208 protein-coding genes, 5 tRNA genes, 1 other RNA gene, 2 pseudogenes and 1 riboswitch (2 of these 217 running past the window's edge) are annotated in these 228,503 nt (G+C 62.6%); of the genes and pseudogenes, 134 read left to right on the plus strand and 82 right to left on the minus strand.

Going from position 1 to position 228,503, the window contains the following annotated elements:
* Positions 1-338: the 3' portion of an alternative ribosome rescue aminoacyl-tRNA hydrolase ArfB gene (gene arfB / locus LOY22_RS07330; RefSeq protein ID WP_093385761.1), read on the plus strand. The gene continues 76 nt to the left of window position 1, outside the view; the window shows 338 of its 414 coding nt (coding positions 77-414); the start codon falls outside the window, past its left edge; its stop codon occupies positions 336-338.
* Between the two features lie 2 nt (positions 339-340).
* Here the strand turns inward: arfB and LOY22_RS07335 are convergent, their stop codons facing one another.
* The 5 genes from LOY22_RS07335 to phhA form a co-directional block, all read right to left on the minus strand.
* Complete coding sequence (locus tag LOY22_RS07335; RefSeq protein ID WP_093385756.1) at positions 341-1,531, minus strand: MFS transporter; 1,191 nt, start codon at positions 1,529-1,531, stop codon at positions 341-343.
* A gap of 100 nt (positions 1,532-1,631) precedes the next feature.
* Positions 1,632-1,760: a hypothetical protein gene (locus LOY22_RS07340; protein ID WP_256326754.1), complete on the minus strand. Its 129-nt coding sequence runs from the start codon at positions 1,758-1,760 to the stop codon at positions 1,632-1,634.
* 205 nt (positions 1,761-1,965) lie between these two features.
* Positions 1,966-3,159 carry an amino acid aminotransferase gene (locus tag LOY22_RS07345; RefSeq protein WP_093385751.1) on the minus strand — a complete coding sequence of 398 codons (1,194 nt, stop codon included), beginning with the start codon at positions 3,157-3,159 and terminating at the stop codon, positions 1,966-1,968.
* Positions 3,159-3,515, minus strand: a complete 357-nt coding sequence (locus LOY22_RS07350) for a 4a-hydroxytetrahydrobiopterin dehydratase (protein WP_036994257.1) — start codon at positions 3,513-3,515, stop codon at positions 3,159-3,161. The genes LOY22_RS07345 and LOY22_RS07350 overlap by 1 nt, the downstream gene beginning before the upstream one ends.
* Positions 3,516-3,557: 42 nt before the next feature.
* Positions 3,558-4,346, minus strand: coding sequence for a phenylalanine 4-monooxygenase (gene phhA / locus LOY22_RS07355; protein WP_045200144.1), 789 nt, complete (start codon positions 4,344-4,346; stop codon positions 3,558-3,560).
* A gap of 280 nt (positions 4,347-4,626) precedes the next feature.
* Between phhA and LOY22_RS07360 the strand changes: the two genes are divergently transcribed.
* The gene (locus LOY22_RS07360; protein WP_093385747.1) at positions 4,627-6,183 is read left to right on the plus strand and encodes a sigma-54-dependent transcriptional regulator; all 1,557 of its coding nucleotides are present in this window, start codon (positions 4,627-4,629) and stop codon (positions 6,181-6,183) included.
* Positions 6,184-6,308: 125 nt separating this feature from the next.
* Here LOY22_RS07360 and LOY22_RS07365 read toward each other — a convergent pair whose 3' ends face one another.
* The gene (locus LOY22_RS07365) at positions 6,309-6,569 is read right to left on the minus strand and encodes a DUF2790 domain-containing protein (protein WP_045200148.1); all 261 of its coding nucleotides are present in this window, start codon (positions 6,567-6,569) and stop codon (positions 6,309-6,311) included.
* Positions 6,570-6,973: 404 nt separating this feature from the next.
* Between LOY22_RS07365 and acs the strand changes: the two genes are divergently transcribed.
* From acs to astE, 13 genes are all read left to right on the plus strand, one after another.
* Positions 6,974-8,935, plus strand: coding sequence for an acetate--CoA ligase (gene acs, locus LOY22_RS07370; RefSeq protein WP_045200150.1), 1,962 nt, complete (start codon positions 6,974-6,976; stop codon positions 8,933-8,935).
* Positions 8,936-9,450: 515 nt separating this feature from the next.
* A complete protein-coding gene (locus tag LOY22_RS07375; RefSeq protein ID WP_045200152.1) occupies positions 9,451-10,236 on the plus strand; it encodes an ABC transporter substrate-binding protein in 786 nt (261 codons plus the stop codon).
* 90 nt (positions 10,237-10,326) lie between these two features.
* Entirely contained in the window at positions 10,327-11,016 is a 690-nt protein-coding gene (locus LOY22_RS07380) for an ABC transporter permease (RefSeq protein ID WP_045200553.1), read from the plus strand.
* Positions 11,013-11,711 (plus strand): ABC transporter permease, encoded by a 699-nt coding sequence (locus LOY22_RS07385; protein ID WP_045200154.1) that lies wholly within the window; start codon positions 11,013-11,015, stop codon positions 11,709-11,711. The genes LOY22_RS07380 and LOY22_RS07385 overlap by 4 nt, the downstream gene beginning before the upstream one ends.
* Before the next feature lie 67 nt (positions 11,712-11,778).
* The gene (locus LOY22_RS07390; RefSeq protein ID WP_045200156.1) at positions 11,779-12,543 is read left to right on the plus strand and encodes an ABC transporter ATP-binding protein; all 765 of its coding nucleotides are present in this window, start codon (positions 11,779-11,781) and stop codon (positions 12,541-12,543) included.
* Positions 12,544-12,641: 98 nt separating this feature from the next.
* Positions 12,642-13,622, plus strand: a complete 981-nt coding sequence (argR, locus tag LOY22_RS07395; RefSeq protein WP_010226652.1) for a transcriptional regulator ArgR — start codon at positions 12,642-12,644, stop codon at positions 13,620-13,622.
* A 247-nt stretch (positions 13,623-13,869) separates the two neighbouring features.
* Entirely contained in the window at positions 13,870-15,090 is a 1,221-nt protein-coding gene (locus tag LOY22_RS07400; protein ID WP_045200160.1) for an aspartate aminotransferase family protein, read from the plus strand.
* A 132-nt stretch (positions 15,091-15,222) separates the two neighbouring features.
* The gene (gene aruF, locus LOY22_RS07405; protein ID WP_045200162.1) at positions 15,223-16,242 is read left to right on the plus strand and encodes an arginine/ornithine succinyltransferase subunit alpha; all 1,020 of its coding nucleotides are present in this window, start codon (positions 15,223-15,225) and stop codon (positions 16,240-16,242) included.
* Positions 16,243-16,316: 74 nt separating this feature from the next.
* The gene (gene astA, locus LOY22_RS07410; protein WP_093385737.1) at positions 16,317-17,342 is read left to right on the plus strand and encodes an arginine N-succinyltransferase; all 1,026 of its coding nucleotides are present in this window, start codon (positions 16,317-16,319) and stop codon (positions 17,340-17,342) included.
* Positions 17,339-18,805, plus strand: a complete 1,467-nt coding sequence (astD, locus tag LOY22_RS07415; protein ID WP_176794339.1) for a succinylglutamate-semialdehyde dehydrogenase — start codon at positions 17,339-17,341, stop codon at positions 18,803-18,805. Before astA ends, astD begins: the two co-directional genes overlap by 4 nt.
* A gap of 24 nt (positions 18,806-18,829) precedes the next feature.
* Entirely contained in the window at positions 18,830-20,179 is a 1,350-nt protein-coding gene (gene astB, locus LOY22_RS07420; RefSeq protein ID WP_093385733.1) for an N-succinylarginine dihydrolase, read from the plus strand.
* Positions 20,180-20,193: 14 nt separating this feature from the next.
* Entirely contained in the window at positions 20,194-20,484 is a 291-nt protein-coding gene (locus LOY22_RS07425) for a topoisomerase II (protein ID WP_045200170.1), read from the plus strand.
* Between the two features lie 10 nt (positions 20,485-20,494).
* On the plus strand, positions 20,495-21,502 hold the full coding sequence (gene astE / locus LOY22_RS07430; RefSeq protein WP_045200172.1) for a succinylglutamate desuccinylase: 1,008 nt from the start codon (positions 20,495-20,497) through the stop codon (positions 21,500-21,502).
* Positions 21,503-21,519: 17 nt separating this feature from the next.
* Here the strand turns inward: astE and LOY22_RS07435 are convergent, their stop codons facing one another.
* Together LOY22_RS07435 and LOY22_RS07440 are read right to left on the minus strand one after the other, a co-directional pair.
* Positions 21,520-22,710 carry a M91 family zinc metallopeptidase gene (locus LOY22_RS07435; protein WP_258597004.1) on the minus strand — a complete coding sequence of 397 codons (1,191 nt, stop codon included), beginning with the start codon at positions 22,708-22,710 and terminating at the stop codon, positions 21,520-21,522.
* 174 nt (positions 22,711-22,884) lie between these two features.
* Positions 22,885-23,391, minus strand: coding sequence for a 6,7-dimethyl-8-ribityllumazine synthase (locus LOY22_RS07440; protein WP_045200175.1), 507 nt, complete (start codon positions 23,389-23,391; stop codon positions 22,885-22,887).
* A 92-nt stretch (positions 23,392-23,483) separates the two neighbouring features.
* A riboswitch (FMN riboswitch) is annotated at positions 23,484-23,635 on the minus strand.
* A 351-nt stretch (positions 23,636-23,986) separates the two neighbouring features.
* Between LOY22_RS07440 and alaS the strand changes: the two genes are divergently transcribed.
* From alaS to mgtE, 8 genes are all read left to right on the plus strand, one after another.
* Positions 23,987-26,605 (plus strand): alanine--tRNA ligase, encoded by a 2,619-nt coding sequence (gene alaS / locus LOY22_RS07445; RefSeq protein ID WP_258597005.1) that lies wholly within the window; start codon positions 23,987-23,989, stop codon positions 26,603-26,605.
* Between the two features lie 88 nt (positions 26,606-26,693).
* Positions 26,694-27,929 (plus strand): aspartate kinase, encoded by a 1,236-nt coding sequence (locus LOY22_RS07450; protein ID WP_010226665.1) that lies wholly within the window; start codon positions 26,694-26,696, stop codon positions 27,927-27,929.
* Positions 27,930-28,114: 185 nt separating this feature from the next.
* Complete coding sequence (gene csrA / locus LOY22_RS07455) at positions 28,115-28,303, plus strand: carbon storage regulator CsrA (RefSeq protein ID WP_010226667.1); 189 nt, start codon at positions 28,115-28,117, stop codon at positions 28,301-28,303.
* Between the two features lie 72 nt (positions 28,304-28,375).
* Positions 28,376-28,466, plus strand: a tRNA-Ser gene (locus tag LOY22_RS07460).
* Between the two features lie 108 nt (positions 28,467-28,574).
* Positions 28,575-28,651 (plus strand) — tRNA-Arg (locus LOY22_RS07465).
* 77 nt (positions 28,652-28,728) lie between these two features.
* Positions 28,729-28,805, plus strand: a tRNA-Arg gene (locus LOY22_RS07470).
* Between the two features lie 76 nt (positions 28,806-28,881).
* Positions 28,882-28,958, plus strand: a tRNA-Arg gene (locus LOY22_RS07475).
* 387 nt (positions 28,959-29,345) lie between these two features.
* Positions 29,346-30,788, plus strand: coding sequence for a magnesium transporter (gene mgtE, locus LOY22_RS07480; protein WP_045200179.1), 1,443 nt, complete (start codon positions 29,346-29,348; stop codon positions 30,786-30,788).
* Positions 30,789-30,841: 53 nt separating this feature from the next.
* Here mgtE and LOY22_RS07485 read toward each other — a convergent pair whose 3' ends face one another.
* Together LOY22_RS07485 and LOY22_RS07490 are read right to left on the minus strand one after the other, a co-directional pair.
* The gene (locus LOY22_RS07485) at positions 30,842-32,149 is read right to left on the minus strand and encodes an NtaA/DmoA family FMN-dependent monooxygenase (protein ID WP_093385713.1); all 1,308 of its coding nucleotides are present in this window, start codon (positions 32,147-32,149) and stop codon (positions 30,842-30,844) included.
* 33 nt (positions 32,150-32,182) lie between these two features.
* On the minus strand, positions 32,183-34,270 hold the full coding sequence (locus LOY22_RS07490) for a TonB-dependent receptor (RefSeq protein ID WP_093385709.1): 2,088 nt from the start codon (positions 34,268-34,270) through the stop codon (positions 32,183-32,185).
* Between the two features lie 182 nt (positions 34,271-34,452).
* Between LOY22_RS07490 and LOY22_RS07495 the strand changes: the two genes are divergently transcribed.
* The gene (locus tag LOY22_RS07495) at positions 34,453-35,244 is read left to right on the plus strand and encodes an IclR family transcriptional regulator (protein ID WP_093387648.1); all 792 of its coding nucleotides are present in this window, start codon (positions 34,453-34,455) and stop codon (positions 35,242-35,244) included.
* Here the strand turns inward: LOY22_RS07495 and LOY22_RS07500 are convergent.
* On the minus strand, positions 35,232-36,026 hold the full coding sequence (locus tag LOY22_RS07500; protein WP_045200183.1) for an ABC transporter ATP-binding protein: 795 nt from the start codon (positions 36,024-36,026) through the stop codon (positions 35,232-35,234). The genes LOY22_RS07495 and LOY22_RS07500 overlap by 13 nt on opposite strands.
* A gap of 157 nt (positions 36,027-36,183) precedes the next feature.
* Between LOY22_RS07500 and fepB the strand changes: the two genes are divergently transcribed.
* The 3 genes from fepB to LOY22_RS07515 are packed head-to-tail and all read left to right on the plus strand — an operon-like array spanning position 36,184 to position 39,179.
* Entirely contained in the window at positions 36,184-37,110 is a 927-nt protein-coding gene (gene fepB, locus LOY22_RS07505; RefSeq protein ID WP_045200185.1) for a Fe2+-enterobactin ABC transporter substrate-binding protein, read from the plus strand.
* Between the two features lie 3 nt (positions 37,111-37,113).
* The gene (locus LOY22_RS07510; protein ID WP_249744367.1) at positions 37,114-38,154 is read left to right on the plus strand and encodes an iron ABC transporter permease; all 1,041 of its coding nucleotides are present in this window, start codon (positions 37,114-37,116) and stop codon (positions 38,152-38,154) included.
* The gene (locus tag LOY22_RS07515; RefSeq protein ID WP_258597009.1) at positions 38,151-39,179 is read left to right on the plus strand and encodes an iron chelate uptake ABC transporter family permease subunit; all 1,029 of its coding nucleotides are present in this window, start codon (positions 38,151-38,153) and stop codon (positions 39,177-39,179) included. Before LOY22_RS07510 ends, LOY22_RS07515 begins: the two co-directional genes overlap by 4 nt.
* Positions 39,180-39,238: 59 nt before the next feature.
* On the opposite strand, the gene LOY22_RS07520 is transcribed toward LOY22_RS07515, so the two are convergent.
* On the minus strand, positions 39,239-39,565 hold the full coding sequence (locus tag LOY22_RS07520; protein WP_010226671.1) for an Arc family DNA-binding protein: 327 nt from the start codon (positions 39,563-39,565) through the stop codon (positions 39,239-39,241).
* 114 nt (positions 39,566-39,679) lie between these two features.
* Here LOY22_RS07520 and LOY22_RS07525 point away from each other — a divergent pair, with 114 nt between their 5' ends.
* A complete protein-coding gene (locus LOY22_RS07525) occupies positions 39,680-39,871 on the plus strand; it encodes a hypothetical protein (protein ID WP_082075482.1) in 192 nt (63 codons plus the stop codon).
* Between the two features lie 36 nt (positions 39,872-39,907).
* Positions 39,908-40,504, plus strand: a complete 597-nt coding sequence (phnN, locus tag LOY22_RS07530) for a phosphonate metabolism protein/1,5-bisphosphokinase (PRPP-forming) PhnN (RefSeq protein ID WP_258597011.1) — start codon at positions 39,908-39,910, stop codon at positions 40,502-40,504.
* A gap of 3 nt (positions 40,505-40,507) precedes the next feature.
* Here the strand turns inward: phnN and LOY22_RS07535 are convergent, their stop codons facing one another.
* The gene (locus tag LOY22_RS07535; RefSeq protein WP_258597013.1) at positions 40,508-40,705 is read right to left on the minus strand and encodes a hypothetical protein; all 198 of its coding nucleotides are present in this window, start codon (positions 40,703-40,705) and stop codon (positions 40,508-40,510) included.
* A 293-nt stretch (positions 40,706-40,998) separates the two neighbouring features.
* Between LOY22_RS07535 and LOY22_RS07540 the strand changes: the two genes are divergently transcribed.
* Positions 40,999-41,075 (plus strand) — tRNA-Arg (locus LOY22_RS07540).
* 91 nt (positions 41,076-41,166) lie between these two features.
* Positions 41,167-41,544: a cytochrome c gene (locus LOY22_RS07545; protein WP_258597015.1), complete on the plus strand. Its 378-nt coding sequence runs from the start codon at positions 41,167-41,169 to the stop codon at positions 41,542-41,544.
* Between the two features lie 40 nt (positions 41,545-41,584).
* Here LOY22_RS07545 and LOY22_RS07550 read toward each other — a convergent pair whose 3' ends face one another.
* Both LOY22_RS07550 and LOY22_RS07555 read right to left on the minus strand, forming a co-directional pair.
* A complete protein-coding gene (locus tag LOY22_RS07550) occupies positions 41,585-42,607 on the minus strand; it encodes an LLM class oxidoreductase (protein ID WP_093385685.1) in 1,023 nt (340 codons plus the stop codon).
* Between the two features lie 21 nt (positions 42,608-42,628).
* Entirely contained in the window at positions 42,629-43,255 is a 627-nt protein-coding gene (locus LOY22_RS07555) for a glutathione S-transferase family protein (RefSeq protein ID WP_093385680.1), read from the minus strand.
* Positions 43,256-43,372: 117 nt separating this feature from the next.
* Here LOY22_RS07555 and LOY22_RS07560 point away from each other — a divergent pair, with 117 nt between their 5' ends.
* Positions 43,373-44,263: a LysR substrate-binding domain-containing protein gene (locus LOY22_RS07560; protein WP_258597018.1), complete on the plus strand. Its 891-nt coding sequence runs from the start codon at positions 43,373-43,375 to the stop codon at positions 44,261-44,263.
* Here the strand turns inward: LOY22_RS07560 and LOY22_RS07565 are convergent.
* Positions 44,215-44,808 (minus strand): hypothetical protein, encoded by a 594-nt coding sequence (locus tag LOY22_RS07565; RefSeq protein WP_176794287.1) that lies wholly within the window; start codon positions 44,806-44,808, stop codon positions 44,215-44,217. The genes LOY22_RS07560 and LOY22_RS07565 overlap by 49 nt on opposite strands.
* Before the next feature lie 237 nt (positions 44,809-45,045).
* On the opposite strand from LOY22_RS07565, the gene LOY22_RS07570 reads away from it, so the two are divergent.
* On the plus strand, positions 45,046-46,059 hold the full coding sequence (locus tag LOY22_RS07570) for a sensor domain-containing diguanylate cyclase (protein ID WP_045200204.1): 1,014 nt from the start codon (positions 45,046-45,048) through the stop codon (positions 46,057-46,059).
* Positions 46,060-46,114: 55 nt separating this feature from the next.
* Here the strand turns inward: LOY22_RS07570 and lpdA are convergent, their stop codons facing one another.
* The 4 genes from lpdA to LOY22_RS07590 are packed head-to-tail and all read right to left on the minus strand — an operon-like array spanning position 46,115 to position 51,067.
* On the minus strand, positions 46,115-47,500 hold the full coding sequence (gene lpdA, locus LOY22_RS07575) for a dihydrolipoyl dehydrogenase (RefSeq protein ID WP_093385671.1): 1,386 nt from the start codon (positions 47,498-47,500) through the stop codon (positions 46,115-46,117).
* Positions 47,501-47,502: 2 nt separating this feature from the next.
* Positions 47,503-48,774: a dihydrolipoamide acetyltransferase family protein gene (locus tag LOY22_RS07580; RefSeq protein WP_258597021.1), complete on the minus strand. Its 1,272-nt coding sequence runs from the start codon at positions 48,772-48,774 to the stop codon at positions 47,503-47,505.
* The gene (locus LOY22_RS07585; RefSeq protein WP_045200208.1) at positions 48,775-49,833 is read right to left on the minus strand and encodes an alpha-ketoacid dehydrogenase subunit beta; all 1,059 of its coding nucleotides are present in this window, start codon (positions 49,831-49,833) and stop codon (positions 48,775-48,777) included.
* Position 49,834: 1 nt separating this feature from the next.
* Complete coding sequence (locus tag LOY22_RS07590) at positions 49,835-51,067, minus strand: 3-methyl-2-oxobutanoate dehydrogenase (2-methylpropanoyl-transferring) subunit alpha (protein WP_258597024.1); 1,233 nt, start codon at positions 51,065-51,067, stop codon at positions 49,835-49,837.
* Positions 51,068-51,268: 201 nt separating this feature from the next.
* Here LOY22_RS07590 and bkdR point away from each other — a divergent pair, with 201 nt between their 5' ends.
* The 3 genes from bkdR (at position 51,269) to LOY22_RS07605 (ending at position 54,721) form a co-directional block, all read left to right on the plus strand.
* A complete protein-coding gene (gene bkdR, locus LOY22_RS07595) occupies positions 51,269-51,754 on the plus strand; it encodes a Bkd operon transcriptional regulator BkdR (protein ID WP_045189126.1) in 486 nt (161 codons plus the stop codon).
* Between the two features lie 217 nt (positions 51,755-51,971).
* Positions 51,972-53,213 (plus strand): glutamine synthetase family protein, encoded by a 1,242-nt coding sequence (locus tag LOY22_RS07600; RefSeq protein WP_258597793.1) that lies wholly within the window; start codon positions 51,972-51,974, stop codon positions 53,211-53,213.
* Between the two features lie 170 nt (positions 53,214-53,383).
* The gene (locus LOY22_RS07605; protein ID WP_045200559.1) at positions 53,384-54,721 is read left to right on the plus strand and encodes an MFS transporter; all 1,338 of its coding nucleotides are present in this window, start codon (positions 53,384-53,386) and stop codon (positions 54,719-54,721) included.
* Positions 54,722-54,766: 45 nt separating this feature from the next.
* On the opposite strand, the gene LOY22_RS07610 is transcribed toward LOY22_RS07605, so the two are convergent.
* From LOY22_RS07610 to flgA, 4 genes are all read right to left on the minus strand, one after another.
* Positions 54,767-55,510 carry a flagellar brake protein gene (locus tag LOY22_RS07610; RefSeq protein WP_093385662.1) on the minus strand — a complete coding sequence of 248 codons (744 nt, stop codon included), beginning with the start codon at positions 55,508-55,510 and terminating at the stop codon, positions 54,767-54,769.
* Between the two features lie 80 nt (positions 55,511-55,590).
* Complete coding sequence (locus LOY22_RS07615) at positions 55,591-56,058, minus strand: flagella synthesis protein FlgN (RefSeq protein ID WP_045200219.1); 468 nt, start codon at positions 56,056-56,058, stop codon at positions 55,591-55,593.
* 45 nt (positions 56,059-56,103) lie between these two features.
* On the minus strand, positions 56,104-56,421 hold the full coding sequence (gene flgM, locus LOY22_RS07620) for a flagellar biosynthesis anti-sigma factor FlgM (RefSeq protein ID WP_258597027.1): 318 nt from the start codon (positions 56,419-56,421) through the stop codon (positions 56,104-56,106).
* 167 nt (positions 56,422-56,588) lie between these two features.
* Positions 56,589-57,341, minus strand: coding sequence for a flagellar basal body P-ring formation chaperone FlgA (gene flgA / locus LOY22_RS07625; protein ID WP_045200223.1), 753 nt, complete (start codon positions 57,339-57,341; stop codon positions 56,589-56,591).
* A gap of 69 nt (positions 57,342-57,410) precedes the next feature.
* Here flgA and LOY22_RS07630 point away from each other — a divergent pair, with 69 nt between their 5' ends.
* The 58 genes from LOY22_RS07630 (at position 57,411) to LOY22_RS07915 (ending at position 120,521) form a co-directional block, all read left to right on the plus strand.
* Complete coding sequence (locus LOY22_RS07630; protein WP_010224956.1) at positions 57,411-58,340, plus strand: chemotaxis protein CheV; 930 nt, start codon at positions 57,411-57,413, stop codon at positions 58,338-58,340.
* 52 nt (positions 58,341-58,392) lie between these two features.
* A complete protein-coding gene (cheR, locus tag LOY22_RS07635; protein ID WP_038996410.1) occupies positions 58,393-59,220 on the plus strand; it encodes a protein-glutamate O-methyltransferase CheR in 828 nt (275 codons plus the stop codon).
* Positions 59,221-59,440: 220 nt separating this feature from the next.
* Positions 59,441-59,848, plus strand: a complete 408-nt coding sequence (gene flgB / locus LOY22_RS07640) for a flagellar basal body rod protein FlgB (RefSeq protein WP_038996408.1) — start codon at positions 59,441-59,443, stop codon at positions 59,846-59,848.
* A gap of 3 nt (positions 59,849-59,851) precedes the next feature.
* Complete coding sequence (gene flgC / locus LOY22_RS07645; protein ID WP_045200230.1) at positions 59,852-60,295, plus strand: flagellar basal body rod protein FlgC; 444 nt, start codon at positions 59,852-59,854, stop codon at positions 60,293-60,295.
* A gap of 15 nt (positions 60,296-60,310) precedes the next feature.
* On the plus strand, positions 60,311-61,054 hold the full coding sequence (gene flgD, locus LOY22_RS07650) for a flagellar hook assembly protein FlgD (RefSeq protein ID WP_045200232.1): 744 nt from the start codon (positions 60,311-60,313) through the stop codon (positions 61,052-61,054).
* Positions 61,055-61,084: 30 nt separating this feature from the next.
* On the plus strand, positions 61,085-62,410 hold the full coding sequence (gene flgE, locus LOY22_RS07655; RefSeq protein ID WP_045200234.1) for a flagellar hook protein FlgE: 1,326 nt from the start codon (positions 61,085-61,087) through the stop codon (positions 62,408-62,410).
* 72 nt (positions 62,411-62,482) lie between these two features.
* Positions 62,483-62,671, plus strand: a complete 189-nt coding sequence (locus tag LOY22_RS07660) for a hypothetical protein (protein WP_195883366.1) — start codon at positions 62,483-62,485, stop codon at positions 62,669-62,671.
* Between the two features lie 189 nt (positions 62,672-62,860).
* Positions 62,861-63,601: a flagellar basal body rod protein FlgF gene (locus LOY22_RS07665; protein WP_045200237.1), complete on the plus strand. Its 741-nt coding sequence runs from the start codon at positions 62,861-62,863 to the stop codon at positions 63,599-63,601.
* 45 nt (positions 63,602-63,646) lie between these two features.
* On the plus strand, positions 63,647-64,432 hold the full coding sequence (gene flgG, locus LOY22_RS07670; RefSeq protein WP_045200246.1) for a flagellar basal-body rod protein FlgG: 786 nt from the start codon (positions 63,647-63,649) through the stop codon (positions 64,430-64,432).
* Between the two features lie 54 nt (positions 64,433-64,486).
* Complete coding sequence (gene flgH / locus LOY22_RS07675) at positions 64,487-65,182, plus strand: flagellar basal body L-ring protein FlgH (RefSeq protein WP_258597032.1); 696 nt, start codon at positions 64,487-64,489, stop codon at positions 65,180-65,182.
* Between the two features lie 12 nt (positions 65,183-65,194).
* Positions 65,195-66,304 carry a flagellar basal body P-ring protein FlgI gene (locus tag LOY22_RS07680; protein ID WP_010224970.1) on the plus strand — a complete coding sequence of 370 codons (1,110 nt, stop codon included), beginning with the start codon at positions 65,195-65,197 and terminating at the stop codon, positions 66,302-66,304.
* Positions 66,305-66,315: 11 nt separating this feature from the next.
* Positions 66,316-67,515: a flagellar assembly peptidoglycan hydrolase FlgJ gene (flgJ, locus tag LOY22_RS07685; protein ID WP_258597034.1), complete on the plus strand. Its 1,200-nt coding sequence runs from the start codon at positions 66,316-66,318 to the stop codon at positions 67,513-67,515.
* A 10-nt stretch (positions 67,516-67,525) separates the two neighbouring features.
* On the plus strand, positions 67,526-69,574 hold the full coding sequence (gene flgK / locus LOY22_RS07690) for a flagellar hook-associated protein FlgK (RefSeq protein WP_045200252.1): 2,049 nt from the start codon (positions 67,526-67,528) through the stop codon (positions 69,572-69,574).
* Between the two features lie 13 nt (positions 69,575-69,587).
* Complete coding sequence (locus tag LOY22_RS07695; protein WP_093385639.1) at positions 69,588-71,162, plus strand: flagellar hook-associated protein 3; 1,575 nt, start codon at positions 69,588-69,590, stop codon at positions 71,160-71,162.
* Positions 71,163-71,234: 72 nt separating this feature from the next.
* Positions 71,235-74,801, plus strand: coding sequence for a glycosyltransferase (locus LOY22_RS07700; protein ID WP_213602065.1), 3,567 nt, complete (start codon positions 71,235-71,237; stop codon positions 74,799-74,801).
* 57 nt (positions 74,802-74,858) lie between these two features.
* Positions 74,859-77,654 (plus strand): glycosyltransferase, encoded by a 2,796-nt coding sequence (locus tag LOY22_RS07705; RefSeq protein WP_258597039.1) that lies wholly within the window; start codon positions 74,859-74,861, stop codon positions 77,652-77,654.
* A 211-nt stretch (positions 77,655-77,865) separates the two neighbouring features.
* Positions 77,866-81,450, plus strand: a complete 3,585-nt coding sequence (locus LOY22_RS07710; RefSeq protein WP_258597041.1) for a glycosyltransferase — start codon at positions 77,866-77,868, stop codon at positions 81,448-81,450.
* Positions 81,451-81,779: 329 nt separating this feature from the next.
* Positions 81,780-82,709 carry a ketoacyl-ACP synthase III gene (locus tag LOY22_RS07715; protein WP_093385623.1) on the plus strand — a complete coding sequence of 310 codons (930 nt, stop codon included), beginning with the start codon at positions 81,780-81,782 and terminating at the stop codon, positions 82,707-82,709.
* A 256-nt stretch (positions 82,710-82,965) separates the two neighbouring features.
* Positions 82,966-83,814, plus strand: a complete 849-nt coding sequence (locus LOY22_RS07720) for a flagellin domain-containing protein (RefSeq protein WP_045200267.1) — start codon at positions 82,966-82,968, stop codon at positions 83,812-83,814.
* A gap of 71 nt (positions 83,815-83,885) precedes the next feature.
* The gene (locus tag LOY22_RS07725) at positions 83,886-84,251 is read left to right on the plus strand and encodes a flagellar protein FlaG (RefSeq protein ID WP_093385619.1); all 366 of its coding nucleotides are present in this window, start codon (positions 83,886-83,888) and stop codon (positions 84,249-84,251) included.
* A gap of 71 nt (positions 84,252-84,322) precedes the next feature.
* Complete coding sequence (gene fliD / locus LOY22_RS07730; RefSeq protein WP_093385614.1) at positions 84,323-85,723, plus strand: flagellar filament capping protein FliD; 1,401 nt, start codon at positions 84,323-84,325, stop codon at positions 85,721-85,723.
* A gap of 133 nt (positions 85,724-85,856) precedes the next feature.
* Positions 85,857-86,252: a flagellar export chaperone FliS gene (gene fliS / locus LOY22_RS07735; protein ID WP_045200275.1), complete on the plus strand. Its 396-nt coding sequence runs from the start codon at positions 85,857-85,859 to the stop codon at positions 86,250-86,252.
* A gap of 9 nt (positions 86,253-86,261) precedes the next feature.
* Positions 86,262-86,558 (plus strand): flagellar protein FliT, encoded by a 297-nt coding sequence (locus LOY22_RS07740; protein ID WP_045200277.1) that lies wholly within the window; start codon positions 86,262-86,264, stop codon positions 86,556-86,558.
* Positions 86,559-86,728: 170 nt separating this feature from the next.
* Positions 86,729-88,204, plus strand: coding sequence for a transcriptional regulator FleQ (gene fleQ, locus LOY22_RS07745; RefSeq protein ID WP_038996385.1), 1,476 nt, complete (start codon positions 86,729-86,731; stop codon positions 88,202-88,204).
* Between the two features lie 204 nt (positions 88,205-88,408).
* Entirely contained in the window at positions 88,409-89,620 is a 1,212-nt protein-coding gene (locus LOY22_RS07750) for a PAS domain-containing sensor histidine kinase (RefSeq protein ID WP_045200279.1), read from the plus strand.
* On the plus strand, positions 89,620-90,999 hold the full coding sequence (locus LOY22_RS07755; RefSeq protein WP_045200281.1) for a sigma-54 dependent transcriptional regulator: 1,380 nt from the start codon (positions 89,620-89,622) through the stop codon (positions 90,997-90,999). Before LOY22_RS07750 ends, LOY22_RS07755 begins: the two co-directional genes overlap by 1 nt.
* Before the next feature lie 120 nt (positions 91,000-91,119).
* A complete protein-coding gene (gene fliE, locus LOY22_RS07760; protein ID WP_045200283.1) occupies positions 91,120-91,446 on the plus strand; it encodes a flagellar hook-basal body complex protein FliE in 327 nt (108 codons plus the stop codon).
* A 15-nt stretch (positions 91,447-91,461) separates the two neighbouring features.
* Positions 91,462-93,243: a flagellar basal-body MS-ring/collar protein FliF gene (fliF, locus tag LOY22_RS07765; RefSeq protein WP_045200285.1), complete on the plus strand. Its 1,782-nt coding sequence runs from the start codon at positions 91,462-91,464 to the stop codon at positions 93,241-93,243.
* Complete coding sequence (fliG, locus tag LOY22_RS07770; protein ID WP_045189054.1) at positions 93,236-94,255, plus strand: flagellar motor switch protein FliG; 1,020 nt, start codon at positions 93,236-93,238, stop codon at positions 94,253-94,255. The genes fliF and fliG overlap by 8 nt, the downstream gene beginning before the upstream one ends.
* 84 nt (positions 94,256-94,339) lie before the next feature.
* Positions 94,340-95,101, plus strand: coding sequence for a flagellar assembly protein FliH (gene fliH, locus LOY22_RS07775; protein ID WP_093385609.1), 762 nt, complete (start codon positions 94,340-94,342; stop codon positions 95,099-95,101).
* Complete coding sequence (fliI, locus tag LOY22_RS07780; RefSeq protein ID WP_093385605.1) at positions 95,091-96,455, plus strand: flagellar protein export ATPase FliI; 1,365 nt, start codon at positions 95,091-95,093, stop codon at positions 96,453-96,455. Before fliH ends, fliI begins: the two co-directional genes overlap by 11 nt.
* Positions 96,456-96,461: 6 nt before the next feature.
* Entirely contained in the window at positions 96,462-96,914 is a 453-nt protein-coding gene (fliJ, locus tag LOY22_RS07785) for a flagellar export protein FliJ (protein ID WP_045200290.1), read from the plus strand.
* 93 nt (positions 96,915-97,007) lie between these two features.
* Positions 97,008-97,313 (plus strand): STAS domain-containing protein, encoded by a 306-nt coding sequence (locus tag LOY22_RS07790; protein ID WP_045200292.1) that lies wholly within the window; start codon positions 97,008-97,010, stop codon positions 97,311-97,313.
* Complete coding sequence (locus LOY22_RS07795) at positions 97,310-99,025, plus strand: fused response regulator/phosphatase (protein ID WP_258597047.1); 1,716 nt, start codon at positions 97,310-97,312, stop codon at positions 99,023-99,025. The genes LOY22_RS07790 and LOY22_RS07795 overlap by 4 nt, the downstream gene beginning before the upstream one ends.
* A gap of 25 nt (positions 99,026-99,050) precedes the next feature.
* Positions 99,051-99,398 carry an Hpt domain-containing protein gene (locus LOY22_RS07800; RefSeq protein ID WP_045200296.1) on the plus strand — a complete coding sequence of 116 codons (348 nt, stop codon included), beginning with the start codon at positions 99,051-99,053 and terminating at the stop codon, positions 99,396-99,398.
* A 79-nt stretch (positions 99,399-99,477) separates the two neighbouring features.
* Positions 99,478-100,776 carry a flagellar hook-length control protein FliK gene (locus tag LOY22_RS07805; RefSeq protein ID WP_213602057.1) on the plus strand — a complete coding sequence of 433 codons (1,299 nt, stop codon included), beginning with the start codon at positions 99,478-99,480 and terminating at the stop codon, positions 100,774-100,776.
* A 107-nt stretch (positions 100,777-100,883) separates the two neighbouring features.
* Positions 100,884-101,378 (plus strand): flagellar basal body-associated protein FliL, encoded by a 495-nt coding sequence (gene fliL / locus LOY22_RS07810; protein ID WP_045200300.1) that lies wholly within the window; start codon positions 100,884-100,886, stop codon positions 101,376-101,378.
* Between the two features lie 9 nt (positions 101,379-101,387).
* A complete protein-coding gene (gene fliM, locus LOY22_RS07815) occupies positions 101,388-102,356 on the plus strand; it encodes a flagellar motor switch protein FliM (RefSeq protein ID WP_258597049.1) in 969 nt (322 codons plus the stop codon).
* Positions 102,357-102,402: 46 nt separating this feature from the next.
* Positions 102,403-102,873: a flagellar motor switch protein FliN gene (gene fliN / locus LOY22_RS07820; protein ID WP_093385593.1), complete on the plus strand. Its 471-nt coding sequence runs from the start codon at positions 102,403-102,405 to the stop codon at positions 102,871-102,873.
* Positions 102,874-103,326 carry a flagellar biosynthetic protein FliO gene (gene fliO, locus LOY22_RS07825; protein ID WP_082075484.1) on the plus strand — a complete coding sequence of 151 codons (453 nt, stop codon included), beginning with the start codon at positions 102,874-102,876 and terminating at the stop codon, positions 103,324-103,326. It begins immediately after the preceding gene.
* Complete coding sequence (gene fliP, locus LOY22_RS07830; protein ID WP_038996372.1) at positions 103,326-104,078, plus strand: flagellar type III secretion system pore protein FliP; 753 nt, start codon at positions 103,326-103,328, stop codon at positions 104,076-104,078. The genes fliO and fliP overlap by 1 nt, the downstream gene beginning before the upstream one ends.
* Positions 104,079-104,099: 21 nt before the next feature.
* A complete protein-coding gene (fliQ, locus tag LOY22_RS07835) occupies positions 104,100-104,369 on the plus strand; it encodes a flagellar biosynthesis protein FliQ (protein ID WP_038996371.1) in 270 nt (89 codons plus the stop codon).
* Positions 104,370-104,376: 7 nt separating this feature from the next.
* The gene (gene fliR / locus LOY22_RS07840) at positions 104,377-105,153 is read left to right on the plus strand and encodes a flagellar biosynthetic protein FliR (RefSeq protein ID WP_045200306.1); all 777 of its coding nucleotides are present in this window, start codon (positions 104,377-104,379) and stop codon (positions 105,151-105,153) included.
* 2 nt (positions 105,154-105,155) lie between these two features.
* A complete protein-coding gene (gene flhB, locus LOY22_RS07845) occupies positions 105,156-106,292 on the plus strand; it encodes a flagellar biosynthesis protein FlhB (RefSeq protein ID WP_258597054.1) in 1,137 nt (378 codons plus the stop codon).
* A gap of 132 nt (positions 106,293-106,424) precedes the next feature.
* Entirely contained in the window at positions 106,425-108,554 is a 2,130-nt protein-coding gene (gene flhA / locus LOY22_RS07850) for a flagellar biosynthesis protein FlhA (protein WP_045200310.1), read from the plus strand.
* Between the two features lie 11 nt (positions 108,555-108,565).
* Positions 108,566-109,876, plus strand: coding sequence for a flagellar biosynthesis protein FlhF (gene flhF / locus LOY22_RS07855; RefSeq protein WP_213602055.1), 1,311 nt, complete (start codon positions 108,566-108,568; stop codon positions 109,874-109,876).
* Between the two features lie 120 nt (positions 109,877-109,996).
* On the plus strand, positions 109,997-110,830 hold the full coding sequence (gene fleN / locus LOY22_RS07860) for a flagellar synthesis regulator FleN (RefSeq protein ID WP_016393812.1): 834 nt from the start codon (positions 109,997-109,999) through the stop codon (positions 110,828-110,830).
* Complete coding sequence (fliA, locus tag LOY22_RS07865; protein WP_010225024.1) at positions 110,827-111,567, plus strand: RNA polymerase sigma factor FliA; 741 nt, start codon at positions 110,827-110,829, stop codon at positions 111,565-111,567. Before fleN ends, fliA begins: the two co-directional genes overlap by 4 nt.
* 103 nt (positions 111,568-111,670) lie before the next feature.
* A complete protein-coding gene (locus LOY22_RS07870; RefSeq protein WP_036990294.1) occupies positions 111,671-112,045 on the plus strand; it encodes a chemotaxis response regulator CheY in 375 nt (124 codons plus the stop codon).
* 19 nt (positions 112,046-112,064) lie between these two features.
* The gene (locus LOY22_RS07875; protein ID WP_045200319.1) at positions 112,065-112,853 is read left to right on the plus strand and encodes a protein phosphatase CheZ; all 789 of its coding nucleotides are present in this window, start codon (positions 112,065-112,067) and stop codon (positions 112,851-112,853) included.
* A 12-nt stretch (positions 112,854-112,865) separates the two neighbouring features.
* Complete coding sequence (locus LOY22_RS07880) at positions 112,866-115,097, plus strand: chemotaxis protein CheA (protein ID WP_258597059.1); 2,232 nt, start codon at positions 112,866-112,868, stop codon at positions 115,095-115,097.
* Positions 115,098-115,142: 45 nt separating this feature from the next.
* A complete protein-coding gene (locus LOY22_RS07885; protein ID WP_045200324.1) occupies positions 115,143-116,261 on the plus strand; it encodes a chemotaxis response regulator protein-glutamate methylesterase in 1,119 nt (372 codons plus the stop codon).
* Positions 116,261-117,001: a flagellar motor protein gene (locus LOY22_RS07890; RefSeq protein WP_045200326.1), complete on the plus strand. Its 741-nt coding sequence runs from the start codon at positions 116,261-116,263 to the stop codon at positions 116,999-117,001. Before LOY22_RS07885 ends, LOY22_RS07890 begins: the two co-directional genes overlap by 1 nt.
* Before the next feature lie 3 nt (positions 117,002-117,004).
* Positions 117,005-117,892 (plus strand): flagellar motor protein MotD, encoded by an 888-nt coding sequence (gene motD / locus LOY22_RS07895; RefSeq protein WP_045200328.1) that lies wholly within the window; start codon positions 117,005-117,007, stop codon positions 117,890-117,892.
* Between the two features lie 45 nt (positions 117,893-117,937).
* Positions 117,938-118,726 carry a ParA family protein gene (locus tag LOY22_RS07900; protein WP_045200330.1) on the plus strand — a complete coding sequence of 263 codons (789 nt, stop codon included), beginning with the start codon at positions 117,938-117,940 and terminating at the stop codon, positions 118,724-118,726.
* A complete protein-coding gene (locus LOY22_RS07905) occupies positions 118,726-119,583 on the plus strand; it encodes a CheW domain-containing protein (RefSeq protein WP_213602053.1) in 858 nt (285 codons plus the stop codon). The genes LOY22_RS07900 and LOY22_RS07905 overlap by 1 nt, the downstream gene beginning before the upstream one ends.
* A gap of 64 nt (positions 119,584-119,647) precedes the next feature.
* Positions 119,648-120,127: a chemotaxis protein CheW gene (locus tag LOY22_RS07910; protein WP_010225041.1), complete on the plus strand. Its 480-nt coding sequence runs from the start codon at positions 119,648-119,650 to the stop codon at positions 120,125-120,127.
* Between the two features lies 1 nt (position 120,128).
* Positions 120,129-120,521 carry a DUF2802 domain-containing protein gene (locus tag LOY22_RS07915; RefSeq protein ID WP_258597062.1) on the plus strand — a complete coding sequence of 131 codons (393 nt, stop codon included), beginning with the start codon at positions 120,129-120,131 and terminating at the stop codon, positions 120,519-120,521.
* A 75-nt stretch (positions 120,522-120,596) separates the two neighbouring features.
* On the opposite strand, the gene LOY22_RS07920 is transcribed toward LOY22_RS07915, so the two are convergent.
* Together LOY22_RS07920 and LOY22_RS07925 are read right to left on the minus strand one after the other, a co-directional pair.
* On the minus strand, positions 120,597-120,929 hold the full coding sequence (locus LOY22_RS07920) for an EscU/YscU/HrcU family type III secretion system export apparatus switch protein (RefSeq protein WP_045200334.1): 333 nt from the start codon (positions 120,927-120,929) through the stop codon (positions 120,597-120,599).
* The gene (locus tag LOY22_RS07925; protein WP_045200336.1) at positions 120,926-122,494 is read right to left on the minus strand and encodes a flagellar hook-length control protein FliK; all 1,569 of its coding nucleotides are present in this window, start codon (positions 122,492-122,494) and stop codon (positions 120,926-120,928) included. Before LOY22_RS07925 ends, LOY22_RS07920 begins: the two co-directional genes overlap by 4 nt.
* Positions 122,495-122,657: 163 nt before the next feature.
* Between LOY22_RS07925 and ccmA the strand changes: the two genes are divergently transcribed.
* Genes ccmA through LOY22_RS07985 form a run of 12 tightly spaced genes read left to right on the plus strand, consistent with a single transcriptional unit; the run spans position 122,658 to position 131,447 of the window.
* Complete coding sequence (gene ccmA / locus LOY22_RS07930) at positions 122,658-123,290, plus strand: cytochrome c biogenesis heme-transporting ATPase CcmA (RefSeq protein WP_045200338.1); 633 nt, start codon at positions 122,658-122,660, stop codon at positions 123,288-123,290.
* Positions 123,287-123,955, plus strand: coding sequence for a heme exporter protein CcmB (gene ccmB, locus LOY22_RS07935; RefSeq protein ID WP_026001415.1), 669 nt, complete (start codon positions 123,287-123,289; stop codon positions 123,953-123,955). Before ccmA ends, ccmB begins: the two co-directional genes overlap by 4 nt.
* Before the next feature lie 43 nt (positions 123,956-123,998).
* A complete protein-coding gene (locus LOY22_RS07940) occupies positions 123,999-124,775 on the plus strand; it encodes a heme ABC transporter permease (protein ID WP_093385574.1) in 777 nt (258 codons plus the stop codon).
* Positions 124,772-124,948: a heme exporter protein CcmD gene (ccmD, locus tag LOY22_RS07945; RefSeq protein ID WP_038996352.1), complete on the plus strand. Its 177-nt coding sequence runs from the start codon at positions 124,772-124,774 to the stop codon at positions 124,946-124,948. Before LOY22_RS07940 ends, ccmD begins: the two co-directional genes overlap by 4 nt.
* A complete protein-coding gene (gene ccmE, locus LOY22_RS07950; protein WP_045200340.1) occupies positions 124,945-125,400 on the plus strand; it encodes a cytochrome c maturation protein CcmE in 456 nt (151 codons plus the stop codon). The genes ccmD and ccmE overlap by 4 nt, the downstream gene beginning before the upstream one ends.
* 11 nt (positions 125,401-125,411) lie before the next feature.
* Positions 125,412-127,385: a heme lyase CcmF/NrfE family subunit gene (locus LOY22_RS07955; RefSeq protein WP_176794336.1), complete on the plus strand. Its 1,974-nt coding sequence runs from the start codon at positions 125,412-125,414 to the stop codon at positions 127,383-127,385.
* Positions 127,382-127,915 carry a DsbE family thiol:disulfide interchange protein gene (locus tag LOY22_RS07960; RefSeq protein ID WP_045200344.1) on the plus strand — a complete coding sequence of 178 codons (534 nt, stop codon included), beginning with the start codon at positions 127,382-127,384 and terminating at the stop codon, positions 127,913-127,915. The genes LOY22_RS07955 and LOY22_RS07960 overlap by 4 nt, the downstream gene beginning before the upstream one ends.
* Positions 127,912-128,388, plus strand: coding sequence for a cytochrome c-type biogenesis protein (locus LOY22_RS07965; protein WP_045200346.1), 477 nt, complete (start codon positions 127,912-127,914; stop codon positions 128,386-128,388). The genes LOY22_RS07960 and LOY22_RS07965 overlap by 4 nt, the downstream gene beginning before the upstream one ends.
* Complete coding sequence (gene ccmI, locus LOY22_RS07970; RefSeq protein WP_045200348.1) at positions 128,381-129,583, plus strand: c-type cytochrome biogenesis protein CcmI; 1,203 nt, start codon at positions 128,381-128,383, stop codon at positions 129,581-129,583. The genes LOY22_RS07965 and ccmI overlap by 8 nt, the downstream gene beginning before the upstream one ends.
* Positions 129,584-129,593: 10 nt before the next feature.
* The gene (locus LOY22_RS07975) at positions 129,594-130,007 is read left to right on the plus strand and encodes a lipoprotein (protein WP_045200350.1); all 414 of its coding nucleotides are present in this window, start codon (positions 129,594-129,596) and stop codon (positions 130,005-130,007) included.
* Positions 130,008-130,054: 47 nt separating this feature from the next.
* Positions 130,055-130,993, plus strand: a complete 939-nt coding sequence (locus LOY22_RS07980) for a 2-hydroxyacid dehydrogenase (RefSeq protein WP_258597068.1) — start codon at positions 130,055-130,057, stop codon at positions 130,991-130,993.
* Positions 130,994-131,039: 46 nt separating this feature from the next.
* The gene (locus LOY22_RS07985; protein ID WP_045200354.1) at positions 131,040-131,447 is read left to right on the plus strand and encodes a GFA family protein; all 408 of its coding nucleotides are present in this window, start codon (positions 131,040-131,042) and stop codon (positions 131,445-131,447) included.
* Here the strand turns inward: LOY22_RS07985 and LOY22_RS07990 are convergent.
* Positions 131,440-132,333, minus strand: coding sequence for a LysR substrate-binding domain-containing protein (locus tag LOY22_RS07990; protein ID WP_093385566.1), 894 nt, complete (start codon positions 132,331-132,333; stop codon positions 131,440-131,442). The two genes, LOY22_RS07985 and LOY22_RS07990, sit on opposite strands and share 8 nt — an antisense overlap.
* 153 nt (positions 132,334-132,486) lie before the next feature.
* Between LOY22_RS07990 and LOY22_RS07995 the strand changes: the two genes are divergently transcribed.
* The 3 genes from LOY22_RS07995 (at position 132,487) to LOY22_RS08005 (ending at position 134,715) form a co-directional block, all read left to right on the plus strand.
* Positions 132,487-133,425, plus strand: coding sequence for a DMT family transporter (locus LOY22_RS07995; RefSeq protein WP_093385562.1), 939 nt, complete (start codon positions 132,487-132,489; stop codon positions 133,423-133,425).
* A 79-nt stretch (positions 133,426-133,504) separates the two neighbouring features.
* Positions 133,505-133,843, plus strand: coding sequence for an FKBP-type peptidyl-prolyl cis-trans isomerase (locus tag LOY22_RS08000; protein ID WP_045200360.1), 339 nt, complete (start codon positions 133,505-133,507; stop codon positions 133,841-133,843).
* A 209-nt stretch (positions 133,844-134,052) separates the two neighbouring features.
* Positions 134,053-134,715, plus strand: coding sequence for a hypothetical protein (locus LOY22_RS08005; RefSeq protein WP_045200362.1), 663 nt, complete (start codon positions 134,053-134,055; stop codon positions 134,713-134,715).
* Between the two features lie 3 nt (positions 134,716-134,718).
* On the opposite strand, the gene LOY22_RS08010 is transcribed toward LOY22_RS08005, so the two are convergent.
* The 3 genes from LOY22_RS08010 to LOY22_RS08020 are packed head-to-tail and all read right to left on the minus strand — an operon-like array spanning position 134,719 to position 137,119.
* Positions 134,719-135,405: a hypothetical protein gene (locus LOY22_RS08010; RefSeq protein WP_258597072.1), complete on the minus strand. Its 687-nt coding sequence runs from the start codon at positions 135,403-135,405 to the stop codon at positions 134,719-134,721.
* The gene (locus LOY22_RS08015; RefSeq protein ID WP_093385553.1) at positions 135,402-136,151 is read right to left on the minus strand and encodes a hypothetical protein; all 750 of its coding nucleotides are present in this window, start codon (positions 136,149-136,151) and stop codon (positions 135,402-135,404) included. The genes LOY22_RS08010 and LOY22_RS08015 overlap by 4 nt, the downstream gene beginning before the upstream one ends.
* A gap of 44 nt (positions 136,152-136,195) precedes the next feature.
* Positions 136,196-137,119, minus strand: coding sequence for a LysR family transcriptional regulator (locus tag LOY22_RS08020; RefSeq protein WP_093387641.1), 924 nt, complete (start codon positions 137,117-137,119; stop codon positions 136,196-136,198).
* 105 nt (positions 137,120-137,224) lie between these two features.
* Between LOY22_RS08020 and LOY22_RS08025 the strand changes: the two genes are divergently transcribed.
* Positions 137,225-138,466: a D-amino acid dehydrogenase gene (locus LOY22_RS08025; RefSeq protein ID WP_258597074.1), complete on the plus strand. Its 1,242-nt coding sequence runs from the start codon at positions 137,225-137,227 to the stop codon at positions 138,464-138,466.
* A gap of 35 nt (positions 138,467-138,501) precedes the next feature.
* Entirely contained in the window at positions 138,502-139,413 is a 912-nt protein-coding gene (locus tag LOY22_RS08030; protein ID WP_258597076.1) for a transporter substrate-binding domain-containing protein, read from the plus strand.
* A 14-nt stretch (positions 139,414-139,427) separates the two neighbouring features.
* On the opposite strand, the gene LOY22_RS08035 is transcribed toward LOY22_RS08030, so the two are convergent.
* Positions 139,428-139,865: an Lrp/AsnC family transcriptional regulator gene (locus LOY22_RS08035; protein WP_258597078.1), complete on the minus strand. Its 438-nt coding sequence runs from the start codon at positions 139,863-139,865 to the stop codon at positions 139,428-139,430.
* A 131-nt stretch (positions 139,866-139,996) separates the two neighbouring features.
* Here LOY22_RS08035 and LOY22_RS08040 point away from each other — a divergent pair, with 131 nt between their 5' ends.
* Entirely contained in the window at positions 139,997-140,902 is a 906-nt protein-coding gene (locus LOY22_RS08040) for a DMT family transporter (protein ID WP_258597080.1), read from the plus strand.
* On the opposite strand, the gene LOY22_RS08045 is transcribed toward LOY22_RS08040, so the two are convergent.
* Positions 140,889-141,581 (minus strand): alpha/beta hydrolase, encoded by a 693-nt coding sequence (locus tag LOY22_RS08045; RefSeq protein WP_045200372.1) that lies wholly within the window; start codon positions 141,579-141,581, stop codon positions 140,889-140,891. The two genes, LOY22_RS08040 and LOY22_RS08045, sit on opposite strands and share 14 nt — an antisense overlap.
* A 69-nt stretch (positions 141,582-141,650) precedes the next feature.
* Here LOY22_RS08045 and LOY22_RS08050 point away from each other — a divergent pair, with 69 nt between their 5' ends.
* Positions 141,651-142,379 carry a bifunctional 2-polyprenyl-6-hydroxyphenol methylase/3-demethylubiquinol 3-O-methyltransferase UbiG gene (locus LOY22_RS08050; protein WP_258597082.1) on the plus strand — a complete coding sequence of 243 codons (729 nt, stop codon included), beginning with the start codon at positions 141,651-141,653 and terminating at the stop codon, positions 142,377-142,379.
* 64 nt (positions 142,380-142,443) lie between these two features.
* Positions 142,444-143,373, plus strand: a complete 930-nt coding sequence (locus tag LOY22_RS08055; protein WP_045200376.1) for a class I SAM-dependent methyltransferase — start codon at positions 142,444-142,446, stop codon at positions 143,371-143,373.
* 61 nt (positions 143,374-143,434) lie between these two features.
* On the opposite strand, the gene LOY22_RS08060 is transcribed toward LOY22_RS08055, so the two are convergent.
* The 12 genes and pseudogenes from LOY22_RS08060 to gcl all read right to left on the minus strand — a co-directional run bounded on the left by LOY22_RS08060 (position 143,435) and on the right by gcl (position 159,226).
* The gene (locus tag LOY22_RS08060) at positions 143,435-144,898 is read right to left on the minus strand and encodes a PepSY domain-containing protein (RefSeq protein ID WP_258597084.1); all 1,464 of its coding nucleotides are present in this window, start codon (positions 144,896-144,898) and stop codon (positions 143,435-143,437) included.
* A gap of 10 nt (positions 144,899-144,908) precedes the next feature.
* Complete coding sequence (locus LOY22_RS08065; protein WP_045200383.1) at positions 144,909-147,077, minus strand: TonB-dependent siderophore receptor; 2,169 nt, start codon at positions 147,075-147,077, stop codon at positions 144,909-144,911.
* A 101-nt stretch (positions 147,078-147,178) separates the two neighbouring features.
* Complete coding sequence (locus LOY22_RS08070) at positions 147,179-147,565, minus strand: DUF2946 domain-containing protein (protein WP_093385520.1); 387 nt, start codon at positions 147,563-147,565, stop codon at positions 147,179-147,181.
* A 41-nt stretch (positions 147,566-147,606) separates the two neighbouring features.
* Positions 147,607-149,634, minus strand: coding sequence for a mechanosensitive ion channel family protein (locus LOY22_RS08075; RefSeq protein ID WP_258597087.1), 2,028 nt, complete (start codon positions 149,632-149,634; stop codon positions 147,607-147,609).
* Positions 149,635-149,771: 137 nt separating this feature from the next.
* Positions 149,772-150,773, minus strand: a complete 1,002-nt coding sequence (locus tag LOY22_RS08080; protein ID WP_123568109.1) for a sulfate ABC transporter substrate-binding protein — start codon at positions 150,771-150,773, stop codon at positions 149,772-149,774.
* 93 nt (positions 150,774-150,866) lie between these two features.
* Positions 150,867-151,691 (minus strand): ion transporter, encoded by an 825-nt coding sequence (locus LOY22_RS08085; protein WP_045200389.1) that lies wholly within the window; start codon positions 151,689-151,691, stop codon positions 150,867-150,869.
* Positions 151,692-151,735: 44 nt separating this feature from the next.
* Positions 151,736-152,620 (minus strand): urea transporter, encoded by an 885-nt coding sequence (locus LOY22_RS08090; protein ID WP_258597090.1) that lies wholly within the window; start codon positions 152,618-152,620, stop codon positions 151,736-151,738.
* A 122-nt stretch (positions 152,621-152,742) separates the two neighbouring features.
* Entirely contained in the window at positions 152,743-154,158 is a 1,416-nt protein-coding gene (gene pyk, locus LOY22_RS08095; RefSeq protein WP_045200392.1) for a pyruvate kinase, read from the minus strand.
* Between the two features lies 1 nt (position 154,159).
* Positions 154,160-155,428: a glycerate kinase gene (locus LOY22_RS08100; RefSeq protein ID WP_045200395.1), complete on the minus strand. Its 1,269-nt coding sequence runs from the start codon at positions 155,426-155,428 to the stop codon at positions 154,160-154,162.
* A 172-nt stretch (positions 155,429-155,600) separates the two neighbouring features.
* The gene (locus LOY22_RS08105; RefSeq protein WP_045200397.1) at positions 155,601-156,494 is read right to left on the minus strand and encodes a 2-hydroxy-3-oxopropionate reductase; all 894 of its coding nucleotides are present in this window, start codon (positions 156,492-156,494) and stop codon (positions 155,601-155,603) included.
* Between the two features lie 117 nt (positions 156,495-156,611).
* Positions 156,612-157,393, minus strand: a pseudogene (gene hyi / locus LOY22_RS08110) (hydroxypyruvate isomerase).
* Between the two features lie 57 nt (positions 157,394-157,450).
* A complete protein-coding gene (gene gcl / locus LOY22_RS08115; RefSeq protein ID WP_045200404.1) occupies positions 157,451-159,226 on the minus strand; it encodes a glyoxylate carboligase in 1,776 nt (591 codons plus the stop codon).
* A gap of 256 nt (positions 159,227-159,482) precedes the next feature.
* On the opposite strand from gcl, the gene LOY22_RS08120 reads away from it, so the two are divergent.
* Positions 159,483-159,923, plus strand: a complete 441-nt coding sequence (locus tag LOY22_RS08120; protein WP_045200407.1) for a heme-binding protein — start codon at positions 159,483-159,485, stop codon at positions 159,921-159,923.
* A gap of 111 nt (positions 159,924-160,034) precedes the next feature.
* On the opposite strand, the gene LOY22_RS08125 is transcribed toward LOY22_RS08120, so the two are convergent.
* Positions 160,035-160,643, minus strand: a complete 609-nt coding sequence (locus LOY22_RS08125) for a TetR/AcrR family transcriptional regulator (protein ID WP_010225109.1) — start codon at positions 160,641-160,643, stop codon at positions 160,035-160,037.
* A gap of 147 nt (positions 160,644-160,790) precedes the next feature.
* Between LOY22_RS08125 and LOY22_RS08130 the strand changes: the two genes are divergently transcribed.
* Complete coding sequence (locus LOY22_RS08130; RefSeq protein WP_258597094.1) at positions 160,791-161,699, plus strand: DUF808 domain-containing protein; 909 nt, start codon at positions 160,791-160,793, stop codon at positions 161,697-161,699.
* Positions 161,700-161,714: 15 nt separating this feature from the next.
* On the opposite strand, the gene LOY22_RS08135 is transcribed toward LOY22_RS08130, so the two are convergent.
* Positions 161,715-163,661, minus strand: a complete 1,947-nt coding sequence (locus tag LOY22_RS08135; RefSeq protein ID WP_213602031.1) for an LTA synthase family protein — start codon at positions 163,659-163,661, stop codon at positions 161,715-161,717.
* Between the two features lie 186 nt (positions 163,662-163,847).
* Here LOY22_RS08135 and LOY22_RS08140 point away from each other — a divergent pair, with 186 nt between their 5' ends.
* Positions 163,848-164,165 carry a hypothetical protein gene (locus LOY22_RS08140; RefSeq protein ID WP_213602029.1) on the plus strand — a complete coding sequence of 106 codons (318 nt, stop codon included), beginning with the start codon at positions 163,848-163,850 and terminating at the stop codon, positions 164,163-164,165.
* Positions 164,166-164,269: 104 nt separating this feature from the next.
* Here the strand turns inward: LOY22_RS08140 and LOY22_RS08145 are convergent, their stop codons facing one another.
* From LOY22_RS08145 to puuE, 7 genes are all read right to left on the minus strand, one after another.
* On the minus strand, positions 164,270-165,058 hold the full coding sequence (locus tag LOY22_RS08145; protein WP_045200414.1) for an outer membrane protein OmpK: 789 nt from the start codon (positions 165,056-165,058) through the stop codon (positions 164,270-164,272).
* A gap of 361 nt (positions 165,059-165,419) precedes the next feature.
* A complete protein-coding gene (locus LOY22_RS08150) occupies positions 165,420-166,205 on the minus strand; it encodes an outer membrane protein OmpK (protein ID WP_045200416.1) in 786 nt (261 codons plus the stop codon).
* A 133-nt stretch (positions 166,206-166,338) separates the two neighbouring features.
* Positions 166,339-167,694 (minus strand): nucleobase:cation symporter-2 family protein, encoded by a 1,356-nt coding sequence (locus tag LOY22_RS08155; protein WP_045200418.1) that lies wholly within the window; start codon positions 167,692-167,694, stop codon positions 166,339-166,341.
* Positions 167,695-167,827: 133 nt separating this feature from the next.
* On the minus strand, positions 167,828-169,153 hold the full coding sequence (locus LOY22_RS08160) for a urate hydroxylase PuuD (RefSeq protein ID WP_045200420.1): 1,326 nt from the start codon (positions 169,151-169,153) through the stop codon (positions 167,828-167,830).
* 50 nt (positions 169,154-169,203) lie between these two features.
* The gene (locus LOY22_RS08165) at positions 169,204-169,707 is read right to left on the minus strand and encodes an ureidoglycolate lyase (protein WP_045200421.1); all 504 of its coding nucleotides are present in this window, start codon (positions 169,705-169,707) and stop codon (positions 169,204-169,206) included.
* A 104-nt stretch (positions 169,708-169,811) separates the two neighbouring features.
* Positions 169,812-170,327, minus strand: coding sequence for a 2-oxo-4-hydroxy-4-carboxy-5-ureidoimidazoline decarboxylase (gene uraD, locus LOY22_RS08170; protein WP_045200422.1), 516 nt, complete (start codon positions 170,325-170,327; stop codon positions 169,812-169,814).
* On the minus strand, positions 170,327-171,253 hold the full coding sequence (gene puuE / locus LOY22_RS08175) for an allantoinase PuuE (protein ID WP_045200424.1): 927 nt from the start codon (positions 171,251-171,253) through the stop codon (positions 170,327-170,329). The genes uraD and puuE overlap by 1 nt, the downstream gene beginning before the upstream one ends.
* Positions 171,254-171,651: 398 nt before the next feature.
* On the opposite strand from puuE, the gene uraH reads away from it, so the two are divergent.
* Positions 171,652-172,005: a hydroxyisourate hydrolase gene (uraH, locus tag LOY22_RS08180; protein WP_010225132.1), complete on the plus strand. Its 354-nt coding sequence runs from the start codon at positions 171,652-171,654 to the stop codon at positions 172,003-172,005.
* A gap of 180 nt (positions 172,006-172,185) precedes the next feature.
* Here the strand turns inward: uraH and LOY22_RS08185 are convergent, their stop codons facing one another.
* The gene (locus LOY22_RS08185) at positions 172,186-173,535 is read right to left on the minus strand and encodes an NCS2 family permease (RefSeq protein ID WP_045200426.1); all 1,350 of its coding nucleotides are present in this window, start codon (positions 173,533-173,535) and stop codon (positions 172,186-172,188) included.
* A gap of 359 nt (positions 173,536-173,894) precedes the next feature.
* Here LOY22_RS08185 and LOY22_RS08190 point away from each other — a divergent pair, with 359 nt between their 5' ends.
* Positions 173,895-174,662, plus strand: a complete 768-nt coding sequence (locus LOY22_RS08190; RefSeq protein WP_036994364.1) for a GntR family transcriptional regulator — start codon at positions 173,895-173,897, stop codon at positions 174,660-174,662.
* 169 nt (positions 174,663-174,831) lie between these two features.
* Positions 174,832-175,524 (plus strand): aquaporin Z, encoded by a 693-nt coding sequence (gene aqpZ / locus LOY22_RS08195; RefSeq protein ID WP_371128685.1) that lies wholly within the window; start codon positions 174,832-174,834, stop codon positions 175,522-175,524.
* Here aqpZ and guaD read toward each other — a convergent pair.
* The 4 genes from guaD to xdhA form a co-directional block, all read right to left on the minus strand.
* Entirely contained in the window at positions 175,521-176,825 is a 1,305-nt protein-coding gene (gene guaD / locus LOY22_RS08200; protein ID WP_045200430.1) for a guanine deaminase, read from the minus strand. The genes aqpZ and guaD overlap by 4 nt on opposite strands.
* Positions 176,826-176,835: 10 nt before the next feature.
* On the minus strand, positions 176,836-177,681 hold the full coding sequence (xdhC, locus tag LOY22_RS08205) for a xanthine dehydrogenase accessory protein XdhC (RefSeq protein WP_045200432.1): 846 nt from the start codon (positions 177,679-177,681) through the stop codon (positions 176,836-176,838).
* Positions 177,682-177,781: 100 nt separating this feature from the next.
* A complete protein-coding gene (xdhB, locus tag LOY22_RS08210) occupies positions 177,782-180,178 on the minus strand; it encodes a xanthine dehydrogenase molybdopterin binding subunit (RefSeq protein ID WP_195883397.1) in 2,397 nt (798 codons plus the stop codon).
* A complete protein-coding gene (xdhA, locus tag LOY22_RS08215) occupies positions 180,171-181,625 on the minus strand; it encodes a xanthine dehydrogenase small subunit (RefSeq protein ID WP_093385476.1) in 1,455 nt (484 codons plus the stop codon). Before xdhA ends, xdhB begins: the two co-directional genes overlap by 8 nt.
* A 272-nt stretch (positions 181,626-181,897) precedes the next feature.
* On the opposite strand from xdhA, the gene LOY22_RS08220 reads away from it, so the two are divergent.
* The 7 genes from LOY22_RS08220 to LOY22_RS08250 all read left to right on the plus strand — a co-directional run bounded on the left by LOY22_RS08220 (position 181,898) and on the right by LOY22_RS08250 (position 195,652).
* Positions 181,898-182,557 carry a GntR family transcriptional regulator gene (locus LOY22_RS08220; protein ID WP_045200438.1) on the plus strand — a complete coding sequence of 220 codons (660 nt, stop codon included), beginning with the start codon at positions 181,898-181,900 and terminating at the stop codon, positions 182,555-182,557.
* Positions 182,558-182,559: 2 nt separating this feature from the next.
* Entirely contained in the window at positions 182,560-186,048 is a 3,489-nt protein-coding gene (gene smc / locus LOY22_RS08225) for a chromosome segregation protein SMC (protein ID WP_258597099.1), read from the plus strand.
* Between the two features lie 204 nt (positions 186,049-186,252).
* Positions 186,253-187,122, plus strand: a complete 870-nt coding sequence (zipA, locus tag LOY22_RS08230) for a cell division protein ZipA (protein ID WP_045200443.1) — start codon at positions 186,253-186,255, stop codon at positions 187,120-187,122.
* A gap of 80 nt (positions 187,123-187,202) precedes the next feature.
* A complete protein-coding gene (gene ligA, locus LOY22_RS08235; protein WP_093385466.1) occupies positions 187,203-189,557 on the plus strand; it encodes an NAD-dependent DNA ligase LigA in 2,355 nt (784 codons plus the stop codon).
* A gap of 60 nt (positions 189,558-189,617) precedes the next feature.
* Positions 189,618-190,790 carry a putative zinc-binding metallopeptidase gene (locus LOY22_RS08240; protein WP_258597102.1) on the plus strand — a complete coding sequence of 391 codons (1,173 nt, stop codon included), beginning with the start codon at positions 189,618-189,620 and terminating at the stop codon, positions 190,788-190,790.
* 116 nt (positions 190,791-190,906) lie between these two features.
* An RNA gene (ffs, locus tag LOY22_RS08245) (signal recognition particle sRNA small type) lies at positions 190,907-191,003 on the plus strand.
* Between the two features lie 362 nt (positions 191,004-191,365).
* Entirely contained in the window at positions 191,366-195,652 is a 4,287-nt protein-coding gene (locus LOY22_RS08250; protein ID WP_258597104.1) for a dermonecrotic toxin domain-containing protein, read from the plus strand.
* A 4-nt stretch (positions 195,653-195,656) separates the two neighbouring features.
* On the opposite strand, the gene LOY22_RS08255 is transcribed toward LOY22_RS08250, so the two are convergent.
* Positions 195,657-196,430 (minus strand): ABC transporter substrate-binding protein, encoded by a 774-nt coding sequence (locus tag LOY22_RS08255; protein ID WP_258597106.1) that lies wholly within the window; start codon positions 196,428-196,430, stop codon positions 195,657-195,659.
* 117 nt (positions 196,431-196,547) lie between these two features.
* On the opposite strand from LOY22_RS08255, the gene dnaX reads away from it, so the two are divergent.
* Positions 196,548-198,539: a DNA polymerase III subunit gamma/tau gene (gene dnaX / locus LOY22_RS08260; RefSeq protein WP_258597108.1), complete on the plus strand. Its 1,992-nt coding sequence runs from the start codon at positions 196,548-196,550 to the stop codon at positions 198,537-198,539.
* A 69-nt stretch (positions 198,540-198,608) separates the two neighbouring features.
* On the plus strand, positions 198,609-198,935 hold the full coding sequence (locus LOY22_RS08265) for a YbaB/EbfC family nucleoid-associated protein (RefSeq protein WP_010226011.1): 327 nt from the start codon (positions 198,609-198,611) through the stop codon (positions 198,933-198,935).
* 50 nt (positions 198,936-198,985) lie between these two features.
* On the opposite strand, the gene LOY22_RS08270 is transcribed toward LOY22_RS08265, so the two are convergent.
* The 4 genes from LOY22_RS08270 to LOY22_RS08285 all read right to left on the minus strand — a co-directional run bounded on the left by LOY22_RS08270 (position 198,986) and on the right by LOY22_RS08285 (position 204,001).
* A complete protein-coding gene (locus LOY22_RS08270; protein WP_176794284.1) occupies positions 198,986-199,837 on the minus strand; it encodes a fimbrial protein in 852 nt (283 codons plus the stop codon).
* A gap of 158 nt (positions 199,838-199,995) precedes the next feature.
* Positions 199,996-202,464 carry a fimbria/pilus outer membrane usher protein gene (locus tag LOY22_RS08275; protein ID WP_258597109.1) on the minus strand — a complete coding sequence of 823 codons (2,469 nt, stop codon included), beginning with the start codon at positions 202,462-202,464 and terminating at the stop codon, positions 199,996-199,998.
* A 185-nt stretch (positions 202,465-202,649) separates the two neighbouring features.
* Entirely contained in the window at positions 202,650-203,396 is a 747-nt protein-coding gene (locus tag LOY22_RS08280) for a fimbria/pilus periplasmic chaperone (protein WP_176794283.1), read from the minus strand.
* 59 nt (positions 203,397-203,455) lie between these two features.
* Positions 203,456-204,001 carry a fimbrial protein gene (locus tag LOY22_RS08285; protein ID WP_045200457.1) on the minus strand — a complete coding sequence of 182 codons (546 nt, stop codon included), beginning with the start codon at positions 203,999-204,001 and terminating at the stop codon, positions 203,456-203,458.
* A 365-nt stretch (positions 204,002-204,366) separates the two neighbouring features.
* Between LOY22_RS08285 and recR the strand changes: the two genes are divergently transcribed.
* Positions 204,367-204,969, plus strand: a complete 603-nt coding sequence (recR, locus tag LOY22_RS08290) for a recombination mediator RecR (protein WP_045200459.1) — start codon at positions 204,367-204,369, stop codon at positions 204,967-204,969.
* A 78-nt stretch (positions 204,970-205,047) separates the two neighbouring features.
* On the opposite strand, the gene LOY22_RS08295 is transcribed toward recR, so the two are convergent.
* From LOY22_RS08295 to ccoN (LOY22_RS08370), 16 genes and pseudogenes are all read right to left on the minus strand, one after another.
* A complete protein-coding gene (locus LOY22_RS08295; protein ID WP_045200461.1) occupies positions 205,048-205,596 on the minus strand; it encodes an adenine phosphoribosyltransferase in 549 nt (182 codons plus the stop codon).
* 53 nt (positions 205,597-205,649) lie between these two features.
* Entirely contained in the window at positions 205,650-206,384 is a 735-nt protein-coding gene (gene fnrA, locus LOY22_RS08300; RefSeq protein ID WP_010226003.1) for a Crp/Fnr family transcriptional regulator FnrA, read from the minus strand.
* A gap of 118 nt (positions 206,385-206,502) precedes the next feature.
* On the minus strand, positions 206,503-207,885 hold the full coding sequence (gene hemN, locus LOY22_RS08305; protein ID WP_093385431.1) for an oxygen-independent coproporphyrinogen III oxidase: 1,383 nt from the start codon (positions 207,883-207,885) through the stop codon (positions 206,503-206,505).
* An 83-nt stretch (positions 207,886-207,968) separates the two neighbouring features.
* Complete coding sequence (locus LOY22_RS08310) at positions 207,969-208,652, minus strand: sulfite exporter TauE/SafE family protein (RefSeq protein WP_258597110.1); 684 nt, start codon at positions 208,650-208,652, stop codon at positions 207,969-207,971.
* Complete coding sequence (ccoS, locus tag LOY22_RS08315; protein ID WP_093385423.1) at positions 208,645-208,857, minus strand: cbb3-type cytochrome oxidase assembly protein CcoS; 213 nt, start codon at positions 208,855-208,857, stop codon at positions 208,645-208,647. The genes LOY22_RS08310 and ccoS overlap by 8 nt, the downstream gene beginning before the upstream one ends.
* A 12-nt stretch (positions 208,858-208,869) precedes the next feature.
* Positions 208,870-211,323, minus strand: a complete 2,454-nt coding sequence (locus LOY22_RS08320) for a heavy metal translocating P-type ATPase (protein ID WP_093385420.1) — start codon at positions 211,321-211,323, stop codon at positions 208,870-208,872.
* A 106-nt stretch (positions 211,324-211,429) separates the two neighbouring features.
* On the minus strand, positions 211,430-211,969 hold the full coding sequence (locus LOY22_RS08325; RefSeq protein ID WP_045200468.1) for a FixH family protein: 540 nt from the start codon (positions 211,967-211,969) through the stop codon (positions 211,430-211,432).
* A 12-nt stretch (positions 211,970-211,981) separates the two neighbouring features.
* On the minus strand, positions 211,982-213,397 hold the full coding sequence (gene ccoG, locus LOY22_RS08330) for a cytochrome c oxidase accessory protein CcoG (protein ID WP_045200470.1): 1,416 nt from the start codon (positions 213,395-213,397) through the stop codon (positions 211,982-211,984).
* Positions 213,398-213,648: 251 nt separating this feature from the next.
* Positions 213,649-214,629 carry a cytochrome-c oxidase, cbb3-type subunit III gene (ccoP, locus tag LOY22_RS08335; RefSeq protein ID WP_045200473.1) on the minus strand — a complete coding sequence of 327 codons (981 nt, stop codon included), beginning with the start codon at positions 214,627-214,629 and terminating at the stop codon, positions 213,649-213,651.
* The gene (locus tag LOY22_RS08340) at positions 214,626-214,823 is read right to left on the minus strand and encodes a CcoQ/FixQ family Cbb3-type cytochrome c oxidase assembly chaperone (protein ID WP_010225992.1); all 198 of its coding nucleotides are present in this window, start codon (positions 214,821-214,823) and stop codon (positions 214,626-214,628) included. The genes ccoP (LOY22_RS08335) and LOY22_RS08340 overlap by 4 nt, the downstream gene beginning before the upstream one ends.
* Positions 214,824-214,828: 5 nt before the next feature.
* A complete protein-coding gene (gene ccoO, locus LOY22_RS08345) occupies positions 214,829-215,437 on the minus strand; it encodes a cytochrome-c oxidase, cbb3-type subunit II (RefSeq protein WP_036994387.1) in 609 nt (202 codons plus the stop codon).
* A pseudogene (gene ccoN / locus LOY22_RS08350) lies at positions 215,437-216,878 on the minus strand (cytochrome-c oxidase, cbb3-type subunit I). Before ccoN (LOY22_RS08350) ends, ccoO (LOY22_RS08345) begins: the two are co-directional and overlap by 1 nt.
* 487 nt (positions 216,879-217,365) lie before the next feature.
* Positions 217,366-218,313: a cytochrome-c oxidase, cbb3-type subunit III gene (gene ccoP, locus LOY22_RS08355; protein WP_093385416.1), complete on the minus strand. Its 948-nt coding sequence runs from the start codon at positions 218,311-218,313 to the stop codon at positions 217,366-217,368.
* Complete coding sequence (locus tag LOY22_RS08360) at positions 218,310-218,507, minus strand: CcoQ/FixQ family Cbb3-type cytochrome c oxidase assembly chaperone (protein ID WP_010225988.1); 198 nt, start codon at positions 218,505-218,507, stop codon at positions 218,310-218,312. The genes ccoP (LOY22_RS08355) and LOY22_RS08360 overlap by 4 nt, the downstream gene beginning before the upstream one ends.
* A 5-nt stretch (positions 218,508-218,512) precedes the next feature.
* On the minus strand, positions 218,513-219,121 hold the full coding sequence (gene ccoO, locus LOY22_RS08365) for a cytochrome-c oxidase, cbb3-type subunit II (RefSeq protein ID WP_038996265.1): 609 nt from the start codon (positions 219,119-219,121) through the stop codon (positions 218,513-218,515).
* 10 nt (positions 219,122-219,131) lie between these two features.
* The gene (ccoN, locus tag LOY22_RS08370; RefSeq protein WP_038996264.1) at positions 219,132-220,556 is read right to left on the minus strand and encodes a cytochrome-c oxidase, cbb3-type subunit I; all 1,425 of its coding nucleotides are present in this window, start codon (positions 220,554-220,556) and stop codon (positions 219,132-219,134) included.
* 49 nt (positions 220,557-220,605) lie between these two features.
* Here ccoN (LOY22_RS08370) and LOY22_RS08375 point away from each other — a divergent pair, with 49 nt between their 5' ends.
* Complete coding sequence (locus LOY22_RS08375; RefSeq protein WP_093385412.1) at positions 220,606-221,295, plus strand: alpha/beta family hydrolase; 690 nt, start codon at positions 220,606-220,608, stop codon at positions 221,293-221,295.
* A gap of 78 nt (positions 221,296-221,373) precedes the next feature.
* On the opposite strand, the gene LOY22_RS08380 is transcribed toward LOY22_RS08375, so the two are convergent.
* Both LOY22_RS08380 and LOY22_RS08385 read right to left on the minus strand, forming a co-directional pair.
* Complete coding sequence (locus LOY22_RS08380) at positions 221,374-221,658, minus strand: pyrimidine/purine nucleoside phosphorylase (protein WP_010225980.1); 285 nt, start codon at positions 221,656-221,658, stop codon at positions 221,374-221,376.
* A gap of 70 nt (positions 221,659-221,728) precedes the next feature.
* Positions 221,729-222,280: an exonuclease domain-containing protein gene (locus LOY22_RS08385; RefSeq protein ID WP_045200482.1), complete on the minus strand. Its 552-nt coding sequence runs from the start codon at positions 222,278-222,280 to the stop codon at positions 221,729-221,731.
* A gap of 207 nt (positions 222,281-222,487) precedes the next feature.
* Between LOY22_RS08385 and LOY22_RS08390 the strand changes: the two genes are divergently transcribed.
* Together LOY22_RS08390 and LOY22_RS08395 are read left to right on the plus strand one after the other, a co-directional pair.
* Positions 222,488-223,249, plus strand: coding sequence for an ABC transporter substrate-binding protein (locus tag LOY22_RS08390; protein WP_045200574.1), 762 nt, complete (start codon positions 222,488-222,490; stop codon positions 223,247-223,249).
* Between the two features lie 62 nt (positions 223,250-223,311).
* Entirely contained in the window at positions 223,312-224,325 is a 1,014-nt protein-coding gene (locus LOY22_RS08395; protein WP_045200484.1) for a GNAT family N-acetyltransferase, read from the plus strand.
* 63 nt (positions 224,326-224,388) lie between these two features.
* Here the strand turns inward: LOY22_RS08395 and LOY22_RS08400 are convergent, their stop codons facing one another.
* The gene (locus tag LOY22_RS08400) at positions 224,389-224,919 is read right to left on the minus strand and encodes an RNA polymerase factor sigma-70 (RefSeq protein ID WP_093385407.1); all 531 of its coding nucleotides are present in this window, start codon (positions 224,917-224,919) and stop codon (positions 224,389-224,391) included.
* A gap of 335 nt (positions 224,920-225,254) precedes the next feature.
* Here LOY22_RS08400 and LOY22_RS08405 point away from each other — a divergent pair, with 335 nt between their 5' ends.
* Positions 225,255-228,503, plus strand: the 5' end (the start) of a protein-coding gene (locus LOY22_RS08405) for a non-ribosomal peptide synthetase (protein ID WP_258597111.1). 9,714 nt of this gene lie beyond the right edge of the window; only the first 3,249 of its 12,963 coding nucleotides appear in the window; the start codon lies at positions 225,255-225,257; its stop codon lies off the right edge, out of view.

Genomic DNA, 228,503 nt, shown 5'->3' on the forward strand with positions numbered 1-228,503 from the left:
GCGGGCAGAACGTCAACAAGGTCTCCAGCGCCGTGCACCTGCGTTTCGACACCCAGGCTTCGTCATTGCCAGCGTTTTACAAGGAGCGTCTGCTGGCGCTGAGCGACAGCCGCATTACCCGTGACGGGGTGATCATCATCAAGGCCCAGCAGTATCGAACCCAGGAGCAGAACCGCGCCGATGCCCTGGAGCGCCTGCGCGAACTGATTCTTTCGGCGACCAAGGTGGAAAAGGCGCGGCGCCCGACCCGGCCGACCCTGGGCTCGAAAACCCGGCGCCTGGACACCAAGAGCAAGCGCGGCGCCATCAAGGCCGGGCGCGGCAAGATCGATTACTGAGGCTAATGCCGCGGCGGTTGCAGGCGGGCCTGGCGGTACAGGTACAGGCTCAATAGCAGGCCGCAGAACGACGCGCCGGCGGCAAAGACAAAGATCGAAGCGAAGCCGAACCCGGCGGCAATTGCCCCGGCCAACGGGCCGGTGATGCCCAGCGACAGGTCGATGAACAGCGAATAGGCGCCCACGGCCGCGCCGCGATTGGAGGCGGACACCAGGTTCACCGCTTCGACGCCGAGGGCCGGAAACACCAGCGAGAAACCAAAGCCGCTCAACGCCGCACCGGCCAGGGCCAGCTCGGCGCTCGGTGCCTGCCAGAGCAACAGCAGGCCGAGGGTTTCTACCGACAGGCAGGCGATCGCCACCCGGTACCCGCCCATGCGATTGATCAAATTGCCAAACAGCAGTCGCGCGCCAATGAAGCAGGCGCCGAACAGGCTCAGGCACAGGGCCGCGTTGTCCCAGTTGTGGCTGGCATAGTACAGGGTGACGAAGGTGGCGATGGTGCCAAAGCCGATCGAGCCCAGGGCCAGCCCTGAACCATGGCCGAATATCCGCCCGAGCACGTGCAGGAACGGCAGGCGTTCACCCGCCACTATCGGGGCGGCGGTTTTCGGCCAGGCCAGCGCCAAACCCAGTACGCACAGCAGTAAAATGCTGGCGCCCATGCTCCACAGGCCGAAGCGTTGCACCAGTTCCACGCCCAGCGGCGCGCCGATGGCCAGCGCGCCGTAACTGGCGATGCCGTTCCAGGAGATTACCTTGGCGGTGTGTTGCGCACCGACCCGGCCAATGCCCCAGCCAATGGAGCCCGAACCCACCAGGCTTTCGGCACTACCCAGCACCAGGCGCCCGACCAGCAGGCTGGCCAGGCTCAGCCAGGGCGCATGTTGCAGCCACGCCGAAAGCAGCATGAACACGCCGCTCAAGCCGCAACCGGCCAGGCCATAGAGCACCGCGCGCTTGCTGCCCAGGTTATCGATGAGGCGGCTGGCGTAGGGGCGACTGAGCAGGGTGGCCAGGTACTGCACGCTGATCACCAGGCCCGCGACCACGGCACCGAAGCCCAGGTCGTTGTGCACATAGCCAGGCAAGACGGCCAGGGGAATGCCGATGTTCAGGTAGCCGATAAAGGTAAACAGGACGATGGAGACGACTTGCAGGGTGACCGCAAGGGGGCGCGGTGAGTCGGGCATGTGCGGGCTTTCGTAGAGGGGAATTCTTGACGGTGTGAAAACGTGTTGACGGGGTGGTCCCTGCATCAGCCGTTTTCACACAGTCTGATCGTTGCGCGAGTTATTCCTGGTCGGCGCTGGAAGTTTCGTCGCCGTCGTATTCAGCCTGGGCTGGTTCGGCGCTGTGAGTGGCAGGAGTCTGCTCTTCTGGGTTCAGGCTTGGGAAGGGAAGATTCGGGATTTCATGCATCTCGTCGTTCCTCGCAAGTGTGTGGAAAGGCTGCGCAAGGCGCGCATGGGCTTGTGAAAGCCTGTGCAGGATACAGGAGTCTGAATGACAGTATGAATTTTCCTGCTTAATGGCCATCGCGGGGCAAGTCGGATCGCCGCACCGCCGCTCCCACAACTGTCTGTGGGAGCGGCGGTGCGGCGATCCGACTTGCCCCGCGATGCTTTTAACGACAGACGTCGGCGATGGCCGCAGCCAGTGCTTCAAGGCGTGCCGCATCGGCGCCGGCGATGTTCGCCCGGCCAGTGCCAACCATGTACACGCTGTGGCGCTCACGCAGTTGCTTGACCTGCTCCGGTGACAAGCCGGTGTAGGAGAACATCCCGCGTTGCTCGGCGATGTGCGCGAAACGTTCGCTCAGGCCGTGGGGCGCCAGGGCCTCGACCAGACCGACCCGCAGCTCGGCAATGCGCTGGCGCATGGCCTCGACTTCTTCGACCCACAGGCGCTTGAGGTCGGTGTCGCCAAGAATCTGCGCCACTACCGCCGCGCCATGATCCGGTGGTGTCGACCACAGGTTGCGCGCCAGCAATGCCAGTTGACTACGCACATCCAGCAGCTTGTCGGCATCGTGGCTGCACACCAGCAGAGCGCCGGTGCGGTCGCGATAGAGGCCGAAGTTCTTCGAGCAGGAACTGGTAATCAGCAGCTCAGGCAGTTCGGCGGCGAACAGCCGTACCGCCCAGGCGTCTTCTTCCAGACCATCGCCAAAGCCCTGGTAGGCGAAGTCGATCAACGGCAGCAACTCACGGCGGCGCACCACCTCGAGCACGGCGCGCCAGTCGTCCTGGCTCAGGTCGAATCCGGTCGGGTTGTGGCAGCAGGCGTGCAGCAACACTACGTCGCCCTTGGGCGCAACTTCCAGGGCGGCCAGCATCCCGGCGACGTTCAGACGGTTGTCGGTGCCGACATAGGGATAGTGGCTGACCTTGAGGCCGGCGCCGGCGAAGATGGTTTCGTGGATGGGCCAGGTCGGATCGCTCAGCCAGATGCCGCGGCCCGGCAGACAGTGTTCGATGAACTCCGCCGCCAGGCGCAGGGCACCGGTGCCGCCCGGGGTCTGGGTGGCGCCGGCACGCTGCTGGCTGAGCAGCGACGAGTCACTGCCCAGTACCAGTTCGCTGATCAGTCGGCCAAAGGCCGCATCGCCATGACCGCCGACGTAGCTCTTGCTGGCCTGTTGCTCAAGCAGGCGCTGTTCAGCCTGTTTGACCGCGGCCGGAATCGGCGTCAGGCCCTGGGCATCCTTGAACACGCCGACACCGAGGTCGAACTTGTTCGGGTTGCTGTCCTTGGCATACGCCTCCATCAGTCCGAGGATCGGATCGCCGGGTACGCGCCCGATGGCGCCGAAGTGCATTACTTGCGGCCTTCGGCGGTGCTGGCGACCTCGTCGGTGCGCGCGGCCATGATGAAGTCGTTACGGTGCAGGCCCTTGATCGAGTGGCTCCACCAGGTCACGGTGACTTTGCCCCATTCGGTCAGCAGGCCTGGGTGATGGCCTTCGGCTTCGGAGATTTCGCCAACGGCGTTGGTGAAGGCCAGGGCGTGCTTGAAATTCTTGAACAGGAAAACTTTTTCCAGCTGCATGATGCCGTCACGGACTTCGATGTTCCAATCCGGGATCTGCTTGATCAGTACCGGCAGTTCTTCGTCGCTGACCTGTGGAGCATCGGCACGGCAGGCTTCGCAGTGGGCTTGGTTCAAGGCGTTCATAAGGTTTTCCGCAAGTGGTTTGTTATTGGTTTGCAAGGTCGCTCAGGCGGCGACCTTGGGTGGAAATTTCGGTGCGTGCAGGCCCATCTTCATTGCCGTGTGGACCATGCCCATGATGTCTTCGTGGGCCAGGTCGAACAGGCGCTTGAGGTTGGGCAGGGCAAAGTACAGCGGCTGCAGGATATCAATGCGGTACGGCGTGCGCATGGCTTCCAGCGGGTCGAAGGCCTGGTGCTCGGGCTCGCCGGACAGGCTGTAGACGGTCTCTTTCGGTGAAGAAAGAATGCCGCCGCCGTAGATCTTGCGACCTTGCGGGGTGTCGACCAGGCCAAACTCGATGGTCATCCAGTAGAGGCGGGCGAGGTACACGCGCTCTTCCTTGGTGGCCTGCAGGCCGAGCTTGCCATAGGTGTGGGTGAATTCGGCGAACCAGGGGTTGGTCAGCAGCGGGCAGTGGCCGAAGATCTCGTGGAAAATGTCCGGCTCTTGCAGGTAGTCGAGTTCTTCTTCGGTACGAATGAAGGTGGCTACCGGAAAGCGCTTGCTGGCCAGCAGTTCGAAAAAAGTCTGGAAGGGGATCAGGGCAGGTACCCGGGCAACTTGCCAGCCGGTGGTGGCGCCCAGCACCTTGTTGATCTCACCCAACTGCGGGATACGGTCGTGAGGCAGGCCCAGCTGTTCGATGCCGTCCAGGTATTCCTGGCACGCGCGGCCTTCGATCACCTTCAATTGACGGGTAATCAGGGTGTTCCACACCGCGTGTTCCTGCTGCGGGTAGTCGATAAAACCCTGCGCATCGGGCTCGCGAGCCACGTATTGCGTCTGTTTCATGCTGCTCTCCTGCTGAGGGCCATTCTTGTTATGTGTTCAAGCCATTGCCCTAGTGATAACCCGCATTGGTCCGGTTTGCAGCGTCCTGACGGCAGCTTCGCGCTCGAACTGCTCCGGATTTTGTAACGATAACTTTACGAAATACCCGGCATCCCGAAAAAACGGGTGCTTTAATCCTTGAAACTGCGGCTATCTGTCACATAATCTTTACGACTATTCTTCGGTCGCTGCAAAAACTTGCTTGCCGTGGCGCTTACCAGACCTTCTTGTAGGACATTTCATGCGTATTAAAGTGCATTGCCAGAACCGCATCGGCATCCTGCGCGACATTCTCAACCTGCTGGTGGAGTACGGCATCAACGTCGCCCGCGGTGAGGTCGGTGGCGAGCATGGCAATGCCATCTATCTGCACTGCCCGAACCTGATCAACCTGCAGTTCCAGGCCCTGCGGCCGAAATTCGAATCGATCGCCGGGGTGTTCGGGGTCAAGCGCGTCGGCCTGATGCCCAGCGAGCGTCGGCACATGGAGCTCAATGCCTTGCTCGGCGCACTGGATTTCCCGGTGCTGTCGATCGACATGGGCGGCTCCATTGTGGCTGCCAACCGCGCTGCGGCGCAGCTGCTCGGGGTGCGTGTCGACGAGGTGCCGGGCATTCCGCTGTCGCGTTATGCCGAGGATTTCGACCTGCCGGAGCTGGTGCGGGCGAACAAGTCGCGTATCAACGGCCTGCGGGTCAAGGTCAAGGGCGATGTGTTCCTCGCCGATATTGCGCCGCTACAGTCCGAGCACGACGACAGCGAAGCCCTGGCCGGTGCGGTATTGACCCTGCACCGCGCCGACCGCATAGGCGAGCGCATCTATAACGTGCGCAAGCAGGAGCTGCGTGGCTTCGACAGCATCTTCCAGAGTTCGCGGGTGATGGCTGCGGTGGTGCGCGAAGCGCGGCGCATGGCGCCGCTGGATGCTCCACTGCTGATCGAAGGCGAGACCGGCACCGGCAAGGAGTTGCTGGCCCGTGCCTGTCACTTGGCCAGCCCCCGTGGCCAGGCGCCGTTGATGGCGCTCAACTGCGCCGGCTTGCCCGAGTCCATGGCCGAGACCGAACTGTTCGGTTACGGCCCGGGGGCGTTTGAAGGCGCGCGGGCCGAGGGCAAGCTGGGGCTGCTGGAACTGACGGCAGGCGGCACGCTGTTCCTCGATGGCGTCGGTGAGATGAGTCCTCGCCTGCAGGTAAAACTGCTGCGTTTTCTGCAGGACGGCTGCTTTCGTCGGGTAGGCAGTGATGAAGAGGTGTACCTGGATGTGCGGGTCATCTGTGCCACCCAGGTCGATCTGTCCGAGTTGTGCGCCCGTGGCGAATTCCGCCAGGACCTTTACCATCGCCTCAACGTGCTGTCGCTGCATATTCCGCCGCTGCGCGAATGCCTGGATGGCTTGCCGCCGCTGGTCGAGCACTTTCTTGACCAGGCCAGCCGGCAGATCGGTTGCCCGCTGCCCAAGCTTGCGCCAGCGGCCATGGAGCGTTTGAGCCAGTACCACTGGCCGGGCAACGTGCGGCAACTGGAGAACGTGCTGTTTCAGGCCGTGTCGCTATGTGACGGCGGGGTGGTCAAGACTGAACATATTCGCCTGCCGGACTACGGCGGCCGGCAACCCTTGGGCGAGTTTTCCCTTGAGGGCGACCTGGGGCAAATAGTCGGGCGTTTCGAGAAGGCAGTACTGGAGCGCTTGATGAGCGAATTTCCCAGCAGTCGGGCGCTGGGTAAACGCTTGGGAGTTTCCCACACCACTATTGCCAACAAGTTGCGTGAACATGCAGTCGGCAAAACGGATTAATTAATCTGGCGTTAATAAAGTATGGGTAATACAGGCAGGTTATTAGTTGCAGGTGTACTGTCCAAATAGTGCAGCGCGCCTCGTTGAATGCCAACCGAGGCGCTGCAGGCGGTCAACCCGTTGGATCAACCGTTCGAGCACCCGTTACCCATCACCCGGTACTCGAGAATGTGGCGCTTGCCCTGGGAATCTTCGTAGGTCATGCGCGCCGGGACCACTTCGCAGACATTCGGCACTTCGCTCATGGAAATGACCTTGGCGATGTCCAGATGTTGCGAGTAACTGTACTGTTCAACCGGAATCTGCTCGGCGCCGCCATTTGCAACTTCGTCGGCCATCGCCACGCTGCAAAGACTACCCAGTGCCAATACCAGTAAAGCTTTCATCTTCATTTTTACCTGTCTGAGGTCGTAAGGGGGCACGCAGCGCTTGTGGCGCCGCGTGTACAGCAGGATCAACTATCACGATTATTTGCCGATTAACTTCCCTTCGTGGGGGGCTACAAGAAAGTTAATCGTGGTGCCGTTGCTGGCGAGGTGAATTCTAGGAGTGCGGCCTGCGCTTAAACAGCCACGGTTTTGATAAACACTGTTGGCAGAAACTGTAACAATCGCCTGGCAGACTGCCGGGTAATTTTATTTTTTCGCCGTGCAGACCCGGCCTTGAGCCTTCGCGGTTTGTCGCAGGGAGAAAAGACGAGGGCGTTACTACCAACGTCGAATGGCCGGCGCAGTCTGGTACAGTTACAACGAGGTCATACAAAAACAACTATTACACCGAGGTAACAAAGATGAGTGCGGCTCCCCTGTATCCCGTTCGTCCCGAGGTTGCGGCCAAGACGTTGACCGACGAGGCGACCTACAAGGCCATGTACCAGCAGTCGGTGATCAACCCGGACGGCTTCTGGCGCGAGCAGGCTCAGCGCCTCGACTGGATCAAGCCTTTCACCAAGGTCAAGCAGACCTCCTTCGACGACCACCATGTCGATATCAAATGGTTTGCTGACGGCACTCTGAACGTTTCCTACAACTGCCTGGACCGCCATCTGGCCGAGCGCGGCGATCAAGTCGCGATCATCTGGGAAGGCGACGACCCTTCCGAACACCGCAACATCACCTACCGTGAACTGCACGAGCAAGTGTGCAAGTTCGCCAACGCCCTGCGTGGCCAGGATGTGCACCGCGGTGACGTGGTCACCATCTATATGCCGATGATCCCCGAGGCCGTGGTCGCCATGCTGGCGTGCGCCCGCATCGGTGCGATCCACTCGGTGGTGTTCGGCGGCTTCTCGCCCGAGGCACTGGCCGGGCGCATCATCGACTGCAAGTCGAAGATCGTCATCACCGCTGACGAAGGTCTGCGTGGCGGTCGTCGCACCGCACTCAAAGCCAACGTCGACCTGGCCCTGACCAACCCCGAAACCAGCAGCGTGCAGAAGATCATCGTCTGCAAGCGCACCGGTGGCGACATCGCCTGGCACCAGCACCGCGACATCTGGTACGAAGACCTGATGAAGGTTGCTTCCAGCCACTGCGCGCCGAAGGAAATGGGCGCCGAAGAAGCGCTGTTCATCCTCTACACCTCCGGCTCCACCGGCAAGCCCAAGGGCGTGCTGCACACCACCGGCGGCTACATGGTCTACGCCGCGCTGACCCATGAACGGGTGTTCGACTACCGTCCGGGCGAAGTCTACTGGTGCACCGCCGACGTCGGCTGGGTCACCGGCCACAGCTACATCGTCTACGGCCCGCTGGCCAACGGCGCGACCACCGTGCTGTTCGAAGGCGTGCCGAACTATCCGGACATCACCCGCGTGTCGAAGATCATCGACAAGCACAAGGTCAACATCCTCTACACCGCGCCGACCGCCATCCGCGCGATGATGGCTGAAGGTCAGGCTGCCGTCGCCGGTGCCGATGGTTCCAGCCTGCGCCTGCTGGGCTCGGTGGGCGAGCCGATCAACCCGGAAGCCTGGAACTGGTACTACCACACCGTCGGCAAGGAGCGTTGCCCGATCGTCGACACCTGGTGGCAGACCGAAACCGGGGGCGTGCTGATCAGCCCGCTGCCAGGCGCTACCGCGCTCAAGCCGGGTTCGGCGACCCGTCCGTTCTTTGGTGTGGTGCCGGCCCTTGTGGATAACCTTGGCAACCTGATCGAAGGCGCCGCCGAAGGCAACCTGGTGATCCTCGATTCCTGGCCGGGCCAGTCGCGCTCGCTGTACGGTGACCACGACCGCTTCGTCGACACCTACTTCAAGACTTTCCGCGGCATGTACTTCACGGGTGACGGTGCCCGTCGCGACGAAGACGGCTACTACTGGATCACTGGCCGCGTCGATGACGTGCTCAACGTCTCCGGCCACCGCATGGGTACCGCCGAGATCGAAAGTGCCATGGTCGCCCACCCGAAAGTCGCCGAGGCCGCAGTGGTTGGCGTGCCGCACGACATCAAGGGGCAGGGTATCTATGTCTACGTCACCCTCAATGGTGGCGTCGAGCCAACCGAGCAACTGCGCCTGGAGCTGAAGAACTGGGTGCGCAAGGAAATCGGCCCGATTGCCTCGCCGGATGTCATCCAGTGGGCGCCCGGCCTGCCGAAAACCCGCTCGGGCAAGATCATGCGCCGCATCCTGCGCAAGATCGCCACGGCCGAGTACGACGGCCTGGGTGATATCTCGACCCTGGCCGATCCGGGTGTGGTGCAGCACCTGATCGATACCCACAAGGACATGAGCAAGGCTTCGGCCTAAAGGTATCGCGGGGCAAGCCCGCTCCTGCACAGCGATCGGGTCCACGCAAAGCCCTGCCGGGTTACTCCGGCGGGGCTTTGTGCTTTCTGTTACTTCGACAATCATCGGTAACCCTTCTGTCACCGCTTTCGCACAAAAGCGGGGCATTGCGAAACGCCACCGTACGTTTTCAGGGCATTTCAGCCACCCGTTTTCGCCTGCTGAAACGCTGCGCTTGCCGGATTAGAAGGCTTTGCCAATAATAGGCCCGCTTATTGCTTCATTGATTGGTTATTTGTCTTTTGCTTTTGCATATTCCGCGAAAGCTGTCAATATCTGCGCCCCCGCGTTCCTGCGCTTCTGTAACTAGTTGTCGCATTGAAGAAATATCGGCTTCGGAGCTGTCGTTAAAATGCCGATCACTCGCTCGTCGCGTCTGCTTCAATGCCGACCCTGCGCAGCTCGCGTTGTACCCATTCGCATATCGGGCAGTTCTCAACCCTGCCTCGTATTGCCCTTTACCGATGGAGTTCCAGATGAAGAAACTCGCACTGCTTGGCGCCCTGGCGCTGTCCGTGTTTTCCCTGGCAGCGCTGGCTGATGAGAAACCGTTGAAAATCGGGATCGAGGCCGCCTACCCACCGTTCGCTTTCAAGCAGCCTGATGGCAGCATCGCCGGCTTCGACTACGACATCGGTAATGCCCTGTGCGAAGAAATGAAGGCCAAGTGCACCTGGGTCGAGCAGGAGTTCGACGGCCTGATCCCGGCACTGAAAGTGCGCAAGATCGACGCCATCCTGTCGTCCATGTCGATCACCGACGATCGCAAGAAGTCCGTGGACTTCACCGGCAAGTACTACCTGACCCCGGCACGCCTGGTGATGAAGGAAGGTACTGCGGTCAGCGAAGGCCTGACTGAGCTCAAGGGCAAGAAGATCGGCGTGCAGCGCGGCTCGATCCACGATCGCTTCGCCAAGGAAGTGTTCGGTGCGCAAGGCGCCACCATCGTTCCTTACGGCACCCAGAACGAAATCTACCTGGACGTCGCCGCTGGCCGTCTGGATGGCACCGTCGCCGATGCTACGCTGTTGGAAGACGGTTTCCTGAAGACTGATGCCGGTAAAGGCTTCGCCTTCGTTGGCCCATCGTTCACCGACGCCAAGTACTTCGGTGACGGCATCGGCATTGCCGTGCGCAAAGGCGACAAGGCCAACCTGGATCGCATCAACGCTGCCATCGCGGCCATCCGTGCCAACGGCAAGTACAAGCAGATTCAGGACAAGTACTTCAACTTCGACATCTACGGCCCAGACGCCAAGTAAATCGTCGACGTTTCACCTGTTCAATGGTGCAAGCAGCAGAGACTCTGAGGTTTGCACCATTTTTTCATCCCTAAGGTCGAGGACCTCATCATGTTGAAAGGCTACGGGGCAGTCATCCTCGACGGAGCGTGGCTGACGCTACAGCTCGCCTTGTCGTCCATGGCCCTGGCCATCGTGCTCGGTCTGATCGGTGTGGCGCTGCGTTTGTCGCCAGTGCGCTGGCTGGCCTGGCTCGGCGATCTGTATTCCACCGTGATCCGCGGGATTCCCGATCTGGTTCTGATCCTGCTGATTTTCTACGGCGGCCAGGATCTGCTCAATCGCGTCGCGCCGCTACTGGGCTTTGACGACTACATCGACCTCAATCCGCTGATGGCGGGTATCGGCACCTTGGGCTTCATCTTTGGTGCCTATCTGTCGGAAACCTTCCGCGGGGCGTTCATGGCCATTCCCAAGGGGCAGGCCGAAGCTGGCATGGCCTATGGCATGAGCAGCCTGCAAGTGTTCTTCCGGGTGCTGGTGCCGCAGATGATTCGCCTGGCGATCCCCGGCTTCACCAACAACTGGCTGGTCCTGACCAAGGCAACCGCACTGATTTCGGTAGTGGGCCTGCAGGACATGATGTTCAAGGCCAAGCAGGCGGCCGATGCCACCCGCGAACCTTTCACCTTCTTCCTGGCGGTAGCGGCGCTGTACCTGGTGATCACCAGTGTTTCGCTGCTGGCCCTGCGTTACCTCGAGAAGCGCTACTCGGTTGGCGTAAAGGCGGCTGATCTATGATTTTCGACTACAACGTCATCTGGGAAGCGCTGCCGCTGTACCTGAGCGGCCTGCTGACCACCCTCAAGCTGCTGGCGCTGTCGCTGCTGTTCGGTTTGCTGGCGGCGATCCCACTGGGCCTGATGCGGGTCTCCAAGCAGCCTTTGGTGAACATGAGCGCCTGGCTCTATACCTACGTGATCCGCGGCACGCCGATGCTGGTGCAGCTGTTTCTGATCTACTACGGCCTGGCCCAGTTCGAAGCGGTGCGTGAAAGCTTCCTCTGGCCGTGGCTGTCCAGTGCAACCTTCTGTGCCTGCCTGGCCTTTGCCATCAACACCAGCGCCTATACCGCCGAGATCATCGCCGGCAGCCTCAAGGCCACGCCCCATGGCGAGATCGAGGCGGCCAAGGCCATGGGCATGTCGCGGGTCAAGATGTACCGCCGCATCCTCCTGCCATCGGCCCTGCGCCGGGCGCTGCCGCAGTACAGCAACGAAGTGATCATGATGCTGCAGACCACCAGCCTGGCGTCGATCGTCACCCTGATCGACATCACCGGTGCGGCGCGCACGGTCAACGCCCAGTACTACCTGCCGTTCGAGGCCTACATCACGGCCGGCGTGTTCTACCTGTGCCTGACCTTCATTCTGGTGCGCCTGTTCAAGCTGGCTGAGCGCCGCTGGCTGGGCTACCTGGCGCCGCGCAAGCACTGACGGCCTGCGCCCACTTTTTCGCCCTGAGCGTTAGCTCAAGACTGACTGCTTTGTGAGAATCGACAGCATGTACAAACTCGAAATCCAAGACCTGCATAAACGCTACGGCAGTCACGAAGTGCTCAAGGGCGTGTCCCTGGCGGCCAAGGCAGGCGACGTGATCAGCATCATCGGCTCCAGCGGTTCGGGCAAAAGTACCTTCCTGCGCTGCATCAACCTGCTCGAGCAGCCGCACGCGGGCAAGATCCTGCTCAACAACGAAGAGTTGAAGCTGGTAGCCAACAAGGATGGCGCGCTCAAGGCCGCCGATCCCAAGCAGCTGCAGCGCATGCGTTCGCGCCTGTCGATGGTGTTCCAGCACTTCAACCTGTGGTCGCACATGACCGCGCTGGAAAACATCATCGAAGCGCCGGTGCACGTGCTCGGCATGTCGAAGAAAGACGCCCTGGAAAAAGCCGAGCACTACCTGGCCAAAGTCGGTGTCGCCCACCGCAAGGACGCCTATCCTGGGCATATGTCCGGTGGTGAGCAGCAGCGCGTGGCGATTGCCCGGGCGCTGGCCATGGAGCCGGAAGTGATGCTGTTCGACGAGCCGACCTCGGCGCTCGACCCGGAGCTGGTTGGCGACGTGCTCAAGGTCATGCAGTCGCTGGCACAGGAAGGCCGGACCATGGTCGTGGTCACCCACGAAATGGGCTTTGCCCGTGAGGTGTCGAACCAGCTGGTGTTCCTGCACAAGGGCCTGGTGGAAGAGAGCGGCAACCCGCGCGAAGTGCTGGTCAATCCGCAGTCGGAACGTCTGCAGCAGTTCCTCTCGGGCAGCTTGAAGTAAGATTGCCGCTTTGCACCAAAATGGGTCATGCTGCGTATCAAGCGCAGCCTGACCAGGCTCTAACTTCTTGACCTCTCTCAGGTTTCGGACCGCATCCCATGACCACCCAGCGAATCGGTTTTCTCATCTGGCCCAGCACCAAAGCCCTGACCCTGGCGCTGGCCGAGGAGGTGTTGCGGGTAGCACAGAAGGTTCATCCGGAAGTGGTCTACGAGTTGTCCTTCCTGCAGGCCGAAGCGCCTGGCGAGGGTGCCTGGCGCCTGCCGGGCGAGCCGTGGGCGGGCAAGCTCGAAGGCTGTCAGAAGCTGTTCCTGCTGGCGGACGAGCCGCCGCAGGCCGTGGCCTCGAGCCTGGCCAGCGCACTCAAGCAACTGGTGCGTGCCGGTTGCGTGGTCGGCGGCTTGTCGGCGGGGGTCTATCCGTTGGCGCAACTGGGCCTGCTCGATGGTTACCGGGCCGCAGTGCACTGGCGCTGGCAGGATGATTTCGCCGAGCGTTTCCCCAAGGTCATCGCCACCAGCCACCTGTTCGACTGGGACCGCGACCGCCTGACAGCGTGCGGCGGCATGTCGGTGATCGACCTGTTGCTGGCGGTGCTGGCCCGCGATCACGGTGCCGAGCTTGCCGGTGCGGTGTCGGAAGAACTGGTGGTCGAGCGGATTCGCGAGGGCGGCGAGCGCCAGCGCATTCCGCTGCAGAACCGCCTGGGCTCCAGCCACCCGAAGCTGACCCAGGCCGTGCTGCTGATGGAAGCCAATATCGAAGAGCCGCTGACCACCGACGAGATCGCCCAGCATGTATGCGTCTCGCGCCGCCAACTGGAGCGGATCTTCAAGCAGTACCTCAATCGCGTGCCGAGCCAGTATTACCTGGAGCTGCGGCTGAACAAGGCCCGGCAGATGCTGATGCAGACCAGCAAGTCGATCATCCAGATCGGCCTCTCTTGCGGGTTTTCTTCCGGGCCGCATTTCTCCAGCGCCTATCGCAACTTCTTCGGTGCCACGCCGCGCGAAGATCGTAACCAGCGACGAAGCAGCAGCCCGTTCGAACTGTCTTCGGTACCCGCCGAGCGCGGTTGATTTTTGATCGCGGGGCAAGTCGGGTCGCCGCGATCGAACCGCCCATACAGAATCTCCCGCATATTCCCCGCAGCGTTTAAACTGCGCCTTTGCGACCCTATTTGTCGCATTGCCGTAAGCCTTGGTAAAACAGGGTTTGGCGCTATAAGAAGTTGTCGCTTGGCGGCAAGGTCAGGCGCCGATCTGTCCTTACAATCCCCCCATCGCTCGCCAGTTCCAGGCAGGCGTTCCTCTTCAGGAGACTCCGATGTCCGCTCCGCAAGCTCCGGTGCAACGCGCCGATTTCGATCAAGTGATGGTCCCCAACTATGCACCGGCGGCTTTCATTCCCGTCCGTGGAGCGGGCTCCCGCGTGTGGGATCAGGCGGGCCGCGAGCTGATCGATTTCGCCGGCGGCATCGCCGTAAACGTGCTTGGCCATGCGCATCCGGCGCTGGTTGGCGCCCTGACCGAGCAGGCCAACAAACTGTGGCACGTGTCCAACGTGTTCACCAACGAGCCGGCCCTGCGCCTGGCGCACAAGCTGGTCGACGCGACCTTTGCCGACCGTGCGTTCTTCTGCAACTCCGGTGCCGAAGCCAACGAGGCCGCATTCAAGCTGGCCCGTCGTGTCGCCCACGACCGTTTCGGCCCCGAGAAGCACGAAATCATCGCCACCGTTAACAGCTTCCACGGTCGTACCCTGTTCACCGTCAGCGTCGGCGGCCAGCCGAAGTACTCCGACGGTTTCGGGCCGAAAATCACCGGCATCAGCCACGTGCCGTACAACGACCTGGAAGCGCTCAAGGCACAGATATCCGACAAGACCTGCGCTGTGGTCATCGAGCCGATCCAGGGTGAAAGCGGCGTGGTCCCGGCTGACGTTGCCTACCTGCAAGGCGCCCGCGAGCTGTGCGACAAGCACAACGCGCTGCTGATCTTCGACGAAGTGCAGACCGGCGTTGGCCGTACTGGCTCGCTGTTCGCCTACCAGCACTACGGCGTGACCCCGGACATCCTCTCCAGCGCCAAGAGCCTGGGCGGCGGTTTCCCGATCGGCGCCATGCTGACCACCGAAGACCTGGCCAAGCACCTGGCCGTCGGCACCCACGGCACCACCTACGGCGGCAACCCGCTGGCTTGTGCGGTGGCCAACGCCGTGCTGGATGTGGTCAACACCCCTGAAGTGCTGGCCGGCGTCAAGGCCAAGCACCAGAAGTTCAAGGCGCGCCTGGAGCAGATCGGCGAGAAGTACGGCCTGTTCACCCAGGTACGTGGCGTTGGCCTGCTGATCGGTTGCGTGTTGTCTGAAGCCTGGAAGGGCAAGGCCAAGGACGTCTTCAACGCCGCCGAGAAAGAAGGCCTGATGGTCCTGCAAGCCGGCCCGGATGTCGTGCGTTTCGCCCCGAGCCTGGTGGTCGAAGATGCCGACATCGACGAAGGCCTGGATCGTTTCGAGCGTGCCGCGGCAAAACTGACTCAGGCCTGATTCACGCTTGCAGTCCTGTCATCGGCCCTGCGGGGCCGGTGATACCGAATTCCAGAGCAGGTGCCTGCGGGCGCCTGCTGTTTTTATCTGAGCCGGCGGATGTCGGCCTGTATACCCGAAAGGAGTGACACCATGCTGGTGATGCGCCCCGCGCAAATGGCTGATCTGGGCGAAGTGCAGCGTCTTGCCGCAGACAGCCCCATTGGTGTCACGTCCTTGCCGGATGATGCCGGTCGCCTGAGCGACAAGATTGCCGCTTCGGAAACCTCCTTCGCCGCTGAAGTCAGCTTCAACGGTGAAGAGAGCTACTTCTTTGTTCTCGAAGACAGCAGCAGCGGCAAGCTGGTCGGCTGCTCGGCCATCGTTGCCTCGGCCGGCTATTCCGAGCCGTTCTACAGCTTTCGCAACGAGACCTTCGTGCATGCGTCGCGCGAGCTGAAGATCCACAACAAGATCCACGTCCTCTCGCAGTGCCACGACCTGACCGGCAACAGCCTGCTGACCAGCTTCTACGTACTGCCGGAACTGGTCGGCAGCGGCTGGGCCGAGCTCAACTCCCGTGGCCGCCTGCTGTTCATGGCCGCCCACCCGGAGCGCTTTGCCGAATCGGTGGTGACCGAGATTGTCGGCTACAGCGACGAGCATGGTGATTCGCCGTTCTGGGACGCCATCGGGCGCAACTTCTTCGACCTCAACTACGCCGAGGCCGAGCGCCTGTGCGGCCTCAAGAGCCGGACCTTCCTGGCCGAGCTGATGCCCCATTACCCGATCTACGTGCCTCTGCTGCCGGACGCCGCGCAGGAGGCCATGGGCCAGGTGCATCCGCGGGCGCAGATCACCTTCGACATCCTGATGCGCGAAGGCTTCGAGACCGATCACTACATCGACATTTTCGACGGCGGCCCGACCCTGCATGCGCGGGTTTCCGGGATCCGCTCGATTGCCCAGAGCCGGGTGATGCCGGTCAAGCTGGACGACTCTGCCAGCAAGGGCGGGCGCCCGTACCTGGTCAGCAATGGCCAGTTGCAGGACTACCGCGCAGTGCTGCTGGAGCTCGACTGGGCCCCCGGTAAGCCGGTCAGCCTCAGTCTTGAAGCCGCCGAAGCCCTGGGCGTCGGCGAAGGCGCCAGCGTGCGTCTGGTCGCGGTTTGATCCCTGCGGTTCGATAATCGAACACCCAGGTCGAGTTTTGCGGCAGGCCAAAGGCCGCCGCCCGAGGAGATAGCATGATCGTTCGTCCCGTACGCAGCAGCGATTTACCCGCGCTGATCGAGCTGGCGCGCAGCACCGGCACCGGCCTGACCACCTTGCCGGCCAATGAACAGCGCCTGTCGCACCGGGTCGGCTGGGCCGAGAAAACCTTCCGTGGCGAAGCCGAGCGCGGCGATGCCGACTACCTGTTCGTGCTGGAAAACGACGAAGGCGTGGTGGTGGGTATCTCTGCCATCGCCGGCGCGGTCGGCCTGCGTGAGCCCTGGTACAACTACCGGGTCGGCCTGACCGTCAGCGCTTCCCAGGAGCTGAACATCTACCGGGAAATTCCCACCCTGTTCCTGGCCAACGACCTGACCGGCAACTCCGAACTGTGCTCGCTGTTCCTGCGCGCCGATCACCGCAGTGGCCTCAATGGCCGCCTGCTGGCCAAGGCGCGGTTGCTGTTTATCGCCGAGTTCCCGGAGCTGTTCGGCAACAAGATCATTGCCGAAATGCGCGGTATGTCCGACGAGCAGGGTCGTTCGCCGTTCTGGGAAAGCCTGGGCCGGCACTTCTTCAAGATGGAATTCAGCCAGGCCGACTACCTGACCGGTGTCGGCAACAAGGCCTTCATTGCCGAGCTGATGCCCAAGTTTCCGTTGTACACCTGCTTCCTCTCGGAAGCGGCGCGCAACGTCATTGGCCGGGTGCACACCGACACAGAGCCTGCGCTGGCGATGCTCAAGAGCGAAGGTTTCAGCTACCAGGGCTATGTCGATATCTTTGACGCAGGCCCTGCGGTGGAGTGCGAGACCGCCAAGATTCGTGCGGTGCACGACAGCCAGGCACTGGTGCTGGCTGTTGGCACTCCAGGCGACGATGCCACCCCATTCATCATCCACAACCGCAAGCGTGAAGACTGCCGCATTACTGCCGCACCGGCGCGCCTTGCTGCCGGCACCCTGGTGGTCGATCCTCAGACCGCCAAACGCCTGCGCCTGAGCGCTGGTGACCAGGTGCGTGCGGTACCACTGTCTGCTGCCCGGGAGGCCAAATAATGACGACTCACTTTATCGCCGGCAGTTGGCAGGCAGGGCAGGGCGAAGCGCTGCAATCACTTAACCCGGTCAGCCAGCAGGTTGTCTGGCAAGGCCAGGGCGCCAACGCCGGGCAGGTCGACAGTGCGGTCAAGGCCGCGCGCCAGGCCTTTGCCGGCTGGGCGCTGCAGTCGCTGGAAGCGCGCATCAGCGTGCTTGAAGCCTTTGCCGCGGCGCTCAAGGCCAATGCCGACGAGCTGGCGCGCTGCATCGGTGAAGAAACCGGCAAGCCGCTGTGGGAAGCCGCCACCGAAGTGACCAGCATGGTCAACAAGGTAGCGATTTCGGTACAGAGCTACCGCGAACGCACCGGTGAAAAGAGCGGCCCGCTGGCCGATGCCACCGCCGTGCTGCGCCATAAGCCTCACGGTGTGGTTGCAGTGTTCGGCCCGTACAACTTCCCCGGCCACCTGCCCAACGGGCATATTGTCCCGGCGCTGCTGGCCGGTAATACCGTGGTGTTCAAGCCCAGCGAGCTGACTCCGAAAGTCGCCGAGCTGACGGTCAAGTGCTGGATCGACGCCGGCCTGCCGGCAGGCGTGCTCAACCTGGTCCAGGGCGCCCGCGAAACCGGCGTGGCCCTGGCTGCCAACCCGGGCATCGACGGTTTGTTCTTCACCGGCTCCAGCCGCACTGGCAACCTGCTGCACCAGCAGTTCGCCGGGCGCCCGGACAAGATCCTGGCCCTGGAGATGGGCGGCAACAACCCGCTGGTGGTCGACGAGGTCAAGGACCTTGACGCTGCGGTGTACACCATCATCCAGTCGGCGTTCATTTCCGCCGGCCAGCGCTGCACCTGCGCGCGCCGCCTGCTGGTGCCGCAAGGCGCCTGGGGCGATGCGCTGCTCAAACGCCTGGTCGAAGTGAGCAAGAACATTACGGTCGGTGCCTTCGACCAGCAGCCGGCGCCGTTCATGGGCTCGGTGATTTCCCTGGGCGCGGCCAAGGCACTGCTCGATGCTCAGGCGCACCTGCTCGGCAACGGCGGCGTGTCGCTGCTGCCAATGACCCAGCCGCAAGCCACCGCTGCCCTGCTGACCCCGGGCATCATCGATGTCAGCGCAGTCGCCGAGCGCCTGGACGAAGAGTTCTTCGGCCCGCTGCTGCAGGTGATTCGCTACAGTGATTTCGATGCGGCCATCGCCGAGGCCAACAACACCCAGTACGGCCTGGCCGCCGGCCTGTTGTCCGATTCCCACGCGCGCTATCAGTACTTCTGGCTGCAAAGCCGCGCCGGCATCGTCAACTGGAACAAGCAACTGACCGGCGCCGCCAGCAGCGCGCCATTCGGTGGCGTGGGCGCCAGCGGCAACCACCGCGCCAGTGCCTATTACGCGGCTGATTATTGCGCTTACCCGGTAGCCTCGCTGGAGACCGCCAGCCTGACCCTGCCTGCGACACTGACGCCCGGCGTCTCCCTATAACAAAAGGTCCACGGAGCCTTGCCGATGAAATCGTTTGAAGTGAATTTTGATGGTCTGGTCGGACCGACGCACAACTACGGCGGGCTGTCGTACGGTAACGTTGCTTCGCAAAGCAACAGCCAGCAGGCATCCAACCCGCGTGAAGCGGCGCGTCAGGGCCTGGCGAAGATGAAGGCGTTGATGGAGATGGGCTTCCAGCAGGGCGTACTGGCCCCGCAGGAGCGCCCGGACGTGGCAGCACTACGCCGCCTGGGTTTCACTGGAACCGACGCACAAGTGATCGAGCGTGCCGCCAAAGAGGCCATGCCGTTGCTGGTCGCCAGCTGCTCGGCCTCGAGCATGTGGGTGGCCAACGCCGCCACCGTCAGCCCCAGTGCCGACACTGCGGACGGTCGCGTGCACTTCACCGCCGCCAACCTCAACTGCAAGTACCACCGCAGCATCGAGCACCCAACCACCAGCCGCGTGCTCGGCGCCATGTTTGCTGATAACAAGCATTTTGCCCACCACGCCGCTTTGCCGGCGGTAGCGCAGTTTGGTGACGAAGGCGCGGCCAACCACACACGTTTCTGCCGCAGCTACGGCGAGGCCGGTGTCGAGTTCTTCGTCTACGGCCGCAGCGCCTTCGACACCCGCTACCCGGCGCCACAGAAGTACCCGGCACGCCAGACGCTTGAGGCGTCGCAAGCCGTCGCACGCCTGCACGGCCTGAGCGAGGAGGGCGTGGTCTTCGCCCAGCAGAACCCGGCGGTGATCGACCAGGGCGTGTTCCACAACGACGTGATCGCGGTCGGTAACGGCGAAGTGCTGTTCTACCACGAGGACGCCTTCCTTGAGACCGAGGCGATGCTTGGCCAACTGCAGGCTAAACTGGCTAAACGAGGCGGCAACTTCAAGGCAATCTGCGTACCGCGCTCGGCTGTAACGGTAGAGGACGCGGTGCGTTCGTACCTGTTCAACAGCCAGTTGCTGTCGCGCGCCGATGGTTCGATGCTGCTGATCGTGCCGGAAGAGTGTCGCAACAACGAGCGGGTCTGGGCCTATCTGTCGTCCCTGACCCGCTCGGGCGGGCCGGTCGGCGAGGTCAAGGTCTTCGACCTCAAGCAAAGCATGCAGAACGGTGGCGGGCCGGCGTGCCTGCGCTTGCGTGTGGCATTGAAAGAAACGGAACTGGCGGCGGTCAATCCAGGCGTTATCATGACCGCACCGCTGTACGACACCTTGACCCAATGGGTCGACAAGCACTACCGCGATCGCCTGAGCGAAACCGACCTGGCCGATCCGCAGCTGTTGCTGGAATGTCGTACGGCACTGGATGAACTGACCCAGATCCTCAAACTGGGTTCGGTCTATCCGTTCCAACTCCAACCTTGAGAGAGAATTCGACTATGTCCGACGCCCTGCAGCTGATCCTTGAAGATGAAGATGGTACCCAGCTGGAAACTTCCTGCACCCGCTTTGCGGTGGTCTGGCAAGGCAAGGAGGTATGGATTCAGCAGGATGGCCGTGGTCAGCTGCTGATCGGCGTCGACGTTGAAGAAGACGACACCGAGTACGCCAACCTGCTGCTGCGCCCGCTGGCCACCAACCTGGTGAGCCTGCAGCTGGAAATGGAACCGGCCGATGCCGGCGACGATGATGATCACGTCCATGGTCCCGATTGCGGCCACCATCACTAAGGAATAGCCCATGCTCGCCCTCGGCAAACTGCTTGAACTGACCCTGGCCGGTCGTGAACCGGCAGAGAAGACCCAGCTGACTGTCGAAGGCGTACGCATGCGCTGGCTCGGCGAGGGCGCCCTCGAAGTGCGCCCACCCGATGCCCTTGACAATGGCCTGGACCTGCTGCTTTCGGCGGGTATCCATGGCAACGAAACCGCACCGATCGAGCTGCTTGACCGGTTGCTGCACGACATTGCCCGCGGCGATCTCAAGCCGCGCGCGCGTATTCTGTTCCTGTTCGGTAACCCTGACGCGATCCGCCGCGGCGAGCGTTATATCGAGCAAGACGTCAACCGCCTGTTCAATGGTCGCCACGATCAGACCAGCGGCCCCGAGGCCCTGCGCGCCTGCGAGCTGGAGCGCCTGGCGGCGACTTTCTTCAGTGTGCCTGATCGCACCCGTCTGCATTACGACCTGCACACCGCCATTCGCGGTTCGAAGATCGAGCAGTTCGCGCTCTATCCGTACAAGGAAGGCCGCCAGCATTCGCGCCGCGAACTGGCGCGCCTGAGCGCGGCCGGCATGGAGGCGGTGCTGCTGCAGAGCAAGGTGTCGATCACCTTCACGGCCTACACCTATGAGCAACTGGGGGCCGAAGCCTTTACCCTGGAACTGGGCAAGGCGCGGCCGTTCGGAGAGAACGGCGCGGTCAACGTCGATCGCCTGGAAACCCGCCTCAAACAGATTATCGATGGCACCGAACCCGAGCCGCCTGAGGCCCTGGATGGATTGAAACTGTTCAGCGTGGCGCGCGAGATCATCAAGCACAGCGAGCATTTTCGCCTGAACCTGCCGGCCGATGTCGAGAACTTTTCGGAGCTCGAACCCGGCTATCTGCTGGCCGAGGATATCGCCGATACCCGCTGGATTGTCGAAGAGCAGGGCGCGCGCATCATCTTCCCCAACCCGAAAGTCAAGAACGGCCTTCGGGCGGGTATTTTGATCGTGCCCGCGTCAGATCAGGGCCTTGCTTGAGTTGGGCACGTTTGAACTTAAAAGTGAATTCGCGGAGCCAGGCCCAGCTCCAGGCGCAAGGCATTTTCCGTAAAGGGCGCTGGGTTGGTACGCAGGGCAGGGGTATCGGCGGACAAGCCGAAATCAAAAGGCCTATGGCTGGTGATAATGCCGATGGCCTGCAGTTGCGAATTAGCTACCTCCTGTTGCTTGCCGGCTCGTGTGGTGATCATTGAGGTGCCTGGGAAAACCGAGCCGGTGAGGGAGTTCCAGGCATTGCACAGGCAACGATAGAAATCCAGCAGGGGCAGGTCGTCGGAAGCTGGCCCTGCAGGGTTGAAGTGCAGTTTTCCGCCAGCGTCGCCAATGCCCGGATCGCCGTTAGGTGCAACGAAGTGATCACCGAAACTGTCATCGAAATCCATGTCGGGCTCATAGCCCGAGGGTAAATGGTTCAGGATTTCGTCCACCGTGATCGAGGGTCTGTTGTCCAGTGCCGACAGCAGCTGTCTTCCCGTGCTGGTCTTGCGCAGCAGGTCAAGGTGGTCGGCGACCAGGCGTTGAAAGCGTGAGTCCCCTTGTGGGCGGATACTGTTATTGCCCAGGGCCGCATGTTCAGGGCTTACCGGTTGGCTGAAGCGGCTGTCGCCGGGCAGGTTGCGGGCGTAGAAGATCTCACTGCCTGCGCTGCCCAGCAGGATGTTGCCGTCGATACGGTTTTCTCCTGAGCCCGTTTCGATGTAGGTAAGCCCTGTGCCGAGGACAATACGATTGTTGCCGGCCCCGACGTAGATTTTGCTGTCGCCGCTGCCCGTTTCGATATGGTTGTTGCCATAACCCGCATTGATAATGACTTGGTGATGCACGTCTTCAGTGATCCAGATCCTGCTGCCAGCGTTTTGAGTGCGCAGGACCAGTATTTGATCGTCGTTCATCGCCAGGACAAACCTGGTCGTGCCGATGACAGCGTGCAGGTTGCAGTCCAGGGTTGAAATTTCAATATTTTCAGCAGGTGACCGGACCTGTATATCCACCTGACTTGTGTGAGGGGCGCTGGTTTTCGAGTGCTTGAAGTGTTCCGAGGTGACGGTGACATTGCTGTCCTCATGCAGCAGGATCACTTGACGGACCGCGCCAGGATCCGGGTCATCGTCATACTGGAAGTGGGCATAGCCCGAGCCGCGCCCGGTGAGGTAGTAAGTCGGATTGGGGTTGGTTAAGTTGTACATGTCCACTCCATTGGGCGTTGGGAAAACGTCAGGCTATGGAGGTTTGAACATGTCCGGGCACTACATATTTATGCATCTGTGCGCAAGGCGGGGAGGCTGCCAGGCCCATCGCTGAGCGGTGCCATGGGCCCAAGAACCGGCCGCAGCGGTGCGGCCGGCGCTGGTGATGCAGGACTAGATTGCGCGTTTTTGCGCTACTTCGTTACGGCGTAACGCACGCAACTTCTGCAAGGTATCGGCGCAGGTTTTCGCCGCTTCCACGCCCTTGACCAGGAAGTGTTCGAAGTAGAAGTTCTGGTGCTCGTCGCCGGCATGGAAATGGTGCGGGGTCAGTACAACCGAGAACACCGGCACTTCGGTTTCCAGTTGCACCTGCATCAGGCCGCTGATCACCGACTGGGCGACGAACTCGTGGCGGTACAGGCCGCCATCGACCACCAGGCCGGCAGCAACGATGCCAGCGTAGCGGCCGCCACGGGCCAGCAGCTTGGCGTGCAGGGGGATCTCGAAAGCGCCGCCGACTTCGAAGAAGTCGATGTCGCTGGGCTGATAGCCTTGTTTACCCATTTCCTCGACGAATGCCTTGCGCGCCTGGTCGACAATGTCTTTGTGCCAGCAAGCCTGGATGAAGGCGATGCGCTCGTGGGAAGGGTTCTTGCTATCGATTGCGGTAGGTTGCATTGAAACGGACTCCTGTTTGTATGAGAAACAGGGCGCTGGATCGAAGGGGATTTCGCCGTGCAGGTGCAAAGCGACAGGCGCGGCTGCGCCTATCCCGTTCTCTCTTTATCCGGACTATGACCGTCGGCCCCGGAATCACACCGGGTCTGCTGACCTTGCAGGCTGGCCTGCAAGCGCTCGCGGGCTATGCGCATTGCGCGCAATTACCGCCGGTGGGGAATTGCACCCCGCCCTGAGAACGTTGCCACCGGTATCGGCGGCGGGGAATTATTAGCACAGATGTCAGGTAAACGTATAGGCTGCTAACGGTTTTTTCCGGATGAACGACATTTCATCAGGGAAACCTTGCCAATTGTTTTATACGGCCCCAGTAATACCGTGTCACCAGATCACAACAGGCCCTGAGAGGCCGGGCAGGGTGCCAGCGAGCGGTTTTTCGCTGACGTTGTCGTTGCAGGCCGTCCAATTGACGGTTTCTATAGCATAAACACACTGCACCCGAGCCTAAGGCCCGATATAATGCGGCCCTTTGCCGTCGTTTCGTCAATTTGACGCAAGCATTTGCCTTAAGGCCGCCGTTTCCGTGGAAGAACCTATGAAAAGCGCAGAAATCCGTGAAGCCTTCCTTCGCTTCTTCGAAGAGCAGGGACACACCCGAGTTGCCTCCAGCTCCTTGATTCCGGGCAACGACCCGACCCTGCTGTTCACCAACGCGGGGATGAACCAGTTCAAGGACTGCTTCCTTGGCCAGGAAAAGCGCGCCTACACCCGCGCGACCAGCAGCCAGAAATGCGTGCGCGCCGGTGGCAAGAACAGCGACCTGGAAAACGTCGGCTACACCGCCCGTCACCACACCTTCTTCGAAATGCTGGGCAACTTCAGCTTCGGTGATTACTTCAAGAAGGACGCGATCACCTACGCCTGGACCTTCCTGACCAAGGTGCTGAGCCTGCCGGAAGAGAAACTCTGGGTCACCGTCTATGCCAGCGACGACGAGGCATACGACATCTGGACCAAAGAGATCGGCGTACCGGCCGAGCGCATGGTGCGCATTGGCGACAACAAGGGCGCGCCCTACGCCTCCGACAACTTCTGGACCATGGGCGATACCGGCCCGTGCGGCCCTTGCACCGAGATCTTCTATGATCACGGCGCCGACATCTGGGGCGGCCCGCCCGGCTCGCCGGAAGAAGATGGCGACCGTTACATCGAGATCTGGAACAACGTTTTCATGCAGTTCAACCGCACTGCCGATGGCGTGCTGCACCCGCTGCCTGCACCGTCGGTGGATACCGGCATGGGCCTGGAACGCATCAGTGCGGTCATGCAGCATGTGCACTCGAACTACGAGATCGACCTGTTCCGCAACCTGCTCAGCGCTTCGGCCGCCGCCATCGGCTGCGCCAATGCCGAGCAGTCGTCGCTCAAGGTGGTCTCCGACCACATCCGTTCTTGCAGCTTCCTGATTGCCGACGGCGTACTGCCGTCCAACGAAGGCCGCGGCTACGTCCTGCGCCGCATCATCCGTCGCGCCTGCCGCCACGGTAACAAGCTGGGCGCCACCGGCAGCTTCTTCTACAAGATCGTCGCCGCCCTGGTCGCCGAGATGGGCGAAGCCTTCCCCGAGCTCAAGCAGCAGCAGGCCAACATCGAGCGCGTGCTCAAGGCTGAAGAAGAGCAGTTCGCCAAGACCCTGGAGCAGGGCCTGAAGATCCTCGAGCAGGACCTGGCCGAGCTCAAGGGCACCGTGGTGCCGGGTGACGTGGTGTTCAAACTGTACGACACCTATGGCTTCCCGATGGACCTGACCGCCGACATCGCCCGCGAACGTGAGCTGACCATCGACGAAGCAGGCTTCGAGCGCGAGATGGAAGCCCAGCGTGAGCGTGCCCGCTCCGCCAGCGCCTTCGGCCTGGACTACAACACCCTGGTCAAGGTCGACGTGGCCACCGAGTTCACCGGCTACAACGCCACCGAAGGCAGCGCCAGCATCGTTGCTCTTTATAAGGACGGCAAGGTTGTCGAGCAGCTGGGCGAAGGCGAGGAGGGCGTGGTCATCCTCGACCGCACGCCGTTCTACGCCGAGTCCGGTGGCCAGGTGGGCGACACCGGCTACCTGCAGGCCGACAACGTGCGCTTTGACGTGCGCGACACCACCAAGACCGGCGGCGCCTTCCTGCACCACGGTGTGGTGGCCAGCGGCACCCTGACTGTCGGCACCCAGGTGCAGACCCGGGTCGATGCCGACGTCCAGCACGCCACCTCGCTGAACCACTCTGCCACCCACCTGCTGCACGCTGCGCTGCGCCAGGTGCTGGGCGATCACGTACAACAGAAGGGCTCGCTGGTCGATAGCCAGCGCCTGCGCTTCGACTTCAGTCACTTCGAGGCGGTCAAGCCAGAGCAGCTCAAGGCCCTGGAAGACATCGTCAACCGCGAAGTGCGCAAGAACTCCGAGGTGAAAACCGAAGAGACCGATATCGAAACCGCCAAGCAGAAGGGCGCCATGGCGCTGTTCGGCGAGAAGTACGGCGACAGCGTGCGGGTGCTGAGCATGGGCGGCGATTTCTCCGTCGAGCTGTGCGGCGGTATCCACGCCAAGCGTACCGGTGATATCGGCCTGCTCAAGATCATCAGCGAAGGTGGCGTGGCCTCCGGCGTACGCCGGATCGAAGCGGTCACCGGCGCTGCCGCACTGGCTTACCTGAACGCTGCCGAAGAGCAGCTCAAGGAAGCCGCGCAACTGGTCAAGGGTAGCCGCGAAAACCTGATCGACAAGCTCTCGGCAGTGCTGGAGCGCAACCGCCAGCTGGAAAAACAGCTGGAGCAACTGCAGGCCAAGGCTGCCAGCGTTGCTGGCGACGACCTGTCCAGTGCAGCCGTCGAGGTCAAGGGCGTGAAAGTCCTGGCCGCGCGTCTGGATGGCCAGGATGGCAAGGCGCTGCTGGCGCTGGTCGATCAACTGAAGAACAAACTCGGCCGCGCAGTGATCCTGCTCGGCAGTGTCCATGAGGAAAAGGTCGTACTGGTTGCCGGTGTGACCAAAGACCTGACTGGCCAACTCAAAGCCGGTGATTTGATGAAGCAAGCCGCTGCCGCGGTGGGTGGCAAGGGCGGTGGTCGTCCGGACATGGCGCAAGGTGGTGGCGTAGACACCGCCGCGCTGGACAACGCGCTGGCCCTGACCGTGCCATTCGTGGAGCAGGGCGTTTAAGGCGTACATCGGCCCGCCGTCCAGTGGCGGGCCATGGCGTCGTTTGAATGTTTATTGGGTGCCCTTCATGGGCTGAGGCGGCTTTGAAATGGCGTTGATCGTACAGAAATTTGGCGGTACCTCGGTCGGCACAGTCGAGCGAATCGAGCAGGTTGCCGACAAGGTCAAGAAGTTCCGCGAAGCCGGCGATGACCTGGTGGTAGTACTGTCGGCGATGAGCGGCGAAACCAATCGCCTGATCGACCTGGCCAAGAAGATCAGCGATCAGCCGGTTCCGCGTGAACTGGATGTGATCGTCTCCACTGGCGAGCAGGTGACTATCGCCTTGCTGGCCATGGCCCTGATCAAACGTGGTATTCCGGCGGTGTCCTACACCGGTAACCAGGTGCGGATCCTCACCGACAGCGCGCACAACAAGGCGCGCATCCTGCAGATTGACGACCAGAAGATTCGTGGCGACCTCAAGGCCGGCCGCGTGGTGGTGGTTGCAGGTTTCCAGGGGGTCGACGAGCACGGCAACATCACCACCCTCGGTCGCGGTGGCTCCGACACCACCGGCGTGGCCCTGGCGGCAGCGCTCAAGGCGGACGAGTGCCAGATCTACACCGATGTCGATGGTGTCTACACCACCGACCCGCGCGTGGTGGCCCAGGCCCAGCGCCTGGACAAGATCACCTTCGAAGAGATGCTGGAAATGGCCAGCCTCGGTTCCAAGGTGCTGCAGATCCGCGCCGTCGAGTTCGCCGGCAAGTACAACGTCCCGCTGCGCGTGCTGCACAGCTTCCAGGAGGGTCCGGGTACCCTCATTACCATTGATGAAGAGGAATCCATGGAACAGCCGATCATTTCCGGCATCGCCTTCAATCGCGATGAAGCCAAGCTGACCATCCGTGGCGTACCGGATACCCCGGGCGTTGCTTTCAAGATCCTCGGCCCTATCAGTGCCGCGAACATCGAAGTCGACATGATCGTGCAGAACGTTTCGCACGATAACACCACCGACTTCACCTTCACCGTGCATCGCAACGACTACGACAAGGCCCACAAGGTCCTGGACAAGACCGCCGCCGAGCTCAACGCTCGCGAAGTGGTAGGTGACACCAACATCGCCAAGGTCTCGATCGTCGGCGTCGGCATGCGTTCCCACGCCGGTGTTGCCAGCCGCATGTTCGAAGCGCTGGCCAAGGAGAGCATCAACATCCAGATGATCTCCACCTCCGAGATCAAGGTCTCGGTGGTAATAGAAGAGAAGTACCTGGAGCTGGCAGTGCGCGCCCTGCACACCGCCTTCGAGCTGGACGCCCCTGCCCGACAGGGCGAGTAAGGCGGCTGCCTCTGGGGGCGCGGCCATGCCGCGCCCTTCGTGTTTCTGGCTGGCGTGAGAAATCTGTGCTTTTGCTCGCGCTAGTCAATACTTAGGCGTAGGTCAGCAGCCGTCACGGGTTGTAGGCTGAAGCCCTTTTTTTTGCAGACTGTTATCCCTGAACTGAATTGCGTGAGGAGAAAGCTATGTTGATTCTGACTCGTCGGTGCGCCGAGAGCCTGATCATTGGCGACGGCGAAATCACCGTGACCGTGCTCGGCGTCAAAGGAAACCAAGTGCGGATAGGGGTCAACGCCCCTAAAGAAGTGGCCGTCCACCGTGAGGAAATCTACCTGCGGATCAAGAAAGAGAAGGACGAAGAACCAACCCATTAATTTTTATCGAGTTTTTTTCAAAAAAGAGTTTGCAAACGGGGAAGGGTCTGGTTATTATACGCCCCGTGTTGCGGAGAGGTGGCCGAGTGGCCGAAGGCGCTCCCCTGCTAAGGGAGTATACCTCACAAGGGTATCGGGGGTTCGAATCCCCCCTTCTCCGCCATTATTCATGTAGGACGCTGTAATCTGCCTGGATCGCCTAAGTCGTTGAAATTAAACGAAAAAGTGGTTGGCAAAATGATTTAGCGGCCTATAATGCGCGGTAACAAATGCACTCATAGCTCAGCTGGATAGAGTACTCGGCTACGAACCGAGCGGTCGGAGGTTCGAATCCTCCTGAGTGCACCATACGACGAAGCGGTTTTCAACTTGAATGCTGCTTCAGCTGCAACCAGAGGTGATCTGGTCCATCAAGCGCCAACCCTGCACTCATAGCTCAGCTGGATAGAGTACTCGGCTACGAACCGAGCGGTCGGAGGTTCGAATCCTCCTGAGTGCACCATACACCGAAGCAGTTTTCAGTTTGAAAGTTGCTTTAGCTGTAACCAGAGGTGATCTGGTCCATCAAGCGCCAATCTGCACTCATAGCTCAGCTGGATAGAGTACTCGGCTACGAACCGAGCGGTCGGAGGTTCGAATCCTCCTGAGTGCACCATACAACAGAAAGCCCGCCTATCAAGGCGGGCTTTTTGCTTTCCGGCATTCATCTTCCGGTAAGGCGTGATGAATAGACTGTCATCGTTGCCGTGCCAGCCCCGCGCTATTTTATGCCGATCCCGATGTGTTTTTTTTCGCGCTACCGCCGTCGCACTGTTGCCTGCATACGTTGTCACAAGTATGTCTCGCAAACGATTGTTCTAGCCGCGATTTTTTCAGCACCCTGACAGCTCAAGCGGTGTATGATTGCGCCCGTCAGCCCCGCCGGGGCTTGTGGAATACCACCATGGACTTACCCAGTAGTTACTCAATAGCAAGTTTTGCCAATCAAGAATTGACTGATTGATCTCCCGGCGTGCTCCGCTGCTGGGAGTGGAGTTCGCCTATGACTGAAGTAGAAGTAAAAAAGACGCAAGAAAGCCTGCAGGATCGCCTGGCCCAGGTGGTCGAACTGCTGCAGCGTCAACGCGTGGTCGAAGACCTGACCCACCGTCAGGAAGGTCATCACCATGACCTGGTAGAAAACCTCGTTCACCGCCAGAACCTGGTCGAGCTGCAACGCAAGCTCGACGACCTGCACTCCGCCGACGTTGCCTACATTCTCGAAGCCTTGCCGCTGGACGATCGTCTGACCGTCTGGCAACTGGTCAAGGCCGAGCGCGACGGTGACATCCTCCTCGAAGTGTCCGACTCGGTCCGCGAGACCCTGATCGCCGACATGGACGATCACGAGCTGCTCGCCGCTGCCAAGGAAATGGACGCCGACGAACTGGCTGACCTGGCGCCCGAGCTGCCCCGTGACGTTGTCCACGAGCTGATGGAAAGCCTCGATGCCCAGCAGCGCGAACGCGTGCGTTCGGCCCTGAGCTACGACGAGGACCAGGTCGGTGCATTGATGGACTTCGAGATGGTCACCATCCGCGAAGACGTCAGCCTCGAAGTGGTATTGCGCTACCTGCGCCGGCTCAAGGAGCTGCCAGGCCACACCGACAAACTGTTCGTGGTCGATTACGACGGCATCCTCAAGGGCGTGCTGCCGATCAAGCGCTTGCTGGTCAACGACCCGGAGAAGAAAGTCGCCGAGGTCATGGCCAGCGATCCGGTGAGCTTCCACCCGGATGAAGACGCCTACGATGCCGCTCAGGCGTTCGAGCGTTACGACTTGATTTCCGCGCCGGTGGTGGACAAGAGCGATCGCCTGATCGGCCGTCTGACCATCGATGAAATGGTCGACCTGATTCGTGAAGAAAGCGAAAGCGAAGTGCTGAGCATGGCCGGTCTGCGCGAAGAAGAAGACATCTTCGCCTCGGTCTGGCGCTCGCTGCGCAACCGCTGGGCGTGGCTGGCAATCAATCTGATCACTGCCTTCGTCGCCTCGCGGGTGATCGGCCTGTTCGAAGGCTCGATCGAAAAACTGGTGGCACTGGCGGCGCTGATGCCGATCGTTGCCGGTATCGGCGGCAACTCCGGCAACCAGACCATCACCATGATCGTGCGCGCCATGGCCCTCGACCAGGTCAGCCCCGGCAACACCTCGCGGTTGATGCGCAAGGAGCTAGCGGTGTCGCTGATCAACGGCCTGATCTGGGGCGGAGTGATTGGTGTGGTTGCCTACTTGCTGTATGACAGCTGGTCGCTCGGCGTGGTCATGACCGGCGCCATGACCCTCAACTTGTTGCTGGCGGCGCTGATGGGGGTGTTGATCCCGATGACCCTGGTGCGCCTGGGCCGCGATCCGGCGATGGGCTCCAGCGTGATGATCACGGCGGTGACCGACAGTGGTGGCTTCTTCATCTTCCTGGGCCTTGCCACCATCTTCCTGCTCTGATTGAGCATCCGACAAAAAACACCCCTCGCGAGGGGTGTTTTTTTGCCTGGCGTTTATTGCTCGGTGAGGTGCTCGATAAAGGTCGAGCCGCTGTAGCACTCGCGGAACAACCCGGCCTGCACCAGGCGTGGCATCACCTGTTCAAGGAACAGGTGCACCGATTCCAGCGAGCCACCGGGCGCCGCGATGAAGCCATCGATGGCACCGGATGCAGCCCATTCGACAATACTCTCGACGGCATCGTCCACCGTACCGATCACCTGCCAGTGTGCAGCCGAGATCACCTCTGGGCGCAACAGTAACTCACTGACCCGCAGCGATTCACGTTCGATCAGGCGTCGCAGCAGGTTGGTGTGGGTACGGCTGCCAGGATTGCTCACGGGCGCAGGCAGGTCAGCGGCGGTGATCGGGCGGTCTTCTGGCCATTGGTTGAGGTCGAGCCCGGTCATCTCCTTGATCGAGGCAAACTTGCGCGGCTTGTCGATGCGCGCGTGGGTGCACATGAACAGCTCGCGGGCCTGTTCGCGGGTCTCGGCCAGGTACAGGCTCAGGCCGGGCAGCAGGCGAATGTCGGCCGGATCGCGGCCGTGTTTTTCAGCGCGGCGGGACAGGTCGTGACGCAGCTCGAGCGCAGCGTCGATATCCGGCGTGGGGGCGAATACCAGGTCGGCCACCGACGCGGCAAAGTCACGGCCCGAATCGGATGCGCCGGCTTGCACCAGCGGGATTCGGGTGTTGGCGTACACCGGCAGGTTGAGTGGGCCCTTGACCTTCAGGTGAGCGCCGTCGTGGTCGATCGGGCGAACCTGTGAGGCGTCGGCGTAACGGCCCGTGCTGCGATCCAGTTTCAGGGCGTCGCTGGGGAAGCTGTCCCACAGCTGATGAACCACCCGGGTGAACTCCGCAGCCCGCTGGTAACGCTCATCGGCACTGGGCATTGCCGTCAGGCCGAAATTCTCGTGGCCTTGCAGCGCGGTGACGATGTTCCAGCCGACCCGGCCCTTGCTGATCCAGTTCAAAGACTGCAACTGGCGGGCGACTACATAGGGCGGCAGGAAGGTGGTCGATACGGTCGAAACCAGGCCGATCTTCGAGGTGTGCTGGGCAACTGCGGCGAGCAGGATGCTCGGGTCGAGGCTGGCGAAGCCCGAGCCGCTTTCGAGCATCTCCGGCACCAAAGCATGAACATCGGGGCGAAAGACAAAGTCCAGGTGCGCAGCTTCTGCGCGCTTGGCCAGATCAATCGCAAACTCGGCGGTGAAAATACCTTCTATGTTGCTGTTCTCGCGCCGCCAGCCATCGCCGCTCAACCAGGTCGGTGCCAGTGACAGGCCAATGTGCAGGCGCTTGGGGGTACTCATCCTTGCAATTCTCCTTGTGGTCTTTTGATGGGCTCAGAACGCGCCCTTGACGCCGACGCCGACCATGCGCGGCAGGGTCATGCTCGCCTCGGTGCCGCCGATGCCGCGGTTCTGCTGCATATAGGTGGGCGAGCGGTCGTCGAACACGTTCTTCACGTAGCCGTACAGCTGCACCTGCTTGTTGAACTGGTAACTCATCCGCGCATCGGTGAGGGTGTAGGGCTTCACCGAGTAGGACGAGGTGTTGGCGGTGTCGGAGTAATAGCCATCCAGGTGACGGACCTGGACGTTGAGGTTGAGTTTGTCGGTGATGTCCCAGCTCGGGCCAACGCTCAGGGTGTAACCGGGGGAGCGGGCAAACTCGTTGGCCTGGTAGTCGGCGTTGCTGGAGATCTTGTCGATGCGTGTACGCAAGGCGCCGGCACTGGCCTTGAGGGTCAGGTTGTCGAGCACACGGTAGTCGGCGCTCAGCTCCAGGCCATAGGCGTGGGCCTTTTCGGCGTTGATGGTGTAGGACTGGGCGACACCCGGGGAAATCACCACTGGGATGTTGTACTGAGCGTCCTTGAAGTCCATATAGAACAGGTTGCTGCTGAGGATCAGGCGGTCGTCGAGCAGGTTGGCGCGGCTGAACAGCTCATAGTTCCAGATCGACTCTTCCTTGAAGTACGCCCATTGCCGGGTGGTCAGATTGAGCGACACGCCACCGGGATTGTAACCGCGGCTGACCAGGGCGCCGACGGTCCAGTCCGGCGTCGCTGCGTAAGCCAGCGAGACCTTGGGCAGCAGGGCGGAGAAGGTTTTCTCGTAGTCCAGTGCCGTCGGTGCCAGCACCGAATTGCCCTGGCGCTCGATGTGATCCTGCTGAAAGCGCAGGCCGGTGCTCAGGGTCCAGCGCTCACTCAGGCGGTAGCTGAGTTCGCCGAAGATGCCGAGGTTCTCCTTGGTGTCATCGAAGGCCGAGAGCCCGCGCAGGTTCAGGGTTTCGTCGGTCTTGGTGTGGGCGTAGTAGATGCCACCCATGCCGCTTAGGGTATCCAGGGCGTCGCCGAAGGTGATGCGCGATTCGTTGGAGGCGTTTTTCTGCTTGATATCGGCGTCGCCTTCGCCGGCGATGCCGGTGAACCGCTGCACGTTGGACAGCGAGTATTGCGCCTGGTTGAACAGTTTGATGCCGTTGTCGAAGTCGTAGCTGACATCCACCACGCTGGTGTTGGTGTCCTGCTCCCAGCTGGGCATGGTGGTGGTGTCGTGGTCGAGCTTGTGCAAGGGCGCCGAGGCGGCCTCCTGGCTCGGACGGTTGCTGTCGTTGTGCGCGAAGGTGTACTTGGCCTCAAGGCCCGGCAGCGACTCGGGCACCCACAGCAGCTTGGCCCGGGCGGTGACGGCGCGGAAGTTCTGGTCGGCCTTGCCGCGCTGGAACTTCGGGTTGTCGTAATCGATGAAAGTGTCGCGAGCCGAGTAGTCCACCGCCAGGCGGCCGGCCAGTTCGTTGCCCATCAACGGGCCGGAAACAGCCACCGAGCTGCGCTTGGCGTCATAACTGCCGACCTCGGTCTGGTAGGCAGCTTCGGGAGTGAAGGTCGGATCCTTGGTGTTGACGATGATCGCACCGGCAATCGCGTTGGCCCCTTGCGAGGTGGTCTGCGGGCCGCGGAACACTTCGATGCTGTCGATATCCCAGACCGAGGTGGCGCCGAAGAACATCTCGTTGTAATTCAGGTAATGGCCGTCAAGGTTGATTGTCGCCCGTGGCACGGTGCCGCCCCAGAACACGTTCTGGCCGTTGTTCGGGCCCTGGGTGTCCTGGCCGCGGATGATCGGCGCGCCGACCGAGTCGGTGTAGATCACGTTGGGCACATCATTGAGTACTTCGGCCACCGAGGCGCTGCCGGTCTTTTCCTTGTCGATCTCCTTGGCGGTCTTGATCGACACGGAGGAGGCGGTGTCCTTGAGTTCGCGTTCGAGCTTTTCACCGGTGACGATGATCGGCTCGAAAACAATGCCTGGCTTGCCGCCATTAACCTCGGGTTGCCCGAATGCGTAGGGCGAAGCCAGCAATGTCGAGAGTGTGAACACACTAAAGCCTTGGCGCAGTGTGCGATGTGGATGTGCCTTCAAGATGCCCCCAAATGAGAATGATCCTCTTTCCCGTTCGAGGGTAGCACGGTGCTATTGCGTTCCTCAATAAAGAATTCATTCCACAAAATGGCAATAGGTGCGGGTTCAGGGAATCGGTATCATGGCCGCCAACAAGCGCGACCGTGCGCGCCGGCGAGGAGAGCGAAGAATTGAGCAACGAGATGACCGCCCTGGACGAAGAGGCGCAAGCAGCCCCGGAAAAGCGCTCCGGCACTATTCAGTCGGTGTCGATTGCGGTGCGTTTTCTCCAGGTACTGGCCAATGCCGAGAGTGAGTTGGCGCTGGGGGAGGTTGCCAGGCGCACCGCGACCGGTGGCTCGACCGCCCATCGATACCTGCAGAGCCTGGTCAAGGAAGGCCTGGCCAAGCAGGACCCGGCCAGCGGCCTCTACGACCTGGGGCCGGCAGCGCTGAACATCGGCATCAGCGCCTTGAAGCGCGTCGATGCGGTGGATATTGCCGCCCAGCACATGAAGACCCTGGCCCAACAGCATGCCGCCAGCGGCGGGGTGGCGATCTGGACCGACCGCGGCCCGACCCTGGTGCGCTGGTACCGCAGCGCCTACTTCTCGATCAACCCGCTGGCCCTGGGCGACATCCTGCCGATCGACAACACCGCGTGCGGCCTGGTGTTCCAGGCCTTCCTGCCCAAAGCTGTGATCGATGCCGCGCGCAAGCAGCAGCCCGCGCATTTTCGTGGCACGCCGCCTAACAAGGCGCTGCTCGATCAGGTGCGTAATGGCCGTTGGGCCGAGCTGACCAGCCATCTGCTCTCGAACGTCACCGGCCAGGCGGCGCCGGTGTTCGATGCGCAGCAGGAAATCGCCTGCGTAATGACCACGGTCACTGACCTTGGCCAGCTCAAGTCAGCAGAGGATCGCGACGCCCTGCACCGCGAAGCCGGCCTGGTCAACCAGGCCACCGGCGGGCGGATTTTCGATCAGCGCGGTTGAGCCTGGCGACCCTTGGGCACCACCAGCGGCGTGCCGCTGACGGGGTCAGCAATGATCACCGCCGGCAGGCCGAATACCTCTTGCACCAGCGCCTCGGTGAAAATCGCCCCGGGCGCGCCCTCGGCCAGCACCGCGCCATCGCGCATGGCGATCAGGTGCGTGGCATAGCGGCAGGCCTGGTTAAGATCGTGCAGCACCGCCACGATGGTTCGGCCCTGGCGATTGAGATCGCTGAGCAGTTCGAGCAATTCGATCTGGTGGGCGATGTCGAGAAAGGTGGTCGGTTCATCGAGCAGCAGGATCGGTGTTTCCTGCGCCAGCACCATGGCAATCCAGACCCGCTGGCGCTGGCCACCGGACAGCTCGTCCAGCGCCCGCTCGGCCAGCGCGCTGACCTGGGTGGCGGCCATGGCGGCGTTGACCGCCTGCTCATCGGCTGGCGACCATTGGCGCAAGAACGACTGATGGGGGAAGCGCCCGCGAGCCACCAGGTCGGCGACCGTGATGCCTTCCGGGGCCGTGGCGCTTTGCGGCAGCAGGCCGAGGCGCCGGGCAACCTCTTTGGCCGCAAGCGCGGTGATGCTTTTGCCGTCGAGCACCACACGACCATGGGCTGGGGCCAGCAGCCGCGACAAGGCTCGAAGCAGAGTGGATTTTCCGCAGGCATTGGGCCCGACGATCACCGTGAAAGAGCCGTCGGGAATGGCGATGGAGAGGTCGCTGGAGATGGTGCGCTGATCGTAACGCAGCGTCACGGCGTCAGCATGCAGGCGATGCGTCATGGGTAGCCTTTCCTTGCTGGCAGCTCGGCGGCGAGTATTGCATGTGCAGAATTAATTCTGCAATATGGAATGCGATTGCATCGCATCCACGTTTAGACGAGCCTGTGCCCGTTCTCGAACCCTTCCTGCCGCCCTTGTAGCAAAAGACCGATTGCCGATGAAAAAGCTCACCTTCGCGCCAATGCTTGCTGTTGCGGCGCTGATCCTGCTTGCCTGCAGCGCCGTTGGGCCGAGCCCGGCAAGCGCCGCCAGCGAGCCCGCCAAACCGCTGCGCATTGCTTCGACTTCGCCGAGTGTCACCGGCATCTTGCTGGCCATGGAGGCGCCACTGGTTGCCAGCGCGGCCACCACGCCGAGCCGGATGACCGACAGCAAGGGCTTTTTCAGCCAGTGGGCGGCGGTTGCGGATCAGCGCAAAGTCGAGGTGCTGTACCCCAACCTGGTGTTCGATATCGAGTCGGTGATCGGCGTCAATCCCGACCTGCTGGTACTGGTTGCCACTGGCGCCGATAGCGTCGTCCAGCACCAGGCCGAGCTTGAGGCCCAGGGCATCGCCACCGTCGTGGTCAATTATTCGAACCAGAGCTGGCAACAGATCGCTACCCGCCTTGGTCAGGCGGCGGGGCTGCAGGCGCAGGCAGCGGCGGCGATCAAGGATTTTGACGACTACACCGCACGCGCCGCTGCCACGATCAAAGCGCCCGTGGGCGGGGTGAGTATCGTCGGCTACAACATTGGTGGCAGTTATTCTGTTGGCCGTGCTTCCAGCCCGCAGGCCCGCTTGTTCACCGCGCTGGGGATCAAGGTCGCGAGCCTGCCGCCGGCCATGAGCGGTGAGGTCACTCGCGCCGTCGACTTCGAGTTCATTTCCCGCGAAAACCTTTCGGCTGCGATCACCGGTGAAAGCGTGTTCCTGCTGGGTGGCACCGATGCCGATGTACAGGCGTTTGTTGCCGACCCGCTGCTGGCCAACCTGCCGGCGGTGGTGCAGAAAAAGGTCTACGCGCTGGGCCCGACTTCGTTTCGTATCGACTACTACTCTGGCCGGCAGATGATCGATACCGTCGCCCGGCACCTGCGCTGAGTCATGGCGACTGCCGTGTTGCCCGCCATGGTTTTCAATCGCCAACGGCGCATGCGCTCATCGGGGCTGCTGTGCGGCCTGGGCGTGCTTGCGCTGGTCGCCGCCTGCAGCTTGCTGATCGGTTCGCGCAGCATCGCTCTTGGCGAAATCGCCGATGCCTTCTGGGCGTATGACCCACAGAACAATCAGCATCTGGTGATTCGCGAACTGCGTGTTCCGCGCACTCTGGTGGCGATTCTCGCAGGCCTGGCCCTGGGCGTGGCCGGGGCGCTGATGCAGGCGCTGACGCGTAACCCGCTGGCCGAACCCGGGCTGCTGGGCATCAACGCCGGTGCGGCGCTGGCAGTGATCATCGCTGTCACCCTGTTCAAGCTGGTGAGCATTGTCGAGTATGTCGGCTTTGCCTTTGCCGGCGCCGGGCTGGCCGGGGTTGCCGTGTTCGTCCTGGGCCAGGCCCACGAAACCGGGACCAATCCGGTGCGCCTGGTGCTGGCTGGGGCAGGCTTGTCGGTGATGCTGGTGTCGATCACTGGCATCATCCTGCTCAATGCTCCCCTTGAGGTATTCGACAGTTTTCGCAAATGGTCGGCAGGCTCGGTCGAAGGCAGCGGCTTGCAGACCCTTGGCGTGCTGGCGGTGGTCGTTGCAGTCGGGCTGGCGCTGGCCATCGCCATGGTCGGCAACCTCAATGCCATGGCCCTGGGCGCGGATCTTGGCCAGGCGCTCGGCGTCAATCTTCGCGCCACCTGGCTGCTCGCGTGCCTGGCAGTGATGTTGCTGGCCGGGGCAGCAACAGCGGCGGCCGGGCCGATTGGTTTCGTCGGCCTGCTCGCGCCGCACCTGGCCCGGCGGCTGGTGGGGCCTGATTACCGCTGGATCCTGCCGTATGCCGGGTTGTTGGCGGCGATCCTGCTGCTGGGCGCCGATGTGATCGGTAGGGTCGTGGCGGCGCCAGCGGAAGTCGCGGCCGGGATCATTGCCCTGTTGATCGGCGGGCCGTTCTTCATCGTCATCGTGCGCAGGTTCCGGATGAGTCGGTCATGACGGGTGCGGTGCTGCGCCTGGGCAATTACTCGTTGCGTTGGCGGCCTCGGGTTGCGGTGGTGTGTGCGCTGTTGGCGCTGCTGGCAGCAGGGCTGGCGATCATGTTGCTGGGCGTAGGTTCGTTGGCGCTGACACCAGGTCAGGTGTTTGACAGCCTGTTCGCAGGTGGTGGCAACCCGACCGCCGAGCGGATCGTTCAACGGGTTCGCTTGCCGCGGGTACTGACGGCGCTGCTGGTCGGCGGCGCGCTGGGCATGGCCGGTTCAATTTTCCAGTCGATCTCGCGCAACGCCCTCGGCTCACCGGATATCATCGGCTTTACCACCGGCGCTGCCAGCGGTGCCATCGTGCAGATCATCCTGTTTGATGCCGGCCCCCTGGGTACCTCGCTGGCGGCGGTGCTGGCGGGGGTGGGCACCGCCTTGCTGGTGTTCGTGCTGTCGATGCGCGGGCGCAGCACTGGTGGCTATCGCCTGGTGCTGGTGGGGATTGGCGTGGGGGCGATGCTCTCGGGGCTCAACACCGTACTGCTGGTGATGGGCGACCTTGACCGGGCGATGTCGGCGCAAATCTGGCTGGCCGGCTCGCTCAACACCCGGACCTGGTCTCACGTGCTGCCAGCAGCACTGGGTTTCATCGCCATCGTGCCCGTGGTGATTGGCCATGCGCGACACATCGACCTGTTGGAAATGGGCGATGACAGCGCCAGTCAGCTCGGCATTGCCCCGCAGCGTACGCGGCTGATCATGGTATTGGCGGCTGTGGGCTTGACCGCGATTGCCACGGCGGCAGCGGGCCCCATCGCCTTTGTCGCCCTGGCTTCCCCGCAACTGGCCAGGCGGCTGACCGCTGCACCAGAAGTGCCGCTGTTGTCTGGCGCGTTGATGGGCGCGGTGTTGTTGCTGGTGGCCGACCTGATCAGTCAGCGCCTGGCCTTCAATCTCAACCTGCCCATTGGCCTGACCACGGGTTTGCTCGGTGGTTTCTATCTGCTGTGGTTGTTGTCGCGCAGCAGGCGGATTTGAGCCAGGCAATAAAAAAGGCCAATGCACGGGCATTGGCCTTGAGTGATTGAGCCACGCAATCAGGAAGCGTCAGCTGCCATCTCGGCGTCATGGGCAATCAACGACACCAGCGCGTTTTGCTGGCGATGGGAAAGCTGGCGGAAACGTTGCAGCAGTTCGCGTTCGTGCAGGGACAGTTCCGGGCTGTCCAGACGCATGCTCAGTTCTTCACCCAGCGCACCTTCCTGAATAAGGCTCTGCTCCAGGCGAGCGATGATTTCCGAGTTCATGCTGCGGTGGTGGTTGCGCGCTACCTCGGCAATGCGCTCACGCATTCCGTCGGGGAGGCGGACGACGAATTTGTCAGCGGTGCGGCTTGAGTAAATAGCCTGTTTCATTGGGCGCATATAATTGACCGGTTTAGTTCAGGGGGAAGCGGTTCTCGAAATTGGCCGCACGATGTCACTACGACCATCCCGGCGTCAAAATGTTCAACCTGAATTGTGAATGAGGCGTGAATCATGCCTCATTATCGCCGGTTCCTTGGCGTCAATTCTGTGACAAATATTGAACCGGATAAAGGCGTTTTGCCAGTACCAATTATCAGAAATGAGTACTGGTTTGAAAAGTTTTCATTTTCTCTTTTTCCGCGCCTGCAGACCTTCGTCGACAACGCCATGCATCAGGCAGAAAAGGCCATGGAAAGCGTCTAGAATGCGCGTGCTTTCCTACCATTGAGCATAGTGGCTATGCAGCATGACGCAAGCGCGACGCGGCGTACAGCGAACCCGGGTCGCCTGGTGTACCTGATGGGACCCTCGGGGGCCGGAAAAGATTCCCTTATCGATGCAGCGCGCGCTGAATTGCAGCGCCTGAACGTGCACATCGCCCGGCGGGTGATCACCCGCTCGGCCGAGGCCAAGGGTGAAGACGCCGTCGGTGTTTCCCTCGAAGAGTTCCAGCGCCTGAGCGCCGAGGGCGCCTTTGCCCTGCAGTGGCAGGCCAATGGCCTGGCCTATGGCATACCGGTGCAAATCGATGCCTGGCTGGCTGCAGGGCACGCGGTTTTGGTCAATGGCTCGCGCGCGCATCTGCAGCAGGCGCGTGAACGCTATTCCGACCTGTTGCCGGTGCTGCTGCGGGTCGACCATCACGTACTGCGCCAGCGCCTGCTGGATCGCGGCCGGGAAACTGCGCAAGACATCGAACAGCGCCTGGCGCGGGCGCAGCAGGTGAGGGTAGAAGAGGGTGAGGTGCAAGTGCTGGACAACTCCAGCTCGCTGGACGAGGCGGTGCAGCGCTTGCTTGGGCTGTTGCGCGAACAGGGTGTGCCTGGCCTGGGTTGAAGCCTAGAACGCCAGCCGTTCGCTGCTTGCAAGCGGTGCGCTTTGCATTTGCGCAGCCTGTGCGCCGAACACGGCCAGTTGCGCTTTCATCGCCGGTGCCGCATGGGCTTGTGCCGCAGTGGCGATGCTGTCGGGTTGCACGACCAGGCCAACCAGGGCGGCTAGGGCCAGGGCATTGAGCAGAAACAGGGTGCTGTTCATGGACATACTCCGCAAAGGCGGGGCTGGGCCCCGAGCCACGTGTCATGAACTAGACAATGCACACTGCATGCCAGCCTCTTTATCGTGATTTACCCTTTAAAATCAGAGGGTTAAGCTGGTTTTTTGTGCGCTTTTGCGTGCAATCTGCAATGATGGCTGACTGCCTCATTGCAGATTGCACGATCCGTTGAAAAACCCACAGGCAAAAAGCCCCACGGATGACATGACAAATGCCGGCCTGCTGGTTAACATGCACGCCGTCCTTGCCGCGCGACGCCCGTTGCCGGCTCTGTGTCTCAGTAGCTCAATTGGATAGAGCATCCCCCTCCTAAGGGGAAGGTTGGCAGTTCGAACCTGCCCTGGGACACCATCTCACTTTCGCCTCTCTGGCCATTCTTCTGACTGCTGCGTTTCTTTGTGGCAACGGCGCAGCTGCATGAAGAGTCAATAAAGCCCTGAAAATGAAAAGACTAATCATCGCTGCGCTCGGGATTCTATCGTTGATTCAGGCATCCACGTCCTTGGCGGATAATGCCAATGGCAAACAGCTCTTTTTGCAACGATGCGCCATGTGCCATGGGGCAGACATCAAGGGGACCGGGCCCTTGGCGAACAAAAGCAACCCGCCCACCCCTGATCTGACCACCTCGGCATTCAAGAAACGCTTGAAAGACTACCCGGGCGTTATCGTCTCATCGGTAATACTTCGCCCCAACGGCGACTTGATCCCCAGGACATTACGAGAAAATGGTGTGAAGGTGGCGCCGTACGCTTGGCGAGTTCAGGATTTTCGCGATTTGAATCAATACATGAGTGCGGTGATTGGCAACACTCGATGATGCCTGGTGTCAGGCCGCAGCAACAGCTGCGGCCTGGGATCTACCAATCCTGGCGCAACGGCAACGGTCCTTCATGGGATGCAAATGACGGCAGCACTTCTTCTGCCAGCTCCTGAATCACCTCCGCCGCCGGGCGCTGGCAAAACTGAATGCCCAGTGCCGCATGATTGACCCCCGCATCCTGCCATTCCCCGAGCAGATCAATCAGCCCCTTGCGCCCGGTCCTCAGCACGTAGCCGCCCTGCATCGCCGTGCGCGGAAAATCGGGGTTGGCGTCCAGATCGATCCACTCGTTGGTCACGTGCGGGCGAAAGCCGCCGCCGGGAATGCAGTCGCGCCAGGCGCGGATTTTCTCGGCCAGGCGCCGGGGGCCAAGGATGTTTTCAGTCGCATCAGGAAAGGTCAGCCAGCCATCGGCCTGTTCGCCCAGCCACTGCATGGATTGGCGCGAGCTGCCGGTGACCAGCAGCGGGATGGCGCTGCCAACGGGCTTGGGCAGCAGTTGCGCGCCGCTCATTTGGCCGAGGGTTGATTCAATCGGGTGGTCGCCCTTGTGCAGCAGTTGGCGGAAATAGTTCACGGCCTCGGCAAAGCGTTCGCCGCGCTCGGCATGATCCAGACCGTAGGCGGGAAACTCCACCGGCCGATCCCCGGAAGCGATGCCCATCACCAGGCGCCCGCCTGACAGCTGGTCGATGGTGCAGGCGGCCTTGGCCAGGTCGATCGGGTGGCGCAAGGCGAAGATCGCGCTGCCCGTGGCCAGGGCGATGCGCCGGGTGTGCGCGGCCAGGTAGCTCAAGTAGGCAAAGGGGTCGAACAGCTGGCCGGCATCGCCGAAGTGCCGATCGTACAGTGGCACATCGCGCACCCAGACGCCGGCGAAGCCCAGGCGGTCGATGTCGCTGACCAGCGCGGCCTGGCCAGTGAGCACGGCCATGTCGCCGCGATAGAAGCGCAGCGGCAGGAAGATCCCCAGGGTCAGGCGGTCGGCGGCGAACATGCGTCGATAGCCAGGGTGGTGGGCGAAGGCGTGGGCGCTGGCGCCGTTCAGGGTTGGGTTCATCGATTAATTCCTTTTAGTCCTTCAGGGGCCGGTTGCGGGGGCGGGCAGGCGGATGCCGCGCTGCACGGCAGGGCGTTGACTGACGCGTTCATGCCAGGCGCTCAGGTGTCGGTAGTGGCTGAAATCAAAGTCGATGATCCGGGCGATATGGGTCCAGCCGAAGGTGGCAATGTCGGCGATCGAGTAACTGCTGCCCGCCAGCCAGGGCCGGCCGGTCAGGCGCTGGTCGAGGGTGCTGAACACCTCTTCGCTCAGGCGCCGGTAGCGGGCGATGGCTTCGGGGCAGGGCTGTTCGGCGAACCGTTCGAAATGCACGCGCTGGCCCAAAATCGGCCCCATGCTCGCCGCGTGAAACTGCAACCAGGTGATGGCCGCCCAGCGTTCACGGGGGGAATCGGGCAGCAGGCGTGCGCTCTTGTCGGCCAGGTACAAAAGGATCGACGCTGACTCAAACAGAGTGATATCGCGCTCGGGATCAACCAGCACCGGAATGCGGCCATGAGGGTTGAGTGCGAGAAACTCAGGCAGGCGATGCTCGCCATGGTCGATCTGTACATGCTTGAGGGTGTAGGGCAGCCCCAGCTCTTCGAGGGCGATGGTGATCTTGAAGCCATTAGGTGAGCTATCGCTATACAGAATTAGCGGCACGGGCTTTCTCTTCAGGAGTGATCAGAGACGGACTATGCTAGGCGCGCCTGGGCTGCTTGAAAAACGATCAATCCTGCGCTTTGGCGATAGTTTTTCTAAACCATGGAGAGGGTGAAAATGGGCGCAGTTCTACCGTTGTTGGCATTGCGGGCCTTCACTGAAGCGGCCCGGCTGGGCAGCCTCAAGGCCGCCGCTGCGCACATGGGGGTTACGCCTGGGGCGGTCAGCCAGCAGGTGCGCCTGCTCGAGGAGCGCATGGGCGTGGTGCTGTTCGTGCGCGGTCGCCATGGCGTGCACCTTAGCGAAGCCGGTGCGCGGGTGTACCCGGGGCTGCTCAAGGGCTTCGATCAGATCGAGGCGTCGCTGGCGTTGCTGGAGCAACTGGCGCCAGGCAAGGCTCTGACCATCAGCACCGTACCGTCGTTTGCCGCCTCCTGGCTGGTGCCGCGTTTAGGGCGCTTCAACGCCTTGCACCCGCAGATCGAAGTGCGCGTCGAGGCCTCGGCCAAGCTGGTGGATTTTCACCGCGAGCGCATTGACGTCGCCCTGCGCCATGGCCTGGGGCAGTATCCGGGGCTGGAGTCCGTGCGCCTGATGGCGCCGGTTTTGCTGCCGGTGGCCAGCCCGCAGTTGCTGGCCCAAGGGCCGGCCGTGAAACGGCCCGCCGATTGCCTGAAGTACCCGTTGTTGCACGATGCCGATCGCGCCGACTGGATGCTCTGGCTGCAGGCCCATAGCGTTGTCGAGGACCCGCGGGCAGCACGCGGTGCGAGTTTCGAGGATGACCTGCTGTTACTGCGTGCCGCGGCTGCAGGCCAGGGCATCGCCCTGGTGCAGGACACCCACGCGGCTGAAGACCTGGCCAGCGGCAAGCTGCAGCTGGCCCTCGACAAACCCTGGCCAGCGCGTTTTGCCTACTACCTGGTGTGCCGTCAGGACGCCTTGCGGCGCCCCGAGGTTCAGGCCTTCGCCGATTGGGTCAGGGCCGAGGCTGACGCCAGGTCCTGATCCTTTGCGTCATCGCTGCCGCCCTGGGTGGCGGTCAGGTTGGCCACCAGCTTGGCTGACATCGCCGGGCCTTGCAGTTCGGAGTTCAGGCTGGCCAGCGACTCAAGCTCGGTCTGCTTTTTCATCTGCTCGGCAATCTTGCGCTCGATCTTGTCCTTTTCCGCCGGCGGCAGGGCTTCGAACTCTTCCTGGCTGATGCCCAGCTCATTGAGCAGCTTGAGCTTGATCTTCTCTGCCGGGCTCAGGGCCATGTACTCGCGAAATTGCTGGGCAGCGCTCTTGCCGGTTTCGCTGGCGCTGATTGTGGCTTGCTCGCGCATGTCCACGTCGGGGTTCTGCAGTTGCACCTTGAGCTTGGCGAAGGCTTCCTCGCGGGCGTCTTCGGCACTTTGCTGGGAGGTGTTGGCCTGGCTTTGCTGCTGGCGGTTGGCACTGCTGGTTGGCACCGGCGGGCGGAACTGGGCCTGTTCGGCGGCGGCTTCGGCCACGCCACGGGTCGGGTTGATGACTGGCGTGTGGACGCCGAGGGCATTGATGCTACTCACCTGATCACTCTCCTTGATGGATGCAAGTTGACCTTCGATCGATGGCAAGTCTTGTGCCAGCTCTGCTGACAGGCTTACGCGCTAGTATATTCAGGGGGTGGCGCTGTACGGCGGCTGGTGAATCGGCGCATGCTTTGCCCCGAAGAGGTAAACCCTTGCCGTCAGCGGCAAGTCATTTCAAACCGGCAGCACCAACATCCGGCTGGGGCGTAGTTGCCTGGACAAGGGAGATCGTCCATGACTCAAACGTCAGACACACCACCATTGAAGGCCCCGCTGGGCGACTTCAGGGAAGAACAGTTGCACACCCTGCTGGACCTGATCAGCGACGGTATCTGGGACTGGAATGCCAATACCGGCTACGTCTACCGCAACCCCGGCTGGTACCGGATGCTCGGCTACCCCAGCCACTCGCTGGACAACACCGTACTGACCTGGGAAGGCGTGATCCACCCCGAGGACTACCCGCGGGTGATGAGCCATTTCGAGGACTACATCAGCGACCGCTCCGACCAGTACCGCATCGAGTACCGTTGCCGTTGCCAGGACGGCAACTTCCTGTGGATCGAGGACAGCGGTCACATCATTGAGCGCAACCCGGATGGTTCGGTGGCGCGGATGCTCGGCGCTCATCGCAATATCGACGATGGCAAGCGCCTGGTCGAGCAACTGCAGCTGGAAAACCTGTCGCTGGAAGCGCAGATCGCCGAGCGCACCCGCGAGCTGTCGTGGGTCAACCAGCAACTGCAGCGCCAGCTCGACGAGAACCGCGACCTGGCCGAACGCGATGCGCTGACCCTGGTGGCCAACCGTTACCGCCTGGAAAAGGTCCTGCAGCAAGAGTGCGAGCGGGCACGGCGGTTTCGCCAGCCGCTGGCGCTGATTGTCATGGATATCGACGACTTCAAGCCGATCAACGATCAGTATGGCCATGCCCAGGGTGACCAGGCGCTGATCGCATCGGTTGAGCGGATCAAGGTTTGCCTGCGTGCCGGTGACTTGCTGGCACGCTGGGGCGGTGATGAGTTCGTGGCAGTGCTGCCGGGCACCCAGCGCGAAGAGGCATTGCAACTGGCGCGGCAGATTCGCCAGGCGCTGGAGCAGGCGCCGCCGGTGGGCGAGCGATTGCTGACCATGAGTTATGGCGTGGTCGAATGGCTGGAGGGTGAAGGGCAAGCGCAATTGCTGGGCCGCGCGGACCAGGCGCTGTACCGGGCCAAGGCGGCCGGCAAGGATGAGATCGGTGAATGAAAAAGGACCCGCTGCACGGGGCAGCGGGTCAAATCGGCCTCAGCCGCTTCAGTGTCTACAGATGCAGGGCGTGACCCAGGGCGCGTAGCGCCGCTTCCTGCACCGCCTCACCCAGGGTCGGGTGAGCGTGGATGGTACCGGCCACATCTTCCAGGCAAGCGCCCATTTCCAGTGACTGGGCAAAGGCTGTGGACAGTTCCGAGACGCCCACGCCAACCGCTTGCCAGCCAAGGATCAGGTGGTTGTCACGACGGGCGACCACGCGCACGAAGCCGCTTTTCGATTCCAGGGTCATGGCCCGGCCGTTGGCGGCGAACGGGAACTGCGTGACGATGCAGTCCAGGCCCTCCTGCTCGACCTGTTCCGGGGTCTTGCCGACGACCACCAGTTCCGGGTCGGTGAAGCACACCGCGGCAATCGCGGCCGGCTCGAAGCGCCGCGATTTGCCGGCAATGAGTTCGGCAACCATCTCACCCTGGGCCATGGCCCGGTGGGCGAGCATCGGTTCACCGCTGATATCGCCGATGGCCCAGACGTTGAGCATGCTGGTCTGGCATTGCTCGTCGATGGCCACCGCCGAGCCGTTCATCTTCAGCGCCAGGCTTTCCAGGTTGAAGCCCTGGGTACGTGGCTTGCGGCCGACCGCGACCAGCACCTGGTCGGTGCTCAGTTGCAGCAGTTCGCCTTCGGGCGTGCGCACCTGCAAGGCCTGGTGGCCGGCATCGAAGCCTTCGACGCTGTGCTTGAGGTAGAGCTTGATCCCCAGCTTCTTGATCGACTCGGCCACCGGCGCGGTCAGTTCGCTGTCGTAGGTCGGCAGGATGCGCTCGCGGGCTTCGACCACGCTGACCTCGACGCCGAGCTTGCGGTAGGCGATGCCCAGCTCCAGGCCGATGTAACCACCGCCGACCACGGTCAGGTGCTTGGGCAGGGTTTTCGGGGCCAGAGCTTCAGTGGAGGAGATGATCGGGCCGCCCAATGGCAGCATCGGCAGTTCAACGCTGCTGGAACCGGTGGCCAGCAACAGGTGTTCGCACTGGATGCGCTGGCCGTCGACCTCGACGTGCTTGCCGTCGAGAATTTTTGCCCAGCCATGGATCACCTTGACCCCGTGCTTTTTCAGCAGGGCGGCGACGCCGCTGGTCAGGCGATCGACGATACCGTCTTTCCAGGCCACGCTCTGGGTGATGTCCAGGCTCGGTGGCGAGACCTTGATGCCCAGGTTCGACTGCTGGCTGTGCTGCTGGGTCTGGTGGAACTGCTCGGCGACGTGAATCAGCGCTTTGGACGGAATGCAGCCGATGTTCAGGCAGGTGCCACCCAGGGCCTGGCCTTCGACCAGTACCGTGGGAATGCCCAGCTGGCCGGCGCGAATGGCGGCGACGTAGCCGCCGGGGCCGCCGCCGATGATCAGCAGGGTAGTGTTGAGCGTCTGTTGCATGGTCACTCCACAAACAGGCTGGCAGGTTGTTCGAGCAGGCCGCGGATGGCCTGGATGAAGAGTGCCGCGTCCATGCCGTCGACCACCCGGTGATCGAACGAGCTGGAGAGGTTCATCATCTTGCGAATGACGATCTGGCCATTGATGACCATCGGCCGTTCAACCATGCGGTTGACCCCGACAATCGCCACTTCCGGGGTGTTGACCACCGGCGTCGAGACGATGCCGCCAAGGGCGCCGAGGCTGGTCAGGGTGATGGTCGAGCCTGACAGTTCTTCACGGCTGGCCTTGTTGCCGCGGGCGGCATTGGCCAGGCGCACGATCTCGCCGGCGTTGCTCCACAGGCTGCCGGCTTCGGCGTGGCGCAGCACCGGCACCATCAGGCCGTTGTCGCCCTGGGTGGCGATGCCGACATGCACTGCGCCGTGGCGGGTGATGACCTGGCCTTCATCGTCGTAGGTGGCGTTGATCTGCGGGAACTCGCGCAGGGCAACGACTATGGCGCGCACCAGGAATGGCAGCAGGGTCAGCTTGCCACGGCTGTCACCCCACTTCTTGTTCAAGTGCAGGCGCAGCTCTTCAAGGGCGGTGACGTCGATTTCCTCGACGTAGCTGAAGTGGGCGACGCGGCGCTTGGCATCCTGCATGCGTTGGGCGATCTTGCGGCGCAGGCCGATCACCGGGATCTGCTCGCTGTCGCTGCGTTTGGCATAACCGCCAGGGGCACTCTGGGTGCGGGTGGCCGGTTGCGCCAGGAAGGCGTCGAGGTCGTCGTGCAGGATGCGCCCGGCGGGGCCGCTGCCGTGTACGTAGCGCAACTCGATACCAGCGTCCAGCGCGCGCTTGCGCACGGCAGGCGAGGCCAGTGGGCGGTCGTGGGCTTGGCGCGGGACGATGGCGGCGGGCTGGTGGGCCGAGGCTGCGGGGGCAGCAGCAGGCACTGATGCAGCAGGTTTCGGCTCGGGTTCAGGGGCCTTGGCGGTGACTGCGGGGGCCTCTTCGCGGGGCAAGCCCGCTCCTACGTTGCCGGCGCCTTCGACTTCGATGCGGATCAGCTCGCTGCCGACCGCCATGACTTCACCGGGCTGGCCGCCCAGGGCCAGGACCTTGCCGCTGACCGGCGAAGGGATTTCGACGGTGGCCTTGTCGGTCATGACATCGGCCACGACCTGATCTTCTGTGACGGTGTCGCCAACTTTGACGAACCATTCCACCAGTTCAACTTGTGCGATACCTTCACCGATATCCGGCATCTTGATGACGTGCGTGCCCATTCAGACCTCCATGACCCGTTTCAATGCCGCGCCCACTCGTGAAGGGCCGGGGAAATACGCCCACTCCTGCGCGTGCGGGTAGGGGGTATCCCAGCCGGTGACGCGTTCGATCGGGGCTTCGAGGTGATGGAAGCAATGTTCCTGGACCAGCGCGATCAGCTCGGCGCCGAAACCGCAGGTGCGCGTGGCTTCATGCACCACCACACAGCGGCCGGTCTTTTTCACCGAGGCGACGATGGTTTCCAGGTCCAGCGGCCACAGGCTGCGCAGGTCGATGACTTCGGCGTCGACGCCGGTTTCTTCAGCGGCCACCTGCGAGACATAGACGGTGGTGCCGTAGGTCAGCACGGTGACGTCCTTGCCCGGGCGGGTGATCGCCGCCTTGTCCAGCGGTACGGTGTAGTAGCCATCCGGCACGGCGCTGGCCGGGTGTTTCGACCACGGCGTTACCGGGCGGTCGTGGTGGCCGTCGAACGGGCCGTTGTACAGGCGCTTGGGCTCGAGGAAAATCACCGGGTCGTCGTTCTCGATCGAGGCGATCAGCAGGCCCTTGGCGTCATAGGGGTTGGACGGCATCACGGTGCGCAGGCCGCAGACCTGGGTGAACATCGCCTCGGGGCTCTGGCTGTGCGTCTGGCCGCCGTAGATACCACCACCGCAAGGCATGCGCAGGGTCAACGGGGCGACGAACTCGCCGGCCGAGCGATAGCGCAGGCGGGCCATTTCCGAAACGATCTGGTCGGAGGCCGGGTAGAAGTAGTCGGCGAACTGGATTTCCACCACCGGGCGCAGGCCGTAGGCACCCATGCCCACGGCGGTGCCGACGATGCCGCTTTCGGAGATCGGTGCATCGAACACCCGCGACTTGCCGTACTTGGTCTGCAGGCCTTCGGTGCAACGGAACACGCCACCGAAGTAGCCGACGTCCTGGCCATAGACGACTACGTCTTCATCGCGCTCTAGCATGATGTCCATGGCCGAGCGCAGGGCCTGGATCATGGTCATGGTGGTGGTCGCCATGGCGGTTTCCAACTGGATTGAAGTGTTGTGATCGTTCATGTCAGATCCCCAGTTCCTGGCGCTGCCGGCGCAGGTGCTCCGGCATCTCCTTGTAGACATCCTCGAACATCGAGGCCGGGCTCGGCATCTGGCCACCGGCCAGGGTGCCGTACTGCTCAGCTTCTTTTTGCGCCTTGATGATCTCGGCTTCGAGCTCGGCGCTGACCGCCTGGTGCTCTTCCTCGGACCAGTGACCGATGGCGGTCAGGTGCTGTTTGAGGCGGGCGATCGGGTCGCCCAGGGGGAAGTGACTCCAGTCGTCGGCCGGGCGGTACTTGGACGGATCGTCCGAGGTCGAGTGCGGGCCGGCGCGGTAGGTGACCCATTCGATCAGCGTCGGACCCAGGCCGCGGCGGGCGCGTTCGGCGGCCCAGCGTGAAGCGGCGTAGACAGCGATGAAGTCGTTGCCGTCGACACGCAAGGAGGCAATGCCACAACCTACGCCACGCCCGGCGAAGGTGGTCGACTCACCGCCGGCAATGGCCTGGAAGGTCGAGATCGCCCACTGGTTGTTGACCACGTTGAGGATCACCGGCGCGCGGTAGACGTGGGCGAAGGTCAGGGCGGTGTGGAAATCAGATTCGGCGGTGGCGCCGTCACCGATCCAGGCCGAGGCGATCTTGGTATCGCCCTTGATGGCCGAAGCCATGGCCCAGCCGACCGCCTGGACGAACTGGGTCGCCAGGTTGCCGCTGATGGTGAAGAAGCCGGCTTCGCGCACCGAGTACATGATCGGCAACTGGCGCCCCTTGAGCGGATCGCGCTCGTTGGACAGCAGCTGGCAGATCATCTCTACCAGCGACACGTCGCGGGCCATGAGGATGCTTTGCTGGCGGTAGGTGGGAAAGCACATGTCGCTGCGGTTCAGGGCCATGGCCTGGCCGCTGCCGATGGCTTCTTCACCCAGGCTCTGCATGTAGAACGACATCTTCTTCTGCCGCTGGGCTACCACCATGCGGCTGTCGAACAGCCGGGTCTTGAGCATGGTGCGCATGCCCTGGCGCAGGACTTCGGGGCTGACGTCCTCGGCCCAGGGGCCCAGGGCATTGCCCTTGTCATCCAGCACCCGGATCAGGCTAGAGGAGATGTCCGCGGTATCGGCGGCTTCTACATCGACGGGAGGTTTACGAACCTGACCGGCATCGGTCAGACGCAGGTAGGAGAAATCAGTCTGGCAGCCTGGCCGGCCTGTAGGCTCGGGCACATGCAAACGCAGGGGGGCGTACTCGTTCATGCTTTTTTACGCTCGCTCTGTCTTGTGTTTTTGTTGAGCTTTGAAGCGGTCGCTGTTGACACCCGGCTTGTGACCAGGGAGTCAGTCTTGTCCTACATGATATTCCGGCGCCTGAAGAATATTTTTCTCAACTTCGTTGCCTTTGCCTCGGCTAGCGGATAAACATTCCTTATAAAGACAAAAAACAGGTGATTTTCTCTCATGCGCAAACTGGATCGTACGGATATCGGCATTCTCAACAGCCTCCAGGAAAATGCCCGTATCACCAACGCCGAGCTGGCGCGCTCGGTGAATCTCTCGCCAACCCCCTGCTTCAACCGGGTCAAGGCCATGGAGGAACTCGGGGTAATTCGCCAGCAGGTGACCTTGCTGGCGCCGGAGGTGCTGGGCCTGGATGTCAACGTGTTCATCCACGTCAGCCTGGAGAAACAGGTCGAGCAATCGCTGCATCGCTTCGAAGAAGAAATCGCCGAGCGCCCGGAGGTCATGGAGTGCTACCTGATGACCGGTGACCCGGATTACCTGCTGCGCGTGCTGCTGCCCAGCATCCAGGCCCTGGAGCGTTTTCTCGACTACCTGACCCGCCTGCCGGGGGTGGCCAACATCCGTTCGAGTTTTGCCTTGAAGCAGGTGCGCTACAAGACCGCGCTGCCGCTGCCAGCCAATGGCCTGACCCTGCCAGGTTAAGCCGTGTAGATAATTACGATCACATCGTCCGTTTGGCGCTTGAAATTTCGAACGGCCGGTGCCTATGTTGTAGCTGTCGCCGTTCCCGGCATGCGAAAACAACAAGGATAGAGTCATGACGACCAATGGCCAAAACTCTCTCGCCGAGCGATTGACGGGCATTGATGAGATCGAGTGCATTACCCCGGATCTCAATGGTGTACCGCGCGGCAAGGTGATGACCGCTGAAGGCTTTGTTGAAGGCCGGCGCCTGCAGATGGCCCGCGGTGTGCTGCTGCAATGCATCATGGGCGGGTACCCGGCGGCGCGTTTCTATGGCAGCGACGACGGCGACCTGGCGCTGGTCGCCGACCCGCAGCATATCTATCGCCTGCCCTGGAGCGACGAGCCACGGGCCCTGGCGATTTGCGATGCGCTCGAGCTTAGCGGTGAAAGCTCCGGGCTCTCCAGTCGTGGCCTGCTCAAGGCGGTGATTGCCCGTTACGCCGCTCGTGGCCTGGTGCCGGTGGTGGCGACGGAACTCGAGTTTTTTGTCTTCGCCCCCAACAGCGATCCCGACCAGCCGTTTTTGCCGCCGCTGGGCAAGGATGGTCGGCGCGAAGAAGGTCATTCGGCGTTCAGCGTCAGTTCCAACAACGGCCTGCGCCCGTTCTTCAGCGAGGTCTATCGCTGCATGGCGGCACTGGGCCTGCCGCGCGATACCTTCATGCACGAAATGGGCGTCAGCCAGTTCGAGATCAACCTGCTGCACGGCGATCCGCTGTTGCTGGCCGACCAGACCCTGTTGTTCAAGCACCTGCTCAAGGAAGTCGCGCTCAAGCATGGCCTGACCGTGGTGTGCATGGCCAAGCCACTGGCGCATACGCCGGGCAGTTCCATGCACATTCACCAGAGCGTGGTGGCGGTGGAGGGCGGGGGCAATGTCTTCAGTGATGCCGAGGGCAAGCCGACCCCGGCGTTCTATCACTTCATTGGCGGCCAGCAGGCGTGCATGGCCGACTTCACCGCCTTGTTCGCGCCGAACGTGAACTCCTACCAGCGCCTTTGCCACCCCTATGCATCACCGAACAATGCTTGCTGGTCCGAAGACAACCGCGCCGCCGGCCTGCGCATTCCGGCCAGCTCGCCAGTGGCGCGACGGGTCGAAAACCGCTTGCCAGGCGCCGATACCAACCCTTACCTGGCAATTGCCGCCAGCCTCGCCGCAGGGCTTTATGGCATCGAGCAGCAGCTCGAACCGACGCCGGCGATCCAGGGCGAATTCGAGGTGCCGGATCATTTGAGCCTGCCATGTACCTTGCATGCGGCCCTGGAGCGTCTGAAGCGTAGCGAGCTTGCGCGGGAACTGTTCGGCAAGGAGTTCATCGAAGGCTACATCGCCACCAAGACCCTGGAGCTGACCAGCTTCTTCGATGAGATCACCCCGTGGGAGCGCCGCGTGCTGGCCGCGCAGGCATAACCGGCGAGGCGTTTTTGCCGGGGCAATCGCTCAGTTTCAAGGCAGGTGGCAGCGGTGTTGGTAAACACCCTGGCACCTGTTTTTTTATCTGCATCAACTGCAAGGCGGTTATTTTCACTTATGCTTTCAAGCAGTTTTTCCACCAGCTCAAGGAGCCGTTCGGGACGCTGATGCGACAGATCTGGAAGTCTTTTCGCGCGCTGTATTTCGCTGCGCTGATGATGTTGATCGGCTCCGGCTTGTTGAGTACCTACCTGGCCTTGCGCCTGGCTGCCGATCATGTCGACAGCCTCTGGGTCGGTGCGCTGATGGCCGCCAACTATTTCGGCCTGGCCCTGGGCGGCAAGATCGGCCACCGGCTGATTGCCCGGGTTGGGCATATCCGTGCCTATGCCACCTGCGCCGGCATTGTCGGCGCGGCGGTGCTCGGCCATGGCCTGGTCAGCTGGTTGCCGGCCTGGGTGCTGCTGCGGGTCATCGTCGGCCTGGGGATGATGTGCCAGTACATGGTCATCGAAAGCTGGCTCAACGAGCAGGCCGACGCCAAGCAGCGAGGTGCGGTGTTCAGTGGCTACATGATTGCCTCGTACCTGGGCCTGGTGCTCGGCCAGTTGATCCTGGTGGCGCACCCGCAGCTGGGCCTTGAACTGCTGATGCTGGTCGCCATGTGCTTCGCCCTGTGCCTGGTGCCGGTGGCACTCACCCGACGGATTCACCCGGCGCCATTGCGGCCGGCGCCGATGGAGCCGCGCTTCTTCATCAAACGGGTGCCGCAGTCGCTGAGTACGGTGCTGGGGGCCGGCCTGATCGTCGGCTCGTTCTACGGCCTGGCGCCGCTGTATGCGTCCAAGCAGGGGCTGAGCACCGAGCAGGTCGGTCTGTTCATGGGCTGCTGCATCTTCGCCGGTCTGCTGGTGCAGTGGCCGCTGGGCTGGTTGTCCGATCGCTATGACCGGGCCTTGCTGATTCGTAGCGTTGCCGTGGGCCTGGCGATTGTTGCCCTGCCGCTGGCGATCATGCCATCAGTGCCGCTGGAGGTATTGTTTGTCGCAGGCTTTGCCGTGTCGCTGCTGCAGTTCTGCCTGTATCCGCTGGCGGTGGCGTTTTCCAACGACCACGTCGAGGGCGAACGGCGGGTGTCGCTGACGGCGATGCTGCTGGTGACCTATGGCGTGGGCGCGAGTATCGGGCCGCTGGTGGCCGGGGTGTTGATGAAGGTGCTGGGCAACCAGATGCTCTATGCCTTCTTCGTTTTCTTTGCCCTGGTGCTGGTCTGGCGGATCCGCCCGAAAGCGGTGACCGGTTTGCACCAGGTCGACGATGCGCCGCTGCATCACGTGGCCATGCCGGCGGCAGGTTCACCGTTGTCGGCAGCGCTGGACCCACGGGTTGACGAGCAGGTGGTGCAGGATCAGATGCAGACGCCGGTGGCGGCTGAAGATACCGAGGCGCAGGAGGGGGATGACGCTGAGGTTGTGGCTGAAGAGGTCAAGCCGACACAGGTGTGATGCCATCGCGGGGCCCGTGGGAGCGGGCCCCGCGATGGGGTCGACTCAGTAGTCGTCTTTATCGAAGCGCCGTGCTTCACGCTGCAGCTGGTAAACGAAGGTTTCCACCTTGCGCTGCATCTGCCCGTTGAGGTTGTGAAAGCGCACGCCGGCGAAGGTGGCGTTGATGCGCTCTTCGAAATGCAGATGACGCAACTCGACCTCGACCTGGGACAAACCCAGCGGTGCACCGCTGGCGAACTTCTCGTAAACCTGGCCCAATTGCAGGCGCTCTTCGACATTGCCTTCAAAGCGCAGCTTGCAGCCGGTTGCGGAAATATCCAGCAACTTGCCGCGCAGCGCGCCGTTGCCCTTGAGTTTTTCGCCGTCAAGCACGACGTCCACCAGCTGGGTCAGCTTCAGCGCTGCACGAAAGGCATTGCGGCGCTGGTGGTAGGCGACTTCGGTAGGCAGGGTGCCGCGGTAGCAGCGATGGCCATCTTCCTCGACAATGCTCAACGGTGTGTTGCATTCCCAGGCGATACGCACGCCATCATGAAAGCCTTCAACGCGAAACGGTTCGCCATTTTGCAGGAAGCGTTCGCCGTCACGAGGGATCATTTCATCAAGGGCCAGGCGATTGCCTTCGCGGTCGACCTCGACCACATAGCTTTGAAAACGCTGGCTGCGTTCGTGGAAAGTGATGATCAGCGGGTCATGGCTCTCTTGCAGCGACCGCAAGTTGGCGGCGATTTCCAAAGGGGTAGTGAGCACCTTTGGAGGCTGCGGAGCTTCTGCTTCATTGAACACGGTTAATCATTCTCCAGGCAAAAACGTCACACGCAAGTTACGGCATTTTGCCAGTATGTTCCGTGCCTTGATACAGGGAATCAAGCCTGGCTCAACGCCCGCGGCTTGGCGAGGGGGGAGGTGGCCCCGCGGCTGTCATAGAGCGACGGTGCTTCGCCGCCCATGAGGATTCTGATCTGGTTGGCGGTAGTGCTCTGCTGGATCTGGATCGAGCGGCCGTTGCGCTCGTTGACCGCCTGGCAGTCAGCCAGCAGTTGGCCAAGCACATCCAGTTGTTGCAGCAGCAGGTCACCGAAAGAGGAGTTGCTGGCCAGTTGGGCGACACCTTCGCGGTCCTGGGACAGGCCCAGGCCGGCAAGCAGTTCACTGCGCTGGCGGCCATGCTGATCGAGCAGGATCACCAGCGACTGCTTGCGCGCCAGGATGTTTTCCAGCAGCGGCATGTCGCGGCCGTGCAGGGCAACGTTCTCGGTCTGCAGCAATTCGAGCAGTTCTTGCGCTGGAGCAATATCGTTTTCGATCAGTTGCAGCAGAGTAGTGTCGTGCATGGCTGGCTCTTTGGTTCAAGCGTCCTGAAGTCAGCGCGCCAGGGGCTAGCGCTGGGCTTCGAAATTAAGCAGTTTGCTGGCGACGCGGTTGCTGTCGACCTGGTAGCTGCCGTCGGCGATAGCCTGTTTCAACTCGGCCACCCGGGCGCTGTTGACAATCGGCTGGTCGCGCAGCTTGTCGCTGACCTTTTGCAACTGCTGGGCCTCGTGGCTGAGGTGTACGGTTTCCCCGCTGGCGCTGCTTTGAGCAACGCTGCCGGCCTTGGCCGAAGCTGCGCTGGCGGTGCTTTCCTGGCTGCTGCCAGTGCGCACGCCGCCGGCAACCGACGGGGAATTATTCAAACGACTGAAGTCGATGACCATGATCAGAAAACCTCTGGGTGTTTGGACGCTTGCCTTGTTTTCGGCCAACCCGAAAGAAACTTTAGGCGCAAATGCTCAAAGGCGTGCGCGGCCGGTTCGGGGCATCCAATGGACACAGTTTAGGAAAAGCAGTTCCTGATCGCCAGCATTGATATTGATTCAGCGCTCTACATGGCCACTTCCACCTGACCCGGCCCGGTCACCCTGGCCTTGACCACCCGCTTGGAGTTGAGGTTGCGCACGCGGATCTGTTCGCTCAGGCCGCCCTTGCTCAGCGCTTCGCCTGGCATGCGCACAGCCAGGCTGCCGCTGCGAGCGGTGATCACCACCTGGTCGCCTTTGCGCACCACTTCGGCCTGCTCCAGGTGCTGGGGGGTGAGGACCTGATCCATGACCGTTGGTCGGATAACCTTGAGCCCCACCGCCTGGTCGAGGCTGGCGAGAAAACCCTGGTTGAGCATGCCTACGTCGCGTTCGCGCAGGGCGACGTCCTGTTCGCCGACGACGCTGTCGCGCTTGAGCGGACGGACCACGGTCACCACGTTGCGAAAAAGACGTACCTGGGCGGGCACGAACACCGTCCACGGTGAGCTGCCGTCGCAGCGAACCCGCACGGTCACGCGGCCCAGCGGCTGCGCCGGGCTCTCCAGCGAAGCGCCCAGTTGCTGGTCGCACAGTGGCATGCGCAGACGCGGGTCGAGGTTGTTGACCTGGATCTCGTAGCGGCCTTCGGTCTGGCTGGTGGCCAGGTAGTCTTCTACGGTGAATTCAAGAAACCCTTGGGTGACACCGATAAGCTGTTCAGGCAAGGTGAAAGCGTCAGCCAGAGTTCGAACGCCAGGGGCCGCGAGGCACAGCGCAGCAAGGAAGCCGGGCAGGTGGCGGGTCAGGCGTCGGAAAAATGTCGTTTTCATGTTCATACGATTAAAAAAAGCAAAGCGCGTGCCGACTGGGTACGAAGCTCGAAGCGTTTGGTGAAGGAGTCTGGCATGGCTGGTGTAATGGATTCGGTGAACCAGCGCACGCAACTGGTAGGGCAAAACCGCCTGGAGCTGCTGTTGTTCCGTCTCAATGGCGAGCAGCTCTACGGCATCAACGTGTTCAAGGTAAGGGAAGTGCTGCAGTGTCCGAACCTGACCGTTATGCCCAAATCCAGCCCCGTCGTGCGCGGTGTCGCGAATATTCGTGGGGCAACCATCCCGATCCTCGATCTGGCGATGGCGACCGGGATGCCCGGTCTGAGTGAAGAAACCAGCAAGAGTTTCGTCATCATCACCGAGTACAACACCAAGACCCAGGGGTTTCTGGTGCATTCGGTGGAGCGCATCGTCAACATGAACTGGGAGGAGATCCATCCACCACCCAAGGGCACTGGGCGTGATCACTACCTGACGGCGGTGACCCGGGTTGACAACAAGATGGTCGAGATCATCGACGTGGAGAAGATCCTCGCCGAAGTGGCGCCGACCTCCGAGGCGATCTCCGCCGGTGTGGTCGATGCCGAAGTGCAGGACAAGGCAGTGATGCTGCGAGTGCTGACGGTCGATGACTCGTCGGTGGCACGCAAGCAGGTCAGCCGTTGCCTGCAGACCGTTGGCGTCGAAGTGGTGGCGCTCAACGACGGTCGCCAGGCGCTCGACTACCTGCGCAAGCTGGTCGACGAGGGCAAGCGGCCGGAGGAAGAATTCCTGATGATGATCTCCGACATCGAGATGCCGGAGATGGACGGCTACACCCTGACCGCCGAGATTCGCAGCGACCCGCGCATGCAAAAGTTGCACATCATCCTGCATACTTCGCTTTCCGGGGTGTTCAACCAGGCGATGGTCAAGAAGGTCGGTGCTGATGACTTCCTGGCCAAATTCCGCCCGGACGACCTCGCCCAGCGCGTTGTTGATCGGATCAAGGCCACGCACTAACGGCCGGGGGCCTTTGCCCCTGGCGGTACATACGATTTAAGAGGCGGCATCATTGTCTACGGGTAATTTGGATTTCGAACAGTTCCGGGTCTTCCTGGAAAAAGCCTGTGGCATCCTGCTGGGCGAAAATAAGCAATACCTGGTCTCCAGCCGTCTCAACAAGCTGATGGAACAGCAGGGCATCAAGTCCCTGGGCGAACTGGTGCAGCGTATCCAGAGCCAGCCGCGCAGCGGTTTGCGCGAGCAGGTGGTCGATGCCATGACCACCAACGAAACCCTCTGGTTTCGCGACACCTATCCGTTCGAAGTGCTGAAGAACAAGGTTTTGCCCGAGCAGATCAAGGCCAACCCTGGCCAGCGCCTGCGCATCTGGTCGGCTGCCTGTTCGTCGGGTCAGGAGCCGTACTCGATCTCCATGGCCATCGACGAGTTCGAGCGCAGCAACATCGGCCAGTTGAAGATGGGTGCGCAGATCGTCGCCACCGACCTCTCCGGCTCGATGCTGACCAATTGCAAGACCGGCGAGTACGACAGCCTGGCGATTGCCCGCGGCCTGTCCCAGGAGCGCCTGCAGCGCTACTTTGATGTCAAGGGGCCGGGGCGCTGGGCGGTCAAGGCGCCGATCCGCAGCCGTGTCGAGTTCCGCTCGTTCAACCTGCTGGACAGTTATGCGAGCCTGGGCAAGTTCGACATCGTGTTCTGTCGCAACGTGCTGATCTACTTCTCGGCCCAGGTCAAGAAGGACATCCTGCTGCGCATTCACGGCACGCTCAAGCCGGGAGGCTACCTGTTCCTGGGTGCTTCTGAAGCGCTCAACGGTTTGCCGGATCACTACCAGATGGTCCAGTGCAGCCCGGGGATCATCTACCAGGCCAAGTAGGCTTTAGCGGCAAGCTTCAAGCGGCAAGAAAGAGAGCCGCTCGCGCGCCGCCTGGCTTTTTCTTGCCGCTTGAAGCTTGCCGCTTGCCGCTCTTTTGCCACTTTTCTGGCATTGCCGCTGGCGGCAAACTCCTCAAAGCCCCGTATTTACGGGGTTTTGTTTTTTGGCATGGCTCTTGCTCTGACACAGTCAACGAAAAACCTTCGAAGGTTTCCACGACATGAGCATCAGCTTCGACAAAGCGCTCGGCATCCACGAAAAGGCATTGGGCTTTCGCGCCCAGCGTGCCGAGGTGCTGGCCAACAACATCGCCAACGCCGACACGCCAAACTACAAGGCGCGCGACATGGACTTCGCTTCGGTGCTGGCGGCGCAGGCCGAGCAGACCAGCAAGGGCCATTTCGCACTGGATCGTACCAACGCCCGGCACATCGAGGCCGAAGGCCTGAGCATGGGCGACGAGACCTTGCAGTACCGCACGCCGATGCAGCCGTCGATCGACCAGAACACCGTCGATGCCCAGCTCGAGCAATCGAGCTATGCGGAAAACGCCGTGGGTTTCCAGGCCAGCTTCACGCTGCTCAACAGTAAATTCAAAGGGCTGGTATCGGCCCTGCGCGGAGAGTAAGTCATGTCCCTCGCCAGTGTCTTCAACATTGCCGGTAGCGGCATGAGCGCCCAGACCACGCGTCTGAATACCGTCGCTTCGAACATCGCCAACGCCGAGACCGTCTCGTCGAGCATCGACCAGACCTACCGCGCCCGTCACCCGGTATTCGCCACCACCTTCCAGCAGGCCCAGGCCGGCGTCAGCCAGTCGCTGTTTCAGGACCAGGACGCTGCCGGCCAGGGTGTGCAGGTGCTCGGCGTGGTCGAGGACCAGAGCAACCTTGAGGCGCGCTACGAGCCGAACCATCCGGCGGCGAACAAGGACGGCTACGTCTACTACCCGAACGTCAACGTGGTGGAAGAGATGGCTGACATGATCTCCGCCAGCCGCTCGTTCCAGACCAACGCCGAGCTGATGAACACGGCCAAATCCATGATGCAGAAGGTCCTGACCCTGGGTCAGTGATAAAGGACTAAGCCAATGGCAAGTGTTAATGACCCAACAGCCGGCGTAAGCCTGAACGACGTCATCAAGGCGTCGGGCAAGAAAAACAGCGAAACCAGCGCCAACAGCGCCGCCGGTATCGCCTCGGCCACCAACAGCAAGACCGGCGCCAACAAGCAGGCACTGGGCAAGGACGCGTTCCTGCAGTTGCTGGTGACCCAGATGCAGCACCAGAACCCGCTCGATCCGCAGGATAACAGCGAATTCGTGGCCCAGCTGGCGCAGTTCAGCAGCCTGGAAGGCATCACCTCGCTGAACGAGTCGGTGACCGCGATTTCCGGCAACTACAAGTCCTCGCAGGCACTGCAGGCCTCGTCGCTGGTCGGTCGCTCGGTGATCGCCCAGACCGACAAGGCCGTGGTCGACACCACCAAGAGCTTCAACGGTTCGGTGGTGGTCCCGCAGGCGCTCAGCAATGCCACCGTCACCATTACCGACAAGGATGGCAAGCTGGTCAAGACCATCGACATGGGGGCGCAGAAGGCTGGCAATGCCGCTTTCGTCTGGGACGGTACCAACGACAAGGGCGAGAAAGTCGACCCGGGTACCTACACCTTTGCCGCCAAGACCACCGTCGAAGGCAAGCAGCTGGACATGTACACCATGCTGCCGGCCACCGTCAGCAGCGTCACCATCAGTCAGACTGGCGGCGAGATGATGCTCAATCTCGCCGGCCTGGGCAGTATCGCCCTGTCCAAAGTCCAAACCATCGGTATATAGAGCCGGCTAACGCGGCACAAGGAGTGAAAGATGTCATTCAATATCGGCCTTAGCGGTCTCTATGCAGCCAACAAGCAACTGGACGTGACCGGCAACAACATCGCCAACGTCGCCACCACCGGTTTCAAATCGTCGCGCGCAGAATTCGCCGACGTCTACTCGGCCAACAAGCTCGGCGTCGGTACCAACAACATCGGTAACGGTGTGCGCCTGGCCGCGGTATCGCAGCAGTTCACCAACGGCGATATCACCAACACCGGCAACGTGCTGGACATGGGTATCCAGGGTCAGGGCTTCTTCGTGCTGAGCGACAACGGTGCGCTCAGCTACACCCGTGCCGGTGCCTTCCAGACCAACAAGGACAACTATGTCGTCACTGCTGACGGCCTGCGCCTGCGCGGCTACGGCGTTGATGAAAACGGCAAGATCATCAATGGCGTGCTGACCGACCTTAAGATCGATACCTCGGCGCTGGCGCCAAAGAGCACCACCGCGATCGATCAGGGCCTGAACCTGAACTCGTCGGACAAGGTCATTCCGGCGACCACCACCTTCAGCCCGACCGACGAAAACAGCTGGAACAAGACCTTCGCCACCAAGATCTACGACAGCCAGGGTAACGAGCACGTCATGGATCAGTACTACGTCAAGACCGGGACCAATACCTGGAAGTCGTACACCCTGATCGATGGCCGCAACCCGCTGAACCCTGCCGAAGAGCCGCCAAAGGCGCTGGAAGGCACCATCGTGTTCAACTCCGACGGTAGCGTCAAGAGCATGACTGCCGGCGCTGCGGGCTCGGGCTACGAAGTGGTCAACAAGGTCTTCAAGCTGACCGGCTGGATTCCTGCCGAGGTGACCAACGCCAGTGCCAAGCCACCGGTCTGGGGTTCCAACGGTTCGGCTGCCAATGCTGGCGGTATCGCCATCGACATGACCGACACCACCTCGTACAACACCCCGACCACGCGCCTGTCGCAAAGCCAGGACGGTTACGCTACCGGTATCCTGTCGAGCCTGAGCATCGACTCCAGCGGCGTGATGTTCGCAAGCTTCAGCAACCAGCAGTCGCGTGCCATCGGCCAGGTCGCGATTGCCAGTTTCGCCAACGAGCAAGGCCTGCAGCCTATGGGTGGTACTCGCTGGACCGAAACCTACTCCTCGGGTATCCCGGGTATCGATGCACCGAAAACCGGTACCCTGGGCGCCATCGCTTCCAACTCGCTGGAGGCGTCCAACGTCAACCTGACCAACGAGCTGGTCGAGCTGATCAAGGCGCAGAGCAACTACCAGGCTAACGCCAAGACCATCTCGACCCAGAGCACCATCATGCAGACCATCATCCAGATGGCCTGATGCGGGTGTAAGGTAGTTGGTATAAACAGACCCCTTTCTCGGAAGGGGTCTTGTATTTCGGGGGTATCGATCATGTTGCAGCGATGGCTGCTGGCGCTGTTTGCCGTGCTGTTGATGAGCCAGGTCTGGGCCGATGCCGCGCCCTGGTATCGCTGGGAAAGCCAGGTCACCGGGCGCCTGGTGTGCGCGCAGTTTTCCCCGGGCGAGGGCTGGAAGCGTTTTGCCGGTCCTTTCAATAACGCGGCCTGCCGCGAGTACTAAGCTTGCCGCTAGCGGCAAACCGGCGCCGTAATTTCGACGGCGCTTTCTCCATGCGAGTCTTCGCGCAGCGCTGAAACCCTTGTTCTATTGGGCTTTTGGGTCTTTTGCAAAAGTTGGTTTGAAACTTGCTACAGGCACTGCAGAGCAGCGGCGGACGGCAAGTGTTCGCCAGCGCAGCGGAGGATGACTGTGGACAAGATGCTATACGTGGCCATGACCGGCGCCAGCCAGAATGCGCTGGCGCAAAAGGCCCATGCCAACAACCTGGCGAACATTTCCACCAGCGGTTTTCAGCGCGACCTGGAGCAGGCGCGTTCGATGCCGGTGTTTGGTGACAGCTTTCCGGCGCGGGCCTACGCCATGACCGAGCGCCCGGCCACCGATTTCAGCCCGGGCTCGATGCAAGAGACCGGCCGTGACCTGGATATCGCCATCGGCGGCGACGGCTTCATCGCCGTGCAGGCCCCGGATGGCAGTGAAGCCTATGTGCGCACCGCCAGCCTCAACATTGACGGCCTGGGTGTGCTGCGCGCCGGCAACGGCATGCCGGTGATGGGCAATGGCGGGCCGATTGCCGTGCCGCCAGAGCAGAAGGTCGAGATCGGCCAGGACGGCACCATCAGCATCCGCGCCATGGGCGAGGGTCCGCGGGTCATGGCCGAGGTCGACCGCATCAAGCTGGTCAATCCGGACCTCAAGACCATGACCAAGGGCCTGGACGGCATGATCCACACCAAGAGCGGCCAGCCCGCGCCTGCCGACGCCAACGTCCAGGTGGTTTCCGGTTTCCTGGAGTCAAGCAACGTCAATGCGGTCGAGGAAATGACCTCGGTGCTGGCGCTGTCCCGTCAATTCGAACTGCACATCAAGATGATGACCACGGCCAAGGAAGGCGACGAAGCCATGGCTCGGGTTTTGCAGATCGGCTAATTACACAGACGTAGCGCCGTAAAACAGGCGCGCGAGGAGAACAGCATGCTTCCGGCTCTTTGGGTCAGTAAAACCGGTTTGTCCGCCCAGGACACCAACCTGACGACCATTTCCAACAACCTGGCCAACGTCTCGACCACCGGCTTCAAACGTGATCGCGCCGAGTTTCAGGACCTGCTCTACCAGATCAAGCGTCAGCCAGGCGCCCAGTCGACCCAGGACAGCGAGCTGCCGTCGGGTCTGCAAGTGGGTACCGGTGTGCGCATTGTCGGCACCCAGAAAAACTTCAGCACCGGCAGCCTGCAGACCACCGAGAATCCGCTGGACATGGCGGTCAACGGTCGTGGCTTCTTCCAGATCCTGCAGCCGGACGGCACGGTTTCGTACACCCGCGACGGTACCTTCCACCTGAACTCCGACGGCCAGATCGTCACCGCCAACGGCTTTGCCCTGGAGCCTGCGATTGTCGTGCCGCCAGAGGCGCAGACCTTCACCGTTGGCCAGGATGGCACCGTGTCGATCACCACTGCTGGCAACCCGGCGGCGCAGATCATCGGCAACATCCAGACCGCCGACTTCATCAACCCGGCCGGCCTGCAGGCCATGGGCGGCAACCTGTTCCTGGAAACCGCCGCCAGCGGCGCGCCGCAGATCGGTACCCCGGGCCTCAACGGTTTTGGCGTGATGCAGCAGCAAACCCTGGAAAACTCCAACGTCAGCACCGTTGAAGAGCTGGTCAACATGATCACCACCCAGCGGGCCTACGAAATGAACTCCAAGGTCATTTCCACCGCCGACCAGATGCTCTCGTACGTTACCCAGAACCTGTAAGTGAAGTCTTCGAGGTCGCTTGAACGGCGCCTGTTACACCGTGAGGTCAGAGTCATGAGTCGTTTGTTATCCGTGCTTGCCCTGAGTGGGATCGCCTTGCTGGCCGGCTGCGTCGCGCCGACGCCCAAGCCCAACGATCCTTACTACGCGCCGGTATTGCCGCGCACGCCATTGCCGGCGGTGGCCAACAACGGCTCGATCTACCAGGCCGGTTTCGACCAGAACCTGTACAGCGACCGCAAGGCTTTCAGGGTGGGTGACATCATCACCATTACCCTCAACGAGCGCACCCAGGCGAGCAAGAACGCCAACTCGCAGATTGCCAAGAACAGCAAGGCCGATATCGGCCTGACCTCGTTGTTTGGCGGTGGCTTGACCACCAATAATCCATTTGGTGATGGCGATCTGAGCCTCAGTGCCGGCTACAGCGGCGACCGTGCAACCAAGGGCGACAGCAAGGCGGCTCAGGGCAATACCCTGACCGGCTCGATCACTGTCACCGTGGCCGACGTGTTGCCCAACGGCATCATTGCCGTGCGCGGCGAGAAGTGGCTGACCCTCAACACCGGTGATGAGCTGGTACGTATCGCCGGGATGATCCGTGCCGATGACATCGCCACCGACAACACCGTGCCTTCTACCCGTGTTGCCGATGCGCGCATCACCTATTCGGGTACCGGCTCGTTTGCCGACGCCAGCCAGCCTGGTTGGTTTGACCGGTTCTTCATCAGCCCGCTTTGGCCTTTCTAGGTTCGGATGACCATGTTCAACTTCAAGCAGCTGATTGCCGCTACGATTCTGCTGTCCACTGCGTTCGCCGTGCAGGCCGAGCGTCTGAAGGACATCGCCAGCATTTCCGGCGTGCGCACCAACCAGCTGATCGGCTACGGCCTGGTGGTGGGGCTCAACGGCACGGGTGACCAGACCACCCAGACGCCGTTCACCCTGCAGACCTTCAACAACATGCTCTCGCAGTTCGGCATCAAGGTGCCGCCAGGCTCGGGCAACGTGCAGCTGAAAAACGTTGCCGCGGTGTCGGTGCATGCCGACCTGCCGGCGTTCGCCAAGCCGGGGCAGGTGGTGGATATCACCGTCTCCTCGATCGGCAACTCCAAGAGCCTGCGCGGCGGCAGCCTGCTGATGACTCCGCTCAAGGGTATCGATGGCAACGTCTACGCCATTGCCCAGGGCAACCTGGTGGTCGGCGGTTTCGATGCCGAAGGCCGCGACGGCTCGAAGATTACCGTCAACGTGCCGTCGGCCGGTCGCATCCCCGGTGGTGCTTCGGTCGAGCGCGCCGTGCCCAGTGGTTTCAACCAGGGCAACAGCCTGACCCTGAACCTTAATCGCCCGGACTTCACCACCGCCAAGCGCATCGTCGACAAGGTCAACGAGCTGCTCGGCCCGGGTGTGGCCCAGGCCCTGGACGGTGGTTCGGTACGGGTTACCGCGCCGCTCGATCCAAGCCAGCGGGTCGACTACCTGTCGATTCTCGAGAACCTTGAGATCGATCCGGGCCAGGCTGTGGCCAAGGTCATCATCAATTCGCGTACCGGTACCATCGTCATTGGCCAGAACGTCAAGGTGTCGCCGGCGGCGGTCACCCACGGCAGCCTGACCGTGACCATTACCGAAGACCCGATCGTCAGCCAGCCGGGGCCGTTCTCCAATGGCGAGACTGCCGTGGTGCCGCGCTCACGGGTCAATGCCGAGCAGGAAGCCAAGCCGATGTTCAAGTTCGGCCCCGGTACCACCCTGGATGAAATCGTCCGTGCGGTGAACCAGGTGGGCGCTGCGCCCGGTGACCTGATGGCGATCCTCGAAGCCCTGAAACAGGCCGGCGCCCTGCAAGCCGACCTGATCGTGATCTGAGGGGGCTGGCCATGGATATGCCTAAAAGTGCTTTCAATGCCGCCGACAGTGGTGCCTACACCGACCTCAATCGCCTGAACTCGCTGAAGGTTGGTGATCGCGACAGCGATGCCAACCTGCGCAAGGTGGCCCAGGAATTCGAGTCGCTGTTTCTCAACGAGATGCTCAAGTCGATGCGCTCGGCCAGCGATGTGCTGGCCAAGGACAACCCGCTCAACACCGAGACCACCAAGCAGTACCAGCAGATGTACGACCAGCAGCTGGCGGTGAGCATGTCCCGCGAGGGCGGCGGTATCGGCCTGCAGGAAGTGCTGATGCGCCAGCTGTCCAAGCAGAAGGCCAGCGCTGCGAGCAACAACAGCCCGTTCCCGCGCGTGGATATCCAGCAGCGGCCGTTGTGGGCAAGCAAGGTTGCCGAGCCTGCGCGCAGCGAAGAAACCGCCGTCACCCGCAACGACATGGCGGCGCTCAACTCGCGGCGCCTGGCGCTGCCGGGCAAACTCACCGATCGCCTGCTGGCCGGCATCGTGCCGTCCGCCGGTGCCGTCGCTGCCACCACCAACACCGCAGCCTTTCCGCAACGCACCACGGCCATGACCGATGCCGTGGTCAAGGGTGACTGGCAGTCGGCACAGAGCTTTGCCGCGCCGGGTTCGATGCGCATTTATGGCCGCGCCGTGGCCCAGCCGCCGCTGGCGCCGGCCAAGCGCGCATTCGGCTCGTCGGATGAATTCGTTGCCACCATGCTGCCAATGGCCGAGCAGGCTGCCAAGCGCATCGGTATCGATCCGCGCTACCTGGTGGCCCAGGCGGCGCTGGAAACCGGTTGGGGCAAATCGGTCATGCGCCAGGCCGATGGCAGCAGCAGTCACAACCTGTTTGGCATCAAGGCTACCGGCAACTGGCAGGGCGGCCAGGCGCGGGCGATCACCAGCGAGTTTCGTGACGGTCAGTTCGTCAAGGAGACCGCGGCGTTCCGTTCCTACGACTCCTACCAGGACAGCTTCCATGACCTGGTCAGCCTGCTACAGAACAACGCCCGCTATAAAGAAGCGGTCAAGGCTGCCGATAAACCGGAACAGTTTGTACGCGAGCTGCAGAAAGCCGGATACGCAACCGACCCGGATTACGCGAGCAAGATTTCGCAGATCGCCAAACAGATGAAATCGTACGAAAGCTACGCAGCGATTGGCACTACAACGAAACTATAAGGTTTGAACCATGGCGAGTTTGATCAACATCGGGATGTCGGGGCTCAACGCCAACCAGGCGGGCCTGCACACCACGGGTAACAACATTGCCAATGCCGATGTTGCCGGTTATTCGCGCCAGCAGAATGTGCAGCGGTCCAACGGCGCGCAGCAGGTTGGCGGTGTGTTCATCGGCACCGGCACGACCCTCTCCGATGTGCGTCGGGTGTACAACGCCTACCTTGAAAACCAGTTGCGTACCACCACCTCGCTGAGCAGCGATGCCGCCTCGTACCTGAAGCAGGTCGGGCCGATCGACCAGATGCTGTCGGGCGCCGACACGGGTATCACGGGTGCCTTGAAGAGCTTCTTCAGTGCCTTGCAGAGCGCTGCTGCCAAGCCCAATGAAGATGCCTCGCGTCAGCTGCTGCTGACCAGCGCGCAATCGCTGAGCAAGCGCTTCAACACCATCGCCAGCCAGCTCAACGAGCAGAACAGCAACATCAATGGCAACCTCGCTTCGATGGCCGACCAGGTCAACAAGCTGACGGCAACCATTGCCCAGTACAACGATCAGATCTCCAAGGTGGCGGTGGTGCAGGGCACCCCCAACGACCTGCTCGATCAACGCAACGAGGCGGTACGTCAGCTCTCCGAGCTGGTCGGTACCCAGGTGGTCGAGCGCGAAGGCAACCTCGATATCTATCTGGAAAACGGCCAGCCGCTGGTGTTGGGTAAAACCACCAACAACCTCGAGACCGCGCCGAGCAAGACCGACCCGACCCGATTTGTCGTGCAGCTCAACCGTGGCAGCACCACCATGGACGTTACCTCGAGCCTTCGCGGTGGCGAGATCGGCGGCCTGCTGCGCTATCGCAGCGAAGTGCTCGACCCGTCGCTGAACGAGCTGGGGCGCGTGGCCCTGGTCATGGCCGACCGGATCAACAGCCAGCTGGCCCAGGGTATCGACAAGAACGGCGAGTTCGGCGCGGCCCTGTTCAACAACATCAACAGCCCCGAACTGATCAGCCAGCGCAGCATTGCCCAGGCGGGCAACAGCGCAGGCTCCGGCAACCTCGATGTGACCATCAAGGACACCGGCAAGCTGAGCACCAGCGACTATCAGGTGACCTTCACCAGCGCCACGGGTTACAGCGTCAAGAAGCTGCCGGAGGGCAGCGTGGTCGGTTCCTATGATCTCAATGACGATCCGGCACCGGTCATCGACGGTTTCAGCCTCAACCTCAATGGCGGCGCGCTGCAGGCCGGTGACACCTTCAAGATCACCCCGACACGTAATGCCGCGACCAACCTGGACACCGTCCTTACCGACCCCAAGCGCCTGGCGCTGGCATCGCCGCTGACGTCTACCAGTGGTGCCGGCAACCAGGGCACCGGGATCATCGGACAGCCCAACCTGACCTCGACCCTGGACATCTATGACCCGGCCCAGCGCCTGGATCTGCAGAATGGCCTGAAGTACTCGACCCCGGTCAAGCTGGTGTTCGGTGACGAAAAGGCCAACCCGCAGACCTACAAGCTGCTCGATGCCAAGGGCGGTACCCTGGGTAGCGGCACCATTATTCCCGGTCAGGAAAACAAACTGCAGTTCTCGGTGCCGATGGTCGATTCCACCGGCGCGCCGATCAAGGATGCCAGCGGCAACCAGAAGTCCTTCACCTTCGAGATGAGCGTCTCGGGTGCACCCAAGCAGGGTGATAACTACACCATCGGCATGACCGGCTCGGGTTCGGACAACAACCGCAACGGCCAGGCGCTGATCGACCTGCAGACCAAAGGTACGGTTGAAGTCGGCGCCAACGGCAAGGGCATCAGCCTCACCGACGCCTATGGCAAGCTGGTGGAAAACGTCGGCGGCAAGACCGCCCAGGCGCAGATGGACGTCGACTCTACCGGCGCCCTGCATGAGTCGGCCCGGGGCGCACGCGATTCGCTGTCGGGCGTACAGCTCGACGAAGAAGCCGGCAACCTGATCAAGTACCAGCAGTACTACACGGCCTCGTCGCAAATCATCAAAGCGGCGCAGGAAATTTTCTCCACGCTGATCAACGCCCTTTAAGGAGTGGTAGACCGTGCGTATTTCTACTTCCCAGTTTTACGAAACCAGCTCCGCGAACTATCAGCGCAACTTTTCCAACGTGGTCAAGACCGGCCAGCAGGCCAGCGACAACATTCGTGTGCGTACCGCTGCCGATGATCCGGTAGGGGCTGCGCGCCTGCTGCAACTGCAACAGCAGAGCAACCTGATCGACCAGTACGATGGCAACATCACCAACGTGCGCAACAGCCTGGGCACCTCCGAGTCGACCCTCAACGGCATTACCAACATCCTGGCGCGGGTCAAGGAACTGGCCATCAGCGCCGGCAGCGGTGGCTACACCGACGCCGACCGCAAGGCCGATGCCCAGGAACTGACCCAGCTCGAAGAGCAGCTCTACAGCCTGATGAACAGCCGTGACGAGAACGGCAAATACCTGTTCTCCGGCTCCCGTGGCGACACCCCGCCCTACGTGCGTAATGCCGATGGTACCTACACCTACCAGGGCGACCAGAGCACCCTGAGCCTGCAGGTCGGTGACATGCTCACCATGGCTACCAACGAGAGTGGCTACAGTGTGTTCGAACAGGCGCTGAACACCAGCCGCAGCCAGACCAAGCTGACCTCGCCGGCCGTGGATGACGGCCGTGTCAGTCTGTCCAATGGCCAGGTCTCCGGCAGCACCCAGTACAACGATCGTTTCCGTGGTGGCGAGCCGTACACCATCACCTTCACCAGCAGCACGCAGTTCAAGATCACTGACGCAGCCAACAACGACGTGACCCTGGAAGCCACCGGTGAAGGCGCCTTCGACCCGAAAAAGCCGGCCAACATCACCTTCCGTGGTGTCGAGATGCGCCTGGACATCAACCTGACGGATGCCGACAAGGCCAACCCGGACGCGGTCATCGCCGGTCACAGCTTCTCGCTAAGCTCCAAACCCGACGAAGTCAGTGGCTCGCGCAGCGCCGGCAATACCTCGTCATCGCAGATCACCGGAGCCAAGATTACCGACCAGACGGCGTACCACAATGCCTTTCCTGGCGGTGGCGCGATCATCAAGTTCACCAGTGCCTCGGCCTATGAAGTGTATGCCCAGCCAATGGGGCCGGATGCGCGCCCGGTGGCCACTGGCAACCTGACCGGTACCCCGGCGACCAAGGCCAATATTGCCGGTGTCGACTTCGACTTCTCGGCAGTGCCGGCTAGCGGCGACCAGTTCTCGGTCAAGGTCGATACCCATCAGACCCAGAATATCCTCGACACCATCTCGGAGTTTCGCAAGGCGCTTGAATTGCCGGTCGACAACAACCTGGCGGCGCGGCAGAAATACCAGGGGGCTTTGCAGTCGGCCATCGGTAACCTGGAAAGCGGCGCCAACAAGGTTGCCGAGGCGATCAGCTCAATCGGTGCCCGGGGTGCCGCCCTGGACGTCCAGGCCGATACCAACGAAAGCCTGAAGATGGCCAATACCAAGACCCAGAGTTCGATCCGCGACGCCGATCCGGCCGATGTGCTGATCCGCCTGAACCTGCAGCAGACAATGCTGCAGGCGTCGCAATTGGCGTTCACCAAGATCTCCTCGCTGAGCCTGTTCAACCGGCTCTGATACATCTTTGCGCAACATCACCGGGTGATGCCCCTGCCGGCATCACCCGGAACCCTCTCCAGGCCTACCACTATGATCGAACAACCCCTCGTCAGCATCGCCATTCCTGCCTTCAACCCCGAGTTCTTCAGTCGCGCGCTGCTCAGTGCCATCTCCCAGAGCTACACCAACCTCGAGGTCATCGTTTGCGACGACAGTCAGGGGGACGAGATCAAGGCCATTTTCGATGAGAGGGTTGCGCAGGCAAGCTGCGAACTGCGCTATTCGCGCAACCCCGCGACCCTGGGCTTTGCCGGTAACCTGCTGCAATGCCTGGAGCACTCCCGGGGCGAGTTCGTCAAGTTTCTTTGTGACGACGACTGGTTGATCGAAAACTGCATCGAGCAACAGGCGCGGATCATGGCCGATTGCCCCGAGGTCAACATGGTGGTCAACCACCGGCTGATCTGCGCGGCGGACGAGACGCTGTTGCCGCCGCGGCCGGCCAACTGCGTGATTGCCCCTTGCAGCGCGATCCTCAACGGCGGTGACATGCTCGATGCGGTCACCAGCAAGGTTCCCAACCTGTTTGGCGGCATCAGTCACATGCTCATGCGCCGGGCTGCGGTAGAGCAGTACCTGCCGCAGTTGGTGCAGCAGGGCGCAGGGTTCGTTGCGCGCCTGGACATGGCGCTGTACATGTGCCTGTTGCGCCGTGGGCACCTGGCCTACCTGTCTAACATGCTCAGTATCGAGCGGGTCCATGCCGGACGTCTGAGCCATCAGGCCGGCATCACCCTTGCACACAAGACCGAGAGCGAATGGTTGCAGCAGATGCTCGCCGCCAACACCGGCGAAGCGCCGCCGGCCACCGGCTGGATTCGCTACGTGGCGCTTGAGGATTTTCGCCCAGGCGAGACGCTGGAGTGGGACGAATATGAACTGACCCGGTTGTACGCCGGGCAGATGGGCCACTATCAGCAGCAAGTCGGTACCCACAGCCTGAGCTTTGCCGAGCTCTATGCCGAGTGGCTTGAGTGCCGCACTTTGTCGCCCGCGCAGATCAGCCTGCTGCCCAAACGGATCGAGCAATGGCCACGACAACCGCGCATCGTTGCTGTGGTGTTCGATCCACAGGGCGAGGCGATGCCGTTGAAGTCGACACTCGACAGCCTGGCCGCCCAGTCTTATGCGCCGCATCAGGTCTGGGTGCTTGGCACTCAAGAGCCGCCTGCGAGTGATGCGGGTGTCGAGTACAGCGCTTTGCGTGGCAATGGTTTTGAACAGCTCAATGCGCGGATCGCCAGGGCCGAATCGGCAGACTGGGTGTTGCTGCTACGCGCCGGTGATCGCCTGCATCCTCATGCCCTGGTGATCATGGCCGAGCGCCTGGCCTTGCACACGGACCGGTTGTGCCTGTACACCGATGAGGGCAGTGACGATAACCTGCAGGTTGGCCAGCCGATCTTCAAACCCGACTTCAACCTCGATCTGATGCGCAGCTTCCCCTACGTCGGACGAATGCTGGCCTTCGAGCGGACCCGGCTGTTGGAGCTGGGCGGCTTCACGGCTGATTATGACGTCCTGGCGCCGCAAGATCTGCTCTGGCGGATGGTTGAAAGCCATGGTTTGCAGGTGGTCGAGCACGTCGCCGAACTGCTGGTGCAAAGTCAGTACAGCTATTCCAGCTGGCAGTCCGAGCCGGCCTGCCTGGCCCAGGCACCACGCGTATTGCAGGCGCACCTGCAGCGCCTGGGTATCGAGGCCGAGCTGGTATCGGCCGAAAACAGCATGTTGACCCGAGTGCTGTACCAGCACGCTGATACGCCCGCGGTGTCGATCATCATCGTGGCCGGGCAAGACCTGCAGGCGCTTCGGCGTTGTGTCGAATCGATTTTCGAACACACCGCCTACCGCAACTATGAAGTACTGATCGCCACCAAGGGTGACGAGCCTCAGGATCTGCAGTCCTGGCTTGCTGCGATGCGGCAACTGGGCAGCGATCAGTTGCACATTGTCCAGTCCGAGGACAGCGCCGGGCAGCAACTGATCAACCAGGCCGCCGAGCAGGCGCGAGGCAGCTATCTGTTGCTGGTCGACCCTGGCTGCCTGATGTTCGATGGCCAGTGGCTGAGCGAATTGATGCGCCAGGGCCAGCGTCCGGAAGTCGGCATTGTCGGTCCGAAGATGTGTAGCAGCGCCGGCATGGTGGTCAATGCCGGGCTGCTGCTGGGTGTGCATGGCCTGGCGGGAAGCCCGTTCTACGGTCAGCCGGTCGATGCCGGTGGTTACATGAACCGCTTGCTTGCGGTACAGAACCTCAGCGCTGTCAGCGCCCATTGCCTGCTGGTGCGGCGCGACCTGTTCGATGCGCTGGGTGGTCTGGATGTCCAGGCATTCAGCGTTGAGTTGCTCGACGCCGATTTCTGCCTGCGTGCGCGTGAGCAGGGTTACTTGGTGGTCTGGACACCGTTTTCGATGGTGGCGCGCCTGCCAGTCGAGCAGGTTGTCGACACCAAGGCGATAGAACGGGACCAACGCGCCTTCTACCAGCGCTGGCTGCCCCTGGTGGCCAACGATCCGGCCTACAACCGCAACCTTAGCCTGAAGCTGTCCAGCTACAATCTGGAACCGGGTTTGCGTAGTGGTTGGGACCCGTTCATCAGCCGGCCATTGCCCTATGTGCTGGCGTTGCCGGTCAACACCACGGCGGTTGGGCATTACCGGGTGGTGCAGCCATTTACCGAGCTGGAGCGGGCCGGCTGGATCCAGGGTCAGCTGGATTACGCCACGCCCAACACTATCGAAATGGAGCGTTGCAAGCCGGACTCGATCATCCTGCAGTGCCGTTACATGGCCAGTACCATTCGGGATATCGAGCGGGTCAAAACCTTTTCCAGTGCGCGGCGAATCTACGAGATCGACGACTACATCATCGACGTGCCGAAAAAGAATGCGCACAGCCGCAACATGCCGCAGAACATGCGCGAACTGGTGAGCCGCGGCATTTCCCTGTGCGACCGTGTGGTGGTGTCGACCCAGCCGCTGGCTGATGCGCTGTCGAGCATGCACCATGATATCCGGGTGGTGCCGAACATGCTGGCGATGCACATGTGGAGCGACCTCAAGAGTCATCGACAAACCACCCTCAAGCCGCGTGTCGGCTGGGCTGGGGGCACCAGCCATCAAGGTGACCTGGAGCTGCTGGCCGAGGTGGTCCGGGAGCTTGCCGACGAGGTCGACTGGGTGTTCTTTGGTATGTGCCCGGAGGTGCTCAGGCCCTACGTCAAGGAGTACCACACCGGCATTGCCATGTCGCTCTATCCGCAGAAGCTGGCGAGCCTGAACCTGGATCTGGCGCTGGCACCGCTGGAAACCAACCTGTTTAACGACTGCAAGAGCAACCTGCGCTTGCTCGAGTATGGCGCCTGCGGCTTCCCCGTGGTGTGTTCCGATACCAAGGCTTATCAGGGCTACCTGCCTTGTACGCGGGTGGCCGGCAACTCGACGCAGGCCTGGCTGGAAGCGATCCGCATGCATCTGGACGATCCCCAGGCCAGTTATCGCCTGGGCGATGCCCTGCGCGAAGTGGTGCTGCGCGACTTCATGCTGACACCCGACAAGCTTCAGCACTGGGCTAACGCCTGGTTGGCCGATTAACGACAGTGGCCGGCCTTGATGCTGGCCATGACAGATAACATGAGAACTAGGTGCACTATGGGCGAACAAGCAATCGGTTGTGCAGCGCTGCTGGATGACGTCACCGTCGTCTTGCTGGGTCAGGACGAGCCTGGCTATTCAGGGCGCGCCGCTCACTATTACCAGGCGCGCTTTGCACACCTGCAGACACTCGCAGCGCCGGCGTCGCAAACGTCGGTCGGTGACTGGTCCGAGCAGGTGCTGCAGACCCTGGAGCAGGTCGATACCGCGTTTGCGGTGCTGACCCTGGAGTGTGATTTCCTCCTGACCGATGGCATCGCTGCGGCGGTGGAAGCCTTGCAAGGCGACGCCGATTACGTAATGGCTCAAGGTTACTCGCTGGGTTACCAGCCTGGTAATGGCGACGTGGACTACTACAAGATCGGCTCTGCGCCCAAGGCTCAGTTGCATGCCAGCAACGCCCTGGGGCGTATTGCCGTGCATGCCGAGTACGGTTTGCAGGCGTGGCGGGCAGTGATCAGGACCGAGGTGTTGAAAACCGCGGTGCGCAGCGTGCCGGCGAACCTGTCGTTCGATAGCTGGTGTGTGGCGGTTTCCTATGGGCTGCTGGCCCAGGGCGCATCGCGGCTGCTGGCGCACACCAGTGCGATGGTCGAATACCGTCCCTGGAGTCTTTCCGAGCAGGCTCGCGAAGAGTTGCTGAGCCAGGCTGTGCGCCAGCTCCAGCACTGGGATGGCGAGCAGGCAGCGGTATTTGCCAGTGCCAGGGGCTTCGAAGTCCTCAATGCCTTCGTGCGCAATACCCACTCGCGCTGTGAGGCGCCATTGCTGTTCACTTCGCGCTGGGACAGCCTGTCGTCCGAACCACAAGTGACGTTCGAGCCAACCCAGTTTGTCGATATGCCGTACTACAACGGCAGCGTGTTCGGTCAGTTGCGCTCGAGCGAGTTCATGGTCCATGCCTGGCCCGCCGGACAGCTTCACAGCCGGGCGCTGGAAGGTACCTGGGTACGGCAGCAAGCATTGCTTGCCGAGCATCCCAACGATACCGCCGAGAGCCTCATGGCCCGCTACTGGCAGGCCTTTGCACTGGGTGTGTTCAACCCGCAGGTTTGCCAGCGCCTGCTGGCAGGCCTGGGCGAGCAGGACCAGGGGCTGCGCCGCGACCTTGGCACCTGGCTGGAGCAGCTCCAATTGCTGCCGGCTACCGCTGTGCAGACGCAGCTGGCGAGCACGCCTTCGGGCAAGGTGCTGGCGGCAATCGCTGCGGCCACCCCGGACAGCGCCGCCCGCGAGCGCATTTTTGCCCACCTGGGGAAAAACCCGGCGCCGCAGACAGCCTTTGTGGTGATCGATCTTGCGGACGATAACGCAGGTTTGCAGGATACCTTCGACAGCCTGGTCGCCAGCGGTTTGCGCAACTTCAAGATTGTCGTGCTCAAGGCCGGCGAACTGCCGGCCATCACCACGGCCCGGGATGCCCTGCACTTTATCAAGGTTACGCCGGCCAACATGGTTGCGCACCTGAACCAGGTGGTACGCCAGCTTTCCAGCGAATGGCTGCTGATGTTGCAGGCGGGCGATGTACTGGCTACCGGCGGCTTGTTGCGTTTGCAGGTCGAGCTGCCTGGCGCCCAGGCGTGCCATGCGATCTGTGCCAACGAAGTTCAGCGCGACAGCGACGGGCGCCTGCTCAGCGTCGTACGTCCTGGTTGCGACCTGGACCTGCTGCGCAGTCGTCCTGACCTGATGGCCCGGCATTGGCTGGTGCGTCGCCAGGCCGTTGTCGACCTGGGCGGTTACAGTGAAGACTGTGCGCAAGCGCTGGAATTCGATCTGCTCCTGCGTCTGGTCGAAGCCAGCGGTATCAGCGGCATGGCCCACCTGGACGAGTACCTGGTGATCGGCCAGCAAGCGCCGGAGTCGATGGCTGGTCAAGCCCTGACCACCCTCAAGCGTCATTTGAACGTGCTGGGTTACCGTGGCCAGGTCAACGAAAGTACCGACGGTACCTTCCAGGTTGACTTCCGTCATCCGCAGACCCCGCAAGTGAGCATTGTGCTGGTTGCCGATTCCGATCTCGAGCAGCTCAAAGTAAGCCTGGCAAGCGTGGTCCAGCGTACTCGCTATGCCCGTTACGAGGTGATCGTCACCTGCGAGGCGGCCAATGCCGAGGCGGTAGCCGCAGGCCTTGCCACGGTGCAGGGGCTGGGATCGCGGGTGCGCTTGTTTGCCTGTGAGTCGTCGGTGCGGGTACAGATGGTCAACCAGGCTGCGGCCCAGGCCCAGGGGCAGTACCTGGTGCTGATGTCGAGCCGCAGCGAGGTGGTGTCGCCGGCCTGGATCGAATCCCTGCTCAACCAGGCTCAGCGCCCTGAGGTGGGTGTTGTCGGTTGCCAGATGTTCGATCGCGATGGCGTCATCAGTCATGCCGGTTACGAGCTGCTCGGCAGTGGCCTGGTACGCAATGCCCGGCAGGGTGCTTCGCGTGTGCGAGTGACATTGCCCGGGCTGGAAGCGGTAAGAGGTTGCCAGGCGGTGTCGGCCGACTGCCTGATGGTGGGCAAGGCGTTGTTCGAGCAGTGTGCCGGGCTGGATGAACAGCTTGCGGGTGGTACCGATGTCGACCTGTGCCTGAAGGCTGCACAAGCCGGTTTGCTGGCGATCTGCGTACCCCAGGCGCAAGTGCTTAACGTCGCAGTGCCATTGCCTGCGCGGGAACAGTGCCAAGCGCTGGTCCAGCGCTGGCCGGCAGCCTTCAGCACCCGAGTTGTAGTCGATGTCGAGCATGGCGTTGACGGTTCGCGTGTAGTAGTGGCCGGTGGCAACGGCGTGCTGGAGTGGTTGCCTTAACAGGCCTCTGGCGCGAAATATGCAAAGCCGGGCGCAATGCCCGGCTTTTTCATGCCTGCGATTCGCTAAGCCCCCGTGTCTACAGCCTTGTGCTCCTGCACTGGCAGGGGGGCGATGGCAGATTATTGACAGTTCGCCTCGCAGGCCACCGCCGTTGCCTGGGCAACCTGTCCTTGGCTGTCGGGTTTCCAACCAATTCTGGAGTTTGAAGATGTCGAATACCCTGGGCGTTGATGGGTATAGGCTTGAGCAGGCGATGGCTCGCTTGCAGCTGATCTATACCAAGCCGGCGCATCCCTACTATATTGCGGCGCCGGATTACCGGGAGACGTCTTCAGGAGTCTGCACGCTTCATTACCTGTGCCACGCGTTGAACCTGAGCGGCCGCGAGGCCTATATTTGCGGCGGCAAGGTGGTCAACCCCGAGCTGAAAACGCCACTGCTCGACCAGGCGACCGCCGATCGCCATATCGCCAGCGGCAAGGTGCCCATTACGGTCTATCCGGAAGTCACCAGCGGCAACCCGCTCAGCGGCAAAGTAGTCGCACGCTACCTGTTGAACGTCGAGGGCTTCCTGACGGGCAGGGCGATGGAGGAAGAGCCGGACGATCTGCTGTTCTATTACGATGCGCGGATCGCCGCCAAGAAGGGGGTCAGTGTCGCCGACCTGTTGTGCTTCCCGATTATCGATATCTCGCTGTTCAATGCACCTGATCCTAGCGTGCCTCGCCAGGGGCATTACCTGTATCAGAACCGGCATCCTCTGGATCAGGTGGACTATGCCTCGCTGCCGGCAGGCATTCGCCTGCTCAGTGTTGCCAACCCGCTGTCGCTGGTTGAACTGGCCAAGGTCCTGCGCAGTGCCGAAGTGCTGTACAGCTATGAATGGTCGATGACCTGTGCCATTGCTGTGCTATGCGGTTGCCCGGTGATCTTCATGGCCGGGCACAGCGTCGATCAGGTGTTTCTCGACGGTATCTTCTTCGGCAGGCAAGGTTTTGCCTTGTCGGATGAAACCGATGCGCTGGAGGTTGCCCGTGCCGGGGTGCAGGGGGCCTTGCAGCGTTACGTCGCGGTCACCGAGCCGTTCTGGCAGCAGCTGGATGTCTTCATTGAAAAAACCCAGGCGGCAGCGCAACAGCAGGCACTGGCGGACAAGCAAGGCATGCTGGCCTGGCTCGAGCAGCGCTGCCCCGAAGAACCGCAACGCGCGGCATTGATGCAGCGCCTGGCCAGCGGCCGCGCGCCGATGCTGGGCGTGCTGGTGCTGGGTAGTGACGACGCTGATCAGGCGTTGATGCGTACCCTTGAGAGCCTTGCTCCCGATCAGTGCCTTTATCGCCACCTGCAGGTGGTGACCCTCGGGGCTGCGACGCCAGCGTCAGACGTGCCGGGTTTATCGGTGCACCACCGGCCGTGCCAGGCAGCGCAGCGTAGCGAGGTCATCAACAGGGTCGTGGCCGACAGCGGCTGCGACTGGTTCATGGTGGTCGAGGCGGGGGTCGAGTTCACCCCTGGCGGTTTGTTGCTGGTGGCCCTGGAGCTTGTCAATGCAGCCGATGCCTGTGTTGCCGCCTACGCTGACGAAGCCATGCGCATGGGCAACGGCTCGTTGGGTATTTCGCTTCGGCCAGACCTGAACCTTGATCTGCTTTTGAGCCTGCCGGCCAGTGTCTCGCCGCACTGGCTGTTGCGAAGTAGCGAGTTCCTGGCGCAAGGCGGCTTCGATACCGGCTGTGGCCAGGCGTTCGAGCTGGAGTACCAGCTGCGCCTGGTCGAGCAGCGCGGCTTGAGTGGTATCGAGCATATCAGTGAGCCGCTGTTGGTCAGCGAAGCGTTGCGCTTCGCTGACTGCGCCAGCGAGCGGGAGGTGGTAGGGCGTCATCTCAAGGCCCGGGGCTATGCTCAGGCGCACGTCGATTCGCACCTGCCTGGCCACTATCGACTGGACTATGGGCATGCCGATCAGCCCATGGTGAGCATTGTGATTTTGCTCGATGGTGCCCTCGAACAGTTCCAGCGCTGCATTGAGGCGCTGTTGCAGCACACCGACTACCCCTGCTACGAGGTCCTGTTGCTCGATCCGGGAAGTGACGAACCGCAAGTGCGCCAATGGTTGCAGGGGATCGAGCAAATCGGTGGCGATCAGTTGCGGGTGCTGTCTTTTGCCCAGGGCCAGTGCCCGGCACTGTTGCGCAATGACGCAGGGCGACTGGCACGCGGTGAGTACCTGCTGTGGCTGGATGCGACAGCGGCGCCGATTGCCAAGGGCTGGTTGCAGCAGTTGCTCAATCACGCCCAGCGTCCGGAGGTCGCAGCCGTGGGCGCCAAGCTGCTGTCGATGAACGGCAGGATTCACCACGCTGGGCTGGTTCTGGGCTTGCGCGGGCCGGTGGGACGGGTATTTGCCGGCTACGCTCACAGCGACTCCGGCTACATGCAGCGGCTCACGGTCGATCAGAATTACTCGGCGCTCAGCGGTGAATGCCTGATGGTACGCCGCGACCTGTTTGTCGAGGCCGGCGGGTTTGACGAGGCGCCTGCACTGGCGCGCTGGATGGACGTCGATCTGTGCTTGCGCCTGCGCCAGGCCGGTTACCTCAACGTCTGGACGCCTCATGCACAACTGTTGATCGACAGGCCGGCAATGGCCGATGCCAGTGTGGAAGAAGAGGACGCCCTGTATGCGCGCTGGTTGCCGGTGCTGGCCCATGATCCGGCTTACAACCGCCATCTGTCGCTGGCCCATGCCGGTGGCTTCAAGGTCGCCAGCCTGCAGTCGACCTGGCAGCCGCCACAGGGGCAGCGAGAGATGCCGGTGCTGGTGGTCCATCCGCTTGATCAGGGTGAACTGGGCTATTCGCGGGTAGTGCGTCCATTCAATGGCTTGAAGGCTGCCGGTTACATCGATGGCCGGGTGTCGCCGGGGTTGACGCCCCTGGTCGAGCTGGAGCGCCTGGCAGCGGATGTAGTGGTGTTCCAGGGTGGGCTGGATGCACCGCGCCTTGAAGTCATGCGGCGGATTCAGGCGTTCTCGCGTGCCTTTACGGTTCTGGAGCTGAGCGACTACCTGCCAGATCTGCCGGTGGGCAGTGCCCGCCGTGAGGGCCTGGGCGAGGATGTGTTCCACAGCCTGCAGCAAGCCCTGGGGTGCGTCGACCGCCTGGTGGTGCCGACGGCGGCGCTGGCACAGGCGTTTGCCGGCCTGCATGGCGATATCCGGGTGGTCGAGACGCGCTTGTCGATCGACGCCTGGCGCCATATAAGGGGGCAGCGCCGAACGGCTGGCCGGCCTCGCCTGGGGTGGGTCGGCAGCAGCGAGCAGGCAAGTGACCTGGAGGTTATCGCGCCCGTTATCAAGGCCTTGACTGCGGATGTCGAGTGGGTTTTCTTCGGCTTCTGCCCCAATAGCCTGCGGCCCTATGTACACGAGTACCACGAGGGTGTCGAAGTTCAGCAGTACCCACAAAAGCTGGCAGGCTTGAACCTGGACCTCGCTCTGGTGCCGCTGCAGCAGACCCTGTTCAATGTTTGCAGAGGTAACCAGCGTCAACTGGAGTTCGGCGCATGCGCCGTGCCGGTGATCTGTAGCGACATCGGCCAGGAGCAGGACGACTTGCCCGTGTCCCGTGTGCACAACAGCTACGAGCACTGGATCGAGGCTATTGGCCTGCACCTGGTCAATCTTGATGCTGCCCAGCGCCGCGGTGATGAGCTCAGGGATGCCGTTCATCGGTGCTGGATGCTCGACGAGGATCATCTGCAGCGTTGGCGCAGCGCCTGGTTGCCCGCCTGATCCCCAGCTGACCCCGCGTCCACCGCGTTGCCCGAGTCGATCGGCAGCCCGGTGGATGGCGTGCTCGTCCCGTGTCGCCAGCCTCCCGGGGTGCCTTTCGCAGCGTCGACACCCGCCAAACTAGCAATCTTTGATAGTCACAAAGTGCCAATGGCTGACATTTGTGATGGGTAATCTTTGTGCAACAGTGACTTGGCAGTCGAAACGGGCATCTTTAATCTATTGAGTCGTCGGGCGGTACTGGCGGGCGGGGTGCGCGCAGGCTCGCAAGCCCTTGGTTACCAGGTTCCAGTGCCCGTGAAAATCCGCATATCTATCGGGAAGCCACAATGATTGGCATCAAAAGCATTGCGAGTTACGTACCTGTCGAGGGTGTGGACAACTACGCCCAGGGTGCGAAATTCGCCAAGGACCAGGAATTCATTCTCGGCAAGATCGGTTCGACCTTCCTGCCGCGCAAAGACGCAGGCCAGGAAACCTCCGACCTGTGTGTGGAGGCGGTAAAGGCCCTGTTCGCTGCCAATCCGAGCCTGGTGCCTGAGTCCATCGACGCCCTGATTGTCGTTACCCAGAACGGCGACGAAGAAGGTTTGCCGCACACTGCAGCCATCGTCCAGGACAAACTGGGCCTGCCGACCCACGTGGCGGCCTTCGATATTTCCCTGGGCTGCTCGGGCTATGTCTACGGCTTGTATGCCATGAAAGGCTTCATGGAGGCGGCGGGGCTGAAAAACGGTCTGCTGATCACCGCTGACCCTTACTCGAAGATCGTCGACCCTGAAGACCGCAACACCACCATGCTGTTTGGTGATGCCGCGACTGTTACCTGGATGGGCGAGGGCGCCCAGTGGCAGCTGGGCAAGGCCAAGTTCGGTACTGACGGCGGCGGCGCTGCGCACCTGAAGGTCAGTGACGGGGTGTTCTTCATGAACGGTCGCCAGGTGTTCAACTTTGCCTTGCTCAAGGTGCCGGCGCACCTGCATGAGCTGTTGGGCGAAAGCCAGTTGGCACCGGCTGACATCGACCTGTTCTGTATCCACCAGGGCAGTGCGGCGATTGTCGACGCCGTCGCCCGGCGCTTCGAAGATGACCCGGACAAATTCGTCAAGGACATGGTCGAGACGGGTAACACCGTGTCGTCGAGCATTCCCTTGCTGCTTGAGAAGCACGTGCTCGGTTCGCGCCACCAGCGCGTTGCCTTGAGCGGTTTCGGTGTAGGTCTTTCGTGGGGCTCGGCGATTATCGAGCGCAACGACTGATTTCTGCGCCAGCCTGAAAATAGAGCGCTGCCGGTTGCCCGGTGGCGCTTTTTTTTATCTCCAGCATTTATGGGTAAGTGTTTTTTTGGCGTCAAACCCTTGATTTCATTGGGGTGGCAGGGTGCCATTAAAAAATTTGCAAAAACCCCTAAAGCAACCGCGCCAGACGACGATAACTATTACGAAGGTTCTCTAGGCCACACCCGGCGGATGCCAGGGCCGGAAGCCGCAGTATCCCAAACACGAGGAATTCGTCATGGCATTAACCGTTAACACCAACACTACCTCCCTGGGCGTTCAGAAGAACCTGAACCGCGCTTCCGACGCTCTGAGCACCTCGATGAGCCGTCTGTCCTCCGGCCTGAAAATCAACAGCGCCAAAGACGACGCCGCCGGCCTGCAGATCTCTACCCGTATGACCTCGCAGATCCGCGGTCAGACCATGGCAATCAAAAACGCCAACGACGGTATCTCGATCGCCCAGACCGCTGAAGGCGCGATGCAAGAGCAGGTCAACATCCTGCAGCGTATGCGTGAACTGGCTCTGCAATCGCGAAACGACTCGAACGATTCGACTAACCGTACCTCGCTGGACAACGAGTTCAAGCAGATGTCTGCGGAACTGACTCGTATCGCCCAGTCCACCCAGCTGAACGGCAAAAACCTGCTGGACGGTTCGGCTAGCACCATGACCTTCCAGGTTGGTTCCAACACTGGCGGCGAAAACCAGATCAGCATCGACCTGAGCGCCAAGTTCCTGGCCAGCGACCTGGGTATCACCAGCGCCATCACCATCGCCGGTAGCGACAGCACCACTGCCCAGACCAACTTCTCGGCTGCCATGGGCGCGATCGACTCCGCTCTGGCGAAGATCGGTACCGCTCGTGCTGACCTGGGTGCGGTGCAGAACCGTATGACCAGCACCATCAACAACCTGCAAAACATCAACGAGAACGCTGAAGCTGCTCGTGGTCGCGTACAAGATACCGACTTCGCCGCTGAAACTGCTCAGATGACCAAGCAGCAAACTCTGCAACAAGCTTCGACTTCGGTTCTGGCCCAGGCCAACCAACTGCCGTCGGCGGTACTGAAGCTGCTGGGCTAATCACCTAGTGGTTATCGGCGGGGGAGTGCATTCAAGGCGCTCCTCCGCCTTTTGCATTGAGAGGTGGTGACATGGATATGAGCGTCAAGCTGAACCTGTCGTACCCGACGGTGAAGCCGGTCGAGCCGACCACCGAACGCCCTGCGGCCAAGCCTGTAGCGGCAGTTGAAGCCATCACGCCAGTCAAGGAAGCTACCGACAAGGGGCTGTCCGAAGCTGAGAAGGTCAAGAACGCGGTCAAGGATATCGAGAAATTCCTTGCTTCATCGCGACGTAACCTTGAATTTTCCACGGATGAAGAATCCGGCCGAATTATAGTTAAAGTCATCGCCAGCGAGACCGGAGAGCTGATCCGCCAACTTCCTTCGGAAGAGGCGTTGAAGATCGCTCACAGTCTGAGCGATGTAAACAGCCTGCTGTTCAACGCCAAGGCCTGATGCTGGCGGCTGAGCGGCAAGTTCGCTAGTCTGACAAGGCTAGGGCGGCGCGCAACCATGAGGGAGTAGCAATGGCGAGTACAATTTTACCGAGTGTCGGTCTGGGTTCCGGGGTAGACATCAACAAGATCGTTGATGTGCTTGTCAAGGCGGACACCGGTCCCAAGGCGAACCAGATCAAACGCCAGACCGCCAACAACACGGCCATGCTTTCCGGGGTAGCGTCGCTCAAGAGTGCGCTTTCTGTTTACCAGGAAGCGATGAAAAAGCTCAACGATCCGAAGGCGCCAGCCTTCAGTGCCTACACCGCGACCTCCAGCAGTGACACCACGGTCAAGGCCACGTCGAACAACAAGGCGGTGCCCGGTACCTACACCGTTCTGGTCGACAAGCTGGCGACCGCGTCCAAGGTGGCCAGCCAGAACTTTACCGGCGGGGCCAGCACTTCGATCCCTGAAGGCGACCTGACCATTACCCAGGATGGCGTGATCCACACTGTGAAGGTGGGGGCAGGTGCGACCTTGCAATCGGTTCGCGACTCGATCAACTCGTCGCTGGCCGAGCAGGGCATCACTGCCAACATCGTCAATGGCAAGGACGGCTCGCGCCTGGTCTTCAGCTCGACCAAGACCGGTGAGGGTACCGATATTTCAGTCGACGGTATCGCCGAGCTGAAGATCAACGGTACTACCAAAATGAACGGTGATGGTGCCGGCTACATCGACGGCCTCGCCCAGGACGCCGAGCTGAGCATCGACGGCCTGAAGGTTACCAGCAAGTCCAATACCGTCGACGGCGCAATCAGTGGCATGAGCCTGGAGCTGCTGCAGATTACTGCCACTGACAAGCCTATCAAGGTAACGGTCGGTGAAAACACTGCCGGCCTGAAGGCCTCGGTGCAGAACTTTGTCGATGCCTACAACACCCTGGTCAAGGCGGCCAACAGCCTGACGGCGGTGTCCAAGGACGCTGATGGCAAGACTGTGCTCGGGCCGCTGACCAACGATCCGACCACGCGCTCGATGCTGTCGGACTTGCGCAAGCAACTGGCGACCGAGTCGGGCAGTGGTCGTCTGACCACCCTCAGCCAGCTGGGCATTAACACGGCAAAGGACGGTACCCTGGAGTTCAACTCCACCAAGTACGATGCCGCGATGAAGGACAAGAAGCTCGGCCCGGACGTGCAGGAGCTGTTCACCGGCACTGAAGGCGTGTTCGCGCACATGACCAAGGCGGTCGAGCCGTACCTGCAGACAGGTGGCATCCTCGACACCCGCAAGGCTGGCCTGGACAAGCTGCAAAAGGACCTCGACAACCAGCAGCTGGCCCTGGACCGGCGCATCACTTCGCTGACCGAATCCCTGACCAAGCGCTACGTGGCCATGGATACCCTGGTGGGCAAGCTCGAAGCCCAGCGCAAGAACATCGCCTCGATGTTCGCCTCGATCGAGGCGCAGCAGAAAAACTCCTGATTCGGCGTTGTGCCAGAAGCCCGGCAGTACCCCTAGGGGGACTCCGGGCTTTTTGCCGTACGCGCTAAAGTTTTTTGACACGCAGGCGATACAAGCGGTATATGAAACCTTTTTTGCGGTGACGAGGTAGAACATGAATCCGATGTTGGCCCTTCGGCAGTACCAGAAAGTCAACGGCGTGGCCCAGACCTCCGTGGCCAGCCCGCATCGTCTGGTGCAGATGCTGATGCAGGGCGGTCTTGATCGCATTGCCCAGGCCAAGGGTGCCATGGCGCGTAACGACGTGGCCCAGCGCGGCATCCTGATCGGCAAGGCCATCGGTATTGTCGGCGGTTTGCGTGAAGGCCTGGACCTGGAAAACCACGCCGATTCGCTGACCGATCTGGATAACCTGTATTCGTACATGAGCAAGCGCCTGGTCGAGGCGAATGTGCAGAACGATCCGGAAATCCTCAACGAAGTGGCGCGCCTGCTGATTACCGTCAAGGAAGGCTGGGACGCGATCGGCGATCAACTCGCCGACGCCTAGGAGATTGCAATGAGTGTCGTGCTCGAACGTATCGAACAAACCCGCGAGGCATTGCTGGGTGCCCTGGCCAGTCGTGACTGGGAGGCGATCAGCGAGCTCGACGTCAGTTGCCGTCTGTGCGTGGACGATGTGCTGGCCGAAGCGTCGGTGGATGAGCTGACGCTGCGCAGCAAGCTCGAGGAGTTGCTGGGCGTCTACAAGGAATTAATTGAAGTTGCAAGTGGGGAGCGTCAATCAATAGTCGATGAGATGACGCAGATCCGACAAGCCAAAAACGCGGCAAAGGTATACCATTTGTTCAGCTGAAACTGGGCAAAACAAAAAGCAGTGCGCCATAAATTTGACTATGTACGGTTTTTTGACTTAACTAGTGGCTGTTTTCTAATTTCAGACGTCCGAACACTGACCGTTCAGTCGGAATGATGTCGAGCTTGCCCTTACAAGGGCGCCGAGATGACTAGGGAAGTTGTTATTGCATGTGGCGTGAAACCAAAATTCTCCTGATCGATGACGATAGCGCTCGCCGCCGTGATCTGGCGGTAGTGTTGAATTTTCTTGGCGAAGAAAATCTGCCCTGCTCGAGCCATGACTGGCAGCAGGTTGTCGAGTCGTTGTCATCCAGTCGTGAAGTGCTCTGTGTCCTGATCGGGACCGTGAATGCTCCGGCAAGTCTGATGGGCTTGCTTAAGACAGTGGCTGGATGGGATGAGTTCCTTCCGGTTCTGCTTCTGGGCGAAATTTCTTCTGCCGAGCTGCCGGACGACCTGCGCCGTCGCGTACTCTCCAACCTCGAAATGCCGCCGAGCTACAGCAAATTGCTCGATTCGCTGCACCGTGCCCAGGTCTATCGCGAGATGTACGACCAGGCCCGCGAGCGCGGCCGCCAGCGCGAACCCAATCTGTTCCGCAGCCTGGTCGGCACCAGTCGGGCGATCCAGCACGTGCGCCAGATGATGCAGCAAGTGGCCGATACCGACGCCAGCGTGCTGATCCTCGGTGAGTCGGGCACCGGCAAGGAGGTGGTTGCGCGTAACCTGCACTACCACTCCAAGCGCCGCGAAGCGCCGTTCGTGCCGGTCAACTGCGGGGCGATTCCGGCCGAGCTGCTGGAAAGCGAACTGTTCGGCCACGAGAAGGGTGCCTTTACCGGGGCGATTACCAGCCGTGCCGGGCGTTTCGAGCTGGCCAACGGCGGCACCCTGTTCCTCGACGAGATCGGCGACATGCCGTTGCCGATGCAGGTCAAGCTGCTGCGCGTGCTGCAGGAACGCACCTTCGAGCGCGTGGGTAGCAACAAGACCCAGAGCATCGATGTACGCATCATCGCCGCGACCCACAAGAACCTCGAAAGCATGATCGAGGTGGGGACCTTTCGCGAAGACCTGTACTACCGCCTCAACGTCTTCCCCATCGAGATGGCCCCGCTGCGCGAGCGCGTCGAGGACATCCCGCTGCTGATGAACGAGCTGATCTCGCGCATGGAGCACGAGAAGCGCGGTTCGATCCGCTTCAACTCGGCCGCGATCATGTCGCTGTGCCGGCACGGCTGGCCGGGCAACGTCCGCGAGCTGGCCAACCTGGTCGAGCGCATGGCGATCATGCACCCGTACGGGGTGATCGGCGTGTCGGAGCTGCCGAAGAAATTCCGCTACGTCGACGACGAAGACGAGCAACTGGTCGACAGCCTGCGCTCGGACCTCGAAGAGCGCGTGGCCATCAACGGCCATACGCCGAACTTCGCCAGCCATGCGATGCTGCCGCCTGAAGGCCTGGACCTCAAGGACTACCTCGGTGGCCTGGAGCAGGGCCTGATCCAGCAGGCGCTGGATGATGCCAACGGTATCGTCGCCCGCGCTGCCGAGCGCCTGCGCATTCGTCGCACCACCCTGGTGGAGAAGATGCGCAAGTACGGCATGAGCCGCCGCGAAGGGGATGAGCAGGCGGAGGATTGACGCCTGGGTGGCCATGGTGAGTCGCGCAATGCGCTCATCATGGCTAATAACCCTATCTTTCAAGGGGCTGTAACGCCCGTCCCATCGGCCTTTGCTGCCACCTCGCTGGTTTCCTCGCCGCCACACCCAAACTATCCGGCACGGCTATTGCTATATCGCAGGCAACACACCGTTTTATGACGGTCAGCCACGCGAGAGAGCATGATGCCCCAGGTCGCCACCATCTCCTGTGTCCCTGAACCGAAGGGGCCGAACGCCGCCGAACAGGAAAGCCGCCTTGGTCTTGAGCAGGCCTTTGCCATGTTCGACCAGGTTTCCAGCCAGCTTAGTGAGTCCTATAGCCTGCTCGAAGCCCGGGTTACCGAGCTCAAGGGCGAGCTGGCGGTGGTCAGCGCCCAGCGCATGGCCGAGCTTGCCGAGAAGGAGCGCCTGGCCAACCGCCTGCAGAACCTGCTGGCCCTGCTGCCGGGCGGGGTGATCGTTATCGATGGCCTGGGCCGGGTGCGTGAGGCCAACCCCGCCGCCAGCGACCTGTTGGGCGAACCGCTGGTGGGTGAGTTGTGGCGTGAAGTGATCGCTCGCAGCTTTGCTCCGCGCGAGGATGACGGTCATGAAGTGTCGCTGCGTGATGGCCGGCGCCTGTCGATTGCCACCCGCTCGCTGGATGCCGAGCCCGGGCAGTTGGTACTGCTCAATGACCTGACCGAAACCCGTCACCTGCAGGACCAACTGGCCCGCCACCAGCGCTTGTCGTCGCTGGGGCGCATGGTTGCGTCGCTGGCCCACCAGATCCGCACGCCTTTGTCGGCGGCCATGCTCTACGCCAGCCACCTGGCCGAGCAGAACTTGCCGGTGGAAACCCAGCAACGCTTTGCCGGCAACCTCAAGGAGCGCCTGCACGAGCTCGAGCACCAGGTGCGCGACATGCTGGTGTTCGCCCGCGGCGAGTTGCCGCTGACCGATCGGCTGACACCCAAGGCATTGTTCCAGGCCCTGCAGCAGGCGGCGCAGACCCATGTTCAGGGTCATGCGGTGCGCTGGCAGTGCGACAGTCACCTGGGCGAGTTGCTGTGCAACCGCGACACCCTGGTCGGCGCCATGCTCAACCTGATCGAAAACGCCCTGCAGGCCAGTGGCGAGCCTGCGCGGCTCAAGGTTCACCTATACCGGCGCGAGCAGGTCTTGCACCTGTGTATCAGTGATGCCGGCGCCGGTATCGACAGTGCCTTGCTGGCGCGCCTGGGCGAGCCATTCCTGACCACCAAGGCTACCGGCACCGGGCTCGGTCTGGCGGTAGTCAAGGCGGTGGCAAGGGCCCACCAGGGCAGTTTGCAATTACGTTCGCGACCCGGTCGCGGCACCTGCGCCCGGATCAGCCTGCCGCTGATCGGCGCGCAGTCGGTGGAGGCAGAGTAATGAAAGCAATCAAGGTGCTGCTGGTCGAAGATGACCGCGCCCTGAGGCAGGCACTGGCCGATACCCTGGAGCTGGGCGGCTTTGCCTACCAGGCCGTAGGTTCGGCCGAAGAAGCACTGGAAGTGGTCGCTGGCGAGGCGTTCAGCCTGGTGGTCAGTGACGTGAACATGCCCGGCATGGACGGCCATCAGTTACTGGCCCTGCTGCGCGCGCGCCAGCCGCAGTTGCCGGTGTTGCTGATGACCGCGCATGCCGCCGTCGAGCGCGCGGTCGAGGCCATGCGCCAGGGCGCGGCCGATTACCTGGTCAAGCCATTTGAGCCCAAGGCATTGCTTGAGCTGGTGGCACGCCATGCTCTGGGGGTGGCTGCGGCGGGCGAAGGCGACGGACCGGTGGCGCGCGAGCCTGCCAGTGCGCAGTTGCTGGAGCTGGCGGCGCGGGTTGCGCGCAGCGATTCGACTGTGCTGATCTCCGGCGAGTCAGGCACTGGCAAAGAGGTGCTGGCGCGCTACATACATCAGCAGTCCCTGCGCGCCGAGCAGCCGTTCGTGGCGATCAACTGTGCGGCGATCCCCGACAACATGCTCGAAGCCACCCTGTTCGGTCATGAGAAAGGCTCGTTCACCGGCGCCATCGCCGCCCAGGCCGGCAAATTTGAACAGGCCGATGGCGGCACCTTGCTGCTCGACGAGATTTCCGAAATGCCCCTGGGCTTGCAGGCCAAGCTGCTGCGGGTGTTGCAGGAGCGTGAGGTGGAGCGGGTTGGCGGGCGCAAGCCGATTGCCCTGGACATTCGCGTGGTCGCCACCACCAACCGTGACCTGGCCGGCGAGGTGGCGGCGGGGCGTTTTCGTGAAGACTTGTTCTATCGCCTGTCGGTGTTCCCGCTGGCGTGGAAGCCGCTGCGCGAACGTAGCGCCGATATTCTGCCGCTGGCCGAGCGATTGCTGGCGCGCCACGTCAATAAAATGAAGCATGCCCCGGTTCGACTCTCGCCTGATGCTCAGGCGTGTCTGCAAGGTTATGCCTGGCCGGGCAACGTACGCGAACTGGACAACGCCATTCAGCGTGCCTTGATCCTGCAGCAGGGTGGGGTGATCGAAGCGGCGGATTTCTGTCTCGCCGGGGTCCTGCCGATGTTCGCTGCAGCGCCGGTCGCCGCAGTCGTGCCGAATATTGAAACCGAGGCGGCGGGCGGTCTGGGTGATGACATGCGTCGCCATGAGTTCCAGATGATCATCGACACCTTGCGCGCCGAGCGCGGTCGTCGCAAGGAGGCCGCCGAGCGCCTGGGCATCAGCCCGCGCACCCTGCGCTACAAGCTGGCGCAGATGCGTGATGCCGGCATGGATGTCGAGGCCAGCCTGTACGCCAGCTGAGCCATTAATGAATTAGAGTTTTTGTTCGGGCCGCGGGCAGAGCTGGCACTCTTGTTGCTATGTCCTGCCTATCCGCTGCGTGAGTGTCAAAAAAATGCGGGCCGTCGGAGAGAGAAGTCCATGAGCCAAGGTGTTGAATTTAATCGATTGATGTTGGACATGCGGGCCATGCAAATGGACGCCATGTCGATGCCGAAGGCTGCCGCTGCGCCTGAGGTCGGCTCCAGCAGTTTTGCCGACATGCTCGGCCAGGCCGTCAACAAGGTCAACGACACCCAGCAGGCTTCCTCGCAGCTGGCCAGCGCCTTCGAAATCGGCAAGAGCGGGGTTGACCTGACCGACGTGATGATCGCTTCGCAAAAAGCCACTGTGTCGTTCCAGGCCTTGACCCAGGTGCGTAACAAGCTGGTGCAGGCCTATCAAGACATCATGCAGATGCCGGTATAAGGGCGAGATTGAGTCATGGCCGAAGCAGTCGTCGATAACGTGCCCGCGAAAAGCAGCGCAGCAGCGCCCAAGCCGCCGTTGTTCGGCATGTCGTTCCTGGAAAACATCTCGCAGATGCCCATGCTGCGTCAGGTCGGCCTGCTGGTCGGTCTGGCCGCCAGCGTGGCGATCGGCTTTGCCGTGGTGCTGTGGTCGCAGCAACCGGACTACCGGCCGCTGTACGGCAGCCTGGCCGGCATGGACACCAAGCAGGTCATGGAGACCCTGGCCGCTGCCGATATCCCCTACAACGTCGAACCCAATTCCGGCGCCTTGCTGGTCAAGGCCGACGATATTTCCCGTGCCCGCCTGAAGCTGGCAGCCGCCGGCGTGGCGCCGAGCGATGGCAATGTCGGTTTCGAGATCCTCGACAAGGAGCAGGGCCTGGGCACCAGCCAGTTCATGGAAGCCACCCGTTACCGTCGTGGCCTGGAAGGCGAACTGGCGCGGACCATTTCCAGCCTCAACAACGTCAAGGGTGCACGCGTGCACCTGGCGATCCCGAAGAGCTCGGTGTTCGTCCGTGACGAGCGCAAGCCAAGTGCTTCGGTACTGGTCGAGCTGTACCCGGGCCGCGCCCTGGAAGCCGGTCAGGTGATGGCCATCGTCAACCTGGTGGCGACCAGCGTGCCGGAACTGAACAAGTCCCAGGTCACCGTGGTCGACCAGAAGGGCAACCTGCTCTCCGATCAGGTCGAGAATTCCGAGCTGACCATGGCCGGCAAGCAGTTCGACTACAGCCGCCGCATGGAAGGCCTGCTCACCCAGCGTGTGCACAACATTCTCCAGCCGGTGCTGGGCAACGACCGCTACAAGGCCGAAGTATCGGCGGACGTTGACTTCAGCGCGGTCGAATCCACCTCCGAGCAGTTCAACCCTGACCAGCCGGCGCTGCGCAGCGAGCAGTCGGTCAACGAACAGCGCTCCAGCAGCATGGGCCCGCAGGGCGTGCCTGGTGCCCTCAGCAACCAGCCGCCCGGCCCGGCCTCGGCTCCGCAAACCACCGGTGGCACGCAAACCGCCGCCAGCGCCATCCAGCCTGGCCAGCCGCTGCTCGATGCCAACGGCCAGCAGATCATGGACCCGGCCACCGGCCAGCCGATGCTTGCACCGTACCCGGCCGACAAGCGTCAGCAGTCGACCAAGAACTTCGAGCTTGACCGTTCCATCAGCCACACCCGCCAGCAGCAGGGCCGCTTGACCCGCCTGTCGGTGGCGGTGGTGGTCGATGACCAGCTCAAGGTCGACCCGGCCACCGGCGATGCCGCGCGCACCCCGTGGGCTGCCGAAGACCTGGCACGCTTTACCCGCCTGGTGCAGGACGCGGTGGGCTTCGATGCCAGCCGTGGTGACAGTGTCAGCGTGATCAACGTGCCGTTCGCCGCCGACCGTGGCGAGGTAATTGCCGAGATTCCGTTCTATTCGCAGCCGTGGTTCTGGGACATCATCAAGCAGGTCATGGGCGTACTGTTCATCCTCGTCCTGGTGTTCGGCGTGCTGCGTCCGGTACTTAACAACATCACCGGCAATGGCAAGCAAGGCGCCGGTGCCGATGGCGACATGGAACTGGGCGGCATGCTCGGTCTGGATGGCGAGCTGGCCAACGACCGCGTCAGCCTGGGTGGTCCGCAAAGCATTCTGCTGCCAAGCCCGAGCGAGGGTTATGACGCACAGCTCAATGCAATCAAGAGCCTGGTGGCCGAAGACCCGGGTCGCGTGGCCCAGGTCGTGAAAGAGTGGATCAACGCCGATGAGTGATAACCGAGCCCTTACCGCCAAACTGACCCGTGTCGACAAGGCTGCGATCCTGCTGCTGTCGCTGGGTGAAACCGATGCCGCGCAGGTGCTGCGGCACATGGGCCCCAAGGAAGTGCAGCGGGTCGGCGTGGCCATGGCGCAGATGGGCAACGTCCATCGCGAGCAGGTCGAGCAGGTGATGAGCGAGTTTGTCGAGATCGTCGGCGACCAGACCAGCCTTGGCGTCGGTTCCGACGGCTATATCCGCAAGATGCTCACCCAGGCCCTGGGCGAGGACAAGGCCAACGGCCTGATCGACCGCATCCTGCTCGGTGGCAACACCAGCGGCCTGGACAGCCTCAAGTGGATGGAGCCGCGCGCGGTTGCCGATGTCATTCGCTACGAGCACCCGCAGATCCAGGCCATCGTCGTGGCTTACCTGGACCCGGACCAGGCCGGTGAAGTGCTGGGCAACTTCGACCACAAGGTGCGTCTGGACATCATCCTGCGCGTCTCGTCGCTCAATACCGTCCAGCCGGCGGCGCTCAAGGAGCTGAACCAGATCCTCGAGAAGCAGTTCTCGGGCAACTCCAATGCCGCGCGCACCACCCTGGGTGGTATCAAGCGTGCCGCGGACATCATGAACTTCCTCGACAGCTCCGTCGAAGGCCAGCTGATGGACGCGATCCGCGACATCGACGGCGACCTCTCCGAGCAGATCGAAGACTTGATGTTCGTCTTCAACAACCTGGCCGATGTCGACGACCGCGGTATCCAGGCGCTGCTGCGCGAAGTGTCTTCCGACGTGCTGGTGGTGTCGCTCAAGGGCGCCGACGAGAAGGTCAAGGAGAAGATCTTCAAGAACATGTCCAAACGTGCCTCCGAGCTGCTGCGCGACGACCTCGAGGCCAAGGGCCCGGTGCGCGTCAGCGACGTCGAGACGGCGCAAAAGGAAATCCTCACCATCGCCCGCCGTATGGCCGAAGCCGGAGAAATCGTGCTCGGTGGCAAGGGCGGCGAAGAGATGATCTAAGACCTTATCGCGGGTCAAGCCCGCTCCCACAGCGCTCCTGTGGGAGCGGGCTTGACCCGCGATGCTTTACGAGTGCGTGCAATCATGTCAACCAACGAGCACCTGAGTGAACTGATTCGCGCTAACGACGTCGAGGGCTTCGACCGCTGGGCGCTGCCCAGTTTCGACCCGGAACCAGAGCCTGAGCCTGAACCGGAGCCCGAAGCGGTTCAGGACGAAATCGAAGAAGTGCCGCTGGAAGAAGTCCAGCCACTGACCCTCGAAGAGCTTGAAAGCATTCGCCAGGAAGCCTACAACGAAGGCTTTGCCACCGGCGAGCGCGAGGGTTTTCACAGCACTCAGCTCAAGGTTCGCCAGGAAGCCGAAGAGGCCCTGAGCGCCAAGCTGGCCAGCCTCGAACAGGTGATGACCCACCTGCTCGAACCCATCGCCGAACAAGACAGCCAGATCGAAAAGGCCGTGGTCCACCTGGTCGGGCACATCGCCCGCGAGGTCATCGGCCGCGAGCTGCGCAGCGATTCCAGCCAGATCGGCCAGGTACTGCGTGAAGCCCTGAAGTTGCTGCCGATGGGTGCCGAGAACATCCGCATCCATATCAATCCGCAGGACTTCGAGCAGGTCAAAGCCCTGCGCGAGCGTCACGAGGAGCGCTGGAAGCTGCTCGAAGACGAAGCCCTGCTGCCAGGAGGCTGTCGCATCGAGACTGATCACAGCCGTATCGATGCCAGCATGGAAACCCGTATCGAAAAGGCCATGGCGCAATTGTTCGATCAGCTCCATGACCAAAGCCTGCACCCGGCAGCGGCGGATGTGCAGGTTGAGCTGGATGCCCCTGATGCGCCTTGAACGAACCAGTTTCGGCAAGCGCCTGGGGGCGTATGCCGACGCCGTCAATTTGCCGTCTCAGCCGGTGGTCGAGGGCCGCCTGCTACGCATGGTCGGCCTGACCCTCGAGGCCGAAGGCCTGCGCGCGGCGGTTGGTAGCCGCTGCGTGGTGATCAATGACGACAGCTATCACCCGGTGCGGGTCGAGGCCGAGGTCATGGGTTTTGCCGGCGGCAAGGTGTTCCTCATGCCGGTCGGCAGCGTTGCCGGCATCGCCCCTGGGGCGCGCGTGGTGCCATTGGCTGACAGTGGACGCCTGCCCATGGGCATGAGCATGCTTGGCCGGGTGCTTGACGGCGCCGGTCGTGCCCTGGACGGCAAGGGCGGGATGAAAGCCGAAGACTGGGTGCCCATGGACGGCCCGACCATCAACCCGCTCAACCGCGACCCGATCAGCCAGCCGCTGGACGTCGGCATCCGCAGCATCAACGGTTTGTTGACGGTTGGCCGCGGTCAGCGCCTGGGCCTGTTCGCCGGTACCGGCGTGGGCAAGAGTGTGCTGCTGGGCATGATGACCCGCTTTACCGAGGCGGACATTATCGTCGTCGGCTTGATCGGTGAGCGCGGCCGCGAGGTCAAGGAATTCATCGAGCATATTCTTGGCGAAGAAGGCCTCAAGCGCTCGGTGGTGGTGGCCTCGCCCGCCGACGATGCGCCGCTGATGCGCTTGCGCGCGGCCATGTACTGCACGCGCATTGCCGAGTACTTTCGCGACAAGGGCAAGAATGTCCTGTTGCTGATGGATTCGCTGACCCGTTTCGCCCAGGCCCAGCGGGAAATTGCCTTGGCTATTGGTGAGCCGCCAGCGACCAAGGGCTATCCACCGTCGGTGTTCGCCAAGCTGCCCAAGCTGGTTGAGCGTGCGGGTAATGGCGAAGCCGGTGGTGGCTCGATCACCGCGTTCTATACCGTATTGTCCGAGGGCGACGATCAGCAGGATCCGATTGCCGACTCGGCGCGGGGCGTGCTCGACGGCCACATCGTGCTGTCCCGGCGCCTGGCCGAGGAGGGGCATTACCCGGCCATCGATATCGAAGCTTCGATTAGCCGGGTCATGCCACAGGTGGTCAGCCCCGAGCAGATGACCGAAGCGCAGCAGTTCAAGCAGCTGTGGTCGCGCCTGTCGCAAAGCCGCGACTTGATCAGCGTCGGCGCTTATGTCGCCGGTGGAGACGCCGAGACCGACCTTGCCATTACCCTGCAGCCGCGCCTGGTGCACTTCCTGCGCCAGGGCCTGAACGACAACGTCGGCATGCAGCAAAGCCGCGAGCACCTGGCTGGCGTGTTTGCCCCCTTGCCTGCGGCAGGCGGCTGATAGGCCATGGCCCAGCCAAGCCGTGCCGCGCGTCTGGCGCCGGTGGTGGAGATGGCGGAAAACGCCGAGCGCCAGGCCGCCCAGCGCCTGGGGCAATTCCAGCAGCAAGTGAACATGGCCCAGGCCAAGCTCAGCGAACTTGACCGTTTTCGCGAAGACTACCAGTTGCAGTGGATCAACCGCGGTGGGCAGGGCGTGTCCGGTAGCTGGCTGGTCAACTACCAGAGCTTTCTCGGCCAGCTGGAAACTGCCATGACCCAGCAGCGCCAAAGCCTGGCCTGGCACCAGAACAATCTGAAGAACGCCCGCGGCACCTGGCAGCAGGCCTATGCCCGGGTCGAGGGCTTGCGCAAGCTGGTGCAGCGCTACATCGACGAGGCGCGCATGGTGGAAGACAAGCGCGAACAAAAACTGCTCGATGAACTGTCCCAGCGCCTGCCGCGCCACGATCGCTACTGAAGCGTGCTTTGGTCGGCAGTGCTTGCTGCCGGGGGGTGGGGCTGCTAAACCTTCTAGGTGTCTGCAATCGTCGCAATGGAAGGAATCATCGACATGGCAGTTGTATCTGAAGTATCCCCGGATGGGAAAAAACTGACGATCAAGGTCAGGGGGCGTTTTGACTTTGGCAAGCACCTGGAATTTCGCCAGGCTTACGAGCTCAAGCAGAACATGCCGGACTCAGTGGTCGTCGACCTCAAGGAGGCCACCTATCTGGACAGTTCGGCCCTGGGCATGCTGTTGCTGCTGCGTGACCACGTCGGCGGCGACGACTCGGAAATCCGTGTGGTCAACACCAGCTCCGATGTGCGAAAGATCCTCGCCATTTCCAACTTCGACAAGCTGTTCGACATCAGTTGAACCAGCCAGCCCATGTTTTCGAGGCGCTCACCATCCTGATCGCCGAGGATGGTGCTGCTGATCGTTTGTTGCTGGCCACCCTTGTGCGCAAACAGGGGCATCAGGTGCTCACTGCCGAAAATGGCGAGCAGGCGGTGGCGCTGTTCGCCGCGCAGCGCCCGCACATGGTCCTGCTCGATGCGCTGATGCCGGTCATGGATGGTTTCGAGGCGGCGCGCCAGATCAAGGCGCTGGCCGGTGAAGCGCTGGTGCCGATCATCTTTCTCACTTCGCTTAGCGAAGAACAGGCGCTGGTCCGTTGCCTGGAGGCAGGTGGCGACGATTTTCTGGCAAAACCCTACAGCCCGGTGATCCTGGCCGCCAAAATCAAGGCGATGGAGCGTATGCGCCGGCTGCAGGCCACGGTGCTGGAGCAGCGTGACCAGCTTGCCCGCCATCACACTCATCTGCTCAACGAGCAGCGGGTCGCCAAGGCGGTGTTCGACCAGGTGGCCCATGCCGGTTGCCTGAGTGCGCCGAACATCCGTTACCTGCAGTCACCTTATGCCCTGTTCAATGGCGACTTGCTGTTGGCCGCCTTCACGCCGGCAGGTGACATGCATGTGCTGCTCGGCGACTTCACCGGCCACGGCTTGCCGGCGGCGGTGGGGGCGATGCCCCTGGCCGAGGTGTTCTATGGCATGACAGCCAAGGGTTACGGCCTGGCCGAAACCCTGCGCGAGATGAACGCCAAGCTCAAGCGCATCCTGCCGGTGGACATGTTCTGTTGTGCATTGTTGCTCAACCTGAGTTTTCAGCGGCGGGTGGTCGAGGTCTGGAATGGTGGCATGCCCGACGGCTATCTGTTGCCCGCCGGTGGGGGTGAGCCTGTGGCGTTGGTGTCGCGCCATTTGCCCTTGGGTATCCTGGCGCCGGAGCGCTTTGATGATGCCACCCAGGTGCTGCCGTTGGCCCTGGGCGAGCGCCTGTTTCTGTTGTCTGACGGCGTGGTCGATACCAGTGATGACAATGACCAGCTGTTCGGTGTCGAGCGCCTGCGTCGGGTGCTGAGTGCCAATCGACAGCCGGCACTGTTGTTCGAGGAGGTGCTGCAGGCGCTGGAAGCGTTTCGTGGTCGCTCGCGCGATGATGTCAGCCTGCTGGATATCGAGGTGGTCGAACCGCAACTGTTGTCGCCGCTGCCGGTGATCTATTCTGACAGTGGGCAGTCCAGTCCGCTGGACTGGTCGCTGCAGTTCGAGTTTCGCGCCGACACGCTAAAACGTTTCAATCCATTACCTTATTTGCTACAGCTGTTGCAGGAAATACACGGTTTGCGGGCTCAGAGCGGGGCGTTGCACAGTGTCCTCACCGAGCTGTATTCCAATGCCCTGGAACACGGCGTGCTGGGGCTGGACTCGGCGTTAAAGCGCGATGCGCAGGGCTTTGCCGCCTACTATCAGATGCGCGACGAGCGCCTGCAGGCGTTGAACGAGGGCTTCATCCGCGTGTTCCTTCGGGTCGAGCCGGATCGCCAAGGCGGGCGTCTGAAGATTGAAGTCGAAGATAGCGGCAAGGGCTTCAATGTGAGTAAAGTGCTGGCCAGGCCTGTGTCCGAACAAGGGTTGTGCGGACGCGGTCTGACCCTCATACGCCGGTTGAGCCGGCGTGCCGAATGGGCCGACGAGGGGCGCCGCGCATGCGTGGAGTTCGCCTGGGAGGCTCTGGCATAATCCAACTTGATCAAGGAGTGAGCAAGTGTCCGACATTCACATCGATCGCAAGGTGCTCAGCGACTTGCAGGAGGTCATGGAAGATGGCTACCTGTACTTGCTGGAAACCTTTCTTGAAGATTCCGAAAAACGCCTCAGTCAATTGCATGAGGCGAAGAACGCCGACGAGCTGGCGCATGCCGCGCACAGTTTCAAGGGCAGTAGCAGCAATATGGGGGCGGTAGCGTTGGCCGAGTTGTGCAGGCAGCTCGAAGACCGCGTCAATCACGGCCCGCTGCAAGGCATCGAAGACCTGATCAACCAGATCGATCGCGAGTATGCGGCCGTTCGTGACCTTTACCACGACGAACGCCAGCGAGTATCGATTGGTTGAGCGCGAGGGCAAACCTGGCGCGAGTTTTGCGTAGTCTTCGCTAATTCACGATTACGACTTCTGTAGCGGAGACTCCTGCATGCCTGTCGCCTCCAACCCCCTGTTGCAAGCCAGTGCCGTGGCGAAGCCGTCGCGCGCCACTGCCGGTGCGCCGGATAAATCGCTGCAGGCCTCTAACGACAAGGCGTCTGGCTTTTCCGATGTGTATGCCAAGCAGTCTCGCGAGACGACTGCAGGCACCAAGGACGCGCCTGTGCCTGAGAAGGTCGTCACCGCCCCGGGCAGCGGCAATAAAACGGCCGCTGATTCGTCGAAGGTTGCCGACAGCGGCAATAGTTTGCCTGAGGAGCAGGACAGCACCGAGGTCGATCCGGCGCTGGTGGCTGATCCCACCCTGCTTGACCCCAGCCTGGTGGCGGGTCAAGTGACCGACGCCCAGCCCGGCGCGCAATTGATCCAGGCCCAGGCTGAAGCCGTGGCGCCGGTGATTCAGGCTGCGGCAGCACAATTGCAGGTGGCTGCGGCGCCGGCCCAGCCGGTAGCCGAAGCGCCCGAATTCGATCCTGAGGCCGATCCGCTGTCTGACCTGCCAGCCTTGCGCCTGGCCCTTGAGCAAAGTGCCCAGGCCCAGGGCACTACGTCTGCCCATGCCGCTGGCAAGGCCGGCAATGCCCAGCCTGAAGCGCCGACGGCGCAGCCTGCCGTCAATACACTGGCGGCCCTGCTGGACAAGCCAGGTGCCGATGCCGAATCAGGCGAGCCGGGTGAAAAAGCCTTCAGTGGCCTGCTCGATGATGGCCTCAAGGACCTCAAGAGCGCCTCCAGCGATACGCGTGTCGACAACTTTGCCGAGCGCCTGAGCAACCTGACCCTGGCCGCCACGGCCAAGACCGCCAATGCCGTGCCGGTGGCCACGCCGCTGCAGCAGCCGTTGGCGATGAACCAGGGCGGCTGGACCGAAGGCCTGGTCAACCGGGTCATGTACCTGTCCAGCCAGAACCTGAAATCGGCCGATATCAAGCTTGAGCCGGCCGAGCTCGGGCGCCTGGACATCCGCGTCAACCTGGCGCCGGAACAGCAGGCCCAGGTGACCTTTGTCAGTGGTCACGCCGGGGTGCGCGAGGCGCTGGAAAACCAGGTGCACCGGCTCAAGGAAATGTTTGCCCAGCAGGGGCTCGGCCAGCCGGACGTCAACGTCGCTGACCAGTCCCGTGGTGGCCAGCAGCAGGGCGCCCAGGATACGCCGAAACTCAGTGGCGTGGCCGCACGGCGTAATGAAGCTGGTGAATCCGCTGAGTCCGCTGAAATCGCTCCAGGTGCAATGCCGGTCGAGCAGCAGTCGGTTGTGGGTTCCAGCGCGGTGGATTACTACGCCTGATTGGCTGTGCTCTTTGTGCTGGCCGACCTTGCTTTTCCAGGTTGGCATAACACTTGCTCAACCCTCGCCATGTGACTGAAATCTCCGATGAATGACGGATTATTGGCATGGCGAAGAGCGAAGCAGAGAAAGACCCCGCCGCTACAGGCAAACTCAAGCTGATCCTGCTGTTGGTGCTGGCATTGCTGCTTGCCATCGGCCTGTCGGTCGGCGCCACCTGGTTCTTCCTGCACAAGTCCGAGGATAAGCCTGCGGTCGATCCGGCCCTGGCCAACCTCAAGCCGGCAGCGATCTACGAGCCGCTGGCACCGGCCTTCGTGGTCAACTTCAACCAGAACGGCCGCCAGCGCTACATGCAGGTGAGCATCACCATGCAGGGGCGTGACCAGGCAGCGCTGGATGCCCTCAAGGTGCATATGCCGGTGATTCGCAACAACCTGGTCATGATGTTCTCGGGCCAGGGCTTCGACACCCTGTCCAGCCCGGTCGGCCAGGAAATGCTGCGCCAGAAGGCCACTGCCAGTGTCCAGGAAGTGGCGCAGAAGGAAGTCGGCAAGCCGGTCATCGACCAGTTGCTGTTCACCAATTTCGTATTGCAGTAGGAGCCCCAGATGGCCGTGCAGGACCTGCTGTCCCAGGATGAAATCGATGCTTTGCTGCATGGCGTCGACGATGGTCTGGTACAAACCGAAAGCAATGCCGAGCCCGGCAGTGTCAAAAGTTATGACCTGACCAGCCAGGATCGGATCGTCCGCGGTCGCATGCCGACCCTGGAAATGATCAACGAGCGGTTTGCCCGCTATACCCGCATCAGTATGTTCAACCTGCTGCGCCGCTCTGCGGACGTGGCGGTCGGCGGCGTGCAGGTGATGAAGTTCGGCGAGTACGTGCATTCGCTGTACGTGCCCACCAGCCTCAACCTGGTGAAGATCAAGCCGTTGCGCGGTACCTCGCTGTTCATCCTCGACGCCAAGCTGGTGTTCAAGCTGGTGGATAACTTCTTTGGTGGCGACGGTCGTCACGCCAAGATCGAAGGTCGCGAGTTCACCCCGACCGAGTTGCGCGTGGTGCGCATGGTCCTCGACCAGGCCTTCGTTGACCTCAAGGAGGCCTGGCAGGCGATCATGCCGGTCAACTTCGAGTACATCAACTCCGAGGTCAACCCGGCCATGGCCAACATCGTCGGGCCGAGCGAGGCGGTGGTGGTTTCGACCTTTCACATCGAGCTCGATGGCGGTGGCGGCGACCTGCACGTGACCATGCCGTACTCGATGATCGAGCCGGTGCGCGAGATGCTCGATGCCGGTTTCCAGTCCGATCTGGACGACCAGGACGAGCGCTGGATCAAGGCCCTGCGCGAAGACGTGCTGGACGTCAGCGTGCCGCTCAGCGCCACGGTTGCCCGTCGCCAACTGAAGCTGCGCGACATCCTGCACATGCAGCCGGGCGATGTGATTCCGGTCGAGCTGCCGGACGAACTGATCCTGCGGGCCAACGGCGTGCCGTCGTTCAAGGCCAGGCTGGGCTCGCACAAGGGCACCCTGGCCCTGCAGATTATCGATCCGATCGAGCGCCGCTGAGGCGCTCGTGGTTCCAACTCCGAATTGATTGCCCGTCGAGGACAAAATGGCTAACGAAAACGACATCACCTCCCCGGAGGACCAGGCCCTGGCCGATGAATGGGCTGCGGCCCTGGAAGAAACCGGCGATGCCGGCCAGTCCGACATCGACGCCTTGCTCGCTGCCGATAGCGCCGCCAGCGCACCGGCGTCCAGCCGCCTGGCCATGGAAGAGTTCGGCAGTTCGCCGCGCAGCAACGAACAGGTCACCCTCGATGGTCCGAACCTGGATGTGATCCTGGATATTCCGGTGAGCATTTCCATGGAGGTCGGCAGTACCGAGATCAACATCCGCAACCTGCTGCAACTCAACCAGGGTTCGGTGATCGAGCTCGACCGCCTGGCCGGCGAGCCGCTGGACGTGCTGGTCAACGGCACTCTGATTGCGCACGGCGAAGTGGTGGTGGTCAACGAAAAGTTCGGCATCCGCCTGACGGACGTGATCAGCCCGAGCGAACGCATCAAGAAGCTGCGCTGAGTGAGCAAGCTCCTGCGCAACGGCCTGGGCCTGGCCTGCGGCCTGTACGTGGATGTCGCCCTGGCTGCCACGCAGCCGGCGGCTGCGGTAGTGGCACCGGCAAGCAGTGGCAGCGCGGCAGGGCAGTTGACCCAGCTGGTGCTGGGGCTGCTGCTGGTGCTGGGGTTGATCTTCGTCCTCGCCTGGCTGCTGCGCCGGGTGCAGAACGCCGCGCCCGGCAGTGGCCAGGTGATCGAGATCCTCGGTAGCCGTTCGCTGGGGCCGCGTGATCGGCTGTTGCTGATCCAGGTCGGCAAGGAGCAGATCCTCATCGGCCATTCGCCAGGCACCATCGAGGCCTTGCATGTCATGGCCGAGCCGGTTGAAGTGCCCGCCAGTGCGCGCCAGGCAACACCAGAATTCGCCCAGCGGCTGATGGAGCTGATGGGCAAGGATCAGAAGGGAAGGTCGTGATGGGCGCGTTGCGCATGATGTTGACGCTGCTGCTGATGCTGGCGGCGCCGCTGGCCCTGGCGGCTGATCCACTGTCGATCCCGGCGATCACCCTGTCCAGCGGGGCCGACGGCCAGCAGGAGTATTCGGTCAGCCTGCAGATCCTGCTGATCATGACCGCGCTGAGTTTCATCCCGGCGTTCGTCGTGCTGATGACCAGCTTTACCCGCATCATCATCGTCTTTTCCATTCTGCGCCAGGCCCTGGGCCTGCAACAGACGCCGTCAAACCAGATCCTCAACGGCATGGCACTGTTCCTGACCCTGTTCATCATGGCGCCGGTGTTCGACCGCATCAACCAGGAGGCCGTGCAGCCGTACCTGGCAGAGAAACTCAGCGCCCAGGATGCGATCAGCAAGGCCCAGGCACCGCTGAAGAACTTCATGCTGGCGCAGACCCGCGAGAGCGATCTGGACCTGTTCATGCGCCTGTCCAAGCGCACCGACATCGCCAGCCCCGATCAGGCGCCATTGACCATCCTGGTGCCGGCATTCGTCACCTCGGAGCTCAAGACCGCGTTCCAGATCGGCTTCATGATCTTCATCCCGTTCCTGATCATCGACCTGGTGGTCGCCAGTGTGCTGATGGCCATGGGTATGATGATGTTGTCGCCGCTGATCATCTCGTTGCCGTTCAAGATCATGCTGTTCGTCCTGGTCGATGGCTGGGCGCTGATCATGGGTACCCTGGCCGGCAGTTTCGGCGGCGTCTGACGCCGCGAGGAGAAGAAGTCCATGACCCCTGAAGTGGCTGTCGACCTGTTTCGCGATGCGTTGTGGCTGACCACCTTGATGGTTGCCATCCTGGTGGTGCCGAGCCTGCTGGTGGGGCTGATCGTGGCGATGTTCCAGGCTGCCACGCAGATCAACGAGCAGACCCTGAGCTTCCTGCCGCGCCTGCTGGTGATGCTGGTGACGCTGATCGTGGTCGGCCCGTGGCTGGTGCAGAAATTCATGGAATACATCCTGTCGTTGTACGGCAGCATTCCGCAGCTGATCGGCTGACCCGGCGATGCTTGAGCTGACCGACGCGCAGATCGGCGCCTGGGTGGCCAGTTTCATTCTGCCGTTGATTCGCGTCACGGCGGTGCTGATGACCATGCCTATTTTCGGTACCACCCTGGTGCCGACACGTATCCGCATGTATTTCGCTCTGGCAATCACCGTGGTCATCGTTCCCGGCCTGCCGCCGATGCCGGTGGTCGAATCGCTGGATCTCAGGGCAATGTTGCTGGTGGCCGAGCAGATCATCATTGGCGCCGTGTTTGGTATGGCGCTGCAGCTGTTCTTCCAGATTTTCGTGATCGCCGGGCAGATCGTCGCAATCCAGATGGGCATGGCCTTCGCCTCCATGGTCGATCCGGCCAACGGTGTCAACGTGGCGGTGGTCAGCCAGTTCCTGACCATGCTGGTGACCTTGCTGTTCCTTGCCATCAACGGCCATCTGGTGGTCTTCGAAGTGCTGACCGAGAGCTTTACCACCTTGCCGGTGGGCGGCGGTGTGCTGGTCAATCATTTCTGGGACCTGGCCGGGCGCCTGGGTTGGGTGCTGGGTGCAGCCATGCTGTTGGTATTGCCGGCGGTGACCGCGTTGCTGGTGGTCAACATTGCCTTTGGCGTGATGACCCGGGCGGCGCCGCAGTTGAACATCTTTTCCATCGGTTTTCCGCTGACCCTGGTGCTGGGGATGGTGATCTTCTGGATCACCCTGGCCGATATTCTTCCTCACTATCAGTCACTGGCTTCCGAAGCCTTGCAGTGGCTGCGTGAACTGGCACGGGCGCGCTGAGCATGGCAGAAAGCGAAAGCGGTCAGGACAAAACAGAAGACCCCACCGACAAGCGCAAGAAGGACGCGCGCGAGAAGGGCGAGATTGCCCGTTCCAAGGAGCTCAACACGGTCGCGGTGACCCTGGCGGGCGCTGGAGCGCTGCTGGCGTTTGGCGGTGGCCTGGCGCAAACCCTGATAGAGTTGATGCGCATCAATTTCAGCTTGTCCCGCGAGGTGCTCATCGATGAGCGGTCCATGGGCATTTTCCTCATGGCCTCCGGCAAGATGGCCTTGCTCGCGACTCAGCCGGTATTGCTGGTGCTGCTGATTGCGGCAATCATCGGCCCGGTGTCGCTGGGGGGGTTCCTGTTTTCCAGCAGCTCCCTGGCACCGAAGTTCAGCCGCATGAACCCGCTATCGGGGATCAAGCGGATGTTCTCGGTCAACGCCTTGTCCGAGCTGCTCAAGGCGCTGGCCAAGTTTTTCATGATTCTGATCGTCGCCCTGACGGTGTTGTCGGCTGATCGCGATGACCTGCTGGCGATTGCCAACGAGCCGCTGGAGCAGGCGATCATCCATAGCGTCCAGGTAGTTGGCTGGAGTGCGCTGTGGATGGCAGCGGGGCTGTTGATCATTGCCGCGGTGGACGTGCCGATCCAGCTCTGGCAGGCGCACAAGAAGCTGCTGATGACCAAGCAAGAGGTGCGCGACGAGTACAAGGACTCCGAAGGCAAGCCCGAGGTCAAGCAGCGCATTCGCCAACTGCAGCGCGAGGCTTCGCAGCGGCGGATGATGGCGGCGATTCCCGAGGCTGACGTGATCATCACCAACCCGACCCACTATGCCGTGGCGCTCAAGTACGACCCGGAGAAGGGCGCGGCGCCGCTGCTGCTGGCCAAGGGTGCCGACTTCATAGCCCTGAAAATTCGCGAGATCGCCAACGAGCACAAGATCCAGGTGCTCGAATCGCCGGCGCTGGCGCGTTCGATCTACTACTCCACCGAGCTTGAAGAAGAGATTCCTGCCGGTTTGTACCTGGCAGTGGCCCAGGTGCTGGCCTACGTCTACCAGATCCGCCAGTATCGCGCCGGCAAGGGCAAGCCGCCGGAGCCGCTCAAGGATCTGCCGATCCCGCCGGATTTGCGTCGCGATTCCTGATCGGCGCTGCCTGCGCGGCAGCCCTGAGCCACTCAAACCACCTCGTTTGGCAAAGTTGGAAAGCTTCTTGCAAAGGCAGCGCTGCGCGCCTCAAACGCGTCAAAGTTTTGCTTGAGCTAACGAGGAATACCGGTGGATCGCTCTCAGTTAATCAACAGTGCCCGTAGCAACCTGGTCGGTCTAGGCCGGGGTAACCTGGGTGTGCCGCTGTTGCTGCTGGTGATGCTGGCAATGATGATGTTGCCGATCCCGCCGTTTTTGCTCGACGTGTTCTTCACCTTCAACATCGCCTTGTCGATCGTGGTCCTGCTGGTCTGCGTCTACGCCCTGCGCCCGCTGGACTTCGCCGCGTTCCCGACCATCCTGCTGGTGGCGACGCTGTTGCGCCTGGCGCTCAACGTGGCGTCCACGCGGGTGGTGATGCTCCACGGCCATGACGGCCACGAGGCCGCCGGTAAGGTGATCCAGGCCTTCGGCGAGGTGGTGATCGGCGGTAACTACGTGGTCGGTATCGTGGTCTTCGCGATCCTGATGATCATCAACTTCGTGGTGGTCACCAAAGGTGCCGGGCGTATTTCCGAGGTGAGTGCGCGCTTCACCCTCGACGCCATGCCCGGCAAGCAGATGGCCATCGACGCCGACCTCAACGCCGGTCTGATCGACCAGGCCCAGGCCAAGGCGCGGCGCGCCGAAGTGGCCGGCGAGGCCGAGTTCTATGGTTCGATGGACGGTGCCAGCAAGTTTGTTCGCGGTGACGCCATCGCCGGCCTGTTGATCCTGTTCATCAACCTGATCGGCGGCATGGCCGTCGGTATGTTCCAGCACAACATGACCTTTGCCGACGCCGGCAAGGTCTATGCACTGTTGACCATCGGTGACGGTTTGGTGGCGCAGTTGCCCTCGCTGTTGCTGTCCACCGCGGCGGCGATCATGGTTACCCGCGCCTCGGGCTCCGAGGACATGGGCAAGCAGATCAACCGGCAGATGTTCGATTCGCCCAAGGCCCTGGCGGTGTCGGCTGGCCTGATGATCGTCATGGGCCTGGTGCCGGGCATGCCGCACATCGCCTTCCTGAGCCTCGGCCTGCTGGCCGCCGGCGGCGCCTACCTGGTGTGGCGCAAGCAGAACCAGGCCAAGCTCAAGGCCCTGGAAGAGGTGCAGCGCCAGCAGGACCTGCTGCCATCGCCACAGCGCGCGATGGAAACCAAGGAGCTGGGCTGGGATGACGTCACCCCGATCGACATGATCGGCCTAGAGGTCGGCTACCGGCTGATTCCGCTGGTCGATCGCAACCAGGGCGGCCAGTTGTTGGCGCGGATCAAGGGTGTGCGCAAAAAGCTGTCCCAGGACCTGGGTTTTCTTATGCCCACGGTGCACATTCGCGACAACCTCGATCTGGCGCCCAGTGCCTACCGCCTGACCCTGATGGGGGTGATCCTGGCCGAGGCCGAGATCTACCCGGACCGCGAGCTTGCGATCAACCCGGGGCAGGTGTTCGGTACCCTCAATGGTATTGCCGCCCGCGATCCGGCCTTTGGCCTGGAAGCGGTGTGGATCGACGTCAACCAGCGCAGCCAGGCGCAGTCGCTGGGCTACACGGTGGTGGACGCCAGTACGGTGGTCGCCACCCACCTCAACCAGATTCTGCACAAGCACTGCCATGAGCTGATCGGCCACGAAGAAGTGCAGCAACTGCTGCAGGTGCTGGCCAAGGCTTCGCCCAAGCTTGCCGAAGAGCTGGTGCCGGGCGTCATTTCCTTGTCGGGCCTGCTCAAAGTGCTGCAGGCATTGCTCGCCGAGCAGGTTCCGGTGCGTGACATTCGCAGCATTGCCGAAGCCATCGCCAACAACCCGGGCAAGAGTCAAGATACCGCCGCGCTGGTGGCGGTGGTGCGCGTCGGATTGTGTCGCGCTATCGTGCAAAGCATTGTCGGCGTTGAGTCCGAGCTGCCTGTGATCACCCTTGAGCCAAGATTGGAACAGATTTTGCTCAATAGTTTGCAAAGGGCTGGGCAAGGCCAGGAAGACGGTGTTCTTCTGGAGCCGAGCATGGCCGAAAAGCTTCAGCGTTCGTTGATCGAAGCCGCCCAGCGTCAGGAGATGCAAGGGCAGCCGGCGATCCTCCTGGTCGCAGGACCGGTACGAGCCATGCTGTCGCGCTTCGGTCGCCTGGCTGTACCGAATTTGCATGTTTTGGCGTATCAGGAAATACCTGACAACAAGCAAGTTACCATCGTCGCCACAGTGGGCCCGAACGGCTGAGGTAGTGGGTTATGCAAGTTAAGCGTTTTTTCGCCGCCGATATGCGTCAGGCCATGAAGCTGGTTCGCGATGAGCTGGGGGCCGATGCCGCCATCATTGGCAACCGACGGATTGCTGGCGGTGTCGAGCTGACGGCTGCGCTGGACTACAAGCTGTCCGCCCTGGCGCCACGGGTGCCGAATGTCGAGCTCGAAGACGAGCTGCGCAAGACTCAGTCGCGCATCGTCACCGCCCAGGCCGAGCTGAGCAGCCGTAGCGAGAGCGAAGATGGCAATCGCCAGCTGTTTGCCGGCTTGCCGCTGACCGCTTCCGAGCCGCTGGTCGACCCGCAGGTCGAAGCGCCGGCCGTGCCTGCTGCACCGGCTGCGGCACCTATCGACCCGCGCCTGTTCGACTCGATGCGCTCGGAGCTCTCGGGCCTGCGCGAACTGCTTGAAGTACAGCTCGGCTCGCTGGCCTGGAGCCAGTTGCAGGGCAACAAGCCGCAGCAGGCCAACCTCTGGCGCCGCCTGCAGCGCATCGGCCTGTCCGGGCCGATTGCCCGCGAACTGCTCGAGCTGACCACCGAAATCGAAGAGCCGCGTCATGCCTGGCGCATGCTCCTGGCGCACCTGGCGCGGATGATCCAGGTGCCGGAAATCGAACCGATCGAAGAAGGCGGTGTCATTGCCATGGTCGGTCCGGCCGGCATGGGCAAGACCACCACCCTGGCCAAGCTCGCCGCGCGCTACGTGCTCAAGTACGGCGCGCAGAACCTGGCCCTGGTGAGCATGGACAGTTTCCGTATCGGCGCCCAGGAGCAGCTCAAGACCCTGGGGCGGATCCTCAACGTTTCGGTTACTCACGTCGACCCGGGCCAGTCGCTGGCCCAGGCCCTCGACCCGCTGCTGCGCAAGCGCGTGGTACTGATCGATACCGCCGGCCTGCAAGCCAGCGACCCGGCGCTGCGCATGCAGCTGGAAACCCTTGCCGGGCGCGGGATTCAGGCCAAGAATTACCTGGTACTGGCAACCACCAGCCAGAAACAGGTGCTGACCGCCGCCTACCACAGCTACAAGCGCTGCGGCCTGGCCGGTTGCATCCTGACCAAGCTAGATGAAACCGCCAGCCTCGGCGAAGTATTGAGCCTGGCAATCAGTCACGAACTGCCGGTGGCCTATCTTACCGATGGCCCGCGCATTCCTGACGACCTGCACCTGCCGCGCCGGCACCAGTTGGTCAGCCGCGCAGTGAGCGTGCAGATGCAGGACGAGCCCAGCGAAGAGGCCATGGCCGACATGTTCGCTGATCTCTACCACAGCTCCGGCAAACGCGTGGGCTGAGGGGAATATGAATACGTTGCAAAGTACCTACATCAATGGTCTGCCAGGCATTTTTCAGGTGTTGAAAGCGCAGCCCAGTCATGTGGCCTCGGTCTAAGTAAGACAAGGTAAAGAACAAACATGGGTAGCATGCATCCCGTACAGGTGATCGCCGTGACCGGCGGCAAAGGTGGCGTTGGCAAGACTAACGTGTCAGTGAACCTGTCATTGGCGCTGGCTGAGCTTGGCCGTCGGGTCATGCTGCTGGACGCCGACCTGGGCCTGGCCAACGTTGATGTGCTGCTGGGCCTGACGCCCAAGCGCACCCTGGCCGATGTCATTGAAGGCCGTTGCGAACTGCGCGACGTGCTGCTGCAAGGCCCCGGCGGTGTGCGCATCGTGCCGGCGGCCTCGGGCACGCAGAGCATGGTGCACCTGGCTCCGGCCCAGCACGCCGGCCTGATCCAGGCCTTCAGCGAGATCGGCGACAACCTCGATGTGCTGGTGATCGACACCGCTGCAGGTATCGGTGACTCGGTAGTCAGTTTTGTCCGCGCCGCCCAGGAAGTGCTGCTGGTGGTGTGCGACGAGCCCACTTCGATCACTGACGCCTACGCGCTGATCAAGCTGCTCAACCGCGATTACGGCATGAACCGCTTCCGCGTCCTCGCCAACATGGCCCAGAGCCCTCAGGAAGGGCGCAACCTGTTCGCCAAGTTGACCAAGGTCACTGATCGCTTCCTCGATGTCGCCCTACAATACGTCGGTGCGGTGCCTTACGACGAATGTGTGCGCAAGGCGGTGCAGAAGCAGCGAGCGGTCTATGAAGCCTTCCCGCGTTCCAAGTGCGCGCTGGCATTCAAGGCCATTGCCCAGAAGGTCGATAGCTGGCCGCTACCTGCCAACCCACGGGGGCACCTGGAGTTCTTCGTCGAGCGCCTGGTGCAACCGACGAGTGCGGGTCCGGTGCTATGAACGCCAGTGGTTATCGGATGTACAGCAAGGCTTCGCGTGACGCCCAGTACGAACTGATCGAGCGTTACGCGCCGCTGGTCAAGCGCATCGCCTACCACTTGCTGGCACGTCTGCCGGCCAGTGTGCAGGTGGAGGACCTGATCCAGGCCGGGATGATCGGCCTGCTCGAAGTCGCCAACAAGTATGACGCCAGCAAGGGGGCCAGTTTCGAGACCTACGCCGGCATCCGCATCCGTGGCGCCATGCTCGATGAAGTGCGCAAGGGCGACTGGGCGCCGCGTTCGGTACACCGCAATACCCGCATGGTCAGTGACGCGATTCGTGCAATTGAAGCAAAAACCGGCCGTGACGCTAAAGATCACGAGGTTGCTGCCGAACTTCAATTGAGTCTCGATGATTATTACGGGATTTTGAATGACACCCTGGGCAGCCGCCTGTTCAGTTTCGACGACCTGTTGCAGGACGGCGAACATGAAGGCCTGCACGAGGACGGTGCCAGTGCCCAGCTCGAGCCTTCGCGCGATCTGGAAGACGAGCGTTTTCAGGCAGCCCTGGCCGATGCCATCGCCAACCTGCCGGAACGCGAGCGTCTGGTCCTGGCGCTGTACTACGACGAAGAGCTCAACCTCAAGGAGATCGGTGAGGTCCTGGGGGTGAGCGAGTCGCGTGTCAGCCAGTTGCACAGCCAGTGCGCGGCACGTTTGCGTGGTCGCCTGGGGGAATGGCGGGCGCGTTGAACGCAGGTTCGATGCAGTCGTGAAATGTAGTGCCGAATTGATTGAATGCGCGTTCCGCGCTGAACGCGTTAAAGACTGCTTGGAGGTCTAATTGAACAAAGACATGAAAATCCTCATCGTGGACGACTTTTCGACGATGCGGCGGATCATCAAGAACCTGTTGCGTGATCTGGGCTTTACCAACACCCAGGAAGCCGACGACGGCAACACCGCACTGCCGATGCTCGAAAGCGGTCATTTCGACTTTCTGGTGACCGACTGGAACATGCCTGGCATGTCCGGTATCGACCTGCTGCGCAAAGTGCGTGCCGATGAGCGCCTCAAGCACCTGCCGGTGCTGATGGTGACTGCCGAAGCCAAGCGCGAGCAGATCATCGAAGCCGCCCAGGCCGGGGTCAACGGCTACGTGGTCAAGCCGTTCACCGCCCAGGTGCTGAAAGAAAAGATCGAAAAGATCTTCGAGCGCGTCAATAGCTGAGGTACGCCACGGGGGCGCTATGGAGCAAACACAATCATCCTTGGGCGAGTTTGAGTCGACACTCAAGAAACACGCCCGGGAACTGGTCGACAGCCTTGAACGAGGCAAGTTCGGCGACGCGGTGCAACTGATCCATCAGCTGAACCAGACCCGTGACCTTGGCCTGTATCAGGAAGTCGGCAAACTCACCCGCGAGCTGCACAGCGCGATCGTCAGTTTCCAGATCGACCCGCACATGCCGCAAGCCGAGGAAGTGTCGCAGATCACCGATGCGACCGAACGCCTGTCCTACGTGGTCAAGCTGACCGAGGGCGCGGCCAACCGCACCATGGACCTGGTCGAAGCCAGCACGCCGGTACTCAACGAACTGAGCGACGAGGCCAAGGCGCTGAGCGTCGACTGGCAGCGCTTCATGCGCCGCGAAGTGGCGGCACCGGAGTTCCGTGAGCTGGCCAAGCGTGTCGACAGTTTCCTGACGCGCAGCGAGGAGGGCAACCGCAAGGTCGCCAGCCACCTCAATGACATTCTTCTGGCTCAGGACTACCAAGACCTGACCGGCCAGGTGATCAAACGCGTCACGGCGCTGGTCACCGAAGTAGAAAGCAATCTGCTCAAGCTCGTGCTGATGGCAAGTCAAGTTGACCGTTTTGCCGGTATCGAACATGACCACCAGCAGCTGCGCGCTGAAAAAGATCAAGAAAAACATCCGACTCGGGGTGAAGGTCCGCAGATTCATGCCGATAAGCGTGAAGACGTTGTGTCCGGTCAGGACGATGTCGACGATCTGCTGTCCAGTCTGGGTTTTTAGGGAGCACGTTTAATGAGCTTCGGCGCCGATGAAGAAATCCTTCAGGATTTCCTGGTAGAAGCCGGCGAAATTCTTGAGCAACTGTCCGAGCAATTGGTCGAGCTGGAAAGCCGACCGGATGATGCCGACCTGCTCAATGCGATCTTTCGCGGTTTTCACACTGTAAAAGGGGGCGCCGGCTTCCTCCAGCTCAACGAGCTGGTGGAGTGCTGCCATATCGCCGAAAACGTGTTCGACATCCTGCGCAAGGGTGCCCGACGCGTCGACTCCGAACTGATGGACGTGGTCCTGGAAGCCCTGGACACGGTCAACAGCATGTTCGGCCAGGTTCGCGAGCGCAGCGACATCACCCCGGCGACCCCAGAGCTGCTGGCGGCGCTGTCGCGCCTGGCCGAGCCTGCCGGGGAAGACGAAGCACCAGCCCCTGCCGCTGAGCCCGAGGTGCTTGAAGCACCGGCGGCCGAGGCCGAGGCGGACATCACCGACACCGAATTCGAGCAACTGCTCGACTCGCTCAATGCAGTCAAGGCCGAGGCACAAGCCCAGGACGCCGAGCCTGCCGGTGACGAAATCACCGACGCCGAGTTCGAGTCGCTGCTTGACCAGTTGCACGGCAAGGGCCAGTTCGCCGCCGACAACCTCGGCGGTGCGGCTGAAGCACCGGCTGCTGCAGCTGCCGCTGGCGATGTCAGTGGCGACATCACCGACGATGAATTCGAAGCGCTGCTCGACCAGTTGCACGGCAAGGGTACTTTTGCCGTCGATGCACTGCCGGGCGCTGCTGCCGCGCCTGTGGAAGCCTGCGCGCCTGCCGCGGCTGGCGATCACATCTCCGAGCACGAGTTCGAAGCGCTGCTCGACGAACTGCACGGCAAGGGCAAGTTTGCGCCGGACGCAGTAGCCACGGCTGCACCAGTTGCCAGCGCAGCTCCTGCGAAAGCGGCGGCCAAGCCTGCGCCAGCACCTGCCGCCAAGCCAGCTGCTGCACCAGCCCCTGCGGCCAAAGCAGCGGCTGCGGCGCCTGCACCTGCACGCCAGGCCGCTCCGGCTGCCGAAAAGCACCCTGCCAGCGAAACCGAAACCACCGTACGGGTCGACACCGCGCGGCTCGACGAGATCATGAACATGGTCGGCGAGCTGGTGCTGGTGCGTAACCGCCTGGTGCGCCTGGGCCTGAACAGTGGCGACGAGGCCATGTCCAAGGCCGTATCGAACCTCGACGTGGTGACCGCCGACCTGCAGACCGCGGTGATGAAAACCCGCATGCAGCCGATCAAGAAGGTCTTCGGGCGCTTCCCGCGCCTGGTTCGCGACCTGGCCCGGCAGTTGAAGAAAGAAATCAACCTGGAGCTGGTCGGCGAAGAGACCGACCTCGACAAGAACCTCGTCGAGGCCCTGGCCGACCCGCTGGTGCACTTGGTGCGCAACGCCGTCGACCATGGCGTCGAAACCCCGGAAGAGCGCGAAGCCTCGGGCAAGTCCCGCGGCGGCAAGGTAGTGCTCTCGGCCGAACAGGAAGGCGACCACATCCTGCTGTCGATCTCCGATGACGGCAAGGGCATGGACGCCGACGTGCTGCGTGCCATTGCGGTCAAGCGCGGAGTGATGGACAAGGACGCCGCCGATCGCCTGAGCGAGACCGAGTGCTACAACCTGATCTTCGCCCCGGGTTTCTCGACCAAGACCGAGATTTCCGACGTGTCCGGGCGTGGCGTGGGCATGGACGTGGTGAAAACCAAGATTTCCCAGCTCAACGGCTCGATCAACATCTACTCGACCAAGGGCCTGGGCTCGAAGATCGTCATCAAGGTGCCGCTGACCCTGGCGATCATGCCGACGCTGATGGTCATGCTCGGCAACCAGGCGTTCGCCTTCCCGTTGGTCAACGTCAACGAGATCTTCCACCTCGACCTGTCGCGCACCAACGTGGTCGACGGCCAGGAAGTGGTGATCGTGCGTGACAAGGCCTTGCCGCTGTTCTACCTCAAGCGCTGGCTGGTCAGCTCGGCCGCTCATGAAGAGCAGCGCGAGGGCCATGTGGTGATCCTTTCGGTGGGTACCCAGCGGATCGGCTTCGTCGTCGATCAACTGGTGGGCCAGGAAGAAGTGGTCATCAAGCCGCTGGGCAAGATGCTCCAGGGCACCCCGGGCATGTCGGGCGCCACCATTACCGGTGACGGGCGCATTGCGCTGATCCTCGACGTACCGAGCATGCTCAAGCGTTACGCCGCCCGGCGTATTTGATTCTGGTGGCGCGGCTCACATGCCGCGCCCCCTAATGGAGTATTTATGGCAGTCAAGGTCCTGGTGGTGGATGATTCCGGTTTCTTCCGCCGCCGCGTCTCGGAAATTCTTTCAGCGGACCCGACTATCCAGGTCGTCGGTACCGCGACCAATGGTAAGGAAGCGATCGACCAGGCGCTGTCGCTCAAGCCCGATGTCATCACCATGGACTACGAAATGCCCATGATGGATGGCATCACCGCCGTGCGTCACATCATGCAGCGTTGCCCGACCCCGGTGCTGATGTTCTCCTCGCTGACCCACGAAGGCGCCCGCGTCACCCTCGATGCGCTGGATGCCGGTGCGGTCGACTACCTGCCGAAGAACTTCGAAGACATCTCGCGCAACCCGGAGAAGGTCAAGCAACTGCTGTGTGAAAAGGTTCATACCATTTCCCGCAGCAACCGTCGTTTCAGTGCCTACGCAAGCCCGGCGCCCGCGCCGCAACCAGCCGCCCAACCTGCCGTCAGCAGCCTGGGCAGCACGCCTGCACCACGCGCCGCAGCACCTGTGCGCGCAGCGGCTGCGCCAGCATCGAGTGCTTCGCCGGCACCCAAGCGCAAACCCTACAAGCTGGTTGCCATCGGCACTTCCACCGGCGGCCCGGTTGCCCTGCAGCGGGTTCTGACCCAGTTGCCGGCCAACTTCCCGGCGCCGATCGTGCTGATCCAGCACATGCCGGCGGCCTTTACCAAGGCGTTTGCCGAGCGCCTCGACAAGCTGTGCAAGATCAGCGTCAAGGAGGCCGAGGACGGCGACATGCTGCGCCCGGGCCTGGCCCTGCTGGCCCCTGGCGGCAAGCAGATGATGGTCGACGGCCGCGGCACGGTGAAGATCCTGCCGGGCGACGAGCGCCTGAATTACAAACCGTGCGTGGACATCACCTTTGGTTCGGCGGCCAAGTCCTATGGCGACAAGGTGCTGTCGGTGGTGCTCACCGGCATGGGCGCCGACGGCCGTGAAGGTGCACGCCTGCTCAAGCAGGGCGGCAGCACCGTGTGGGCCCAGGATGAAGCCAGCTGCGTGATCTACGGCATGCCCATGGCCATCGTCAAAGCCAACCTGGCAGACGCCGTGTATGGCCTGGACGAGATCGGCAAGCACCTGGTCGAGGCCTGCGTCTGATGGATGTCTTGAGCCTTATCGGGATCATCCTGGCCTTTGTCGCCATTGTGGGCGGCAACTACCTCGAAGGCGGCCACCTGTCGGCACTGCTCAATGGCCCGGCGGCCTTGATCGTGCTCGGCGGCACCCTGGCGGCGGCCTTGCTGCAATCGCCGATGAGCGCCTTCAAGCGCGCGCTGCAGATCGTGCGCTGGATCCTGTTCCCGCCACGGGTCGACCTGGCTGGCGGTATCGACCGGGTCGTCAACTGGTCGCTGACCGCACGCAAGGAAGGCCTGCTGGGCCTGGAAGGCGTCGCCGATGCCGAGCCGGACCCGTACGCACGCAAAGGTCTGCAGTTGCTGGTCGACGGCGCCGAGCCGGAAGCCATTCGCAGCATTCTCGAGGTGGATTTCTACACCCAGGAAAGCCGCGACGTGCAGGCCGCCAAGGTGTTCGAGAGCATGGGCGGCTATGCGCCGACCATCGGTATCATCGGTGCGGTGATGGGCCTGATTCACGTCATGGGCAATCTTGCTGACCCGTCGCAGTTGGGCAACGGCATTGCCGTGGCCTTCGTCGCCACCATTTACGGTGTTGCCAGTGCCAACCTGATCCTGCTGCCGATCGCCAACAAGCTCAAGGCCCTGGCCCTGCGTCAGTCGCGCTACCGGGAAATGCTTCTGGAAGGCTTGCTGTCGATCGCCGAAGGCGAAAACCCGCGCTCGATCGAGCTGAAGCTTCAGGGCTTCATGGAGTAACACATGGCGCGCCGTCGACAACCCGAAGAGCATGAAAACCACGAACGCTGGCTGGTGTCCTACGCCGACTTCATCACCTTGCTGTTTGCCTTCTTCGTGGTCATGTATTCGATCTCGTCGATCAACGAGGGCAAGTACAAGGTCATTTCCCAGGCGCTGATCGGCGTGTTCAACGACCCCGAGCGGAGCATGAAGCCGATCCCCATTGGCGACGAGCGCCCGCTCAGCGTCAAGCCGGCCGAGCCGTTGATCAAGGACAGCGAGCAGGTCGATGCGGGCCTGGCGCAAACCAGCAGCGACCCGCTCAAGACCATCACCGATGACGTGCGCGACGCCTTCGGCGACCTGATCAAGTCCGACCAGATGACCGTGCGCGGCAACGAGCTGTGGGTCGAGATCGAACTCAATTCCTCGCTGCTGTTCGGCAGCGGCGACGCCATGCCCAGCGACGTGGCGTTCAACATCATCGAGAAGGTGGCGAAGATCCTCAAGCCGTTCGCCAACCCGGTGCACGTCGAAGGCTTTACCGACGACCTGCCGATTCGCACCGCGCAGTACCCGACCAACTGGGAGCTGTCATCGGCACGGGCGGCGAGTATCGTCCGCCTGCTGGCGATGGAAGGGGTGAACCCGGCGCGCATGGCATCGGTCGGTTACGGCGAGTTCCAGCCGATCGCCGCCAACGACAGCGCTGAAGGCCGGGCGCGCAACCGACGGGTGGTGCTGGTGATCTCGCGCAACCTCGAAGTACGCCGCAGCCTGACTGGCACTGGCAGCGCCAATGCCACCCCGGACGCGGCGATGAAGCGGGCTGGCACACAAACTGCACCGCCAGCGGTAGCACCGACGGTGGGCGACAATCGCGTCAATTCCCCGTCACCGACCCTATAACCGATCCCGGCAGGGCAGGCTGCCGTACCGGGAGGAAGCAACGCAATGAGAGTCTGGGCAGTAGCCAATCAAAAAGGTGGAGTCGGCAAGACCACCACGTCCATCGCCCTGGCCGGCCTGCTGGCCGAGGCGGGCAAGCGCGTGGTTGTCGTCGACCTCGACCCGCACGGGTCGATGACCAGCTACTTCGGGCACAACCCCGATGCGCTGGAGCACAGTTGCTACGACCTGTTCCTGCACAAGGGCACGGTGCCCGAGGGCTTGCCCGGGCAATTGCTGTTACCGACCAGCGACGAGAAAATCTCGCTGCTGCCGTCGAGCACCGCCCTGGCCGTGCTTGAGCGCCAGTCGCCGGGCCAGAGTGGCCTGGGCCTGGTGATCGCCAAGTCTCTGGCGCAGCTTTGGCAGGATTTCGACTACGCCATCATCGACAGCCCGCCGTTGCTCGGCGTGCTGATGGTCAACGCCCTGGCGGCCAGCCAGCAGTTGGTGATCCCGGTGCAAACCGAGTACCTGGCGGTCAAGGGCCTGGAGCGCATGGTCAGCACCCTGGCGATGGTCAACCGCTCGCGCAAGCAGGCCTTGCCTTACCACATCGTGCCGACCCTGTTCGACCGCCGTACCCAGGCCTCGATGGGTACCTTGCGGGTGCTGCGCGACGCTTACCCCGAGCATATCTGGCAAGGCTACATCCCGGTCGACACGCGCCTGCGTGACGCCAGCCGGGCTGGCCTGACACCCTCGCAGTTCGACGGCAAAAGCCGCGGCGTGGTGGCTTACCGCGCCTTGCTCAAGCACCTGCTGACGCAGAACCTCGCCTTGCAGGTGGCCTGATGAATCGTCCTCAACAGCTTGCCAGCCGGCCGCAGATGGCCCTGCAGAGCTACCTCGATGGCTTGCTGCAGGAGGCCACCGAAGAACTCGACGAAGTGCTGCCAGCTTCGGTTGAGCCCGACGAATTCCAGGCGGCTGTGCGCGAAGAGCAGGCCCGTGATGCCCAGGTGGCGGCCCAGGCCGCGGTAAAACCCGAACCACGGCCGTTTGCCGAGCCATCTCGGCCGGTATTGCCGCTGACCTTGCCAGCGGTTGTCGAGCCTGTGCTGGAGCCTGTGGTCGAAGTGCCTGAGGTTGCCCAGGTCGCACCGGTCGAGCCGCTGGTGGACGTGCACCTGCCGCCGGCGCCCAATCAACCGGTACCGCCGGCCACCATCGATGGCCGTCCGGCCTGGGCCGCCGAGCCGTTCGAATGCCTGCTGTTCGATGTTGCCGGCCTGACCCTGGCGGTACCGCTGGTGTGCCTGGGCTCGATCTACTCGCTGGCCGGCCATGAACTGACACCACTGTTCGGCCAGCCTGACTGGTTCCTTGGCATCCTGCCGAGCCAGAGCGGCAACCTCAAGGTATTGGACACCGCCCGCTGGGTCATGCCCGACCGTTACCGGGACGACTTTCGCCAGGGCCTGCAGTACGTGATTTCGGTCCAGGGCTACGAATGGGGCCTGGCGGTGCATCAGGTCAGCCGTTCGCTGCGCCTGGATCCCAACGAGATCAAGTGGCGCAGCCAGCGTGGCCAGCGGCCATGGCTGGCCGGCACCGTGATTGAACACATGTGCGCGTTGCTCGACGTCGCCGAGCTGGCCGAGTTGATCGCCAGTGGCGCAGTCAAGCAACTGCACAACACCCATAAATAATCGGCCGCATCTGCCGCGACCGCACTGAGCACACCGCCGATGGCGGTATTTGAGGGATAGGGGAATGAAAAAATCGTCTGCACAAGGTTCCGAAGATCCGATCCTGCAGTGGGTGACCTTCAAGCTGGACAACGAGTCCTACGGCATCAATGTGATGCAGGTGCAGGAAGTCCTGCGCTACACCGAGATCGCCCCGGTCCCGGGTGCCCCGAGCTACGTGCTGGGCATCATCAACCTGCGCGGTAACGTGGTCACCGTGATCGACACCCGCCAGCGCTTCGGCCTGCTGTCCAGCGAGATCACCGACAACACCCGTATCGTCATCATCGAAGCCGACAAGCAAGTGGTCGGCATTCTGGTCGACAGCGTTGCCGAAGTGGTTTACCTGCGTCAGTCGGAAATCGAGACCGCGCCGAATGTCGGCAACGAAGAATCGGCCAAGTTCATCCAGGGCGTGTGCAACAAGAACAACGAACTGCTGATTCTGGTCGAGCTGGACAAGATGATGACCGAGGAAGAGTGGTCCGAGCTGGAGAACATCTGAGTTGATCCTCGAGGTTGCAGTCATATTTCTGGCGCTGCTCTGGGCGGTCAGCCTGTGGTTCTTCCTGAACTACAGCAAGCGCCAGCGCGAGCTGGCCGCGCAACAGGCCCAGGGCGATGCCGTGCGTGACCAGCGCATCAAGGAGCTGGCCAAAAGCCTGGACGACTACCAGAACGGCAGCGTGCGTATGGGCGAAGCCCTGCACGAGCTGCGCGCGGTGGTTGCGCCCTTGCCGGACAAGCTCCTGCAACTGGAGCAGCGTGACCCCAACAGCCTGTCGTTTGCGCAAGCGGCGCGGCTGGTGGGCATGGGTGCCAGCGTCGATGAGCTGACCCAGTCCTGTGGTTTGACCCAGGCTGAGGCGGAGTTGATGAGCAAGTTGCACCGCAGCTGAGGGTTGCAGTGAATCAATCGCGGGGCAAGCCCGCCCCTACACCTTGTGTGGGAGCGGGCTTGCCCCGCGATGCTTTCAGGTACCCGGCAATCTCAGGTCGGTAGGGGTGATATCGCGCTCCTGCGGCCCCTCGTCGACAAACCCCACCGGCACCTTGCCCTTGAGCTGCCAGGCAAAAGCGATGATTTCGGCGATGGTCAGGTACAGGGCCTCGGGGATCTGATCGCCCAATTCCATGCGCGCCAACAGGCGCACCAGTTCGGCGTTCTCGTAGATCGGCACTTCATGCTCGCGGGCAATCTTCAGGATTGCCTCGGCCAGCTCGTCGTCGCCCTTGGCGCTGAGGGTCGGGGCCTGCTGACCGTCGTAAGTCAGGGCGATGGCCTGGCGTGGGTTCTTGTCGCTCATGCCTGTTCATCCACCCATCGTTGTTCCAGGTGCGTACGCGGTCCCTGGGGCGGTGTGCCGTGATGGCAGTGCAGTTCGGTAACGTTCAGGCCACGGGCCAGCAAGCGTTCGCGCAAGTTGCCAAGCTGGCTTTCGATCAATTGCGCAGTGCTCGGCCGTTCGGCCCATAGCTGGCTCGACAGGCTGCCCTGGGTGATTTGCGCCTGCACCTGCAGTGGCCCCAGTGGATCGAGATCGAAGGCCAGCTCAATGCGCCAGAGCATTTCCAGTGGATCGCGACGCTCGCGTTCCGGGTCGCTTTGCTGCTCCGGGGTTTCTTCGCGCTGCAGCTTCATTTGCAGCGGCATGAAGTCCTGACCGTTGCGCAGGGGGATTTCCAGTTGCCAGGTGGTCTGCAGGTTGCCATCGGCGGTGGTGCCGGTCTGCTCAAGGCTTGCCAGCTGATGGCTTTGCAGGCGCGAGATGGCTGAGGCGGCCAGGCGCAACAGGTGCTCGAGGTCGCCTTCCCCGTCCTGGCTTGGCAATGACCGTGAGGGCAGGGGGAAACCGCCGGGCTGTGGTCGCGGGCTGACCTGGCCGAGCATGCCCAGGGCGCTGCGGACCATGCCGGGCATGACCTGGGCCAGGGTACTGGCGGCCGCGGCGGGGTTGAAGGTGGCGTTGCCCGGCAGCCCCGGCAGCAGTTGCGCCACCAGGCGCGTCACCTGCGCCTTGAGGTCAGGTGCGAGAGTCGCGGGCAGCCCGGCCAGCAGCTTGGCCTCAAGAAACACGCCGCTGTTGCTCAGGGCCTGGGCCAGGCCTTTAGGGTCGCTGAGCTGACGCACATCCGGCAGGCTGGCCAGCAACTTGTCGACGTTGACGCGTACCTCGGCGGGCTGATTGTTATCGCTGCGCACCTGCTGCAGGGCGCTGAGCAAACCCTGCAGTGAGGCTTGGCGGCTCTGCTGGCTGCTCAATTGCTGGCTGATTGCCAGTTGTTCCTGGCGGCCGCTGAGCGGCACGAAGCTCAGCGACTGATCGCCCTGCACCCGGGCACTGAGCAAGCTGCCCACCGTTAGCGGACGCGGGCTGTCGATGGCCAGGGTGGCGCCGGCCTGCGGGCCGCCGAGCAAAGTGACCAGCGAGCGAAACTGCGCCAATTGGCCGGCGTTTGCCGGCAATGCCTGGCTGGTAACGACCTTGCCTTGCAGCAGGGTGCCCACCGGCAGCTCGCGGGTGTCGATGCGGGTCAGGGTGGCGACGCTGCTGGCGATGGCTTGCTGCACTGTAATGCTCAGGTTGGCATTGCTGCTCTGGGTGACCGCCAGCTGGCTGCCCTGGGCCAGGGGCAGGGTGCTGCTGGCCTGGACATTGGTTTGCTTGCCGTTGTCCTGGGTCAGCTTGAGCAGCATCTGGAAGTCCTGGCCGACCTGGCGCAGGGCCAAGACCTCGGCCTTGGCGGTTTCGCCCGGGGCCAGCAGGGCCTGCTGCGGTTGCAGCAGGCGCAGCAGTTCGCCGGTCATCGCCGAGCGCAGCTGCGGGCTGGCCGGAATCTGTGTGCCGAGGTTGTTGATTTCGCCTGTCATCCGCTCGCAACCTGTTGAAATAGCCCTCTTTGCAGTAGGACATCACATGTATAATGCCGCCCGATCTTTGGCGATCAGCGCGGCCGGGCCACATCGTCGTTGCCAGTATAACGGCAAGGCCGGGACCGACTTGAGACAGGCATCCCAAGCATAAGGCGAAACCGTGACCCCTCATCTCCAAGCCGTGGGCCTGGCCTGCGAGCGCGACTGGCGAATGCTCTTCGAAAACCTCGAATTGCACCTGGGCGCAGGCGACATGCTGCAGATCAGCGGCCCCAACGGCAGTGGCAAAACCAGCCTGTTGCGCCTGATGGCCGGGCTCATGAGCCCGACCGCCGGGCAGATTCTAGTCAGCGGCAAGCCGTTGGCCGAACAGCGCAACGAACTGGCGCGGATCCTCCTGTGGATCGGCCACGCCGCCGGCATCAAGGATGTCCTCAGCCCCGAAGAGAACCTCGCCTGGCTCTGCGCCCTGCATCGCCCTGCAGCGCCGGCGGCGATCCGCACGGCCCTGGAAGCGGTCGGCCTGCGCGGCTTCGAAGACGTCCCCTGCCACACCCTGTCGGCCGGCCAGCAACGCCGCGTGGCCCTGGCCCGGCTGTACCTGGACAGCCCGCCGCTGTGGATTCTCGACGAACCGTTCACTGCCCTCGACAAACAGGGCGTGGCCCAGCTCGAAGCGCACCTGGCCGCCCATTGCGAGCAGGGCGGCATGGTCGTGCTGACCACCCACCACACGCTGGAGCGCAAGCCGTCCGGTTACCGTGAACTGAACCTGGGGCAGTGGGCCGCATGAGTGTCTTTGTGCTGTTGTTGCGCCGTGAAGCGCGCCTGTTGTGCCGACGTCCCGCCGAGCTTGCCAACCCGCTGGTGTTCTTCGCCATCGTCGTTGCGCTGTTCCCGTTGGCGGTCGGACCCGAGACTCAATTGTTGCAAACCTTGTCTCCGGGGCTGGTCTGGGTGGCAGCGCTTTTATCGGTTCTGCTCTCGCTGGACGGGCTTTTCCGCAGTGATTTCGAGGATGGCTCGCTCGAACAGTGGGTCCTTTCGTCGCACCCCCTGCCTCTTCTGGTGCTGGCGAAAGTGCTGGCACACTGGGCCTTTTCCGGCCTGGCACTGGTATTGTTGGCACCCTTGCTGGCACTGATGCTAGGTTTGCCTGCGGCGTGCCTGCCGGTACTGCTGGCATCGCTCTTGCTCGGTACCCCGGTACTGAGCCTGTTGGGCGCCGTGGGTGCGGCCCTGACAGTCGGCTTGAAACGTGGCGGCCTGCTGCTGGCGCTACTTATTTTGCCGTTATATATCCCGGTATTGATCCTGGGCAGTGGCGCCTTGCAGGCGGCACTGCAAGCTATGCCGGCGACCGGTTATCTGCTCTGGCTTGGCAGCCTGACCGCCCTGGCAGTAACTCTGGCACCCTTTGCAATAGCGGCTGGCCTGAAGATCAGCGTCGGCGAATAATGAGGTCTGGGCCCAGCCCAGCAAAGACCCTGGATGTACCGTGATGAAAAGCAGCGCAATCAGCTGGACGTGGTTTCACAAACTGGGTTCACCCAAATGGTTCTATTCCATCAGCGGGCGGATGCTGCCGTGGCTGGCGATTGCCGCCATCCTGCTGATCGGCATCGGCGTGGTCTGGGGCCTGGCCTTCGCGCCCCAGGATTACCAGCAAGGTAATAGCTTCCGGATCATCTACATCCACGTGCCGGCGGCGATGCTTGCCCAGTCCTGCTACGTGATGCTGGCGGTGGCCGGGGTGGTGGGCCTGGTGTGGAAGATGAAGATCGCCGACGTCGCCCTGCAATGCGCGGCGCCCATCGGCGCCTGGATGACCGCCGTGGCGCTGGTCACCGGCGCCATCTGGGGCAAGCCGACCTGGGGCAGCTGGTGGGTCTGGGATGCGCGACTGACGTCGATGCTGATCCTGCTTTTTCTGTACTTCGGTCTCATTGCCCTGAGCCATGCCATCAGCAATCGTGAGAGCGCGGCCAAGGCCTGCGCGGTGCTGGCCATCGTCGGGGTGATCAACATCCCGATCATCAAGTACTCGGTGGAGTGGTGGAACACCCTGCACCAGGGCGCCACCTTCACCCTCACCGAAAAGCCGGCGATGCCCGTCGAGATGTGGCTGCCGCTGCTGCTGACGGTGCTGGGTTTCTACTGCTTCTTCGGCGCCGTGCTGTTGCTGCGCATGCGCCTTGAGGTGCTCAAGCGCGAGGCGCGCGCCAGCTGGGTCAAGGAGGAGGTATTGAACAGCCTGGGTCGGGAGATGGCGCGATGAGCTTTGCCTCCTTCAGTGATTTTCTCGCCATGGGCCATCACGGCCTGTACGTCTGGTCGGCCTACGGCATCTGCCTGCTGGTGCTGGCCCTCAACGTCGCCGCGCCGGTGCGCGCCAAGCGCCGTTATTTGCAAGAACAGGCGCGCCGTCTGCGCCGGGAGAACAAACCGTGAATCCGCAGCGTAAAAAGCGTCTGTTCATCATCCTCGGCCTGCTGGCCGGGATTGGCATTGCCGTGGGCCTGGCCCTGAGTGCCCTGCAACAGAACATCAACCTGTTCTACACCCCGACCCAGATCGCCAACGGCGAAGCGCCGCTGGACACCCGCATCCGCGCTGGCGGCATGGTCGAGAAAGGCTCGCTGCAACGCTCCGGCGACTCGCTGGACGTGCGCTTCGTGGTCACCGATTTCAACAAGTCGGTGCCGATCACCTACCGCGGCATCCTCCCCGACCTGTTCCGCGAAGGGCAGGGCATCGTCGCCCTGGGCAAGCTCAACGCCGAAGGCGTGGTAGTGGCCGATGAAGTGCTGGCCAAGCACGACGAGAAATACATGCCGCCAGAGGTCACCAAGGCCCTCAAGGAAAGCGGCCAGGTCGCCACCGATGCCGGAGCCAAGCCATGAATGCGGCACTGATCATTCCTGAACTGGGCCAGCTGGCGATGATCCTGGCGATCTGCTTCGCCTGCGTCCAGGCCACCATCCCGCTGCTCGGCGCCTGGCGCGGCGACAGCCTGTGGATGAGCCTGGCGCGCCCGGCCGCCTGGGGCCAGTTCGCCTTCCTGGCGTTCGCCTTCGCCTGCCTGACCCACGCCTTCATGACCGACAACTTCTCGGTCGCCTATGTGGCCAACAACTCCAACAGCGCCTTGCCCTGGTACTTCAAGTTCAGCGCCGTGTGGGGCGCCCACGAGGGCTCGCTGCTGCTGTGGGCGATGATCCTCGGCGGCTGGACCTTTGCCGTGTCGATCTTCTCCCGGCAATTGCCGCAGGTGATGCTGGCGCGGGTGCTGGCGGTGATGGGCATGATCAGCGTCGGCTTCCTGTCGTTCCTGATCATCACCTCCAACCCGTTCAAGCGCCTGCTGCCGCAGATGCCGAGTGACGGCGCCGACCTCAACCCGCTGCTGCAGGACATCGGCCTGATCGTTCACCCGCCGATGCTGTACATGGGCTACGTGGGCTTCTCGGTGGCCTTCGCCTTCGCCATCGCCGCCTTGCTTGGCGGGCGCCTGGACGCCGCCTGGGCGCGCTGGTCGCGGCCGTGGACCATCGTCGCCTGGGCCTTCCTCGGTATCGGCATCACCCTCGGTTCCTGGTGGGCCTATTACGAGCTGGGCTGGGGCGGCTGGTGGTTCTGGGACCCGGTCGAGAACGCCTCGTTCATGCCCTGGCTGGTCGGCACCGCGCTGATTCACTCGCTGGCGGTCACCGAGAAGCGCGGCGTGTTCAAGAGCTGGACGGTGCTGTTGGCCATTGCCGCGTTCTCCCTGAGCCTGCTGGGTACCTTCCTGGTGCGTTCCGGGGTACTGACCTCGGTGCATGCCTTCGCCTCCGACCCTGAGCGCGGCATCTTCATCCTGATCTTCCTGCTGTTCGTGGTCGGCGGTTCGCTGACCCTGTTCGCCCTGCGCGCGCCAGTGGTCAAGAGCCAGGTCGGCTTTGCCCTGTGGTCGCGGGAAACCCTGCTGCTGGCCAATAACCTGATACTGGTGGTGGCGGCGTCGATGATCCTGCTCGGCACCCTTTACCCGCTGATTCTCGATGCCCTGACCGGGGCCAAGCTGTCGGTCGGCCCGCCGTACTTCGATGCGCTGTTCATCCCGTTGATGGCGCTGTTGATGGTGGTCATGGCGGTGGGCGTGCTGGTGCGCTGGAAAGACACCCCGAGCAAATGGCTGCTGGGCATGCTCACCCCGGTGCTGATCGCCAGCGCCGTGCTGGCACCGATCGGCGGCCTGCTGGTGGATGACTTTGACTGGCAGGTGCTGACCACCTTTGCCCTGGCTGCGTGGATTGTCCTGGCCGGGGCCCGCGACATCCTCGACAAGACCCGCCACAAAGGCTTGTTCAAAGGCCTGCGCGGCCTCAACCGCAGCTACTGGGGCATGCACGTCGCCCACCTGGGCCTGGCGGTGTGCGCCCTGGGCGTGGTGCTGTCGAGCAACAACAGCGCCGAACGCGACCTGCGCCTGGCGCCGGGCGAGTCGGTGGAGCTGGCCGGTTACCAGTTCATCTTCGAGGGCGCCAAGCATTTTGAGGGGCCGAACTTCACCTCCGACAAGGGCACCGTGCGGGTGGTCGAAAACGGTCGTGAGATCAGCGTGCTGCACCCGGAAAAACGCCTGTACACCGTGCAGCAGTCGATGATGACCGAAGCCGGCATCGATGCCGGTTTCACCCGTGATCTCTACGTCGCCCTCGGCGAGCCGCTGGATAACGGCGCCTGGGCGGTGCGGGTGCACGTCAAGCCGTTTGTGCGCTGGATCTGGCTGGGCGGCCTGCTGACCGGCCTGGGCGGTTTGCTGGCGGCACTGGATGGTCGCTATCGCGTCAAGGTTAAAACCCGTGTGCGTGAGGCACTGGGCATGTCTGGAGCTACTGCATGAAGCGTTGGATCATGGTGCTGCCGCTGGCGGTGTTTCTGCTGGTGGCGGTGTTTCTCTACCGCGGGCTGTTCCTCGACCCGAGCGAACTGCCCTCGGCGATGATCGGCAAGCCGTTCCCGGCCTTTGCCCTGCAATCGGTCGACGGCAAGCCGCTGACCGAGGCCGACCTGCTCGGCAAGCCGGCGCTGGTCAACGTCTGGGCCACCTGGTGCCCGTCGTGCAAGGTCGAGCACCCGTACCTGAACAAGCTGGCCGAGCAGGGCGTGGTGATCCACGGCGTCAACTACAAGGACGACAACGCCGCCGCACTGAAGTGGCTGGCCGAGTTCCACAACCCCTACCAGCTCGACATCCGTGACGAGCAGGGCAGCCTGGGCCTGGACCTGGGTGTTTATGGCGCGCCGGAAACCTTCCTGATCGATGCCAAGGGCGTCATCCGCTACAAGCACGTCGGGGTGGTTGACGCCACCGTTTGGCGCGAGCAACTGGCGCCGCAGTACCAGAGCCTGGTCGATGAGGCCAAGCCATGAAGCGCTGGCTGGCGGCCGCCGTCCTCGGCCTGAGCCTGGCCGGGGTAACCCAGGCGGCGATCGATACCTACCAGTTTGCCGATGAGGCGGAACGCGCGCGTTATCACGAGCTGACCAAGGAACTGCGCTGCCCCAAGTGCCAGAACCAGGACATCGCCGACTCCAACGCACCGATTGCCGCCGACCTGCGTCGGGAGATCTTCCGCATGCTCGGCGAGGGCCAGAGCAATCAGCAGATCATCGACTTCATGGTCGATCGCTACGGTGATTTCGTCCGCTACAAACCGGCCCTGAGCGCCCGCACCTGGCTGCTCTGGTTTGGCCCTGGCGTGTTGCTGCTGGGCGGCTTCACCGTGCTCGCGCTGATCGTGCGCAAGCGCCGTGGCCAGGCGGCAGCAGGCAACGCCGACCTTTCGTCCGAGGAGCGTGAGCGCCTCGCCAAATTGCTGGACAAAGAACAGACCCATGACTGATTTCTGGCTTGCTGCAGGCCTGCTGTTGCTGGTGGCCCTGAGCTTTTTGCTGATCCCGGTGTTGCGCGGCCGTCGTGCGCAACAGGAAGAAGACCGTACCGCCCTCAACGTCGCCCTGTATCAGGAGCGCGTCGCCGAACTGGCAAGCCAGCAGGCCGCCGGGGTGCTCGATGCCGAGCAGTTCGGCAAGGGCCGCGACGAGGCCGCGCGCGAGCTGCTGGCCGACACCGAGGGCGCTGAACCGCAGCGCCTGGGCCGCCTGGGCAAACCCTTGCCGCTGCTGGCGGCGGTGCTGGTGCCGCTGATGGGCCTGGGCCTGTACCTGCACTTTGGTGCCAGCGAGCAGGTCGAGCTGACCCAGCAGTTCGCCAAGGCGCCGCAGTCCATGGAAGAAATGACCCGCCGCCTGGAGCTGGCCGTCAAGGCCCAGCCGGATTCGGCCGAAGGCTTGTACTTCCTTGGCCGTGCCTACATGGCCCAGGAGCGTCCGGCCGACGCCGCCAACGTCTTCGAGCGTGCCGCCGCGGTTGCCGGGCGCCAGCCGGAGCTGCTCGGGCAGTGGGCGCAGGCGCTGTACTTTGCCAACAACAAGCAATGGAGCGGGCAATTGCAGGCCCTCACCGACGAAGCGCTCAAGGCCGACCCCAACGAAGTCACCAGCCTTGGCCTGCTGGGCATCGCTGCATTCGAGGCTGAGCACTACCAGCAAGCCATTGATTACTGGAACCGCCTGCTGGCGCAACTGCCCGAGGGCGACGCCTCGCGGGCAGCGTTGCAGGGCGGTATCGAGCGCGCCAGCGACAAGCTCAAGGCCGGCGAGGGCAAGGCCGCACCGGCAGTTGCCGAGCAGGGCACGGCACGCCTGAAGGTTCGGGTCGAGCTTGCGGCGGCGCTCAAGGACAAGGTCAAGGCCGATGACACTGTATTCATCTTTGCCCGTGCAAGTTCCGGCCCGCCGATGCCGCTGGCGGCCAAGCGGGTAACCGTGGCGCAGCTGCCGATCGAGGTCGAGCTGAGCGACAGCGACGCGATGATGCCGAACATGAAACTGTCGAGCTTCCCTGAAGTCCAACTGGTTGCGCGCATCTCTCGCGCTGGCCAGCCGACCCAGGGCGAATGGGTTGGCAAGGGTGCTCCGCTGGCCAGCAGCACGACCGCTGCGCAGCACCTGACCATCGACAGCCCGGACCAGTAAGAGACCGACTATGAACAGCATCGCACGCCTGACCCTTCTTTCCCTGGTTGTGGGCTTGAGTGCATGTACCGTTCACCAGCCCTCCGAACCCACCGCGCCGCCAATCGAAACCCTGCCGCCGGGCCCGGGCAGCAAGCCTGCGCCCAAGCCGGGCGCGGTGCCGAGCAAGCCGGCCGTGACCCCGGTGCCCAAGCCAGTGCAGCGTACCTCACCGAGCTTTGCGCCTCCGCCCGGTGGCGCCAGCCACTGGGACCCGCGCCTGGGCGTGTATGTGCTCGACGGCAAGACCAACACCTTCTATCGCCAGCGCACCTACTACCGCTGGAACAACGGCTGGAGCTGGTCGACCAACCTCAACGGCCCCTGGCAGGAAACCGACAGCAGTGGCGTGCCGGGCGGTCTGGGCCGGGCTTTCGCCCAGTAACCTGAGCTGCGCATAATGCCCCCTCGCCAATAGCCCGGGAGCAAGGCATGACACAAACGGTACTGGTGCTGGTAGAAACGGTCGACGACTACCTTCCCCTGTTGGAACACAACGGCTTTCGCCTGATCCGCGCGCAGACCCCGGCCTTGCGCGCCGAGGCCATTGCCCGCCATGGCAGCCAGATCGATGCAGTGCTGACCCGGGGTCCGCTGGGCCTGTACGCCGATGAAATGGCCGCGTTGCCCGCCTTGAAAATCATCTGTGTGATCGGTGCCGGTTACGAGCAGGTCGACCTTGCGGCCGCTGCTGCCCGGGGTATTACTGTGACCAACGGTGCTGGCGCCAATGCCACGGCGGTCGCCGACCATGCCATGGCCTTGCTGCTGGCGGTGGTGCGCGATATTCCCCGCGCCGATGCCTCGACCCGCCGTGGCGAGTGGAACCGGGTGATCAGCCCGTCGGTCAGCGGCAAGCGCCTGGGCATTCTCGGCCTCGGCGCGGTCGGCCTGGCGATCGCCAAGCGGGCAGCGCAGGGCTTCGACATGCCGGTGAATTACCACAACCGCACGCCGCGTAGCGACGTCGCTTATCACTATTGCGACAGCCCCCTGGCCTTGGCCCGGGAATCGGACTTTCTGATTGTCGCCACCCCGGGCGGCGCCGCTACTCACCAGTTGATCGACAAGCCGGTGCTTGAAGCGCTGGGGGCAGAGGGCTTTCTGGTCAACATCGCCCGGGCTAGCGTCGTCAGCACGGCGGACCTGGTCGATGCCTTGGAAAACGGCGTGATCGCCGGTGCCGGGCTGGATGTGTTCGATGACGAACCGGCAGTGCCCGAAGCCCTGAAGGCCTTGCCCACGGTAGTGCTGACCCCGCACGTCGCCGGCCAGTCGCCGGAAGCGGCGCGCGACACCGTGCAACTGGTGCTACGCAACCTGCAGGCGTTTTTTGCCGGCGAGCCGGTGCTGACCCCGGTCACGGCCTGACAGCTGCTAGACTTGCCGGCTCTTCTCCCAGCAAGGAGCCTTGATCATGTCCCTGGAAAAACACGGTAGCTGCCTGTGCGGCGCCGTCAAACTCAGCGTCAGCCTTGAGAAAGCCAGCGTCAACGCCTGCCATTGCGGCATGTGCCGGCAGTGGGGCGGCGGGCCGTTTTTGTCGGTGCACTGCGCGCAGCCAGTGAAGTTCACCCGCGGCCAGCCGGTGTTCCATGACTCCTCCGACTGGGCCCAGCGCGGGTTCTGCGGCGCCTGTGGCACGCACCTGTTGTACCGGCTGAAATCCGGCAATTTCGACGCGGTGTCGGTGGGTGTACTTGAGGGTGACACCGACTGGGTGTTCGACCTACAGGTGTATATCGACAAGAAACCTGAGTACTACTGCCTGGCCCGAGGCACGCCGACGATGACCGCAGCCGAAGTCGAAGCCATGTTCAGCTAAGCGCCAGCAACCAGTCCTCGAACACCTGCGCCGCCGGCGAGCGCAGGGCCTGTTTGTCGTGCACCAGGTAGTCGGCTTGCCCGGTGTGCACGACAAACTCCGAGACCTGGCGGATCAGGCCGTTGTCGATCCGCTCGCGGGCCATGAACTCCCAGCCAAGGCCCACGCCCATCCCCTGCATCACCGCATCGAACACCAGGTTGACCTGGTTGAAGGTCACCGCATTGGCCGGCGCCTGGTAACGCAAGCCCTGATGGCCGAACCAGTCCTGCCAGTCCAGGCAGTTCCAGGCCGAGGCATCCAGCTGGATCAACGGCAAGGCTTGCAACTCACTCAGTGACTGCACAGCGGGCAGGGCACGTTTGACGCTGGCGATCGGGTAGATGGCCTCATCGAACAACTTGCTGGCCTTGAGCGAGCTCCAGTGGCCATGGCCATAGAGAATGCCGAAGTCGTAATTGCCAATATCGCTTTCGCTGATTTCGTTGCTGGCATGAATGTTCACCGTCAGCTCCGGGTGCTGTTCGTTGAAGCGCAGCAGGCGCGGAAACAACCAGTACTGGGCCACCGCATGGGTGCAGATGACGCTGACGTTGCGGCTGCCGTGGCCGCTTTTAAGACGCAGCACATTGGCCAGCAGGCTTTCCAGCATGGGCTCGACGATGGCATTGAAGCCGTCGCCGGCCGCCGTCAGCGCGATGCCCCGGGCGCGCCGCTCGAACAGCAGCGCGCCGAGGTGTTCTTCCAGCAGCTTGATCTGTTTGCTCACCGCGCTCTGGGTCAGGTACAGCTCGCTGGCCGCGCGGGTAAAGCTGCCGGTACGCACCACTGCCTCGAACGCGATCAGGGTGTCCAGGGGCGGCAGGTGACGGCTGAAGCGGCTCATGTGACGGTCCGGTCTGGGGAATGTCTGAATCATAAGGTCGATGCTTTCAGCGTGAAAGGTATTCCTGCAGGGAATGCCTGCATGCCGAATGATCTTTTGTCCAGGCGCTGTCCAGGCGTTAGCCTGCGCTCTTCTTAGATCAGGAGCAGGCACGTGAAACGGGGTGTGGCGTATGCCGGGGTAGCCGGTGCGATGTGGGGGCTGGTATTGATGGTGCCGCAGCTGTTGTCGGAGTTCAGCCCGGTGCTGCTCAGCTGCGCGCGTTTCGTGCTGTTCGGCCTGGTGACCCTGGTGCTGGCGATCCCCATGCGCAAGGCCCTCGGACGCCTGACCCTGGGCGACCTGTGGATGATCGGGCGCCTGGCGCTGATCGGCAACCTGCTGTACTTCATCTGCCTGGTGGCGGCGATCCAGCGCCTGGGTGTAGCGCCGGCGTCGTTGATTGTCGGCGTACTGCCGCTGACCATCACCCTGTATGGCCGTCACGACAGCGGCGGGGTGGCGCTGCGTCAGTTGTTGCTGCCGCTGGGCCTGATCCTGGCCGGCATGCTGTGCATCAACCTGCAGACCTTTGCCCTCGAGCCGGGAGCGGTGGCCGACAAACTGGCCGGGGTACTTTATGCCCTCGGCGCGCTGGCCTGCTGGACCTGGTACGCGGTGCACAACAGCCGTTACCTCAAGCAGTGCGGGCATTTCGACAGCCATCAATGGTCGGTGCTCAACGGGGTGATGACCGGCGTGTTGAGCCTGGTGCTGGTGGCGCTGCTGGCGCTGTGGCAGCCGGCGCAGTTGCAGGTCGAGGCGGCGCCTGAGCGCTGGACGCTGTTCTGGCTGTACAGCCTGGGTTGCGCGGTGTTCGGCTCGTGGCTGGCGGCGCTGCTGTGGAATGCCGCGTCCAAGCGCATGCCAGTGACGTTGAGCGGCCAGTTGATCGTCTTCGAGACCCTGTTCGCTTTGCTCTACGCCTTCATCTGGCGTCAGAGCGGCCCGAGCCTGCTGGAGGGCCTGGCGATTGTCCTGGTGATCGGCGGCGTCTGCTGGTCGATGCGCCAGCACGAGCCGGGCAGGGTGGTGGTGACTGCCCAGGCTTGATCGCTGGCCTTGCAAAACCTCGCCAACCCTGCGAAAACGCTGGCCACCAAAGGCATATCCCGCTTCAACGAGGTCAAGCATGAGCAGCGAACTGCAAATCATCGATATCCAGCCAGGCGACGGCAAGGCCGTGGTCAAGGGCGCGCTGATCACCACCCAGTACACCGGCTGGCTCGCCGACGGCACGGAGTTCGATTCCTCCCACAGCCGTGGCAAGCCGTTCCAGTGCGTGATCGGCACCGGCCGGGTGATCAAGGGTTGGGACCAGGGCCTGATGGGCATGCAGGTCGGCGGCAAACGCAAACTGCTGGTGCCGGCGCACCTGGGCTATGGCGAGCGCAGCCTGGGCAAGATCCCGCCCAACTCCGACCTGACCTTCGAGATCGAGCTGCTCGAAGTCCTTACCCGCGACGATTGAGCGCCGTCGGTCTTAATTCAGCAACATCAAGGCGCTACAGTAGCTCTGGCTCAGGGCCGAGCGCTCAGGGATCGAACCAAATGGCATTCTTGCACTCTGAAGCATGCCCGATTCCACGGATGGAGCATCAGACAGGGATCCCCCCGCGGCTTCGGCCGCGGGGTGGCACAGGCGGGTCAGCCTCAACCCTTTTTGCTGTGAAGAGCCCTATGAAGTTGCCCTCCCTGTTCAAGCGTCACCGTCACGCTGCGTTGTCCCTTGCCCTGCTTGCCGGTGTCGGCCTGCTGGCCGTCGAGGCGCTGGAAAGCCGCGCAGCACCTGTGGACGGTGTGCAGACCCTGGTGTTCCTGCGTCATGCCGAAAAGCCCGGCGAGGGCCTGGGGCAGCTCAACTGCCAGGGCCTGAACCGCGCCCTGGACCTGGCCACCTTGCTGCCGGAGAAGTTCGGCAAGGCTGACTATGTGTTCGCGGCCAACCCGTCCCGGCACGTCGAAGAGGGCAGCAACGACGACGCCTACAGCTATATCCGCCCGCTGATGACCATCAGCCCCAGTGCCATCAAGCTCGGCCTGCCGGTGAACATCGACTTCGGCGCCAACGATACCGGCGATCTGGCCGACGAACTGCTGCAGGACAAGTACCGCAACGCCACCGTCTATACCGCCTGGTCCCACGGCTACCTGCCGGAACTGATCAACACCGTGGCCGGCAAGGCCCTCGGTGAAAAACGGGTGATCACCGACGACTGGGACGGTGAGGATTTCGACTCGATGTACGTACTGACCCTGACCTGGCACGACGGCAAGGCCAGCCTGCTCAGCCGCAACTACAAGCAGGGCCTGAACAACGGCGAGCACAGCTGCCCGAGCTGATACTCAGTTCAGCGCTTCGAACTGCCCCTTGGCCTCGCGCCATTCAAACACCTTGCCCAGGCAATAGCTGTTGGCTTCTAGCAGCACCTGGGTACTGCCGCCTTCAAGACGCACCTTGACGCTGTCGATACCCTGGCTGTAGCAACCGGGCAGGCCTACGTCGAGGGTTTGCACGCGCTTGCCGCTGGCCTTGTCGATGACCTCGATGGTCTTCACCCGGTCGTGGTCATCGGCCAGCGGAATCTGGAAATAGAAACGCTCGGTAGAGGCCGCCTGGGGCAGTGACGCAGTGCCGGCAGGCCAGACCTGTTGATGACCGAAGTCCGCTATCAGGCGCAACTCCAGGGGAAGTTGCCGGGCATTGGCGTAGGCCGTCCAGGTGCCGAGTATCGGCTTGGTGGCGGCGTTGTCATCGGGGTTGTAGAACTTCAGCCGAGCGGTGGGCAGACCGGCGCTGTCCAGTTCGTCCATGAACAACTGGCGGCCGGCGTTGACCGAGCGCTTGAGGCGGATCGGCGTGCGGTAGCGGTCGTAAAAGTAGAAACCGTGCTTGTAGTCATTGGTTTTCTCGATCACCAGGGTGATCGCCTGCTTGCCCAGGGTGCCCTGGTAAACGGACTGGTAAGCCTGGGCGCCCAGGCTCAGGCCGAGCAACCCGGCGCCCAGCAGGCATTTGCCCAAGGTGTTCATTGGTTGCGCTCCCTGGCTTGTTGCTCGGTCTTGAGCTCATAGCGATTGCTGTCGGCTTGATACACGTAGTACTGCGGGTCTTGCCCTGCAGCACCGCCGCTGGCCAATTGCCCGACCGGGATGGCCTTGAAATCGGTCACACCGTCAGCGTTGAAGTCGGCAAAACTCAGGCTCGCAGTGCCCTGGAAAAACAGCGCCAGGTTATCGATGACCTGCACCGGCTGGCCGCTGGTGCGATCGAGGACAGTGATGCGATCGATGGTGCCGACATACTCGCCGGCGGCCTTGTGTGCATGCACGCGAAATAGCCGGCGGCCGTCCAGCGGCAGTTGCAGCAGTTCGCCCTGCCAGGACGAATCCTGACGGTCGCTGAAGCGGGTCACGCGCTTGAGCGCCAGCGCCTGTCGTTCGCGGTTGCGCAGATCAACCCGGGTGCCGGTTAGCTCGCGGTCGTGGCTGAAGGCAAACGGCTGAATCAGCAGTGCAGCGGACGGCAGCTCCGGGTTGTTGAAGATGTTGATCAACAGCGGCAAGCGATAGTCATGGGGCGTGCGCTCAAGGGGGATCAGCCACTGGCGCTGTTCATCAAGCCAGTAACCCTCGAGGGTCTTGTGTTGGGCGTCGTAGGTCAGGGCGACTTCAATGGCGGTGTCGCCCTGGGTGCCGCGATAGACGTGCACGGGCGGCACGGCCAGGACGGTGGCACTGGCGAACAGCGCGGCAAACGCAATGAAAAGTCGAACCATGCTGCGATCCTTGCAAAGGTGGGGGCGCAAGGATGGGCTGCTTGTCAGCGCTTTTCAAGGCGAGACGCGCGGCTGACGTGGGCGATCTGTTCTTCGGCCCGTTCGCTGAACAGTTGCAAGAGGTCGTCGAGCGTGTGCGGCTGGCTTTCGTTGGCGCGGGTCAGGGCGTACAGGGTAATCGGCAAGGCCGGGTCCAACGGCCGCACCAGCGTTTGCGCCGAGCCTTGGGCGGTGAACGGATCGATCAAGGCCAGCCCGGCTCCGGATTCGACCATGGCCCGGGCCAGGGAGTAGGTCTGCACCCGGATGCTGGTGCGCGGCGCCGGCTCAAGGTTCTTCAGGTACTGGCCGACCTGGGCGGCCAGCGGGTCGCTGCTGCTCAGGCCGATCAAGGGCGCATCGGCCAGTTCTTCAACTGCCAGCGCCAAGCCCTGGCTGTCTGCGCTCCAGTAGCCTTTGGGGGCCAGTGCCACCAGCTTGCCGTGGGCCAGGGGCTGGACATTCAGGCCAGGGTGTTCGGGGTGGCGCAAGGTCAGGGCGACATCGATTTCGCGCATCAGCAACTGCTGCACCAGCTCGCGGCTGTGCAGGCTCGACAGTTCGCATTCGGACTGCGGGTGGCGCTCGGCCCATTGGCGGATCACCGGCGCAAACAGCGCCAGGGCCAGCGCCGGCGTCGCCCCGATGCGCAGGCGCATGCCCGGTTGCCGGCGCAGGCTGGCGGCCAGGCGCCGCACCCCTTCAACGCTGTCGCTGACCTTGTCGACTTCGCGTTCCAGGGCCAGGGCCTCGGGGGTGATCTGCAACTTGCCGCGCACCCGCAGGAACAGCGGGAAACCCAGCTGCGCTTCGGCGTGCTGGAGTATCTTCGACACAGCCGGCTGGGTGACGTGCAGCAACTGCGCGGCACCGCTGATGGAGCCGGTCTGGCGGATGGCCTGGAACACTTCGATATGACGCAAGCGCATGGGGTAGCCCATAACCTTTGTTTATGGTCTGCCCATTTTTATTCATTATCGTCAGGCTGTCACCGGGCCTAGTCTGAAGGCCTTCAGATTGGCGGATGAAAGCACATGGCACAGCGGGTAACGGTGATCGGCGGCGGCGTGATTGGTCTGGCAACGGCCTACGCGCTGGTGCGCGAAGGCTTTGCCGTCGATCTGGTCGAGGCACGCGAGGGCCTGGCGGGCGGCACCAGCTTTGCCAATGGCGGGCAGTTGTCCTATCGCTATGTCGCGCCGCTGGCCGATGCCGGGGTGCCGTTGCAGGCGCTGGGCTGGCTGCTGCGCAGCGAGTCACCGCTCAAGTTACGCCCGCGCCTGGACCTGGCGCAGTGGCGCTGGATGGGCGCGTTCATGGCGGCGTGTCGCAGTTCGGTCAATCGCACCAATGCCGCACATCTGCTGCGCCTGGCCTTGCACAGCCAGGGTACGCTCAAGCAATGGCGCGAGGACGATGGCCTGGACGGCTTTGCCTGGCGGCGCAATGGCAAGCTGGTGACCTTTCGTAATCGCGCAACCTTTGCCCATGCCCGCCAGCACCTGCTCGACCCGCAGGGCCAGCAGGTGCTGGATGCGCAGGAGATCCGCGCGCTGGAACCGGCCCTGGCCGATGCGCCGTTCATTGGCGGGGTGTTCACCGCGGATGAAGAGGTCGCCGATTGTCATCGTTTCTGCCTGGCCCTGGTCGAGCGCCTGCAGGCGTCGGGGCAATGCCGCCTGATGCTCGGGCAGGCAGTGACGCGCATCCGCCACAGTGGTGGGGTAGTGCAGGCGCTGGAGCTGAGCGAGCAGGTCGTGCCGGTGGAGCGCCTGGTGCTGTGCGCCGGGCACCGCAGCGCCAGCCTCGGCCTGCCGGGGCTGCAGTTGCCGATCTATCCGCTCAAGGGCTACAGCCTGACCGCACCGATCATGGCCGGGCAGCGGGCACCGCAGGTAAGCATCACCGACTACGATCGCAAAATCGTCTATGCCCGCCTCGAAGACCAACTGCGCGTCGCCGCCATGGTCGACATCGTCGGCTTTGATGAATCGCTCGATCCGGCGCGGCTGGCCAGCATGCGCCAGTTGGCCGGGGCGACCTTGCCCGATGCCGCCGACTACGCCCAGGCCCGCGAATGGGCCGGCATGCGCCCGGCCACCCCCAGCGGCGTACCGTTGCTCGGGGCCACGGCGTACCGCAACCTGTGGCTCAATCTTGGCCACGGCGCCCTGGGCTTCACCCTGGCCTGCGCCAGTGGCCAGCTGTTGGCCGAACTGATCGCGGGTCGCGCGCCGTCAATCGACCTGCACGGCCTGACCCCACGGGCGGCCTGAACCGAACAAGAACAACAACCGCAAGGAGTGTCCCGATGTCGATTCCCCGTTTGCACCGTCCTGCTCTGCTTGCCCTGTCATTGTGTTTTGCCCAGCCGCTGCTGGCGCAAACGCCGGCGCTCAGCGGCAGCCTGAAGAAAATCGCCGAATCCGGCAGCATCACCCTCGGCTATCGCGACTCGTCCATTCCGTTTTCTTATGTGGGCGACCACAGCGGCAAGCCCATGGGCTATTCGGTCGATCTTGCGGCTGAGATCGTCAAGCACCTGCAGGCCAAGCTGGCGGTGCCGCCGCTCAAGGTGCGCTACAACCTGGTGACTTCGCAGACGCGCATCCCGCTGGTGCAGAACGGCACGGTCGATCTGGAGTGCGGCACCACCGGGGTCACCGCCGAGCGGCAGAAGCAGGTGGATTTCTCCTATGGCTTTATTTTCGTCAAAGGCCAGTTGCTGACCAAAAAAGACAGCGGCATCCAGGGCCTGGATGACCTCAAGGGCAAGAATGTGGTCAGCACCGCCGGCACCACCAACGAGAAGTACCTGAAGAACTACAATCTGGAGCACCAGTTGGGGGCTTCGGTGATCAGTGCCAAGGACCACGGCGAGGCGTTCATGATGCTGCAGTCCGGGCGCGCGGCGGCGTTCTACATGGATGATGCGCTGCTGTACGGCGAGCGGGCCAAGGCGCGCAATCCGCACGACTGGGTGGTGGTGGGCGAGGCGCAATCGAAGGAGATCTACAGCTGCATGGTGCGCAAGGGCGATGACGGCTTGCTGGCGCTGGTCAATGAAGCGTTGGCGGATGTCTATCGCAGCGGGCGCATCGAGGCGATCTACAACCGCTGGTTCCAGCAGCCGATCCCGCCCAATGGCCTGAATCTGGAGTTTGCGATGACCAGTGAACTGAAGGGCCTGATTGCCAGGCCGTCGAGTGAGCCGGTGCAGTAGTTTCTGCGCTGTTATCAGGCCATCGGCGGCAAGCGCCGTTTCACCGGGGTCTTCTTGACGATCGCGGTGTTGGTCTCGGCGTGGCTGTTGAGCTTGTCCAGCACGGTATCGAGCTCTTCCATCGAGCGCACGTGCAGGCGCGCGATAAAGCAGTCATCGCCGGTGACCTTGTCGCACTCGGTGAACTCGGGGATGGCCATGATCTGCCGCTCCACTTCCTGCAGTTGCCCGGGCAGCGGCCGCACGCGGACGATGGCCTGTAGCTGGTAGCCGAAGCAGCGCGGGTCGATCTCTACCGTGTAGCCCTTGAGCACGCCACGCTCTTCAAGGCGGCGCAGGCGTTCGCTGACGCTCGGTGCTGACAGCCCGCTGAGCTGCGCCAGGGCCTTGAGCGAGCGCCGCGAGTCTTCCATCAGTGCCTGGATCAACAGTTGGTCGATATCGTCGGTCATACAGGCCTCGTTAGGCAAAATGCAAAAACTGCCTTGATAGTAAAGGTACAAGGTCAGTCTAGCCTGTTTTATCCACTGGAACGGTCGCCGCTGCCCTTGCCATAATTTGCCCATCGTCAAGGAGGTGAGTGATGGACAGTTCAATCCGCCGTGGGTCGTTCGAGATGGTCGCCGCGATGTTGATATCCGGGACCATTGGCTGGTTCGTGCTGGTGTCCGGGCAACCGGTACTGGATGTGGTGTTCTGGCGCTGTGTGTTCGGTGCTGGCACCTTGCTGCTGATCTGCCTGGCCATGGGCTTTCTCAAGCCCGGTATCCTGACCCTGGCCACCTTCGCCCTGGCGGTACTCAGCGGCGTGGCCATCGTCGGCAACTGGGTGCTGCTGTTTGCCTCCTACTCACGCGCCTCGATTGCAATCAGCACTGCGGTATACAACGTCCAGCCGTTCATGCTGGTGGGCCTGGCGGCGCTGTTTCTCGGTGAGAAAATCACCGCGCCCAAGCTGTTCTGGCTAGCGGTCTCCTTTGCCGGCATGCTGGCGATCGTCAGTGCCCATGGCAGCCAGGATGGCACTGGCAACGACTACCTGCTGGGCATCGCCCTGGCCCTGGGCGCGGCGTTTCTGTACGCCGTGGCGGCGCTGATCATCAAGCGCCTGAGCGGCACGCCGCCGCACCTGATCGCGCTGATCCAGGTGTGCACCGGCATCCTCCTGCTGGCGCCCTGGGCCAATACCAGTGGCCTGCCGGGCGACGTCGGTGCGCTGGCCAGCCTGGTGACCCTTGGCATCGTCCACACCGGGGTGATGTATGTGCTGCTGTACGGCGCGATCCAGAAGCTGCCGACCGCCTTGACCGGGGCGCTGTCGTTCATCTACCCGATCGCAGCGATTTTCGTCGACTGGTTCGCCTTTGGCCATCGCCTGGCGCCGCTGCAATGGCTGGGTGTGGCCGCGATCCTGCTGGCCGCGGCCGGCATGCAGCAAGGCTGGTGGTTCAAGCCTGCGCTCAAGGCCCCGGCGGTCAAGCCAGACTGACGGCTGCGCGATCGATCAGGGCGGCCACTTCGGCGGCCCTGGACACCAGCGAGGCATGGCTGGCCTCCAGGGTCAGCAGCTCCTTGGGCTGCAGGCGTTCTGCCATGAGTTTCTGGTTGTCCGGGTGGATCATCCGGTCCTGGGTCGAGAGCTGGTACCAGCTGGGTTTGTGCTTCCATGCGGGCTCACCGATGGTGTCACCGAAGGTGCTGGCCAGTGGCGCCTTCTGGGTCACGCTCATCACCAACCCTTCATCCTTACTCAGGTCCTGGCAAAAGCTTTCGTGCAGTTTGTCGGGTTTGATCCACAGGTAGCCATCGCCATCCGGTTGCAGGTTGGCTGCCGCTTGCGGCGGGTTCTTGGCGGTGATGGCGCCGGGGCTTTCGCCGCTGTCGGGGGCGAAGGCGGCGATGTACACAAGGCCGGCGACATTGGCCTGGTTGCCCATCTGGGTAATCACCGCACCGCCGTAGGAGTGGCCGACCAGCAGCACCTTGCCGGGTATCGAGGCGACCATCTTGCGCGTGCGTTCAGCGTCATCGGCAAGCGAGGTCAAGGGCATCTCCACCGCATGCAGGTTGCGGTGGCCCAGGCGTGACAGTTCGAGGATGACCCGGCTCCAGTGGGCGGCGCCGCCCCAGAAACCATGGACCAGGACTATGGACGGAGTGTCGCTCATGATCGTTCTCCAGCACAGGGGTGGAATGCTAGTGTAGATGCTTGTGCCTGTTTATGAAGGACCGCGCCGATGGCCCAGAACATCTACGACAATCCGGATTTTTTCCACGGTTACAGCCAGCTCGGGCGCTCGCGCGAAGGCCTGGCCGGTGCTGCCGAATGGCCGGCACTGCAAGCACTGTTGCCGCCAGTGGAGGGCCTTGATGTGGTCGACCTCGGTTGCGGTTACGGCTGGTTCTGCCGCTGGGCGGCGGAGCAGGGCGCAGCCTCGGTGCTGGGCCTGGACGTCTCGTCGCTGATGCTCGACAAGGCGCGGTCGAGCACGCTCGATGCGCGCATCCGCTACGCCCGCGAAGACCTCGACACTCTGGAATTGCCCAAGGCCGCCTTCGATCTTGCCTACAGTTCCCTGACCCTGCATTACATTGACGATCTGCCGCGCCTGTTCGCCAGCGTGCACGCGGCCTTGCGCTCGGGTGCACGGCTGGTGTTCTCGATCGAGCATCCGATCTACATGGCTTCGCGCAATCCTGGCTGGATCGTCGCTGCGGACGGCGGCAAGACCTGGCCGGTGGACAGCTATCAGCACGAGGGCCAGCGCGTGACCAACTGGCTGGCCGATGGCGTGATCAAGTACCACCGCACCCTGGGCACCTTGCTCAATCAGCTGATTGGCGCCGGTTTTACTCTGGCCCATGTACAGGAGTGGGGGCCGAGCGCTGAACAGATCCAGGCCTGCCCGGCATTGGCCGAAGAGCAGGAACGGCCCATGCTGTGTCTGGTGGCTGCGCACCGTTGAATCGCGCGGGTCGAACCTGATCTGGCAGGGTAGAATAGCCGGCTTTACCCGATTGAATCTGCCCATGACCTCTGTGATCGACACCCTCCAGCAGCACCTGCTCGCCGCCCTCGACCCGGCGCCGAGCGAAACCCGGCGCCTGTTCCATGGCCGCGGGCGCTGCTGGCCGGGGCTTGAGCAGATCACCGTGGACTGGCTGCAGGGGGTGTTGCTGGTGTCGCTGTTTCGCCAGCCGCCCGAGGGCCAGTTGCCGGCCCTGGAGCAGATGCTCCTGACGCTTGCCCAGGCGCCAGGCTGGCGCGGCCAGGCCATTCTGATTCAGCACCGCTACCTGCCGGACAGCCCCGGGCAGTGGCTGCTGGGTACCCCCAGCGAGCACTGGTTGATCGATGAGGACGGCTTGCGCTATCAGCTGGACCTGGGCCTCAAGCAGAACACCGGTCTGTTCCTCGACATGCGCTATGGTCGGCGCTGGGTGCGTGAGCAGGCGGCGGGCAAGCGCGTGCTCAACCTGTTCGCCTACACCTGCGGTTTTTCGCTGGCGGCGATTGCCGGTGGCGCCGAGCAGGTGGTCAACCTGGACATGGCGCGCTCGGCATTGAGCCGCGGGCGCGATAACCATCGGCTCAACGGCCATGACCTGGGCAAGGTGAGTTTTCTTGGCCATGAGCTGTTCAAGTCGTGGGGCAAGGTGCGCAAGTCCGGGCCCTATGACTTGATCATCATCGACCCGCCAAGCTTCCAGAAGGGCAGCTTTGTCCTGACCCAGGACTACCGCAAGATCCTGCGGCGCCTGCCGGAGTTGTTGAACGCCGGCGGCACGGTGCTGGCCTGCGTCAACGACCCGGCCGTTGGCCCGGACTTTCTCATCGAAGGCATGGCTGAGCAAGCACCGGAGCTGAGCTTTGTCGAACGCCTGGCCAACCCGCCGGAGTTTCCCGACAGCGATCCGGCGGGTGGCTTGAAGGCGCTGGTGTTCAGGGCCCTTGTGTAGGAGCGGGCTTGCCCGCGATGCGATGTGGCGGACAGAATGCTATCGCGGGGCAAGCCCGCTCCTACTTGGCTAAGCGCCGCCAGCCCAGCACCACACCGCTGACACTGAGCACCAGCCCGCCCAGGCTGAAGGCGATCATCCAGGCATCCCACAATGGCCGCCGTTGCAACAGCGGTAGCCAGTCCCAACTGTGCAGCAACGAGAACAACCAGCGCGACACGCGCCGCGGCTGGTCCAGTACACCCAGCACCTCGCCGGTGTACAGGTCCAGGTGCAGCCAGGTCTGTTGCGGGTCTGCAAAGCGTACGCGCAACACTGGCAAGCGCTTTTCCAGGTGGCCGAGCATGCTTTGCTCGGCCCGGGCGTAGTAGAAGAAGTCGTAGGCTTCAAGCTGCTCGCTGTACATCTGGCCCTGGGGCAGGATCGCTTGTGCGGCGCGCTCCAGCACCTCCCGCGGCAGGCGTTCGAGCACCTGGCCGTCGGCCATCGACAGCACCCGCGTGCGCCCGGCGCCATCATGACCGACCAGGTACCCCGCACCCGCAATCAAGCGCCATTCCAGCTCACGGGCCTTGAAACCTTGCTGGTCGAACCGCGCCAGCGCCTCAGAGGCCGACAGCGGAAAAGCCGCCGCGGTCAACGGCCCGCCTTGATAGGCCGCAACATTCAACGGCATTGAGCTGCTGAACAGCCGCCACGGGTTCATCGACATCAAGCCACTGAAAATCCAGGTAATCGCCAGCACGCCAAACAGCAAGCCGCCAATATGGTGCCAGCGGGCAAAGCCCCGGTAGGGCGAACGCGAGCCACTGCGGTAGGGCTTGCGCAGGCGCCAGCGCAGGATCCCGATCACCGCGCCAAGCAACGCCATCAGCGTACCGGCCAGCGACAGGCTGATCACCAGGTTGCTCCACAGGCCGTCGACGCCAATGCCGCGTAATGGATACAGCCAGTGCAGCCAGGCGCCGACCAGGTTCCAGCCGCGCTCCAGGGCGCTGGCATCGCGCACCACTTCGCCGGTATGGCCGGAGATGTACAGCAGGGTGCGTGCGCCATCGTCGAGCTGCACCCGCTGCAGCGGGCGCTCGGCGTCGAGGGCGCGCGAGTGGCTCCACAGGTCTTCGGTCACCACCCCGGCATAACGGGCTGTTGCCTGCGGATCGTATTGATGCGCACTGGCCAGGGCCTGTTCGCGATCGATCGCATGCAGGCGCTGGCCCGTGCGGGCGTCCACCGCCACGCTGGCCCGGCCTGGATAGCTGAACAGGTAGCGCGGCGTGCCGGCCACCGTGCTCAGGCGGATGCTGGCCGGGGTGCGCTCGGCATCGGCACTGCGCAGGGCAGTGCCGAGGTCGACGCAGCAATCCTGAACGCGCAACTGCGGCAGGTGAGCGTAGTGCTCGCGCGGGGTCAGCTTGGGGTAGCCGACATACAGCATGACCATCCCCGAGAAGAACCACAGGGCCATGAACAGGCATAAGCCGATGCCCAGCCAGCGGTGCCACAGGTACAGGTAACGTTTCATCGGCGGCGTCCTAGAAGCGCGTCTGCACGGCCAGCTCCAGGGTGCGCGGGGCACCGAGGTAGAGCATGCTCGAGGAGGTCCAGCGGGCATACACCTCGTCGGTCAGGTTGCGCACCCGGGCCGTGATGCGCGTGTCGTCATCGACCTTGAAACCGACGAAGGCACCGAAGATCGTGTAGGCCGGCGCGTAGCGGGTGTTGGCTGCGTCGGCATACACCGAAGACACGTAGCGGCTGTCGGCACCGATTTGCCAGCTCGGGTCGATGTCGTAGGTCAGCCACAGGTTGGCGACCCGCTCGGGGATGTTGGTCGGGGTATTGCCCTTGCGCGAGATCGAGCGACCGCCGACGTTCTCGTTGAACTCGTCGTACTGGGCGTCGACGTAGGCAAAGTTGCCCTCGGCCAACAGCTTCGGTGTGACGTGCAGCGAGGCGGCCACTTCTACCCCGCGCGAGGTCTGCTTGCCCACCGGCTGGGTGACGCTGGGGTTGGCGGCATCGGCGGTGGCGAGGTTCTTGCGCTCGATCTGGTAGGCGGCAACGGTGGCGGCGCCGCGGCCATCGAGGAAGCTGAACTTGCTGCCCACTTCCAGCTGCTTGCCGGTGCTCAGGTCGAAGTCGCGTACGGTGGCAAAACTGGCTGTGCTGAGCATGCCCGAGGGCGGGTCGGCGGCGGTGCTGTACTGCACATAGACGTTGGCCGCCGGGGTCAGCTCGTAGACCAGGCCGATGCGCCCGGTGGTGGGCTCGTAGCTGCGCTGGAAGTCCAGCGGGTTGTTGGCATCGACCGTGCGGTAGTTGTGCACATCGAGGTCGATATGGTCATAGCGCAAACCGGTCAGCAGCGACAGGCGCTCGGTCAGTTGCAGGCGGTTCTCGACGAACGCCGCCCAGGTGTCGACGGTGTTCTCGCGGTTCTTCTGAAAGCCCGGGACCATGCCCTTCAGGTCATAGAAATGCCCGGGTTCGAAGCTGGCCGGATCGACACTGTCGAAAATACCGGTGATCGAGCGCGGGTAGGTCATCTGCACGTTGTGGCTGTAGTCCAGGCCCGCCGACCACTGGCTGTTGAGGCCGAACAACTGGCCCTCGTGCAGCAATTCGAAGCGGTTGCCGTTGAGCTCCTGGTCATGGCGTTGCAGCAGCGCGTTGGAGCGGTTGACCCGGCTGTTGTCGGCATTGTAGGCGTAGGTTTCGAGGTTACGAAAATCACGCTCGGTGTTGTAGTGGTAGAGGGTGTTGCGCAGCGAGGTGTTGTCGTTGAAGCGGTACTCGGTGATTGAGCGCAGCCAGCGAACGCGCTGCTCGTAGCGGCCGTCCTCGACGTTGTAGTTTTCGAAGCGGCGGCTCTCGTCGACCTTCATTTCGCCGCCCAGCGGGTTGAGCACCGGGCTGCCCCAATAGGGGCTGTCGACCGTTTCGTTCTGGTACTCCACGGCCAGGGTGTGGGACAGCTGGTCGTTGATGTCGGTGAGCAGCGAGAACGCCACGGTCCAGGCATCGCGCTCTTCGCGATCGACATAGCCGTTGCTCTTGCTGTGGCTGAAATCCAGGCGTGCGTAGTTGCGGATGCCATCGCCGTCGTTGAGCGCATGGTTGAAGCCGAACGAGGTCTCGCTGCTGTCGTAGGAGCCGTACTTGATTCTGCCTTCGTTGAAGTTCTCGTCGCGGCTGGCCAGTTTGCTGATGTAGTTGATCGAGCCGCCGACGGCGCCAGCGCCAAACAGGAAGCTCGACGGCCCGCCGACGGCTTCGACGCGGTCATAGATCCAGCTGTCGACCGGGCGCGCGGCAACCGAGTCGTACTGCACGCTGATGCCGTTGAACAGCTGGGTGATCTGCCCCCCGGAAAACCCCCGGTAAGCCACCGAGCCTGCCGAACCCGGTGGTGAGGCGGCGGTCATGCCGGGCACGCCGTTAAGCGCGTCCTGGGTGGTCTGCGCGCCGCGTTGCTCGATCTGCTGGCGGTTGACGATGCTCACCGAGGCCGGGGTTTCCCGCGGGGTGAGGCCAAGGCGCGAAGCGGTTTGCGACGGGGTGTCGAGCAGCACGCCGTCTTCGGCGTCGGCGCGGCTGTTGATACGCAGGTCGGGCAGGGTCAGCGGCGCCTCGGCCACAGCGTGGAAGGGCAACGCGCACAGCAGCGCCGCGCAACCGTAAAGGCGATAGGAGTAGGGCATGAATCACACTCTGGAAATTGAGCCAGCGGCCGCCTGCACCTGTCAGGCAGGCACAGCAAAAAACGGCCGGTTTCGGGCAGCCCAAGCGGCTGCCAGGAGGTTCAAGCCAGAAGCGGGGAGGCGCGGGGGTTGGCGGCCGGCCAGCAATATCGCGGCGGCGCTTTGCTGCGCAGTTCACGGTGATAGCGACGTACCCGGGTAACCGCCAGCAGCCAGCCGATGACCAGCACCAGGCCCAGGCAGACCACGGCGGCAGCGCACACCGGGCAGGTCTGCATGCTGTCCCAGCCGGCCACCGTCTGATCGCCGAAATCGCTTTTCAGCGTCGGCCCGGCGCTGCCCATGGCCGAACAATAGGCGCCGCCGATACCGTTGAGTTGCAGGCCCATCATCTGCCCGTGACCGATACCGCAGGCGAACAGATTGAACAGGACACAGAAGTACAAGGTCCAGGCAATCAGCGGGCGGTCGGCGGGGGCGCGGTTCATGGCCGCGACTTTAGCACCGATGGCCGCTGGGGTTAAAGCAATCAGGCCGGTTCTTCAGCGACTTTTTGCGGTGGCGGATTGTATTGCGCAAAGCTCACGTCGTCGGTCTGGTCGACGCGCTTTTTCAGCCGTTCGTTGAAGGCGCGATTGACCGCATATTGCCCGCCGGAGCTGGTGCGAAACTGCGCGGTCAAAGTGATGCCGTTGAGGTTCATGCTGTCGACCCCGAACACCTGCAGCGGCCCTTGCAGGCTGTGGCGCAGCAGCGGGTCTTCGCTGATCGACTGGCCGACTTCGCGGATCAGTTTCAGCGCGCTGTCGACGTCGGTCTGGTAGCTGAACTGAACCGAGAAGAACGCATAGGCGAACTGCCGTGACTGGTTGGTGACCGCCTTGATCTGGCCGAACGGTACCGAGTGCACGAAGCCCTTGCCATCACGCAGGCGCAAGGTGCGGATGGTCAGGCTCTCGACCGTGCCGGCATGCCCGGAATCGAGCACCACCCAGTCGCCGATGGCGATGGTGTCTTCGATGAGGATGAACAGCCCGGTGATCACGTCCTGCACCAGTTGCTGGGAGCCGAAACCGATCGCCAGGCCGACCACCCCGGCGCCGGCCAGCAAGGGCGCGACGTTGATGCCCAGATTGGCCATGGTGGTGATGGTGCAGATCACCACCAGGATGATCTTGATGGCATTGCGCAGCATCGGCAGGATGGTCCGCACCCGGGTGCTCGGCTGGCGCGACGAGCGCCGCCCGACCGTGGGCTTGAGGGCTTCCTGGATCGCCGTGTCGATCACCACCCACAGCAGCCAGGTGACCAGCAGGATCAGGCCGATGCTGCTCAGTGAATCACTGATCGCCCGGCCCAGGCTATTGCGCAAGGCAAAGTCGAGCACCGAAAAGCCCCAGATGCGCCCCAGCAGCTCGATGAAGGCCACTGCCATGGCGATGCGCAGCAGCGCGTGGGCAAGGTTGCGCAGCAGTTCCTTGTACGGACGCAGGCGTTGCCCGGGTTCGATGTCGTGGGCCTTGAACAGGTGCTGCAAGGTGGTGCTGAGAAACAGCGTGGCGATCAGCAAAATGGTGGTCAGCAAAGCGTTTTGCAGGGCCTTCTGGCTCTCTTCGCCGGCGCCGATCAGGGTGATGGCCGAGACCAGGATCATCATCAGGATCGGCAGGTACCAGAGCCAGGAAAAGATCCGCAGGGTTTCCTGCACGGCGCGGTGCTGCAAGCGCTCCTTGAGCGCGCGGTTGCGGATCAGGTGCGCCACCGGGCGGCGCAGGCGAATCACCAGGACGGCGAACGCCAGGGTCGCCAGCAGGCCGGTGATTACCGCCACGCTGCTGGTGATGTTGCCGCCCAGTTGGCGGGCGATCTGCGGGCTGGTCAGGGCATCGCTCCAGGCCGCCAGAAAGCCGATCATGAACAGCGGCCGAGGCGCCAGCTGGCGAATGATGCGCACCGCCGCGCGCTTGTGGCCGGTGTCGAACAGGGTGATCAGGCACAGGATGATCGATGTCGAGAAGATACCGCTGCTGGTGGCATAGGCCAGGCTCAGGCCCAGGGCGCGGCCTACCGACGGCTCCAGATAGTGGCTGACGTACAGCGTGGTCGGCAGGCTGGCCAGGGCCGGCAGGGTATAGGGCAGCAGGTAGCCGAGCAGTTTCTGCAGGCGCGGGCGTTGGCGCAGCGGGCGGCTGTTGTTGCTGCGATGGGCCAGCAGGCGGCCGAGGTTGGTGAGCACCGCGAAGGCGACCAGCCAGGTGATGCTCAGCAGGGCGAAATCGCCGAGCAGGTCGAGGCCATCGCGACCGGCGTGGCGGTTGACCAGTTGATCGACTTCATTGACGGCGCGGTCGGCGCGCAGGCGCCAGCTGTCGAACAGGTGGCTGTCGATATCCAGTTCCTGGCTGACATCGTCCAGGCCATCGGCAATGGCGCCGAGCAGGCCGCCCTGGACCACGGGTTCAGGTTCAGGTGTTGGTGCGGCGGGCGAAGGTTCGGCGGCGAACAGCTGGCTGCTCAACAGACAACTGAACAGCAAGGTGAGTAAAGATCGGGTCACTGGGCACTCCTTGAGCCGTGGATGACGGAAAGGGTAGTCAATGAACTGATCAGCAAATGGGAGGGTAAGTTCGATAGGGGGTGAAGCAATCGCGGGTCAAGTCGAGGCGTCACCTCGACTGACCCGCGATGAGGCCATTACTGCCCGGTGTAGATCTGGTCGAAAATCCCGCCATCGTTGAAGTGGGTTTTCTGCACGGTGCGCCAGTCACCGAAGGTCTTCTCGACCGAGAGGAAGTCGACTTTCGGGAAGCGGTCGGTGTACTTGGCCAGCACCGCTGGATCACGCGGACGCAGGTAGTTGTTGGCGGCGATTTCCTGGGCCTCAGGCGACCACAGGTATTTCAGGTATGCCTCGGCGGTGGCGCGGCTGCCTTTCTTCTCGACCACCTTGTCGACCACACTCACCGGTGGCTCGGCTTCGGCGGAGACGCTTGGGTAGATGACTTCGAACTGGTCACGACCGAACTCGCGGGCGATCATTTCGGCTTCGTTCTCGAAGGTCACCAGCACGTCGCCGATCTGGTTGGTCATGAAGGTGGTGGTGGCGGCGCGGCCACCGGTATCGAGCACTGGCGCCTGCTTGAACAGCTTGCCGACAAAGTCCTTGGCCTTGTTCTCGTCACCGCCGTTCTTCAGCACATAGCCCCAGGCCGAGAGGTAGGTGTAGCGGCCGTTACCGGAGGTTTTCGGGTTTGGCACAATGACCTGGACGCCGTCTTTGAGCAGGTCGGGCCAGTCTTTCAGGGCCTTGGGGTTGCCCTTGCGCACGATGAACACAGTGGCCGAGGTGAACGGCGCGCTGTTGTTCGGCAGGCGCGTGACCCAGTTGTCCGGCACCAGCTTGCCGTTGTCGGCCAGGGCATTGATGTCGGTGGCCATGTTCATGGTGATGACGTCAGCCGGCAGGCCGTCGATTACCGAACGGGCCTGCTTGCTCGAGCCACCGAACGACATCTGCACGGTGATCTTCTCTTTGTGCTCGGCTTCCCAGTGCTTCTGGAACGCGGCGTTGTAATCCTTGTAGAAGTCGCGCATCACGTCGTACGAGACGTTCAGCAGCGGCGCCGGAGCAGCCTGGGCCACGGAGCCGAAGGCGAGGCTTGCGGCCAGAAGCGAGGCACTGAAGAGTTTTTTCACTGCGCATTCCTTGTTCGAGTTAGCGTTAAAGGCATTATGCCAGCGACTATAACGGTTGGGCTTTAGGCGCTAAAAGATTAAAAAGTGCTTTGCTTATTCCATTTTTTTAAACAGCGCATTGCCGCAGCGCGAGCAGAACGCCGCGCCGTGCTCGTGGCTGTTTTTCCGGCACACCGGGCAGTCGTGCTGTAGCTGTTCGCCGCGCATGGCGTTGGCAAGCTCGGCGGTGAAAATCCCGGTGGGCACGGCGATGATCGAGTAACCGGTGATCATCACCATCGACGACAACACCTGGCCCAGCGGGGTTTTGGGCACGATGTCGCCAAAGCCGACCGTGGTCAGGGTGACGATCGCCCAGTAGATGCCCTTGGGGATGCTGGTAAAGCCATGCTCGGGACCTTCGACCACATACATCAGGGTGCCGAACACGGTGACCAGGGTCGAGACGCTGAGCAGGAACACGATGATCTTCTGCTTGCTGCCGCGCAGCGCCGCGAGCAGGTAATGGGCCTGCTTGAGGTAGGGGCTGAGCTTGAGCACGCGAAAGATCCGCAGCATACGTACGACGCGGATGATCAGCAGGTATTGGGCGTCGCTGTAGTACAGGGCGATGATCCCCGGGACGATCGCCAGCAGGTCGACCAGGCCATAAAAACTGAAGGCGTAGCGCAAGGGCTTGGGCGAGCAATACAAGCGGATCAGGTACTCGACCAGAAAGATCGCGGTAAAGCCCCACTCGACGGCCGCCAGCAACCCGGCATAACCCTGGTGCACCTCGTCGATGCTGTCGAGGATCACCGTTACCAGGCTGGCGAGAATGATCAGCAGGAGGATCTTGTCGAAGCGCCGGCCGGCCGTGGTGTCGGTTTGAAAGACGATGACGTAGAGCCGCTCGCGCCAGCTCGAAGGGGTGTCCATAGGCTCGTTCCAAAGGCAGATGGGCAGAGCCTAGGGGCTGCACCTCAGCTGTGCAAGCGACGCCGGCTGTGGGATGCCGGCAAGCGCAGCAGGCGGCCACCGGCGTGCAGCAGCCAGCAGGCGAGAATGAACGGCGCGGTCAGGCCGGCGACCGGCAGCAGGCTCACCGCTGGTTGCAGGGCAATTGCCAGGACGATGGCCAGCAGCGGCAGCCAGGGCCGCTGGCGTTCCTGGCTGAAGGCCAGGGCGGCGAGGGCGGCATTGAAACCGAACAGGCCGTTGTAGGCCGCCGTGGCCTCGCCACCGAGCAACGCCACGCTGCCGCCGATGGCCGAGCCGAGCAGGGCCCAGACGGCGGCGTAGCGATTGGAGATCAGCAGGCCGAGGGCGATCAGCACGCCGGCCAGCGGCTGGTCGAGCAAGAAGATCTGCCCAAGGCCGCGGGCCAGGGCGAACAGCGGGTTGGCCTCGACACTGGTGCTGGTGGCGCTGGCGGGTTCGGCCATGGCCAGGGCGGCCCAGCCGAGCAACACGAACGGCGCGGTATAGGCAGGCAGCAGTTGCCTGGGGCCGCGCTTGAGCCACTGGTGCACGAGCATGCTGCTCAGGCCGCCAGCGGCGATGATCAGTGGCGGCAGAATCGCCGACCAGGGCAGGGCATAGCTGATCAGCAGACCAATCAGCACGCCGTTGTAGCTGTACAGGCCGGCCTGGCGGTCAGTGCGGTTGTAGCCACGGCGCTGGGCAGTCAGCAGCCCGGCGAGGGCCCCGAGCAGCGCGCCGCCGACCAGGTCGGGCGCGGTCAGGGTGATAGCCAGCAGGCAGCACAGGCCACACAGCGGATTGCGCTGCAGCAGCACCTGGCTGAAGCCGTTGAGCAAGGCAGTGGCCCAGTCGGGGCACGGGTTGACGAAATTCTTGGTGTACATGGGGGCAGTCTGGGTTGATGTGGAGTGGGGAGCCTCTTTGGGCCGGGTTGTCCCACCTGGGGTTTGTGTTGCATTCATCGCGGGTCAAGCCCGCTCCCACAAACCTGTGGGAGCGGTCTACCTCAGATCAAGGTCTCGATCCGCAGCGTGTTAGTCGACCCCGGCTTGCCAAAAGGCACACCGGCAGTGATCAACAGCGTGTCGCCGCGGCTGGCCATGCCCTGGGCCTGGGCGATCTCCAGGGCGGTGGAGCAGATCTCGTCGACCTGGCGCAAGCGATCGTTGACCACCGAATGCACACCCCAGGCCACGCTCAGGCGCCGGGCGGTGGACAGGTTGGGCGTCAGGTTGAGGATCGGCGCCCGTGGCCGCTCGCGCGCAGCGCGCAGGGTCGAAGCCCCCGATTCGCTGTAGTTGACCAGCACCGCCACCGGCAGGATGCCGCTGATGCGGCGGATTGCGCAGCTGATGGCATCCGACACGGTGGCTTCGGCTTTCGGCCGGCCGACGTCGAGTTGCGCCTGGTAGTCCGGGCCGTTCTCCACCTGGCGGATGATCTTGCTCATCATCTGTACCGCTTCCAGCGGGTAGTCGCCCGAAGCGGTCTCGGCCGAGAGCATCACCGCATCGGCGCCTTCGGCCACGGCGTTGGCGACGTCGGTGACTTCGGCGCGGGTCGGGGCCGGGGAGAAGCGCATCGATTCGAGCATCTGTGTGGCCACCACCACCGGTTTACCCAGTTCGCGGCAGGTGTTGATGATGCTCTTCTGGATCTGCGGCACGCTTTCGGCCGGCACTTCCACGCCCAGGTCGCCACGGGCAACCATGATCGCGTCGCTGAGCTCGGCAATGGCGCGCAGTTGGGTCACCGCCGAGGGCTTCTCGATCTTGGCCATCAGGTAGGCACGGTCACCGATCAGCTGGCGCGCTTCGACGATGTCTTCCGGGCGCTGTACGAACGACAGCGCCACCCAGTCCACGCCCAGCTCCAGGCCGAAGCTCAGGTCGCGGCGGTCCTTGGCGGTCAGCGGGCTGAGGTCGAGTACCGCTTGCGGCACGTTGACGCCCTTGCGGTCGGACAACTCGCCGCCATTGAGCACTTCGGTCTCGATCGCGTCGCTGTGCTTGGCGGTCACCCGCAGGCGCAGCTTGCCGTCGTCGAGCAGCAGGTCCATGCCCGGCTCCAGCGCAGCGATGATTTCCGGGTGCGGCAGGTTGACCCGCTCAAGCGTACCCGGGGTGCTGTCCAGGTCCAGGCGCAGGGCCTGGCCGCGTTGCAGCTGGACCTTGCCCTCGGCAAAACGGCCGACGCGCAGTTTAGGCCCCTGCAGGTCCATGAGGATGCCCAGCGGGTAGTTGAGCTGGCTCTCCACCTCGCGGATCCACTGGTAGCGCAGGGCGTGGTCTTCGTGCTCGCCGTGGCTGAAGTTCAGGCGAAAGATGTTCACCCCGGCCTCGACCAGTTGGCGGATGTCATCGATGCCCTTGATCGCAGGACCGAGGGTGGCAAGGATTTTGACTTTTTTATCAGGCGTCATGTCAGGCACTCTCGAGAATCAGGATGGCGCGAAAATCGTTGACGTTGGTCCGCGTCGGCTCGGTAACGATCAAGTCATCGAGCGCGGCGAAGTAGCCGTAGCCATTGTTGTTGTCCAGCTCGTCACTGGCCGACAGGCCCAGGGCCGCGGCGCGGGCGTAGCTGTCCGGGGTCATCAGTGCGCCGGCGTTGTCTTCGGAGCCGTCGATGCCATCGGTGTCACCGGCCAGGGCATAGACCCCGCGCAGGCCCTTGAGGCTTTCGGTCAGGCTCAGCAAAAACTCGGCGTTGCGCCCGCCACGGCCATTGCCGCGCACGGTCACGGTGGTTTCGCCACCGGAGAGGATCACGCAGGGTGGCGACAGCGGCTGGCCGTGCTGGACGATCTGCCGGGCGATGCCGGCATGGACCTTGGCCACCTCGCGCGACTCGCCTTCGAGGTCGCCAAGGATCAGCGGGCTGAAGCCGGCCTGGCGGGCTTTGACCGCTGCCGCTTCCAGCGACTGCTGGGGCCGGGCGATCAGCTGGAAGTGGCTGCGGGCCAGGGCCGGGTCGTCAGCCTTGACGGTCTCGGAGGCCGGGTTGTTGAGCCAGGCGGTGACCGCAGCAGGCGCTTCGATGTTGTAGCGCTTGAGGATCGCCAGGGCTTCGGCCGAGGTGCTCGGGTCGGCCACGGTGGGGCCGGAGGCAATGACCGTGGCCAGATCCCCGGGTACATCGGAAATCGCATAGGTATAGACGGTGGCCGGCCAGCAAGCCTTGGCCAGGCGCCCGCCCTTGATCGCCGAGAGGTGCTTGCGCACGCAGTTCATCTCGCCGATGGTGGCGCCGGATTTGAGCAGGGCCTTGTTGATCTGTTGCTTGTCGGCCAGGGTCAGGCCTTCGGCAGGCAGCGCCAGCAGCGCCGAACCACCGCCGGAGAGCAGGAAAATCACCCGGTCGTCAGCCGTGAGGTTGCTGACCATTTCCAGTACCCGCTTGGCCACGGCCAGGCCGGCGGCATCCGGGACCGGGTGGGCGGCTTCGACCACTTCGATTTTCGAGCAGCTGGCGCCATGGCCGTAGCGGGTAACCACCAGGCCGGAAACCGGGCCCTTCCAGGCGCGCTCGACGACTTCAGCCATGGCCGCGGCAGCCTTGCCGGCGCCGATGACGATGACGCGACCGCTGCGGTCGCTGGGCAGGTGGGCTTCAAGGACCTGGCGGGGATGCGCGGCATCGATGGCCGTGGCGAACAGCTCGCGCAGAAAGTGTTGCGGATCGACCGACATGGCAGGCTCCAATCTTATTGTTTTTCAGAATCAAAAACGCCCCTGGGCCCGCCTCCGTGCAGGCCGACCCAGGGGCGCTGAAAGCGGCAAGCTTCAAGCTCCAAGCCGCGAGAGAAAGCGGATCGACGCGCGGCCTGCTTTTACTTGCAGCTTGAAGCTTGCAACTGGCCTCTTACTCTTCACCGCGGATCGAGAAGTTGGCCATGTGCTCAAGGCCCTTGATCAGCGCCGAGTGGTCCCAGTTGGCGCCGCCGATGGCCGCGCAGGTGCTGAACACTTGCTGGGCGTTGGCGGTGTTGGGCAGGTTGATGTTCAGTTCCTTGGCACCTTGCAGGGCCAGGTTCAGGTCTTTCTGGTGCAGGCTGATACGGAAGCCCGGGTCGAAGGTGCCCTTGATCATGCGCTCGCCATGCACTTCGAGGATTTTCGACGAAGCGAAGCCGCCCATCAGTGCTTCACGCACCTTGGCAGGGTCGGCGCCGTTCTTGGCGGCGAACAGCAGCGCTTCGGCCACCGCCTGGATGTTCAGGGCGACGATGATCTGGTTGGCGACCTTGGCAGTCTGGCCGTCGCCGCTGCCGCCGACGCGGGTGATGTTCTTGCCCATGACCTGGAACAGCGGCAGGGCGCGTTCGAAGGCGTTCGGGCAGCCGCCGACCATGATGCTCAGGGTCGCGGCCTTGGCACCGACTTCACCGCCGGACACCGGCGCGTCGAGGTAGGTGGCGCCGGTGGCCTTGATCTTCTCGGCGAAGGCTTTGGTGGCGGTTGGCGAGATCGAGCTCATGTCGATCACCACCTTGTTCGGGCCGACGCCCTGGGCCACGCCGTTGTCGCCGAACAGCACCGCTTCAACCTGCGGGGTATCGGGGACCATGACGATGATGAATTCAGCTTCCTGGGCCACTTCTTTCGGGTTGGCCAGGGCTACGGCGCCGGCGGCGACCAGGTCGGCAGGCGCGGCGTCGTGGTGGGTCGAGAGGAACAGGCTGTGACCGGCTTTTTGCAGGTTCTGCGCCATTGGGCGGCCCATGATGCCGGTGCCGATAAATCCGATTTTAGCCATGAGAAATGCCTCTTGTAATTGTTGGATGCAGGGCACTGTAGGAGCGGGCTTGCCCCGCGATTCGAAAGTGGCCGTACCGCCGCTATCGCGGGGCAAGCCCGCTCCTACAGGGAATCCTTAAATCGCGTTATGGGTCTTCAGCCAGCCAAGGCCCGCTTCGGTAGTGGTCAGCGGCTTGTATTCACAGCCCACCCAGCCCTGGTAGCCGATACGGTCCAGGTGTTCGAAGAGGAAGCGATAGTTGATCTCGCCAGTACCCGGCTCGTTGCGGCCGGGTTGTCGGCCAGCTGGATGTGGTTGATCTTGGCCAGGTTGCTCTGCACGGTACGGGCAAGATCGCCCTCCATGATCTGCATGTGGTAGATGTCGTATTGCAGGTACAGGTTGCTGCTCGCCACCTCGGCCTGGATCTCCAGCGCCTGTTTGGTGGTGTTCAGGTAGAAGCCCGGGATGTCGCGGGTGTTGATCATTTCCATGACCAGCTTGATCCCGGCGGCCTGCAGCTTGTCGGCGGCAAACTTGAGGTTGTCGACGAAGGTCTTGCGCACCGTGGCGCAGTCCGGGCCTTGTGGACGGATGCCGGCCAGGCAGTTGACCTGGGTGTTGCCCAGCACCTGGGCGTAGGCGATGGCCAGATCGACACCGGCGCGGAATTCCTCGACACGGGCCGGGTCGCAGGCGATGCCGCGATCACCCTTGGCCCAGTCGCCGGCCGGCAGGTTGAACAGCACCTGGGTCAGGCCGTGGGCATCGAGCTGCTGCTTGATTTCAGCCGAGCTGAAGTCGTACGGGAACAGGTACTCGACACCGCTGAAGCCGGCGTCGGCAGCAGCCTTGAAACGGGCGAGGAAGTCCTGCTCGGTGAACAGCATGGACAGGTTGGCGGCGAAACGTGGCATGGTTGTCTCCTTGCAAAAAGGGGCCCTGTGCACCCGGCAGCAGGGCCTTCGCAGCGATCAGTCGAGCAGGGAAATCGCGGTTGGCGCGTCGTTGCCGACCAGGGCCAGGTCTTCGAATTCGTTGACCGCGTTGATTTCGGTGCCCATGGAAATGTTGGTCACGCGCTCGAGGATAACCTCGACCACCACCGGTACCCGGAACTCTTCAGCCAGCTTTTGCGCCTTGAGCAGGGCCGGGGCGATCTCGCCAGGCTCGGTCACGCGCAGGGCCTTGCAGCCCAGGCCTTCGACCACGGCGACGTGATCGACGCCATAACCGTTGAGTTCCGGCGCGTTGACGTTCTCGAACGCCAGCTGCACACAGTAATCCATCTCGAAGCCGCGCTGGGCCTGGCGGATCAGGCCCAGGTAGGAGTTGTTCACCAGCACGTGGACGTAGGGCAGGTTGAACTGCGCGCCCACTGCCAGCTCTTCGATCATGAACTGGAAGTCATAGTCGCCCGACAGTGCCACGACCTTGCGAGTCGGGTCGGCCTTGACCACGCCCAGCGCCGCAGGAATGGTCCAGCCCAGCGGGCCGGCCTGGCCGCAGTTGATCCAGTGGCGCGGCTTGTAGACGTGGAGGAACTGTGCGCCGGCGATCTGCGACAGACCGATGGTGCTGACGTAGCAGGTGTCCTTGCCGAACACCTGGTTCATTTCCTGGTAAACGCGCTGCGGCTTGACCGGCACGTTGTCGAAGTGGGTCTTGCGCTGCAGGCTCGACTTGCGCTGCTGGCAGTCTTCGAGCCAGGCGCTGCGGTCCTTGAGCTTGCCGGCGGCTTTCCACTCGCGGGCCACTTCCAGGAACACGTCCAGGGCGGCGCCAGCGTCGGAAACGATACCCAGGTCCGGGGTGAAAACGCGGCCAATCTGGGTCGGCTCGATGTCGACGTGAATGAAGCGGCGGCCTTCGGTGTAGACGTCAACGGAGCCGGTGTGACGGTTGGCCCAACGGTTGCCGATACCCAGCACCACGTCGGACTTGAGCATAGTGGCGTTGCCGTAGCGGTGCGAGGTCTGCAGGCCGACCATGCCGACCATCAGCGGGTGATCGTCAGGGATGATGCCCCAGCCCATCAGGGTCGGGATCACCGGGATACCGGTCAGCTCAGCGAATTCCACCAGCTTGTCGCAGGCATCGGCGTTGATGATGCCGCCACCGGCAACCAGCAATGGACGCTCGGCAGTGTCGAGCATGGCCAGGGCTTTCTCGACCTGGACACGGTTGGCCGCAGGCTTTTGCACCGGCAGCGGCTGGTAGGCATCGATGTCAAATTCGATCTCGGCCATCTGCACGTCGAACGGCAGGTCGATCAGCACCGGGCCTGGGCGGCCGGAGCGCATTTCATAGAAGGCTTTCTGGAACGCATATGGCACCTGGCCGGGTTCCAGAACGGTGGTCGCCCACTTGGTCACCGGCTTGACGATGCTGGTGATGTCGACGGCCTGGAAATCTTCCTTGTGCATGCGGGCACGCGGCGCTTGGCCGGTGATGCACAGGATCGGGATGGAGTCGGCCGAGGCACTGTACAGGCCGGTGACCATGTCGGTGCCGGCAGGGCCGGAGGTGCCGATGCACACGCCGATGTTGCCGGCCTTGGTGCGGGTGTAACCCTCGGCCATGTGCGAGGCGCCTTCAACGTGACGAGCGAGGACGTGATCGATACCGCCGACTTTCTTCAGGGCCGAGTACAGGGGGTTGATGGCTGCACCCGGAATGCCAAACGCGGTTTCCACACCTTCGCGGCGCATCACCAGAACGGCTGCATCAATTGCTCTCATTTTGCTCATGGTTTTGTGCCTCTTTGATTTTGTAATTGTATACAAATGGCTTTTCACCAGAGTGTATTCACGCCAGGCGACTCTGGTCAATCCATTTTCATCGGCGATCGGCGCTTTCGTCGGGAAGCCTTTAAAAATGGCGTTTCGTCAGAATTGGTTCATCGCGTCGAAATTATTGTATACAAAAATATTCGCCATTGTGTTCTATTTGTTCTATTGATTTTTACACCTGCCCTCGGGCTTCTAACAACAAGAGGACCTTTCCATGAACGCTTTGACCCTGAAAGTCGCTGTCAGCCTGGTGAACGCTGCGCTGGTGGCCGGGCGCAAGATCTCCTCCGCGCCGCTGACCGTGGCGGTGCTGGACAGCGGCGGTCACCTGCTGGCCCTGCAGCGTGAAGACGGCGCCAGCCTGCTGCGCCCGCAAGTGGCGATGGGCAAGGCCTGGGGCGCAATTGCCCTGGGCAAGGGCTCGCGCCTGCTGGCGCTGGACGCGCAACAGCGCCCGGCGTTCTTCGCCGCGCTCAATGGCCTGGGTCAAAGCCCGGTGGTGCCGGCGCCGGGTGGGGTGCTGATTCGTAATCAGCAGGGCGTGGTGCTGGGGGCGATCGGTATCAGTGGCGATACGTCGGATATCGACGAGCAGTGCGCGATCAGTGCGATCGAAGAGGCGGGGTTGACGGCGGATGCCGGTGTAGCGGCTTAAAATGTATCGCGGGTCAAGTCGAGTCGTCGCACCGCCGCTCCCACAATCACCTGACCCTGTGGGAGCGGCGGTGCGACGACTCGACTTGACCCGCGATGGATGCACTACCGATCAAGCGTCCGGCTCACAGCCCTTGAGCACCAAACGAATGATGGTCTGCGCCGCCGCTTCATAATCGCTGTCATCGAGCTTGGCCTTGCCGGTGACCACCGAGATCTGCCAGTCGAAGTCGGCGTAGGTCTGGGTCGCGGCCCAGATGCTGAACATCAGGTGGTGCGGGTCGAGCGGGGCGATCTGGCCGCGGTCGATCCACGCCTGGATGCACTCGATGTTGTGCCGGGCCTGGTCGTTGAGCTGCTCGACCTGGCTCGGGCTCAGGTGCGGCGCGCCGTGCATGATCTCGCTGGCGAACACCTTGGAGGCGAACGGCAGATCGCGGGAGATGCGCACCTTGGAGCGGATGTAGGCGCTCAGCACTTCTTTGGGATCGCCGTCGGCATTGAACGGTGTCGACGCCTGCATGATCGGTTCGATGATGCTTTCCAGGACCTCGCGGTAGAGGTTTTCCTTGGACTTGAAGTAGTAATAGACGTTGGGCTTGGGCAGGCCGGCCTTGGCCGCGATGTCGCTGGTCTTGGTGGCAGCGAAGCCCTTGTCGGCAAACTCTTCACTGGCCGCGCGCAGGATCAGTTCTTTGTTGCGCTCGCGAATGCTGCTCATGGTTGACGCTGTTCCTCGTGTCTGGCCGCTGGCGGCACCCGGGCCTGGGAGGGCGGTTGCGCATGGTAGCACCGGGTTCGCAAGCGGCTCAAGGTGGCGACTTTGAGCTAGACTGTGGCCCTCTCAACCCGCTGGAATCAGGCAAACATGGCAGGAAGCAGTCTTCTGGTATTGATCGACGATATCGCCACGGTACTCGACGATGTCTCGGTAATGACCAAGGTCGCGGCAAAAAAGACCGCAGGGGTGCTGGGCGACGACCTGGCGCTCAATGCTCAGCAGGTTACAGGCGTGCGCGCCGAGCGGGAAATCCCGGTGGTCTGGGCGGTGGCCAAGGGCTCGTTCCTCAACAAACTGATCCTGGTGCCGGCGGCGCTGTTGATCAGCGCCTTCATCCCCTGGGCGGTGACGCCGCTGCTGATGGTCGGCGGTGCGTTCCTGTGCTTTGAAGGCTTCGAAAAGCTCGCGCACAAGTTCCTCCACAGCAAGGAGCAAGACCAGGCCGAGCATGCGGCGCTGACCGAGGCGGTGGCGGACCCAGCAGTCGACCTGGTGGCCTTCGAGCAAGGCAAGATCAAGGGCGCGGTGCGCACAGACTTCATCCTTTCGGCCGAGATCATCGCCATCACCCTGGGCGCGGTCGCCCATGCGCCGCTGACCCAGCAGATCATCGTGCTCTCGGGCATCGCCATTGTCATGACCATCGGTGTTTATGGCCTGGTGGCCGGCATCGTCAAGCTCGATGACCTGGGCCTGTGGCTGACCCAGAAGGCTTCCAGCGCCGCCAAGGCGATCGGCAACGGCATCCTGCGCGCGGCGCCGTACATGATGAAAAGCCTGTCGGTGATCGGCACGGCGGCGATGTTTCTGGTCGGTGGCGGGATTCTGGTGCACGGCGTGGCGCCGCTGCACCATGCCATTGAAGCCTTCAGCGCAGGCCGCGGCGGCGCCTTGACCGGCGCCTTGCTCAACGCCGGCGTCGGTATCCTTGCCGGCGCCGCGGTACTGGCGGTGGTGGCGGTCATCGGCAAGCTCTGGCGTGCTGCCAGAGCCTGATGCCGCGAGGTTCGATCAGTTCTTCAGTGCTGTGCGCTCGTTGGCTGCGGGCAGCCAGTCGAGCAGGTGGTGGGTGAAACCGTAGCTGGCGACCTGGTAGTAGGCGATTGCGCGCTGGATCAACGGGTCACTGGTGCTGCTGTTCACTTCCTGGCTTTCACCCAGCGCCTGGTTGTGGCGGCGCAAGCCGTCACGCGGGCTGAGGATGGCCAGGTCCTGGCCGTTGAACAGGCCCAGGTGCTGGTAGTTTCCGATCAGTACCCGCGGTGGCAGGCGGTCATCGAGCATCAGGTCGCGACCGAAGAAGGTCGAGGTGTAGCTCATGTTCAACAGGCCCAGCAGGGTCGGTGCGAGGTCGATCTGGCTGGCCAGTTTTGACTCCTCGCGCGCTTCGATCAGCTTCGGGGCGTAGATGAACAGCGGGATCTGATAGTTGCTGACCGGCAGGTCCTCCTTGCCGGCACTCCCGGCCGTGTGATCGGCGACAAAGATGAACAGGGTGTTGTCGAACCAGGGTTTGCTGCGGGCCTGTTGCAAAAAGCGCCCGATGGCATGGTCGGTGTACTTCACCGCGCCGTCGCGGCCATTGCCTGATGGAATATCGATACGGCCATCGGGGTAGGTGTAGGGACGATGGTTGGAGGTGGTCATCAGTTGCAGGAAGAACGGCACCTGGTTGTCGTGGTCGGCGTCCGCCAGTTTTAGCGCTTGGGTGTACAGGTCTTCATCGGACATGCCCCAGGCATTCTTGAAGCTGATGTCGGCTTCGGCAACGCTGCTCTGGTCGACGACCCGGTAGCCGTTGCCGCTGAAAAACGCGTTCATGTTGTCGAAATAGCCGCGCCCGCCGTAGACGAACACGCTGTCATAGCCGACTTCGGCCAGTTGCTGGCCAAGGCTGGCGAAGCCGCTTTCACGGCCGATGCGCTTGACAATCGAACGCCCGGGCGTTGGCGGCATCGACAGGGTGATCGCCTCCAGACCGCGGTCGGTGCGCGTGCCGGTGGCATAGAAGTTGTTGAAGTACAGGCTCTGCTTGCGCAGTGCGTCGAGGTTGGGGGTAAGGTTGCGGGTATCGCCGTTGCTGCCCAGGTACTTGGCGCTCAGGCTCTCGATGGTAACCAGGACGATATTCGGCGTGCGCGGGCTGCCCGAGGCAGTAATTTCCCGGCGAATGCCCATGGGTTCCTGATCGACGAAGCGTGCATTGGGTTCTTGCAGTTCGGCGCGGATCAACTGGGTGGATTCGCTTTCGCTGAGGCTGCCGTAGAACTGTGAATAGTCCAGTTCGTTGTTGCGAAACGCGGCAAAGAACTGGTACGGCCCGTTGCTTGCCAGTTCGCGGGCGTAGGCATTGCCACCCTGGCCGCGGGGCATGTCCTGGTTGATCAACAGCGCGCAACAGCCAACCAGCAGTGCCAGGCCAGCAAGGTTGGCAAGGCGTTTACGCCAACTGGGCAAAGGTGCATCCAGGGCCTGGCGCAACGGTTTGGCAATTGCCAGGGTCACTACCAGCGCGACCAGTGCCAGTACGCTGAGAATCAGGCCGATGGGGTAGGACTCGAGGATGTTGTTCAGTACCTCATCGGAGTACACCAGGTAGTCCACGGCGATAAAGTTGAAGCGCACGCCGAACTCGTCCCAGAACAGCCATTCGGCAACGGCGACGAACAACATGATGAATACGCTGGCGAACATCACCACTCGCAGCAACCCGCGATGCGCCCGCAACCGCCATAGCGGCGCCGGGCACAGCAGCAGGTAGACGGCCAGGGGCAGGGCGGCATAAATCAGAAAGCCCAGGTCATAGACCAGGCCGGTGGTAAAGATCGAGAAAAAATGCCCCCCGGCTTCACTCAGGTGAGTGAAGTACAGGGCGCTTCTTGTCAGTAAGAAAATAACCAACCACAACGACGTTAATAGCAGTAGATAGCGCACCGGCGCTGAGCGTGTAGCGTGCATGGCGTTTGCCTTGTTATTGCAGGGGAGGTGGGGCGGCAAACTAACGCTTGAAATGAGAAAAAATTGTCAAATAAATGCAGTGAAGAAGTTTGTCTGTAGTTTATAGTGATAGTTCTTTCATGCCGCAAGGATGCGCACGAGGCGCTAATGATAATCGCCCCTGATAACTAAATAAGGAGCCCATGAATGCCCTTCAGAACATTGACCTACGATGTCTTTCACCTGGGCTTGTACATGGCCACTGCATTGGCCTGGACCAGCCTGTGCGTCATGGTTTTGCTTTGCGCGCGCAGGCGTCGCTTTGCTACTGTGCCGGGCAGTTGCCTGGGCGTGGCTGGGCTGGGCGTGCTGGTCTGCCTGGGAATCCTGTTGGCAGATGTACTGCGCCTGATCGATCACCGGGCGGTGTTATTCAGTCTGTTGGTTTTTGGGGTTATTGCACCGGGGCTTGCGGCTGCTGGTTTGTATCTGCGTCTGAATCTGCGGCGCGCGAGTATCGGTTGAATTCGTTTGTAGGAAAACACCTTAGTTGATGTAAGAGATTTCCGAAGTTTGACTTGCTTATAAAAGTTGCGCCCATGCAGGGCGCAACTTTGTATTCGTGCAGATCAGAAGTGCGCTTTGACCAGGAAGCTGGCCGTGTTCTGATCGGTATCAAAGGCATCGCTGTCCTTGATGCCGTATTTGTTCTTCCAGTAGTCGTATTCGAAACCGACATACAACTGCTTCTCGCCCCAGTTCAGCGCCTTGCCCAGGTCGTATTTGACCTGCGGGTTGAAGTGCAGGTTGGCGTGGTAGGTACCACGGCGGCTGGTGGCATCGTTGTCGACGACCCAGTCCATGAAACCATCGATGAGGATGTCGGACTTGCCCACGGGAATGGTGTAGGACCATACCGGGGTGATCTGCCAGACGTTGTCACCGGCGCGGCTGCCTTCGGTGTGGCGCTGGTAGAAGTTCAGCTGGAAGTAATCAAAGCCCGGGATGTCCAGGTCGAAACCCGGGCCGATCAGGTAGGACTCGGTGTCACCTTCGCCAAACTCGTAGGTCATGGCCAGCAGCACGTCCTTGACCGGGCCGAAGGCCAGCTTCTGGTCGAAGATCTTGCCGAAGGACAGGCGCGGGCTGATCTCGCCGTAGTAGGTGTTGGGGCCGTTGTTGAAGTCCTTGTCGCCGTTGTAGAAGATCTTGTCGACGAAGATGAAGTTGTCGCCGTACTTCCAGGCATCGGCGTGCTCGAAGGTCACGGTCTGCTGGATCGACGGGTTGACGGCGAAGTTCTTGCCCCACAGGTAGGTCAGGCTGTTGTTCTGCCATTGCAGCAGGTCACCGGCGCTGGCGCCGGTGCTGGCCGCCAGCAGGCCGCTGGCGAGGATCAGGCTGTTGGTAATACGCATCGCGTAGTTGCTCCCTTGATTGATTCTGTGTCGGTGCTCTGGTGTGGCACCTTTTGGGTAATTACTTGTCTTCTGAGTCAGTTTTTTTCGATTGGCCACAGCTGTTTGGCAAGAGCTGGGCCAACTTTTTGGGGCTGGCTCAACAATCCTGCTCGACGTCAGACTGAACAGATGAAAAGGGTATTGCTGGATGGCGTGACGCTTGCCAACCGCCCGAATTCATTGACTGAGCGGTCAGCAAACGCAGACAGGATCCGTCCTGCCCTGAGCGAGGGGGCGCGCAGATTACTGGCTTGCGCGCCGGTCCTCAAGTGCTCCGTCCTGGAGCAGGTGTGGCAAAAACTGTGCGTTTGGTCAGCTTTTAGAAGTGAACCTTAACCAGGGCGCTGGTAACGCTCTGGTTGGTGTCGAGCTTCCCACTGTTCTCGATACCGTATTTGTCTTTCCAGTAGCTGTATTCGATACCTACGTACAACTGCTTGGCGCCCAGGTTCAGGGCCTTGCCCAGGTCGTATTTGACCTGCGGGTTGAACTGCAGGTTGGCGTGGTAGGTGCCGCGCCGGGTTTGATCGTTGTCCACCACCCAGTCCATGTAGCCATCGATCAGCACGTCGGACTTGCCCACGGGGATGGTGTAGGAAAAGGTTGGGGTAATCTGCCAGACACGATCACCTGGGCGGCTGCCTTCGGTGTTGCGCTGCATGATGTTGAGGGTGAAGTAGTTGAAGCCGGGAATCGCCAGGTCAAAGCCGGGGCCGATCAGGTAGGCCTCGTTGTCGCCTTCGCCCGACTCGTAGGTCATGGCGATCAGTACGTCCTTGATCGGACCGAACTCGAATTTGCGATCGAAGATCTTGCCTAGCGACAGCCGCGGGCTGAACTCACCGTAGTAGGTGTTGCTGCCTTTGTTGCGGTCGGTACCGCCGTTGTAGAAGATCTTGTCGATGAACAGGAAAGTGTCGCCGTACTTCCACTTGTTGGCGTGTTCGAAGGTCAGCGTCTGCTGGATCGCCGGGTTGACCTGGAAGTCCTTGCCGTAGAGGTAGGTGAGGCTGTTGGTGTGCCAGAGCAGCAAGTCCCCTGCGGCGGCTGGCAATGTGGCCAGCAGACTGCTACCCAGCAGGAGGGAAGTGGTGATGCCTTTCATGTTGTGATTCCCGGCTTTGTTATTGTTGGTTTTCGGTTTTTTGGCGCGAAGCGCCCCGGCCGACCCGCTCCCACGGGTCGACGGCCTTGCATGTTGCTCGGGTGACGCCGGGCGGCAAGCGCCGCCCAAAGGCTCAGTGCTGGTGGGCGGTATCGTTGTGGGCGGCGCGCTCGGCGCCACCGAGGATGTTGAACAGCAGGTTGAGGATCAACGCGCTGACGGTGGCCATGGCAATGCCGCTATGGGTGATCGGTTCCATCCACTGCGGCATCTGTGCAAAGAATTCGGGGCGCACCACCGGGATCAGGCCCATGCCGACGCTGACGGCCACCAGCAACTGGTTACGACGGTCGGCGATGTCGGCTTCCTGGAGGATCTTGATGCCGGTGGCGGCGACCATGCCGAACATGGCAATCGAGGCGCCGCCGAGTACTGCTGGCGGAATCGAGGCAATCAGGAACGCCGCTTTTGGCAGCAGGCTGAGCAGGATCAGAAAACCTCCGGCAACTACCGTAACGTAGCGGCAACGCACGCCGGTCATCTGCACCAGGCCGATGTTCTGGGCGAACGAGGAGTGGGTAAAGGTGTTGAAAAAGCCGGCCACGAACGATGCGCCGGCATCGCACATCAGGCCGCGGCGCAGCATGCCCGGGGTGACTTCACGGTCGGTGACCTTGCCCAGGGCGAGGAACATGCCGGTGGACTCGACAAAGATGATCACCACCACCAGGCACATCGACAGGATCGGCGCCAGGCTGAAGGTCGGCATGCCGAAGTGCAGCGGGGTGACGACCTGGACCCAGGGCGCTTCGCTCAGGCCGGTGAGGTCGACCATGCCTATGGAGCCGGCGATGATGTAGCCCAGGCCCATGCCGATCAGCACCGAGACATTGACCCAGAAGCCACGCATGAAGCGGTTGATCAGCAGGATGGTGGCCAGCACCAGGCCGGCGACGATCAGGTACACGGGGGAGCCGAAGGGTGCGGCATCGGCGCCGCCGCCGGCCCAGTTGACGGCAACCGGGAACAGCGACAGGCCGATCGAGGTGATGACCGTGCCGGTCACCAGGGGCGGGAAGAAGCGCACCACCTTGGACATGAACGGCGCGATGATCATGCCGAAGAAGCCGGCGGCGATGGTCGCGCCGAAAATCCCCTGCAGGCCGACGCCGGGCATGCCGGCCATGGCCACCATGCTGCCGACCGCGGCAAAGCTTGCGCCCATCATCACCGGCATGCGGATGCCGACAGCACCAATGCCGAACGACTGGACGATGGTGGCGACACCAGCGACCAGCAGGTCGGCATTGATCAGGAAAGCGACTTCTTCACGAGAAAGTCCGGCGGCTTGACCGATGATCAGCGGCACGGCAATCGCGCCTCCGTACATCAGCAACACATGCTGCAGACCCACCAGGAACAGTTGGAACAGGGGCAGTGGCTGTCGTGGGGGCGCAACAGGGATGTACGCCTTGCGTGACTCGGACATGCAACACCTCGGTTTTGTTTTTATTCTTGGAGCTGCAAGCTTCAAGCGCCAAGCTTCAAGAAGAAGCAGGAGGTCGCGCTTGGCTTGCAGCTTTTTTTTGCTTGCCGCTTACAGCTGGCAGCTTGCGGCTGCCTTAGTTGGTCGGTGCTCCCTTGGCGACCCAGGCGCCAATCAGTTCACGTTCCTGCTGGGTCATCTGCGTGATGTTGCCCAGGGGCATGATCTGCGTGGCTACCGCTTGCGCCTGGATGCGCGCGGCCTGTTGCTGGATCTGCTGCGGGGTATCGAGCATCACCCCGGCAGGGGCGGCGCTGAACAGCGGGCTGGTCGGCTTGGCCGAATGGCACACCGCGCAGCGTTCCTGGATGACGCTGTGGATCTTGTCGAAACCGGCATCGTCGAGCTTGGCGGTGGCCTCGGCCGGGGCAGCAGCAGGGGCGGCTGGCTGGGCAGGGGCGGCAGCTTGTTCGGCGGCTTTCTCGGCAGCGGTCTTGCCACCCAGGGCGGTTTCCGGCAGTGGCTGGTACTCAACCTTGGCGGCGGCCTGCTGTGGCGCAGTCGGCATCGGCGCAGGGCCGGTAACGTAAGCCAGGCAGATCATCGCCAGGGCGCCGACCGGCAGGGTCCAGGCGTACTTGTTGCTGTCATGACGGGTGTTGAAGTAGTGACGCACCAACACCGCAGCCACCGCGATACCGCCCAGGATCAACCAGTTGTACTGGCTGCCATAGGTGCTCGGGAAGTGGTTGCTGATCATGATGAACAGCACCGGCAGGGTGAAGTAGTTGTTGTGTCGCGAACGCAGCAGGCCCTTGGCCGGCAGCAGCGGGTCGGGGGTCTGGTTGGCTTCGATGGCGGCCACCAGCTGGCGCTGGGCCGGCATGATGATGCGGAACACGTTGCCGACCATGATGGTGCCGATGATCGCGCCGGTGTGCAGGTACGCGCCGCGGCCGCTGAACACCTGGCTGAAGCCGTAGCAGGCGGCAATGACCAGCACGAACAGGACCAGGCCGAGCAGGCCAGGGCGCTTGCCCAGTGGCGAGTCGCAGAGGAAGTCGTAGATGAACCAGCCGGCGATCAGCGAACCGACACCGATGGCAATCCCTTCACCACCGCTCAGGGTGCTGCCAGGGGCCAGCAGGTAGAGGGTCGGGTTCCAGTAGAACACCAGGCACAGCAGGGCGATACCCGACATCCAGGTGAAGTAGGCTTCCCATTTGAACCAGTGCAGGTTCTCCGGCATTTTTGGCGGAGCCAGCTTGTACTTCTCCAGGTGGTAGATCCCGCCACCGTGAATCGCCCAGAGATCGCCGGACAGACCGTCGCGCGGGTTGGCCCGGTTGAGGTTGTTTTCCAGCCAGACAAAGTAGAACGACGCGCCAATCCATGCCACGCCAGTGATCATGTGAACCCAACGCACGCTCAGGTTCAGCCATTCCAACAGATGTGCTTCCACAGTCTTTACCTCTACCCTGGCACCCTGTAGCCGGGCGCTCAGGTCTTCTCTTATTGGTGGGGGGCGAGGATCAATTGCTCATCCTCATTGAAAAAATGCTCATCGCAGTTGTTGCCAGTGCCACTGCGATCAACCACCAGGAAGTCATCCCGCTTTTCGATCGTCAGCACCGGGTGGTGCCAGACGCCGCGATGGTAATTGATGCCCTGCCTTCCATTACTGATGAAGGCACGGACCAGGCCTGATACAGGTGCATCGCCAACGGGCGCGACCACGATCAGAAAGGGGTTGCCGAGCAGCGGAATGAAAGCCTGGCTGCCCTGCGGATGGCGCTCCAGCATGCGTACGGTCAGGGGCATGTCCTGCGCATCGGCGCGGAAGATGCTGATGATCGCCTTGTCGTCGGGTTGTGCGGTTTCGACCGTGGCCAGACGATGGAAGCGCATGGTCGAGCCGTTGTTGATCATGAAGTGGTCGCTGCCGTCGGTTTCGATCACGTCACCGAAAGGGGCGAAGGCTTCTTTGCTCAGGGGCTCAATCACTAAAGTGCGCATGCGGATTCTCTTTATTCTGTGTTGTGGAGGGTGCCGTTGTGGCGCCGGTCAGGCCCTGGGTACGCTCGCGTCGCGCACTCGGGCCAGCCCGGCGGTCGACGCCCTTAAAGCTGCAGCAGGCGGAACAGGGCAATCAGGTTGATCTGCGCCAGCGCTTCCTTGAACTCGGCCTCGACCGAGTTGTGGATGCGCTTTTCAAAGGCGGCGAGGATCTGGTGCCGGTTACTGCCTTTGACCGCCATGATGAACGGGAACTTGAACTTTTCTTTGTAGGCATCGTTGAGTTCGGTGAAACGCTCGAACTCTTCGGCGGTGCACTGGTGGATACCGGCGCCGGCCTGTTCATTGGTGCTCGATTCGGTCAGCTCACCCTGGATCGCGGCCTTGCCGGCGAGGTCCGGGTGAGCATTGATCAGCGCCAGCTGGGCGGCGTGGTCGGCGCTCAGGAGGATGTCGCTCATGCGCTGGTGCAGGGCTTCGATCTGGTCGGCTTCGTGCAACTGGCCGAGGTCGTAGGCCTTTTCGGCAACCCATGGCGAGTGTTCGTAGATGTCGGCGAAGGCTTCGACAAACGCTGTGCGGTCCAGGGTCGAAGGCTTCAGGGTCTTGAATGCGGTCATTAGGCGTTCTCGGCTTGGAAAGGGTGGGTGGCATGCCAGTGACGGGCGATGTCCACGCGCCGGGCGAACCAGACCTGGTCATGGCTCTTGGCGTACTCGACGAAGCGCTTGAGCGCAGCCAGGCGCGCCGGGCGACCGATCAGGCGGCAGTGCAGGCCGATCGAGAGCATTTTCGGCGCCTCGGCGCCTTCTTCGTAGAGCACATCGAAGGCGTCCTTGAGGTACTGGAAGAACTGCTCGCCGCAATTGAAACCCTGTACCTGGGTGAAGCGCATGTCATTGGTGTCCAGGGTGTAGGGGATCACCAGGTGCGGCTTGTCGGTGGGGTTGTTGCGTTCCCAGTAAGGCAGGTCGTCGTCGTAGGTGTCGCTGTCGTAGAGGAAGCCGCCTTCCTCCATCACCAGGCGCCGGGTGTTCGGCCCGGTACGGCCGGTGTACCAGCCCAGCGGCCGTTCACCAGTGAGTTCGGTGAGGATGCGGATGGCTTCGAGCATGTGCTCGCGTTCCTGGGCCTCGTCCATGTTCTGGTAGTCGATCCAGCGGTAGCCGTGGCTGCAGATCTCGTGGCCGGCTTCGACCATGGCGCGGATCACGTCCGGATGGCGCTGGGCGGCCATGGCCACGGCGAAGATGGTCAGCGGCACGCCGGTGTCCTTGAACAGCTTGAGCAGGCGCCAGACGCCGGCACGGCTGCCGTACTCGTACAGCGATTCCATGCTCATGTTGCGCGCGCCCTGCAGCGGCTGGGCGGCGACCATTTCCGAGAGGAAGGCTTCGGACTCTTTGTCACCGTGAAGGATGTTGCGTTCGCCACCTTCTTCGTAGTTGAGCACGAAAGACAAAGCAATGCGGGCATTCCCCGGCCAGCGCGGATGAGGTGGGGTGTTGCCGTAACCGATCAGGTCGCGAGGGTAATCAGCGCTCACTGCAGTCTTCCTTCTTGTACGTGAATACGGAGGGCGTGGGCACCCGGGTAGGGTATCGGCCACGACGATGGAATGATTGTATACAACTTTGTTTGCGATTTGTAAGCCTGTTTTTTCGCTTTTCTTTGCCTTTTTGGCCACTCCCACCTCTATAAGGAGCCCTGCAAGAAACCTGCCTGATCGGTCAGCTAATGACGGATGCGTCGGCTATTGGCGTGGTTTTTCGACTGATGGCCTATTTACAGGGGATGAGCGGCGTGCAAGGAAAGAATACCGAATTATTGTGTACAATTTCATAGAAAAATGTCTTAATAATCCGACAGCCGCACGTTGTCGGGCTTCCTGACGCTGGCGTGCGGGTATTTTTTGCCCACAGATAGAACAGAGGCGAGCAAGCAATGGGACGTTTGACCACGCATGTACTGGATGCCGCTCATGGCTGCCCTGGCAGCTCGATCAAGGTCGAGCTGTACCGGGTCGAAGGCCAGCAGCTGGAACTGGTGAACACTACCCTGACCAACAGCGATGGCCGTTGCGACGCACCGCTGCTGCAAGGCGATGATTACCGCAGCGGCGTTTACCAGCTGCAGTTCAGCGCCGGCGACTACTACCGTGCCCGCGGCGTACAACTGCCCGAGCCTGCTTTTCTTGACGTGGTGGTACTGCGTTTCGGCATCAGCGCCGAACAGGATCACTACCACGTGCCGCTGTTGATCTCGCCTTACAGTTACTCGACCTATCGTGGAAGCTAGTTGGTCGCTAGAAGAATCTTCGTAGGTCCCTTGCCCGCTCACACTGCGGGCTTTTTTTTGCCTGTGATTTTTCTGCGGCCTCATCGCGGGTGTAGGAGCGGGCTTGACCCGCGATAGGTCCCTCGCACACAACAAAAAGCCCCACCCGAAGGTGAGGCCCTTGTCTCGCAATCGCCTTGTTTACAGGAACACAAACTTGGCAATGAAGATCGCCGTCAGCACCCACAGGCTGGCCGAGATCTCCTTGTAGCGTCCGGTCCCGGCCTTGAGCACCACATAGGTGATAAAGCCCAGGGCGATGCCGTCGGCGACCGAGAAGGTCAGCGGCATCATGATCGCGGTGACGATCGCCGGGATGCTGTCAGTGGCTTCATCCCAGTTGATGTGGGCCATGCTGCCCATCATCAGCATCGCCACATAGATCAGCGCGCCAGCGGTGGCGTAGGCAGGAATCATCCCGGCCAGCGGGGCGAAGAACATGGCGGCGATAAAGAACAGGCCGACTACCACCGCAGTCAGCCCGGTACGGCCGCCGGCGGCGACACCTGCCGCGCTCTCTACATAGCTGGTCACCGGCGGTACACCAACCACCGCGCCGAACACGCTCGAGGCGCTGTCTGCTTTAAGCGCCCGTGACAGGTTCTCGATGCGCCCGTCGGCATTCACCAGGCCGGCCCGCTGGGCCACGCCCATCAGGGTGCCGGCGGTGTCGAACATGTGCACGAAGAGGAAGGCAAACACCACCGCGATCATGCTGACGTTGAACACCCCGGCAACATCCATGGCCATCCAGGTCGGTGCCAGGCTCGGCGGCAGCGAGAACAAGCCGCCGTACTCGACCAGGCCCAGGCCCCAGCCGGCGAGGGTGACGCTGATGATGCTGATCAGGATCGCGCCGAACACCCGGTGGTAGCTGAGCACCGCGATCATCAGAAAGCAGATGGCTGCCAGCAGCGGGCCGGGCTCGTGCAGCGAGCCGAGCTTGATCAGGGTCGCCGGGCTGTCGACGACAATCCCTGCGGTTTTAAGACCGATCAGTCCGAGGAACAATCCGACGCCGGCACCCATGGCATGGCGCAGGCTGACCGGAATGCTGTTGAGCAGCCATTCGCGCACCCGCGACAAAGTCAGCAGCATGAACAGCACCCCGGAGACAAATACCGCGCCCAGCGCGGCTTCCCAGGTGTAGCCCATGGTCCCGACCACGGTGTAGGTAAAGAAGGCGTTCAGGCCCATGCCCGGTGCCAGGCCGACCGGCCAGTTGGCGTACAGGCCCATCAACAGGCAGCCGAGGGCGGCAGCGATGCAGGTGGCGACAAACGCCGCACCGTGATCGATGCCGGCATCGGCCATGATGTTGGGGTTGACGAAAATGATGTAGGCCATGGTGATGAAGGTGGTCAACCCGGCGATCATCTCGGTTTTGACGGTGGTGCCATGTAGCTTGAGTTTGAAAATCCGCTCCAGCCAGCTCGTTTCGAGCGGTGGGGCAAGATCCAGCGTAGGGGCGTCGGATTTGCGGCTTTCCACAGCGTGTACTCCTCAAGTCTTTTCTTGTTTTCCAGAACCAGTCCTGCGCACGCACTGGGGGGCTCTGTGAGGCGGATGGGATGGCAGGCCACCGGACCGTTTGTTGACTTCTGGGTCAGGAAGTTGCACGGATGGATTATGCGTTTGTATACAAAGAATGCAAATAATGTTTTCGTTGTTGTGGCCAGATAATTTGCAGGCGTAGCTATAAAGGCCATCGGCACCTGCAGAAATCCCTGCGGCTGTGTACAATGTGCCAATACCTTAATCGTTTAATTTTCTTACCAGGACTTGCCATCGCCCCTCTGGCTGGTATTACAGTCAGGGTCCGACTGGCGGATCTCCGTGCTCGAGTGCCCATGAACGAACAGCTGCAACCTCTCAAGAAACCAGTGCGTACCGGCAAGGCCGGTCGTAGCGGAACCCAGGACGATATCGTCTACGCGCACATTTTCGAGGCCATCCTCGAGCAGCGTCTGGCGCCGGGTACCAAGTTGAGCGAGGAAGCCCTGGGCGAGATCTTCGGCGTCAGCCGCACCATCATCCGTCGCGCGCTGTCGCGCCTGGCCCACGAAAGCGTGGTGCTGCTGCGGCCCAACCGCGGCGCGGTAGTGGCCAGCCCGACGGTCGAAGAGGCCCGCCAGGTGTTCTTCTCGCGGCGCATGGTAGAGCGCGCGATCACCGAGCTTGCGGTCGAGCACGCCACCGCCGAGCAACTCAACGAACTGCGCCAGATGGTCCGCGAAGAGCGCGACAGCTTCTCCCGTGGCGATCGCGGTGCCGGCATTCGCCTGTCTGGCGAGTTCCACCTGAAACTGGCGGAAGCGGCGGGCAACGCCCCGTTGATCAGCTTCCAGCGCAGCCTGGTGTCGCAAACCTCGCTGATCATCGCCCAGTACGAAAGCGGCAACCGCTCGCACTGCTCCTACGACGAGCACATGCAGCTGATCGACGCCATCGAGGCCCGTGATGTCAACCAGGCGGTGAGCCTGATGATGCACCACATGGACCACATCGACAGCAAGCTCAACCTCGACGAAGACAGCGCTTCGGATGACCTGCACGCGGTGTTCTCGCACCTGCTGCAAACCAAGAAGCGGGGTGGGGTTGCACCGCTCAAGGGTTGAAGGCCAGTAACATCAAATCGCGGGGCTTGCCCCGCGATGCGTTTCAGGCCACTGGCAGGTTATCCAGCCTCTGCTAGATTCTCACCTGATCCACCGCAAACCTTCATCAAGCAGTTGGGCTTGCGCGCTTTGCGTAGAACTTCAACTACTTGAGGACTGGTATATGTCGATGCCCCTGAGCAAACGCATGGGTGCTGAACTGATCGGGACGTTCTGGCTGGTGGTGGGTGGCTGCGGCAGTGCGGTGATCGCCGCCTCGTTCCCCATTGGTATCGGCCTGGTCGGAGTGGCCATGGCCTTCGGCCTGACCGTGCTGACCATGGCTTTCGCCATTGGCCATATTTCCGGATGCCACCTCAACCCCGCAGTGTCGGTCGGGCTGGTGGTGGGTGGGCGGTTTCCACTCAAAGACCTGCTGCCCTACGTCATCGCCCAGGTGGTCGGGGCAATTCTCGGTGCGGCGGTGATCTACTTCATTGCCAGCGGCAAGGCCGGTTTCGAGTTGTCGGCGGGGCTGGCGTCCAACGGCTATGCCGAGCATTCCCCCGGCGGCTACTCATTGGCGGCAGGCTTTGCCAGTGAAGTGGTGATGACCGCGATGTTCATCCTGATCATCATGGGCGCCACCGACAGCCGTGCCCCGGCAGGCTTTGCGCCGATTGCCATCGGCCTTGCGCTGACCTTGATCCACCTGATCTCGATACCGGTCACCAATACCTCGGTGAACCCGGCGCGCAGCACCGGCCCGGCGATTTTCGTCGGTGGCTGGGCGTTGCAGCAGCTGTGGCTGTTCTGGGTGGCGCCGCTGATCGGGGCGGTGATCGGCGGCGCGCTGTACAAGGGGCTGTTCCGCGAGCCTTAGCGCTGATGCACGCAGCGCCCGGCAGCGAAGGTCTGCTTGACGGTGCGGTCATCGCCCAGGGTCATCAGCACGAACAGCGTCTCGTCGATGCTGTTCGACTGCTGGATGCGGTAGTCCATCAACGCCGTGGCCTTGTAGTCGAGGACCACGAAGTCAGCATCGTTGCCCGGCTGCAGGCTGCCGATACGGTCATCCAGGCTCAGCGCCCGGGCGCCGCCCAGGGTTGCCAGGTACAGTGACTTGAACGGGCTCAGGCGCGCGCCCTGCAACTGCATGACCTTGTAGGCTTCGTTCAGGGTATTGAGCAGCGAGAAGCTGGTGCCGGCGCCGACGTCGGTGCCCAGGCCGACCTTGACCTTGAACTTCTCGGCCTGCGGCAGGTTGAACAGGCCGCTGCCGAGGAACAGGTTGGAAGTCGGGCAGAAGGCCACGGCCGAGCCGGTTTCGGCCAGGCGCTGACATTCGTCGTCGCACAGGTGTACGCCGTGGGCGAACACCGAGCGCTGGCCGAGCAGCTTGTAGTGATCGTAGACGTCGAGGTAGCCCTTGCGCTCCGGGAACAGCGCCTTGACCCAGTCGATCTCCTTGAGGTTCTCGCTCAGGTGGGTGTGCATGTACAGGTCGGGGTATTCGCCCAGCAGCTGGCCGGCCAGGGCCAGTTGCTCCGGAGTGCTGGTCGGCGCAAAACGCGGGGTCACTGCGTAGTGCAGGCGGCCCTTGCCATGCCAGCGCTCGATCAGCGCCTTGCTTTCTACATAACCGGATTCGGCGGTGTCGGTCAGGTAGTCCGGGGCGTTGCGGTCCATCATCACCTTGCCGGCGATCATCCGCAGGTCCAGGCGCTCGGCTTCTTCGAAGAAGGCATTGACCGATTCCGGGTGCACGCTGCCGAACACCAGGGCGGTGGTGGTGCCGTTGCGCAGCAATTCCTCGACGAAGATTTTCGCGACTTTGTCGGCATGCGCCTTGTCGGCGAACTGCTTTTCGCAGGGGAAGGTGTAGGTGTTGAGCCAGTCCAGCAGCTGCTCGCCGTAGGAACCGATCATGCCGGTCTGCGGGAAATGGATATGGGTGTCGATAAAGCCCGGGGTGATCAAGGCGTCCTGATGGTGCTCGACCTCGATGTCGGCGGCCAGGCTCGGCAGCAGGTCGCGGGCATGACCGACAGCGCTGATCTTGCCGTTGTCGATCACCAGCAGGCCGTCTTCGAAATACTGATAGGAGGCTTCGACGCCTACTTCAGCAGGGTCGGCGATGCTGTGCAGGATGGCGGCACGGTAGGCTTTGCGGGTTGCGCTCATAGGGCTCTCGTCATATGGCTTGGCTGCGCCGTGATGGCGGCAGCAATTGGGCAATGGGGCCGGCGTTGGCAGCGTTGTTGTGCTGGCCAAAGCTTGCGTTGTAGGTGGCAATGATTTCTGCGGCAATCGACACGGCAATCTCGATCGGCAGCTTGCCCTTGACCTCGGCGATGCCCATCGGGCAACGCATGCGCTGCAGGCGCTCCTCGGCAAAGCCGCGCTCGCGCAGGCGATGCTCGAACTTGACGCGTTTGGTCTTCGAGCCGATCAGGCCGAACCAGGTGAAATCATTGCGCTTGAGGATCGCCGCGGTCAGTTCCAGATCCAGTTGATGGTTATGGGTCATGACGATGCAGTAGCTGCCAGCGGGCAGCTCATCGACTTCATCCACCGGCTCTTCACTGACGATCTTGCTGACCCCGGCGGGAATGCTCTCGGGGAATTCCTGCTCGCGCGAATCGATCCAGCGCACCTTGCAGGGCAGGGCGGCGAGCAAGGGTACCAGAGCGCGGCCGACATGGCCTGCGCCGAAGACGGCAATCTGCGCCTGAACCTGGCCCATCGGCTCAAACAGCAGCACGGTGGCACCGCCGCAGCACTGGCCGAGGCTGGCGCCGAGGCTGAAGCGCTCCAGGTGCGGCGCTTCGCGGCGCTCGGCGAGCATTTGCCGGGCGATATGCATGGCCTTGTATTCCAGGTGGCCACCGCCGATGGTGTCAAACAACTGCTCGGCGCTGACGACCATCTTCGAGCCGGCGTTGCGCGGCGTCGAGCCGCGCTCTTCGATGATGGTCACCAGTACGCAGGGCTCGCCGCGGGACTGCAGGTCGGACAGGGCGTTGATCCAGGTGTGCATGTTCAGTTACCTATGTGGTGCCTGTTCTGGCCTCATCGCGGGTCAAGCCCGCTCCCACAGTAGTCCACTGTGGGAGCGGGCTTGACCCGCGATTGGCGCCCTACGGAGCGACTGTCTCAACCTCGGCAGCAGGCTGCTGCGCCGCCAGCGCCTTGCGCATCTGCTCGCAGCCCCAGAGCACCCGCTCCGGCGTCGCTGGCGCATCGATCAGCGGATGCACGCGGTAGTCGCCAAGGCTGGCCACGGCGTCCTTGATCGCGCACCAGGCGGCAATGCCGAGCATGAACGGCGGCTCGCCCACGGCCTTGGAATGGAACACCGTGTCTTCCGGGTTCTTGCGGTTTTCCACCAGTTTCACCCGCAAATCCACCGGCATATCCGCTACCGCCGGGATCTTGTAGCTGGCCGGGCCGTTGGTCATCAGCTTGCCCTTGGCGTTCCACACCAGCTCTTCGGTGGTCAGCCAGCCCATGCCCTGGATGAAACCACCCTCGACCTGGCCGATGTCGATGGCCGGGTTCAGCGAGGCGCCGACGTCGTGCAGGATGTCGGTGCGCAGCATCTTGTACTCGCCGGTCAGGGTGTCGACGATCACCTCGGCGCAGGCTGCGCCGAAGGCGAAGTAGTAGAACGGCCGGCCGCGGGCCTGGCTGCGGTCGTAATAGATCTTCGGGGTCTTGTAGAAACCGGTGCTCGACAGCGACACCTGGGCGAAATAGGCCTGTTGTACCAGCGCTTCGAAACTGAGGATTTCATCGCGCACGCGCACATGGCCGTTACGGAATTCGACGTCCTCTTCACTGACCTTGTACTGGCGTGCGGCAAATTCGGTCAGGCGCTGCTTGAGGATCTCGGCGGCATTCTGCGCCGCCTTGCCGTTCAAGTCGGCGCCGCTGGAAGCCGCGGTCGGCGAGGTGTTGGGCACCTTGTCGGTGTTGGTCGCGGTGATCTGGATACGCTGGAAATCCACCTGGAACACTTCGGCTACCACCTGCGCGACCTTGGTGTTCAGGCCCTGGCCCATCTCGGTGCCACCGTGGTTCAGGTGAATGCTGCCATCGGTGTAAATATGCACCAGGGCGCCGGCCTGGTTGAGGAAGCTGGCGGTGAACGAGATGCCGAATTTTACCGGGGTCAGCGCCAGGCCTTTTTTCAGGATCGGGCTGTTGGCGTTGAAGCGGCGGATCGATTCGCGGCGCTCGGCGTAGTCACTGCTGGCTTCGAGCTCGGCAGTGATCTCTTCGAGCATGTTGTGCTCGACGGTCTGGTAGTAGTGGGTGACGTTGCGCTCGGTCTTTCCGTAGTAGTTGGCCTTGCGCACCGCCAGCGGGTCGAGGGCCAGGTGGCGGGCGATATGGTCCATCACCTCCTCGATGGCGACCATGCCTTGCGGGCCGCCGAAGCCACGGTAGGCAGTGTTGGAGGCGGTGTTGGTCTTGCAACGGTGGCCGTGGATGGTGGCATCGCCGAGGTAATAGGCGTTGTCGGCGTGGAACATCGCACGGTCGACGATAGAGGCCGAGAGGTCCGGCGAGCAACCGCAGTTGCCGGCCAGGTCGAAATTGATGCCATGCAGGCGGCCGTTGTCATCGAAGCCGACGTCGTACTCGATATAGAACGGGTGGCGTTTGCCGGTCATCAGCATGTCCTCGACCCGCGGCAGGCGCATCTTGGTCGGCTGGCCGGTGAGGTGGGCAATGACCGCGCACAGGCAGGCGGGGCTTGCCGCCTGGGTTTCCTTGCCGCCGAAACCGCCGCCCATGCGGCGCATGTCGACGACGATGTTGTTCATCGGCACGTCGAGCACTTCGGCCACCAGCTTCTGCACTTCGGTGGGGTTCTGGGTCGAGCAGTAGACGATCATCCCGCCGTCTTCGGTAGGCATTACCGAGGAGATCTGGGTTTCCAGGTAGAAGTGCTCCTGGCCGCCGATGTGCAGGCTGCCCTGCAGGCGGTGCGGGGCGCTGGCCAGGGCGCTGACCGAATCGCCGCGCTGGTGGGTGTGGCTGTCGAGCACGAAGTGCTTCTTGCGCAGTGCCTCGACCACATCCAGCACCGGCTCCAGGTCTTCGTACTCGATGATCGCGGCCATCGCCGCGCGGCGCGCGGTATCCAGGTCACGGGCAGCGACGGCAACCACTGGCTGGCCGACGAACTCGACGGTGTCGATCGCCAGCAGCGGGTCGCCGGGCAGCAGCGGGCCGATGTCCTTGAGGCCCGGCACATCTTCATGGGTGATGGCGATGCGCACGCCCTCGAAGGCGTAGCAGGGGCTGGTGTCGATGCTCAGCACCCGGGCGTGGGCGCGGTCGGACAGGCGCGCATACACATGCAACTGGTTGGGAAACTCCAGACGGTCATCGATGTACACCGCTTCGCCCGACACATGTTTGTCGGCACTGTCGTGCTTGAGGCTGCGGCCGACCCCGGTGGTCAGGTCCTGGCTGAACAGTTCTGCCATTTCGGCCTGGCTTTTGGCGACGTGATGGTTAGACATAAGCGGTCACCCGAGTTTCGATGTGCGGCGTTTGCAGTTCGATGAAGTACTTGCGCAGCAGGTTCTGCGCGCTGAGCAGGCGGTATTCCTTGCTCGCCCGGAAATCCGAGAGCGGGGTGAAGTCTTCGGCCAGGGCCTGGCAGGCGCGCTCGACGCTGGCCTGGTTCCAGGCCTTGCCGACCAGCGCCGCTTCGCAGGCGCGGGCGCGCTTGGGAATCGCCGCCATGCCGCCGAAGGCGATGCGCGCTGCGCCGACAACACCGTTCTCGATACGCAGGTTGAATGCCGCGCAGACTGCCGAGATGTCATCGTCCAGGCGCTTGGACACCTTGTAGGCGCGGAACGCCCAGTCGGCGCGGGCCCGTGGCACGATGATCTTCTCGATGAACTCGCTTTCCTGACGCGCGGTGATCCGGTAGTCGATGAAGTAGTCTTCCAGGGCCAGGGTGCGGGTGTTGTCACCTTTGCGCAGGACGATCTGCGCATCCAGGGCAATCAGCAGGGGCGGCGAGTCGCCGATCGGCGAGGCGTTGCCGATGTTGCCGCCCAGGGTGCCTTGGTTGCGGATCTGCAGCGAGGCGAAGCGGTGCAGCAGTTCGCCAAAATCCGGGTATTCGCGGCTCAGGGCGTCGTAGCAGTCGGTCAATGGCGTGGCCGCGCCGATTTCCAGGTGTTCGGCTTGAGTGTCGATGCGCTTGAGTTCGGCGACGTTGCCGACATAGATCATCACCGGCAGGGTCTTGTGGAACTGGGTGACTTCCAGCGCCAGGTCGGTGCCGCCGGCCAGCAAGCGGGCTTCGGGGTGCGAACCGTACAGCTCGGCCAGGTCGGCCACGGTCAGCGGCACCAAGCAGCGCTTGTCGCCGCTGTTGAGCTCGCCGGTTTCGCTTGGGGCGATGGCTTTGAGGCGGGCGATGGTCTGCGCTTGGCCGCTGTCGAACTGATCCGGCTGGGCCTGGCAGCACGACTGCTCGGCGGCGGCGAGGATCGGCCGGTAGCCGGTGCAGCGGCAGAGGTTGCCGGCCAGGGCTTCCTGGGCCTTGTGCAGATCGGGTGCGTCGCTGTTCTTTTGCAGGGCGAACAACGACATGACAAAGCCCGGAGTACAGAAGCCGCATTGCGAGCCGTGGCAATCGGCCATGGCCTGTTGCACGCTGTGCAGCTTGCCCTGGTGCTTGAGCCCTTCGACGCTGATCAGCTGTTTGCCGTGCAGCGAGGAGACAAAAGTCAGGCACGAGTTGAGGCTGCGGTAGCGAATGTGCTCGCCGCCGTCCTCGCCCTCGGCCAGCTCGCCGACCACCACGGTGCAGGCGCCACAGTCGCCGCTGGCGCAGCCTTCCTTGGTACCGGACTTGCCCAGGTGTTCACGAAGGTACTCGAGCACGGTCAGGTTGGGGTCCAGGGCATGCTCACTGCGCAGCTCCTGGTTAAGTAGAAACTGGATCACGGGAAGGCCTCACAAGCGACTTATTGTTGTTGAGCGGACTGTAAGCAGACTTGATTTTCAGGTCAACAATTTTCTGACCTTTGGGTCAGGAAATTTCTCGTGGCGCTTCCGCCCTTTCACAGGTGCTCTGTTATGAGCATAGTTGGCCCTGCGTGATCCGAATCTTTTGCGCCAATCGTGCCAACTTCTGCTGCATGGCCACTGCGCGGCGCGGGGGCAAGTGCGCTACAATTCGGCGCTTGTGCACAGTTCAATGATTTTGAAGGAAAACCATGACGTTCAAGGCGCCGGACAGCCTCTCCGAGCAAATTGCCCATTATCTGGCCGAGCGGATCATCCGCGGCGAGCTCAAGCCCGCCGAGCGGATCCAGGAGCAGAAGGTCACCCAGGCATTGAATGTCAGCCGTGGCTCGGTGCGCGAGGCGCTGTTGATCCTCGAACGCCGCCACCTGGTGACCATCCTGCCGCGCCGTGGCGCCCATGTGACCGAGCTCAATGAGCACAATGTGCGCAGCCTGTGCACGCTGATGGGCGAGCTGTACAACCTGCTCGGCAACGCCGTGGCCCTTAACTGGCGCAACGATGGCGATTTGCATCCGTTCCTCAAGATCCAGCAGCGCCTGACCGGCGCGTTCGAGCGCCAGGACATCCGCGCCTTCGTCGATGAAAGCTTCGCGGTGATGCGCGCCGCCTATCCGTTTGCCAACAATCCGTACCTGCAGGAAACCGTCGAGAACCTGCAGCCGGCCATGAGTCGTACCTATTATCTGGCGCTGGACCAGCGCAAGGCCAACATGAACGACTTCCTGGTGTTGTTCGCCAACCTGCTCGAAGCCGTGGTGGCCCGAGACCAGGTGCGTATCCGCACGGTATTGGCCGAGTACTGCCAGCGCAGCTGCGAGCTGGTGCTGGCGGCGCTGGCGACTGCCTGAGCATGCGCTTAAAGTGCATTCGCCTGGCCGGGTTCAAGTCGTTCGTCGACCCGACCACGGTCAACTTCCCCAGCAACATGGCAGCGGTGGTCGGGCCCAATGGCTGCGGCAAGTCCAACATCATCGACGCGGTGCGCTGGGTGATGGGCGAAAGCTCGGCGAAAAACCTGCGTGGCGAGTCGATGACCGACGTCATCTTCAATGGCTCGACCAGCCGCAAGCCAGTGAGCCAGGCCAGTATCGAACTGGTCTTCGACAACTCCGACAGTACCCTGGTCGGTGAGTACGCGGCGTATGCGGAAATCTCCATTCGCCGCAAGGTGACCCGCGACGGGCAGAACACCTACTACCTTAACGGCGCTAAATGCCGGCGCCGGGACATTACCGATATCTTCCTCGGCACCGGCCTGGGCCCGCGCAGCTATTCGATCATCGAGCAGGGGATGATCTCCAAGCTGATCGAAGCCAAGCCCGAGGACCTGCGCAATTTCATCGAAGAAGCGGCGGGCATCTCCAAGTACAAGGAGCGCCGGCGCGAGACCGAGAACCGCATCCGCCGTACCCACGAGAACCTCGAACGCCTGACCGACCTGCGCGAAGAGCTCGAGCGCCAGCTCGAACGTCTGCATCGCCAGGCCCAGGCGGCCGAGAAGTACAAGGAATACAAGGCCGAGGAACGCCAGCTCAAGGCGCAACTGGCAGCCCTGCGCTGGCAGGCCCTGAACGATCAGGTCGGCCAGCGCGAAGCGGTGATTGGCGATCAGGAAGTGGCCTTCGAAGCGCTGGTGGCCGAGCAGCGCAATGCCGATGCCAGCATCGAGCGCCTGCGTGATGGCCATCACGAGCTGTCCGAGCGTTTCAACCTGGTGCAGGGGCGTTTCTATTCGGTTGGCGGCGATATCGCCCGGGTCGAGCAGAGCATCCAGCACGGCCAGCAGCGCTTGCGCCAGTTGCAGGATGACTTCAAGGAAGCCGAGCGCGCGCGCCTCGAAACCGAGTCGCACCTGGGCCACGACCGCACGATGCTCGCCACCCTGGGCGAAGAGCTGCAGATGCTCGAACCCGAGCAGGAGCTGACCCTGGCCGCCGCCGAAGACGCCGCCGCCACCCTGGAAGACGCCGAAACCACCATGCACGGCTGGCAGGAGCAGTGGGACAGCTTCAACACCCGCTCGGCCGAACCGCGGCGCCAGGCCGAAGTGCAGCAGGCGCGTATCCAGCAGCTGGAAACCAGCCTCGAGCGCTTGGCCGAGCGCCAGCGCAAGCTTGGCGAAGAGCGCGACCAGCTCAGCGCCGACCCGGAAGACGCGGCAATCCTCGAGCTGGGCGAGCAGGTGGCCAGCAGTGAATTGCTGCTCGAAGAACTACAGCTAGAAGAGCTGCAGGTCGTCGAGCAGCTAGAAACCCTGCGCGAACAACTGCAGCAGGCGGTGCAGGCCCAGCAGCAAGCCCAGGGCGAATTGCAGCGCCTGGGCGGCCGCCTGGCTTCGCTCGAAGCCTTGCAGCAGGCGGCGCTCGACCCCGGCACCGGCACCGCGCAATGGCTGCGCGAGCAGGGCCTGGAGCAGCGTCCGCGCCTGGCTGAAGGCCTGCGCGTCGAGCCGGGTTGGGAGCTGGCGGTGGAAACCGTGCTCGGCGCCGACCTGCAGGCGGTAGTGGTCGAAGACTTCAATGGCCTGGACCTCAGTGCCTTCGATCAGGGCGAGTTGCGCCTGCTCGCCAGCCGCGGCGAAGGCGTGCGTATTCCCGGCAGCCTGCTCGACAAGGTCGAGGGGCGCATCGATCTGGCGCCCTGGCTCGGCCAGGTCAAACCGGTGGAGAGCCTCGATCAGGCCCTGGCCTTGCGCGCTCAGCTGGCAGACGGGCAAAGCCTGATCAGCCGTGACGGCTACTGGGTTGGCCGGCACTTTTTGCGTGTCAGCCGCGCCAGCGACGCCCAGGGTGGCGTACTCGCCCGTGGGCAGGAACTGGAGCGCCTGGGCCAAGAACTGCAAGAGCATGAAGCGGCGCTGGAGCTACTGGAAACCAGATTGCAGGAACTGCGCGAGCAGCAGCAAGAACTGGAAGAGCGCCGCGAGCAGTTGCGTCGCAGCGCCCAGGACCAAGCGCGCCAGCAAAGCGAGCTCAACGCCAGGCTCTCGGCCGGCAAGGCCCGCGCCGAGCAGTTGAGCCTGCGCCGCCGGCGTCTGGAAGAAGAGCTCGCCGAGCTGCTTGAACAACGCAGCATCGAGCACGAAAACCTCGGTGAGTCGCGCCTGCAGCTGCAGGAAGCCCTCGACCTGATGGCCCAGGACACCGAACAGCGCGAACTGTTGCTGGCCCAACGCGACAGCCTGCGCGAGCGCCTCGACCGGGTGCGCCAGGAAGCCCGCCAGCACAAGGACCACGGCCACCAGCTGGCCGTGCGCCTGGGGTCGCTGCGCGCCCAGCACGATTCCACCCGCCAGGCCCTGGAGCGGCTGGAGCTGCAGTTCGAGCGCCTGAGCGAAAAACGCGAACAGCTGACCCTGAACCTGGAGGAGGGCGAGGCACCGCTCGAAGAGCTGCGCCTCAAGCTTGAAGAGCTGCTGGAAAAACGCATGAGCGTCGACGACGAGATGCGTCAGGCGCGCCTGCACATGGACGAAGCCGACCGCGAGCTGCGTGATGCCGAAAAACGCCGCACCCAGGCCGAACAGCAATCGCAGTTGCTGCGTGGCCAGCTCGAGCAGCACCGCCTGGAGTGGCAAGGGCTGAGCGTGCGGCGCAAGACCTTGCAGGAGCAACTGCTCGCCGACGGTTACGACCTCGACGGGGTGCTGGCGACCCTGGGCGAGCAGGCCAGCGAGCAGGAAGCCGAACAGGAGCTCGAACGCATCGATGCGCGTATCCAGCGCCTGGGTGCGATCAACCTGGCGGCCATCGACGAGTACCAGCAGCAGTCCGAACGCAAGCGCTACCTGGATGCCCAGGACGCCGATCTGGTCGAAGCCCTGGACACCCTCGAGAACGTCATTCGCAAGATCGACAAGGAAACCCGCAACCGCTTCAAAGATACCTTTGATCAGATAAATGCCGGATTACAGGCACTTTTCCCAAAAGTTTTCGGTGGCGGCAGCGCTTACCTGGAACTGACGGGCGAAGATCTACTCGATACAGGGGTGACGATCATGGCGCGGCCACCGGGCAAGAAGAACAGCACCATCCACCTGCTCTCGGGCGGTGAGAAAGCGCTGACCGCCCTGGCCCTGGTATTTGCCATTTTCAAGTTGAACCCGGCACCGTTCTGCATGCTCGATGAAGTCGATGCGCCACTGGACGATGCCAACGTCGGGCGTTACGCCCGGCTGGTGAAAGAGATGAGCCAGACGGTGCAGTTCATCTACATCACCCACAACAAGATTGCCATGGAGATGGCCGATCAACTGATGGGCGTGACCATGCATGAACCGGGGTGTTCACGGCTGGTGGCGGTGGATGTGGAGGAGGCGATGGCCATGGTCGACGCCTGATTTGAAGCAATAACGCGTGAACCTGCGGTAAATGGCCCTGTCAGTTGCGACAGACGGTGTAAAGTTATCTTTGGTCGTGCTAGCTTAATGTCACTTATTTTTTTGCGTGGGTAAAACGCCTGTCAGAACATAGAGTTGGCGCCACGTTTTAAAGGGGTTTAAACCCTTTATTTTTCAGCATTTTTTACAGAGGCACGGGATTACATGGAAATCGGTCTGCGCGAGTGGCTGATCGTCATCGGCATTATTGTCATTGCCGGTATTCTTTTCGACGGCTGGCGCCGCATGCGCGGCGGCAAGGGCAAGTTGAAATTCCGTCTGGACCGCAGCTTTTCCAACCTGCCGGACGATGACAGCTCCCCTGAAGTGATCGGTGAGCCGCGTGTGCTCGACAACCACAAAGAGCCAGCGCTGGACGAACACGATCTGCCGTCGATGAGTGCCGGGCGTGAGCGTGAGCGTGAACCCAAGGTCGGCAAGAGCAAGCGCAACAAGCGCGGCAGCGAGCCTCAGCAGGGCGACCTGAACCTGGCCGCCGAACCGCGTGAGCCGGACCTGTTTGGCAATGCCGACGACGACTTCCCGGATGAAAGCCCGAAAACCAGCGGCTACGGTTCCGCGCCGGACAAAGACCTGCCGCCGGTTGAAGAAGTACTGGTGATCAGTGTGATTTCCCGCGATGAAGGCGGCTTCAAGGGCCCGGCATTGCTGCAGAACATTCTTGAAAGCGGCCTGCGCTTTGGTGAAATGGATATCTTCCACCGTCACGAAAGCATGGCCGGTAATGGCGAAGTACTCTTCTCGATGGCCAACGCGGTCAAGCCCGGTGTGTTCGACCTCGACGACATCGATCACTTCAGCACTCGCGCGGTGAGCTTCTTCCTCGGCCTGCCAGGCCCGCGTCACCCCAAGCAGGCCTTCGACGTGATGGTGGCGGCAGCGCGCAAGCTGGCCCACGAACTCAATGGCGAGCTCAAGGATGACCAGCGCAGCGTGATGACCGCGCAGACCATCGAGCACTACCGCCAGCGCATTGTCGAGTTCGAGCGCCGCGCGCTGACCCAGAAGCGCTAGTAGGAGCGGGCTTGCCCCGCGATAAGAAACACGCAAGAGCAGCCAAGGCTGCTCTTTTGCTTTGCAAGAGACGACACACCATGACCGCCGAATTCCGAATCCTTGAACTGCGCGCCGAGCTCGACCAGCACAACTATCGCTACTATGTGCTGGATGAGCCGAGCGTGCCAGACGCCGAATACGATCGCCTGTTCAATGAACTCAAGGCCCTGGAAGCTGAACACCCGGAGCTGGTGACCGCTGACTCGCCGACCCAGCGTGTCGGTGGCTCGGCGCTTTCGGCGTTCAGCCAAGTGCGTCACGAAGTGCCGATGCTCAGCCTGGGCAACGCCTTTGAAGAAACCGACCTGCGCGAATTCGACCGCCGCGTGGTCGAGGGCCTGGACCTGCCGGCCGGTGACCTGCTGGGTGATGGCGCCGCCGTCGATTACAGCTGCGAACCCAAGCTCGACGGCCTGGCGGTCAGCCTGCTGTACCGCGACGGGCAACTGGTGCAGGGCGCCACCCGTGGCGATGGCACCACCGGCGAAGACATCAGCGTTAACGTGCGCACCGTGCGCAACATTCCGCTCAAGCTGCAGGGTGAGGGCTGGCCGACGGTGCTGGAAGTGCGCGGCGAGGTGTTCATGTCCAAGGCCGGTTTCGAGCGCTTGAACCAGGCGCAGATCGACGCCGGCGGCAAGACCTTCGCCAACCCGCGCAACGCTGCCGCCGGCAGCCTGCGCCAGCTTGATTCGAAAATCACCGCCAGCCGCCCGCTGGAGTTCTGCTGCTACGGCGTCGGCCAGGTCTCGGCGCCGATTGCCGACACCCATATCGGCACCCTGGAGCAGCTCAAGGCCTGGGGCATGCCGATCAGCCGCGAGCTGCGCCATGCCGCTGGCGTTGCCGAGTGCCTGGAGTACTACCGCGATATCGGCGCCCGGCGCAACGAGCTGCCTTACGAGATCGACGGCGTGGTGTTCAAGGTCAACAGCCTGGCTTCCCAGCGCGAGCTGGGCTTCCGTGCCCGTGAACCACGCTGGGCGATTGCCCACAAGTTCCCGGCCATGGAAGAGCTGACCGAAGTGCTGGATGTCGAGTTCCAGGTCGGCCGTACTGGCGCGGTAACTCCCGTGGCCCGGCTCAAGCCGGTCAAGGTGGCGGGTGTGACGGTGTCCAATGCCACCTTGCACAACATGGACGAAGTGGCGCGCCTGGGGTTGATGATCGGCGACACGGTGATCATCCGCCGCGCCGGCGATGTGATCCCGCAGGTCATGCAGGTGGTCACCGAGCGTCGCCCTGAAGACGCCCGTCCGGTGCACATTCCTACCGCGTGCCCGGTGTGCGGCTCGCAAGTCGAGCGCACCCAGCTGGTCAAGCGCAGCAAGGGCAAGGAGACCGTCAGCGAGGGCGCCGTGTACCGTTGCGTCGGCCGCCTGGCCTGCGCTGCGCAGCTCAAGCAGGCGATCATCCACTATGTATCGCGGCGGGCCATGGACATCGAAGGCCTGGGCGAGAAGAGCGTCGAGCAACTGGTGGATGAAGGCCTGATCCGTTCGCCAGCCGACCTCTACCAGCTGACGTTCGAGCAGATTGTCGACCTCGAGGGCTTTGCCGAACTGTCGAGCAAGAACTTGCTGGCGGCGATCGAGGCGAGCAAGCAGCCGGGCCTCGCGCGTTTCATCTATGCACTGGGCATCCCGGACGTGGGCGAGGAGACCGCCAAGGTCCTGGCGCGCTCGCTGGGTTCGTTGCAGCGGGTCATGGCGGCGTTGCCGCAAGTGCTGACCTACCTGCCGGATATCGGCCTGGAAGTCGCCCACGAGATCCACAGCTTTTTCGAAGACCAACACAACCGCACAGTGATCGCCCAGTTGCTTGAGCGCGGCCTGCAATTGCAGGATGAAGGCGAGCTGGGCGCCGAATTCGCTGCGAGTACCACCTTGGCCGGGCTGATTGCCAAACTGGATATTCCCTCGGTCGGGCCCACCGGTGCCGAGAAGCTGGTGGCCAAGCTCGACAGCCTGGAGAAGATCATCGCCGCCGATGGCATCGACCTGCGCCAGGCCCTGGCGGCCAAGCCGGCTGAAGCGGTGCGCGCGTTCTTCCAGGTGCCTGAGAATGCCGCCCTGGCCCTGGCTATCGAAGCGCAACTGCGCGACTTCGGCATGCACTGGTCGAGCGAGAAGAAAGTCGCCGAAGGCTTGCCTCTGGCCGGCCAGACCTGGGTGCTGACCGGTTCGCTGGAGCGCATGAGCCGCGACGTGGCCAAGGACAAGCTGGAAAGCCTGGGGGCCAAGGTTGCGGGCTCGGTCTCGGCCAAGACCCACTGCGTGGTCGCCGGCCCCGGCGCCGGCTCGAAGCTGGCCAAGGCCAATGAGCTGGGCCTGAAGGTGCTGGATGAAGATGCTTTTGTCAGCTTCCTGGCCGGGCAGGGTATCGAGGTCTAAAGTCGGCACTGGTGGCGTTCGCCATGGTCTAGTCTTGGCAGGCAGCCAGGAGGGATCGCCATGTACCGTTTTTTCGAACAGCTGGGCGCCAGGATCGCGGCGCCCTTCGTCAGCCAGCAGCAGCGTCCGGATCGGGTCTGGCAATGCCGGTGTGGGCAGTCGGTGTTCTTTCGCAACAGCCAGTGCCTGGCCTGCCAGTCGGCACTGGGCTACTGGCCGCTCAGTAACCGTGTCGCCAGCCTGTCGCCCGGCCCTGCAGAGGGGCTCTGGCTGCTCGATGGCGAGCCTGAAGCCGGGCCGCTGCGTCGCTGTGCCAACCTTGACACCCCGGCGGCCTGCAACTGGCTGCTGGCCGAGCATGAGCCCGACAACCTGTGCCTGGCCTGTCGCCTGAACCGCACCATCCCCGACCTTGGCATTGCTGAAAATCACCCGCGCTGGCGCAAGCTGGAAACCGCCAAGCGCCGGCTGACCGCGCAGCTGTTGCACCTGGGCTTGCCGGTGGAGCCGAAAAGCGCGCAGGACGGCCCGGGCCTGGCCTTTGATTTCATCGGCGTCGATCTTGAGGGCAACGCGCCCATCACCGGCCATGCCAATGGCCTGATTACTCTCGACGTGCGCGAGGCCGATGATGACTGGCGCGAGCGGGTGCGCGTGCAACTGCACGAACCCTATCGCACCCTGCTGGGCCACCTGCGTCATGAAGTCGGTCACTACTATTGGGATCGTCTGATTGCCGACAGCCATTGGCTCGACGGCTTTCGTGACCTGTTCGGTGACGAGCGCGAAAGCTACAGCGAGGCGCTGGAACGTCACTATCAGCAAGGGGCGCCAAGTGATTGGGCGGCTGCTCACGTCAGTGCCTATGCGACCATGCACCCCTGGGAAGACTGGGCTGAAACCTGGGCACACTACCTGCACATGACCGATGCGCTCGACACCGCGCTGGCACTGGGCATGAATGCCAGCAGCCTGGAGCTGGACTTCCCGCCGTTCACGCGTGAGGACCTCTATCGCCCGGACGACCCCGGGGCAAAGGAGTTTCTCGCCTTCATCAATGCCTGGGTCGAGCTGTCAGCAATGCTCAATGAGCTGTCGCGCAGCATGGGCCAGGTGGATCTCTATCCGTTCGTGCTGGGCAAAGCGGTGGTTGCCAAGCTGCACTTTATCCACCTGCGGGTCACCCAGCCAGCGCCCCCGATAGCCGACCAAGCGGGTGCTGCGCTCCCGTGAAGCAATGCCAAGTCATTGAGTGGTGATGGTTTTTTTAAATTTAGTGGTTGTATCTTGAGTTGATGCCGGTACAATGGCGCGGCTCGTCGCCAGATGAGCATGCGTTATGGTGACCCCATCGGTCCCCCCGCAACGATTACCCGTGAACCTGGTCAGATCCGGAAGGAAGCAGCCACAGCGGGAACATTGTGTGCCGGGGTGTGGCTGGTGGGGTCGCCACCCATCTTGCCTGTTGGCGCTCTGCATCACCTCCTCTCTAAGATTTTTCCAAAACGCTGGCGCAACAACCTACGTTGCCGTTTTTCGCGCGCGTGCGATAACCCTGTAGTGCCGTGGCTGCTCGACAGCCCTGTAGTGTCTGTGGTTTTGGACCTACAGGGAGAGTATTCATGTCAGCCCCCGAGCAAGTACCTTCAGCGGCCACATCACCTGCGGATTTTTCCGCCGCCAGTCTCAATCTCGAATTCCTTCGCCAACAGCTACCTGCCTGGTTGCGTTCTGCTGCGCCAGCACTGTTGGCAAAGCTGAGTGTCAGCATGCGTGCCTGCGAGGCCAGTCGGGCGGCGCGGGCCCGCTTGCTGGCGCCGCTGCAGTCGGTTCAGGTGTTTGCCCAGGCGCGATTCGACGAGGCGTTGCGTCGACGCTTCGGTTCGAGACTAAAGCCCACGGGTGATCGTTTGATTCGCGTCAATCGGCTCCTTGGCGCCTGGCAACCCCCTGGCCTGGATTGGCTATGGAAGCGTAACTATAGCGAGCAGGGATTGCTGCAAGCGGCCTTGCACAATTTCACTGCCGCTGAGCAGCAGAGTGATAGCGCCCTGGTCAGGATGTCATCCTTTCGCCATGCCGGTAGGCGAGTGCAGGGCGTCAGTGTTTTGGATTTCGTCAGGTTCTGCCGCGAACTGGATCTGGGTGGGCAGTATCAAAAACACATTGACTCGGTGTTCGATCCCGATGGCGTTGTCGGCATTCCCCAGTCGACCCGTGAGCTGTTCCGGGAGTGTGACCGTTACGCCTTGCAGGTCGATGCTCATGTGGCGCTGATGCGCGGGGCAATCAGCGCGCCAATGTACAAGCAAGTGCTTGAAATCAGTGAACTCAAGACCGGGATCCGGGAGCAGGGCGTGCCGCTACGGCTCAAACGGCTGAAGCTGGCGGGGATCGAACTGCGTGGGGTCAGTGTTTTCGAGTTCAGTTTTCAGCCGCTGGGGCATCTGGCCGCGATTCAGCGGTCCTGGGTCCGCTTGCTGGTGCACATCCCCCAGGACCCGTTTTCACCCCTCAAGGAGTACGCCGGTTGGGATGAGTTCGAGCAGGACCTGGCCGGCAAGCTGTCCCGGGACAGCTACCGGCAGTTCTTTATGCGTTTGGCATTGCGTCGTCAATGGCCGGCGCTTCATACGCAGCTGCAAAACCGGCTGTTTGAACAGCGCAATGGCCAGCGAGTGGTGCTGTCCAGTCCGTCCTTGGCGCTGGATGCCATCCTGCGGCCGGAGCCGCTGTTCGAGGACTTGTTCAATCAGTGCCTGGAGCAGCTTCAGGATGATGCCCGTTTCATCGCGGTGCCCACCGCAACGCTGGATGCCAGCGAACGCCAGGCCGCGCTGGACAATGCGTTGGAAATTGGCCTGGATGTGCTGGGTCTGGCGGCCTTTGTGGTGCCAGGTGTAGGTGAGGTGCTGTTCGGGGTGGTGGCCAGCCAATTGATGAAAGAGGTGTTCACCGGGCTGGATGATTGGGCTGAAGGTGATCGTCATGAGGCGTTCAATTGCCTTACCCATGTTGTTGGCGAAGTGGCCGGGCTGGCGGCCGGGGCAGTCGTTGTCGGCACGGCGGCAACGCTGGTACGCAACTCGGCACTGTTCAAGGCGCTGGCCCTGGTGAGAAAGGATAATGGCGCGCTACGTCTTTGCTTGCCTGACCTGAAGCCCTATGCCCTTGACCTGGACTCGACGATTGCCGGGACGGCGTCCGAGCAAGGTATTTACCAGATCGGTGAACAACAGGTTGTGCGCATCGAGGACAGTTTCTATCGCGTCGAGCAAGACGCCGAGACGGGGAGCTGGCGCATTCGCCATCCCGTGCGCAGTGGCGCTTGGGCGCCGGTGCTGGAACACAATGGCAAGGGCGCCTGGCGCAGCCGCTTTGACAGTCCACACCGCTGGCAAGGCAGTCAGTACCTGTTTCGTCGACTGGGCCCCAGTGTTGAAGATCTCGGCGATGAGGAGGTAACTTCGGTACTCGCCGTCAGTGGTGCCGATGAAGCACAGTTGCGTCAATTGCATCTGCATCGGCGTCCACCCAGCGGGGCTCTTGTGGATGCCTGCGAGCGGGCGCGGCTGCAGCGGCGCTTGCAGCGTTTTAGCCAGCAGTTGCAAAACCCGGCAGCCGTAGCCGATGAAAGTTTGCTGATGCGCGCGTTGCAACTGATGTCTTCTTCGGCGGATGAGCCGGCGCCGCAAGGGCAAGTGCAGGAGTGGCTCAAGGCAAACTGGCGGCGATTTTTCGAGCACTGCCTGGCCGCCGAGCGGCCACCTGTATCGTCCCTGGTGGCGCGTGATTTCCCTGGCCTGGAGCCGGCCATGGTCGAGGAAATCGAAGCCAGTGCCACCAGCGCTGAGCGCTTGCGCATGGCTGACAGCCGTCGTGTGCCCCTGCGGCTGGCCAGGCAGGCGCGGCAAGCCTTGGGTGAGACACGGCTGGCGCATGCGCTGGAGGGGTTTTTCTGGCCGCAAATGGCCAACACTGATTGTGACCGGCTGCTGCTGCATATGCTGATGCAGGACCCGCGCTGGCCTGCGGCGCTGGAACTCGGTATCGAAGGGGTCGGTCCTGCGGTGCAGGGCCCGACCCTGATCCGCCGAGGCGACCTGTACATCGACGGTCAACGGCCTGAAGCTGCGCCTCGCGACCTGCTTGAGCTGGCGTGGGAACTGGCCGGGCTGGACGTTGCAGAAGATCTGCCGGCCTTGCGCCGTCAGCTTGGCGTACAGGCCGGTGCACAGCGGGCCATGGTTGGACGCGTATTGGGGGGCGTACATGAGCGGTGGTGGACGCCGCTTCAGCGTTTTGCCGATGGTCGCCTGGGCTATGCCCTGAGTGGGGGCGGGGCACGGCTCCCGGTGTCACCCCGTTCCATTGAAGAAGAAATCCTTGAGCTTTACCCTGACTATTCAGCTGAAGAGATCGCCGCTTACCTTGAGCCCTATCGTGCTCGACCCGCCGAGGCCCGCGCGCTGTTGCAGCGCCGTCGCGAAGAGTTGCAAGGGCTGCAATCCGGGCTGCGGCGCTGGCAAGGTGCTTCAGTGGACAGTGAGCAGGCGCTCGGTCGCCAGCAATTCAGCGAGCGCCTGGTCCAGGCCTGGCGTCACCAGTCGTTGAGCATACGCACGCCATTAGGGCGAACCCTGGGTTATCGCCTGGATCTGGGAGGCCTGATGGTTGGCGAATTGCCCGAGTTGCAGGCGGTGGACCTGCATCATGTGCTGGAGCTGGATATGGCAGGCATGAACCTGGCGGCCGTGTCGGCGGATTTTCTCGCCCACTTTGGCCGTCTTCGTTATCTGGATCTTTCCGGTAATGAGCTGGCCCTGATTCCGCCAGCAATCGAAAATCGCCTGAGCTTGCAAAACCTGCGCCTGAGCAACAACCGGATTGTGCTTGATGCCCGCGATGCCGCGAGAATAGGTGATCTTTTGAATCTGGACAGCCTCCACCTGGAGGGCAACCCTCTGGGCATCCCGCCCGATGTGAGCAGGCTGCCCCAGCTACGTATCCTGACCTTGAACAATACCGAGATCACCCGCGTGCCGGAAAGCCTGCACGATCGCTCAAGGCTGGAGTGGGTCGACCTGAGCGACAACCAGATCAGCCAGTTGCCCGAACACTTCCTTGAAGAACCACGCAGTTTTTTGCGCATGATCGAGCTGGAAGGTAATGCATTGACCGACGAGCAGTATCGACGGCTACGTCGGCTACAGGCGCCGCCGACGCCTGTGCGGTTGCCGGGCGGTGATGCCGCACAACAATTCTGGACTGCTCCGGCGTCTGCCAACCGCCAGCTTGTCGAGTATTGGCAGCGACTGCGCAACGAGCCCCAGGCCGGCAATTTGATGACAGTCCTGGAGCGCTTGGCCCAGACCGTCGAAGCGCAGGAGCAGTCAGAGTCGATGCGCACACGGGTCGCGGGGATCTTGCATTACGCCGTCGAAGGGCCGATGGCCGAAGACCTGTTGCGCTTTGCCGGTGATCCGCAACAGAGCATAGGTCATCCGTTGCTGGCGTTTGAGAATCTGGAAAGCAGGGTTCAAGGGCATCGCGCCTTGCTGTATGCCTTGCAGGAGCACGGGCCGCGACAACTGCTGGATTTCGCCCGGGCCTCCTTCAATCGTGAGGAGTTGCGGCGCTTTGTGATCGATCAGGTGCTGCTGGAGCCCGAACTGTTTGCGCGCAGAGACGAGTTGCAGTTGCTTTACCAACAAGAGCTGTACGGGCGGCTTGCGTTGCCGGGCGATGCCCGGGATCTGATCCTCACCGATCTTGCCCTTTCAACCGCGCAGCTCGACGCGGCGCTGGCCCATGTGCAAGGGGCGCAGGTACAGGCGCGCTTGCCGCGCTTCATGACCAGGCAACCGAACTGGGTCGAGTACCTGCATCAGCGGCATGCCTCGGCGTGGCTTGAACTGGATACCCGCTTCAATCAGCTCAGCGCTGCGCAACGGTTACGCGAGGCCAGCCTGCCCGAGGCCGAACGTTTGCAGCTTGAACGCGGCCGGCAGTTGCAACAGGCGATGGATGAGGCCGCGCTGTTGCTGCGGTTGACCCGCGAAGCGCTGGGCATACCGGCTGCCCCCGGTGGCTGACCGGTCATGAGGGCGGCGGGGAGCTTGATTGGGGCGGTTGTCCACGGATGTGTGTATAGCGCTCGATCATTCGTTCAATCTCCCCGGACGCTTTCAATCGCAGCAAGGCCTGCAGGATGCCTTGTACCGGCAAGGCCGGATCGTTACGCACCAGGCAGGCCAGGGTCTGCTCCTCGACCACAGTCAGCGGGCGCAGTTGCTGCTCAGAAGGGAGTTGCCGGTTGAACCAGTCAAGCGACAGCTGGTTGCTGATGGCATAGTGGTAACGGCGGGCGTGCAACTTGTTCAGCACCAGCAGTTGATTGCGGCTGTCCTCGCGATGCAAATGGCCGCTGGCAAACAGCGGTTCGATGGTCGAGTAGGTGTAGCCGAGCACGGTGCCAATGGCCTGGGGCGCCAATTGCGTGGGCGTCAGCGGCGGTGTCTGGTCGGGTTGACCGACCAGCCAGTCGCGTTGCTGAAAAAGCGGCAGGCTCCACAAATAGGCATCCGAGGTAGTGTTCAGCCAGGACTGGGCAACATAACAGCGCACATCGACATCGCCGTTGTCCATGGCTTGCTGCAGGCGCAGGCGCGGGAGGACGTGAAATTCGGGGTGATGCCCGACCTCGCGGGCAACAGCGAGCATCAGGTCATGCAAAATACCTTCGACCGGCTGCTCCTGCTCCACCCGAATCAGCGGCATGGCCCAGCTCTCGGCCACCGAAAAGCGCAGCACCGGTTGCTGCGCGAAGCTGGCAGAACTGATCAGCAGCAGTGCACCCACGATTCGCCACATGCTGCATCCTCCCTGATGCCGGCCCGCCTGACAGCTTAGCCGAGATCGGCAGGGTGCAATTTTGCCCCCGCTCCGCTACGATTAGCGGTCTTCAGCTTGCAGTCGCGACGGTTTTCGATGAGTTATCAGGTTCTTGCACGTAAATGGCGTCCGCGCTCGTTCCGCGAAATGGTCGGCCAGACCCATGTGCTCAAGGCCTTGATCAACGCGCTGGACAACCAGCGCCTGCACCATGCCTACCTGTTCACCGGTACCCGCGGTGTGGGCAAGACCACCATTGCGCGGATCATCGCCAAGTGCCTTAACTGCGAAACCGGCATCACCTCGACGCCTTGCGGTACCTGCTCGGTGTGCCGGGAGATCGATGAGGGGCGCTTTGTCGACCTGATCGAAATCGACGCCGCCAGTCGCACCAAGGTCGAAGACACCCGCGAGCTGCTCGACAACGTGCAGTACGCACCGAGCCGCGGGCGCTTCAAGGTCTACCTGATCGACGAAGTGCACATGCTCTCCAGCCACTCGTTCAACGCCTTGCTGAAGACGCTGGAAGAGCCGCCGCCCTACGTCAAGTTCATCCTCGCCACCACCGACCCGCAGAAACTGCCGGCGACCATCCTCTCGCGCTGCCTGCAGTTCTCGCTGAAGAACATGACCCCCGAACGGGTCGTCGAGCACCTGAGCCATGTGCTCGGGGCCGAAAACGTCCCCTTCGAAGACGACGCCCTGTGGCTGCTCGGCCGCGCCGCGGACGGCTCGATGCGCGACGCCATGAGCCTGACCGACCAGGCCATCGCCTTCGGTGAAGGCAAGGTGTTGGCCGCAGATGTGCGGGCGATGCTCGGCACTCTGGATCATGGCCAGGTGTATGGCGTACTGCAGGCGTTGCTCGAAGGTGACGCCCGGGCCTTGCTCGAAGCCGTTCGTCATTTGGCCGAGCAGGGGCCGGACTGGAACGGCGTGCTCGCCGAAATGCTCAATGTGCTGCACCGCGTGGCCATTGCCCAGGCGCTGCCTGAGGCAGTTGACAACGGCCAGGGCGATCGTGACCGAGTGCTGGCTTTGGCCCAGGCATTGCCGGCCGAAGATGTGCAGTTTTATTACCAGATGGGCCTGATCGGCCGTCGCGACCTGCCATTGGCACCAGATCCGCGTGGCGGCTTTGAAATGGTCCTGCTGCGCATGCTGGCGTTCCGCCCCGCCGACAGCGACGATGCACCGAGACCGGTGCTAAAGCCGGTGGGGATCAGCCAGGCCACAGCTGATTCTGCAAACGCGGTGGCAGTAGCCCCCCAGGCTGCGCCAGCCATGGCGGTTGCACCGGTGCCTGTGGTTGCTGAACCGGAACCCGTTGCAGAGCCAGAGCCCACCCCTGTCGGGGTCTCTGCGCCTGAGCCGGTGGTCGATCTGCCCTGGAACGATCCTGTCGCCGTCGAGGTCGAGGTCGAGCCTGAACCGCTTGTCGTTGAAGCGCCGCCGGCGCCGGTTCAGCAGGCAACCGCAGTGGATATGCCGACGCCCGACGACGGTATCGGCTACAGCCCGGCTGGCATGGACCGCGACGACGAACCGCCGCTGGACGAAGATTATTACGAGCCGGAAATGGACCCGGCCAGCTACAGTTATCTGGACGAGCTGGCCATCGAGCATGCCCACGAAGTCGACGCGCCACCGGCCGAGCCCTTGCCGGCCGCGCAACCGGCCACGGGGCTGGCGCTGAAATGGCTGGAATTGTTCCCGCAGTTGCCGATTTCCGGGATGACCGGCAATATCGCCGCCAACTGTACGCTGATCAGCGCCGAAGGCGACGACTGGCTGCTGCACCTGGACCCGGCCCACAGCGCCCTGTTTAACAGCACGCAACAGCGGCGCCTGAACGATGCGTTGAACCAGCACCTGGGCCGTACGCTCAAATTGACCATCGAGCTGATTCGCCCGGAGCAGGAAACCCCCGCCCAGGCCGCAGCCCGCAAACGCGCCGAGCGCCAGGGCCTGGCCGAGGCCTCGATCGAGGATGATCCGCTGATCCAGCAGATGATCCAGCAGTTCGGCGCCATGGTCCGCCACGATACGATTGAACCTGTCGACGCCCCGGTTGCCCAGGGCGAGTAACGGAAAAACAGCAGCGGCCCGGGCCCGACCCTCGCCGCACCCCGTAAGCTAATAGTTGAGGTGAACCCCATGATGAAAGGTGGCATGGCCGGCCTGATGAAGCAGGCCCAGCAGATGCAGGAAAAAATGGCCAAGATGCAGGAAGAACTGGCCAACGCCGAAGTGACTGGCCAATCCGGTGCCGGCCTGGTCAGCGTGGTGATGACCGGTCGTCACGACGTCAAGCGCATCAGCCTGGACGACAGCCTGATGCAGGAAGACAAGGAAGTGCTCGAAGACCTGATCGCCGCCGCCGTCAACGACGCGGTGCGCAAGGTCGAAGCCAACAGCCAGGAAAAAATGGGCGGCATGACCGCCGGCATGCAGTTGCCGCCGGGCTTCAAGATGCCGTTCTGAGGCGGTCGCAGCGTAAATAAAAGCCAGGCTATTGCCTGGCTTTTTTCTGCTCAGTCATAACTCATCAGAAATGTCGCCCGGCCTGGCGCGGAGCCTGGGGTTACCCGGGATGCGGTCTGCACATACTGCGCGAGCAGGGGGATGCGATGCGTTACCGGGCCTGCTCCGACCGTACCGCCCGGTTGCCGGGTGCCCAGCACGATCGGGGTGTTGTCGCTACGCAACAAGCGAATGCCGATGCCACGTGCAGTAGCGTGACTGGCCAGGCTGATGATGGAGGTCTGGTTGCCCGGGTTGCTGGCGTCGCTGACGGTATAGCTGACGTTGAGGCGGCTGCCGCTACTGCCGCCGGCACAGTTGAGGCGGATTTCAAGTGGCTGGGGTGCGGTAGCCTTGCCAACAGCGTCGAAGAACCCTGCTGGATGATCCCGCAGGTTAACGGGGATGGTTTTCGAACCGGGGTCGACGGCGCAGGTGGGATCGGCCGAAACAACCTCTACTCGGGTTTGCACCATCGTCAGCCTGGCGGTATTGGCCGGGATATGATGCGGCTCAAAGGTGTGGCTAATGATTGTCTGAGGGAAAAACAGCACCCCACTGGTTACCGGTCCGGTCTTGATCAACTGCAGTCTGTACCAAGGGGTTACGTCGGTAGTGCCGGCAGGATGTCTGGTAGTAGGAACCGGCCAGCGGTAAAAACGACTGGCGCCGGCTTCGGAACCGGTGATCTTGATACCGATACCCTCCAGGTTGGTTTGATGAATGCCCTCACCGATGTGAGTGAAGCCCTGGGTAAAGCCGGCGCGCTGCTCATGGGCGGCTGAGCAACGGTAGGCCATGCGTGTCGCGAACCGGGTGTTGCTGTCATAAATCACCGTGCCGACCGGGTCTGCGGCAGACACCGTCAATCTCGAGTCTACGGTGATGTAAGCCTGGGACGGGCCTGCGCCGATATGCTGGCAGCTGGCGGTACTGATTGCGCAGTGGGCCAGCAGCAACAATCCTGTAGCGCCGGCGAGGCGCGCGGGTAGAGAACAAAACATGGGCAGGTCTCGGCGGGTCAAGGGTGGGCTGGGGGGGCGAGGCAAACGGAGTGAATGTTCTGTGGTGCAGCGTTCGCGGCTTTTTTCGCGGCGGCGGGCAGGGCATAGGTAATTCGGCAGTTGCCTGCCAGGCCGCTGTCCCAGCGCACGATCAACTCACCAGCATCCTGCAGGCCGCGGGCAAACAATTGGCTACCCTGGCCCACCGCGCCCAGCTCGTTACCTTGGCTATCCAGTACTGCGGCGCCAAACGGCAGCGGCTGGCCATCGGCCTGGCGGGCATGGATGACGGCCGAACGTCCGGAGCGGGTCTGGAACACCAGCAACGCAATGGCGCCGGCGCGCGGCACGGTCTGCTGGCTGCTCGATTGCAGCTCGACATCGGTCGACAAGCCCTTGGGGTCAATGGCAACCGTATTGCGTTGGTAAGGCGTAAGGTTCGGGACGACCGCGTAGCCGCTGCTGTCGACTTTCAGCGCGGACGCCGAAATCACCCGAGCGCCATCGGCATCTTTGGCCTGAATCAACCCGAAGGTCTCACTCAAGGGTTGCGACAAGGTCATGCCATCGGCGTGGGCGACAATGGCGCCGCGCAGGCCGAGCGAGGCTTGTGAGGTATGCCGGCCCTGACTGATCGATGCACTGAGTTCGGCGGCAGAGCCGCGGTACAGTACGTTGCTGCTCAGCGTATGGTTGTTCAGGCCATCGGAGCGATCCTGGCTGGCGGTGATGCCATAGTTGACCTGCTGATCGGCACTGAGGGCGCCGGTGAGCGTGGCCTGGGCCCGGCTGTTGCCTCTGCCGTCCCTGGAAATACTGCTGCTGAGGCTACGCGCGCGTTCGCCGCCCAGGGGCAGGGACAAGCTCAGGAAATAGGTGTTGTCGGCGCGCCCGAAGCGGTCACGTTCCCTGGTGCTGCTGAGGGTATAGCCCAGCGTCTTGTAGTGATTGCTGTAGCCGATCGAATAGTTGACGTCGCTGCCGGCATGGTCCCAATAGCTGGATGCCGAGGCACTCAAGTGCAACTGTCCATAGTGCTCGGCCAGCGGTTGCGCCAGCGACAGGGTAGTGCGATTGCGATGACGCTGGTGGCGCTGATCGCCTGCATCGCGCAGGAACTGGCGGCTCAACTGGGCGTCTTCCAGGCCATAAAAGCCGCGGGTCGAGTAGCGATAGGTCGCCAGAGCGATTTGTGTGTCGGTTTCACTCAGGGTCTTGGCATAGCTCAGGCGCAGGCTCTGGCCTTGCTGGCTGCCGAGCCCGGGCAGATGGGTGCGGGCCTGGGTGAGGTCGGCGCCGAACGCACCAAGCTCAGTGTTCAGGCTGCCACCGAACAAGGCCGAGCCATACCCTGATGCCAGGGTCATGCCGCTGTAGGTGCTGACCAGGTTGTTCAGGCCATATTGCCAGGTACCTTCGACAAATACCGGGTCACTGTCCAGTGCCTGGTTACGCAGGGTACCCAGGGTTGCACTGAAGCGGCTGGAGCCGGCGCGCAAGGATAACGGAACAGCAGCGTAAGGCACGGAGAAGCTATGTTCGCGGCCGTCGGCCTCGGTTACCGTGACCTCCAGATCGCCACCGTAGCCGGTTGCATACAAATCATCGATTTCGAAGGCGCCTGGCGCCACAGTGGTTTCATGCAGGGTCACGCCGCGTTGGCGGACCACTACCCGGGCATTACTGCTGGCAATCCCGCGGACTATGGGGGCATAGCCGCGCTGCGAGGCGGGGAGCATACGATTGTCGCTGGCCAGGCGTATGCCGGTGAAACTCAATGAGTCGAACAGCTCGCCCGAGGTGTAGCTTTCGCCCAGGGTCAGTTGCGAGCGCCAGGGCGTGATATCGCGTTGGGCATAGCTGGCAATGCTCTGATAGCGGTGCTGGCCCTGGTCGCTCCAGTTCAGTGAACCGTCATGACGCAGGCGCCATGGCCCGATGTTGAGCCCGGCCCCCAAGCCCAGGTAGGTCTGGCGCGAATTATCCTGATTGCGGTGCCGGGTGCTGTAGTTGTTGAGATTGTAATTGAGAAAACCCGCCGTTATGCCCTCATCCCATTGCGCCGGGTCGACTGTTTCACGCGCACTGCGCTTGACCGCGATTTGCGGTACCGACAGGTACAGGCGTTGGCTGGCAAAATCCAGGCGGCTGCTGGCATCGTCAAGTGCGCCGTCCAGGGGGATGCAGGTATCGACGGCAAGCAGCTGCTGTTGCGCCTGCGGGCTGAACTTGCTGGTATCCAGGCCCAGACGCTCCAGCAAAGCGTTGTCGAAACAGGCCAGGGCTTCTTCTTTACCGGGCCAGGCCTTGAAGCTGAGGTTCATGCGCCCGTGCCAGTTATCGTTGACCAGCACATCCACGCTGTAGGTTCCGGGGCTTGTGATGTTGCGCCGCTGATAGCGCGAGAGGTCCACGGGGGAGGTACTACCGTTGCCCAAAAACGCCGGTTCAAACTCGACAAGTGCGGACGAAGGTGTGTCGGCCATGGCCGGTACTTGCCAAAGCAACAGACTGGCCAGGCCAACGGGTAATCGGCTTACTAACGAAGCTGAGCTTTTTCGATGCGAGCGAAAGTGCAATAACATTATCGTCATTTTCAGAAGTGCCAATAGTAAACCTGGGCACGCACGAAAACTTCGAGACCGCCCGGAGTGTCAGATAAGGAGTAAGGCTATGGGCTGGGTGTAGTAGCCGTCACTGCACTTAGGGGCGCGCTATTGTTATGGTCTGCGCCATAATCATTAATGCTGGTAAAGTTGATGGTTGCGCTTGGATTAATAGGTGCCGAAGGGCTGAAGTGTGCGAGCGAATAAGGTGCAATATAGCCGGTGCCCAAGGACGTCGACTGGCCGTTGAATTCGACTTTTATTCCCCCGAGATTGACAAAGTAGGCCGTTGGGTTGCGGCCAACCAGCGTGTGCGGCTTGCCGTCCTGGCCAGGCGCTCGGTGCCAGGTTACCAGGGCGGGTGCGTCCTCGGGCTTGCCTGGCAGGCCTTGTGGGCGGTACAGCAGCTTGATGCGGGTACGAAAGGCCAGTTGCAGGACGTTGCTGTCTTTGGCTTTTGGGGGGACTTCTAACATGTTGAACCAGAAGATTGACTCTCGATCACTGGCCATCGGGCTGCCGGTGTGCAACAGGCGAATACTCTGCCCTTGAGCAGGTTCGATGCGGGCCAGCGCCGGCGTTACGGTAAAGGGGACCTGTAGAGTCTCGGGTGCTGCTCGGGAATCGCCATCGTCTACCCAGACCTGAACCAGGCTGGGGTCTTTGCCATTGTTGAGGAGGTTGACGGTAGCCTCGCGCTCTTGTGCCGCAAAGATGATACGGGTGCCGGTAATTACAACGCTGGCATGCGCGGGTGCGCTGGCCGCCAGTAGCGCGAGGGCAGCCAGCAGGAAGGAAGAAAAGCGAGTCATGAAAGCGATATCCGACCTGATTGGGGGTAGCAGACGCGCAAGGCGCGCCTGCTGGTTCATTACGGCAGATTGATCACGTACTGAACGCGGGAGTTGGCGGCACCCGGGGTGACCGCTGCGGCGGAAGCGTAGTACTGGCTGGTGTAGCGCAGGGTCGCAGCGCCATCTACCAGTTCTACGGGGACAGTGTTTTGGCCACCGCTTACCCCGCCGATAATGATCGGAATGCCCGCCTGGTTGAGCAGTTGGTACTGCACGCCAGTTGCGCTGGTAGGACCGGCATCCATGTTCAGTCGGCCGTTCTGCACATTGGCGCCGCCCAGGAACTCGATGTCCACTTGGCCGCTGGTGCCAGCGACACAGTTGGTCAGGGAGATCTCGAAGGGGCGAGGTTGGGCGATACTGCCGACAGTAGTGAATTCGGTGGTATGCGCCGGGCTCATGGCAACAGTGAAGTTCTGGCCGCCAGGGCCGCCGTTGATGGTGCAAGTGGTGCCCGAGATGCTGCCGGTGAAATCGATCAGGCCATCAGTTGCCTGGGCATTGAGGGTGACGCCAGCCAACAGAGGTAAGGACAGGGCAAGAGCGAAAATGCGTGTGTTCATTTTTTTTCCAAGTGGATTAATTAAGATTGCGCGTTGATAAGTAAAATGAGGTGTTGCATAGACATATTTACTTGCTTTTGAGCGCCAGGAAATTATGCGGATTATTTGTTTGGCTGGATGTAGGAAGAAGGGTGGTGATGGCGGAGGGAACTTAGCCGGGTATTGTAAGATTGGGTGTTTATAGAAAGGAGTGAGGCAGGAAGTGTTAGAAAGGGGGTGGTATGCTTTATGTGATGTAGGCAATATTACTGTTAGCGTGAAAGAAACATTAGCTTCTTACGCGGCTAGTCTTAATGTCTGTAAGATTTGACGTTGCCCAGTCGGGCAGGTATAAACCGCCTTCACTTGCATCAAGGCCTTTTCCCATGAGTTTCAGTCCTCTTATCCGACAGCTGATCGACGCGTTGCGCATCTTGCCTGGCGTCGGACAGAAAACCGCCCAGCGCATGGCCTTGCAGCTACTTGAGCGCGATCGCAGTGGCGGTACCCGGCTGGCCCAGGCCTTGAACCAGGCCATGGAAGGGGTGGGGCATTGCCGCCAGTGCCGGACCCTGACCGAGCAGGAGCTGTGCCCGCAGTGTTCCGACACGCGCCGGGACGACACGTTATTGTGCGTGGTAGAAGGGCCGATGGATGTCTATGCCGTCGAGCAGACCGGCTACCGTGGCCGTTACTTCGTGCTCAAAGGGCATTTGTCGCCGCTTGATGGCCTGGGCCCGGAAGCCATCGGCATTCCGCAACTGATGGCGCGGATCGAGGAGCAGGGCAGCTTCACCGAAGTAATCCTGGCCACCAACCCGACGGTGGAAGGTGAAGCGACCGCCCATTACATCGCCCAGTTGCTGGCCGACAAAGGTCTGGTCGCGTCTCGTATCGCCCACGGTGTGCCATTGGGCGGTGAGCTGGAGCTGGTCGACGGCGGCACCCTGGCGCATTCGTTCGCCGGGCGCAAACCGATCTCGCTGTAACCCTGGGTCTTTAATCGCGGGGCAAGCCCGCTCCCACAGAACCTTAGCCTGTGGGAGCGGGCTTGCCCCGCGATGCTGTCAATACTCGCTCAGCGAGAACTCGGTCAGGCAGAAGGTCGGCACACCCACGTCGTTCAGGCGCTGCGAGCCACCCAGCTCCGGCAGATCGATGATCGCCGCCGCCTCATATACCTGCGCGCCCATGCGCCGTACCAGTTTGGTGGCGGCCAGCAGGGTGCCGCCGGTGGCGATCAGGTCATCAAAAATCAGTACCGAGTCGCCTTCGCAGAGGCTGTCGGCGTGCACTTCGAGGAAGGCTTCGCCGTACTCGGTCTGGTAGCCCTCGGCGAGCACGTCGGCCGGCAGCTTGCCTTGCTTGCGAAACAGGATCAGGGGTTTGTTCAACTGGTGGGCGATGATCGAGCCGATCAGAAAGCCGCGCGCATCCATCGCGCCGATATGGCTGAACTCGGTTTCAACATAGCGTTCGATAAAGGCATCGGCGACATGGCGCAGGCCCCGCGGCGACTGGAACAGCGGGGTGATGTCGCGAAAGATCACGCCCGGCTTGGGGAAGTCCGGTACGGGGCGGATCAGGGCTTTGAGGTCGAAAGTGGCGCTGGGCATGGGCGGGTATCCTGAGAAACGAATGCCCGCCAGTATACCTGTTATCCGCGGGGTCAGCTTTCCAGCGAACCACCGGCCAGGGCGCACAGCTGAATCGGGTCTAGGATATGGATTTCCTTGCCCTCGGCCTGGATCAGGCCGTTCTGCTGAAAGCGCGTGAACACCCGTGAGACGGTCTCGACCGCCAGGCCCAGGTAATTGCCGATTTCGTTGCGTGACATGCTCAGGCGGAACTGGTTGGCCGAGTAACCACGGGCGCGGAAGCGCGCCGAAAGGTTGACCAGGAAGGTGGCGATGCGCTCGTCAGCGGTCTTTTTCGACAGCAGCAGCATCATTTGCTGGTCGTCGCGGATTTCCCGGCTCATCACCCGCATCAGCTGGCGACGCAGCTGTGGCAGTTGCACCGACAGCTCATCCAGGCGCTCGAAAGGAATCTCGCACACCGAGGTGGTTTCCTGGGCCTGGGCCGACACCGGGTAGGCTTCGGTGTCCATGCCGGACAGGCCAACCAGTTCGCTGGGCAGGTGGAAGCCGGTGATCTGCTCTTCGCCGCTGTCGCTCAGGCTGAAGGTTTTCAGGGCGCCGGAGCGCACCGCATAGACCGAGCCAAAATTGTCGCCCTGGCGGAACAGAAACTCGCCTTTTTTCAGCGGACGCCCGCGTTTGACGATTTCATCCAGTGCATCCATGTCTTCCAAGTTCAATGACAAGGGCAGGCACAGAGGCGCCAGGCTGCAATCCTTGCAATGGGCCTGGTTATGGGGGCGCAGTTTAACTGGCTCGGACATTTCTTCAATCCTTGTGGGAAAGCACACATAAGCCGTAAGGGTAACCCAGGCTAGGGTGTTTCGGCCAGCTTGGACGATTGTGCCGAGGCCAGACGGGACAAGACTGCGACAAAAAACCTCAGATAACCCGGGAGAAACGTTGGCGATTGTGCAGGTCCAGGTAGGCATCGAACACCATGCACACCGAGCGCACCAGCAGTCGTCCGGCGGGCAGCACCTTGATGCTGTCGTTGCCTAGTTCGATCAGGCCATCCTTGTGCATGGCCTGCAGGGCGGGCCACTGGTCGTTGAAATAGCCGCGAAAGTCAATGGTGAAATCCCGCTCGATGGTTGCGAAGTCCAGTTCGAAATGGCAGATCAATTGCTGGATCACCGCCCGGCGCAGGCGGTCATCCTCGCTGCAGATCAAGCCGCGGCTGGTCGCCAGTTGAGCGGTGGACAAGGTGTCCTGGTAGGTGTTGAGGTCGCTGCTGTTCTGGCAATAGAGGTCGCCGATCTGGCTGATGGCCGAGACCCCCAGGCCAATCAGGTCGCAATGCCCGTGGGTGGTGTAGCCCTGGAAGTTGCGCTGCAGGGTCGACTCTTCCTGGGCAATCGCCAGCTCGTCATCGGGCAGGGCGAAGTGGTCCATGCCGATGTACACGTAGCCAGCGGCGGTCAGTTGCTCGATGGTGTTGTGGAGCATTTCCAGTTTTGCCGCCGGGGCCGGCAGCTCGTTGCTGTCGATGCGCCGCTGGGGCATGAAGCGTTCCGGCAGGTGCGCATAGTTGAACACCGAGAGGCGATCGGGCTGCAGCTTGATCACTTCCTCGACGGTGCGGGCAAAACCTTCCGGGGTCTGCTTGGGCAGGCCGTAGATCAGGTCGAGGTTGATCGAGCGAAATTGCAGGGTGCGCGCCGCTTCGATGATCGCCCGGGTCTGCTCCAGGCTCTGCAGGCGGTTGATCGCCCGCTGCACAACCGGGTCGAGGTCCTGCACGCCGAGGCTGACGCGGTTGAAGCCGAGCTCACGGAGCAGGCCCATGGTCGACCAGTCGGCCTCGCGCGGGTCGATTTCAATGCCGTAGTCGCCGGAGTCGTCATCCAGCAGGTTGAAATGCTGGCGCAAGTGGGCCATCAGCTGGCGCAGCTCGACGTGGCTGAGGAAGGTCGGGGTGCCGCCGCCAAAGTGCAACTGCTCGACGGTCTGCTTGGGGTCCAGGTGGCAGGCGATCAGCTGGATTTCCTGCTCCAGGCGCTGCAGGTAGGGCGCGGCGCGGCCACGGTCCTTGGTGATGACCTTGTTGCAGGCGCAGTAGTAGCAGATGTTGGCGCAGAACGGCACGTGCACATAGATCGACAGTGGGCGAACGGCACGACGGCTGTCACGCAGGGCGTGCAGCAGGTCGAAGGAGCCGACTTCGCTGTGCAGTTGCACCGCGGTCGGGTAGGAGGTGTAGCGTGGGCCGGCCAGGTCGTAGCGGCGAATCAGGTCGGAGTCCCAACGAAGAACGTCGAGCATGCGGGCAGTCCCCAGAAAGAGCAGCAGTGTCCGGAGTCTAGGGAGTGCCGGGCAAACCCGTGTTGATTTGTATCAACGCCGCTTCAGTGGCCCATCAGCCAGTGCTGGTGTGGCCCTGGCAGGGTCCACAGGCCAAACAGCATCACCAGCACGCCGCCGGCGATACGCACGCCCCGCTGGCGCAGCAGGGCGCTGGTGCGTTCGGCGGCAAGGCCGGTGGCCAGCAGTACCGGCCAGGTGCCCAGGCCGAAGGCCAGCATCAACAGCGCGCTGTCGGCGGCATTGCCCTGGCTCGCGGCCCAGAGCAGGGTGCTGTACACCAGCCCGCACGGCAGCCAGCCCCACAGGGCGCCCAGCAGCAGGGCGCGCGGCAGGCTGGAGACCGGCAGCAGGCGGTTGGCCAGCGGCTGTATATGCCGCCACAGGCCCCGGCCCAGGCCCTCGATACGGGTCAGGCCGCTCCACCAGCCGGCCAGGTACAGGCCCATGCTGATCAGCAGCAGCGCCGCCAGTACGCGCATGGCGGTCGCCACCGGGCTGTTGGTCACCGCCCAGCCGGCCAGGCCGAGCAGCAGGCCGGCCAGGGCATAACTGAGGATGCGCCCCAGGTTGTAGGCCAGTAGCAGGCGAAAGCGGCGGCTGCGTTGCTCCTTGGGAATGGCCAGGGTCAGCGCGCCCATGAGGCCGCCGCACATGCCCAGGCAATGGCCACCACCGAGCAGGCCGAGAATCAACGCCGAGCTGAGCAGGGGCAGAAGTTCAGTCACGGCGCGGGGTACCGTCGTCGGGTTTCTTGCCGTCGGCCTCGTCCATGGCCGCCTGGTGCTGCGGGTCCTGGTCGTCGAAGAGGATGCTGTGGGCCGGGCCGTCGAGGTCGTCGTACTGGCCGCTGTCCACCGCCCAGAAGAAGATGTAGATAGCGATGGCGACGATCAGCAGGGCCGCCGGGATCATGATGTAAAGCGCGGGCATGGGGGCTCCTGGTCAGGCCGTCGCGGGATGCGTGGCAGTGGCTGGCGCATGGCTGGCCGGCAGGCCGCTGACGCGGGTCAGGCGCAGGGCATTGAGGACCACGATCAGCGAACTGACCGACATGCCGACCGCCGCCCAGATTGGCGTGATCCAGCCCAGTGCGGCAAACGGCAGCATGACGCCATTATACGCCGAGGCCCACAGCAGGTTCTCGATAATGATCCGCCGGGTGCGCCGGGCCAGGCTGAAGGCCTGGACCAGGGCGTCCAGGCGGTTGGACAGCAGCACCGCGTCGGCGCTGGTCTTGGCCAGGTCGGTGGCCGAGCCCATGGCGATGCTGATGTCGGCCGCCGCCAGGATTGGCACATCGTTGACCCCGTCGCCGAGCATCAACACCTTGCGCCCTTGCTGCTGCAGGGCCTTGAGTTGCTCCAGCTTGTCGTCCGGGCGCAGGCTGCCAATGGCCTGGTCGATCTGCAGTTCGGCGGCCACGCTGTGGACCATCGGCGAGCTGTCGCCAGACAGCAGCAGGGTCTGCCAGCCACGGGCGCGGCAGGCCGCCAGCAGGTCGGCGGCATCGCTGCGCAGGCGGTCGTCGAGGACGAACCAGGCCAGCGGGCCTTGCTGGTCACCGAGCAACAGCCATTGCCCGGCTTCGTCTGGCATCGCCGGTGTGGGGGCGCCGCTGAGGGCGCAGACAAAGCCGGCTTCGCCGATGCGCAGCACGTGCTCGCCTACCTTGCCTTCAAGACCCAGCCCGGGCATTGCCTGAACTTCGTCGGCAGCCTGGCTGGCGCGGCCAAAGGCGCGGGCGATGGGGTGCTCGGAGCGGTTTTCGAGGGCGGCGGCGAGCATCAGGCAACGATCGGCGTCGGTGTCGCGCAAGGGGCGGATTGCGCGCAAGGTCAGGCGGCCTTCGGTGAGGGTGCCGGTCTTGTCGAAGATTACCGTGTCGATCTGGTTCAGGCCTTCCAGCACGTGGCCGCGGGTCAGCAGCAGGCCGAGCTTGTGCAGGGTGCCGGTGGCGGCAGTCAGCGCGGTCGGGGTGGCCAGCGACAGGGCGCAGGGGCAGGTAGCGACCAGCATGGCCAGGACGATCCAGAACGCCCGCGACGGGTCGATCTGCCACCACAGCAGGCCGATGGCGGCCGAGGCGATCAGGGTAAACAACAAGAACCACTGCGAGGCGCGGTCGGCGATTTCCGCCAGGCGCGGTTTTTCCGACTGTGCCCGCTCCAGCAGGCGCACGATCGCCGACAGGCGAGTGTCCTGGCCCAGAGCCTGGACCTCGACGGTCAGCGCGCTCTCGACGTTGAGGGTGCCGGCGGTGACTGCGTCGCCAGCGCTGCGTGGTTGCGGCAGGTACTCGCCGGTAAGCAGCGACTCGTCGATGCTCGACTGGCCACTGACGATGCGCCCGTCGGCGGGGATCACGTGGCCTGGCTGGATCAACACGCAGTCTTTGAGGCGCAGTTCGCTGAGCAGGATCCGCTCGCTCTGCCCGGCCGCGCCCAGGCGCAGGCACGAGGCCGGCAGCAGGTTGACCAGTTGCGCGGTAGCGGCGGCAGTGCGCTCGCGGGCGCGGCGCTCAAGGTAGCGTCCGGCGAGCAGGAACAGGGCGAACATGCCCACGGCGTCGAAGTACAGCTCGCCGCTGCCGGTGATTGCGGTCCAGATCCCGGCACCGTAGGCCAGGCCGATGGCCAGCGATACCGAGACGTCCATGGTCAGGTGGCGGGTACGCAGGTCGCGGGCGGCGCCGCGAAAAAACGGTGCGCAGCTGTAGAACACGATCGGCGTGGTAAGGAACATCGCCACCCAGCGCAGGATGGTGTGCAGCTCCGGGCTCAGGTCGATGTTGAACTCCGGCCAGGTGGCCATGGTTGCCATCATCGCCTGGAACCACAGCAGCCCGGCCACGCCCAGTTGGCGCAGGGCGGTGCGGTTCTCGCTGGCCAGTTGTTCGGCGGCGCGGTCGGCCTGGTAGGGGTGGGCGGCGTAGCCGATGTGGCGCAGCTCGGCGAGCAGCTTGGACAGCGGCAACGCACTGTCGGCCCAGCTCACCTGCAGGCGGTGGTTGGACAGGTTCAAACGCGCCTCGGCCACCGCCGGCAGGTTGCGCAGGTGCTTTTCGATCAGCCAGCCGCAAGCGGCGCAACTGATGCCTTCGATCAGCAGGGTGGTTTCGGCCAGCTCGCCGCTGTGGCGCACGAAGGGCTTTTGCACATCGGCGCGGTCGTACAGGGCCAGTTCGTCGACCAGTTGCTGGGGCAGGGCATCGGGGTTGGCGCTGGCTTCACTGCGGTGCTGGTAATAGCTTTCCAGGTTGCCGGCGACGATGGCTTCGGCCACCGCCTGGCAGCCCGGACAGCAAAACGCCCGCGGCTGGCCAAGCACCACGGCGGTGAAGTGGCTGCCGGCGGGCACGGGCAGGGCGCAGTGGTAGCAGGGCGTGGGGCTGGTCATGGTGTCAGTCGCAAGGTGTGGTGTTGGGCTGATCGCGGGTCAAGCCCGCTCCCACAGGGATTCATTGCACCTGTGGGAGCGGGCTTGCCCCGCGATCAGCAACGACTTATTTCTCGAGGTGTTCAGCCCCTTGCAGCGCCTCGTCACCGAGTACCAGGGTCTTGTCGTGAGCGACTTCTTCTTCCTCGAACAGGCGCCAGACATGCGCGTCCTGGCTGCCCAGCAGCTCGACGAAACGCCGGCCCTCGACCTTGTCGCCAAGCTGGCCGAGGTAGCGGCCGGCTTCGCTGTCGCTGCGGGTCAGCATGATCTTGCGGTCCTTCTCCGGCTGGGTCGGCGAAATGAGGTTCAGCTCCAGGGTTTGCGGCTGGCTGTTGCCGGTCAGGCGCAGGTCGACTTCACCGGTCAGCGCGTCCAGGTGCACGCTGGCCTTGAGGTTGAGGGTCTGGGCCAGCAGCTCGCGGTCCAGCGAGCGGTTGATGCCTTTGCCGGCCTCGTAGTAGTTGTCGTTGACCAGGTTGTCCGGGTTGTTCACCGCGATGGTCACCATGGTCAGGCTGAGGGTCACCGAGGTGGCCAATACACCGATGATGATCCACGGCCAGAGGTGCTTGTACCAGGGGCTTGCGGCAGTTGCAGAAGGCATGGGCTCAGTCTCTTATCGAATTTGCGGGCCGATGAAGCGGCTCTTGGCTTCAACCTGGGTGGCGCTGTCGTCAGCGTCCTTGAGGGTGAAGATGACTTCGTTGGTGGTCGACGGCAGTTGCTCCGGCGCCATCGACAGTTGTACCGGCAGGCTGACGATATCGCCGGCCGCGACGCGGATTTCCCGTGCGCCCTCAAGCTTGAGGTCAGGCAGGCCGCCGGCTTCGAGCACGTAGACGTGGTCGCGCTGGTCCTTGTTCATGACCTTCAGGCTGTAGACGTTCTCGATCCGCCCCTGGGCGTTCTCGCGGTACAGCACGCGGTCCTTGCTGACGTCGAAACCGACCAGCGGACGCATGACGAACGCGGTAGTGAGCAGGCCGATCATGGTCAACAGCACCACGGCATAACCGATCAGGCGCGGGCGCACCATGTGGGTCTTCTGCCCCGACAGGTTGTGCTCGGTGGTGTAGCTGATCAGGCCTTTGGGGTAGTTCATCTTGTCCATGATGGTGTCGCAGGCGTCGATGCAGGCGGCGCAGCCGATGCACTCGATCTGCAGGCCGTCACGGATGTCGATGCCGGTCGGGCACACCTGTACACACATGGTGCAGTCGATGCAGTCGCCCAGGCCCTTGGCCTTGTAGTCCAGGTCTTTTTTACGCGGGCCACGGGTTTCGCCGCGGCGCGGGTCGTAGGAAACGATCAGGGTGTCTTTGTCGAACATCACGCTCTGGAAGCGTGCATACGGGCACATGTACACGCACACTTGCTCGCGCAGCCAGCCGGCGTTGCCGTAGGTGGCCAGGGTGAAGAAGCCGACCCAGAAATAGGCCCAGCCGTCGGCCTGGCCGGTAAAGAACTCAATCACCAGCTCGCGGATCGGCGAGAAGTAGCCGACGAAAGTCATGCCGGTGACAAAGCCGATGCTCAGCCACAGGCTGTGCTTGGCCAGCTTGCGCAGGAATTTGTTGCCGCTCATTGGCGCCTTGTCGAGCTTCATGCGCTGGTTGCGGTCACCTTCGGTGACTTTCTCGCACCACATGAAGATCCAGGTCCACACGCTTTGCGGGCAGGTGTAGCCGCACCAGACGCGGCCGGCGTAAACGGTGATGAAGAACAGGCCGAAGGCGGCGACGATCAGCAGGCCCGAGAGCAGGATGAAGTCCTGAGGCCAGATGGTGGTGCCGAAAATGTAGAACTTGCGCTCCGGCAGGTTCCACCAGACGGCCTGGTGGCCACCCCAGTTCAGCCATACCGTACCAAAGTACAGCAGGAACAGGACGGCGCCGCCGACCATGCGCAAGTTGCGGAACACGCCGGTGAAGGCGCGGGTGTAGATTTTTTCTCGGGAGGCGTAGAGATCGACGCTGCTGGTGTCTTTACTGGCAGGCGGGGTGACGTCATGTACCGGAATCTGCTTGCTCATCATTGAGTCCCACGGCAGTGGAGAAGTGCCGCGGCCAGTACCTGCCGGCCGCAGTCGAAAGCTTGCTGCTCTAGGGCGCATGATACGCCTGTCCTGCCGCCAGGGGGGAGGGGTGCGACCTTTGGCCGCGTTGGGGAATCGCGGTTAATAGTGTATTGGCCCGTGTCAATTGACACAGGTCATGGGACGGGACAGGGTCTATAAAAAAGCCCCGGCAGTTTCACTGACGGGGCTTTTGCCAGCTGGGCGAATTACTGCGCTTCAGCGGTTTTCTCAGGCTGGTGCGACAGGCTGTAGACATAGGCGGCCAGCAGGTGGACCTTGTCGTTGCCCTGGATTGCTTCCTGGGCAGGCATCTGGCCCTGGCGGCCGTAACGGATGGTCTGCTGCAGTTGGGCGAAGCTCGAACCGTAGATGAACGCGGTCGGGTGGGTCAGGTTGGGCGCGCCCATGGCCGGGGTGCCCTTGCCTTCAGGGCCGTGGCAGGCCACGCAGTTGGCGGCAAACAGCTTCTGGCCGTTGGCCGGATCCGCCTTGGCATCCTTGGGCAGGGTGCGGCCATCGAGGTTGGTCAGCACGTAGGCAGCAACGTCGGCAACACCTTGTTCGCCGATGACTTCGGCCCAGGCCGGCATCACCCCGTGACGACCGCCCATGATGGTGGCCTTGATGGTTTCCGGTTCGCCGCCCCAACGCCAGTCGTTGTCGGTGAGGTTAGGGAAGCCGTAGGAGCCCTTGGCGTCGGAGCCATGGCACACCGCGCAGTTGGAGGCGAACAGGCGCCCGCCCATCTTCAGCGCTTGTGGGTCCTTGGCCACTTCTTCAATAGGCATCGACGCGAATTTGGCGAAGATCGGCCCGAACTTGGCGTCCGAGCGGGCCATTTCCTTTTCCCACTCGTGCACGCCGGTCCAGCCGGCCTGGCCGTTGGCAAACTCGGTTTTCTTGTCGTTGTCCAGGTACTGGTAGCCCGGCAGGATGCCTTTCCAGTTACCCAGGCCCGGGTACAGCACCAGGTAGCCAAGGGCGAAAACGATGGTGCCGACGAACAGCATGAACCACCATTTTGGCAGCGGGTTGTCGTACTCCTCGATGCCGTCGTAGGCGTGGCCCACGGTTTCTTCAGTGGTTTCGCTGCGCTGGCCCTTGCGGGTGGACAGCAGCAGCCAGGTCAGGGCGAAGATGGTGCCCAGACTCAAAACGGTGACGTACAGACTCCAGAAGGTAGTCATTCGTTGTTACTCCTAGACGCTTTCGCTTGCGCTTGCTCGACGTGCTTGCTGGCTTCGGGATCATCCGCGAAGGGCAGCATGGTCGCTTCGTCGAACTCGGACTTGCGCCGAGAACTGAACACCCACAACGCCAGGCCGATAAAGGCCACCATCACCACGACGGTGCCCAGGCCACGAATCATCCCGATATCCATCAATGTCACCGTTTGCTTTTGATGATGGTGCCCAGGCCTTGCAGGTAGGCAACCAGGGCGTCCATTTCAGTCTTGCCCTTGACCGCGTCGCGGGCACCGGCGATGTCTTCATCGGTGTACGGCGTGCCGAGGGTGCGCAGGACTTCCATCTTCTTCACCGTGTCCTTGCCATCGAGCTTGTTCTCCACCAACCATGGGTAGGCCGGCATCTTCGACTCGGGCACGACGTTGCGCGGGTTGTACAGGTGAGCACGGTGCCAGTCGTCGGAGTAACGACCGCCGACGCGGGCCAGGTCCGGGCCGGTACGCTTGGAGCCCCAGAGGAATGGGTGGTCCCAGACGCTTTCACCGGCGACCGAGTAGTGGCCATAGCGTTCGGTTTCGGCACGGAACGGCCGGATCATCTGCGAGTGGCACTGCACGCAGCCTTCGCGGATATAGATGTCGCGGCCTTCGAGCTCAAGCGCGGTACGCGGCTTCATACCCTCGACCGGCTTGTTGGTGACGTCCTGGAAGAACAGCGGGACGATCTGGGTCAGGCCGCCGATGCTCACGGCGATGACCATGAAGAAGGCCAGCAGGCCGATATTCTTCTCGACTACTTCATGCTTCATCAGTGAGCTCCAACTACAGCGATCTGAGCGGCGGCTTCAGCTTCGGCCGGCTTCGAGGCGCGCACGGTACGGCAAACGTTGTACGCCATCAGCAGCATGCCGGAGGCGAAGAACGCACCGCCCAGGGCACGGACGATAAAGCCCGGATGGCTGGCCTGCAGGGCTTCGACGAAGGAGTAGGTGAGGGTGCCGTCATCGTTGATTGCACGCCACATCAGGCCCTGGGTGATGCCGTTGACCCACATCGAGGAGATGTACAGTACGGTACCGATGGTCGCCAGCCAGAAGTGCGCATTGATCAGGCCGGTGCTGTGCATCTGCTCGCGGCCGTAGACCTTCGGAATCATGTGGTACAAGGCGCCGATCGAAATCATCGCTACCCAGCCAAGGGCGCCGGCGTGTACGTGGCCGACGGTCCAGTCGGTGTAGTGCGACAGCGAGTTGACGGTCTTGATCGCCATCATCGGACCTTCGAAGGTCGACATGCCGTAGAACGCCAGCGAAACCACGAGGAAGCGCAGGATCGGGTCGGTACGCAGCTTATGCCAGGCGCCCGAGAGGGTCATCATGCCGTTGATCATGCCGCCCCAGCTTGGCGCCAGGAGGATGATCGACATGGCCATGCCCAGCGACTGTGCCCAGTCCGGCAGGGCGGTGTAGTGCAAATGATGCGGGCCGGCCCAGATGTACAGGGTGATCAGCGCCCAGAAGTGCACGATCGACAGGCGATAGGAGTAGATCGGGCGCTCGGCCTGTTTCGGCACGAAGTAGTACATCATGCCGAGAAAGCCCGTGGTCAGGAAGAAACCTACGGCGTTGTGGCCGTACCACCACTGGATCATCGCATCGGTGGCACCCGAATACGCCGAGTAGGACTTGAACAGGCTGACTGGCAACGAGGCGTGGTTGACGATGTGCAGCATCGCGGTAACCACGATGAAGGCGCCGTAGAACCAGTTACCGACATAGATGTGCTTGGTCTTGCGCTTGACGATGGTGCCGAAGAACACCACGCCGTAGGTGACCCAGACAATGGCCAGCAAAATGGCGATCGGCCATTCCAGCTCGGCGTATTCCTTGGTCGTGGTGTAGCCCAGCGGCAAGGTAATGAGCGCACCGACGATGACCGCTTGCCAACCCCAGAAGGTGAAGGCCGCGAGGCTGTCGGAAATCAGTCGCGTCTGGCAGGTTCGCTGCACGACATAGTAGGAAGTGGCAAACAGTGCACAACCACCGAAGGCGAAGATCACCAGGTTGGTGTGCAATGGGCGAAGGCGTCCGAAGCTCGTCCACGGCAGGTCCAGGTTCAGCTGGGCCAGACCAGTTGCGAGGCGATGAAGACACCAAGCCCCATGCCAAGGATCCCCCAGACCACCGTCATGATGGCGAACTGGCGGACGACCTTATAGTTATAAGCAGTCGGACTGATTGCTGTGCTCATTCTAAGGTTCCACGGTTTGGGTGTTTTTATAGGGTAAAAATCGGCGCAAGTATGTATAAACCGTGTGGTTATTGCAACGCGATGGCGCCCGCGCCGATCCTTGCCAAAGCCTGTTCCACGGCGGTTTCGAGCCTTTGTGGCGGGCAAATTGTACACAATTAATTATCTGATATGTGTACCAAAATTTGATTTTTCGTCTATGGCAAAGGCTTTCGATGAGCGCGTGCGCAGTACCGTTCATCACTCGCCGATCGGCGCTTGAGTCGGCCCCATCAGCCTTTGCGCAGAACCGCTGGCGAAAAATGCCCCAAAAAGGTGCAAACACACCGGCTGTTTCAGTCGCTGTGGCAACAAGCTTAGTTGTGATCGAGGGGGGTGCAAGGCGGGGGTAGGGCGGGGTGCGACACTTGGTCGCAAGGGGCGAAGGGAACCGCCGCATCGGGTGCCGATGCGGCGGTTTGAGTCAAGGCTCAGTTACTCAATCGTTTTACTTGGCAGACAGGCTTTCGCCTTGTGCAGGTTGCTCCTGGGACAGGCTGTAGACATAGGCGGCCAGCAAGTGGACCTTGTCGTTGCCCTGGATCGCTTCCTGGGCAGGCATCTGGCCCTGACGGCCGTAGCGGATGGTCTGCTGCAGTTGGGCGAAGCTTGAGCCGTAGATGAACGCGGTCGGGTGGGTCAGGTCCGGTGCGCCCATGGCCGGGGTGCCTTTGCCTTCAGGGCCGTGGCAGGCCACGCAGTTGGCGGCAAACAGCTTCTCGCCGTTGGCCGGATCCGCCTTGGCTTCCTGCGGCAGGCTGCGGCCATCGAGGTTGGTCAGCACGAAGGCGGCAACGTCGGCAACGCCTTGTTCGCCAATCACATCGGCCCAGGCCGGCATTACCCCGTGACGGCCGCCCATGATGGAGGCCTTGATGGTTTCCGGCTCGCCACCCCAGCGCCAGTCCTTGTCGGTGAGGTTAGGGAAGCCGTAGGCACCCTTGGCGTCGGAACCGTGGCAAACAGCGCAGTTGGAGGCGAACAGACGGCCGCCCATTTTCAGCGCCTGCGGATCCTTGGCCACTTCTTCCACCGGCATGGCGGCGAACTTGGCGAAGATCGGTCCGAACTTGGCGTCGGCCTTGTTCATTTCCTTTTGCCATTCGTTGGTCTGCGTCCAGCCGTCCTCATAGCCCGGCAGGATGCCTTTCCAGTTGCCCAGGCCTGGATAGAGGATCAGGTAGCCGACCGAAAACACCAGGGTGGCGACGAACAGCCAGAACCACCACTTGGGCAGCGGGTTGTCGTACTCCTCGATGCCGTCGAAGCTGTGGCCCATGGTCTGGTCGGTGGTGCCTTTGGTTTCGCCCTTGCGGGTGCCCAGCAGCAGCCAGGTCAGGCCGATCAGGCTACCGATGGTCAGTACGCAGATGTACGTACTCCAGAAGGTGGTCATTGCCCGTTACTCCTCGGTTCGGGTTCGTTGGCGGCAGGTGCCAGGCGGTCGTCGGCAAACGGCAGCAGGCTGGCTTCGGCGAATTCACGGTCACGCCGGCCGTTGAACACCCACAGCGACAGGCCAATGAAGGCGATGGCCACCAGCAGGGTGCCCAGGCCGCGCAATTGGCCGATATCCAGTGTGAAGTCCATGGCCCTTACCTCTTGTTCTTGATCGCGGTGCCGAGCACCTGCAGGTAGGCAACCAGCGCGTCCATTTCGGTCTTGCCCTTGAGCGATTCCACCGCGCCGCTGATGTCGGCATCGGTGTACGGCACGCCGAGGGTGCGCATGGTGCTCAACTTGGTCTCGGTGTGGCTGCTGTCGACCGGGTTGGCGACCAGCCATGGGTAGGCCGGCATCTTCGACTCGGGCACGACGTTGCGCGGGTTGTACAGGTGCGCACGGTGCCAGTCGTCGGAGTAGCGGCCACCGACGCGGGCCAGGTCCGGGCCGGTGCGCTTGGAACCCCAGAGGAACGGGTGGTCCCAGACGCTTTCACCGGCGACCGAGTAGTGGCCGTAGCGTTCGGTTTCGGCGCGGAACGGACGGATCATCTGCGAGTGGCACTGCACGCAGCCTTCACGGATGTAGATGTCGCGGCCTTCCAGTTGCAGCGCGGTGTAGGGCTTCATGCCTTCCACTGGCTTGTTGGTGACGTCCTGGAAGAACAGCGGAACGATCTGGGTCAGGCCGCCGATGCTGACGGCAAACACCATCAACAGCACCAGCAGGAAGACGTTCTTCTCGATTACTTCGTGTTTCATCAGGGTCTCCTCAGGCCAGCTGCGCAGCGGCAGGGGCGGTCGCGGCCACCGGGGCACGTACGGTGCGCCAGGTGTTGTAGGCCATCAGCAACATGCCGGTGAGGAAGATCGCCCCGCCGACGAAGCGCACGATGAAGCCTGGGTGGCTGGCCACCAGGGTTTCGACGAAGGAGTAGGTCAGCGTGCCGTCTTCGTTGACTGCGCGCCACATCAGGCCCTGGGCGATGCCGTTGACCCACATCGAGGCGATGTAGAGCACGGTGCCGATGGTCGCCAGCCAGAAGTGCGCGTTGATCAGGCCGAGGCTGTACATCTGCTCGCGGCCAAACACTTTCGGGATCATGTGGTACAGGGCGCCGATCGAGATCATCGCAACCCAGCCAAGGGCGCCGGCGTGTACGTGGCCGATGGTCCAGTCGGTGTAGTGCGACAGGGCGTTGACGGTCTTGATCGCCATCATCGGGCCTTCGAAGGTCGACATGCCGTAGAACGCCAGCGATACCACGAGGAAACGCAGGATCGGGTCGCTGCGCAGCTTATGCCAGGCACCCGAGAGGGTCATCATGCCGTTGATCATGCCGCCCCAGCTTGGCGCCAGGAGGATCAGCGACATGATCATGCCCAGCGACTGCGCCCAGTCGGGCAGGGCGGTGTAGTGCAGGTGGTGGGGACCTGCCCAGATGTACAGGGTGATCAGCGCCCAGAAGTGCACGATCGACAGGCGATAGGAATACACCGGACGCTCGGCCTGTTTCGGCACGAAGTAATACATCATGCCCAGGAAGCCTGCGGTCAGGAAGAAGCCTACGGCGTTGTGGCCGTACCACCACTGGACCATGGCGTCGGTGGCGCCACCGTACAGCGAGTAGGACTTGGTCAGGCTGACCGGAATTTCCAGGTTGTTGACGATGTGCAGAATTGCCACGGTGATGATGAACGCACCGAAGAACCAGTTACCCACATAAATGTGCTTGGTGGTGCGCTTCATCAGGGTGCCGAAGAACACCACGGCGTAGGCCACCCAGACAATGGTGATCAGGATGTCGATCGGCCATTCCAGTTCGGCGTACTCCTTGGAGCTGGTATAACCCAGCGGCAGGCTGATGGCAGCCAGCAGGATCACCAATTGCCAGGCCCAGAAGGTGAAAGCCGCCAGGCGTGGCGAGAACAGGGTGGTCTGGCAGGTACGCTGGACCGAGTAGTAGGAAGCGGCGAACAGTGCGCAACCACCGAAGGCGAAGATCACCGCGTTGGTGTGCAAGGGTCGCAGGCGGCCGAAGCTGGTCCAGGGGAGGTCGAAGTTGAGCGAAGGCCAGACGAGTTGCGCGGCGAGAAAAACGCCGAGCCCCATCCCGACGATTCCCCACACCACCGTCATAATGGCGAATTGGCGGACCACCTTGTAGTTGTAGGCGGTACTGCTGGTTGTGTTCATGTATGGGTTCCCATCCACGGTTATAGGCAGACTAAACAGCGAGGCAAGCATGAGTAATGGGCAACTGGCCGGTATTGACGGGGATCAATGGGCGCGGCTGGTCAAAAGCCGCGGCTGGCTGTGGAATGCCCCGCAAAATCAGGGGGATGGCCAGCATTCGGGGTGCCTGATCCTGGCCCATGGCGCGGGTGCGCCGATGGACAGCGGGTTCATGGAGGAAATCGCGCAAAGGCTGGCGGAGCAAGGGCTGGGGGTGCTGCGCTTCGAGTTTCCCTACATGGCCCAGCGACGCATCGATGGTGGCAAAAGGCCGCCAAATCCCCAGGCCAAACTGCTCGAATGCTGGCGTGAGGTGTACAGCCAGGTGCGACCATTGGTCACTGGGACGCTCGCGATCGGTGGCAAGTCCATGGGCGGGCGCATGGCCAGTCTCGTGGCCGATGAGTTGGGCGCTGATGCGCTGGTGTGCCTGGGCTATCCGTTCTATGCCGCGGGCAAGCCGGAAAAACCACGGGTGGCGCATTTGGCCGGATTGCAGACACCGACCCTGATTGTTCAGGGCGAGCGCGATGCCCTGGGCAACCGGCAGACGGTGGAAGGTTATGCGCTGTCGTCAGCGATCGAGCTGTGCTGGCTGCAGGCGGGGGATCATGACCTGAAGCCGCTGAAGGCTTCGGGGTTCAGCCATGCCGATCATCTGGCGACGGCGGCGCAGAGGATCACAGGTTTTTTGCACTGATGGTAGGAGCGGGCTCGCCCGCGATTACGGCGGTGTGGCCACTCGCTGATCGCGGGGCAAGCCCGCTCCTACAGCGGCTTAACCGCGATACTCGCACAGGTAAGCCGTATCAACCGCCACCTTGAGCTGGAACTTGCTGTTGGCCGGGACATTGAACTGGCTGCCGGCGCTGAAAGTTTCCCAGTTGTCGCTGTCTGGCAGTTTGACCGTCAACGCGCCCGAGACCACGTGCATGATTTCGCGCTGGGCAGTGCCGAACTCGTATTCACCCGGGGCCATTACGCCAACCGTGGCCGGACCTTCAGCGGTGCCGAAGGCGATCGACTTGACCGTGCCATCAAAGTACTCGTTGACTTTAAACATGGGCGACTCCTGAACAGGGGCTAAAAAGGCAGGCCAGTATGCCCAAGGCCCGCAGCGTCGTCATCCGCTTTCAGGTGCCATTGGCCGGCAGGGTCAGGGGCAGCAGGCGGGCAGTGTTGCGCGCGTCTTCCAGGGCGCGGTGCTGCTGTCCGCTGAACTGCAGGCCGGCCAGTTGCAACGCGCCATTGAGGCCCAGCGGGCGCTGCAACTGGCGGGCCTTGGCGAAGCGTTGCTTGAGGTTGATGTGCGGCAGGGTCTGCAGCAGGCTGGCGAGCTGGTACTGCTGCCACTCCTGCAGCAGTTGCTTGCGGTCGTAATCGCCCCAGCTGACCCAGCCCTCCAGGTGCTTGGCATGATGGCCGAGCCAGCGCTCGAACTGCGCCCAGACCTCGGTGAAGGTGGCCGCAGTGTCGACGTTGGCCTGGCTGATGTGCGTCAGTTCACGGCAGAACGGCGTCAGTTGCGGACGCCGGCGCGGGCGCACGAAACGCTGGAAATGCCCGACTTCACGGCCCTGGCGATCCACCAGGGTCGCGCCGATTTCGATGATTTCCATATCCGTGACCGGCCAGCCGCCATCGTCTGTGGTTGCTTCAAGGTCGATCACCAGCCAATGGCCCATAGTAGGCTCCCATACAAGACTCGATAGAGCGTAGCCAAACTCGGGCGCGGCGGGTATCCCCTGGCGTTTTGCCTGCTGCGCTTGGCATAACCGACAGTTGTGCAACGCCCGGAAAACGCCTAGCTTAGGCGGATTCCGGTTCAAATCCGCAAAGAGTGTGTTGCTTTGAGTTCGACGCCCATGCCACAGGCCGTGCCCTTGCTGTTCATGCTTGCCGCGACCTGGCTGTCGCCCTCAGCCTGGGCAGCAGAGGAAATCGAGGTCAAGGTCGGCGCAGCGCATTTTCCACCCTATACCGTACGGCCCGAGCAGGGCGCCGATACCGGCCTGTTGCCGCAATTGATCGAGGCGCTCAACAACACCCAGCAACGTTATCGCTTCGTCCTTGTGCCGACCTCGATCCCGCGTCGTTTTGGCGACTTCCAGCAGGGGCGCACCGACATGGCGATCTTCGAAAACCCTGAATGGGGCTGGCAGCAGATCCCCCATGAAAGTGTCGACATGGGCCTGGAAGACGCCGAAGTCTTCGTCACCCATCGCCAGTCCGGCCGCGATCAGCATTACTTCAACGACCTCAAGGGCAAGCGCCTGGCGTTGTACAGCGGCTATCACTACGCCTTCGCCAGTTTCAATCCCGACCCCAAGTACCTGGCCGACACCTACAACGCGACCCTGACCTATTCCCATGACAGCAACCTGCTGATGGTTCAGCGTGGCCGCGCCGATATCGCCCTGGTGACCCGTTCTTACCTGAGCGATTTTCTCGTACGTAACCCGCAAAGCGCCGACCAGCTATTGGCCTCCGACCGGGTCGACCAGGTCTACCATCACTACGCACTGCTGCGTCCGGGTGCGCCGATCAGCGCGCCGGCGTTTGCCAGGTTGTTGCAGTCGCTGCGCGACAACGGCGCGATGCTGAAAATCTTCCAGCCCTATCGCATCAGCGTCAGCACGCCCAAGGGCGACTAAATTTGCCTGCACAGGCTACGTTCACAAGGGTGAGCCGATCATTCCTTCCGTGAGCCTCGATCATGCCATTCGATTCCGCTTCGCCGACTTTGTCCTTGCCGCGCTGGCGCAGCCTCAGCGCCGATGAAGGTGATTGCCACCTGAGCCTGGTACTTGAAGGCAGCCCGTTGGTGCGGGTGCGCCTGCAGCGGGGCGAGACCTTGCAGGTGCAGCTTGAAGACTACGCGCGCGACCGCGCGCAGCAAGCCCTGTGGGCTGTCTGTTACTGGTTGTTTGCACGCGACCCTGGTTGTCAGCGCCTGACCTGGCAGCTGCATGAAGCGCCGCAGGACGCCCTGAACAGCGGCTTGCTGGTCAGCACACCGAGCCCGGGCCAGTACCTGTGCGAACGCAGCCTGTTCTGGCAATTGCCACAACCCTGGCTCGGCCAGCCCTTCGCAGGCGTGTACCCGCAGCAGATGCAGCTCAGTGACGGCAAGCGCCATCCCCGCCGCGCACCAAAACCGCGTGGCGAAGTGTATCGGCGCTTCGATGCCCGGCTCGGCGCCTGGATCTCGTTACGTACCCTGGAAATCGATCAGGACCTGGAGCGTTTCAACCGCTGGCAGAACAACCCGCGGGTGCTCAACTTCTGGCAGGAGGGCGGCAGCCTCGAACAGCACCGTGACTACCTGAGCAAGCTCGAAGCCGATCCGCACAGCCTGACCCTGATCGGTAGCTTCGACGACCAGCCGTTCGCCTACTTCGAAGCCTACTGGGCCAAGGAAGACCGCATCGCGCCATTCTATGCGGTGGACGACTACGATCGCGGCATCCACATGCTGGTGGGGGAGGAGCAGCATCGTGGCCCGCACAAGGTCGCCAGCTGGTTGTCAGCGCTGGTCCACTACCTGTTCCTGGACGATCCGCGCACCCAGCGAGTAGTGGCCGAGCCACGTGCCGACAACGGCAAGATGATCGGCTACATGCACGAGCAGTGTTTTCATTGCGAGAAGGAGTTCGACTTTCCGCACAAGCGTGCGGCATTGATGATTCTGGGGCGGGAGCGGTTCTTCGAAGGTTGCAGGTTGCTTTGACCCTCAAGCGCGGCAAGCGGCATCACTACCCACTTGCCGCCTGAAGCTTGCAGCTTGTCGCTCTCAAGCCCTCTGGCTTGAGACTTTCCGACAATGTACCAGGGCATCGCGAATCATGAAGTTGACCAGGGTCGGCGAGACGCCCAGTTCCTTGGCGATGTCTTTTTGTGGCACGCCGTGCAGGCGGTACATTTCGAAGGCGTAGCGGGTGCGCTGGGGCAGGTCGTTGAGCGCCTCGGCAATGTGTTCCAGGGTGGCGAAGTTGATATGCGTGGCTTCTGGCGAAGCCCCCTGGATAACGACGTTCAGGCCTTCCTCTTCGCTGCCGGAGTATTTGAGCTCCATGGCCTGCTTGCGGTAGTGGTCGATGGCCAGGTTGCGCACGATCTGGAACAGGTAGCTGAGCTGGGCCTTGAACGAGGAGGTGATCTGCGGCGCTGCGCTGAGCCGGAAGAAGGCATCCTGGACCACGTCTTCGGCCCGGGAGCGACAGCCGGTAATGCGCGCGGCAATCTTCACGAGGATGCTGCGGTTGTCGACAAACGCCTGGAGTAACGGTGAATCGCACTTACTTGTGGATAGTTGTTCCGCCATGGAAATCACCTTATCTCTAAGAGGGAAGTGGAGCGCTCCAGTTTCGGAGGCTTCCTACGACGTGCGACAAACTATTCGTAATGATAATTATTGTCAAATGCGAAAGTTAATAAGTCTCTATGCTTTTTGGTTCTAAGCTTTTACTTTGTGACCGGCTTCAAACTCCAGATTTTTTCACCCGGCCCGACCGGCTGCGCACGTCTTAATTATTTCCTCCGGCCATCCGTTCCTCTCTGTACATCCTCGGCTCCGGCAAGGCGCAACGCGGTGCCAGTGTGCCCGCCCTGCGCTGGCCGAGACCTGATTTCACGTACAGACTCTGGCAGGAACCCCTCATGACGGACGCCTTCGAACTCCCGGTTACGCTGGTCCAGGCGCTGGTTCAACGTGCTGCGCGCACACCCGACCGGGTTGCCTTGCGCTTTCTGGCCGAAGACCCGCGTGATCAAGCCGTGCTTTCCTATCACGACCTCGATCAGCGGGCGCGGACCATCGCCGCGGCTTTGCAGGCACGTACCGAGGTGGGGGACCGCGCCATCCTGCTGTTCCCCAGTGGCCCGGATTACGTCGCAGCGTTCTTTGCTTGCCTGTATGCCGGGGTGATCGCTGTACCGGCCTATCCGCCAGAGTCATCGCGCCGTCACCACCAGGAGCGCCTGCTGTCGATCATCGACGATGCCGAGCCGCGCCTGCTGCTGACCACCAGCGCCCTGCACGACAGCCTGCAGGCTCTCGAAGTGTTGGCCGGGCCCGGCGCGCCACAACTGCTGGCAGTCGACAGCCTGGCCGCTGAACTGGCCGCAGGCTGGCAGGCGCCGCCCCTGCAGGGCGACGACATCGCCTTTTTGCAGTACACCTCCGGCTCCACCGCATTGCCCAAGGGCGTGCAGGTCAGCCATGGCAACCTGGTAGCCAACGAAGTGCTGATCCGCGAGGGCTTCGGCATCGATGTGAACCCTGATGACGTGATCGTCAGCTGGCTGCCGCTGTACCACGACATGGGCCTGATCGGAGGCCTGCTGCAACCGATCTTCAGTGGCGTGCCCTGCGTGTTGATGGCCCCGGCGTATTTTCTTGCCCGGCCGCAGCGCTGGCTGCAGGCGATCAGCGACCATGGCGGCACCATCAGCGGCGGGCCGGACTTTGCCTATCGCTTGTGCAGCGAACGGGTCAGCGCCGCGGCAATGGCCAGCCTCGACCTGAGTAAATGGCGGGTGGCCTATTCCGGCTCCGAGCCGATCCGCCAGGACAGCCTGCAGGCCTTCGCCGACAAGTTCGCCGCTTGCGGCTTTGTGCCGGAGAATTTTTTTGCCAGCTACGGCCTGGCCGAAGCCACGTTGTTCGTCAGCGGCAGCACCCGCGGCCAAGGTATTGGCGCACTGGAGCTTGATCGCCAGGCGCTGGCGCGCAACAGCGCCGAAGCGGGCCGGGGCACGGTGCAGATGAGTTGCGGGCGCAGCCAGCCGCTGCATGCGGTGCAGATCGTCGAGCCACACGCGCTGGCACCGCTGGCCGACAACCAGGTCGGTGAAATCTGGGCCACTGGCCCGAGCATCGCCAAGGGCTACTGGCGCAACCCCGAAGCCTCGGCGCGCACCTTTGTCGAGCAGGGCGGGCGGACCTGGTTGCGCACCGGTGACCTGGGCTTCTTGCGCGATGGCGAGCTGTTCGTCACCGGTCGGCTCAAGGACTTGCTGATCGTACGCGGCCACAACCTCTACCCGCAGGACCTGGAAAAGACCCTGGAGCGTGAAGTCGAGGTGCTGCGCAAAGGCCGGGTGGCGGTGTTCGCGGTCGATGACTGCGGCGAGGAGGGCATCGGCGTGGCCGTCGAGGTCAGCCGCAACGTACAGAAAATCATCACCCCTGCGAGCCTGATCAAGACCCTGCGCCAGGTGATCGCCGATGCCTGCCAGCAGGCGCCGGCGGTGGTCCTGCTGCTCAACCCTGGCGCCTTGCCGAAGACCTCCAGCGGCAAGCTGCAGCGCTCGGCCTGCCGCTTGCGCATGGACGATGGCAGTCTCGATTGCTACGCGCGTTTCCCCGACCCGCAAGCAGCAGCGGTGGCTGATCAGGCGGTTGCGGCGACCAGTATGCAAGCCCGGGTTGCCCGCCTGTGGGGCCAATTGCTGGGCCTTGAGCAGATAGCCGCTGACGATCACTTCTTCCTGCTTGGCGGCAACTCCATCGCCGCCACCCAGGTGTGCGCGCGCCTGGCCGATGAGTTGGGCATTGAGCTGGGTGTGCGGGTGCTGTTCGAGGCGCCGACCCTGGCTGACTTCAGCGCGGCAGTGGCGGCGTTGCAACACGATGGCGGTGTCGCCCGTGGCGCCATCAGCCGTCTCGACCGCGCCCAGGCGCTGCCGCAGTCACTGGCACAAAACCGCCTGTGGCTGACCTGGCAACTGCAGCCGCACAGTGCGGCGTACAACATTCCCGGCGCCCTGCGCCTGCGCGGCGAGCTGGACGAAGCGGCGCTGCAGGCCAGCTTCCAGGCCCTGGTCGCGCGGCACGAAGCCTTGCGCACGGTGTTTGCCGAGGAAGACGGCCAGGCCTTGCAGCGCATCCTGCCGAGCCAGGTGTTCAACCTGCAGCGCCTGGACCTGTCTGCCGCCAGCAGCCAGGACGTATTGGCGCAGCGCGAAGCCGAAGCCATGCAGCCCTTCAACCTGCAACAGGGCCCGCTGCTGCGCGTGACCCTGGTGCGGCTGGACAGCGAAGACCATCAGCTGTGGGTGACCCTGCACCACATCATCGCCGATGGTTGGTCGATGAATATCCTCATTGATGAGTTCTCGCGCCTGTACGCCGCCCATTGCCAGGGCCAGCAGGCCCGGCTGCCGGCCTTGAGCCTGGGCTACGCCGACTACGGCAGCTGGCAGCGCCAGTGGCTTGCCGAGGGTGAAAGTGCCCGGCAACTGGCGTACTGGAAGGAACGGCTTGGTGAGCAGCACGCGGTGCTGGACCTGGCCACCGACCACCCGCGCGCCAATCGCCAAAGCAACGCCGCCGCGCGCCTGAGCGTGCGCCTGCAGCCGACCCTGGCCGAAGCCTTGCGCAGCCTGGCCCGTGATCATGACGCAACGCTGTTCATGGTGTTGCTGGCCGGCTTTCAGAGCCTGCTGCACCGCTACAGCGGGCAGACCGACATCCGTGTCGGGGTGCCCAACGCCAACCGCCCGCGCCTGGAAACCCAGGGCCTGGTGGGCTTTTTCATCAACACCCAGGTGCTGCGCGCCGAGCTTGACTCACGCCTGCCGTTCAACCAGCTGTTGGCCCGGGTGCGCGAGCGCAGCCTGGAGGCCCAGGCGCATCAGGACCTGCCGTTCGAGCAACTGCTCGAAGCCTTCCCGCAAGTGCGCGAGCAGGGCCTGTTCCAGGTCATGTTCAACCACCAGCAGCGTGACCTCAGCGCCCTGCGTCGGCTTCCCGGGCTGCTGGCCGATGAGCTGCCGTGGCACAGCCGCGAGGCCAAGTTCGACCTGCAACTGCACAGTGAAGAAGACCATCAGGGCCGCCTGAGCCTGTCGTTCGACTATGCCGACGAGCTGTTCGATGCCGCGACCGTGGCGCGCATCAGCGCC

It is taken from the genome of Pseudomonas sp. B21-035 (genome assembly GCF_024748945.1).
Lineage (GTDB): Bacteria > Pseudomonadota > Gammaproteobacteria > Pseudomonadales > Pseudomonadaceae > Aquipseudomonas.

Excerpts from the sequence above, each read along its gene's own strand:
- LOY22_RS07350 (WP_036994257.1), bottom strand. The coding sequence starts at position 3,515 with ATGAACGCCTTGAACCAAGCCCACTGCGAAGCCTGCCGTGCCGATGCT.
- LOY22_RS07360 (WP_093385747.1), top strand. The coding sequence starts at position 4,627 with ATGCGTATTAAAGTGCATTGCCAGAACCGCATCGGCATCCTGCGCGAC.
- ccoO (WP_038996265.1), bottom strand. The coding sequence starts at position 219,121 with ATGAAACACGAAGTAATCGAGAAGAACGTCTTCCTGCTGGTGCTGTTG.
- LOY22_RS07740 (WP_045200277.1), top strand. The coding sequence starts at position 86,262 with ATGAGTGTCGTGCTCGAACGTATCGAACAAACCCGCGAGGCATTGCTG.
- LOY22_RS07525 (WP_082075482.1), top strand. The coding sequence starts at position 39,680 with ATGCCTCATTATCGCCGGTTCCTTGGCGTCAATTCTGTGACAAATATT.
- phhA (WP_045200144.1), bottom strand. The coding sequence starts at position 4,346 with ATGAAACAGACGCAATACGTGGCTCGCGAGCCCGATGCGCAGGGTTTT.
- LOY22_RS07495 (WP_093387648.1), top strand. The coding sequence starts at position 34,453 with ATGACCGCCCTGGACGAAGAGGCGCAAGCAGCCCCGGAAAAGCGCTCC.
- motD (WP_045200328.1), top strand. The coding sequence starts at position 117,005 with ATGGCGCGCCGTCGACAACCCGAAGAGCATGAAAACCACGAACGCTGG.
- ccoS (WP_093385423.1), bottom strand. The coding sequence starts at position 208,857 with ATGCCCGCGCTTTACATCATGATCCCGGCGGCCCTGCTGATCGTCGCC.
- LOY22_RS08090 (WP_258597090.1), bottom strand. The coding sequence starts at position 152,620 with ATGTACACCAAGAATTTCGTCAACCCGTGCCCCGACTGGGCCACTGCC.
- LOY22_RS08045 (WP_045200372.1), bottom strand. The coding sequence starts at position 141,581 with ATGAGCGACACTCCGTCCATAGTCCTGGTCCATGGTTTCTGGGGCGGC.
- LOY22_RS08000 (WP_045200360.1), top strand. The coding sequence starts at position 133,505 with ATGAGCAGCGAACTGCAAATCATCGATATCCAGCCAGGCGACGGCAAG.
- aruF (WP_045200162.1), top strand. The coding sequence starts at position 15,223 with ATGCTGGTGATGCGCCCCGCGCAAATGGCTGATCTGGGCGAAGTGCAG.
- LOY22_RS07890 (WP_045200326.1), top strand. The coding sequence starts at position 116,261 with ATGGATGTCTTGAGCCTTATCGGGATCATCCTGGCCTTTGTCGCCATT.
- LOY22_RS07905 (WP_213602053.1), top strand. The coding sequence starts at position 118,726 with ATGAATCGTCCTCAACAGCTTGCCAGCCGGCCGCAGATGGCCCTGCAG.
- aqpZ (WP_371128685.1), top strand. The coding sequence starts at position 174,832 with ATGCCCCTGAGCAAACGCATGGGTGCTGAACTGATCGGGACGTTCTGG.
- ccoN (WP_038996264.1), bottom strand. The coding sequence starts at position 220,556 with ATGAACACAACCAGCAGTACCGCCTACAACTACAAGGTGGTCCGCCAA.
- LOY22_RS07660 (WP_195883366.1), top strand. The coding sequence starts at position 62,483 with ATGTTGCAGCGATGGCTGCTGGCGCTGTTTGCCGTGCTGTTGATGAGC.
- LOY22_RS07560 (WP_258597018.1), top strand. The coding sequence starts at position 43,373 with ATGGGCGCAGTTCTACCGTTGTTGGCATTGCGGGCCTTCACTGAAGCG.
- fnrA (WP_010226003.1), bottom strand. The coding sequence starts at position 206,384 with ATGTCCGAGCCAGTTAAACTGCGCCCCCATAACCAGGCCCATTGCAAG.
- LOY22_RS07870 (WP_036990294.1), top strand. The coding sequence starts at position 111,671 with ATGAAAATCCTCATCGTGGACGACTTTTCGACGATGCGGCGGATCATC.
- LOY22_RS07485 (WP_093385713.1), bottom strand. The coding sequence starts at position 32,149 with ATGAGTACCCCCAAGCGCCTGCACATTGGCCTGTCACTGGCACCGACC.
- fepB (WP_045200185.1), top strand. The coding sequence starts at position 36,184 with ATGAAAAAGCTCACCTTCGCGCCAATGCTTGCTGTTGCGGCGCTGATC.
- LOY22_RS07380 (WP_045200553.1), top strand. The coding sequence starts at position 10,327 with ATGTTGAAAGGCTACGGGGCAGTCATCCTCGACGGAGCGTGGCTGACG.
- fliM (WP_258597049.1), top strand. The coding sequence starts at position 101,388 with ATGGCCGTGCAGGACCTGCTGTCCCAGGATGAAATCGATGCTTTGCTG.
- astB (WP_093385733.1), top strand. The coding sequence starts at position 18,830 with ATGAAATCGTTTGAAGTGAATTTTGATGGTCTGGTCGGACCGACGCAC.
- astE (WP_045200172.1), top strand. The coding sequence starts at position 20,495 with ATGCTCGCCCTCGGCAAACTGCTTGAACTGACCCTGGCCGGTCGTGAA.
- flgA (WP_045200223.1), bottom strand. The coding sequence starts at position 57,341 with ATGAACATGAAAACGACATTTTTCCGACGCCTGACCCGCCACCTGCCC.
- recR (WP_045200459.1), top strand. The coding sequence starts at position 204,367 with ATGAGTTTCAGTCCTCTTATCCGACAGCTGATCGACGCGTTGCGCATC.
- fliL (WP_045200300.1), top strand. The coding sequence starts at position 100,884 with ATGGCGAAGAGCGAAGCAGAGAAAGACCCCGCCGCTACAGGCAAACTC.
- LOY22_RS07910 (WP_010225041.1), top strand. The coding sequence starts at position 119,648 with ATGAAAAAATCGTCTGCACAAGGTTCCGAAGATCCGATCCTGCAGTGG.
- LOY22_RS08015 (WP_093385553.1), bottom strand. The coding sequence starts at position 136,151 with ATGGTTCGACTTTTCATTGCGTTTGCCGCGCTGTTCGCCAGTGCCACC.
- LOY22_RS07715 (WP_093385623.1), top strand. The coding sequence starts at position 81,780 with ATGATTGGCATCAAAAGCATTGCGAGTTACGTACCTGTCGAGGGTGTG.
- LOY22_RS08030 (WP_258597076.1), top strand. The coding sequence starts at position 138,502 with ATGTCGATTCCCCGTTTGCACCGTCCTGCTCTGCTTGCCCTGTCATTG.
- LOY22_RS08040 (WP_258597080.1), top strand. The coding sequence starts at position 139,997 with ATGGACAGTTCAATCCGCCGTGGGTCGTTCGAGATGGTCGCCGCGATG.
- LOY22_RS07390 (WP_045200156.1), top strand. The coding sequence starts at position 11,779 with ATGTACAAACTCGAAATCCAAGACCTGCATAAACGCTACGGCAGTCAC.
- LOY22_RS08145 (WP_045200414.1), bottom strand. The coding sequence starts at position 165,058 with ATGCGTATTACCAACAGCCTGATCCTCGCCAGCGGCCTGCTGGCGGCC.
- LOY22_RS08240 (WP_258597102.1), top strand. The coding sequence starts at position 189,618 with ATGTACCGTTTTTTCGAACAGCTGGGCGCCAGGATCGCGGCGCCCTTC.
- LOY22_RS08155 (WP_045200418.1), bottom strand. The coding sequence starts at position 167,694 with ATGTCCGAGTCACGCAAGGCGTACATCCCTGTTGCGCCCCCACGACAG.
- LOY22_RS08375 (WP_093385412.1), top strand. The coding sequence starts at position 220,606 with ATGAGTAATGGGCAACTGGCCGGTATTGACGGGGATCAATGGGCGCGG.
- LOY22_RS07545 (WP_258597015.1), top strand. The coding sequence starts at position 41,167 with ATGAAAAGACTAATCATCGCTGCGCTCGGGATTCTATCGTTGATTCAG.
- fliS (WP_045200275.1), top strand. The coding sequence starts at position 85,857 with ATGAATCCGATGTTGGCCCTTCGGCAGTACCAGAAAGTCAACGGCGTG.
- LOY22_RS07965 (WP_045200346.1), top strand. The coding sequence starts at position 127,912 with ATGAAGCGCTGGCTGGCGGCCGCCGTCCTCGGCCTGAGCCTGGCCGGG.
- LOY22_RS07520 (WP_010226671.1), bottom strand. The coding sequence starts at position 39,565 with ATGCGCCCAATGAAACAGGCTATTTACTCAAGCCGCACCGCTGACAAA.
- LOY22_RS08120 (WP_045200407.1), top strand. The coding sequence starts at position 159,483 with ATGAACGCTTTGACCCTGAAAGTCGCTGTCAGCCTGGTGAACGCTGCG.
- LOY22_RS07875 (WP_045200319.1), top strand. The coding sequence starts at position 112,065 with ATGGAGCAAACACAATCATCCTTGGGCGAGTTTGAGTCGACACTCAAG.
- fliG (WP_045189054.1), top strand. The coding sequence starts at position 93,236 with ATGAGTGATAACCGAGCCCTTACCGCCAAACTGACCCGTGTCGACAAG.
- LOY22_RS08125 (WP_010225109.1), bottom strand. The coding sequence starts at position 160,643 with ATGAGCAGCATTCGCGAGCGCAACAAAGAACTGATCCTGCGCGCGGCC.
- uraH (WP_010225132.1), top strand. The coding sequence starts at position 171,652 with ATGGGACGTTTGACCACGCATGTACTGGATGCCGCTCATGGCTGCCCT.
- LOY22_RS07920 (WP_045200334.1), bottom strand. The coding sequence starts at position 120,929 with ATGAGCGACAAGAACCCACGCCAGGCCATCGCCCTGACTTACGACGGT.
- LOY22_RS07705 (WP_258597039.1), top strand. The coding sequence starts at position 74,859 with ATGGGCGAACAAGCAATCGGTTGTGCAGCGCTGCTGGATGACGTCACC.
- LOY22_RS07885 (WP_045200324.1), top strand. The coding sequence starts at position 115,143 with ATGGCAGTCAAGGTCCTGGTGGTGGATGATTCCGGTTTCTTCCGCCGC.
- LOY22_RS07615 (WP_045200219.1), bottom strand. The coding sequence starts at position 56,058 with ATGCACGACACTACTCTGCTGCAACTGATCGAAAACGATATTGCTCCA.
- flhB (WP_258597054.1), top strand. The coding sequence starts at position 105,156 with ATGGCAGAAAGCGAAAGCGGTCAGGACAAAACAGAAGACCCCACCGAC.
- LOY22_RS08285 (WP_045200457.1), bottom strand. The coding sequence starts at position 204,001 with ATGAACACACGCATTTTCGCTCTTGCCCTGTCCTTACCTCTGTTGGCT.
- LOY22_RS07680 (WP_010224970.1), top strand. The coding sequence starts at position 65,195 with ATGTTCAACTTCAAGCAGCTGATTGCCGCTACGATTCTGCTGTCCACT.
- LOY22_RS07975 (WP_045200350.1), top strand. The coding sequence starts at position 129,594 with ATGAACAGCATCGCACGCCTGACCCTTCTTTCCCTGGTTGTGGGCTTG.
- alaS (WP_258597005.1), top strand. The coding sequence starts at position 23,987 with ATGAAAAGCGCAGAAATCCGTGAAGCCTTCCTTCGCTTCTTCGAAGAG.
- LOY22_RS07985 (WP_045200354.1), top strand. The coding sequence starts at position 131,040 with ATGTCCCTGGAAAAACACGGTAGCTGCCTGTGCGGCGCCGTCAAACTC.
- dnaX (WP_258597108.1), top strand. The coding sequence starts at position 196,548 with ATGAGTTATCAGGTTCTTGCACGTAAATGGCGTCCGCGCTCGTTCCGC.
- LOY22_RS08265 (WP_010226011.1), top strand. The coding sequence starts at position 198,609 with ATGATGAAAGGTGGCATGGCCGGCCTGATGAAGCAGGCCCAGCAGATG.
- LOY22_RS07700 (WP_213602065.1), top strand. The coding sequence starts at position 71,235 with ATGATCGAACAACCCCTCGTCAGCATCGCCATTCCTGCCTTCAACCCC.
- flgG (WP_045200246.1), top strand. The coding sequence starts at position 63,647 with ATGCTTCCGGCTCTTTGGGTCAGTAAAACCGGTTTGTCCGCCCAGGAC.
- fliD (WP_093385614.1), top strand. The coding sequence starts at position 84,323 with ATGGCGAGTACAATTTTACCGAGTGTCGGTCTGGGTTCCGGGGTAGAC.
- LOY22_RS08390 (WP_045200574.1), top strand. The coding sequence starts at position 222,488 with ATGCTTGCCGCGACCTGGCTGTCGCCCTCAGCCTGGGCAGCAGAGGAA.
- LOY22_RS08220 (WP_045200438.1), top strand. The coding sequence starts at position 181,898 with ATGACGTTCAAGGCGCCGGACAGCCTCTCCGAGCAAATTGCCCATTAT.
- LOY22_RS07725 (WP_093385619.1), top strand. The coding sequence starts at position 83,886 with ATGGATATGAGCGTCAAGCTGAACCTGTCGTACCCGACGGTGAAGCCG.
- fliH (WP_093385609.1), top strand. The coding sequence starts at position 94,340 with ATGTCAACCAACGAGCACCTGAGTGAACTGATTCGCGCTAACGACGTC.
- LOY22_RS07990 (WP_093385566.1), bottom strand. The coding sequence starts at position 132,333 with ATGAGCCGCTTCAGCCGTCACCTGCCGCCCCTGGACACCCTGATCGCG.
- LOY22_RS08320 (WP_093385420.1), bottom strand. The coding sequence starts at position 211,323 with ATGACCAGCCCCACGCCCTGCTACCACTGCGCCCTGCCCGTGCCCGCC.
- LOY22_RS07590 (WP_258597024.1), bottom strand. The coding sequence starts at position 51,067 with ATGAACGAGTACGCCCCCCTGCGTTTGCATGTGCCCGAGCCTACAGGC.
- LOY22_RS07755 (WP_045200281.1), top strand. The coding sequence starts at position 89,620 with ATGAAAGCAATCAAGGTGCTGCTGGTCGAAGATGACCGCGCCCTGAGG.
- LOY22_RS08340 (WP_010225992.1), bottom strand. The coding sequence starts at position 214,823 with ATGGATATCGGGATGATTCGTGGCCTGGGCACCGTCGTGGTGATGGTG.
- LOY22_RS07600 (WP_258597793.1), top strand. The coding sequence starts at position 51,972 with ATGACCGCTGAAGGCTTTGTTGAAGGCCGGCGCCTGCAGATGGCCCGC.
- LOY22_RS08035 (WP_258597078.1), bottom strand. The coding sequence starts at position 139,865 with ATGACCGACGATATCGACCAACTGTTGATCCAGGCACTGATGGAAGAC.
- fleQ (WP_038996385.1), top strand. The coding sequence starts at position 86,729 with ATGTGGCGTGAAACCAAAATTCTCCTGATCGATGACGATAGCGCTCGC.
- LOY22_RS08025 (WP_258597074.1), top strand. The coding sequence starts at position 137,225 with ATGGCACAGCGGGTAACGGTGATCGGCGGCGGCGTGATTGGTCTGGCA.
- smc (WP_258597099.1), top strand. The coding sequence starts at position 182,560 with ATGCGCTTAAAGTGCATTCGCCTGGCCGGGTTCAAGTCGTTCGTCGAC.
- LOY22_RS08055 (WP_045200376.1), top strand. The coding sequence starts at position 142,444 with ATGACCTCTGTGATCGACACCCTCCAGCAGCACCTGCTCGCCGCCCTC.
- LOY22_RS07400 (WP_045200160.1), top strand. The coding sequence starts at position 13,870 with ATGTCCGCTCCGCAAGCTCCGGTGCAACGCGCCGATTTCGATCAAGTG.
- LOY22_RS08105 (WP_045200397.1), bottom strand. The coding sequence starts at position 156,494 with ATGGCTAAAATCGGATTTATCGGCACCGGCATCATGGGCCGCCCAATG.
- LOY22_RS08010 (WP_258597072.1), bottom strand. The coding sequence starts at position 135,405 with ATGAACACCTTGGGCAAATGCCTGCTGGGCGCCGGGTTGCTCGGCCTG.
- flgH (WP_258597032.1), top strand. The coding sequence starts at position 64,487 with ATGAGTCGTTTGTTATCCGTGCTTGCCCTGAGTGGGATCGCCTTGCTG.
- ligA (WP_093385466.1), top strand. The coding sequence starts at position 187,203 with ATGACCGCCGAATTCCGAATCCTTGAACTGCGCGCCGAGCTCGACCAG.
- LOY22_RS07605 (WP_045200559.1), top strand. The coding sequence starts at position 53,384 with ATGCGACAGATCTGGAAGTCTTTTCGCGCGCTGTATTTCGCTGCGCTG.
- fliE (WP_045200283.1), top strand. The coding sequence starts at position 91,120 with ATGAGCCAAGGTGTTGAATTTAATCGATTGATGTTGGACATGCGGGCC.
- ccmD (WP_038996352.1), top strand. The coding sequence starts at position 124,772 with ATGAGCTTTGCCTCCTTCAGTGATTTTCTCGCCATGGGCCATCACGGC.
- LOY22_RS07510 (WP_249744367.1), top strand. The coding sequence starts at position 37,114 with ATGGCGACTGCCGTGTTGCCCGCCATGGTTTTCAATCGCCAACGGCGC.
- LOY22_RS08130 (WP_258597094.1), top strand. The coding sequence starts at position 160,791 with ATGGCAGGAAGCAGTCTTCTGGTATTGATCGACGATATCGCCACGGTA.
- phnN (WP_258597011.1), top strand. The coding sequence starts at position 39,908 with ATGCAGCATGACGCAAGCGCGACGCGGCGTACAGCGAACCCGGGTCGC.
- LOY22_RS07550 (WP_093385685.1), bottom strand. The coding sequence starts at position 42,607 with ATGAACCCAACCCTGAACGGCGCCAGCGCCCACGCCTTCGCCCACCAC.
- guaD (WP_045200430.1), bottom strand. The coding sequence starts at position 176,825 with ATGAGCGCAACCCGCAAAGCCTACCGTGCCGCCATCCTGCACAGCATC.
- flgM (WP_258597027.1), bottom strand. The coding sequence starts at position 56,421 with ATGGTCATCGACTTCAGTCGTTTGAATAATTCCCCGTCGGTTGCCGGC.
- LOY22_RS08165 (WP_045200421.1), bottom strand. The coding sequence starts at position 169,707 with ATGCGCACTTTAGTGATTGAGCCCCTGAGCAAAGAAGCCTTCGCCCCT.
- csrA (WP_010226667.1), top strand. The coding sequence starts at position 28,115 with ATGTTGATTCTGACTCGTCGGTGCGCCGAGAGCCTGATCATTGGCGAC.
- acs (WP_045200150.1), top strand. The coding sequence starts at position 6,974 with ATGAGTGCGGCTCCCCTGTATCCCGTTCGTCCCGAGGTTGCGGCCAAG.
- LOY22_RS08400 (WP_093385407.1), bottom strand. The coding sequence starts at position 224,919 with ATGGCGGAACAACTATCCACAAGTAAGTGCGATTCACCGTTACTCCAG.
- bkdR (WP_045189126.1), top strand. The coding sequence starts at position 51,269 with ATGCGCAAACTGGATCGTACGGATATCGGCATTCTCAACAGCCTCCAG.
- mgtE (WP_045200179.1), top strand. The coding sequence starts at position 29,346 with ATGACTGAAGTAGAAGTAAAAAAGACGCAAGAAAGCCTGCAGGATCGC.
- LOY22_RS07960 (WP_045200344.1), top strand. The coding sequence starts at position 127,382 with ATGAAGCGTTGGATCATGGTGCTGCCGCTGGCGGTGTTTCTGCTGGTG.
- astA (WP_093385737.1), top strand. The coding sequence starts at position 16,317 with ATGATCGTTCGTCCCGTACGCAGCAGCGATTTACCCGCGCTGATCGAG.
- LOY22_RS07750 (WP_045200279.1), top strand. The coding sequence starts at position 88,409 with ATGCCCCAGGTCGCCACCATCTCCTGTGTCCCTGAACCGAAGGGGCCG.
- flgE (WP_045200234.1), top strand. The coding sequence starts at position 61,085 with ATGTCATTCAATATCGGCCTTAGCGGTCTCTATGCAGCCAACAAGCAA.
- LOY22_RS08085 (WP_045200389.1), bottom strand. The coding sequence starts at position 151,691 with ATGGACACCCCTTCGAGCTGGCGCGAGCGGCTCTACGTCATCGTCTTT.
- LOY22_RS07580 (WP_258597021.1), bottom strand. The coding sequence starts at position 48,774 with ATGGGCACGCACGTCATCAAGATGCCGGATATCGGTGAAGGTATCGCA.
- LOY22_RS07500 (WP_045200183.1), bottom strand. The coding sequence starts at position 36,026 with ATGACGCATCGCCTGCATGCTGACGCCGTGACGCTGCGTTACGATCAG.
- ccmI (WP_045200348.1), top strand. The coding sequence starts at position 128,381 with ATGACTGATTTCTGGCTTGCTGCAGGCCTGCTGTTGCTGGTGGCCCTG.
- fliF (WP_045200285.1), top strand. The coding sequence starts at position 91,462 with ATGGCCGAAGCAGTCGTCGATAACGTGCCCGCGAAAAGCAGCGCAGCA.
- LOY22_RS07385 (WP_045200154.1), top strand. The coding sequence starts at position 11,013 with ATGATTTTCGACTACAACGTCATCTGGGAAGCGCTGCCGCTGTACCTG.
- LOY22_RS08070 (WP_093385520.1), bottom strand. The coding sequence starts at position 147,565 with ATGAACCGCGCCCCCGCCGACCGCCCGCTGATTGCCTGGACCTTGTAC.
- LOY22_RS07515 (WP_258597009.1), top strand. The coding sequence starts at position 38,151 with ATGACGGGTGCGGTGCTGCGCCTGGGCAATTACTCGTTGCGTTGGCGG.
- fliN (WP_093385593.1), top strand. The coding sequence starts at position 102,403 with ATGGCTAACGAAAACGACATCACCTCCCCGGAGGACCAGGCCCTGGCC.
- LOY22_RS08190 (WP_036994364.1), top strand. The coding sequence starts at position 173,895 with ATGAACGAACAGCTGCAACCTCTCAAGAAACCAGTGCGTACCGGCAAG.
- LOY22_RS07900 (WP_045200330.1), top strand. The coding sequence starts at position 117,938 with ATGAGAGTCTGGGCAGTAGCCAATCAAAAAGGTGGAGTCGGCAAGACC.
- argR (WP_010226652.1), top strand. The coding sequence starts at position 12,642 with ATGACCACCCAGCGAATCGGTTTTCTCATCTGGCCCAGCACCAAAGCC.
- LOY22_RS07425 (WP_045200170.1), top strand. The coding sequence starts at position 20,194 with ATGTCCGACGCCCTGCAGCTGATCCTTGAAGATGAAGATGGTACCCAG.
- flgD (WP_045200232.1), top strand. The coding sequence starts at position 60,311 with ATGGCAAGTGTTAATGACCCAACAGCCGGCGTAAGCCTGAACGACGTC.
- LOY22_RS07630 (WP_010224956.1), top strand. The coding sequence starts at position 57,411 with ATGGCTGGTGTAATGGATTCGGTGAACCAGCGCACGCAACTGGTAGGG.
- LOY22_RS07925 (WP_045200336.1), bottom strand. The coding sequence starts at position 122,494 with ATGACAGGCGAAATCAACAACCTCGGCACACAGATTCCGGCCAGCCCG.
- flgC (WP_045200230.1), top strand. The coding sequence starts at position 59,852 with ATGTCCCTCGCCAGTGTCTTCAACATTGCCGGTAGCGGCATGAGCGCC.
- LOY22_RS08395 (WP_045200484.1), top strand. The coding sequence starts at position 223,312 with ATGCCATTCGATTCCGCTTCGCCGACTTTGTCCTTGCCGCGCTGGCGC.
- fleN (WP_016393812.1), top strand. The coding sequence starts at position 109,997 with ATGGGTAGCATGCATCCCGTACAGGTGATCGCCGTGACCGGCGGCAAA.
- LOY22_RS08325 (WP_045200468.1), bottom strand. The coding sequence starts at position 211,969 with ATGCCTTCTGCAACTGCCGCAAGCCCCTGGTACAAGCACCTCTGGCCG.
- LOY22_RS08135 (WP_213602031.1), bottom strand. The coding sequence starts at position 163,661 with ATGCACGCTACACGCTCAGCGCCGGTGCGCTATCTACTGCTATTAACG.
- LOY22_RS07450 (WP_010226665.1), top strand. The coding sequence starts at position 26,694 with ATGGCGTTGATCGTACAGAAATTTGGCGGTACCTCGGTCGGCACAGTC.
- LOY22_RS07440 (WP_045200175.1), bottom strand. The coding sequence starts at position 23,391 with ATGCAACCTACCGCAATCGATAGCAAGAACCCTTCCCACGAGCGCATC.
- LOY22_RS08360 (WP_010225988.1), bottom strand. The coding sequence starts at position 218,507 with ATGGACTTCACACTGGATATCGGCCAATTGCGCGGCCTGGGCACCCTG.
- flgB (WP_038996408.1), top strand. The coding sequence starts at position 59,441 with ATGAGCATCAGCTTCGACAAAGCGCTCGGCATCCACGAAAAGGCATTG.
- flgK (WP_045200252.1), top strand. The coding sequence starts at position 67,526 with ATGGCGAGTTTGATCAACATCGGGATGTCGGGGCTCAACGCCAACCAG.
- fliJ (WP_045200290.1), top strand. The coding sequence starts at position 96,462 with ATGGCCCAGCCAAGCCGTGCCGCGCGTCTGGCGCCGGTGGTGGAGATG.
- LOY22_RS08380 (WP_010225980.1), bottom strand. The coding sequence starts at position 221,658 with ATGTTTAAAGTCAACGAGTACTTTGATGGCACGGTCAAGTCGATCGCC.
- fliI (WP_093385605.1), top strand. The coding sequence starts at position 95,091 with ATGCGCCTTGAACGAACCAGTTTCGGCAAGCGCCTGGGGGCGTATGCC.
- LOY22_RS08060 (WP_258597084.1), bottom strand. The coding sequence starts at position 144,898 with ATGAAACGTTACCTGTACCTGTGGCACCGCTGGCTGGGCATCGGCTTA.
- pyk (WP_045200392.1), bottom strand. The coding sequence starts at position 154,158 with ATGACGCCTGATAAAAAAGTCAAAATCCTTGCCACCCTCGGTCCTGCG.
- ccoP (WP_093385416.1), bottom strand. The coding sequence starts at position 218,313 with ATGACCACCTTCTGGAGTACGTACATCTGCGTACTGACCATCGGTAGC.
- LOY22_RS08005 (WP_045200362.1), top strand. The coding sequence starts at position 134,053 with ATGAAGTTGCCCTCCCTGTTCAAGCGTCACCGTCACGCTGCGTTGTCC.
- LOY22_RS07880 (WP_258597059.1), top strand. The coding sequence starts at position 112,866 with ATGAGCTTCGGCGCCGATGAAGAAATCCTTCAGGATTTCCTGGTAGAA.
- ccoO (WP_036994387.1), bottom strand. The coding sequence starts at position 215,437 with ATGAAGCATGAAGTAGTCGAGAAGAATATCGGCCTGCTGGCCTTCTTC.
- lpdA (WP_093385671.1), bottom strand. The coding sequence starts at position 47,500 with ATGCAACAGACGCTCAACACTACCCTGCTGATCATCGGCGGCGGCCCC.
- LOY22_RS08100 (WP_045200395.1), bottom strand. The coding sequence starts at position 155,428 with ATGTCGGTCGATCCGCAACACTTTCTGCGCGAGCTGTTCGCCACGGCC.
- LOY22_RS07980 (WP_258597068.1), top strand. The coding sequence starts at position 130,055 with ATGACACAAACGGTACTGGTGCTGGTAGAAACGGTCGACGACTACCTT.
- fliA (WP_010225024.1), top strand. The coding sequence starts at position 110,827 with ATGAACGCCAGTGGTTATCGGATGTACAGCAAGGCTTCGCGTGACGCC.
- LOY22_RS07340 (WP_256326754.1), bottom strand. The coding sequence starts at position 1,760 with ATGCATGAAATCCCGAATCTTCCCTTCCCAAGCCTGAACCCAGAAGAG.
- LOY22_RS08065 (WP_045200383.1), bottom strand. The coding sequence starts at position 147,077 with ATGCCCTACTCCTATCGCCTTTACGGTTGCGCGGCGCTGCTGTGCGCG.
- LOY22_RS07720 (WP_045200267.1), top strand. The coding sequence starts at position 82,966 with ATGGCATTAACCGTTAACACCAACACTACCTCCCTGGGCGTTCAGAAG.
- LOY22_RS07790 (WP_045200292.1), top strand. The coding sequence starts at position 97,008 with ATGGCAGTTGTATCTGAAGTATCCCCGGATGGGAAAAAACTGACGATC.
- gcl (WP_045200404.1), bottom strand. The coding sequence starts at position 159,226 with ATGAGCAAAATGAGAGCAATTGATGCAGCCGTTCTGGTGATGCGCCGC.
- flhF (WP_213602055.1), top strand. The coding sequence starts at position 108,566 with ATGCAAGTTAAGCGTTTTTTCGCCGCCGATATGCGTCAGGCCATGAAG.
- xdhB (WP_195883397.1), bottom strand. The coding sequence starts at position 180,178 with ATGTCTAACCATCACGTCGCCAAAAGCCAGGCCGAAATGGCAGAACTG.
- LOY22_RS08280 (WP_176794283.1), bottom strand. The coding sequence starts at position 203,396 with ATGACTCGCTTTTCTTCCTTCCTGCTGGCTGCCCTCGCGCTACTGGCG.
- fliP (WP_038996372.1), top strand. The coding sequence starts at position 103,326 with ATGGGCGCGTTGCGCATGATGTTGACGCTGCTGCTGATGCTGGCGGCG.
- LOY22_RS07535 (WP_258597013.1), bottom strand. The coding sequence starts at position 40,705 with ATGAACAGCACCCTGTTTCTGCTCAATGCCCTGGCCCTAGCCGCCCTG.
- ccmB (WP_026001415.1), top strand. The coding sequence starts at position 123,287 with ATGAGTGTCTTTGTGCTGTTGTTGCGCCGTGAAGCGCGCCTGTTGTGC.
- fliR (WP_045200306.1), top strand. The coding sequence starts at position 104,377 with ATGCTTGAGCTGACCGACGCGCAGATCGGCGCCTGGGTGGCCAGTTTC.
- LOY22_RS08050 (WP_258597082.1), top strand. The coding sequence starts at position 141,651 with ATGGCCCAGAACATCTACGACAATCCGGATTTTTTCCACGGTTACAGC.
- LOY22_RS08140 (WP_213602029.1), top strand. The coding sequence starts at position 163,848 with ATGCCCTTCAGAACATTGACCTACGATGTCTTTCACCTGGGCTTGTAC.
- fliQ (WP_038996371.1), top strand. The coding sequence starts at position 104,100 with ATGACCCCTGAAGTGGCTGTCGACCTGTTTCGCGATGCGTTGTGGCTG.
- LOY22_RS07335 (WP_093385756.1), bottom strand. The coding sequence starts at position 1,531 with ATGCCCGACTCACCGCGCCCCCTTGCGGTCACCCTGCAAGTCGTCTCC.
- LOY22_RS07570 (WP_045200204.1), top strand. The coding sequence starts at position 45,046 with ATGACTCAAACGTCAGACACACCACCATTGAAGGCCCCGCTGGGCGAC.
- uraD (WP_045200422.1), bottom strand. The coding sequence starts at position 170,327 with ATGACCGCATTCAAGACCCTGAAGCCTTCGACCCTGGACCGCACAGCG.
- LOY22_RS08020 (WP_093387641.1), bottom strand. The coding sequence starts at position 137,119 with ATGCGCTTGCGTCATATCGAAGTGTTCCAGGCCATCCGCCAGACCGGC.
- LOY22_RS07435 (WP_258597004.1), bottom strand. The coding sequence starts at position 22,710 with ATGTACAACTTAACCAACCCCAATCCGACTTACTACCTCACCGGGCGC.
- LOY22_RS08385 (WP_045200482.1), bottom strand. The coding sequence starts at position 222,280 with ATGGGCCATTGGCTGGTGATCGACCTTGAAGCAACCACAGACGATGGC.
- LOY22_RS07585 (WP_045200208.1), bottom strand. The coding sequence starts at position 49,833 with ATGAACGATCACAACACTTCAATCCAGTTGGAAACCGCCATGGCGACC.
- LOY22_RS08295 (WP_045200461.1), bottom strand. The coding sequence starts at position 205,596 with ATGCCCAGCGCCACTTTCGACCTCAAAGCCCTGATCCGCCCCGTACCG.
- ccoP (WP_045200473.1), bottom strand. The coding sequence starts at position 214,629 with ATGACTACCTTCTGGAGTCTGTACGTCACCGTTTTGAGTCTGGGCACC.
- LOY22_RS07940 (WP_093385574.1), top strand. The coding sequence starts at position 123,999 with ATGAAAAGCAGCGCAATCAGCTGGACGTGGTTTCACAAACTGGGTTCA.
- ccoG (WP_045200470.1), bottom strand. The coding sequence starts at position 213,397 with ATGAGCAAGCAGATTCCGGTACATGACGTCACCCCGCCTGCCAGTAAA.
- LOY22_RS07365 (WP_045200148.1), bottom strand. The coding sequence starts at position 6,569 with ATGAAAGCTTTACTGGTATTGGCACTGGGTAGTCTTTGCAGCGTGGCG.
- LOY22_RS08150 (WP_045200416.1), bottom strand. The coding sequence starts at position 166,205 with ATGAAAGGCATCACCACTTCCCTCCTGCTGGGTAGCAGTCTGCTGGCC.
- LOY22_RS07710 (WP_258597041.1), top strand. The coding sequence starts at position 77,866 with ATGTCGAATACCCTGGGCGTTGATGGGTATAGGCTTGAGCAGGCGATG.
- xdhC (WP_045200432.1), bottom strand. The coding sequence starts at position 177,681 with ATGCACACCTGGATCAACGCCCTGTCCGACCTGCAGTCCCGCGGCGAG.
- flgJ (WP_258597034.1), top strand. The coding sequence starts at position 66,316 with ATGGATATGCCTAAAAGTGCTTTCAATGCCGCCGACAGTGGTGCCTAC.
- zipA (WP_045200443.1), top strand. The coding sequence starts at position 186,253 with ATGGAAATCGGTCTGCGCGAGTGGCTGATCGTCATCGGCATTATTGTC.
- LOY22_RS07345 (WP_093385751.1), bottom strand. The coding sequence starts at position 3,159 with ATGCACTTCGGCGCCATCGGGCGCGTACCCGGCGATCCGATCCTCGGA.
- LOY22_RS08255 (WP_258597106.1), bottom strand. The coding sequence starts at position 196,430 with ATGTGGCGAATCGTGGGTGCACTGCTGCTGATCAGTTCTGCCAGCTTC.
- LOY22_RS07805 (WP_213602057.1), top strand. The coding sequence starts at position 99,478 with ATGCCTGTCGCCTCCAACCCCCTGTTGCAAGCCAGTGCCGTGGCGAAG.
- LOY22_RS08275 (WP_258597109.1), bottom strand. The coding sequence starts at position 202,464 with ATGGCCGACACACCTTCGTCCGCACTTGTCGAGTTTGAACCGGCGTTT.
- LOY22_RS07375 (WP_045200152.1), top strand. The coding sequence starts at position 9,451 with ATGAAGAAACTCGCACTGCTTGGCGCCCTGGCGCTGTCCGTGTTTTCC.
- hemN (WP_093385431.1), bottom strand. The coding sequence starts at position 207,885 with ATGCTCGACGTTCTTCGTTGGGACTCCGACCTGATTCGCCGCTACGAC.